Here is a 185690-nt window from a genome sequence, read left to right as displayed (position 1 = left end):
CGAACTACGTAGAGACGAGGACCGGGGCACAGCCCCCCAACCCCTTGACAAAAACCCCTTACGAAGGTGTCCCCGGCCGACACGCCTGGTGAAAACTCGGATCTGCGCACGCTCGCGGGCGGGGTCACCGCACCTCCATCAGGCGAGGTTCGATCGGCGCGGGTAGGCCACCGTCGGGTCGGTCAGCGTGTTGACGACGGCCGGCAGCCCGCTGGCGAAGGCGCGCTCCAGCGCGGGCCGCAGCTCGGCGGGGCGGGTCACCAGCTCGCCGTGCCCGCCCGGCGTGGCCACCACCGCGTCGTAGCGGGTTTCGGGGCGCAGCTCGGCCACCACCGAATAGCCGTACAGCGCCTCCATCGGGTGTTTCTCCAACGCCCAGATGCCGTTGTTGCCGATCACCGAGACGACGGGCACGTGGTGGCGGGCCAGGGTGTCCCATTCCATGCCGGAGAAGCCGAACGCGCCGTCGCCCTGCAGCACCACCTGGCGGTCGGGCCGGGCGAGTTTGGCGGCCAGCGCGTAGCCCGGCCCAAGCCCAGGCAGCCGAACGGCCCGCTGTCCAGCCAGGCGCCGGGCACATAGCTGTCGATCATCCGTCCCGCGTAGGAGCCGAAGTCGCCGGCGTCGATGACGACGATCGCGTCGCGGTCCAGCAGCGGCGCCAGCTCGGCGTATACCCGCATCGGGTGCAGCGGGCTGCGGTCGTCGGCCAGCTCGGCGTGCTCGGCGGCCCGGGCCGCGGTCTCGGCCGCCCGTAGCTCCTCGATCCACCCGCCGTGCTCGGGTCCGGCGGCGGCCAGCGCCGACAGAATCGCGGTGACGTCCCCGTAGATTTCGGCGGCGACCGGGCGCGGAGGGTCGCGGTCGGGTTTGGCGCGGTCGATGACGACCAGCTGGGTCTGCTGCCCGAACACCGCGCCGAAGCCGAGCCGGAAATCCATCGGGACACCGACCACCAGCGCCAGGTCGGCTTCCTTGAGGGCTTTGCCCCGCGCCCGGGAGAAGGCCAGCGCATCGTCGGCGGGCACCGCGCCGCGGGCCATTCCGTTCATCAGCACCGGGATCCGCCGCTGCTCGGCCAGCTCCCGCAGTGCCCCCTCGGCGTGTCCCCACCAGACGTTGGTCCCGGCCATGATCACCGGCCGTTGCGCGGCGGCCAGCAGGTCGGCGGCGCGCTGCACGGCGTTGCCGTCGGGCGCCGGCGGGGCCGGCAGGTCGCTCAGCGCTCCGGGCGCGCCGTCGTCGACGGCCTCACCGAACACGTGATCCATCGGGAAATCGACGAAGCTCACCCCCGACGGCGCGGTGACCGTCGCCCGCAGCGCGTCGTCGACCAGCCGGCCGGCCTGCCCGGAGGAGGCGGTGGCGGCGAACCGGGTCAGCGGCGCCACGAACGGCACGTGGTCGATCTCCTGCAGCGACCCCATCCCCCACCGGCCGGCCGGTGCCCGCCCGCCCAGCACCAGCAGCGGCGAACCGTTCTGCTGGGCGGCCGCCATCGCGCTCATCCCGTTGGTGACCCCGGGCCCGGCGGTCAGCGCGGCGACCCCCGGTTGCCGGGTCACCTTCGACCAGCCTTCGGCGGCGAACGTCGCGGTCTGCTCGTGGCGGGTATCGATCAGCCGGATCCCCTCGCTGCGGCAGCCGTCATAAATGGAGAACAAATGCCCGCCAGACAGGGTGAAGACGGTGTCGATACCGCTGGCCTTCAGCCGCCGGGCGACCAGCCGGCCCGCGTGCACGGGGCTGGTGGGTGCGCTGTTCATCTGGCGAGCGTAGCGAGCAACCCGCGGGAAATTCGGCGCATGCCCCAGGCCGCGCGGTGCGGTAGCTTCGCGGCAGAGCATCAGCCACCGCAGCAAGGAGACGTCGCAGGTGAAACCGTTCGAGCCGTCGATCGATTGGGGCCATGCGCTGCCCGATTCGCTGGTGTGGGTGGCGATCGCGTGGTCGATCACCGCGGCGTGCGTGGTCGTGGTGCTGGTGCTGTTGAAGTTGCTCACCCCGTGGGGGCACCAGTTCTGGCGGATCACCGGCGACTACTTCACCGGCCGCGGCAGCGTCCGAGTCTGGGTAATGCTCGCGGTGCTGTTGTTGTCGGTCATCCTCGCGGTGCGGCTCAACGTGCTGTTCAGCTACCAGGGCAACGACATGTACTCGTCGCTGCAGACCGCCTTCCAGGGTGGCGCCGCCCACAACGAAGCCGTCAAACAGTCTGGGGTGCACGGATTTTGGATGTCCATCAGTATCTTCAGCCTGATGGCGGTAATCCACATTGCGCGCTACATGCTCGACATCTATCTCGCGCAGCGCTTCATGGTGGCCTGGCGGGTGTGGCTGACCGACCGGCTGACCGGCGACTGGCTGGATGGCCGCGCCTACTACCGGTCCCGGTTCATCGATAGCACCATCGATAACCCGGACCAGCGCATTCAGCAGGACATCGACATATTCACCGCCGGGGCGGGCGGCACCCCCAACTCGCCTGCCAGTGGCACCGGCAGCACGCTGCTGTTCGGCGCGGTGCAGTCGGTGGTTTCGGTGATCTCATTTGCGGCCATTCTGTGGAACCTGTCCGGGACGCTGACCCTCTTCGGGTTCAGCATGCCGCGGGCCATGTTCTGGATCGTGATCGTCTATGTGCTGGTGGCAACGATCTTCGCGTTCTGGATCGGACGTCCGCTGATTCGATTGAGCTTCCGCAACGAGCTCACCAACGCCGCGTTCCGCTATGCGTTGGTGCGGGTGCGCGACGCCGCCGAGGCGGTGGGCTTCTACCGGGGTGAGCGGGCCGAGCGCGTGCAGTTGCGGGAACGTTTCACGCCGATCATCAACAACTACCTGCACTACGTGAACCGCACCGTCGGGTGGTTCGGATGGAACATATCGGTGACTCAGGCGATTGTGGTGGTGCCGTGGGTGGTTCAGGCGCCGCGGCTATTCGCCGGGCAGATCACCTTCGGCGACGTATCCCAGACCGCGAGCGCGTTCGGCAACATGCATGATTCCCTGTCGTTCTTCCGCAACGCCTACGACAATTTCGCCAGCTACCGGGCGGCCATTATCCGCCTCCACGGGCTGGTCGACGCCGACCAGAAAGCCCGCGCGCTGCCCGAACTTCTCACCTTGCCCAGCGAGGACGGCGAAGTGACCATCGAGGGCGTGGAGGTGCGCACCCCCGACGGCGACCAGCTCATCGATCCGCTGGATGTGCAGCTCGGGGTGGGTGACCGGCTGGTGATCACCGGGCCGTCGGGCAGTGGCAAGACGACGCTGCTGCGCAGCCTCGCACAGCTGTGGCCGTACGCGTCTGGGACGCTGCGGCGCCCCGAAGGGCTGGGCGCGACGATGTTCTTGTCCCAGTTGCCGTATGTGCCGCTGGGTGATCTGCGCGCGGTGGTGTCCTACCCGGCGTCCGCCGGTGAGATCCCCGACGACGAACTGCACGATGTGTTGGTCAAAGTGGCACTGCCGCACCTGGTTCCGCGCCTGGACGAGGTGCAGGACTGGGTGAAGGTGCTCTCCCCCGGTGAGCAGCAACGCGTCGCGTTCGCCCGGGTGCTGTTGACCAAACCCAAGGCGGTGTTCCTCGACGAGGCGACCTCGGCGCTCGACGAGGGCCTGGAGATGACGCTGTATCGCTTGCTGCGCACCGAATTACCCGACACCATCATGGTCAGCGTCAGCCACCGCGGCACCGTCGAGCAACACCACAACCAGCAGCTGGAGCTGCTCGGCGAAGGCCGCTGGCGGCTGGGCCGGATCGAGGCCGAGCCAGCCCGGGTGTAGACAACCCGGCCGGCGGTGACCACGTCGCGAACGTGCGCCCACGCAGCGAAAGGTCGCGTGCGAACCTGCGGGAACGCACTTTCGCGGACGAGCCGGTGACTCGGCGAGCACGCTGGCGCTAGCGGCGCCCCGCGGCGTGGGTGCCGGCGCGGCGGCCGAAGAACGAGCCCTCCCCCAGCTGGGTGCCGCTGGCGTAGCCCTTGCCGTCCTGGGCGAGGTTGGCCGCACAGGCGCCGGCGGCGTACAGCCCGGCCACCACGCTGCCGTCCTCGCGCAGCACCTCCCCGTCGACCGAGGTGCGCAGGCCGCCGATGGTGAACCCGGCATACATCGCCTTGCCCAGCGACAGGTCGAACGCGCCCCACGGCCCCTGGTCTTGCGGGGCAAGGAATTCCGGCTGCTTGTGGAAGTCGGGGTCCTCCCCGCGGGCGGCATTCTCGTTGTAGCGGTTCAACGTCGCGACCAGGTTGCCTTCCGGGATGCCCAGCGCCGCTTCCATCTCGGCCACGGATTCCCAGCCGTCGATCAGCGGCACCAGCGGCACCTGCGGATGCTTGAGGTGGGCTTCGTCGACGATCAGGAACGCCGCGCTGTCGGGCTGATCCATCACGAACCCGGAGGTGCGGGAGTGGTAGGAGTCCTCGGCGACGAACCGCTGCCCGAGCTTGTTGACGATGATCCCGGTCAACAGGATCGACGGCGGGTAGGCCGGCGCGGTGATGAACACCTGGTCCATGTGTTTGGTGGCGCCGCCCGCCGACACCCCCAGCCGGATGCCCAGGCCGTCGTCGTAGGTGTTGCCCAAAACGAACGGTTTCTCGGCCAGCTTCGGGGTGTACTGGGCGACCATGTCCGGGTTCATCACGAACCCGCCGGCGGCGATGATCACCGCCTTGGCCCGGATCGCCCCGGTTTCGGTGAACCGCTTCCAGCCCACCCCGGTCACCGCCCCGGCGCCGTCGACCACCAGCTCGGTGGCCCCGGTCTCATAACGGATCTGCACGCCGAGCTGCTCGGCGCGTTTGAGCAGCAGGTCGATCACCAGCTTGGCGCCCTCGGTGTCGCCGGGCACCGGCACCTTGTGCCCGCGCGGGGCCGGCACCGCCTGATCCTTGAACGGCCACACCTTCTCGTTGCCGGTGTACATCAGCCCCTCGGTGTTGGGCTGGATCACCGCCTTCTCCGGGTAGTAGCTGCGCTCGAACTGAAAACCCAAGTCCTCCAACCAGTTGAAGTGTTCGACGCTGCCGTCGCAGTACGCTCGGATCTTGTCGGGTTCGGGCTCGCGGGACACTGCGACCAGGTACTTGTACATCTCGTCGGGCGAGTCGGGGTGACCGGTGGCCTGCTGGACCGCGGTGCCGCCGCCGAGGTAGAAATGCCCACCGGCCATCGCGGTGGTGCCGCCGGCCGCGGCGGCACGCTCGAGCACCAGGACCCGCGCCCCGGCGGCCGCGGCGCTGACCGCCGCGCAGCCCCCGGCGATGCCGAAGCCGACCACCACCACGTCGACGTCGTCGGACCACGAGGCCACGTCGTCGGCGCGAACTGTTGCTGGGATCTGGGTGCTCACCGCTGCTCCTGTTTGATGTAGTCGAAAAACGCTCGGATCTCCGGACCGATATGCGCGATCTCCACGAACGGCACCGCGGCCTGCGGGGCGGACAGGTAGGCGAACCGCATCCCGCCCGGCATCACCCCCTGCTGCACCACCGTCGCGCCGTCGTCGCCGGCGGTCGCCACCGCGGCAGCAAAGCCCTCGGGGCTGTCGGCCTCGACGCAGATGTGGTGCAGACCCGGCCCGCTGGCGCGGAGAACGTCACTATAGATGTTCTCCCCCCGGACCGGTTGGATCAGCTCCAGCTGCATGTCACCGAGGTAGCTCAGCGAGATGCTGGCCACGAAGTCCGCCGGCTTGCCCCGGTAACTGCAGGTGTCCGGACCGAAGTGCACCTCCGGCATCCGCACCCACTTTTTCACCCCTAACAGCCCGGTGAGCGCCGTTTCGGTGGCGTCCAGGTCGCGGGTCACCCAAGCGATCTGGACAGGTGTCTGGGCAGAATTTCTCATTGCCTGGCAGGATAGCTCAGGACATCACCGGGCAGAAGATGGTTGCCCCGATCCCCCAGGCGGCCACCGGCACCAGCAAATGAACACGTTCTATTTTGATGACCGATCGGCGTCCACGTCACGGTTGAGTCAACACGCCAATCAGCAGCCAAACCTGGGTTTCGAATACCGCCGCCGGATCGGTCAGCGTGTCGGGCCCGTAGCCGCCGAACACCTCCAGGCTGATCGCGCCCACCACGGCGGACCAGATCAGGAAGCACTTGGCGACGGCGGCGTCGTCACCGACAAAATTGAACTCGTCGCGTAACCGTTCGAAATCATGTGACATCGCCTGCGGCACAGGTGTGTTGGCGAGCGCCACGTCCCCCGCGGCGATCCCTGCGCCGATCGATTCAAGAAAGGCGCCGACGACGCGGGTGCCGGGTCCAACCGTCCGCTCGGGCGGCGCCTGATACCCGGGCACCGGGCTGCCGTATAGCAGCGCCCAACTGGCTGGTCGTGCGACCGCCCATTCCCGCGCCGCCCGTGCGATGGCGAGGACATCGTCACGCCACGAGTCGGACGCGGCCGCACGGGCCCGGTCCACGCTGTCGGCAAGATCCGTGTACGCGTCGACCAGCAACAACGTCAACAATTCGTCGCGGCTGGCCACGTACCGGTACACCGCCGAGGACACCATGCCCAGATCGCGGGCGATCGCTCGCAGCGACAGTCCCGCCGCACCGTGACTGACCAAGTGACGCCGACCGAGATCAACGATCTGCGCCTCGATGCGATCCCGCGCGTCCTGGCGTTTGCCCACGCCGCCAGTCTGGCATAACCGAGAGCGCTGCTCTTGAATTTCGGCGCGCGTCGTGCCACAGTCGTGATTGGCGAGAGCACCGCTCTCGAATTCTCAGACGTTGGACCGGAGGCCCCGTTATGTCCGTGCGATACGACCAACCGAACTGGACCGCGCGTGTCGGCAATACCGTGATCCGTTGGCTCGCCGAAGCCGGCGTCAGTGTCTATGGAACACAAGCACTGCGGGTCCGCGGCCGCAAGACCGCAAAGCGTCGCGGCGTGGTGATCAACCTGCTGACCGTTGACGGAATGCGTTACCTGGTCGCACCACGTGGTAACACCCAGTGAGTGCGCAATGCGCGAGCCGCCGGCGTCATCGAACTCGGACCACGCTGGCGTCATCAGCCGATCCAGATCACCGAATTGGCCGACAATGCCAAGCCGGAGCTACTGCGCCGCTATCTCGCCAAGTGGTACTGGCAGATTAAAGGCCACGCTGCCGGATTGACGCCGGCATCCACCGATGACGAACTGCGTGCCGCCGCTCCCTTGATCCCAATCTTCGCGTTGCTGCCAAGCCCCGCTCGGCCACGCTGATCGTGGTCAGGCCGGCGGAGCCGGGGCGGCGGGAACCCCGACGTCCTCGCCGACCTGCTGGGAGATGGCCTGCCAGGACACCGCGGCCGGGAACTGGCCCCAGGTGCTGTTGAACAGCCCCACGATGCGGGCCGGGCCACCGCCGCCGACCACATACACCGGTCCGCCGGAGTCGCCCTTGTCGCTGATCACGCCGTCGGTCATGGTGAACCAGCCGTTGTTGACGCGTTCCACCGTGCCGCAGCTCTCCCCGGTGATGATGCCGAAGTGGCACACCGCTTCGCCGGGCTGGGCGGACACCCCGGGTGCGGACACCAGGGCAAGCCCGCCGGGCAGGATGTTGTTGGTCTGCACGTCATCGGCCAGCACGATCGCCTCGTAGTCGGCGATCTGCTGATCGGTGTTGACGGTGGCGCCGTTGGGCGTGTTGTCGCGGAACGTCGCCAGGTTGCCGATCAGGTGGCCATCCTGGTCGGTGACCGCCCCGCTGCCGCGGCAATGCCCCGCGGTGAAGGCCACCCGCAACCCGGGATCGACGTAGCCCAAGGTGCAGACGTTGTTGTCCTGGTCGATCTGCATACCGGGGTACACCAGCACGGGGTCGGCGCGCGCGGGCACCGGGGGCAGCGCGACCGCCAGCACCGCCGCGCCGACCATCGCCGTGAACAGGTGGGTGACCACGCGCCGCACCGTCGACTCCGATCCTCCGGGCCGGCCCAGCACCGACCCCAACCACTGGCTGCTCAGGTTACCGGCGCAGCGTCGCCAAACGTTACCGACCGGGGTGTGGCGAAAAACGCGCGGCGGCCCAGACATATCGCTGGGCCGCCGCGGCGATCAGGGTTCGAGCGCTCAGGGGATGGTGAGCACCTGCCCCGGCTGGATCAGGTCCGGGTTGGCGATGCCGCTGGCGTCGGCGATTTGCTGGTACTTGTTGCCGTCCCCGTAGAACCGCTCGGCGATGGCCCACAGCGTGTCACCGGAGACCACCGTGTAGGTCCGCGCCTGGGGCTCCGGTTCCGGCTCCGGCTCGGTCACGGTCTCGACGACCGGTTCCGCGGCGGCGGGGGCGGCCTCTTCGGCAGCGGCCTCGGGCGCCGGCGGCGGTGGGGCGTCGGTCTCGGTCTTGGTCGACCACGCCGCTCCGTCCTTGGCGTACAGCACCAGGTTGCGGTCGTCCTGCAGGACGAGCTTGACGTCCTTTTTGCCCTTGGTGTCGGTGTGCCACACCGGCTTGTCGGAGGTGTAGAGCACAAAGTTGCCGTCCGGCTGCACCTCGGCGCGCACCACGTCCTGGCCGTTGGTGCCGGTCGACCAGATCGCCTTGCCGCGCACCGCCAGCACGAGGTTGCCGTCGTCTTGCAGCGTCAGGGTGTAGGCCCCATTGTTCGAAGTCAGCGACTCCCCTTTAATGAGTTTCTTTCCTGCGGTGAGCGTGTCTCCCACGTCATTACCCTTCTCATTGGCGCGGCCCCGCCACTACCGGCCGGGCATCGTTGCGTGTGCACGACGACCGCGAGCCTACTGACTTTGCGGTGGTGTGGGGCGTGTTCGACTCGCCGAAATCCAAACCGATCGGCCAACAGCTGGTAAACAGCCATCCGGCCGACACGCGGGCCGTCAATCAAAGCCGTTGGTGATCGCGGTTTCCCGTCGGCGACGCGGCACCCGGACCGGACCCCGCGGTCTCAGCGCTCGGTCGCCATCCCGGCGGACCGAAGATAAAGCCCAGCCGGTCGCGCCACCGGGTGGCCGCGTGCACGTCGCGGCCGATGGCCCGGTATTCGTGGATCTGCAGGGTCCAGATGTTGAAGGTGTCGACCTGGGTGGTCAGCCCGTAGTGCGGGCGGAACAGCTCGGGCGCAAAGGTGCCGAACAGCCGATCCCACAGGATCAGGATGCCGCCGTAGTTCTTGTCCAGGTATTCCGGATCCATGCCGTGGTGCACCCGGTGGTGCGACGGGGTGTTGAAGACGAACTCCACCGGCCGCGGCAGCTTGTCGATCCGTTCGGTGTGCACCCAGAACTGGTAGATCAGGTTGACCGAGAAGCTGACGAACACCAGCCAGGGCGGAATCCCCAACAGCGGCAACGGAACCCAGGCCACGATCTCGCCGCTGTTGTTCCATTTCTGACGCAGCGCGGTGGCGAAGTTGAAGTACTGGCTGGAGTGGTGGGCCTGATGGGTCGCCCAGATCAGCCGCACCCGGTGGGCGACGCGGTGATAGCTGTAGTACAGCAGGTCCACGCCGAGGATGGCGATCACCCAGGTGTACCACCGGGTTGCCGCCAGGTGCCACGGCGCCAGGTAGGCGTAGATGGCGGCATAGCCGAGCAGGGCGAGCAACTTCCAGCCGGCGGTGGTGGCCACCGACACCAGGCCCATCGAGATGCTGGCCCAGGCGTCGCGGCCGAGGTAGGCACCGGCGGCCGGGCGTCCAGCGGCCGGCTCGAGCCGTTCCAGCTTGCGGGCCGCCAGCCACTCCAGGATCAGCAGCAGCAAGAAGAACGGGATGGCGAACAGCACCGGATCCCGCATTTGCTCGGGCAGCACGGATAGCACATCCGTGATCGCCTCCACGCCAGGCACACGACGAGCCTAATGCGTGGCCGCTGCGCCGCCGCTGTTACAGGTCGCTCCCGCGCTCGGACACCGAGTCGGGCGGCGGCATGGGGCTGGGCTGGTCGTCGGAGTACCAGTGCACCGCGTAGACGCCCGGCTGCAGCGACAGTTCGGCGACCAGGCGCTCCAACCGGTCGGGGGCGTGGCCGTCCATCAGCAGGTACGCGGTCAACGCGATGCTGTCGTTGTCGGCGCGGCTGGTGTGGAATCCGCGCAGCGTGATGTCATTGCTGGCGGCGTTTTGCACGATCTGGGCGCGGGCGTACTTCTCGGATTTGGGGCGACAGATCACCTGCAGGTGGTAGGGCTGTTGGCGTTCGTCTTCCTCCACGTGGTGGTCGCGGTCGATGAGCCGGCCCAGCGGGCGGCCCAGCAGGTGGGTGCCGACGATCGTCGCGGTGGCGATCAGCGCGAACAGCAGGTGCCCGGCGGCGGCCAGCACCCCGACGGCGGCCGAGCACCACAGCGTGGCGGCGGTGTTGAGGCCGCGCACGTTGAAGCCCTCCCGCAAAATGACGCCACCGCCGAGGAACCCGACCCCGGACACCACATACGACGCCACCCGGGTGGGGCTGCCCACATCGTTGGCGGCCACCGCGTACAGCACGAACAGGGTGGCCCCGGTCGCCACCAGCGCGTTGGTGCGCAGCCCGGCCATCCGCGCCCGCCACTGCCGCTCCAGGCCGATCAGCGCGCCGCAGCCCAACCCGACGGCCAGGCGCACCGTGAAATCCGCGATGCTCAAGGTCTGCATCCGGCGCCTCTCGTTTCGCGTCCAGCGGGGAACTGGTTACCAGTGTGGACGAGTTCGGCGTCGGGTGCGCCGCCCGTTGGGGCGCCGAGCGTGAATTCTTTGCGAGATTTTTCGCGGATCGTCGCTAGCGGTTCACGTTCGGCGCCCCGGGGGTTAGGCCCAGCTGGCGCTGACGGCGCCGTCGGTGGAGGCCATGTTGCCGCCGGCGGTCTGCACCTTGTTGCCGTGGGTGGCGGCTTGTTCGTAAATGACTTGGAAGTTGCGCCCGAGTTGGGTGATGAATTCTTGGCAGGCCACCGAGCCGGAGCCGCCCCAGAAGTCCCCGGCGGCCAGGACGTCGGCGATGATCGCCTGGTGTTCGGCCTCCAGGGAGGCGGCCTGGGCTTTGATCAGGGCGCCGTGCGCGTCGACGTCGCCGAACTGGTAGTTGATGCTCATGTCTTGGCTCCTTAGCTGCTCAACGCCGTCTGGGAGGCGGCTTCTTGCTGCTCGTAGTTGTTGGCGTCGCGGATCAGTCCGTCACGCACCCCGTGCAGCATGTTGACGATGTTGCGAAACGCGGTCTGCATTTGCCCCATGGTGTCGTAGGAGGTGTTGGCCGCGGTCCCGCCCCAGCCGGCCCCGGTGATGTTGGTCGAGGACGCCCACATCTTGCGGGCCTCATCCTCGACGGTTTGGGCGTGCACGTCGAAGCGGCCCGCCATGGCCCGCATCTGGTGCGGATCGGTCATAAAACGCGTAGGCATCTCAAAATCTCCTTAACTCGTTGACTGTCAACAGTTTTCGGTCACCCGGCGGCCGGCGGCCGGGCGATGACGGTGGGCCGGAAGCCGTATTTGGGCGTCGCGTTGCCAAAGCCGTTGCCGAGCATCCCCGACATCGGCATCCCGGGCATCCCCGGCACGCCGCCCTCGGGAGCCGCCGTCATCGTGGTGCCGGTCAGCGTGGTGCCGACGGTGGTGTTGGCGCCCGGCACCGCCGACGCCCAGGCCTGCGGCACCGACAAGGTGGCCTTGACCGTCGCCGCCTGGCCCATCCCGGCCGTCACCGACCCGGCACCGCCCAGGCTACCCAGACCACCCGGCCCGAGCATGCCCATGCTCACCCCCGGCACCGCGGGCATCGCCATCCCCGGCGCGTCCAAACCCAGGTTGGCGCCGCTGGTGGCGGCGTGGATCGCGGCCAGATCCGCCCCGACCTGGGTGATCCCGGCGGGAGCCATCGGGCTCAGCGAGCTGCTGAGCAGGTTAGTCCCGCCGTTGAGGAAATCGGAGGGCTGAAGACCGAAATAGCCGGCAATTTGCGACAAGATCGTGCCAGGTGTCACTGCGGTCGACGTGGACCCAGCGGCGGTGGACGCCGTGGTGGACGCCGTGGAGGCGGTGGACTGCAGCGGTGAGGCCAACTGCTGCAACGCCGTCGGCATCGTCGAGGTCAGCTGGGACAGCGCCGACTGGGTCTGCGAACCGGCGGCGGTGCCGCTCGCCTGGCTGACCGCCGCACCCTGCTGGGCGACTCCCGCGGTGTTGGTGGTCTGCGGTGCGGCCGTAAACGGTGTCACCTTGGTCGCCGTCGCCGACGAGCCCGCGTACCCGTACATCGCCGCCGCGTCCTGGGCCCACATCTCCCCGTAATGCGCCTCGGTCGCCGCGATCGCCGGGGTGTTGAGGCCCAAAAAGTTCGTCGCCACCAATGCCGCCAACTGCGCCCGATTCGCCGCCACCATCGCCGGCGGCACGGTGGCCGCATACGCCGACTCGAATGCCGCCGCGGCCGCATTAGCCTGCGTCGCAGCCTGCTTGGCCTGCCCGGCCGTGGTGTTCATCCACGTCACGTACGGCATCGCCGCAGCGGCCATCGACGCCGACGCCGGACCCGACCACCCGTCATCGGCCAGCCCGGAGATCACCGACCCATACGACGACGCCGCCGAACCCAATTCAGCGGCCAACGCATTCCAGGCCGAGGCGGCAACCCGCAACGGGCCCGACCCAGCACCGGCATACATCCGCCCGGAGTTCACCTCCGGCGGCAACGCACCGAAATCCATCACCACACCCCCTTGGTTACGGCCGAAGCCGGGCAGGCGTCCATGCGGGCCGGTAACGCGCACATCCGCGGAACTGCGTGTCCCAGAACGTAAGACATGGACTTTCTCCTCACAGCACAGCCCAACCCGACACGGCTTGGTCCGCTGTGGTGGGCGCGCGCACCAGGACACCCGCCGGCGAAGTGCAGGCGTGTGTCAGGAAATGAGGCGCAAGCCGATTCAGGAGGCGGACGTGCAGCCGGGGCCGGATCGGAACGAAACGGTCATCGATTGCGGATAGGGACTATCTCCACTGGGACTCAATCTCGCTCTCACCTCCTCACGGCCAGGGCACACGGGGGTGCCGTCACGGTGCACACAACGTGGGATGAGAGCTCCGGACCAAACCCGCCCGGGCACCGCACCCCTCTCGTCAGAGCTTCGGCACTACACGGCGTGATCCGGGGAATCCCGGAAGCCACTTGGGCTCAACCCTTAAGCCGGGAGGAGCTGTCCTGACCCGGGGCGTCTTTCGACGTTCGGGGTCAGTGGCCTGTGTCCATGTAGACGCCTCACCTAGCGAGGTGCATACATCGGCCATCGTGGCATCAACTCGCACGCGAGTCAACCCGAACACGGTGCCGACCGCCCAACACACCTGCGATTCGGCTCACCTATGCACCGGCGTGCATGAATTGTGGCTTCGCACAAGCACCTTCACGGCTTAGAACAGCTGGGAGCGCGGCGGCGTCATCCGGGGCTTGTCGCTGTTGGAGACATGTACCGCATGGATCCCCGGCTTCTGCTGGAGTTCGGCCAGCAGCGCGTCGAGGTGTTCGGAGTCGGTGCGCCAGTGCTGCACACTTTCTGGTTTCTCCGCCATTTCGGCCACAACGCGTTGCAGATTCGGCGACGACTCTTTGTCTTTGAGGTCTTTGACGTCTTTGGTCGCGGCGGCGCGCAGCTTGCTGCCGCCACCGGTCAGGGTGCGCGGGATCGCGGTACCGAGCGCGCCGGCGGCCATACCGGCCATGCCCGTTTCACTGAACAGACTCATCTGGCTCACCGCCGCCGCGGGCACCGCGCCCTCCCCCGCGGACGACAACACCGCGGCGACGGTCCGGATCGCCGGGGTGGCGGTCGCCCAGCTCGGCGGGGTCGACAATGCACCGACAAAACCGGACTCGCCCACGCTCGCCGATACCGCCGCCGAGGCGGCCGCCGGCAAGCCGGCCGCGGGGAGCGCGGGTCCCGCCGCGGAGCCGGCCCCGGCGCCGGCCACCCCGACGGCCACATCGGACAGGTGCCGTCCGCCGATCACCAAACCCATGATGATGCTGATGAGGATGTCATTGGCCGGCAGAATCGCTTTCGGCAGCAGCTCCACATCGGCGGCCAGCGACGCCAACGGGGAGGAGTTGATGCTGCTGAGCAGATTCGTCAACGACGAGACCGGGTCGGCGGCGGCGGCCGGGGCGGCGAGGCTTTGCAGCGCGCCCGGTGTCGTGGATGTCACCTGGGACAGCACCGACTGGGTGTTGGACGCGGCCGAGGACCCGACGGCCTGCGCGACCGCGGCGCCCTGACTGGCGCCGCCGGCCGGGTTGGTGTTGGGTGCGGGCGCGCTGAACGGCGTCACGGTGGCGGCGGCCGCGGATTGTCCGGCGTAGCTGTACATCGCGGCGGAGTCCTGGGCCCACATGCTGGCGTATTGGGCTTCGGTGGCCGCGATCGCCGCGGTGTTCTGACCCATGATGTTGCCGGCAACCAAAGACGCCAGCTGTGCCCGGTTTGCGGCGATGACCGGCGGGGGAACCGTTGCGGCGAAAGCGGTCTCGTAGGCCGCCGCGGCCGCCCTAGCCTGGTTGGCGGTCTGCTCGGCTTGGGTTGCGGTGGTGGTCAGCCACGCCACATACGGGGCGGCTGCGGCCGCCATGCTCGCCGAGGACGGCCCCGTCCATGCCGCCGTCAGGCCCGAGATCGCCGACGAATACGACACCGCGGAGGCGCGCAGTTCGGCCGCCAGGCCTTGCCAGGCCTCCGCGGCGGCCCGCAGCGACGCCGACCCCGGGCCGGCGTACATGCGCCCGGAGTTGATCTCCGGTGGGAGGGCTGCGAAATCCATTGCTAGGCTCCTTGATCGGCTACGAGCACACCGCGGTCACTCGGCCTCGTGTATCACGAAGATGTTGGCGGTGGTCGCAAACTCCTTGCCCGCCGACGCGCTCGCGGCGCCCACACTCCGAGCGGCGGCGCCGCCGGTGCCGACCATGCCCCGCCCGGCCAGACCGGACATGGCCATATTGCTCAACATGCTGGCCTGCCCCTCCTCCGCGAACGCCAGCGGAGCCGCATTCAGGTTGGTTTCGGGCAGCATCGCGGCGGCCGCTTTGATCGCCGGGGCCGACGACGCCCAGCTGGACGGCACGGACATGCCCGCGATCCGGCCCGCACCGCCCAGGCCCGCCGACAGCTCGCTGAAACCGGTTGAGCTCGCGGTGGCTGGTCCCATACCGAGGATGCCGGCCAGTGGTTCGCCGACCGCCGCCGCGGGCAGGGTGGACACCTTCTCGGCGGCGCTGGTCAGGTTGGCCGACGCCTGCGGCAGCAGATAGCTCTGGATCCCGAGCAGATACGGCACACCACCGATCGTGAACAGCGACGCCGGCGACAACGGCCCGGTGATGAAGCTGTTCAGCGCCGAGAGCAGCGACGGCGGATCGGCCGCCGCCGCGGGAGCCGCGGTGGTGGCGGAGGTGATGGGCGAGGCGAGGCTCTGCAACGACTGCGGCACCGTCGACAACAATTGCGGCAAGGCCTGCGCATGCCCACCGGCCGACGTTGCGGTGGCCTGGGCGACGGCGGCGGCTTGGCTTGTCCCGCCCGCCGGGCTGGTTGTCTGCGGCGGCTCGTTGAAGGGCGTGACTTGCGCGGCGGACGCCGACGAGCCGGCATAGGCGTACATGGCGGCCGCGTCCTGGGCCCACATCTCGAGATAGTGGGCCTCGGTGGCCGCGATTGCCGGGGTGTTCTGTCCCAGAATGTTGGTCGCGATCAGCGACGCCAGCAGGCTGCGGTTGGCGGCGATCACCGGCGGGGGCACCGTCGCCGCAAAGGCCGCCTCATAGGCCGCCGCCGCCGCGGTGGCGCCCGCCGCGGCCTGTTCGGCTTGGGCCGCGGTGGTCGACATCCACGTCACGTACGGCGCGGCCGCGGCCGCCATCGACGCCGAGGACGGGCCCGACCACGCCCCGCCGGTGAGCCCGGAAATCACCGAATCGTAGGCGGCCGCGGTGGAGGCCAGTTCGGCGGCCAGCGACTGCCAGGCCGCGGCCGCCGCCAGCAGCGGTCCGGGCCCGGCGCCGGCATACATCCGCCCGGAGTTGATCTCCGGCGGCAACGCTCCAAAGTCCATCTTCTCTACCTCCGGTTATCGACTGACGGTGTCCGCCTACGTCCACTCGGCGGCTAGGTCAGCCGGAACCGCCCGACCGGGACCACGATGCGAGTTGCGCGCCATTAGCCCCGCCGGTGCCGGCGGTGACGTCGCCGCACCAGTGATTGCTCGTCATCGTGGGTTCTCCTAACGTTCACCCAGCGTCGCAGCCAGGGCTGTCATCCCGCTGCCCCATAGCTGCGAGTTTCCTGGGAGGTCGCTGCACGTCTGCCGGGCACCGGTGTCAGCCGGCGGCCGGTGGGCGGGCGATGACGGTGGGCCGGAAGCCGTATTTGGGCACCGCGTTGCCAAAGCCGTGGCCCAGCATCCCCGACATCGGCATCCCGGGCATCCCCGGCATCCCGGCTTCGGGGGCCGCCGTCATCGTGGTGCCCGCCAGCGTGGTGCCGACGGTGCTGTTGGCACCCGGCACCGCCGCCGCCCAGGCCTGCGGCACCGACAGCGTGGCCCCGACCGTCGACGCCTGGCCCACACCGGCCGACACCATCGACCCCGACCCGGCCAGGCCGCCCAGGCTGCCCAGGCCGCCCGGTCCGAACATGCCTATTCCCACACCGGGCACCATCGCCGCCATGCCTGGAGCGTCGAAGCCCAGATTGGCACCGACGGTGGCCGCGCGCATCGCAGCGATGTCCGCTCCGATCTGGGTGATCCCGGCCGGCGCCATCGGACTGAACGAGCTGCTGAACATGTTGGTCGCGCCGTTCAACATGTCCGACGGTGTCAACCCGAACGGACCACCGATCGACGAGAGCACCGAACCGGGCGTGGTGCCGCCGGTGGTCGCGCCGGTCTGCAACGGTGAGGCCAGCCCCTGCAGCGCGGTCGGTGTGGCCATGGTCAGCTGGGACAGCACCGACTGGGTCTGCGAGCCCGCCGCCATACCGGCCGCCTGGGACACCGCCGCACCCTGGCCGGCCACCCCGGCCGGATTGGCGGTCTGCGGCGGCGGGGTGAACGGACTCACCTGCGACGCCGCCGCCGACGCGCCGGCATACCCGTACATCGCGGCCGCATCCTGGGCCCACATCTCCCCGTAATGGGCCTCGGTCGCCGCGATCGCGGGCGTGTTCAACCCCAAAAAGTTCGTCGCCACCAGCGTCGCCAACTGGGCGCGATTCGCGGCCACCAACGCCGGCGGCACCGTCGCCGCGTACGCCGCCTCAAACGCCGCCGCCGCCGCGGTCGCCTGGCTCGCCGCCTGCGTCGCCTGCCCCGCTGTGGTGGTCATCCAGCCCACGTACGGCATCGCCGCGGCAGCCATCGACGCCGACGCCGGACCCGACCATCCCTCGCTGGTCAGCCCGGAAATCACCGCGCCGTACGCCGACGCCGCCGAACTCAGTTCAGCGGCCAGTCCATTCCACGCCGACGCCGCGGCCATCAACGGCCCCGCCCCCGCACCGGCGTACATCCGCCCCGAATTCACCTCCGGCGGCAACGCACCAAAATCCATCACGCACCCCCATCCGGTTACCCGGCCGCGACGGCGTTGGCGGCTTCGGTGGCCGCGTACGAACCGGCGCTGACGCCCAGCGTGTTGACGAACATTTCGTGAATCGCCGCCGCCTGGGCGCTGACCGTCTGGTACAGGGTGGCGTGCGCGGCGAACTGGGTCGCCGTCAGCGCCGAAACCTCGTCCGCGGCAGCGGGAATCACCCCGGTGGTGGGGGCAGCGGCGGCCGCGTTCTGGGCGCTCAACGCGGAGCCGATGCTCTGCAGGTTGCCCGCCGCGGCGGTCAGCAGTTCTGGCTGGGTGGTCACAAACGACATGGAATTCTCCTCCGGGAAGGATCCAGTCCGGCTGCCGCCCAGGAGAATCGGGCACGCGACAAGACACGCATCCGCGATGCGGAGGCGACGTGATGAACGCGGCGCAGCTCGACTCAGCGAGCGAAGGTGCCGGGGCCGGATCGGAACGAAACGGTCATCGATTTCGGATATGGACTATCGCTGGGACTCAATCTCGCCCTCACCTCCTCACGGCCGGGGCACACGGGGGTGCCGTCACGGTGCACACCAAGGGATGAGAGCACCCGAGGGGACCCGCCCGGGCACCGCACCCCTCTCGTCAGAGCTTCGGCACTACACGGCGTGATCCGGGGAATCCCGGAAGCCACTTGGGCTCAACCCTTAAGCCGGGAAGAGCTGTCCTGACCCGGGGCGTCTTTCGACGTTCGGGGTCAGTGGCCTATATCCGTACAGACGCCTCACCTAGCGAGGTGCATGCAGCGCCATGGTGGCATCCGTCACAGACGCCGGTCAACCCGACTCCCCGGCCATCACCCGCCTAGCGGCCGCCGCACCGGCGACTCGGCTACCCGGGCGCATTCCCGCGGTCCGCCCCCGCAGCGCCCTGAGCAGGTCTTTTAGCGTTAGCGGCGGACTCGGGTGGCCCCACATGGGGGCCGGTTGTGGACCTCCTGGGGGCTTTGTCCGAGTTTGCTGACGGGTTGCTGTGAGCTGGCTCACAGCCGGACCGCCGATTCAGTCGGGGTTTTTCTCGGCCACCGCCGCGCTGAGGCCTTCGGCCAGGTCGTCGCGGGTCAGCTCTTTGAACCGGACCAGTTGGTCCTCGCTGAACTCGGTCTCCTCGCTGGCCAGCACCGCATCCAGATCCTCGTCGTCGAGCCGGAAACTGCGGTGATCGCGGGCTTTTTCCACCACGTTGCGGACGAATCCGGCGTTGCCCAGCACGTCAATGCCGCGGATCAGGTCACCCTCGGCGGAGATGTTCTCGTCGTTGTAGAACTTGGTGTACGACGGCAGCAGCACCTCGACCGCCTCGTCGGTGATGACATCCTCGTTTTCGGTGCCCATCAACTGGGTCAGCGCGACCAATTCCGGTGGGGTGTAGCTGAAGAACTCGATCACCGTCGAAAACCGCCGGCGCAGACCCTGGTTCACTTCCAGCATCTTCTCCATCGCCTTGGCGTACCCGGCGCCGAACACCACCAGTTCGTCGCGGTGGTTCTCCATGTACAGCAGCAAGGTGTTGATGATCGCGTTGCCGTAGGCGTCGCCTTGGGCATACCCCGCCTCGTGCAGGTTGTGCATCTCGTCGAAGAACACCGCTCCGCCCAGGGCCTGCTCGAGCATCTCCTCGGTGTTCTTCTCCGCGTCGGCCATATAGCGGCCCAACAGTTTGGACCGGCTGGTCTCCACCACCAACGGCTTGCGCAGCACGGTCAACCCGCACAGCTGTTTGGTGAACGCCCGCGCCACCGTCGTCTTGCCGGTACCCGGCGGACCCAACAGCAGGGTGTGCCGGGAGCTGACCGGCACCGGCAGGCCCATCTTTTCGCGGGCCAGATTCACCTTGGTGGTCGACTTGATCAGCTTGATTTCCCGCTTGGCGGCCGCCATCCCCAGCATCGCATTGAGTTCGGCGTCCCCCTCGGCCAGGTACTTCTTGGCTTCCTCGGCGTGCCGGGCGGCCTCGGTCTGTGCCCGGGTCGGGGCACTGTCCGGATCCCACGGATCCGTGCGCGCCTCAATGGTTTCCGGGTCGGTCAACACCAGCCGGTAGTCGGCGTTGTCCAACGCTTCGCGCGCCGGGGCAAACTTGGCGTCGCGCGAATACACCCGGCGCAGCAGCTCGGTGGCCTCGTCGTCGCGGCCCAGGTGCCGCAGACACATGCCCTGGGTGTACATGGCAACGTTGGCGGCGCCGGGCACCAGGTCACCGGCGATGGCCTCCTCGGCCCGGCGACAGGCCTCCTCGAAGACACCCAGGGAGGCCAGCGCGGTGGTCGCCATCGCCGCGGCGGCGGCCCGCAGTTCGGGGTAACGCCACTGTTTAGCCGGCGGGAACTGGGTCAGCACATCCGGCCAGCGCCCGGTCCGGAAGTACAGCACGCCGCGCACGTAGTTGACCACCTCGGTGTCAAACGGTGACCGCGGGTCAACGCCGTCCAGCAGCTGCGCGGCCTCGGCGTACCGCTTTTCCTCGGTCAACGCGGCGGCATAGCCGGCGGCCAGGGTGTCCACGCTGGTGATCGCCAACCGCAGGAACAGGCCGTCGGACAGCTCGGGACGAAATTCGGCATCGCTGAGCCCCAGCCGGCGGATTTCCCACCCGAAGGTCCGTACCGCCGCCCACGCCCCGGCGACCACGTCGACGCCCTGCTCGCCGGCCAGGATGCGGGCCAGCCACCCGTCACACATGCCCGGGTCGATCGTGGTGGCCGTGGTGAACATCTGTTTGGCCACTTGCGGATTGCGGCTGGGCTGCAAACCGTTCACCGAGATCCCCGACGCCAACAGGCCGGCCACCATGGCGTTGCGCGCGTCGACCGTGGTCATCTGCGGGCTGCTCATGCGCGGGCTCCCACCTCCACTCTCGGCGGCGGCGCCGGGCTCAGCGGGACCGCCAAGTCTTCATCGTCCGGCAAGTCCCGGCCCGGCACCACCAGCGGCGTCCGCGCCGCCGGGGCCGGCAAGCTGGCCGACACCGCCACCAGCTGGCGACCGGTGAGCCGGTTCAGCCCCGACCACACCTCTTTACGCAGCCGCCCGCTGCTGTGATAGCGCACCCAGGCCGACACCTCGGCGCCGCCGCGGCGCGGGATGAGCCGAACGGTCACCACCGTGGCGGTGGTGTCGGACTCCCACAGCTCCTCTAGCGTCTCCGAGGTGATGTCCTGCGGCGACACCCAGAAGCTGGTGACAAACTCCTTGTCCCCTTCGGGCTGTTTGTGTTTGAGCCGACGCCGACGCGGCCGAATGTGCTCGGGCTGCAGACCGGCCAACACCGCGACGTCGACGTCGGCGATCTCGGCCGCGGTCACCGGCCGCGCCGCGCACTGCGCGCCGTCGATCTCGGCGGCGAGCCGTTCGGTGGCCGCGGCGAGGGTGGACGCCACCGAATCCCGGGCCGCCACCGCGGCGACGTTGTGCAGCGGATCCATCCGCAATACCAGCCAGGTGTGGCGCTGATCAACGGATCTGGGCTCCTCGCCGAATCCCGTGTCGACAGCGACCGGCACCCCGACCGAAACGATGTCAATCCCCTCCAGCCGCACGTCGAACTGGCGCAGTGCGGTGGCCACCGTCCCGACCGGCAGGGTGACCGCCCCCGGCTGGCCGTGCCGCCCGACGCGCCGGTCGTGCCGGCCCGTCACGGCGATCACCGAGACGAGTTGGCCCTGGTATTCCCGGATGCCAACCGGGTCTTGGCCAAACCGGCGCCGGTGATCGAGCCCCGCTGAGCGCCCGGCGGCCAGGGTGGCCTCCGGGTCAACGAACCGGTCCAGCACCCGCGCCGCCGCCGCCGAAGCCAGCGGCGTGCGCCGATAGGTGACCACGGCGACGATCAACACCAGCGCCGCGATCCCGACACCCACCCACCAGGCGTAGGTGGCGGTCCGCGCCGAGCCGGGCCAATGCCGGGCCAGCACCAGCACCGCGACATCGATCAGGAAAACGATGGTCAGCCGCGGCCATGAGAGGTTGAGCCCCACCGTGCGTTGCGCTTTCATTTCTGTCCCGCCGAACGTCGCAGCATCTTGGCCGCGGCCAACGCGACCCCGGCCCCAATCAGCAGGACCGCAAGCCCCGCGCCGGCCACCCACACCGGTGTCATGTTGCGCTCCGGGGGCGGTGGCGGCAATTTCAGCGGGGCCGACAGCCGTTCCGGGGGTTTCGCCGGACCGTTGGGCACATCCCAGGTCAGCGCCGCCACCGGATCGACGATGCCGTAACCCACCTGGTTGTCCACCCCGCGGGCCGGGGGCCGGGCGGTGTGAATCAAGCGATTCCGGATCTGGTAGGACGACAGCTCCGGGAACTTCGCCCGGACCAGCGCCGCCACCCCGGACACCAGCGCCGCCGAGAAGCTGGTGCCGCTGGGGACCAACAACGAATTGTCCGGGCCATCAACGGCGTTCATCAGCCCGTCGTCGCGGGGGGACAGCCCCTCGATGTCGGTGCCCGGTGCGGCGAGCGACACCCACGGCCCGGCCACACTGGACTTATCCAACGGTGCCCCGTTGGAGTCCACGGCGCCGACGGTCAGCACGAATTCGTCGAACCAGGACGGCGTCACCACCGTCGACACCCCACCCCAGTCGCGGGGATCGTTGGGCCGCAACGGATCATAGACCGGGTTCTGTTTGCAGTCGCGCTTGCTGGTGTCGCCGGCCGCGGCCACGATGACCGCGTCCCGTTCGACCGCGGCGTAACGCACCGCCGCCCCCAGGTCGGGCTGGTCGATGATGCTGCGTGCACTCATGCACATCACGTCGGAAATATTGATCACCTGAGCGCCCATGTTGGCGGCGTGCACGATTGCGCGCGCCATAGTCCGAATGCTGTCGGCCTTTTGCCGCGATTGCGGATCCCCCTCGTCGACGAAGGGATCCTTGGGGCCGAACGCCTGGCTTGACTGACGGATCGAGATCACCTCCACGTCGGGGGCCACACCAGAAAACGCGTCGCCGGGCGGGCCCGGCGGCGGCGCGCTCGGGTAGCCGGCGGTCACCACATGTCCGCCACCGGCGCGGCTCGGCATGGTGATCGTGCCGCTCGCACCGTGCGCCCCCGGGCCGGGAGCCTGCCCTGGACCCTGGCCCGGGGCGGGTTCCTCGCCCTCACGCGGCGGCGGCGGCGCGACGGTCACCGTCTCGGGTGGCCGGGTGATGATCGTGGTCTGCGGCGGCGGCGGGGGCGGTGGTGGCGGCGGCGGTTCGGTGGTCGGCACCGGCGGGGGCTTGCGGGTTTGCCGCGGCGGAGGCAGCGGCGTGCCGTTGGCCGGCGCGGCGGCGATCAACGAGGCCACCAGGGTGCCGTGGGCGTCGCAGTCGGTTAACCCGTCACCGCCGCCCATCACGTAATCCCCACCACCGGTGAGGTTGGGCAGCCGCGGATGCGGGGTCACCCCGGTGTCGATGACGGCGACCTTGACCCCGCCGCCCCGGCCGAACTGCCACGCCTCCGGCAGGTTCAGCATGTCCAGGAACTTCGGCTGAACCCGAAAGTCGGTGCCCGGCAACACCCCAACCTCCGTGCAGTAGGAGGTCTGCCGCATCGGCTGTTCGGGCCCGGGTGGGCTGTCCGGCGGGAGCGCGGCGGGATCGATCGCCGGGCGGTCGATAGCCCCGGCCGGCAGCGCCCCGGCCAGCGCGCCGGCAGCCACCAGCAGTGTGGTCGCGGTCGCCGCGGCCGCACGGCTGCACCGCGGCCAGCCGTTACCGGTACCGGATGGCTTCATAGGTATTCATCAACCACAGCGCCAGCGGGAACAACGGCATCAGGCACAGGTACTCCACCCATTCCACGAGTTTGCGGAACAGCGGGCTGTAGATGGTGTTGGGCACCACCGCGGCGGCGATCAACCCGGCCGCCGGGAGCACGATCAGCACCGCCACCCCGATGGACAGCGCCGCCGGTGTCCACAGCACCACCACGTAGCGCACCGCGACGATGGCCGGGATGGCCACGCCGGTGACCGTCACCGTGATCGCCTGCCACCGGTCCAGGAATGAGCGGCCCCGCAGGATCAAGAACCCGGTGGTGAAGCCGGCCAAAAACAGCGGCAGCCAGCGTCGGTCGGAGCTCGGGTCGCACAGCCCGGCGGCCGACGCGGCGATCAGCACACCCAGCCCGGCCAGCAGCCCGGTCAGGAACGACCGGGCCCGCTCGGCGCGCAGCACCACTTCGCGCACCGATTCGGGGCCCTCCAGCACCGGCGCTGCGCCTTCGGCCTTCACCACGGTGGTGGGCAGGTCGGGGCGGGCTTCGAACACCCAGCGGCTGGTCGCCGACGGGAACACCGGCAACCGGATGCCGGTCAGCCAGCGGGACAGCGACGGGGCGGTTTGATAGCCCAGCACGCAGGCCAGCAGCAGGCAGCCCATCAGCGGGACCGCCCCGGCCAACGCCACCATCCGCAACACGCCCACCAGCATCACCGCGACGCTGATCGTGATGATCGCGGTGTAGATGCCCAGCCGGCGGCCGGTGAACCGCATCAGCAGCAGCGCGGTCACCCCGGCCACGCCGAACCCGAACGCGGCGTGCGGCGCCCCCACCGGCCCGGGAACCGCCGCGGCGGCCGCGACCGCCAGCGCCGGCAGCGCGGTGAGCAGCAGGATGTCGCCCACCCGGCGTTCGGGCACGGTGCGTGCCCGCAGCAGAATCAGCACCGCCGCGGCGAACACCAGCACCGCGATGATCCCGCCCCAGCCGGCCGCCAGCCAGCTGTCGTGCCGGTACCGCCAGCCGCCCAGCAGGCCCACCGCCAGCAGCACCCCGATCGCCAGCATCGCGACGCCCACCTGGACGGCGGCCACCGGATTGATCGCGGTGAACCGCTCGGACAGGTTCACCGCCACCGCGGTGGAGATGTGCTCGATGACTTGCGAGCGACGCTCGGTGTCCTCGAGGAACCGCAGCCACAGCCGGTCGCCGTCGTACACCTCTTGTTCGGTCAGCGACTGGGTGGACCGCAGTGCGGTCCCGTCGACCAGGCACAGCACCCACCGGCCGCGGCCCTTGGCCTCCAGGGGCTTCTCCCCCAGCTCCCGCAGCCGGCTGTTGATGACCTTCAGCAGCGGATCGATCATCACTGACACCGGGGCGTCGGCGTCGAGCAGCACGCCGATCTGCACACCGGCGCCGGCCATGATGCCGATCACCGCGGCGCGCGGCCCGGTGACCGAGGGCTCGGTGTCGGGTTGCGCAACCTCGACCATCGTCGTCACCGTCGCACCGCCCTCGATCGAGCTATTTCCAGATCGGCCGAGGCCATATCCGGTGGGCGGTTGCGCCCGACAAATACTGAATCCATGCCTGCTGCCTCATTTTGGTGGATTTATAGTGTCGCCCAATTCTAGGGCCATTGTGCTCTATCCGCACGACGACGAAGCATGCTGCGTAACCCTTTGCCGCAACTACTTTTTCGTTCCCCTGCGTTAAACTCTGCGATGCGTTTTCCAGGACCCGTACGGAAGTGTGTCCAAAACGGTCTTGACCCCGACTTGCACCAACTGCGGGGTGGCCGGACAGATCGCCAACCACGACTCACCGGAGCCCGCGGTGCGGGCCTGCTGATACAGCGCGATCCGGCCACCGGACCCGTCCTTGAGCGACAGCACCGAGGCGCTGGGCGCCCGGGCGTCGTCGCGGTATTGCCGCGCATAGACCGCCGCCTCGGCCTCCGGATCCGACAGCGCCTGCCCCAGGGCGGCGATGGTGGCCGCCGACAGGCCCATCCGCCGCAGGTCACCGCCGGAGAAGACATTGAACCCCGACTCCTGCCAGCTCTGGGTGACCTCGAGCATCTCCTCCAGCGGAACGTTGACCGCGGTGATCTGCGCCGGGTCGGTGTGGTGGATGGACTCCAGCGCGTCGAGCACCAGCGCCGCGATCGACGAGGCGTCGGTGATCGACACGTCGTCGACGGTGATGTCGGTGCCCACCCGCACCGCCGACACCCAGTGCTCGCCGCGGCGGGCCAATAGCACGCGGAATTCGTTGTCGGGAATATCGCGGGTCCCCGGCGGCGCGTCCTCGTCGTCGATAATGCCGTAGCGCAGTTTGCCGCGTGACAGCAGCGCGACGACCTCCAGGTCGGGTGCGGCCAGCACCTTCATGCGCCCCGCGACCTGCTCGTTGACCTCGTCGCCGACGACGATCCCCTGCTCGCGCATCACCGCCATGCCGGGATGCTCATTCAGCCAGTCGTTGGAATCGGTCGAGACGTACGGCCGGCACCGCAGCTCGGGCGCCACATGGCGGATGTCGAGCAGCGCCTGCAGCATCCAGAAGCCCTCGACGTTGACGGTGATGTCGGTTCTGGTGCTCGGATCCATCACTACCCTCCATTAGCCTCGCCGGTCTGGTTACTTGCCTATTGCAACACGCGACGGCACACCGTGACCGGTGTGCCGTCGCGTTTAGTCAGTTGTCACCGCGCCGGGTGTGCGGATGGTGCGTATCGCGACCCGTGCACACCCGGCGCCAGTGGCATCCGGATATCAGGCCCAGCTGGCGCTGACCGCGCCGTCGGTGGAGGCCATGTTGCCGCCGGCCGTCTGGACCTTGCTGCCGTGGGTGGCGGCCTGCTCGTAGATCACCTGGAAGTTACGACCCAACTGGGTGATGAACTCCTGGCAAGCCACCGAACCCGACCCACCCCAAAAGTCACCGGCGGCCAGCACGTCGGCGATGATCGCCTGGTGCTCGGCCTCCAACGACGCGGCCTGAGCCTTGATCAGCGCACCGTGCGCATCCACGTCGCCGAACTGGTAATTGATGCTCATCTGTGGGCTCCTTAGCTGCTCAACGCCGTCTGCGACGCGGCTTCTTGCTGCTCGTAGTTATTGGCATCCCGAATCAGACCATCACGCACCCCGTGCAGCATGTTCACAATGTTGCGAAACGCGGTCTGCATCTGCCCCATGGTGTCGTAGGAGGTGTTGGCCGCGGTCCCACCCCAACCAGCACCGGTGATGTTCGTCGACGACGCCCACATCTTGCGGGCCTCATCCTCAACCGTCTGGGCGTGCACATCAAACCGGCCCGCCATCGCCCGCATCTGATGCGGATCCGTCATAAAACGCGTAGGCATAAAATCGCCTCCTTACCTAGTAGAAGTCATCGACTGCGAATACTTGTTGCCGTGGCCGATGTATGACAGCAGGCTACGCCTTGACGCAGCATGCTGCCTGGCCGAAACACACTGTTGGCCCCCCTTCCATTACCCGGCCGCCGGTGAGTGTGGGATGACACTCGGACGGAGATCGAACCGGGGAATCGCCGGAGTCTGGCCGCTGCCGACCGCGCGGGCGGCGTTGGCCAGCATCGGCATGCCGTTCATCATGTTGCGGGCGTTGAGCCCCGCGGTCGGGGTGGCGCCCAGGCCGTTGCCCAGCGCGGAGCCGATCGAGCTGGTCGAGGGGGCGACCGCCGCCCAGGACTGCGGCACCGACAACGCGCCGAGCGAGCCGGCGTGACCGAACCCGGCGGTCACCGCGGAGCTGGCGCCGCCCAGGCCGGCAAAACCGCTGGAGCCGCCGGTCAACACCGACCCCAACGCCTGGACGGGGTTGGTCAAGGCGGCGGCCGCGCCGGCCGTCGTACCCATCCGCGACAGCGAACTCAACGAGTTCACCAGCGAGAACATGTAGCTCCCGTTCTGGGCGACCATGGTCGCCGGCGACACCGCCGTTTGCAGGCTGCTCAGCGCGCTGAGCGGCGAAGTCGACGAGGACGACCCCGACGACGACGAGGATGTCAGTGACGTCAGGTTCTGCAATGCCTGCGTGACCGGCGACGTCGAGGACGTCGTCAATGCCTGCGTCACCGGCGACGCCGAGGACGTCGTCGAGGAGACCGAGGACACGACGTTCTGCGCGTTGGTGGCCGCCGAGTTGCCAGCGGCCTGGCTGACCGCCGCACCCTGGGCCGCGGTCCCGGCCGCGTTGGTGGTCTGCGGCGGCTGGGCGAACGGGGTCAACGTGCTCGCCGCCTGGGACGCCCCGTGATAGCCGTACATGGCGGACGCATCCTGGGCCCACATCTCCATGTAGTGGGCCTCGGTCGCGGCGATCGCCGGGGTGTTCTGCCCCAAGATATTGGTCGCGACCAGCGTGGCCAGCTGGGTGCGGTTGGCCGCGATCAGCGGCGGGGGCACCGTCGCCGAAAACGCCGCCTCGTAGGCGCCGACCGCCGCCCGGGCCTGGTTCGCAGCCAGTTCGGCCTGGGTGGCGGTGGTGGTCATCCAGGTCACATAGGGGGCGGCGGCCGCGGCCATCGAGGCCGAGGACGGCCCCGTCCAGCCCGAGCTGGTCAACCCGGAGATCACCGAACCGTAGGAGGCCGCCGTCGAATGCAGTTCGGCGGCCAGGGTGTCCCAGGCGGATGCCGCGGCCAGCAGCGGGCCGGCACCGGCACCCGTGTACATGCGCGCCGAGTTAATCTCCGGCGGCAAGGCCCCGTAGTCCATAGTTGTTCGTTAGCTTCCGCTCGCTTAACCGGCCGCGGCCGCGTTGGCGGCCTCGGTGGCCGCGTACGATCCGCCGCTGGTGTTCAGCGTGTTCACAAACATCTCGTGAATCGCCGCGGCCTGGGCACTGATCTGCTGGTACAGCGTGCCGTGCGCCGCGAACTGGGCGGCGGTCAGCGCCGAAACCTCGTCGGCGGCGGCGGGAACCACACCGGTGGTGGGGGCGGCGGCCGCGGCGTTCTGCGCGCTCAGCGCCGAACCGAGACCGGTCAGGTTGGCAGCGGCGGCCGCCAACGCCTCCGGCTGGGTGGTCACGAACGACATCGAGATCTCCTCCTCGTCACTCTCAGCAATCGCTCTGCCGATGAGATTAGAGGCCAGCGACGCGTCGCGCCTCCCGCGACCGCCGATGTTCCCAACTGTTCACCAGGCAGTGCCAAATGTTCACTTTGAGAAATGCGACGGTAACGAGGGTGGGGCCGCGATGAGACGATCCGTGCAGGTCAACAGGCTCACCGGTGCCCACCCGGTGCCACCGGCGCCGACGAGGCACCACCGTCCGTTGCCGCCCACAGCGGGCCGTGGCGGGCGGTTCGGCGTCGCGTTGGCGCGGTTTCGGAATAAAAATCTTGCTGCATCCAACGCGGCGGGGCCCCGGGTGACCCGCGTCACAGCAACCATATTGGGTCGGGCGCGGCAGCGCTCAAGCCCACTGCAGCGGCAGCGTCTTCAGCGCGAACGTCATCGCCGGGAAGGCAATCTCCGGCGTGTAGCCCGACACCAACTCGAACTCCGGGATGCGCTGCAACCATTCACCGACAACCACGGTCAGTTCCAGCCGCGCCAAGTGCGAACCCAGGCAGCGGTGCGGCCCACCGCCGAATCCCCAGTGCCGGTGCAGTTTGCCGTCCATCACCAGGTCGTCGGTGGAGGTCGGGTCGCTGCCGTCGCGGTTGACCGCGGCCATGCACAACCGCACCGGAGTACCGGCGGGCAGCGTCATACCGCCGACGGTCACGCTCTGGGTGGTCACCCTGGGCGCCACCGGCGCCGAGGGCTCCAGCCGGACGATTTCTTCGATGAAGGCCCGGATCTGTTTGGGGTGGTCGCGCAGCGCGGCGCGCAAACGTGGTCGGCGCGCCAGTTCGAACAGGGAGAACCCGATCGCCGCGGTCACCGTGTCCAGGCCCGCCAGGATCAACAGGTGGCTCATGCCCAGCAATTCGAGGTCGCTGAAGTCCCCGTCGCCCGTCATCACCCGCGACAGCATGTCCGTGCCCGGGTTCTGCCGACGTTGGTTGATCGCGTCGGCGAGGTAGGTGAACAACTCGCGGGCCGGGGCAAGGTCGGCCTCGGTGCGGTAGGGCTTGTCGTCGACGACGGCGTCTTTCCAGGCGATGACGCGGTCACGGTCCTCCAGCGGAAGACCGTAGAGATCGAGGAACACCTGAAACGGGTACAGATTCGCGAGATCGGCCATCGCCTCGCATTCACCCCGGCGGGCGATGGCATCGATCATGTCGGCGGCGTGTCGGTGCAACACCGGCAGGGACTTACTCAGTGCGTGCGGGCTGAAATAGGGCGTGAGGATCTTGCGGTACCGGGTGTGTTCCGGGGGGTCGAACGCGAGCGGTACTACGGGCAGCGGGCTATCGGGGGGTTGCAGTGCCAAACGCGACGAAAAGACCGTCGGATTGCGCAGCGCCGCGAGCACGTCTTCGCGGCGGGTCAGGTAATAGGCGCCGTTCATGAACACCACCGGCCCGGCGTCCCGCAGGGTCTTCCACCCGACACCACGGTCGACGGCCATCGGCAAGTCCGCGTACTCAAGCCGCGGCAGGTGAAACGCACCCGGCTGATATTCGTCGAAGCTGCTCACAGGCGGCCGTCCGTTCGTCTGTTTCCCGGTCGCCTCACCGATGGTGCGACCGTCAACATGGTAAACATCGGCTGCTGGGCAAAACCGTGAGGCGATGCGAGCGGCGTCTTTTAAAATCGAGATGCGCAGTGCACCAAGTCGACCCGCGTAACACCTTCGAGGAAGGGAACAAGCCATGCGAGTTCGTCTCGAACGATCGAAATGCGTGGGGCATGCACAGTGCTACGCCGTCGACCCAGACCTGTTCCCGATCGACGAATCCGGCTACTCCGTCCTGCAAGAACACCAGGTACGGCCCGAGGACGCACAGGTCACCCGCGACGGCGTGGCCGCCTGCCCGGAGATGGCGCTGATCCTCGAAGAGGAATAGCGACCACCGCACGCTGGCCGCCACGAACCGCCAACAGCGCCTTGCCAATCGCGGCGCCCGGCGCTGCCGTTATCCGGCGAACGGCGGGCGGGCCATCACGGTGGGGCGGAACCCGTACTTGGGACCGGACCCGGCCGCATGGGCTCCAGCACCCGCCAACGGCATGCCGCCCAACAGGTTTCCGGCACCGGCGCCCACCTCCGGAGCCGGAGTGACACTGCTGACCGGCACCGGTGGGGCTGGGAACCCCGACGACGATAGCGGGGTCGAGCCGAGCCAGCTGGGCGGCACCGCCAAACGACCGACCCCGTTCGCAGCGCCCAGGCCGGCCGACACCGGAGCGCCGCCCATCGCGCCACCCAGCCCGCCCAATCCGCCCAAGCCACCCGCCGCGCCCGCGGCACCGGCGGCGCCCGCCGCACCCTGGGCGGCGGCCGGCGCCGACCCGCCGATCAATCCCAGCGTCTTGGCGATCTGAACGAAGTTGTTGCCCATACCGATACTGAAGTACGGCAAACCTTCGGTGTTGTAGAAGAAGCCCGCGAATGGGCTGTAGGCGTTGAGCAGCCCCCCCAGCGAGGTCGGCGGGGTGGACGATCCGGTCAAAAGTTCCCAGATGCTGCCGAGCGCCGACGTGGAGGAGCTTGTGGTTGTCGATGCGGTTGTCGATGCCGCCGGGGTTGCCAGGCTCTGCAGCGCATTGGGTGTCTGGGAAATCGCCTGCGACACATTCTGCGCGCTCGTTCCCGCCGCCGTGGAAGCGGCGTGGGTGACGGCGGCGGATTGCAGGGCCTGTCCGGCGGCATTGGTGGTCTGCGCCGGCGAGGTGAACGGTGTCACCTTGGAAGCAACCGCGGACTGACCGGCGTAGCCGTACATTGCGGCGGCGTCTTGAGCCCACATCTGCGCGTATTGCGCCTCGAGTTGCGCGATCGCCGGCGTGTTTTGACCGACAATGTTCGTCGCGGCCAGCTGCGCGACCTGCGCCCGGTTCGTCGCGACCGCCGGCGGCGGCACGGTCGCCGCGAACGCGGACTCGTAGGCGGCCGCCGCCGCCCTGGCCTGGTTGGCGGTGTGCTCGGCCTGGGCTGCCGCGTTGCTCATCCACGCCACGTAGGGCGCCGCGGCGTCGGCCATCGACGTCGACGCCGAACCCGACCACGCCTCGCCGGTCAGCTGAGTGATCACCTTCTCGTAGCCGACGGCCGCCGAATTCAGCTCAGCGGCAAGCGTGTTCCACGCCGACGCGGCAGCCACCATCGGCGCCGATCCGGAGCCGGCGTACATCCGTGCGGAGTTGATCTCCGGCGGTAGCGCCCCGAAGTCGAGCACCATCTCCCCTAACCGGCCGCGGCCGCGTTGGCGGCCTCGGTGGCCGCATACGAACCGGCGCTGGTACCCAGCGTGTTGACGAACATCTCGTGAATCGCCGCGGCCTGAGCGCTGACCTGCTGGTACAGCTGCGCATGCGCGGCGAACTGCGCCGCCGTCAGCGCCGAAACCTCATCGGCCGCTGCAGGCACCACCCCGGTGGTCGGGGCCGCCGCAGCCGCGTTCTGGGCCGAAACCGTGGATCCGATCCCCTGCAAGCTGCTGGCAGCCGCCGAGAGTGCTTCCGGCTGCGTGGTCACGAACGACACCTGATCTCCTCCTAATCAACTTCAGCCTCAACGGACTTCGAATAGTCGTCCATCACTGAGAATTGAGGCTAGCTGGCCCGAGCGGGCCCGCGCGCTGTCCACGCCAACTATTCATTCCCCGATCACCACTGTTCATCCACCGGAACGAGCTGTTCACCCGCCGTTGGCTTCTCGGACGGTTTCGGCGCCGGGCCACAGCCCCCCAAATAGCAGGCACCCCGCGGCGCCATGCGCTGCCGCGGGGTGCCTGCCTGCGCGCTAGCCCGCCGACGGCGGACGCGACATGACGCTGTAGCGGAACCCGTACCGGTACGTCGCTCCCCCACCGCCGCGCCGACCGGCGCCGGTCAACGGTATTCCGCGCAGCAGACCCTGCGAATCACCGGAGGCCGCGGCGCCGACCCTGCTGAACGCCGTCCCCGCGCCCGTCGGGTTGAGCTCCGCCCCGCCGGCGGCCCAGCTCGGCGGCACCGACAGCCGGCCGATCGAGCCCGCCTTCGCGAGGCTCGCCGACACCGGGGCGCCACCGGCACCGCCGCCAAAGCCCCCCACCGCGGGCAGGCCGGCCCCCGGCAGCGGCGCACTGCCCGCCGCCCCGGCACCGCCGGCCGTGCCCGGCACCAGCTGTTGGGCGATCGAGGCCAGGAACTGCGGAATGCCGGTAAAGAAGTAGCCCTGCAGCGTTTGTTTGAGCAGCGTCGTGTAATTACCGGTGGTCAGCGCGGGACCGGTGCCGATGGGCGCCGGCAGGAACGACGACAGGGACGACGTCGACGTGGAAGTCGTGGGTGACGCAGCCGACGACGACACCGATTGCAGCGCAGGGGAAACCGCTGAAGTCGAGCCAAGGTGCGAACTCGTAGATGCGGCGGTCTGCGCGGAGGTTCCCGCCTGGGTGCCGGCGGCTTTGGCGACCGTGGCGCCCTGCGCCGCCACCCCCGCCTGGTTGGTGGTGTCCGCCGGTCGCGTGAACGGCGTCACCGTCGATGCGCTCGCCGACGACCCGGCGTACCCGTACATCGCCGCCGCGTCCTGGGCCCACATTTCGGCGTAGTGGATCTCGGTGGCCGCGATCGCCGGCGTGTTTTGCCCGAAAAAGTTCGTTGCGACCAGCGTCATCAACTGGACCCGGTTCGCCGCAATCACCGGCGGGGGCACCGTCATCGCGAAGGCGGCTTCGTAGGCCGCCACCGCGGCCCTGGCCTGCATCGCGGTCTCCTCGGCCTGCAGCGCGGTGGCATGCATCCAGGCAACATAGGGCGCGGCGGCGGCGGTCATGGACGTCGCGGCGGGCCCCGACCAGGGCCCGCTGGTCAGTTCCGCGATCACCGAACCGTAGCCGGCCGCCGCGGCATGCAATTCGGCCGCCAACCCATCCCAGGCCTCCGCAGCGGCAAGCATGGGCCCAGGCCCCGGCCCCGTGTACATACGACCCGAGTTGATCTCCGGCGGTAACGCCCCGAAATCCAACTCCACCCCTCCTCAGGCGGCGGCCGACGCCCGGGCGGCCGGCTCGGCTCCCGTGCGGTCAAGGCCGCCGCGCATCATGGTCAATAGTTGTAGGTCGCCACTGCGGCTGCTGAGTGCCAGGTGGGCTCGCGACGCGTGGTGTATGGCCACAGACGCAACGCACCCTTCTTCTCTCACTCACCCGCAGTGTTAAGAACGTTGAGCCTGGATCACTCGCCGTTGAACGATTGCTCGCCTGCGAGATTAAACCGCCGGTCCGGGACACACCGCGCCCAACGCCGACAATTCACTACCGGACAACTACTGTTCATCCGAACGCGGCGACCGTTCATCCACCGTTCGGTTAAGCGCCGTGGAACCAGGGCCGTGATCGTGCTGCGCCCGGGCCCGTGGTGTTGTGGCCACCCGCGAGCCATTGGACCCTTCTCGGGACGCCTCGCAGGCGTGAAAACGGGCTTGGTTCACATTCCCAACACCGAAAGTGCGTGCACGCAGGAGTCCTCTCGAACTTCTCCTGCGGGAGCGCACTTTCGCTGCTTGGCCGGGGATTTTCCGGTCAGGAGTCGGCCAACCCGTACCGCACGTCAAACGCACTGCGCCGCACCCACCTGGCTTCGGCGCTGCTGATGGTTCCGCAATCGATGCCGGTCACCTTCATACTGGTCCGGTTGATCGTCGACCATCACTGGTCGACGCCCGCGGTCAGCGCCATGGTGGTGGCCTCAGTGATCGCGGTGCGCTACAACGGTTTAGCGGCGAGCGCGCTCACCGAATGCGCCGGACCGTTCCGGGGTGGGCGCGCCCTTGGCACCCGGAACGTCCCGGTACCGGGGCGGGTGTTACCCGCGCCCCGGCACCGGACGCAGCTCGGTGGCGGCGACCTGGACGAACACCCCGGTGTCCTCGGCCATCAGCAGGCCGCGGCCGCGGGGCAGCGGGCCGCCCTTCATCTTGCCGCGGATGAAGCCTTCGTCGGGGTCGGCGTCCATCACCAGCAGCGGCGCGTTGGCCTGGTGCAGCGCCCGCAGCAGCGGGTCGCTGCCGGCCGAGGACCACCCACCGAAGGTGCGGGTGGCGATCACGTGCAACCCGACGTCGGCGGCCCGCGTCACCCACGGGGCGGCCTTGTGCAGCGGCGAGTCGAACCCGGGTGGGAACTGCTGGATGTCGTCGATGATCAAGAAGATCTCCGGCCCGCTCCACCACGAATGCGACAGCAACTCCTCGGCCGACAGGCCCGGCGGCGGCTCGCGGCGGGCCAACGTGGCGGCCAGCTCGTCCATCATCGCCACCACGCCGTCCATGTTGTAGGCGAACTTCTCCACATAGTCGGAGCCCAGCGTGGTCAGCAGTTGTCGACGCGGATCGACCAGCCACACCTGCGCCGAGGGGCCGCTGGGCGGCGGCGCCGAGCTGGCGCCGGGGGCATACACCCGCCCGATCTCGGACATGATGGTGGCCAGCGTGGTGGTGCGCCCGCACTCGCGGCGCCCGGTGACCATCAGGTGCGCGTTCTCGGCGAAGTTGAGGTACACCGGCTGCAGATCCAATTCCGAGATCGCCCAGGCGATTCCGCCGGCGCCGACCCCTTCGCGGTGATCCACCGCGGCCACCGCGCGCACCTCGTCCAGCCCGAACCGGGCCGGCAGGCGCCGCACCGGGCGGGCCCGACCCACCGCCAGCTCGCTGACCGCCGCGGCCACGCTGTCGGATTCGAACATGCGCTCCGGGGTGGCGGCCAGCGCCGGCCGCGCGATCAGGGTGTGCAGACCCGCCTGCGGATCGCTGTCGAGCCGCACGTAGTTCACCGCGACCATGCCGCGGCCGGGTTTGACCGGCACATCCTTGGCGAACCGGGACCGCACCAGTTTGGCGTCCTCGACCGCGGCCAGCCGCAGCTCGACGCGGGACCCGAAACCGCTGCGGACCGCGGGCCGCAGCTCCGATTCCCGGTCCGCGGTGACCACCACGTGCACCCCGAACGAGGGGCCCTGGTTGATGATCTGGTTCACCTGCTCGATGAGCACCTCGTTGTCTTCGGCCAGCGCCCGGTAGTTGTCGATCACCAGGTAGACGTCACCGAAGCCGTCGTCGGGCACCTCGCCGGGCGCGTCCCCGAACTTGCGCCGCCGGAACACCTCCATGGACGGCACGTCGTACTCCAAGAAGCTGCGTTTGCGTCCCCGGACCAGCGCCAACAGCTCGGCAATGGTGCGGCGCACCCCGTCGGGGTCGGTCGGTCCGGCGACCGAGCCCACGTGCGGCAGCCGCGCCACCGTCGCCAGCGAGGTGCCGCTGAAGGCCAGGCAGTAGAACTGCACCTGGTCGGGGGTGTGGGTCATGGCGGCCGAGCAGATCAGCGTCTGCAACGCGGTCGTCTTCCCCGACCCGCCGGCACCCAGGATCAGCACGTTGGCCCCGGGGCCGGAGGTGTCCACCACCCACGGCGGCTGATCGTGTTTGAACGGCCGGTCGATGACGCCGATCGGGAACACCAGGTTGCGCCCGGTGCCGTAGTCCTGCTGCCACGGCCGGCCCAGGAACCGGTTGACCAGCTCGTCGACCGGCACCGGCTGATCCAGCGGGGGCTGCCACAGCCGATACGGTTCGAACTCGATGCGGCGCAGCTGATCGATGATCACCGTGCCGACCTTCGGCGTCCGGAAGCCCTCGTCTTCCTCGGCGCCCTCCTCGGCGGGCCGCTCGCCGACCGCCGGCAGCGCCTCCTCGGGCGCGGCCTCGATCTCGGTGCCGCTGACCGCCACCTCCAGCGGGGTGAACGCGGTGGTAAACAGCTGCGGCCGAATGTAATCGACGGCGTGCACCAGCGGCGCCTGTTCCTCGTCGAACGAGCCGGCGCGGTGGTAATCGCGCCACAGGAACTCCGCCTGGAACCGGATGATGTCCTCGCCGCTCTTGCGGAAATACCCCAACCCGGCCTTGGCCGGCAGGTTGACCGCGTTGGGCACCCCGGCGGCCTGGGCCGCCCCGGCGGTTTGCGCCTTCAGCACCAGCCGGTAACCCATGTTCTCCATGAGCTTTTCGGCGCGGCTCTCGATGGTCTGCGACGCCATCATCAGGTGCACCCAGTAGGCGCGGCCCTGGCGGCCGATCGAGTCGAGCACCTCCACGGCGGTCGGCATGATGCGGAACCATTCGTAGAACTCGTCGATGACCACCACCAGCATCGGCAGCGGGGTCATGTCCTGGCCGTGGGCCCGCATCCTGGCCCGGATCTCGTTGTACTCCTTAGCGCCGTCGACCCCGGCGCTGTCGCACAACGTCTTGCGGCGGGCGATCTCGCCCCACATCGCCTCCAGGAAGCGCTCCATCAACGCCTGGTCGTCTTCCAGGTCGGTGATGATCCGCGACACGTGCGGCACCCCGGCGAACGGCTTGACCGCGGACCCACCCTTGAGGTCGGCCAGCACGAACTGCAGCTCGTCGGGCGGGTGCCCGAGCATCAGCGATTCGATGACGGTGCGCACCAGGGTCGACTTCCCCGACCCGGTGGTCCCCGACATCACGCCGTGTGGACCGTCGCCGCCCTCGTCGAGCGACTTCATGTCCAAGAACAGCAGTTCGCCGTTGTCGGCGCGGTTACCGAACGGGACCCGCAACCGTGACCGGCTCAGCGCGTCGCGGCGACCGGCCCACAGCGCACTGAAGTCGATGGAGCCGGCGTCTTCGATCCCGTAGTAGGACAGGATGTCCCGGGAGCCGATGTGGGTGACCCGCTGCCCGATCTCCTCGTAGGCCTCGGCCAGCCGCCACTGCGCCAGCCGCTGGGCGAACCGTTCGGCGTCCGCGGCCGACAGCTGGTCGGCCAACGCGAAGAACCACGCGTTGTCGTCGATCACCATCCAGGTGTCGCGGTCGCGGGGCAGCGTCTCGATCACCCCGTTGTCGTCGGTGAACCGCAGCACCCGCTGCGGGGACGGACCGGCCGAGGCCGACGCACCGCACAGGTCGAAGAACGTCACGCCGTCGACACCCTCGGTGGTGAACACGTACTCCCACTGCGGGTCGTCGACGTCGGCGATGATCAGGTGGTGCGGGGTCGGCGTCTCCGCCGACGAGCTGGGATGCCGCGGCATGAACGACCCGCGGCCGGAGAACAAGTCGCCGTGCTCGGCGGCGAACTCGCGCACCGACCCGTACACCATCCGGGCGTTGCCGGCGGCGTCGTGGCGTCGCGAGTCACCGAAATGCGGCAGCCATTTCACCCAATCCCACTGCGCGGCATCGGAGCTGACCACGATCATGCGCAGGTGGTCGGGTCCGTGCGAGAAGGCCAGCTGGCAGATGATCGCCCGCATCAAACCCAGCACCTGTTCGCGCTCACCGACCAGCGAGTACCAGGGTTCGACCAGCAGCGACACCATCTTGGGCAGGTTGTAGATGACGCTCTGGTAGCGCCCGAACTCCTGCAGCGCCTTCCCGGTCACCGGTTCCAGCTCGATGTCGGTGGGCATGTTCTGCGGCTCACCCCAGGTGACCTCGGGGCGGGTCATGCCCACCCCGACGCGCACCGCGCCGAAGTTGAGGTCCTTGCCGTCGGGTTTGCGCTCCCACATCCGCGACGACCCGATGGCCGCCGTCAACGTCGCCGGCGCCGGGTGGTACCACCGGTAGTTGGCGTCCATGGAGTCCGCCGACTCCGACGCGGTCTCCCGCAGCCGGTCCAGCATCAGCATGAACTGCGCCCGCATGGCGTCCAGCTTGGGCCGGCTCAGCTGCTGGGCCCCGCCGCCGAAGCGGCCGCCGAACATCATCATCGCGACGCCACCGATCATGAAGATCGGGAAGATCGAGCCGGCGCCGAGGAACATCCGCGACCCGCTGGAGGCGGTCATCGCCACCATGCCGACGATCAGACCGACGACCAGCACCCCGACCACCACCAGCCACCAGGGCTTGCCCTCCGGCGGCGGGACACTCAACGGTGTCGGCAACACAATGTTTTCCGGCTTGACCGCCGGTGGCCGCTCCGGCGTCGGCCGCGCAAAGCCGCGTTTCACTTCGGCACCACCAATTCTCCTGGCTTCATATCTGTTGGCAGGGTGTCGTGCCGCACCAGCGCGTCCGCGCGCGACAGCGTCGGCCCGTTGGCCAGCAACCGCAGCGCCACCCACGGCGCGGGGCTGGGCTGCATGGTCAGCCCCAGTGCGGTGCGCGCCTCACGCGTGTCTTCGACGCCGAACCGCACCCCGGAATCCGAGAGCCACCACAACGATTCGGTGGTCGCCGCACCCGGGTCGTTGCCGGTAGAGGCGACGAAGTTCGCGAAGCCGGGCCCGAAGTAGACCCGGTCGGCTTCGCGGCCGGTGTCGTCGGCCTTGACCAGCGACACCACCCGGTCGGCCTCGTTTTGCGGCACCGGAATCGTCGGCCCGGACACCACCTGCACGCGGGCCCGGCCCTCCCCGGCGGCGCGCTCCCACCACCAGCAGGTGGCCGGGTTCTCCCGCTTGTCGATCACGCTCAGCGGCCCCTCCGGGTACGCCGACAGGTCCATCGCCTTATCGGCCGGGACCACCGGCAGTTTCGCCAGCACCGGCGGGGCCACCACCATCGGCTTGCCGCCGCCGGTGGCGCCGGCGTTCTGCAGGATCTGGGCCACCACCGCGGTCACGGTTTGCACCCCGTCCGCGAGCACCACCGAATACTGCTGTGGCCCACTGATTTGCGGGGTGACGAAGACGGTGCCCACCGGACCGGGGGCGTCGGCGAAGTGCGCCGGGCTGCCGGCCTCCGGCACCGTCGGCACCGACAGTTCCGCACCGACCGGCAAGGCGTCGAACAGCGCCCGGCTCATCGGCGGCGCTTGGCTGACTTGCTCGGGCGCCAACCCCAACGGCAGCAGCACCGACCGGTCGGCGGCGTCGATGCGGGACCGGCGGCCGTCGCGGATCACCCACGACTCGTTGGCGTAGCGCAGCACCACCGCGGCCGAGCCGCTGAGCACCTGCCGGCGATCGGACAGATCCGGGGCGCCGTCGATCACGGTCACCGTCACCGGCGACGGGGCCCCCACCCCCATCGTCGGGGTCACCGAGTCGCAGATCAGCCACGACGCCGACGTCGGGCTGCTCGGCGAGAACTCCGACGGGGCGCCGGGGATGCCGACCAGCGGGCCGTGCGGGGCCTCGGCGATCTGACTCGACCGCACCTTGTGCGGGTTCTCCGGCCGCCCCGCGATCAGCCGCGCCGAGGCCAGGTTCAACGCCGGATACAGCGTGTCCCCGACCCGCACGTACAGCGCCCCGGAGTCCCGGTCGGCGATGATCGGCGTTTCGCCGATCTGGCCGGACGGGCTCAAAAACGACATCAACAGGGCGCCCAGGCAGACGACCACCGCCGCCGACACCGAGGCGACCACGGCCAGCCCCTGCCGCCGGCTCGGCTCGACTTCCATGCGGACCCGCCACCGGGTCAACGCCAGCGCGGTGCGGCGCGCCAAAAACTGGTGACCCGTGACCTGTGTCCGGGTCGATAACCCCAGCCCGTAGCCGGGTCCGCGCTCGTGCTCAGCCATGCCGGATCACGTTCCGGCCCGGCGGCATGCCGCGATGCCCCGCACCGCCGCCATTCATACCGATAACGGTAGGCCTCCCGGAGTCGGACCACCACGCCCCAGCGGTGCGCCGAGCCGCGCGGAAAGCGGCGTCGACCACCGTGTTGTTGCTCGTCATCTGCCCCTACATGGATTCGTCTGGATTGCCCACAGGCATGCTAGCGACCCCGGGCACGGTCCGCTCGTCAAGCGAACACCGCCGGCGGTGCGGCACGATGGGGCGACACCGGAGGGAGGGCCCGCATGACCGAACCGGCGCCGTCGCTGGCCGAACTCGCCGGGCGGTTCGGGGTGGCCACCGCCTACGAGGACTGGACCGGACGCCAGGTGGCGGTTCCGGAGGCGACCCTGGTGGGGGTGCTGGGCGCGCTGGGGGTCGCCGCGACGACCGAACCGCAGCGCCAGGCGGCGCTGGCCGCCCATGACCGGGGGTATTGGAGCCGGCCGCTGCCGCCGACCATCGTCGGGCGGGTCGGCACCGAAATCCCGATGTGGGCGCACGTCACCGACGGTCAGCCCGCCCAGATCCGCGTGCAGCTCGAGGACGGCACGGTCCGCGACGACGCGCGGCAGGTGGACAACTTCACCCCGCCATTCGACCTCGATGGCCGCTGGGTCGGTGAGGCCAGCTTCGTGCTGCCGGCCGATCTGCCACCCGGCTATCACCGGGTGCAGCTGCGCTCGGGTGCCGCGGAAGCCAGCACGGCGCTGATCGTGTCCCCGGGTCGGCTGCCGCGACTCGGCGGGCGGGCCTGGGGCCTGGCCACCCAGTTGTATAGCGTGCGGTCGCGGCGATCCTGGGGGGTTGGTGACCTCACCGACCTCACCGACCTGGCGGTGTGGTCGGCCTCCCGGCACGGCGCCGACTACGTGTTGGTCAACCCGCTGCACGCGGCCGCCCCGACCGCCCCGATGGAGCCCTCGCCGTACCTGCCGACCTCACGGCGCTACGTCAACCCGCTGTACCTGCGGGTGGAAGCCATCGACGAATTCGCCTACCTGCGCAAACGGGGGCGGGTGCGGCGGCTGCAGGCCCGCGCGCAGCAGCGGGCCGCCGCGCGCGACAGCATTGACCGCGACGCCGCCTGGGCGGCCAAACGCGCCGCGCTGGAGCTGGTCTACGCGGTGCCACGGTCGGCGGGCCGCGAACTGGCCTACGCGGCGTTTCGGGCCCGGGAAGGCGCCGCCCTCGACGACTTCGCCACCTGGTGTGCGTTGGCCGAGCAGTTCGGCGCCGACTGGCACCGCTGGCCGCAGGAGCTGCGGCATCCGGCCGGCCCCGCGGTCGCCGAGTTCGCCGCCGAGCACCGCGCCGCCGTCGATTTCCACCGCTGGCTGCAGTGGCAGCTCGACGAGCAGCTCGGCGCCGCGCAGTCGGGCGCCGGTGCGGCCGGTATGGCGCTGGGCATCGTCGGCGACCTGGCGGTCGGGGTGCACCCGCATGGTGCCGACGCCTGGGCGCTGCAGGAGGTGCTGGCGTTGGGGGTGACGGCCGGCGCTCCCCCGGACGAGTTCAATCAACGCGGCCAGGACTGGTCGCAGCCGCCGTGGCGGCCCGACCGGCTCGCCGAACAGGAGTACCAGCCGTTCCGGGCGCTGATCCGGGCGATGTTGCGGCACGCCGGCGGGCTGCGCATCGACCACATCATCGGTCTGTTCCGGCTGTGGTGGATTCCCGACGGGGCGGCCCCGGCGCACGGCACCTACGTGCGCTACGACCACGAGGCGATGCTCGGCATCGTCGTGTTGGAGGCGCACCGGGCCGGGGCGCTGGTGGTGGGTGAGGATCTGGGCACCGTCGAGCCCTGGGTGCGCGACTACCTGGCCGAGCGCGGGGTGCTGGGCACCTCGATCCTGTGGTTCGAACGCGACCGCGACGGTCGGCCGCTGCCCGCCGAACGGTGGCGTCAGGACTGCCTGTCCTCGGTCACCACCCACGACCTGCCGCCCACCGCGGGATACCTGGCCGCCGACCATGTCCGGCTGCGGGCCCGGCTCGGTCTGCTGACCCGGCCCGTCGAGGAGGAACTCGACGCCGACCGGGCCGACCGGGCGGCCTGGATGACCGAGCTGCGTCGGGTCGGGCTGCTGGGCGCGCACACCGATCCCGAACGCGACCCCGAGGACACCGTGCTGGCGCTGCATCGGTACCTGGGCCGCACCCCCTCGCGGCTGCTGGGGGTGGCGCTGACCGACGCGGTCGGCGACCGGCGCACCCAAAACCAGCCCGGCACCACCGACGAATACCCGAACTGGCGGATCCCGCTGGCCGGTCCGGACGGCACGGCGCTGCTGCTGGAGGACGTGTTCACCGACCCGCGGGCCGCGGCCCTGGCCGAAGTGCTGCACGGTTTCGTTCACGCTGCGCGAAACGGGCCCCGATGAGCCTGGCGGTCGCCGATCGGCTGGCGCTGGCGGATCTGGTGCACCGGTACGCCGCCGGGGTCGATGACCGCGAGTTCGGTGCGGTGGCACAGCTGTTCACCGCGACCGCGGAGTTGATCGTCCCGGAGGCGCCGGCGACGCTGGAGCCGGTGCGGGCGCACCGCGGCCGGGATGCCATCGCGGCGGCGCTCGCCGCGGTGACGACGGTGACCCGCACCCAGCACGCGGTCGTCGGCGAGGTCTACGACCCCGGGCCCGCACCGGGTGCGGCGCGAGGCCGTATCGCCGGCATCGCCCATCACTGGACGCAGCGCGCCGACGGCGACAGCGACCTGATCTGGTATCTGCGCTACCGGGATGACTATCAGTTAACCGACGCGGGCTGGCTAATCCGGCGGCGGGCGTTGACCATCGACGCGATCGAGACCCGGCCGGCCCGGCGGGTGCGCGGCGGATAGCACCGAAATGTGACCAATGTCACTCCGGGCTGCGTGGTTTCGGCCGCTGGCGCGCGCCGCGGTGAACCGCCGCGCCGACACGCGCGACCACCACTCCAGCAAAGTCCAGCACATGCGGAAGAATTTGCCGGATCTGGGCGCAAATGCGGATTTTGCGCAGGTAATTTCGTGTCGCACTTCCCGCCGGCACCCGGTGTGCGCCTTGTTCACAGCTAATCTGCAGCCGGCCTCGTGTAGCTTTTTGAACGTCTGGTGAGCGACGAAGGGAGACGTGTGTTGAGTAGCGAAGATCACGATCCTGTCGGGCAGGCGGGGCCCTCGGTCGTCGAGCCGGAATCGGACGAACTCGGTGAGCTGGAAGCCGTCGAGCTGGAGCTGGAGGGCTACCGCACCGAGATCCACCACGCCCACGACCAAATCGACGTGGAGGCCTACGGCGGTGGCTTCGATCTGACCCGGCGCGCCACCGCACCCAAGCTGCGGGTCGGCAACGACAAATGGTTCAACCTGCTGTGGCTGCTACCGATCGGGTTCGTCGGGCTGATCGTGGCGGTGGCGATCGACAAGGGCCTCTACCACAATCCGACCGTCCACGCGTTCGTCGAGCGCTACCCCGGCTCGGATGCCACCAATGTGCCGCCGGGCCTGCCGGCGTGGGCCGGGTGGACCCACTTTTTCAACCTGTTCCTGATGATGTTCATCATCCGCTCGGGCATCCAGATCCTCTGCGACCATCCCCGGCTGTATTTCAGCCGCAACTCCACGCCCGGCAAGGACGAATGGCTGCGGGTGGGACCGCCGGTACCCGAAGGGTATTGGACCGCCAACGACGACACCGTCGCGCTGCCGCCGCAGCTGGGGCTGCCCGGTTTCCGGCACTCCATCGGGCTGGCCCGCTGGTGGCACCTGGGCGCCGACGTGTTGTGGCTGCTCAACGGCGCGGTGTTCTACGTGCTGCTGTTCGCCACCGGCCAGTGGCGGCACGTGGTGCCGACCAGCTGGGACGTGTTCCCCAACGCCGCGTCGACGGCCATCCAATACCTGTCGCTGCATTGGCCCGATGACAACGGCTGGTACGCCTACAACGGCCTGCAGATCATCGCCTACTTCACCACCGTGTTCATCGCCGCCCCGGCGGCGCTGATCACCGCGCTGGGCATGTCGCCGGCGCTGTCGATGCGCTTCACCGCGATCAGCAAGCGGTTGAACCTGCAGCACGCCCGCTCACTGCACTTTTTGGTGCTGGTGTACTTCCTGTTCTTCATCCTGGTGCACGTCACGCTGGTGTTCGCCACCGACGCGTTGCGCAACCTCAACCACATGTTCGCCTCCCGCGACGACGACAGCTGGCTCGGGTTGGGTGTCTTCGCCGCGGCCATGGTGGTGGTGGCGATCGCCTGGGTGTGGGCCACCCCGTTCACGATTAAGCACCCCCGGGTGGTGCAGCGGGTCGGCTACGCGTTGATCGGGCCGTTCCAGCGGATGCTGGAGGCCGCCAACCCCAAACCGGGGGCGTTCACCGAGAAGGACATCTCCCCGTATTTCTGGCACAACGGCCGGCTGCCGGAGACCGTGGAGTACAAGCAGTTGGAGAAGGACGACTTCAAAGACTGGCGGCTGAAGGTCTACGGCCTGGTGGAGAACCCCACCGACTTCTCCCTCGACGACCTCAAGGCGCTGCCCTACCACGAGCAGATCACCCAGCACATGTGCATCCAGGCCTGGTCGGGTGTCGCCAAGTGGGGCGGGGTGTCGATGCAGTCGATCATGGACGTCGTCAAGCCGCTGCCCGAGGCCAAATGGGTGGCGTTCTACTCGATGGGTTTCGGTGCCACCGGCGGGATTTACTACAACGTGCACCCGATCAAGCAGATGAGCCACCACCTGACCATGCTGGCCTACAGCATGAACGACGAACCGCTCAGTTACGGCCACGGCAAACCGCTGCGGCTGCGCAACGAGCTGCAGCACGGCTTCAAACAGGTGAAGTGGCTCAAGGGAATCGAATTTTTGGAAAGCTACGCCGAGCTCGGCAGCGGGTACGGCGGCTACAGCGAAGACCACAAGTACTTCGGGCGCCACCAAACCATCTGACGGCTCACTCGCGTTTCTCCGCTCGCCGGCGCGGGTAATCACCGGTGAGCATCTGCCCGGGCGGGCAGGTGGCGCAGCCGAGTGCAGAGGAGAGGCTCATGGGCGACACCGCGAACGACCCCGTCGATCACTACCGCACCACCCGTCCGCGCGCCGGCGAGGCGATGAAAGACACCGTGCGGATGCCGGGGTTGATCCTCATCGGGGTGGGTGTCGCGGCCGTCATGGTGTGCCTGGGCACGTTCGCCGCCGGGCAGGCCGGCTGGGGCGTGGCGGCGGCCATCGTCGCGCTGCTGGCGATCGGGGCCGGGCTGGCCTGGATCGGCGCCGAACGCCGTCGGGTGCGCGCCGCCGAAGCCCCGTCGCCCGGTGGCCGTGAGCCCGGCCGTTAAATGCCCGTCCAGGCGGCGTCGAGTTGCTCGGCCACATCGATGGTCTGCGCCGCCTGCGATGCGGGGCTGTCGATCTCGTCGGCCACGTAGGCGGCGATGAACCGCCGGATCTCACCGTCGACGCCGGCGATGATCCGCAAGATCTCGCCGCGGATGGACGTCGAGGACACCTGGACGGTGATATCGGCCGGGCGCGGCTTGGCCACGTCGACGATCAACAGCAACGGGTCGGCGGCTCGCGCGGTGGCCCGCAGCGCGATATCGCCGGCCACGGTGAACCGCTGCTTGTCCAGCCGCAGATCGACCAGCAGCTCGATGCTCAGCGGAATGTGAATCGCGAAGGTGATCGTGGCACCGAGGTTTCGGCTGACCCGCGGCTCCCGGATCTTGACGTCGGCGCTGACCTTGGCGAATTTGCCGGGGCCCTGCGCGATCGGGGGCATGCTGAATTCATCCCCGGCGATCGAGGCAAACGCGGCGGCGACCCGCTCTTCGGTCACCGCGATCTCGAAGAACCGGCGCCCGAACTCTTCGTAGGTCAGGTAGTCATGGGACTGCATAACCCCAACCGTCTCACGTCCGGCCCGCAAACCAGCACTGATCCCCCGACGCGTCGCCTACAGCCGGCCGTCGATCCGCAGCTCCGGGTGCACCCAGTCCGGTGAGCGGCGTTCCTTGAACGCCGCGAACCCTTCCACGGCCTCTGCAGCGCCCAGGCTGGAGGTCATCCCGATCCGGTCGAACAGCCCCAGATACGCGTCCAGGCTGGACTTGATGACCGCGCGCGCCCCGGGCGCCGTACGGCAACACTGCGCCAAGATATCCCGGGCGGTGCCGAGCAGCTCCTCGTGGGCGACCACCCGGGTGACCATCCCCCACTCCAACGCTTCGGCCGCGCTGAGCACCCGGCCGGTGAACATCAGATCACGGGTCCGGACCGGCCCGATCAGCCGCGCCAGCATCTGGCTGTAGTAGGTGTCGGCGATGCCGCGGAACAGTTCCGGCACCCGGAACGTAGCCCGGTCACTGACCACCGAAACGTCGCTGCACAACGCGATTTGCAGTCCGCCGCCCTGGCACAGCCCGTTGACCGCCGACACCACCGGTTTGGCCGAGCTGCGCAGCGCGTCGAACGGGGTGACGTCCATGCCCAGCGCGGCCCCGAAGGTGATCCAGTTGTCGGCGCCGCCGCCGCCCATATCGCCGCCCGGGGCGAACACGTCGCCGGTGCCGGTGATGAGCAGCCCGGCCAGGTCGGGGTCGGCGTTGACCCGGCCCACCGCGTAGCGGATCCCGAAGTACATCGCGGGGCTCATCGCGTTGCGGGCTTCGGGGCGGTCCAGGGTGCACACCGCAATCGGCCCCTCCCGCCGAAACGACAGGTACGGCGTGCCCAGCCAATCGCCGTCGGGGGGTCGGGGGCTGTCCTCGGATGCCGAACTCACCATGCAGGCGGACGCTACAGTAAGGGCTTCAGTATGGTCAACGAACGGCTGCACCACGACCAGTGAGGACCGACCATGACACCATCCCAAGACTGGGAGGACACGCTCACCGACCTCGACCGTCGCCGGGCGCACACCCGGGCGATGGGCGGTTCGGAGCGACTCGCCAAACACCGCGGCAAGGGCAAGCTGGACGCCCGGGCCCGCATCGAGCACCTGCTCGACGCCGGCAGCTTCCGCGAATTGGGCACCCTGGTCGGCGGGGAGATCGCCGCCGACGGGATCGTGGTCGGTTCCGGGCTGCTGGGCGGCGCACCGGTGATGGTGGGCGCCGAAGACTTCACCACGCTGGCGGGCAGCATCGGGCCGGGCGGCAACGCCAAGCGGTACCGCATCGCCGAACTGGCGGTGCGCGACAAGGTTCCGTTGGTGATGCTGCTCGAGGGCGCCGGGTTTCGGCCCACCGGCGGGCATTACGGGCGCACCCCGACCGACCTGCTGGCCCAGGCCCAGTGCTCGGGCCGGGTGCCCACCGTGGCCGCGGTGCTCGGCCCGTCGGCCGGCCACGGTGCCCTGGTGGCCCCGGTCTGCGACTTTCGGATCATGAGCCCCCAGGGCGCGATCTTCACCGCCGGCCCGCCGGTGGTCAAAGAGTCCACCGGCGAAGACATTTCGAAAGAAGACCTGGGTGGTCCCGACGTCGCCGTACCCAGCGGGGTGATCCACAACCTCGCCGCCGACGACGCCGCCGTGCTCGACGACATCCGCCGCTACCTGTCCTACTTTCCGCCCAGCGCCTGGTCGTATCCGGCGCCGCTGCCGCCCGATGCGGACAGCGCGCCGCGGCCCACCCCCGAGCTGCTCGACATCGTGTCCCGGGACAACCGCCGCATCTACGACATGCGCGCGGTGCTCGACGTGGTCTTCGACCGACCGGACTGGTTCGAGGTGCAACCCCGGTTCGGGCCGGCGATCATCTGCGCGCTGGCGCATTTGGGCGGGCACCCGGTGGCGGTGGTGGCTAACCAGCCGCAGGTGCTGGCCGGCTCCATCGACGCCGACGCCGCCGACAAGGCCGCCCATTTCATCACCGTCGCCGACTCGTTCCACCTGCCGATCGTGTTTTTGGCCGACAACCCCGGCATGCTGCCCGGGTCGGCCTCCGAGCGCAGCGGGGTGCTGCGCGCCGGCGGGCGGATGTTCGCCGCCCAAACCGCGGCCACCACGATCAAGCTGCATGTCACGCTGCGCAAGGCCTACGGGTTCGGCTCGATGGTGATGTCGCTGCTCGGGTTCGACGCCCAGGGCGCCACGTTCGCCTACCCGGGCGCGACCATGGGGGCGATGAGCGCGGCGGCGCTCAGCCGCGCCTCGCACGCCGCCGAGGACCTGTCGGCGCGGCTGCGTGACGCCGAGCTGCAGGCTTCCTACCGCTCGGCCGAACACCTGGGTTTCGATGAGCTCATCGACCCACGCGAGACCCGGGATGCGCTGCTGTTCGCCCTGCAGCGCGGCATCTCCGGCCGCCAGTCCCCCGCGGAACCCGTCAGCCGCATCGGCATCCTGCCGTGATGCTTTTCCGCGAGCTGGGGGCACCTCCCGCTTGCGGGGGAGCGTGTCCCCGGCCGACGCGCCGGGGTGAAACCCGTTTCTGCGCACGCTCGCCACGAACACTCGCCCGTCAGGAGTGCCGCGGTGCCCCAAGACATTCGTGAACTCCGCGGAGATCCGCAGGCCTACGCCGCCGAGCTGCGCCGACGCTGGGGCGGGCTGCTGAGCTACCGCTATATCGGGCGCAGCTATGCCTCGATGGACCTCGGCCCGGCCGACGACACCGTCACCCTGCGCCGCGATATGCGCAATGCCACCGGCGGGGTGCTGCTGGCCGTGCTGGGCATCGCCGCCCCGGAGGGCGGCGGGATGTCGGATTTGGAGGCGGTCCCCAACCCGGTGGTCCACTCGTGTCAGGTTCTCGACCCGGGCCGCGACGTGGCACGCATCGAAATCGTGTCGCAAACCCTGAAACGCGGTCGGCAATTGGGCTACAGCCGCTCGACGATCGTCGACGCCGACAACCCGAGCCGGGTGCTGGCGCTCACCGCGGGGCAGGGCATCAGCATCGGGGTCCCGCCCGACGGGCTGCAGAAGATGCCGGCCCGCCCGCTCGACATCGTCGACTCCCCCGACCTGCCGCCGCTGTGGCAGGTGTTCGGCGGGCACCGCCGCCCCGACGAGTGTTGGGCGCTGCCCGAACTCACCGTCGAGGTGGCCTCCCCCGACGCCGCGCTGCACATCGGGCCGCAGTTCGTCATTTTGGAGACGGCCGCGCTGGACGCCGCCGCGGCCGTCGCCGGAACCAGTCAGCTGCAGGGTGTCTCGTCGCATGTGATGTTTTTGGCCGGCGGCAAGACCGGGCCGTTCCGGGCCGAATGCGAACCGCTGCCAGGCGCCGGCGACACGGTGGCGGTGCGGGTGCTGCTCTACGACGAGGGCGCCGCCGACAAACCCATCACCGCCGGGTCGTACGTCTTCGCGCGGGAGCGTTCGTGACTGTGCGGTGCCATACGCTCCATCGCCGAAAAGCGTATGAAACCGCACATTCGGCGCACTTTTTCTGTCACCGTTAGCCGCGGTACGCCCGGACGATCGGTTCCAGCTCGTCCGGGGTGGCACCATGCAGGATCACCGCGTCGGCGCCGTAGCCGAACTCGGCCCGGATGCGGTCAACGCACTGTTGCGCGGAACCGGTGGCGGCCGGCTCCAGCCAGTCGTCGGGAATCAACGTGGCGATGTGTTCGATCTGCTCCGACGTGGCCTTGTGGTCGATGCCGCCCGGAATCGACGTCACCACCGAGTCGGCCCGGAATCGTTGCAGCACCGCGGGATCCCAGCCGTTGGTCTTCACCAACAGATCGCCGTAGCCCTGCAGGTAGGTCGCCAGCCGGGCCACGGTCTTCTTCAGCCGCAGCGCCTCGGGCAGGTGATCGCCGACGGTGGCAAAACACGACCACACCCGCACACTGGCGGGATCGCGACCCGCCCGCTCGGCGGCGTCCTTGACGGTTTTCACCGCGCGCTGCAGGGTTTCCGGGGTGAAGTAGGTGTGCAGGATGACGTCGTCGAACACCCGCCCACCCAGCTCCAGCGTCCGGGGGCCGAACGCCACCAGCGCCAGCCGGATGTCTTCGTGGAAGTCCGGATCCAAAAACAGCACCTGGTAGCGGCCGATCGGCCCGTCGTGGTTGAAGATCACCTCACCGTGCCACAGCCGCCGCATCACCTGCGCGAAGTCCTCCAGCTGCGCGGTGGTGACCGCCGGGATCCCAAACGCGGCGTACATGGCGGCCACCCCGCGGCCCAGCCCCAGCGTGAATCGGCCGCCGGACAGCCGGTGCATGGTGGTCGCCCACGACCCGGTGATCAACGGGTGGCGGGTGTTGTGATTGGTTGCCGCGGTGGCGATTTGCATCCGGTCGGTGACCGCGCAGGCCGCCCCGACCAGCGACGAGGCCTCTTTGACGTTCCAGCGTTCGGAGATGAACGCGGTCCCGAAGCCGAGTTCCTCACCGCGGCGGGCCTCGTCGACCAACGTCGCCGGCCCTTCCCCACCGGCCCCGGCCAGCAGGTAGTAGCCCAGCTCATCGAGCACCCGTTGCGTCACTTCCACACACCCCTTGCTTGTTGCAGGAACCGCTCCGACTCGGCTTGCACACGCCGGGAGAAGATCTGGCCGACGTGACTGCCGTCGTGCCAATACAACTGGCCGCCCCACCGCCGCTGCAGCGCCAGGGCGGGCTCCCGAAACGCCATCCGGTCGTGCCAGGCCGCCACGATGAGTCGGCGCGCCGGCGGCGGCACCGGGTCGGTGTCGAGCAGGTTGACCACCGACATCAGGTTGGTGGCGACCTCGGACCGCAGGGCGTCGCTCATCGGTCCCGCCGTCGGGCCCCACCGCCACAGATGGTGTCCGATCATCGCGTTGAGCCCGGCGATCGGGGTGTACACCGCCACCGCGTCCACCCGCTCTTCCAGATGCGCCACCAGCCCGGCCACCGGGCTGCCCAGCGAGATCCCCGACACCGCAATCGCGGTGGACTGGGGCTGCAGCCAGCGCACGACCGCGCGCACCTCCGAGATCGCCCGCATCATGCCCGCGACGTTGCTCAACGGATCGTGGCCGGGATAGGCCGGCCACGCGCGGCGACGGGCGCCGTGCCCGGGTTGGACCGGCAGCGCGATATTGAACCCCAGCTCACGGTGCAACCGGCCCACCCGGGCGACCAGCAGGTCCATCGCCGCTCCCTGACCGGCGCCGTGCACCCACACCAGCCAGGGTCGCGGCCCGTCGCGGTGCCGGCACAGGTGGACCTCCGCGGTCGCGGGTCCGCCCAGGTGTTGCGCCTCCAACGTGCCCGGCAGCCGCGGGTCGTGCTCGAAGCTGGCCCGCTCATAGGCCAATGACCCGATCCGGCGCCGACGAATAGTCTTCACCCGCAGCGGCTCCGGGTCAGCATGCGCGCGCTCGATGCCCAGCGCGGCCAGTTCCTCGGCCGCCGGGACACAGTCGCTCAACGGTCGCTGCAGCGTCGGCGTGGGCGCCAGCAGCGTCATGCCGGTCAGGGTGAGTTCGTCGAGCATGACCTCGCCCAGCTGACGCATGCCGCGCGGTGAGGCGGCGTGCCAATCGGCCGACTGCCGCAGCGCGTCGACGGAGCGGGGCAGCACCCCGCCCAGCCCGCGGACGATCTGCGGTACGCGTTGCGGCGCACCGGCCTCGGTCATGGTTGGCGGCCTCCCATCACCACGTCAAATTACTGTAATAATTACAGTAGTGTGCGCGGTCTGTGCGGCTAACCGGCCCGCCGGCCGCCCCGGAGTTCATCGCCGCGTTGGGGGAGACGGCGGTTCGATCAGCCGCAGGATCGTCCGGGTCAGGTGCAACGCGGTGATCCGCCAGGCGCCGTCGCGCTTTTCGTAGCGCTCGTGGTAGTGCCCGGCGCCGTGCAACTCGCGACCGTCGCCGAAGATCAGCCGATCCTCCATCGCCCAGATCCCGGTCGCGGTGCTGGCCGAGGTCAGCGCGATCTCCGGGGTGTGGCAGTGGTGCATGGTGGCCGCCTCGCCGATACCGCCCAGCACGACGGGCACAAAGGCCTCCAGGCCCTGCAAGGCGGGCGCGGTCTGACCATCGGCCCCGCCGGCCGAGACGGCCATGTCGAGTTTGACCACCACGTCCGGGCTGAACAACGCCCGCCACGCGTCGATGTCCTTGGTGTCGAGGAACCGGCAGTAGCGGGCCTTGAGTTGCCGGATCGCTTCCACCTCGTCGGGTTCCGCCACGTTCGTCCTCCTGCTCGTATACCACTCGAAATAGCTACTGTAAGTTATTCCGTATCCCGGCGGCAGGAGGACGACGCGATGAAGGTTCCGTTTACCTGGAAAGTCACCGGCTGGTTCATGATCGGCTGGTCACCGGAGTTTCCGGTCGGCGAGGTGCGGCCGTTGCGCTACTTCGGTGAAGACCTGGTGGCCTACCGCGACGAGTCCGGGCAACTGCACGTGCTGGAGGCGCACTGCAAACACCTGGGCGCCCACCTCGGCCACGGCGGCAAGGTGGTCGGCGACTGCGTCGAGTGCCCGTTCCACGGCTGGCGGTGGGGCCCCGACGGCTGCAACAAATACATCCCCTATCAGCCCGACCGGCCCAACCGGGCGCTGCGGCTGCGCGTCTACCCGGTGGTGGAGCAGTACGACTGCGTGTTCCTGTGGCACCAGCCCGACGGCATCAAACCGCAGTGGCAGATGCCGGACATCTTTCGCAAGTTCCCGCAGTTCGAGACCGATCCCGCGGCCTACTACCGGGCGTATCCGGAGTTTTCCCGGCGCGCCGAACGCGAACCGGTGCATCCGCAGATCGTGGCCGAAAACGCCCCCGACAGCGCCCATTTCGAGTACGTGCACCACGCCACGGTGACGCCACGGGTGCTGGACTGGCAGATCGTGGACCACGAATGGCAGTTCGTCGCCGGCTGGCCGGATGCCAGCAGTGACAACGCGCAAGATCTCGCGTTGAAATTCCACAGTCACTTGTTCGGCCTGGGCGGGGCGATCAGCGTCTTCGAGGGCGCCCAAAACCACCGGCTGATCTTCACCTGCACGCCGGTCGACGATGAGTGCTCGGATTTGTTCTACTCCATCTGGTGGCCCCGCACCCCCGGCGACACCGCCGCCGTGCCGTCCGGCAAGCTGCGCGATGTGATCGAAAAGCAGTTCCTGTCCACCGTCTTCGACGATCTGCAGATCTGGCGCTACCAGAAGTACGTGGAGCACCCGGCGCTGTCCAAAACCGACGCGAAAGGCTATATGGCGCTGCGGAAGTGGGCCACCCAATTCTATGACGTCCCGCCGGTGGACCAGACCGCCGCCGCGCGATGAGCGCGCTGCCGACCGAGCTGGTGGCGCCCGGGCACACCGCCGTCGTCACCCAGGAGCTGCAAGGCGCGGTCGTGGGCCCCGATGCGGGCCTACAGGTCCTGGCCGAAGCGGCCCGCCGCGAAGCCCTGCCCAACATCGCTCGGCTGCTGCCGGCGGCCCGCGCCGCCGGGGTGCAGATCGTGCACTGCCTGGTGCGGCGCCGGCCCGACGGCCGGGGCGCCAACCACAATGCGCGGCTGTTCGCCGCGGGCCGCCGCGGCGTGGCCATCGCCCCGGGCAGCCCCGGGGCGGCGCTGCTCCCCGAATTCGGCCCGCAGCCAGATGATCTGGTGCTGCACCGCTGGCATGGGGTGGGCCCGATGGGCGGCACCGACCTGGATGCGATCCTGCGGAATCTGGGGGTGAGGACCGTCGTCCCGGTCGGGGTGTCGCTCAACGTGGCCATCCCCAACCTGGTGATGGACGCGGTCAACGCGGCCTACCAGGTGGTGCTGCCCCGCGACGCGGTGGCCGGCGTGCCCGCCGAATACGGGCGGGCCGTCATCGAGCACACCCTGTCGCTGCTGGCCACCGTCACCACCACCGCCGATCTCCTGCAAGCGTGGCGGCGGTGATCGAACGCACCACCGTGGGCGGTACGGTTTGCACGACACCGGACCCGATCTGATCTGGAGGCATGATGTCGGACACCGTCGAGACCGCTGAAGCGCACACGGGCACCGCGCAATTCACCGTGCCGGCCGTCGTCGACGCCATCGCAGCCGCGATTCCCGACCGTGAGCTGGTCATCCAGGGCGACCGCCGCTACACCTACGCACAGATCGTCGACCGGGCCAACCGGCTCGCCGCCTACCTGCACGCCCAGGGTTTGGGGTGCCACACCGAGCGGTCGGCGCTGGCCGGCCACGAGACCGGCCAGGACCTGCTCGGCATCTACGCCTACAACGGCAACGAGTTCGTCGAGACGCTGCTGGCCACCTTCCGGGCGCGGGTGGCCCCGTTCAACGTCAACTACCGCTACGTCAAAAACGAGTTGGCCTACCTGCTCGCCGATTCCGGCGCGACGGCGCTGGTGTACCACGCGGTGTTCGCGCCGACGCTGGCCGAGGTGCTGCCCGAGCTTCCGCAACTCAAAGTGCTGATCCAGATCGCCGACGACTCCGGAAACGCCCTGCTCGACGGCGCGGTCGATTACGAGAGCATCATCGCAGCCACCGCCCCGCAACCGCCGCCGGTGACCCCGTGCCCCGACGACCTGTACGTGCTGTACACCGGCGGCACCACCGGGATGCCCAAGGGGGTGCTGTGGCGTCAGCACGACATCTTCATGACCTCGTTCGGCGGCCGCAACCTGATGACCGGGGAACCCGTCGGCTCGATCGCCGAGATCGTGGCCGCGGTGCAGGCAAACCCGGGCACCAAGCTGATGATCCTGCCGCCGCTGATTCACGGCGCCGCGCAGTGGGCGGTGATGACCGCGATCAACTCCGGCCAGACGCTGGTGTTCCCGTCGATCGTCGACCATTTCGACGCCGACGACGTGGTGCGCAGCATCGAACGCGAACAGGTGATGGTGGTGACGGTGGTCGGCGACGCGATGGCCCGGCCGCTGGTGGCCGCGATCAACAGCGGGACCGCCGATGTGTCGTCGCTGGCGGTGGTGGCCAACGGCGGCGCGTTGCTGACCCCGTCGGTCAAACAGCAGCTGATCGAGGCGCTACCCAACGCGATGATCGTCGACGGGGTCGGCTCCTCGGAGACCGGCGCGCAGATGCACCACCTGTCCACGTCCGGGGCGGTGTCGACCGGCAAGTTCGCCGCCGGACCGGATACCTGTGTGGTGGCCGAGGATCTCGGCTCGATCCTGCCGCCGGCGCACGAGGGGCTGGGCTGGCTGGCCCAGCGCGGCTATGTGCCGCTGGGTTACAAGGGTGACGCCGCCAAGACCGCGGCCACGTTCCCGGTCATCGAGGGGGTGCGGCACGCGGTGCCCGGCGACCGGGCCCGTCACCTGCGCGACGGCACCGTCGAGCTGTTGGGCCGCGACTCGGTGACGATCAACTCCGGCGGGGAAAAGATCTTCGCCGAGGAGGTCGAGATGGCGATCGCGTCGCATCCGGCCGTGGTCGACGTGGTGGTGGCCGGCCGGCCCAGTGAGCGCTGGGGTCAGGAGGTGGTCGCGGTGGTGGCGTTGGCCGACGGCGCCGCCGCCGACGCCGCTGCGCTCATCGAGCACGCCGCGGCGTCCATCGCCCGCTACAAGCTGCCCAAGGCGGTGGTGTTCCGCGAGGTCATCGTGCGCAGCCCGGCCGGCAAGGCCGACTACCGCTGGGCCCGCGAGCAGGCGATCGAGGGCTAGCGCCGGTTGAGGCGACGACGGGTGCGGTTGCGGGCCCGGCGCAGCGTGGCGTCGGCGTAGAGCCGCATCGGGCGGCCAAACGGCGGCGCGGCCGTGCCGGTCAGGCTGAACGGCAGATCCGAGCCCACCACGGTGCGGTAGTGGCTGAACGCGTCGAAACCGGCCTTGCCGTGGTAGGCGCCCATCCCGCTGCGGCCGACGCCCCCGAACGGGGCCGCCGAGGGAATCATCTGGGCGGCGAAGTCATTGCGCGCCACCCCGCCGCTGCGGGTGCGGCGGATGAAGCCGCGGAAATCCGCGTTGTCGGGTCCGTACCAGTACGCCACCAGCGGCGCCGGGCGGGCGTTGATGTAGTCGATGGCCTCGGACACGTCGGTGTAGCCGTGCACCACCAGCACCGGCCCGAAGATCTCTTCCTCGGCGATCCGCATCCGGTCGTCGACGCCGCGGACGATGGTGGGAGCGATCTTGCGGGTCCGGCGATCGGGCAGCAGTTCTCCTGCCGGAGCAACGGTGTCGACGGTGGCGCCGTGGGACCGGGCGTCGTCGATCAGACCCAGGACCCGGTCGAAATTCGCCTCGTTCACACTCGAGCAGTAGTCGCCGTTGGCCGCGATGGTGGGGAACATGCCGCGCAGCGTGTCCCGGGCCACCTCGACGAAGGTCTCGACGCGGTCGTTGGGGACCAGCACGTAGTCGGGGCACACGCAGACCTGTCCCCCGTTGACCATCCGGGCGGCCGCGATGCGGGCGGCCGCCCGGCGCAGGTCGGCGTCGGGGGCGACGACCACCGGATTCTTCCCCCCGAGCTCCAGCGTCACCGGAACCAGGTTGCGCGCGGCGGCGCCGCCCACCCGCGCGCCCACCGACGGTGAGCCGGTGAAGAACAGGTGGTCGAACGGCAGCGCGGCGAACGTCGCCGCCACCTCGGGCCCGCCGGTGACGACGGCCAGTTCGTCGGCGTCGAAGTAACGCGGCGCAATGTCGTTCATCAGCTGCGCGGTCCGCGCGGTGATCTCGGACATCTTGATCATCACCCGGTTGCCCGCCGCGAACGCCGCCGCCGCCGGCAGCACCACCAGGTTCAGCGGGAAGTTCCACGGGCCGATGATGCCAACCACCCCCACCGGGGTGGGCTGCACCTCGGCGCGCAGGCCGGCCAGCCGCGCCGCCCGCATCAGCGCGGTCGACCGCATCCAGTGCGCCACATGGGCTCTGGTGTGTTCGATCACCGGGATGATGCCGACCACCTCGGTGAACAGCGACGCCGCCCTGGACCGGGTGCCGAAGTCGTCGGCCATCGCGTCGGCGAACGCGTCGGTGTTGTCCAGCACCAGGGCCAACAGCCGGTCGATGCGGTGGCGCCGGGTGGCCGCGCTGGGCGGGCCGTCGTGCAGGAAGGCGTGCCGCTGTCGCTGCAATTGGGCGCGCAGCGCGGCCTGCTGATCGATCCGTTCCTCGGTTGCGCTCATGTCCGTATCACCTTCACGACGGGTTCCGCGGGCCGGATTCGGCGGCCGCTCGGCCGGACTGTCGAGCCCTCCAGTAAGGCTAACGGTAGCACCGCCAATTTCTCGCCGACGGTGATTGTCCGGCCACCCGGAATTGATTACAGTCCTGCTTACCGTCGTACATTCGGCATCGCCGGGCCAGGAGGGTTGTGCAGATGGCGCAGCAGCGCAGGATCGTGGTGGTCGGCGCTGGCTCGGGGATCGGCGCGGCCACCGCCGCGTACTTCCACGACCGCGGTGATTTCGTGCTGGCGGTCGACCTGCGGCCCGCCGACACCCCGGCGTCGCAGTGGCTGCAGTGTGATCTGCGGGATCCGGCCAGCATCGCCGCGTTGTTGGCCCAGGTCGGTTCCGGCTGGGACCTGCTGGCCCACGTGGCCGGGGTTCCCGGCACCGCGCCCGCCGCCGACGTGCTGACGGTCAACTACCTGGGGATGCGGTTGATGGCCGAGGGCATGTTGCCGTTGCTGCGGCAGGGCGGCTCGATCGTCGCCGTGGCCTCGGTGGCCGCGGTCGGCTGGGAGCAACGCGCCGATGTGCTGGCCGGCCTGCTCGACGCGACCGACACCGCGTCGGTCGCCCGCTGGCAGGCCCGCCAGGACCCGGACTATCCGGTGTACAGCACGTCCAAACAGGCGCTGATTCTGTACGCCAAGCGGCTGGCCGGCCCGGCGTGGACCAAATACGGGGTGCGGATCAACACCGTCAGCCCGGGGCCGATCGAGACCCCGATCCTGCCGGATTTCGAGCAGACCATGGGCAAACAGATCCTCGAGATGGTGCGGTCCACCGTGGGCCGGCACGGCACCGTCGACGACGTGGTGCCGCTGATCGCGTTCCTGGGCTCCCCGGCGGCGCGGTGGATCACCGGCCAGGACATCCACGTCGACGGTGGCTACATCACCGCGCTCACCGCCGGAGCACCGATTCAGCTCTGATTCCTCGACCGAGAAAGAAGCCATGACCGTAGACAGCCCACCCGTCTCACCGCACCCCTACCACCAGCGCGACATCTCGGCGCCGCAGTTCTGGGACAACGACTTTCGCACTCGGGATGACACCTTCGCGGCGTTACGCGCCGAGGCGGGGCTGACCTGGCACCGTCCGATACCCGCGGTGTTCCCGCACCAGGAACCCGGATACTGGGCCGCGACCCGGCACGCCGACATCAAGCACATCAGCCAGCACAACGATCTGTTCGGCTCCAGCCTCGGGGTCAGCGTCGACCCGATGCCGGCCGAAATCCAGCGCACCATGACCTTCTTTCTGGCCATGGATCCCCCCGAACACACCCGCTACCGGCGGCTGATCAGCGCGGCGTTCACCCCGCGGCAGGTCCGCCGCATCGAGGACCAGATCCGGGCCAACGCCCGCGAGGTGGTCGACGGCCTGTTGGCGGAGCTGCGCTCCGGCGACCAAATCGACTTCGTGGCAGCCTGTTCAGGCAAGCTGCCGATGCGCACCATCTCGGACATGATCGGCATCGACCCCGCCGACCGTGAGGCCGTCGCCTACGCCGCCGAGAGCCTGTTCAGCGGCAGCGACGACGAGTACGCCTCGCTGGAGGAACGCGCCGTGCACGTCATGACGCAACTGGGCGTGCTGTCCAACGCCGGAATCGAGCTGGCCCAGCGTCGCCGCGAGCGGCCGCACGAAGACCTGATGACCGAGATCCTCAACGCGGAGGTCGACGGCCACCGGCTCACCGACACCGAGATCGGCGCGTTCATGGTGCTGCTCGGCTCGGCCGGCAACGACACCACCAAACAGGCCACCAGCCACGCGTTCAAGGCGCTCAACGCCCATCCCGAGCAGCGGGCCTGGTTGGCCGCGGACTTCGACAACCGGATCGACGCCGCCGTCGACGAATTCGTCCGCTGGGCCACCCCGGTGATCGCGTTCGCCCGGCACGCGCTGGTCGACACCGAGGTGGCCGGGACACCGATCGCGGCCGGGGAAAAGGTGGCGCTGTTCTATTGCTCGGCGAACCGCGACGACGCCGTGTTCGACCGCCCGCACGAGTTCGACATCACCCGGTCCCCCAATCCGCACTTCGGGTTTGGCGGCGGCGGCGCGCATTTCTGCCTGGGCAGCCAGCTGGCCCGAATGGAATTGCGGCACCTGTTCTACGAACTAGTCACCCGGGTGCCCGCGGTGACCGTCGGCGAACCGGAATACCTGCACAGCACCTTCGTGCACGGCATCAAACGCATGCCGGTCAGCCTGGCGTAGCCACGCTAGGCGCCCGGGCTACCGCGCGGCCGTCGTCAACCCCACGCAGGTCGCCGTGAGCATTCGGGTCAGGGTGGGCGCGAAGTCGACGTCCCATTCCGGCGGGGCGATCGGTTCCGCGTCGAACGCGTGGGCCAGCGCCTCGGGTGGATGGGTGGCGTGCCACAGTGCACCGGCGAGTGCGGTGGCGATGCTGACCATGTCGACCGCGCCCTGGCGTCCGAGCGCGGGTAAGGCACGCTCGACGGCGTCGGTGAGGGACATCACCGCCGGGTAGCAAACCCGCTTGAATGCGACGACTTGCTCCACGTTCACCTCCCGCTCCAGGCGCACCGGAAGACAGGCCAGCAAATCACAGAAGAGCGGTTCAGCGGCCAAGGCGTCGGCCAATGTCGCGGCGAGCCGACCGGGCGACATGGGACCCGGCGTCCGCAGCTCCTCGCACACCGTATCCGACCATCGCGCCCAGCTTGCCGCCGCCAAATGCAACAAGATGTCCTGGTGCGAACTGAAGTACCGGCGCACCGCAGAATGGTGCACCCCGGCGCGCTCAGCCACCGCGGTTAGGGTCACCGACGCCACTCCGGTCTCCAGCGCGAGCGAACGCGCCGCCTCCGTCAATGTCGCGGCCCGCTGACGTTTGTGCTCCTCGGTGCGAGCGCGTTTGAACCGCACCTGTTCCACGACGATCAGGATAACGCACAACGTGTGCGTTGCGCCGGAAAGCACCGCACGGCAGCGTCCCGTTACGCACAAAATGTGCGTTAAATATCTCGGGTGAGGCCGACGTCCCGTGCGAAGGAGACCGACCATTTTCAGCGTTCCCAAGCGCGTCTCCGGCGTCTGCCGCGTGGCGAAGTCGGCATGAGCGGGCACCCGCGCAGTTCATTCCTGGGGCGCTGGATGCGGCGGCTGTCGGTCCCCATCATCCTGGGGTGGCTGGCGATCGCGTTCGTCGTGAACACCACCGCGCCCCAGTTGGAAGAGGTGGGTGCCCAGAACGCGGTCTCGTTGAGCCCCACCGGCGCTCCGTCGATGCAAGCGATGAAGACCATGGGCCGGGTATTCGGCGAGTCCGATTCCGACAACGTCGCCATGATCGTGTTGGAGGGCGACCAACCGCTCGGGCCCGAGGCGCACCACTATTACGACGGCCTGATGCAGGCGCTGCGCGCCGACACCCGTCACGTCCAGCACGTGCAGGACTTCTGGGGTGACCCGCTGACCGAGTCGGGAGCGCAAAGCACCGACGGCAAGGCCGCCTACGTCCAAGTGAATCTCGCCGGCAACATGGGCGAGACGCTGGCGAACCAGTCCGTCGAGGCGGTCCGCCACATCGTCGCCGAGGCGTCGCCGCCGCCCGGCATCCAGGTCTATGTCACCGGCGCGGGGGCGCTGCAGTCCGATATGCAGCATGCCGGTGACAGCAGCATGGTGAAGATCACCCTGGTGACCTTCGCGGTCATCACCATCATGCTGCTGGTGTTCTACCGCTCGCTCGCCACGGTGCTGCTGCTATTGGCGATGGTGGGTGTGCAGGTGGCCGCGGCGCGCGGCGTCGTCGCGATGCTCGGCTATCACCACATCGTCGGGCTCTCCACGTTTGCGGTCAACCTGCTCACCTCGCTGGCGATCGCAGCCGGGACCGACTACGCCATCTTCCTTTTCGGCCGCTATCAAGAGGCGCGCCAGGCCGGCGAAGACCGAGAATCCGCGTACTACACCATGTTTCACGGGACCGCCCATGTGATTTTGGGTTCGGGCCTGACCATCGCCGGTGCGACGTATTGCCTGAGCTTCACCCGGATGCCGTACTTCCAATCGCTGGGCGCGCCCTGTGCGGTGGGGATGCTGGTCGCGGTTGCCGTGGCACTCACCCTCGGGCCCGCCGTCGTCACCGTCGGCAGCCGGTTCGGTCTCCTCGAACCCAAGCGGGCGATGCGGATTCGGGCCTGGCGGCGGATCGGCACCACGATCGTCCGGTGGCCGGGGCCCGTCCTCGCCGCGTCGATGGCCATCGCGATCGTCGGGCTGGCGGCCCTGCCGGGCTATCAGACCAGCTACGACGATCAGCGCTACATTCCCAAAGAGATCCCGGCCAATCAGGGCTTCCAAGCCGCGGACCGGCATTTCTCCCCGGCCCGGATGAACCCGGAGATGCTGCTCATCCAGGCCGATCACGACCTGCGCAACCCGGCGGACTTTCTCGTCATCGACAAGGTGGCGAAGGCGGTCTTCCGGGTGAAGGGCATCGCGCGGGTGCAGGCGATCACCCGGCCGCAAGGTACGCCGATCGAACACACCTCGATCCCGTTTCAGATCAGCATGCAAGGCGTGGGCCAGCTGCAGAACATGAAGCTGATGAAGGACCGCATGGCCGACATGCTCACCCAGGCTCAGGAGATGGGCACGACGGTCCAGACCATGAAGCACATGTATGCGCTGATGACCGAGCTGTCCGGCATCACCCACGACATGGTCGCCGAGATGCACGGGTTACAGGGCACCATCCACGAGATGCGGGACCACATCGGCGACTTCGACGATTTCTGGCGGCCGATGCGCAACTACTTGTACTGGGAACCGCACTGCTACGACATCCCGATCTGCTGGTCGATCCGGTCCATCTTCGACGTCATCGACGGTATCGACGAAATGACCGACTCGATGGACACCATGATCGGCAGCATGGACCGGATGGACGCGCTGATGCCGCAGATGGTCGCGCAATTCGGGCCGATGATCGCAACCATGGAGAGCATGCACACCATGATGCTGACGATGCACAGCACCATGTCGGGCATGTACAACCAAATGGACGAGATGAGCAAGGACTCGACGGCCATGGGGCAGGCGTTCGACGCCGCCAAAAACGACGACTCCTTCTACCTGCCACCGGAGGTCTTCGACAACCCCGACTTCAAGCGCGGCCTGAAGATGTTCTTGTCGCCGGACGGCACGGCGGTCCGGATGATCATCTCCCACCGGGGCGATCCCGCCACCCCCGAAGGGCTTTCGCATGTGGTGCCGATCAAGAACGCGGCGATCGAGGCGGTCAAGGGCACCCCCCTCGAGGACGCCGAGATCTCCTTGGGCGGCACCGCAGCGACCTTCAAAGACATGGCCGACGGATCCAAGTACGACCTGCTGATCGCCGCGATCGCGTCGCTGTGCCTGATCTTCCTGATCATGCTGCTGGTCACCAGAAGCGTTGTCGCCGCACTGGTCATCGTGGGCACCGTGGTGCTGTCGCTGGGCTCGTCGTTCGGTCTGTCGGTGCTGATTTGGCAGTACATCCTGGGCGTCGAGCTGCATTGGCTGGTGCTAGCGATGTCGGTCATCATCCTGCTGGCGGTGGGGTCGGACTACAACCTGTTGTTGGTGTCCCGATTCAAAGAAGAGATGCCGGGCGGGTTGCAGACCGGCATCGTCCGCGCGATGGGCGGCACCGGCAGCGTGGTGACCGCCGCGGGCCTGGTGTTCGCCTTCACCATGGCCTCGATGGCGGTCAGCGACCTGCGCATTATCGGTCAGGTGGGCACGACGATCGGTCTGGGCCTACTGTTCGACACGCTCGTCGTGCGGTCGTTTCTGACGCCGGCAATCGCCACCCTGCTGGGCCGCTGGTTCTGGTGGCCGATCACCGTACGCTCCCGGCCCGCCCGCTCCGCGGCGGCCGAAGCCGTCGGGAACCCGGCCCATCCCGTACTGCATGCCTAACCGCGCCGTTGCCTCACTGCCCCCGCGGGATCCGATAGCCGATGGTCTTGGTCTCCAGGTATTGCTGAAAGCCTTCGATGCCGCACTGCCGGCCGATGCCGCTGTTTTTGTAGCCGCCGAACGGCGCGTCGGCGCCGTAATACATGCCGCCGTTGACGCCGACCGCTCCGGTGCGGATGCGCCGGGCCACGCCCATCCCCCGGTCCGTTGACGCCGACAACACGGCGCCGGCCAGGCCATAGGCGCTGTCGTTGGCGAGCCGCACCGCCTGATCGTCGTCGCTGAACGGCATGATGACCAGGACCGGCCCGAAGACCTCCTGCTGCGCGATCGCCGATTTGGGGTCGGCGCCGACGATCACGGTCGGCTGCACATAGTGCCCACCGGCCAGATAGTCCGGCAGATCGTCCACCGAGCCACCACCCGTGGTGATTTCGGCGCCGTCCGCGCGGGCCTGGTCGTAGGCGTCCAGCACCCGCTGCTTTTGGCGGGCGCTGATCAGCGGGCCGACCAGGGTCTGCGGCAGCGCCGGGTCGCCCACCGACACCCCCTGGAATGCCGCGGTGACCGCCGCGACGGTGTCGTCGAACAGCGATTCGTGCACCAGCAGCCGCGTGGTGGCCGCGCAGGCCTGCCCGGCGTGCACGCACACCCCGACCGCACTCGGGATGATCTTGGCCGGGTTGGCGTCGTCGAGCACGATCAGCGCCGACTTCCCGCCCAGCTCAAGGAAGGTCCGCTTGAGGGTGTCCGCGCCGTGGCGCAGCAGCGTCTTGCCGACCGCGGTCGATCCGGTGAACGAGATCATGTCGACGCGCGGGTCGGTGGCCAGCCGTCCGGCCACCTCATTGGACGGGGTGGGCACCACATTGACCACCCCGGGCGGGATGTCGGTGTGCTCGGCGATCAGCCGTCCCAGCCGGGTGGCGTTCCAGGGCGTGTTCGGGTCGGGTTTGAGCACGACGCTGTTGCCGGCCGCCAGCGCGGGCCCGAGCTTATTGAGGATGACCTCGACGGGGAAGTTCGACGGCGTGATGGCGGCGACCACCCCGACCGGTTCCTTGACGACGGTGCGCACATTGCGGTCACCGAACAACGCGTCGGCGTCCAGGGCGCGCTCCCACTCGAACGTCTCGATCAGCGCGGCGGGGTACTGCAGCGCCGCGGCCAGCGGCCAATCCAGCTGCGCGAGTTGGGTAGTCATCACCGGGCAACCCACCTCGGCGATCAGTTCGGTGCGCAGCGCGTCCCGCTCGGCCGCCAGCGCCGCCTGCAGCTGGGTCAGGCACCGGTGGCGCAGCCCGCGGTTGGTCGACCAGGCGGTGTCGTCGAAGGCGCGCCGCGCGGCGCCGATGGCCGCGTCCATATCTTCGGCGCCCGCGGCGGCGGTGGTACCCAGCACCAGGCCGGTGGCCGGGCTGACGTTGTCGAATTCGGCGCGCGAGGCCGCGGGCCGCAGTGCGCCGTCGATCAGCATCCGCGATTCGGCGGCCCGCGCCGCGCGTTGCCCCATCGCCACGCTCGGCGCGGATTGGTCTTCGACGACGTCGCTCACCGGCACCTCAATCCCCTCGGCCCCACTTGGCGAGTCAACTGTAATTATTACAGTATGATATTTCAACATTGGGTCCGCGGGCTCGACAGCGACGGCCCGGGCGGGCAATCTACAACCAGGCTGCCGAAAGGAGGGCTCCGGTGATCAAGGTGATGGACGGCATCCGGGTTCTAGAGGTTGCGCAGTTCACCTTCGTGCCGGCCGCCGGCGCCATCCTGGCCGACTGGGGCGCCGACGTCATCAAGGTGGAGCATCCGGTGCGCGGTGACACCCAGCGCGGCTTCATCAACATGGGCGGGTTTGTGCTCAACCCGGACCGGCATCCGCTCATCGAGCACCCCAACCGGGGCAAGCGCAGCGTCGGCGTCGACCTGTCCACCGCGGACGGTCAACGGGTGCTGTACGAAATCGCCAAGACCGCCGATGTGTTCCTGACCAACTACCTGCCCGCGGCGCGCCAGAAGAACCGGTTCGACGTCGAACACATCCGCGCGGTGAACCCGAACATCATCTATGCCCGGGGCAGCGCCTACGGCGACAAGGGGCCGCAGCGCGACGTCGGCGGCTTTGACGGCACGGCGTTTTGGACCCGCAGCGGCGTGGGCCACGCGCTGAGCCCGGCCGAGCTGGGCGGCCCGCTGTCACAGGGCATTCCGGCGTTCGGGGACTCCATCGGCGGCATGAACATCGCCGGCGGCATCGCGGCGGCGCTGCTACACCGGGAGCGGACCGGCGCCGCGACCGAAGTCGACGTCTCGCTGCTGTCCACCGCGTGGTGGGCGGCCGGCGCGAGCATGACCCAGGGCATGGACACCGGCGAGACCATGCGCGCCGAGATGCCGCAATCCGGTGGTTCGCCGGTGAATCCGTTCCTGGGCAACTACCGAACCTCCGATGGCGGCACCATCAACCTGTGCATCGTCAGCCCGACCGGCTATATCCGGGACACCTTCGAGCATCTCGGTATCCCGGAGGCCGCCGAGGATCCCCGGTTCGCCGAGGTGCGGCCGCTGATGGAGAACGCCGCGGCGGCCAGCGCGTTGATTGTGGCGGCGATCGGCGGCAAACCGTTCGCCTACTGGCGGGAACACCTGAAGACCATGAAAGGCCAGTGGGCGCCGTGTCAGAGCTTCCTCGACCTGGCCACCGATGAGCAGGCGCTGGCCAACGACATGGTGGTCGAGGTCGCGGCCGGCGACGGCGGGCCGCCGTTCAAGGTGGTGCGCGGTCCGGTCCAGTTCAACCACGAGCCGCTGCAGACCACCCGCGCCCCACAGGCCTCCGAGCACACCGAGCTCGTGTTGACGGAAATCGGCATGGACTGGGACCGCATCGCCGAACTCAAGGAGTCCGGCGCCATCGCGTGACGCTACGCCGTGCTAACCCGTGGCCGCACCGCCTCGGCCTGCGCTACAGTACGATACTGTAAGTATTACAGTTAGCAGGCCCGGATCGCGGAGGACCCCATGCAGAAGGCACTGGCACCCGACATCTCCACCTGGCCCGACCACAGTCCACAGCTGATCGGCAGCCGGTGCGGCGCGTGCGCGGCGGTGGTGTTCCCGGCCCAGGGTCGCTGCCCGAAGTGCAGCAGCGACCGGATGGACCAGCAGCTGCTGCCCCGCCGCGGCACCCTGGTGGCGTGGACCACCCAGGGCTTCCCGCCGGGCCCGCCGTATCGGGGGCCGACCGGCAAGGACTTCGTCCCGTTCGGGGTGGGCCTGGTGCAGCTTTCCGACGTGATCCGCGTCGAGGGCCGGCTCACCGAAAACGATCCCGCCAAACTGGAATTCGGCATGGACGTCGAGCTCACCATGGTGCCGCTGACCACCGAGGAGGACGGCACCGAGATCCTCACCTTCGCCTTCGCGCCGACGGGGCGGCGCCAATGAACGACGTCGCGATCATTGGGGTCGGACTGCACCCGTTCGGCCGGTTCGAGGGTAAATCCGCCATGCAGATGGGGGTGGACGCGATCTTCGCCGCGGTCGCCGACGCCGGGGTGGCGTGGTCGGATATCGGGGCCGCGACCGGCGGCAGCTGGACGGTGGCCAACCCGGACGCGATCGTCGGCATGGTGGGCCTGTCCGGGATTCCGTTCACCAACGTGTTCAACGCCTGCGCCACCGCGGCCAGCGCCGCGAAAGCCTGCGCGGACGGGATCCGGCTGGGCGACTACGACATCGGGATCGCCGTCGGCCTGGACAAGCATCCCCGGGGCGCGTTCACCGAGGACCCGGCCTTGGTCGGGATGCCGAGCTGGTACGCCGAGAACGGGCAGTACCTCACCACCCAGTTCTTCGGGATGAAGGCCAACCGGTACCTGCACGATCACGGCATCTCGCAGGCGACGCTGGCCAAGGTGGCCGCCAAGAACTTCCGCAACGGGGCGCTGAACCCGAATGCGTTTCGGCGCAAACCGATCCCCGAGGAACACATCCTGGCCGCACCGATGCTGAACTATCCGCTCACCCAGTACATGTTCTGCGCCCCCGACGAGGGCGCCGCGGCCGTGGTGATGTGCCGGGCCGACATTGCCCACCGCTACACCGACACGCCGGTGTACCTGCGGGCCATCGAGGTGCGCACCCGCCGCTACGGCGCCTACGAGGTCAACACCACCTTCGCCCCGGTCGACGAGGACGTCGCGCCGACGGTGTACGCCGCCCGGGCCGCGTTCGAGAGGGCCGGGATCGCGCCGGAGGACGTCGACGTCATCCAGTTGCAGGACACCGACGCCGGCGCGGAGATCATCCACATGGCCGAATGCGGGTTCTGCGCCGACGGCGACCAGGAGAAGCTGCTGGCCGACGGCGCCACCGAGATCACCGGGTCGCTACCGGTCAACACCGACGGCGGGCTGATCGCCAACGGGGAGCCGATCGGCGCGTCGGGGCTGCGCCAGATCCACGAGCTGGTCCGTCAACTGCGCGGCGAGGCCGGCGACCGCCAGGTGCCCGGGGCACCCAAGGTCGGCTTCGCCCAACTGTATGGGGCGCCGGGCACCGCCGCCGCAACCATCCTCACCACCTGAGTTCCGCCGAGCAGACGCAAAAGCCCCTTCCCGGGACGGTTTTCGGGGACTTTTGCGTCTGCTCGCGGTAGTGAAAGCGAGCACAAGCCATGACCCAGTTCACCGCGGCACCGATCTTCGACGCCGATCAGCACATGTACGAGACCCCCGACGCGTTGACGAAATACCTGCCGGAGAAGTACTCGCGGGCCGTGCAGTTCGCGCAGATCGGCCGGCAGACCCGGATCATCATCAACAACAAGGTCAGCGACTTCATCCCGAATCCCACCTTCGAGCGGGTGGCCGCCCCGGGCGCGCACGAGAAGTTCTTCGCCGGCGACAACCCCGACGGGCTGACGCTGCGCGAAATGCAGGGGCCCGCGATCGCCGCGCCGGCCGCCACCCGCAATCCGGCCGATCGGGTCGCCGAACTTGACCGGCAGGGCGTCGTCGAAGCGTTGAACTACCCGACCCTGGCCAGCCTGGTGGAGCACTCCGCGGCCGACGACCCCGAACTGACCCTGGCGATCATCCACGCGCTGAACCAGTGGATGACCGAACATTGGCGCTACAACTACGCCGACCGGGTGTTCTCCACCCCGATCATCAACCTGTCCGAAGTGGACGGCGCCCAGCGCGAACTGGACTACATCCTGTCCCAGGGCGCTGCGGTGGCGTTGATCAAACCCGGCCCGGTCAACGGCATCGGCGGCTGGCGCTCCCCCGCGCTGCCGGAATTCGACCCGTTCTGGCGCGACGTCGAGGCCGCCGGCCTGCCGATCGTGCTACACGCCAGCTATCCCCCGCTCGACGACTACGTCGGCAAGTGGGAGCCGCCGTACACCCAGAACTTCATGGCGCAAAGCGCGTTTCGCTGGATGGTGTTGGGGCACCGCGAGATCGCCGACATGATCACCAGCCTGATCTGCCACGGCACCTTGACCCGGTTCCCCAAGCTGCGCATCGCCAGCGTCGAGAACGGCAGTTCGTGGATTTTCCCGCTGTTCCACGATTTCGAGGATCTGTACCAGAAGATGCCGCAGAACTTCCCCGAGCACCCGCACGACGTGTTCCGCCGCAACATCTGGGTCAGCCCGTTCTGGGAGGGCTGTGTGGCCGACGTGGTGGACACCGTCGGCTGGGACCGGGTGCTGTTCGGCTCGGATTACCCGCACCCGGAGGGCCTGGCCGAGCCGAAGGGCTTCTGGAAGTACGCCGAGGGCATGGACGTGCGCCGCACCTATGACTTCATGGGCGATAACGCCCGGCGCTTCATGGGCCTGCCGATCGCCAACCCGGACCCCGAAGCGGTGCACCCGCCGGTGCTGGCCCGCTCCTGACTCACGCTTTTGACTTGCGCGAGCGTGCGCGGAAACGGTGAATTCCCCGGCGTGCCGGGCGGGGACACGCACGCTCGCGGCAGGGGGTGAGCTTACCGAGACGGTGCGTACTGAGGCTTGCCCAAGCCCAGCACATACTGGGCGATCATGTTGCGGAACACCTCCAGGGTGCCGCCGTAGATGCCGACCAGCGGCGCGAAACGGTACACGTATTCGCTGCGGTCGTCGGCGCCGCCGTCGGCACCGACGGGCAGGGCCGCCACCGCACCGGCGATGTCCATCAGATCCGGGGCGATGTCGCGCATGGCCTGCGCCATCGCGACCCGGCCGAAGATGCTCGACGTGGACAGCGCCGCCTCCATCCGGGCGATGCTGCGGCCCAGCCGGTAGGCCACCGAGCCGTCGTCGATCGCGCGCCGCCCACCCGGATCCGGCCGGGTGAGCAACGCCGCCACGTTGTCGGCGGCTTCGCACATGAACCCCGCCTGATGCGTCATGATCGCGACGTCGGCCAGCCCGTCGTCGGCGGCGGCCACCGCCCCGTGCTCGGCGTCCAGCGGTTCGCGGACCACCGCCCAGCCGCCGTTGACCTCGCCGAGCCGATAGCGGTCATCGACCCGCACGTCGCTGTAGTAGACGATGTTGGTGCGGTCGCCGTCGACGGTGCGGATGCCTTGGATCTCGATGCCCGGCGAATCCAGCGGGACCAGAAACATGGTGAGGCTCTTGTGTTTCGGCGCGCTCGGGTCGGTGTTGGTGATCAAGAAGACGTACTGGCAGTTATGTGCGCCGGTGGTGAACATCTTCGAGCCGTTGATAATCCAGCTCGAGCCATCCCCCTCCCGCACCGCGCGGGTCTTGCAGGTCGCCACGTCCGAGCCCCCTTCGGGTTCGGTGTAGCCCAGGCACAACCGGATGTGGCCGCTGAACACCCCTGGCATCACTTCATCTTGGAGGTCGGGCGAGCCGAACTTGACCACCGAGCGCGCCACCATCGCGGTGGTCCCCCAGGTCACCCACGGCACCTCGGCACGTCGCTTCTCCAGCTCCCAGATCCGGCGGCGCACCCGGCTGAATCCGCCGTCGGCTTCGGGCTTCCACTCCTTCTCCAGGTATCCGGCGGCGCCCAACGCCAAATGCACGCCCTCATCGAAGTTGTCGCCGGTTTCCCGGTCGCGGCGGATGACGTCCTCGGTCACCTGCTCGGCCAGGAAGGCGCGTACCTCGTCACGGAACGCCGCATCCTCATCGGACAGTTCTACCCGGGAAAAATCCATCGGTGTTGCTCCTAACTCCGGTCGGCCGCGCCCTCGCGGGCGGCCACGATCTCGGCGACGCGGACGGCGGTGGCCCCGGGGTCGCCGCCGGCCAACGGCCAGCCCCGGGCCCGCACCAGGTACGCGGTGGCCGCGGCTTCCGCCGACACCCCCAAACCGCCCTGGATGTGCACGGCCATGGTGGCGGCCTTGGCGGCCTCCTCGGTCATGAACACGAACGCCGACGGCGCCAGTTCGGGTCGCTCGGCGGGCTCGTTATCCAGGAACCACGCGGCCCGGTGGGCCAGCCCGCGTCCGCCCTGCACGGTGATGGCCATATTCGCCAACGGATGGGAGATGGCCTGCAGCGTGGAGATCGGCACCCCCAGCGTGTAGCGGGTCTTGGCGAATTCCGCGGCGATCGTCATCGTCTCTTCCACCAGGCCCACCAGCGCCGCCGCGGTCAGCAGCCGCCACTCATCCAGCGCCCGTTGGTAATCGGCCAGCGCATCGGGGCCGGCGCCCAGCACGGTGCGACCGTCGGCGTTCGCCGGGTCCACCCAGGCCATCGGCAGCCGACCGATGTTGTCGACCCGGGCCGGGCGGGTGCCGAACGTCAACCGCACCACCTCGTCGCCGTCCCGGACGATGATGTGGTCGGCGATCGACCCGCTCGGCATCAACCGAACCCCGCCGACCGGTTGTTGCTGCGGATCGAACGCGACCAGTTGCCGCCCGGTGCTGATGTCGTCCTCGACGGCCCCCAACCGGGCCAGCAACCGCGCCGCGCAGACGTGGTCGATCCACGGCACCGGGGCCAACGCGCGACCGATCTCCTCGGCCACCAAAGTCAAATCGACCAGCGTTGCGCCGTCGCCGCCGACCGACTCCGGCAGCGCCATCGTGGTCGCCCCCATCGCGCATAACCGCTCCCACAGGCTCTTGTCGAACCCGGTGGCCTCGGCGGCCCGCACGGTGTCGATCGGGCAGTGGGTCGCAAAGAACTGCCGATACGCCCGCTGCAGCGCGGTGTGGTCCTCGCTCAGGCTGTAATCCAGCCGGCGCAATTCGTAGCGATCCATGACTCACTGCTCCTTTTCGCGGTCTTCGCCGAAGAAGAATGCGGCGGCGTTGCGGTACAGGTAGTTGTCCAGCACCTCGGCGGGCAGGTCGAGCGCCAACGCCTCGGGCACCACCCGGCTCATCCGCAGCACCGGCCAATCCGAGCCGAAGATCACCTTGTCGGGTCCGCGGGTGCGCATGTAGTGCAGCAAGCTGTCCGGCAGCCGCTTGGGTGACCAGGCCGAGGTCATCAGGCGCAGGTTGGCGTATTTGATCAGCAGCCGGATCGCGATATCCCACCAGGGGTCGGCGCCGTGGATCATGCACAGCCGCAGTTCGGGGAAGCGCACGCAGACCCGGTCCAGATGGATGGGGTTTTGCACCTCGCCGGGGATCGGCGGCCCGGGGATGCCGGTGTTGATGCACAGCGGCAGGCCAAGTTCGGCGCACTTGGTGTACAGCGGATAGTAGACGGCGTCGCTGGGCGGGTACTGCCCGTCGCCCCAAAAGCTGGGCCCCACCACGGCGTAGACGACCGGCAGGTCGGTCACCACCGCGGACAGCTCGGCCAGCGACGGCATCGGCCGCAGCAGGTTGATGCCGCCGATCGCCAGCGCGAACCGATCCGGGCGGGCTTGCACGAATTTGCGCGCGGTCACCGACGGCTTGGCGAGATTGTCCATCAGGATGGCCTTGGCCACCCCGTGGCGGTCCATCTCGTCGAGCAGCTCGGCCAAATCGACCGGCGCGAACATTGACGCCGGCCCCTTGAAGTAGTCGTCACGCACCTTAAGCATGAACGACGGCTGCTGCTCGGTCTCTCCGAAGTGCACGTTGACCAGACAATCGATGGCCCGGTCGGCGTTGTCAGTCATGTCATCCCCTGCGCTGCCCGGCTTTTCGCCCAGCGGTAGTCGGCCTTGCCGTTGCCGAGACGGCGGATCGTCTCGACCACAATGAACTCCTTGGGCGCCTTGAAGCGCGCCAACCGGGTGGTGCAGAAGGCGTGCAGCCGCTCACCGACCGGGTCGACGCCGTCGCGCACCGCGATCAGCGCCACGACTTCTTCGCCCCACCGGTCGCTGGGCCGCCCCACCACCAGCGCGTCGGCGATGTCGGGGTGGGCGCGCAGGATCTCTTCGACCTCCTCGACGAACACCTTCTCGCCGCCGGTGTTGACCACCAGCGAATCCCGCCCGTACAACCGCAGCGTGCCGTCGGCCTCCAGCGACGCCCGGTCACCGGAGATCACCACCCGCCGCCCGTCGACCTGTGGGAAGGTGCGCCGGGTGCCGTCGGGATCGTTGAAGTAGCCCAGCGGGATGCGCCCGGTCCGGGCCACCCACCCCACCTGGGGCTCGCCGGGGGAAAGGAAATGGCTGTAATCCTCGGACAGCACCAGGCCGCCCTCCCGCAGCGTGAAGGTGTCGGAGCGGGTGTCGGTGCGGCTGTGCCCAAAGCCCATGTTTCCGGTTTCCGACGAGCCGTATCCGTTGATCAAGGTGATCTGGGGCAGCAGCTCCAGCAATGCCCGCTGGTGTTTGGGATTGGTCGCCGCCCCGCCGGTACCGATCGCCGACAGCGACGCCAAATCGTAGCGGCGGTCCCGTAATTCGGCGACCAGCGGTGCGGCGTAGGCGTCGCCGACCATGGTCATCAACCCGACCTTCTCACGTTCGGCGGTCGCCCACACCGCGCGCGGATCGAGCGGGGACGCGGTGTCGTAGAGCACCACCGTGGTGCCGGCCATGATCGCCGAGAACGCCGTCCACATCCCGGCGGCGTGCATCAGCGGGGACACCGCGAACCACGGTGGTCCCGCGGCGCCGCGCACCTTGGCGTGGATCTCCTCCACGCCGGCGTGATCGGCGCCCACCATCGACGACACGTAGATGTCGGACTGGCGCCACAGCACCCCCTTGGGGCGACCAGTGGTGCCGCCGGTGCAGATCATCAACAGGTCATCCGGTGAGCCGGCCAGGATCTGGTCGGGATCGCCGTGGGACAGCGCGTCCGCCAGCGATACCGCGCCGGGCAGCTCCGGCGCGTCGGTCCCGTCGTCGATGCAGATCAGCAGGTCGGCACCGTCCGGGGGAAGCACCGCAGCGTATTTCGCGCCGAGCGACTTGTGGTAGATGACCGCGCGCGGCCGCAGATAGGCCAGCAGGTCGCGGACTTCACCGGGGGTGTAGTGGTGGTTGACGTTGACCGGGACGGTGCGCGCCTTGAGGCAGCCGACGACCATGTCGGGGTACAGGTCGTTGTGCATGATCAGCGCGACCCGGTCCTGGCCGCACTCCCAGTTGCTCAGCTCCGCACGCTCGCGGTGCGCCCCGAATCCGCGGCCGGCGAGAAAGTTCGCCAACCGGCGGGTGCGTTCGGCCGACTCGCCGAAGGTGCTGCGACGATCCCCGCACACCGTCATCGTCCGGTCGCCGATGACGTCGGCGATGGCGTCGAGTACCGCGCCGATGGTCCATTCGCCCATGCCTAGACCGCGACGTTGACGCCGAGTAGATCCAAGGCGTTGTCCCGCATCACTTTCCGGGTGTCTTCGGCGCTGAATTCGGGGAACTGCGGAATGTCGGCGGTGAAGGTCATCGGATCGGCGAGCCCCTCGCCGTGCGGCCAGTCCGAGCCGAACAAGATCTTGTCCACCCCGATGGTCTCGGCGAGCAGCTTGACGTCATCCTCGTAGTACGGGGCAATCCAGACGTTGTTGCGCAGCTGCTCCACCGGATCCTCCTTGAAGTGCTGCGGCGCGGTGTTGGCGGCCTTCTTGAGCCGCTTGATCAACCGGTACACGAAGTAGGACCCGTTCTCGATGCTGGCGACCTTCAACGTGGGATGGCGGGTGAAGACCTGGTGCACGATCATCGAGGCCATGGTGTCGTGGATCGCCCGGTCGTCGAGCAGGATCTGGTCGAGCGGATCCTTCTTGCCGAACCCTTCGAAGGTCGCCTGACCGCCCCACAGCGCCGCGATCGCCAGATAGCCGCTGTCGGACAGGTGGAAGCCCACCGGCACCCCGGCCTCGGCCAACCGCGCCCACACCGGATCGTGGCTGGGATCGCCCAGCGACCGCGGCTTGACCCACCCCGGCACCGGGGCGGGGCGCACCAGCACCATCTTGGCGCCGCGGCCCAGCACGAATTCGACCTCCTCGACGGCCTTCTCGGGATCAGCCAGCGAGATGATCGGCGCCGAGATGAACCGGTGGTCGGGACGGTCGAAACCCCAGTCCTCGTCGAGCCACAGGTTGAACGCGTGCAGCGAGGCCATCGTCGCCTCGATGTCGTGCTTGAGCGCCTCCTCCACACCGCAGGCGAACGTCGGCAGCATGAACACCGTCTCGAGGTTCTGCCGGTCCAAGACCTTCACCCGCGCCTCGCGGTCGTGGTACTCGGGGTGATCGGCGAGCCGGTCGACCTTCATCAGCGACGCCGGGTCGACACCCTCGGGAATCTCGCCGCGAAACAGCAGGTCCAAACAGCCCGGTTCGATGATCGGGTCGAAGGTGGGGTTCGGGATGAAGTGGTTGACCACACCCCCTATGACGGCGAAGGTGCGCTTGCCCTCGGTGAGCATCTGCACGCCGCGGCGCTTGAACTCCTTGGGCAGATGGCGGGTGAACGAGTCGATCGGCTCGTAGTAGTGGTTGTCGGCGTCGATAGCTCGGTAGTCCAGCACCATGGCCGCAATCCTTTCTCTTCGCGTGTTATTGGCTCAGCGGCGGGAAGTTCGGCGGCCGCTTCGCCAAGAAACTGGTGATCCCCTCGATGACGTCGGGCCGCAGCAGCGACTCGTGCATCAGCTTTTCGGCGCGTGCGCTGACGTCCGTGATGTCGCGCAGCGCATCGGTGTACGCCTGCTGTTTGATCACCGCCAGTGATGCCGGGGAACAGTTGCCGGCGATATCCTCGGCGTATTCCATGGCGCGCGCCAGCAACCGTTCGGGCGCGACGACTTCCTTGACCAGGCCGAGTTCGTGGGCCTCCTCGGCGTAAAAGGTGCGCCCGCTGAGCAGCAGGTCCATCGCCGCGCCCCACCCGGCCAGCCGCGGCAGGATCCAGGTGATGCCATATTCGGCGATCAGGCCGCGGCGGGTGAACGCGGTGGCGAATTTGGCGCCGGCGGCGGCGAACCGGACATCGCACATCAGAGCGTGGGTCAGGCCGATACCGACGCAGGCCCCGTTGACCGCCGCGATGACCGGTTTGCGCAGCGCGGTCAAAAAGTGCGGGTGGCGCTCGCCGACCAGCTGGCTGACGTCGGTGTCGCCGTCGCCGAGCTTTTCGTCGATGGATCCCGAGCCACCGAGATCCGCGCCGGCACAAAATCCGCGACCGCTACCGGTCAGCACAATCACCCGCACGCCGGGATCGGCTTCGGCGCGGTCGATGGCCGCGTAGAAGCCCGCCGAGATCTCGGGGCCCCAGGCGTTAAGCCGCGCCGGACGGTTGAGGGTCACGACGGCGACGCCGCGGTCGGTGACGTCGTAGAGCACGGCGTCCTGCTGGTTGGCCTCCACGTCTTCGGCGGCGGTCATCGAAGCACGCCTAGCTCGATCACCACGCGGGCCCGAAGATCGGCACCACATCCGCACCCCACCGATGGCCCTCCTCGCTGTTGGCTGCCCTCTTCAGCGCTCAGTAATGACTCATACTGTATACCTTTCGATAGCGGCATGCGACAAGTGGCCGCGCGGGGGCCCACCGGGGTCGCGAGGCTGTTGATAGCGGTAGTGATTGGCCCCGTCCACTCGGTAAGCTCACGACGCTGAGCGCCCGGCTAAGCCTCGATCAGCCCGAGCCGCCGGTAGGCGGTGGTGATCTGCTGGCGCCCCGCGGCGGGCAGCTCGGCTTGCGGTGGCCGGGAATGCGGGTAGTCGCCCACCGGCAAGCCGAGCAGGGACGCGGCGTATTTGAAGGCGCCGCCCCAGTGGGTGAAGTAGTCGGGCCGACCGGGATAGCAGGTGAGCCACGACCCCATGTCGACGTCGAATTGGTCCAGGCCGCAGTCCCGACCAAAGTCCATCGCATCGACGAGTTTGTCGGCCACGATCAGCTCCCAGTACTCGGTGAGCAGCCGCCGCCGCGGCGTCTCGAACAGGTAGCCGGTGGTGCCCAGCTGCGCCGGGCACACGATCCCGGCCCGCAGCCACCCGGCGCGATACACCGTTTTATCGCACTCCCAGATCACCAGACCCGGTGCCAGCTCGTGCAATAGCCGGCTGCTGGCCGGGCGGAAGGCACCTTCCTTGGTCGCGCACACCGCCGGGATCTCGGCGTAGATCCGGGCGCTTTCGGCCGGGCTCAGCACATAGCCCGAGGACGGTGAGTTGAACATGCCCAGCGCGATATCGGTGCGGTCGGCGATGTACCGGAAAAACCGCAGCACCCCGTCGCCGCCGTGGGTTTCCATCATCGGGGTCTGGAGGTAGGCGATGTCGGCGCCAGCCTGCTGGGCGTGCTGGGTCAGCGCCAGGCAGTCCTTGGCCGACGTGGCCGCCGTGCACGCCTGCACGACGAGGTCCGGGTTGGCCGCGCGTCCCTCCTCGATCGCCACCTCCAGCAGCCGTTGACGTTCGGCCAGGGTCAGCGACCAGAATTCGCCGACCCCGCTGGTGCACCACAGCATCGGGTGGCCGAGATCGGCGACGCAGTAACGCACCAACGCGCGGTAGGCGTCCCAGTCGATGTCGTCGCCGTCGACGCCGCGAAACGGCGTGTACAGCGAGTCGCCGATGCCGCGCAGCGCGCTACGCGCCCAGTCCCGCGCTTCACCCGCCGTCGCCATGGTGCGCTCCTCAGGCTCGATTTGATGGCCCGACTCCTCAGCCCGCCGCTGCGCGGCGCGCATCGTCGTCGGGCTAGGTGAAATCCGAGCCGCCGTCGACGTTGACGTTGGCGCCGGTCATATAGGAGTTGCGGCGGGATGCCAAAAACGCGGCGACCGGCCCGATTTCGTTGGGCAGGCCGGCGCGCGGCAGATGCGCCGGATGCCCGAAATGCTCGGCGATGCCCGCCATCAACGCATACGGGTCCTCGCCGTCGATCCCGACCGAGGTGGCCCACCCCACCAGCGCCTCGGATGCGATGCTGCCCGGGGAGACCACGTTGACCAGGATCTCGTCGGGCGCCAGCAGCAACGACAGGTTCTTGGAGACGCTGTTGACCATGGCTTTGGCGGCGGTGTAGGCCGGCAGTATCACGCTTTGCCGTTGCGTCGAGTGCGCCGAGAAGTTGACGATCCGCGCCCAGTCCGCGTTGCGCAGCAACGGAAGCGCCGACCGCACGCAGTGCACCATGCCCATGACGCCCTGGTCGACGGCTTGGCGCCACTGCTCGTCGGCCAACTCCTCGAAGCGGCCCTGCACGGTGGGCCCGACGGTGTTGATCAAGATGTTGAGTTCACCGCCCCAGCGCTCACCCACCGCGGCGAAGACCTCCGACACCTGACGCTCATCGCTGGTATCGGCGACCAGCCCGAGCGCGTCGGGGCTGCCGCGCTGGGTCAGGTCCGCGGCGGCGCGATCGACGTCGGTCCCCGACCGCGCCACCACCGCGACCCGGGCCCCGTCGTCGGCCAGGCAGCGGGCGGTGGCCAATCCCATCCCACGACCGCCGCCCACCACCACCGCGGTCGCGTTCGCCAACCCCAGATCCATGGGTCAGGTGCCGGTCCAGTTGGGGGCGCGCTTCTCGGCGAACGCGATCGCGCCCTCCTTGGCGTCGTTGGAGGCGAACACCGGCATGATGAGTTCGAGTTGGTTCTGCCACATCTCGGCGGGGGCCCAGCTCGCGGACTTGACCATGATGTCCTTGGTCACCGCCACCGCCAACGGCCCGTTGGCGGTGATCCGCTCGGCCAGCTCGATCGCCCCGGCCAGCGCTTGGCCCGGTTCGGTTACCGCGTTGACGAAACCCCACGCCGCGCCCTGTTCGGCGGTGAAATGCTCACCGGTCAGCGCCAATTCGAGGGCCTTCTGATACGGGATCCGGTGCTGCAACCGCAGCAGTCCCCCGCCGGCGGCCACCAGGCCGCGTTTGACTTCGGGGATCCCGAACTTGGCCGTCGTGGACGCCACCACCAGGTCGGTGGCCAGCACCACCTCGGTGCCGCCGGCCAACGCGTATCCCTCGACGGCCGAGATGAGGGGTTTGCGCGGCGGTTGTTCGGTGAAGCCGATGCCGCGGCCGGGGATGGCGACCTGTTCGCCGGCGGCGAAGGCCTTCAAATCCATACCGGCACAGAAATTGCCGCCGGCGCCGGTCAGCACCGCCACCGACAGCTCGGGGTCGGCGTCGAGCTCATCGACCGCGTCGGCCAGGCCCTGACTGACGGCCAGGTTCACCGCGTTGCGGGCTTCCGGCCGGTTGATTGTGACGACAAGGATTCGCCCGTGGCGCTCCCGCAGGATTGCTTCTGACACCGATCACCCTTCACCCAGGAGAAAACGATACTTACCAGAATCCTTACCATAGGCGTTACAGTTGAGGAATGAGAACCCGTCCGCCAGTGCTCAGCGCGCACGTCGCGAACCGCACGGTAGGGCTGCCCGGGTGCCCGCCCGGAGGGCCACCGGTAAGGTTGGCGAGGCGAGACGGGCCGCGACACGCGTCCGTAGCCGCAGTTCAGGCAGTGCTGCCGGTAGATTCGGGGCGACCGGAGGTCACGAACTGCGTGCGCAGCAACGATCTGCAGGGAGGTGCCCGCAGTGGCAAAGCAAGCAACCGCTGAAAAGCGTCAGCGGCGGGAACGCGGCTCGATCAATCCCGACGACATCATCGACGGCGCATTCGAACTCGCCGAGCAGGTCGGGGTCGACAACCTCAGCATGCCGCTGCTGGGCAAGCATCTCGGGGTGGGGGTCACCAGCATCTACTGGTACTTCCGCAAAAAGGACGACCTGCTCAACGCGATGACCAACCGCGCGTTGCGCCAGTTCGTCTTCGCCACCCCCTATGTGGAAGCCAACGACTGGCGCGAGACCTTACGCAATCACGCCCGCACGATGCGAAAAGCGTTCCTGGCCAACCCGATTTTGTGCGACCTGATTCTGATCCGGGCCGCGTTGAGCCCGCGGGCCGCCCGGTTGGGGGTGCAGGAGGTGGAAAAGGCGATCGCCAGCCTGGTCGAGGCGGGGCTATCGGTCGAGGACGCCTTCGACACCTACTCGGCGATCTCGGTGCATGTCCGCGGCTCGGTGGTGCTGCGACGGCTCTACGAGAAGAACCGGGAGGCGGCCGACGACGGGCCCGGCGACTTCGAAGAGGCCATGGTGATCGACCCGGAGACGACGCCGCTGCTGGCCCAGGTCACCTCCGAGGGGCACCGGATCGGCGCGGCCGACGACACCAACTTCGAGTACGGACTGGACTGCATCCTCGACCAGGCCAGCCGGCTGATCGAGCAGGGCAAGAAAGCCCCGCGGCGCAAGCGTTAACCCCGCGAAGGCGCCGACGTTAACCCCGCCATGGCGCCGACTGTGCGGCTGGATACGCATCGCCCGAGAAGACGCGTATGAGACCGCACAGTCGCGGGTGCCACGTCGGAAAACTCAGACCTCGATGACGACGGCGCCGCCCTGGCCGCCGCCCGCGCACATCGCGGCCACGCCGATGCCGCCGCCGCGCCGCCGCAGCTCGTAGACCAGGGTGGTCACCATCCGCGCCCCGGAGGCGGCGATCGGGTGGCCCAGGCTGCAGCCGCTGCCGGAGAAGTTCACCTTCTCCTCGTCCAGGCCGTATTCGCGGCACGCCGCGATCGGCACCGACGCGAACGCCTCGTTGATCTCCCACAGCGCGACGTCGCCGGGCGACAGCCCGGCCCGCTGCAGCACCTTGCCGATCACCTTGACCGCGCCCAGCCCGGTGTCGCGGGGGGCCACCCCGGCGGCCGCCCACGCTTTGACGCTGCCCAGCACGCTCAGCCCCTGACCCTCGGCGTAGTCCTTCTCGACGAGGGCGACCGCGGCGGCCGCGTCGTTGGTGCCGCTGCTGTTGCCGGCGGTGATCGAGAACCCCTCGATCTCGGGGTGCAGCACCTTCAGGCCCGCCAGCTTCTCCACCGTGGTGTCCCGGCGCGGGTGCTCGTCGACGCTGAACTCGGTCACCGATCCGTCGGGCAGTTCGATCTTCAACGGCACGATCTCGTCGACGAACTTGCCCGCGTCGATGGCGGCGATCGCCCGCTGATGCGACCGCGCCGCCCAGGCGTCCATCTCCTCGCGGGTGATGCCGACGGCCTGCGCGGTGTTCCAGCCCACCGTGATCGACATGTCGCGGGTCGGCGCATCCGGGGCTTCCGGGTGGGTGGGCGGCATCCAGGGCTCTTCGAAGGTCAGCTCTGGCCCAGGAACCCGCCACTTGGTCACCGGCGTCATCGACAACGACTGCACCCCCCCGGCGATCAGCACCCGCTCCATGCCGGAGCCGATCTGGGCGGCCGCGTTGCCGATCGCGGTCAGGCTGCCCGCGCAGTGCCGGTTGACGGATTGGCCGGGCACGTCTTCCATCCCGCACTTGGCCGCCGCGTACCGCGCGAGATCACCGCCGCCGTAGTGGGACTCCGCGAAGATGATGTCATCGATGGCGCCCGGCTCAACCCCGGCGCGGCGCACCACCTCGGGCAGCACGGTGGTGATCAACGTCTCCGGCGGGGTGTTGACCAGGGTTCCCTTGAACGAACGTCCGATTGCCGTCCGCACGGCACCGACGATGACAGGTGTGGGCATATCTCAACCTTACATTATTCGACGTTTATGTAAACCTAGCAGTTCCCGCGATCAGGTCAATACCGGGCTCAGGGCTCTGGGACGTGGAAGTGTTCGTCGCGCAGCCGGAACGCCTCCTTGGTGCCGTGGTGCGCGCGGGTCTTGACGAAGTTGAACTCGCCGGGCGCGAACTGCAGGTTGGTACCAAACGCGTGGAACAGGTAGCTGGCCACTTCCTCGCCCTGATAGGCCTGGCTCTGCTCGACCAGCCGAAACGCCTCCTTGGCGATGACCACGCCGTCGGCCGGCATCTTGGCCACCTTCTCCGCCCAGTACCGCGCCCGCGCCGAAACCAGGTCGGGCTCACACGTTTCGGTGAACACCCCGAGGTGCTCGACCGCGGCCGCCTCGATGATGTCGCCGGTCAGCAGCAGCCGCCGCGCCAACACCGGCCCCAGCCGGTGGAAGAACATGTGCAAACTGCCCAGCGCCGGGCCCAGGAAGCGGGTGGCCGGCATGCCGAGTTTGGTGTTGCGGGCCACCACGGCGATGTCGGTCATCAGCGCCATCTCGAAGCCGCCGCCCAGCGCGTAGCCGCTGATCTCCCCCACCGTGACCTTGGGGAAGCCCATCAGGTTGTGGTAGAAGCCGAACGACTTGCGGTCGACGGCGAGCCGACGCCGTTGGCTGGGGCGGCTTTTGGCCGGCGGCTGGGCGGGGTCGGCCCGCTCGCCGTACCAGCCGTAGGCGTTGTTCATGTCCGCGCCGGTGGAAAACACCCCGTCGGCGCCGCGCAGCAGCACCACGACCAGATCGTCGTCCTCGGCGACGCGATCCAGGCAGCGGGCAAGGGCGTCGCGCATCGTCGCGTCATAGGAGTTGCGTTGCCGCGGATTGTTCAAGGTGATGGTGGCGATCCGCGTCTCGGGATCGATCGCGAACAGCACACGGTCGTCGGTGGTGTCCTCCAGGGTCATCTGCCGGGTTCCTTCCTGTCGCCGGTGGACTCGGGCCGGCGGCGGCCGAAGCGGTAGCCGGTCAGCTTTTCGGGCGGCGACGCGACGGTGGCGACTTCACCGGTGCACAGCACCTGGTCGCCGTGCAACAGCCGGGCCGTGGCGGTAATGCCCCGCTCGGATTCGGCGCGCACGATGTCGAAGCCCAACTCGGTCAGGATCGGCGTGGGCCGGCGGAAGCCCACCACCAGTGATCGGGTGCGGCCCGCCAGCTGGGCGGCGCAGCTTTGGTGCTGGATGACGCAGTCGAAGAACACCGCGAGGAACCCGCCGTGCACCAATCCGGGCGGCCCCTCGTACACCAGCGGGAAAGTGACCCGGCCCGAGGCGTTCTCGGCGTCGAGGTGATCGAACCGGTATTCCGGGAAGCACGGGTTGAAGGCGCCGATGTCGAAGGCGTGCCCCAGGTAGACACGTTGGTGCGCGCCGCCGTCGGGGCCGATCCGGGGCGCGGGATCCGGCGGCGCGGCGGCGGACAGCGCGGCCTCCCAGTCGGCGCACCGGGCCAGCATGTCGTCGACCGCGGGGTGGGGATGCTCGAGCGAGAGCAGCAGACCGGTCAGCCGCCGAAGAGAGGCCGCGGCGGCGACGGTCTGCGCCAATGGCCGCTCGCCGTAGCGGGCGATGTCGTCCACCCCGATCGGTGAAATTTCTGCGCCGTCCGTCATGCGCCTTTCCTCAATTCGGAACAATCGTATAGCCTACTGTATGGGTAACGATATGGCGACCGAAGGGCGGTTCCCACGGTGACCGACGACGCCGACTCGGCCGCGGCCGAGGGCTCGGTGACAGCGCTGCGCGAGGGCGCCATCCTGCGGGTGACGCTGGACCGCATGTCGCGCCGTAATGCATTGAGCCACATGATGATTGATGAGCTCGTCACCGCCCTCACCGAGGCGGCCACCGACGATACGCTGCGCGCCATTCACCTCCGCGGCGCCGGCGCGGACTTTTGCGCGGGCGCCGATTGGGTGGCCACCAACGCGTCGGGTCATCGGCACCGCACCGGGAACCTGGTGCGGCGCATCCCGCACACCGCCCACCGGGTAATCGAACTGGTGCACAGCATCCAGTTGCCGGTGGTGTGCAGCGTGCGTGGTTGGGCGGTCGGGCTCGGCTGCAATCTGGCGCTGGCCGCCGACTTCACCGTGGCGGCCTCCGACGCGGTGTTCTGGGAGCCGTTTTTGACCCGGGGGTTCAGCCCGGATTCGGGCTCCACCTGGCTGCTCCCCCGCCTGGTGGGGCTGGCCCGGGCCAAGCGGATGCTGCTGCTCGGGGAGAAGGTGTCCGGAACCGACGCCGCGGACTGGGGTTTGGTCCACCAGGCGACCGACCCGGCCGAACTGGACGCCGCCGCCGAGGCGCTGCTGACCCGGCTGGCTTCCGGTCCCACGGTCGCGCTCGGTCTGACCAAACAAGCCCTCAACTACGGCCAGCATGCGACCCTGCCCCAGTCCATGACACATGAACTGTCCAGCTTGGAATTGTCCTGCCGAACCGGCGATTTCAAAGAGGGACTGGCCGCATTCCGACAGCGCCGCACGCCCGATTTCCAGGGCCGCTAACTCCCCGCCCACGAAGGGATCCTCGATGCCCGCGTTCGACACCATCAAATACGAGGTCGACGGCCATACGGCCACGATCACCCTGAACCGTCCCGAAGCGCTCAATGCGCTGAGCCCGCACATGATCACCGAATTGCGGGCGGCCTACCAGGAGGCCGAAAACGACGACCGGGTGTGGCTGCTGATCGTCACCGGCACCGGCCGGGCATTTTGCACCGGCGCCGACGTCAAGGCGATCCCCGGCGACGGCAAGGTGATCAACGAACGCCCGTACTTGTCCAGCTATGAGCAGTGGGAGGCGCCGCAGGAGGGCACACCGCCGTTTCGGACCATGGCCAAACCGGTACTGGCGGCGATCAACGGCATCTGCTGCGGCGCCGGACTGGACTGGGTGACCACCGGCGACATCGTCATCGCCTCCGCGCAGGCCACCTTCTTCGACCCGCATGTGTCGATCGGGTTGGTGGCCGGCCGCGAGGTGGTGCGGCTGGCCCGGGTGCTGCCCCGGTCGGTCGCCCTGCGGATGGCGATGATGGGCAAACATGAGCGGATGAGCGCCCAACGCGCCTACGAGCTGGGCATGATCAGCGAGGTCGTCGAGCATGACCGATTGCTCGAACGCGCCCACGAGATCGCCGCCGTGGTCAACTCCAATGCGCCGCTGGCGGTACGCGGAACCCGGCTGGCCATCCTCAAGGGCCTGGACCTGCCGCTGCACGAAGCCGAAATGCTGGCCGAAGCGTTCCGGGAACGCAACCTGCACACCGCGGATTCGACCGAAGGCCCGCAAGCGTTCGTCGAGAAGCGGGCACCGGAATGGCAGTGCCGATGAGCCCGTTCGAAACCATCCTGCTGGAGTTCGACCGCGCCGCCCGGGTAGCCACCATCACGTTGAATCGCCCCGATCAGCTCAACGCGTTCAACCGCACCATGTGCGAGGAAATGACCGCGGCGTGGCGCATCGTCAAACTCGACACCGCCGTCAACGCCGTGGTACTGCGGGCCGCCGGCACCCGGGCCTTCAGCGCCGGGTTGGACATCAAAACCCCCTACGGACAACCGGATAACGTCTGGAACCACGAGGATCCCGGCGAAGCGCTCAGCCCCAAGTGGCAGAAGATGTTCAAACCGGTGGTGAGCGCGGTGCAGGGCATGTGCACCGCCGGCGGGTTCTACTTCGTCAACGAGGCCGATGTGGTGATCTGCAGCAGCGACGCGACATTCTTCGACTCGCATGTGTCCGCGGGTCTGGTCTGCGCGCTGGAACCGGTCGGGCTGATGCGCCGCGTCGGCCTGGGCGAAACGCTGCGGATCGCGTTGATGGGCAACGACGAACGGGTCGGCGCGGACACCGCGCTGCGGATCGGATTGGTCTCGGAAGTGGTGGCCCCCGAACAGCTGTGGGCGCGCGCGCACGAGATCGCGGCCAGCATCGCCGCCAAACCGCCGTCGGCGACCCAGGGCACGGTCAAGGCGATCTGGGAGTCGCTGGACAAGCCCTACCGCGCGGCGTTGGATCAGGGCCTGATCTACACCCGGCTGGGCAACCCGCTCGGGACGGCCGAGCTCGACGCGCAACCCCACGGCACCGCTACCCCACCGCGGATCCGCTGATGGCGCACCCGCTGAGCCGGCGCATCACCGAGGTGCTGGATCTGCACCCCGAGGCCCCCGCCGTCGAATACGACGGCGGGTGGTTCAGCTGGGGCCAGATCGGCCAGCTGGCCCGCCGGATCGCCGCGGTGTGCGGCCAGAACAAGGTCGGGATTCTGTTGCGCAACCGGCCCCCGCAGCTGGCCGCGCTGCTCGGGGTGCTGCTGGGCGGCGGCTGTGTCGTGGTGATCAACCCGTCCCGCGGCGACGACCGTACCCGCGCCGACATCGCCGCGCTGCGGTTGCCGGTGATCATCGGCGCCCCCGACGACCTGGCCCAGCTGATCACCCCGAGCAGCGCCACCCGGGTGGTGTCGCTGTCCGGCCTGACCGACGAACCCCAGGTCACCGCGGGCGGCACGGAGGCGCGGCGACCGGGTGTGGCGGTGTGGATGTTGACCAGCGGGACCACCGGCCCGCCCAAACGCGTCGACCTCAGCTACGACATGTTGGCGCACAGCGTGCTGGGCGCCGAGCCGGACCGGGCGCCGACGACGCCGCGGACCGGGGTCGCGATCGTCAACTCGCCGCTGGTGCATATCGGCGGGGTGTTCCGGGTGCTGCAATGCGTCGCCGACGCCCGACCTTTTGTGCTGCTGGACCGTTTCGAGTTGGGACGCTGGGCCGACGCGGTCCGCAAGTATCGGCCGGGCGCGGTGTCGCTGGTGCCGGCGGCGCTGCGGATGGTGTTGCATTCCGACCTGACCCGCGAGGACTTAGCCAGCATCCGCGCCGTGACGTCGGGCACCGCGCCGCTGTCCGCCGACGACGCCGACGCATTCACCGAAAAGTACGGCATTCCGGTGCTGACCTCCTATGCCGCAACCGAATTCGGCGGCGGCGTGGCCGGCTGGACGCTGCCCGACTACCAGCGGTACTGGCGGGCCAAACGCGGCAGCGTCGGGCGGGCCAGCTTGGGGGCCCAGCTACGGGTGGTCGGCGAGGACGGCGCCCCGCTGGGCCCCGACCAGGTCGGCCTGCTGGAGGTCAAACCCGGACAGTTGGGGCCGTCGACGGACTGGCTGCGCACCACCGACCTGGCCCGCATCGACGCCGACGGGTTCCTGTGGATCCTGGGCCGCGCCGATCAGGCCATCATCCGGGGCGGGTTCAAGGTGATGCCCGACGATGTGCGCCTCGCCCTGGAGGCCCATCCGACGGTGCAGGGCGCGGCCGTGGTCGGCCGGGCCGATCCGCGCCTCGGGGAAACCCCGGTCGCCATGGTGGAGCTGCGCGATGGCATGGCCACCGACGCCGCGCAACTAGTGGACTTTCTCGGGACCCGGTTGGCCCGCTACGAAATCCCCACCGACATCGCGGTCGTCGAGGCCATCCCGAGAACGCCGTCGGGCAAAGCCGATCTCGGCGCGGTCCGGCGTTATTTCACCGCGCAGGGCGAGTATGCCCGGTGACGCGCTCACGCTGCCGGACATCGTGCGCGCCCAAGCACGCGCCCGGGCGGCACACCCGCTGCTGGTCTGCGACGGCGAACGGCTCAGCTACGCCCAGGCCGAGGCCCGCTCGGCCGAGCTGGCCCGCGGTCTGATCGCGCTGGGCGCCGGCAGGGGCAGCCACATCGGGCTGCTCTACCCCAACGGCGCCGGGTTTGTCGTCGGGGCGCTGGCCGCCGCCCGCATCGGCGCGGTGGTGGTCCCGTTTCCGACCTTCGCCACCGCGCCCGAGATGCGGGAGCAGCTGGTGCACGGCGATGTGCAGATTCTGCTGGCCGCGTCCGGCTACCGCGCGCACGACTACCGCCAGCGGCTGGCCGAGGCGATCCCCGATGTCGACATCGATTCCGGTGCACGGCTGTTCAGCGTCGCGGCGCCGCAGCTGCGCCATGTGGTGTTCGACGGGCCGGCGCCGCCCGCCGGGCCCGTGGACTTGTTGTCGGCGATGGAGTCCGACGTCGACGGCGGTGACCCGTTGGCGATCATCTACACCTCGGGGTCGACCGGTGCGCCCAAGGGGGTGGTGCACACCCACGCCGGGCTGCTCGGCCACCAGCGCAACCTCAATGAGATCCGCGGTCTGACCGCCGCGGACCGGCTGTTTTGCAACTCGCCGTTCTTTTGGATCGGCGGGTTGGCGTTTGCACTGCTGGCCACGCTGCTGGCCGGCGCGACGCTGGTGTGTTCCAACGCGGCCGACCCCGGCGCCACCCTGGATCTGCTGGAGGCCGAAAAACCCACGATCGGCAACGGTTTCGTGGCCGGGGTGGCGGCGCTGGCCCGCCATCCCAGCTTCCCGGGCCGCGACCTGTCCTCGCTGCGCCGCGGCAACTTGTATCCGATCATGGCGCCCGACGCCCGGCCCGCCGACCCCGAACTGCGGCACAACATGCTCGGCATGACCGAAACCGGTAGTGTCGTGCTGCTCAGCGGGGATGACAGCGACCAGCCCGCGCACCGGCGCGGCTCCTTCGGCATGCCGGCACCGGGGTTCGAGTGCGCGGTGGTGGACCCGGAGGGCGGGGCGCCGGTCGGCCCCGGCCAGTCGGGTGAATTGTGGGTGCGCGGACGGTATCTGATGCAGGGCTACCACAAGCGCAGCCGGGAGGAGTGTTTCGACGCCGACGGCTGGTTTCACACCGGGGATCTGGTACGCACCGACGCCGACGGGTACTACTACTTCCTCGGCCGACGCGGCTCGCTGATCAAGACGGCCGGCGCCAATGTGTCACCGGCCGAGGTGGAACGGGCCATCGCCAAGGTGACCGGCGGGGTGACCGCCCACGTGCTGGGGCTCCCCGACCCGCAGCGCGGGCAGCTGGTGGCGGCGGTGCTGGAAGCCGACGACGTGGATGTCGCCGCGCTGCGGGACCGGCTGAAATCCGAGTTGTCCAGCTACAAGATCCCGCGCCGCGTCGTGGCGCTGCCCGCTGACCGAATCCCGCTACTGTCCAGCGGCAAGGTCGACCGGCACCGGCTCGCCGAGGTGCTCGGTGCCTGACGTACCGGCGCTGACCATCGATGGGTTGGTCCGGCACCGGGCCGGCACCGAGGGCGCCAAACCGATGGTGATCGATCCCGGCACCCGGCTCGGCTATGACCAGCTCGAGGCGACCACCCGCGACTTGGCCGCCGGGTTGATCGACGCCGGCGTCGGCAAAGGCACCCGGGTCGGGCTGATCATGCCCAACGGGGCCCGCTGGGTGCAGGTCGCGCTCGCGGCGACCCGCATCGGCGCGGTGCTGGTGCCGTTGAGCACGCTGTTGACCGCGCGTGAGCTGGTCGCGCAGCTCCGCGTCGCGTCGGTGCAGGTCCTGATCAGCGTCGAGGAGTTCCGCGGCCACCGCTATCTCGACGAGCTCGCCGGTCAGCTGACCGCACCCACCGAACTTCCTGCCCTGCGGCAGGTTTGGCACGCCGACCGGCTGGGGCAGGCCGCCGCGAGCGAGGCGGCCACCCAGATCGTCGATGCGTTGGCCGCCACGGTCACGCCCGCCGACCCGCTGGTGGTGATGTTCACCTCGGGCTCCAGCGGCCCCCCCAAGGGCGTGGTGCACTCGCACGGCAACGCGCTGCGCGCCGTGCAGTCGGGCTTGGCCGCCCGCTGCATCGACGCCGACACCCGGCTGTATCTGCCGATGCCGTTCTTCTGGGTGGGCGGCTTCGGCAGCGGTGTGCTGTCGGCGCTGCTGGCCGGCGCGACCCTGGTCACCGAGGAGATCCCGAAACCCGAGACCACCCTGGGGCTGCTGGAATCCGAACGGGTGACGCTGTTTCGGGGCTGGCCCGATCAGGCCGACACCCTGGCCCGGCACCGCGGCACCGCCGATCTGTCCGCGCTGCGAGCCGGCAGCCTGGAGGCCCTGCTGCCGCCGCAGCATCGCGCCCCGCACGGGGCCCGGGCCCGACTGTTCGGGATGACCGAAGCGTTCGGACCGTACAGCGGCTACGCCGGCGACATCGATATGCCGTCGTCGGCCTGGGGCAGCTGCGGAAAGCCCTTCCCGGGTATGCAGATCCGGATCGTCGACCCCGACACGGGCGTCGCGCTGCCGACCGGCGCGGTGGGCATGATCCAGATCCGCGGGCCGCACATCCTGCGCGGCATCTGCCGGCGCGGCCGCGAAGAGGTGTTCACCGTCGACGGCTTCTACCCCACCGGGGACCTGGGCCACCTCGACGACGACGGATTCCTGTTCTACCACGGCCGCTCCGACGACATGTTCAAGGTCAGCGGCGCCACCGTCTACCCCAGCGAGGTCGAACAGGCGCTACGCGCGATCGATGGCGTCGACGCCGCGTTCGTGACCCAGGTGTCCGACGCCGGCGTCGACCGGGTGGGAGCGCTGGTGGTGTGCGACGCGATGACGGTCGAGGAGCTGCGCCATCAGGCGCGCAAACTGCTCAGCGCCTTCAAGGTGCCGACGGTGTGGCGGCTGGTGGACTCCGACGAGGCGATACCGCGCGGATCCACCGGCAAGGTCGACCTGCGACGGGTGCGGCAGCTGCTGGCGGCGGGGCCGAATCATTGACCCGGTTCGCCGTGGCGGTTTCCAGAGGTCGCCGCCGCGGTGCACACTGGATCGCATGCAGGTATTGCACGCCGACGGCCCGGGGTCGCGCCGCGCGCTGAACGGCCTTCCGGACATCCGCGCGTTCTTTCACACCAACGCCGTGCCGCTGTACTTCATCTCACCGACCCCGTTCAACCTGCTCGGCATCGACCGCTGGGTACGAAACTTCTTCTACCTGACCTACTTTGAATCCTTCGAGGGCGCACACCCGCGCGTATTCGTCCCCCGGCGACGCGACCGCATCGATTTCGATTCCATGGGCGATGTGTGCAACCACCTGCTGCGCGATGCCGAAACGCTCGATTTCATCGACGGGCGAGGACCCGGCGGCAAAGCCTGCTTTGTGATGCTCGATGAGCAGACCCAGGCCCTGGCGCAGCAGGCGGGGCTCGGCATCATGCATCCGCCGGCTGAGCTGCGCCATCGCCTGGGCTCCAAGCTCGTCATGACGCGCCTCGCCGATCAGGCCGGGGTGCCCAGCGTGCCGCATGCGATCGGGCGTGCCGACTCCTACGACGATTTGCTGACGCTGGCCCACAGCGCCGGGCTGGGAGATGACCTGGTTGTCGAGGCCGCTTATGGCGACGCCGGCGATGCGACGTTCTTCGTACGCGGTCCGCGCGACTGGGACCACTGCGCCGCCGGCCTGGTAGACCAGCCGGAAGTCAAGGTCATGAAGCGCATCCGCAATGTCGAGGTGTGCATCGAGGGCGTGGTGACCCGGCACGGCACCGTGATCGGCCCGGCGATGACCAGCCTGGTCGGCTACCCGGAGCTGACGTCGCGCAAGGGTGGCTGGTGCGGCAACGACATCTGGCACGAGGTGCTCTCACCCGCACAAGCCCACGTCGCGCGAGACATGGTGAAAAAGCTGGGCGACGTGCTGAGCCGCGAAGGCTACCGCGGCTACTTCGAGGTGGACCTGTTGCGTGACCTGGACGCCGACAAGATCTACCTCGGCGAGGTGAACCCGCGCCTGTCCGGCGCCAGCCCGATGACGAATTTGACCACCGAGGCCTACGCCGACGTGCCGCTGTTCCTCTTCCACCTGCTGGAGTACCTGGATGTGGACTACGACATCGACATCGACGAGCTCAACGCCCGCTGGGAGCGCGGCTACGGCGGCGACGAGGTGTGGGGCCAGGTGATCATCAGCGAGACCTCCCCGGACGTCGAGCTGTTCACCGCGACCCCGCGCACCGGCGTGTGGCGCATCGACGACGACGGGCGCATCGCGTTTGCGCGGCCCGCCAACGACTGGGCCTCGGTGATCGACGGATCCGAGGCCTTCTACTTGCGCGTCGCGGCGCCCGGCGACTTACGCTGCGAGGGCGCCCAACTCGGCGTGCTCGTCACCCGCGGGCACCTGCAAACCGACGACTACCAGCTCACCGAGCGCTGTCGGCGCTGGGTGAAGGGTATTAAGACGAAGTTCGCCTCAACACCGCTGGCGCCGGCGACGCCGATCGTCTCGCGGCTTGTCGCACGCGCGTGAGCGGCGGATCCCAGTGCCGACCGGCCGGCATCGCATTGGGCAACTGGCTGTCGGCGCCCTACGCGCGGTGGTCCTTGCAGCATGTCGACGACATGGTGCCGACCGTGGTCATCTCGCGCGGGACCGGGCCGGCCGCGGTCTTGCCGGCGGCCCGCGCGCCGGTGGCCGAGATCCCGCTGACCGCCACCGGCGGGGTGTCCACCACCGTCGGCGCGGTGATGGACAGCACCGCCACCGACGGGTGGGCCGTCGCGCACCGCGGGTCGATGATCGCCGAAGAGTACGTCGACGGCCTGGGCGCCCAGACCCGCCACCTGTTGTTCTCGGTGAGCAAATCGCTGGTGGGCGCCGTCGTCGGCGCCCTGAACGGGGCCGGGGCGATCGAGCTGGACGCACCCGTCACCGCATTCGTGCCCGACCTGGCGACCTGCGGCTATCACGGTGCCACCGTGCGCCACCTGCTGGATATGCGCTCGGGTATCGCCTTTTCCGATGATTACGGCGACCCGGCCGCGGAAATCCACCTCCTCGACCAGGCCGTCGGGTGGGAACCCCGGAGCGGCCCAGCGGTGCCCGCCACGTTGTACGACTTCTTGCTGACCTTGCGGCAGAAGTCGGCCCACGGCGGCCCGTTCGAATATCGCTCGTGTGAAACCGATGTGCTCGGCTGGATCTGCGAGGTCGCCGGCGGCCAGCGGATGCCCGACCTGATGTCGGAGCTGCTGTGGAGCCGCCTCGGCGCGCAATGCGACGCCACCATCGGCGTCGACGCGGCCGGCGCCGGACTCTTCGACGGCGGCATCACCGCCTGCCTGACCGACATGATCCGGTTCGGGTCGCTGTTCGTGCGCGACGGCGTCTCATTGACCGGCCAGCAGGTGGTGCCGGCGGCATGGATCGCCGACACCCTCGACGGCGGTGCCGACTCACGTCAGGCGTTCGCCGCCAGCCCCGATGACACCGGCATGCCCGGCGGCATGTACCGCAACCAAGTGTGGCTGCCCTACCCGGGCGACAACGTGGTGTTGTGCCAGGGCATGTGCGGTCAGATGATCTACGTCAACCGCGCCGCGGGGATGGTCGGCGCCAAGTTATCCAGCCAGTCTCCAGCGCCGGAGGACCCGCACCTCCTGGCGGACACGCTGCGCGCATTCGATGCGGTGGCACATGAATTGACCGCCATCACCGGTTAGCCCACCGTGCCGACGGCTCAGCGGCGGCGCACGCTTGTCCGGCTGGCCGCATCGACCACCCCGTGCGCGATGAGGTGATCGATCAGCGGCGCCGCGCCGGCGGCCAGGTGCTCGGCCATGGCGGTGCGCGCCCCCTCCTCGTCCTGGTTGGCCAGCGCGGCCAACAGGCGGCGGTGGTGCTTGGTGGATTTCGCCGGCCAGCCGGCGACGGTGGGAAACACCGATTCCGGGGCGTACCGGGTGATCTGCGACATCAACTGGGCGAGCTTCGGCGAGTCGGCGGCAACATTGATGGCCCGGTGGAACTCGTGGTTGAGCCGCACCGCGCGTTCCTCATCGTCGCGGGCGTAGGCGTCCTCCAGCTGGTGCTGGATCGCCTCGAGGTCACGGACCTGCGCCGCGCTGATGTTGGCCGCGGCCCGGGCGGCCAGTTCCCCGCCGATGTGCGCCTGGACGTCGGACACGTCGACGATGTCGCGACCGGTCACCGGCAGCACCACAAAGCCGCGGTGCGGCTGCTGCTCGAGCAGGCCCTCGGCCCGCAGACCGAACAGGGCCTCGCGCACCGGGGTGACGCTGATGCCCAACTCGGCGGCCAGCTGGTCCAGCCGCACATACTCCCCGGCCGGGTAGCTGCCGTTGAAGATCCGCTTGCGCACGAACCGGGCCACATCTTCGGAAAGCTGTGACCGGGCCGGGAAGTCGGGGGCGCTCACCGCTCTAGATCCGGTAATCGGCCAGCAGCCGTTTGCTGATGATCTGTTTTTGGATCTCGCTGGTGCCCTCCCCGATCAGCAGGAACGGGGCGTCGCGCATCAGCCGTTCGATCTCGTACTCCTTGGAGTAGCCGTAGCCGCCGTGGATCCGGAAGCTCTGCTGGGTGACCTCCGAGCAGAATTCGCTGGCCAGGTATTTGGCCATCCCGGCGGCGACGTCGTTGCGTTCCCCGGAGTCCTTGAGCCGTGCGGCGTTGACCATCATCAGGTGTGCGGCCTCCACCTTGGTCGCCATTTCGGCCAGCTGGAAGGCGATGGCCTGATGCTCGGCGATCGGTTTCCCGAACGTCTGGCGTTGCTGGGCGTAGCGCGCCGCCAGTTCGAACGCCCGGATCCCCACGCCGCACGCCCGCGCCGACACGTTGACCCGACCCACCTCGATGCCGTCCATCATCTGGACGAAGCCCCGGCCGGGGGCTCCGCCGAGAACGTCGTCGGCCGCCGCCCGGTAGCCATCGAAGATCAGCTCGGTGGTGTCGATGCCCTTGTAGCCCAGCTTGTCGATCTTGCCGGGGATGGTCAGCCCCGGCGCGACTTCACCGAAACCGGTGGGCTTTTCGATCAAGAACGCGGTCAGGTTGCGGTGCGGTTTGTCCGCGCCCTCGTCGGTGCGCACCAGGGCCGCCACCAACGTCGAGCTGCCGCCGTTGGTCAACCACATCTTCTGGCCGTCGATGGTGTAGCCGCCGTCGGGATTCCGGACCGCCCGGGTCCGGATCGCCGCGACATCGGAGCCCAGTTCGGGCTCGGACATCGAAAACGCGCCACGGGTTTCGCCGGTCGCCATCCGGGGCAGATACCGCCGCTTCTGCGCGTCGGTGCCGTGCTGACGCAGCATGTAGGCGACGATGAAATGGGTGTTGATCACCCCGGAGACACTCATCCAGCCGCGGGCCAGTTCCTCCACGCACAGCGCGTAGGTGAGCAGGGATTCGCCGAGGCCACCGTATTCTTCGGGGATCATCAGGCCAAACAGGCCCATCTCCCGCATCGCGTCGACGATGGCCTGCGGGTAGGTGTCGGTGCGCTCGAGTTCCGCCGCGGTGGGGACGACCTCCTTGTCGACGAATTGGCGCACCGTGGAAATGATTTCGGTTTGAAACTCGGTCAGACCGAGGGTTTGCGCAAGCCGGGTCATGGGGCACCCACCCTTTCGAAGACCGCGGCCAGCCCCTGCCCGCCGCCAATGCACATGGTTTCTAGCCCGTACCGGCCCCGACGCCGGACCAGCTCCCGGGCCAGGCTGGCCAGCATCCGCCCGCCGGTGGCCCCCACCGGATGCCCCAGCGAGATCCCCGAGCCGTGCACATTGGTGCGTTCCCGGTCGGCGGCGGTAAAGCCCCATTCGGCCATCACCGCCAGCGCCTGCGCGGCGAAGGCTTCGTTGAGTTCAATCAGGTCGATGTCGGCGAGCCGCAGGCCGGCCTTGGCCAGCGCGACCTCGGTCGCGGGCACCGGTCCGATACCCATCAGGTGGGGCGCCACCCCCGCCGCACCCCAGGACACCAGCCGCACCAACGGCGTCAGCCCGAGTTCGTCGGCCTTCTCCGGCGTGGTCACCACGCACATCGAGGCCGCGTCGTTTTGGCCGCTGGCGTTGCCGGCGGTGACCGTCGCCTCCGGATCCTGCGCCAACAGCACGGGTTTGAGCTTGCTTAGCGACGCCACCGTGGTGTCCGCGCGCGGGTGCTCATCGGTGTCGATGACGTCCTCGCCACGGCGGCTGGGCACGGTGACCGGGATGATCTCGTCGGCGAACACGCCGTTTTTTTGGGCGGCCACCGCACGCTGATGCGAGGTCACCGCCAACTCGTCCTGCTCGCGGCGGGTGATGCCGTAGTCCCGGCGCAGGTTCTCGGCGGTCTCCAGCATCCCGCCGGGCACCGGGTAATGCCGTCCGCCGGCCGTGGTGCGACCGCGTGCCAGACCGTCGTGCACCCGCACCCCGCTCCGCGCCCCGCCCCAGCGCATATCGGTGGAATAGAACACCACATTGCTCATGCTTTCCGCGCCACCGGCGATCACCACCTGGTGGTCGCCGCTGGCGACCTGCAGGCAGGCCTGGATCACCGCCTGCAGACCCGACCCGCACCGGCGGTCGACCTGCATGCCCGGAACCGTCACCGGCAGGCCGGAATCCAGGGCCACCACCCGCCCGATCGCGGGCGCCTCACTGCTGGGATAGCAGTGCCCAACGATGACGTCGTTGACGGCGTCGACCGGGATGCCGGTGCGCGCCAGGAGGCCTTGGAGGGCGGCGACCCCGAGGTCGACGGCGGTCAGCGACTTGAACATCCCGCCGTAGCGGCCGATCGGGGTGCGCACCGGCTCGCAGATCACCGCCTCGCGGATGCTCATAGGTGCCGACCACCGGTCACCTCGAGGACGGTGCCGGTCATGTAGGACGACAGGTCCGACGCCAAAAACAGCGCGACCTTGGCCACCTCCTCGGGCTCGCCGGCCCGCCCCATCGGCACCTCGGCGACTTTCGAATCCCAGATGCGTTGCGGCATCGCCTCGGTCATCGCCGAGCGGATCAGCCCCGGCTGGATGGCATTGACCCGCACACCCAGATACGCCAACTCCTTGCTGGCGGCCTTGGTCATCCCGACGATGCCGGCCTTGGCCGCCGAATAATTCGTCTGCCCGACCATGCCGACCTTGCCGGAAATCGAGGACATGTTGACGATGGCGCCGCGCTTGTTCTCCCGCATGATCGCCGCGGCCGCGCGCAGCCCGTTCCAGGTGCCCTTCAAATGCACGGCGATGACCTGGTCGAACTGGTCCTCGGTCATCTTGCGCAGGGTGGCGTCGCGGGTGATGCCGGCGTTGTTCACCATGATGTCCAGGTCGCCGAACGTGTCTACCGCCGCGCCGACGAGCGCGTCGACGTCGGCGGCCTGGGTGACATCGCACCGCACCGCCACCGCCACGTCGGCACCGCCGAGCCGCTCGGCGGCGGATTCGGTGGCCGCCAGGTTCACATCACCGAGCACCACTCGGGCGCCCTCGGCGACGAACCGTTCCGCGATGGCGAACCCCAAACCCTGCGCACCACCGGTGATGACCGCCGTCTGGCCGGTCAGCAACGTCATGTGATCACCCGTCCTTCTCCGCGTTCCTGCGGTCATCCTATTTCATATATGATCGCGGCGGCCAACCGGTCGCCCCGGCAGCATCGATGAGGAGGTGTGGTGCCGATGAGTGAAGTCAGCGACGACGATTTCGCCGAGATCCTGGCCCAGACTCGCCAGTTCGTCCGTACCGCGGTGGTGCCGCGGGAGGCGCAGATCCTGGCCGAGGACCGGGTGCCCGACGACCTGCGCGACCAGGCCAAAAAGATGGGCCTGTTCGGCTACGCGATTCCGCAGCAGTGGGGCGGACTGGGGCTGAACCTGGCCCAGGACGTGGAACTGGCGATGGAGTTGGGCTACACGTCGCTGGCGGTGCGGTCGATGTTCGGTACCAACAACGGGATCGCCGGCCAGGTGTTGGTCGGGTTCGGCACCGAGGAGCAAAAGTCGCGCTGGCTGGCCCCGATCGCGGCCGGCGACGTCGTCGCCTCGTTTGCGCTGACCGAGCCCGGCGCGGGCTCCAATCCGGCCGGACTGCACACCAAAGCCGTTTGCGACGACACGGATTGGCTGATCTCCGGGCAGAAGCGATTCATCACCAATGCGCCGGTCGCCGACCTGTTCATCGTGTTCGCCCGCACCCGGCCCGCCGACGACCAGGGCGCGGGCATCGCCGTGTTCCTGGTGCCCGCGGATGCGACCGGGGTCCAGGTCGGGGTCAAGGACGCCAAGATGGGTCAGGAAGGGGCCTGGACCGCCGACGTCAGCTTCACCGACGTGCGGGTGCCCGCCGCCGCACTGGTCGGCGGCAGCGAGGATCTCGGCTACCGGGCGGCGCTGACCTCGTTGGCCCGCGGCCGGGTGCACATCGCCGCGTTGGCGGTCGGTGCCGCCCAACGCGCGCTCGACGAGTCCGTGGCCTACGCCGCCACCGCCACCCAGGGCGGCACACCGATCGGCAACTTTCAGCTGGTGCAGGCGATGCTCGCCGACCAGCAGACCGGGGTGCTGGCCGGCCGGGCGATGGTGCGCGACGCCGCCCGCGCGTGGGTGGCCGACGAGGACCGCCGGATCGCGCCCTCGGCGGCGAAACTGTTCTGCACCGAGATGGCCGGCACGGTCGCCGATCTCGCGGTCCAGATCCACGGCGGCAGCGGCTACATGCGTGGCGTCCCGGTCGAACGCATCTACCGCGACGTCCGGCTGCTGCGCTTGTATGAGGGCACCAGCGAAATTCAGCGCCTGATCATCGGCGGCGGTTTGGTCAAAGCCGCGCAACGTCAATCATGAATCGAGGAGTGCACATGACCGGTCGGCTTACGGACAAGGTGGCGTTCGTCACCGGCGCGGCACGCGGGCAGGGCCGCGCGCACGCCGTGAAGATGGCCACCGAGGGCGCCGACATCATCGCCGTCGACGTGGCCGGCAAGCTGCCCGACTGCGTGCCCTATGACCCGGCGACGCCGGAGGATCTCGCCGAAACCGTGCGTCTGGTCGAAGCCACCGGCCGTCGAATCCGGTCCAGCATCGTCGACACCCGGGACTATGACGGGCTGCGCGACGCCGTCGCCGACGGGGTGGCCGCCCTGGGGCGGCTGGACATCATCGTCGCCAATGCCGGTATCACCGCGCCGCAGGTCTGGGACGCCATCACCCCCGAGTCGTTTCGCGATGTGCTGGACGTCAACGTGACCGGCACCTGGAACACGGTGATGGCCGGCGCCCAACACATCATCGACGGCGGCCGCGGCGGCTCGATCATCCTGATCAGCTCGGCCGCCGGGCTCAAGCTGCAGCCGTTCATGGTGCACTACACGGCCAGCAAGCATGCGGTGACCGGGATGGCCCGCGCGTTCGCCGCCGAGTTGGGTAAGCATTCGATTCGGGTCAACAGCCTGCACCCGGGGGCGGTCAACACCCCGATGGGGACCGGTGACATGTTGGCGGCGCTGAACAAAGCCAACGAGTCCAATCCGCAGCTGACCCACATGGTCACGCCGTTTCTTCCCGATTGGGTGGCCGAGCCGGAAGACATCGCCGACGCGGTGTGCTGGCTGGCCAGTAGCGAGTCGCGACTTGTCACCGCGGCGCGGATCGCGGTCGATCTCGGCTCCACCCAGTACTGAGTCCTCCACCGCGAGCAGACGCGAAAGTCCCCCGAATCAGCCGATTTCGGGGGCTTTTGCGTCTGCTCGCGCCACCGAGCGCCCGAACAGCCGGGCCAGGAACGTCACCTGATGCTCGACCACCCGCTCGAACCAGGGATGGCCGGGCCAGACATCGAAGTGGTCACACGGGTAGTGGCGCACCTGCGCGCGGGCATGCACCGCGGTTTTGACCACCGAGCTCGCCGGAACGTACCGGTCGAAGTCGGCGACCTGCACCAGCACCGGGCAGCGCAGCCTCTTGGCGGACGGGTTCGCCCGGATCCGGCCGACTTCCAGGCCCACCGCGCAGTCGACCTCGTTGCGCCAGGTCGGCCCGGCGATCCCCAGATAGCTCTCATATGCGCCGTCGAGGGCCAGCGCGCCCGGTTCACCGGGACGGCCCACCAGCGGCATCAGCGTCGCACCCCTGCCCGCGGCCACCGCGACACGGCTTTTCACCCCGGTCAGCGTCCAGCGCAGGGCGGCGGGCAGGTCGCTGTGCACCACCGCGGCACGCCCGACCGCCAGGCCGTTGGTCAGCGGGGTCATCGCGATCACCGCCGCGACGTCGTCGCGGTCGGCGGCCACGTGCAGCACGTGACCGCCCGACAAGGACGGGCCCCACAACACGATGCGGTCCGGGTCCACGCCGGTCAGGCGTTGCGCCGCGGCCACCGCCGCCTGATAGTCGTGGATCTGCCGTTTGATCGAAATGCTTTGCCGCGGTTGCCCGTGCGACGCGCCGAAGCCGCGGAAGTCGAACGCCAGCACGTCGGCCCCGGCGGCGGCGAACCGCTCGGCGAACGGCGCTAACCCCGAATCCTTGGTGCCCCCGAAGCCGTGCGCCATCACCACCGCCGGCCGGCCGGCCGGGCCGGCCAGCCGGTCGCCCGCAGCGGGGAAATGCCAGCCGCTGCAGGCCACCCCGGCGCTGTCAAACGTGATCTCGGCGGGGCTCATGAGCGCCGCTCCTCCTCATCGCTCCGCTCGGCATCGTCGTCGGCGCGGCTCATGGCGTCAGCCCGTACACCGAGCTCAACCAGATCGCCGCGGCACCGTCCATCAGCTGCTGACGGGTCAGCGCTCCACCGGTGGTGAGCCGCTCCAGCATTCGGTCGTTGAAGTCCAACAACACCGATGCCAGCACCGTGGCGTCCAGCCCGTCGCACGCGGCGCCGGCGGCCCGTTCGGCGCGGATCATGCCGGCCACCGAGTCGACGAAGGACTCGCGGGCGTTATCCCACAGCTCGCGCACCGCGGGGCTGTGGCCGCGGGCCTGCAGCATTGCGGCGAACAGGTGCTGGTGCCGCTCCCAGGTGTCGAACAGCCCGTCGAGCATGGTGTAGACCCGGGCGCGCGGGGAGTCGGCGCCCAGGGTGAAAACGTCGTTGACGAAGAAGGTGTCGTCGTACATCCGCTCCATCAGCGCGGCGACGGCGGCCGCCTTGTTTTCGAAGTAGAAGTAGAACGCCGACCGGGACACCCCGGCCTGGCGGGCCACCGCGGCCAGGTTCACCGCATCAAAACTCGATTCCTGCAGGCAGCGGTCCAGCGCGTCCAGGATCGCGTCGCGGCGGGCGTCGCTGGGTTGCGGCGGGCGGCGGTCGGTGACCGATCTCATGCCGGGGTCACCTCCATCGGCGCCGAGCGCGCTGCGGCGCGCCGGATTCCGGCCGGCAACTCGCGGGTCCGAATGTCGTGTTCGTAGTAGAAGTAGTCCACCTGCTGGGTGTGCCGGGGCCGATCGGTGCAGTGCCCGGCGTGCAGCTGTTGGTCGGCGTCGATCACGCGTTCCATCTCCGCGGCACTGGGTAGCGCGTAGCGTCCCACGGCGTAGGCGGCCAGCAGCCGGGACTGACACTCCACGAACGGGAATAGGGTCGGCACCGACTGCGCGAACCCGATGAAGACCAAATCGTCGATGCCGGGTTTGAACATCCGCTTGTAGAGCCGAATGTGGTTGTCCGGGGCGCTGATGAAGTCCGGGTCGAAAAACGGGAAGGTGATGTTGTAGCCGGTGGCGTAGACGATCACGTCGAAGTCGTCGTGGGTGCCGTCGTCGAAGTGCACGGTGGCGCCGTCCAACCGGGCGACGTTGGGTTTGGGGATCACGTCCCCGGAGCCGAGCCGCAGCGGCAACTCCACCGACTGGGTGGGATGCGCTTCGAACAGCTTGTGATTGGCGGGCGGCAACCCGTACAGGGTCGGGTCGATGCCAAGCAGCGGCGCAGTCAGTTGGAGCGCCTTGCGCTGCCAGGACAACGGCAGATACGGCGTGGTGCGCCAGAACATGTCGCCGGGCCGGCCGGCGAGGTATTTCGGAACGATCCAGGCGCTGGACCGGGTGGACAGCGTGACCCGGTTCTGCAGCGCCTTGGAGGACAGTTCGACGGTGATGTCGGCGGCGCTGTTGCCGATCCCGACGACCAGGATGCGCTTGCCGGTCAACGCCAGCGGCGTCTGGGGGTCGATGTAGTGGTGGGAATGGATGGTCTGGCCGGTGAAGGTGCCGGGGAATTGCGGCAGCCGCGGGTCCCAGTGGTGCCCGTTGCCGACGACCAGCAGATCGAAAGGCCGGGTGTTGCCGGCCTGGTCCTCGATCTCCCACCCGCCGCCGTCGAGCCGACGGGCGTGCACCACACCGTTGCTGAACTCGATGTTGTCCAACAGCCCGAAGGCCTCGGCGTAGGCGTCCAGGTAGGCCTTGATTTCGGAATGATGCGGAAACGCGGGATAGTGCTCGGGTATCGGAAAATCCTGGAACGACAACCGATATTTCGACGTGTCGATGTGCAGGGACCGGTACGCACTGGAATGCCCGTTGGGGTTGCCGAACGCCCAGTTGCCGCCGACGCGGTCGGACAGCTCGAAGGTGGTGTAGGGCACGCCATAATCGTTGAGCATCTTGCCGGCCGTCAGGCCACTGATACCGGCGCCGATGACCGCCGTGCGCGGGAGTTGTTGATCCACGGCCCACTTCCTCACTATGCCGGCCCAGCCTACGCAGCGCGTCTGACAGCTGTCAATGATTGCTGACAGTCGTCACGAGGCGGCGTTCTCGACCAGATCCAGCGTCCCCAGCTCGCGGACGGCCCGGCAGCTGCGTCGCAGCATGGTGACGATCATGTCGTCACCGCGGTCGGTGCCGACCGCGAAGGCAAAGCCGAGCGCGGAGATCAACAACGCCTGGATGGCCCCGAACCGGTAATCCTGCCAGCATGTTTCGCGGTCGTAGTCGGAGACGCCGTAGTCCAGTAGGGCGGTGTGGTACTCCCCCACCAGGTCTCGTTCGAGGGCGGCCCGCAGCCCCGGCTCCAGGCTGGTGGCGGTGAAGAACGCGAGATCACGGGTGGGGAGGCCGACCCCCAACGTCTGCCAATCGACCACCCGGATGGCGCTGCCGTCCGGCACGAACAGCATGTTGTCCAGGCGGTAGTCGCCGTGGATCAGGCTGAACCGCTCGGGCCGCGCCAGCACCCACGGGGTCACCACGTCCATTGCCGCTTTGAGCGTGGCACAGTCGGCCGCGTCCAGTTTCGCGCCGAGCTTCTCGACGGTGATGTCGGCGCTCATCCGGGCGACGTCACCCATCCCCTTGGCCCCCGCCGCGTCCAGCTGCGTCATCGCCAGGCCGGGGAAGGTGGGCCACTCCGGGCCGCACCAGGTGGGCCCGTGCAGCCCGGCCAGGGCGCGCACCGCCAGCCGGGCCTGCTGTTCCCCGCAGCCGGCGATCTGGTCGCCCTGCGCCGCCGGCGCCTCATCGGCGAGCAGCAGCACGTAGTCGGCGGCGTCCGCGCTGATCTCACAGTGAAAGCACTGCGGCACCGGGATTTTCACCCGGTCGGCCACCGCGGCGTAGAACGCGCATTCGCTGCGGTAGCCCAGGGCGACCCGGTCCCGGACGGTGTCGTCGCCGGCGGGCAGCTTGATCACGAAGGTATCCGGCAGGCCGCCCGGATCGCTCGCGTAACGGACCGACACCCGGTAGGTGGCCCCGGTTTGCCCGGTCCCGACGGGCTGCACATCCACCTCGCGCACCTCGACGGGCTCGCCGCGCGCACCCAGCACCCCCGACAGCCACCCGCTGGTCACGTCGGTGGGGTAACGCGGGATCGACGCCACGGGATTCATCGGGGGTGTCCTTCCGGTTGCTCGGGTGCTGCGCGTTGTTGGGCCACGAATCGGATCGCCATGCGCTGCAGCAGCCCGGGCGCCAGCCGGGCGAACAGCCAGCCGGCGTGGGCCCGGCGCGGTGCCACCAGCAGCGCACGGTTGCGCTGGATGGCGCGCAGGGTATCGCGGGCCAATCGGTCGGGGTGGTAGAAGTTTTTGCCGCCCTGGCCTTTCCGGTAGTAGTCGCGGCCGTTAACGCTGCCGATCAGCCCCTTGTCCAGGATCGGGGTCTCCACCGCGGTGGGGCACACGGCCAGCACGCCGACGCCGTGGGCGGCGGCTTCGGTGCGCAGCGCCAGCGACAGGCCCACCACCGCGTGTTTGGTCATCACATAGCTGGTGATCAGCCCGGCCGCCGCCAGCCCGGCCATCGACGCCGTGTTGACGATGTGGCCGTGGCCCTGACGGATCATCACCGGGTAGGCGGCCGCCACCCCGTGCACCACCCCGCGGATGTTGACGTCGATGATCGCGTTCCACTGGTCCAGCGTCAGCAGCTCGGTGTCCCCCACCCAGGTGATGCCGGCGTTGTTGAACATCAGATCCAGCCGGCCGGTCCGGTCCACCACCTCGTCGACGACGGCCCGCACGGCGGCGGCGTCGGTCACGTCCAGCCGCGCCGCGCGTGCCCCCAACGGGTCGGCGGTGCCGGCGGCGGCGTCCCCGTCGATGTCGGTGCAGACCACGTCGACGCCGGCGCCGGCCAGCGCCCGGCACAGCGCGGCCCCGATGCCGGATCCGGCGCCGGTGACGATGGCGGTGCGGGTCACCGCACCGAGTACCGGATCGGCAGGTGTTTGAGCCCGCCGACGAACGTCGTCGCGATGTGCTGTGGCGCACCGGCGAGTTCGACGGAGTCCAGCCGCTGCAGCAGCTCGGTGAAAAAGCTGTTCACCTCCATGCGGGCCAGCGCGGCCCCCATACAGAAGTGCACGCCGTAGCCGAACGCGACGTGCTTATTGGGGTCGCGGGCAACATCGAAGGTGAACGGGTCGTCGAAGATCTCCTCGTCGCGGTTGGCCGACGGATACGACAGCAGCACCGACTCGCCCGCGGCGATGTCGACACCGCGGATCGAGGTGTCGACGGCGGCGGTGCGCATGAATGCTTTGACCGGGGTGACCCAGCGGATCATCTCCTCAACGGCCAGCGGCATCAAGCCGAGATCGGCGCGCAGCTTCTCCCGCTGCTCCGGGTGCTCGATCAACGCCAGCATGCCGCCGGAAATGGTGGCGCTGGTGGTGTCGTGGCCGGCGGCGGCGATCAGCACGTAGTAGGAGACGGTGTCGATATCGGACAGCGGCTCGCCGTTGATGCGGGCGTTGGCGATCACCGAAGCCATGTCCTCGGTGGGGTTTTCCCGCCGCGATGCGGTCACCTCGGTGAAGTATTGGAACATTTCCAACAGCGCCGTCACCTCCTCGCCGGGCGGGACGTCGCGCTTGAGTTCGTCGTCGTCGTTCCCGAACAGTTCCTGGGTAAGTTTGAGCATCATCGGGAAATCGGATTCCGGCAGGCCCAGCAGCGACAGGATCACATACAGCGGATAGTTCACCGCGACCTCTTGGACGAAGTCGCACTCCGGGCCCGCCGCCATCATCTTGTCGACGTAGATTTTGGCGAGTTCGTCGACGCGGGCCTTCAGCGCCCGCATGGCTTTGGGCCGAAACCAGTCGGCGCCAATCGCCCGCATCGCGCGGTGCTGCGGGTCGTCCATGTGGATCAGCGTGCGCACCCCGATATTGGCCTGCCGCTCATCGTTGTCCGCGGTCACCAGCACCGGACGCGGCCAGTTGGTGAACAGCGTGTTGTTGCGTTCGATTTCCATGATGTCCGCGTGTTTGGTGATCGCCCAAAACGGCCGGTAGGACGGGACGTCGACCCAGGACACCGGGGCGTGACCGCGTAGATGCCGCAGCGCCTCATGCAGTTTCGGCTCGTCGGTGTAGGCCTTCGGGGTGGCGAACAGCTGGGCGGCTGCATCGATAATCCGCGTGCTCATCAGTTCCTCCCTGAGACGGTCACGTGAGTCCGCAAGTCGTTCACGATGGCGGTCACCGTGGACTCGGAAACGCCGGACAGAAAACCCGGTAGGACGCGGTCGATCACCCCGTGACAGCGCTCGCGCAGCTTGGCGGCCACGTCCCCGGTCGGCGCGACGACGGCGAACGCCTCGAGGACCTCGTCGTCGATCAGCGTGCCCATCTCGTCCCAGGCACCGCGCAGCGACAACCGGTGCAACTCGGTGTGTAGCTCATCCCAGCCGTGCAGGTCGAGCACCGCCCGGTAGGCCGGCGTCGACGCGTAGAACGCCAGCTGTTTGCGGGTCGCGGCGGCCGCCGCCTGCAGTTCGGCGTCGGTGTCGCCGGTCACCACGAACACCGGCGCCGACAGCTGAAATGCGCTGCGCTCCCGCCCAGCCCGCCGCAGGCCGCGCTGCAGCGCCGGGACGGTCACCTCCGCGAGGTAGCGCCGGGTGGTGAAGGCGTGGGCGTGCATGCCGTCGGCGACCTCACCGCACAGCTCGGTCATCGCTTCGCCGACGGCGGCGAGGAAGATCTTCGGGACGCCGTGCGGCTGGGGTTCGGGGGTGAACATCGGCGTCATCAGCTTGTGGGTGTAGAACTCGCCGTCGAAACCCAGCTTGGTGCCGTCTTGCCAGGCCGTCCAGATCGCCCGCAGCGCCACCACGAATTCGCGCATCCGGCGCACCGGGTGGCTCCACGGCATGGAAAATCGTTTCTCGATGTGCGGCCGGATCTGGGTGCCCAGGCCCAAATTGAGCCGGCCCTGCGAGTACGCCTGCAGATCCCAGCCGACGTTGGCGACGGTCATCGGGTTACGCGCGAACGCCACCGCAATGCTGGTGCCCACCTCCAGCCGCGAGGTGTGTTCGGCGGCCAGCAACAGCGGCAGGAACGGGTCGTGGTTGATCTCCCCGACCCAGCAGCCGTCATAGCCGTCGCGTTCCAATTCGCCGGCCGCCCGCGCCACCCGGTCCAGCCGGTTGGGCAGCCCCCGGTCGACCTTGAGGCCCTGGCCGGGTCCCGGGCTCATGCCCGCCACCGGCACCCGCTTCGCATGTGAAAGAAGCTACAGTAAGCCATTCAGTATGGTCAACGGCCGGTGCTCACGGGAAGCGTTGGAAGCACCGGTCCTTGTCGCCGTCGAGCAGCCCGGAGCGGAACGCGAGGATCCGGGTAAAGCCGGCGGGCACGGTGTTGCCGTTGACGTCGCTGGCCACCAGGCCGTTGGCCAGGATTCCGGAGACGGCTTCGTCGAGGTCGCCGGCGGACAGAATCAGGCCCTTGCCCTCGGCGATACCGCTCGGATCGGCCATCCCGCGCTGCCCCACCCCGGTCAGACACGCGGTGCGCAGCCCCGCCATCGCCGACGTGAGCCCCGCCCCGCGTTCGCGCTGCACCGCCAGCGCATAGCGTGACATGACCACCGAGAAGGCGGTGTCGTCGCCTTGCAGCATGACCTTGTTGGCCTCGTTGGCGGACTGTCCCATCTCCTGCAGGGCGGGCAGGTCGATGTTGATGGTGTTGGTGGCCGGGCAGTACGAGGCGGGTGGGCTGGGTTCGGCGTCCGCGCACTTCCCGGCGTCATAAGACAGCGTGGGCGGCTCCTTGGGGGCGAAGATCCGGTTCATCACATCCATCAGTGTCGACAGGTTGTCCTTGTCGATGGGGACTTCCCCGCTCTCCACCCGGCCGGTGTTTTCCACCCGCAGCGACATGGGCAGGTCGCCGCGGCGTTGTTCGATTTCCTTGAGGTCGATGGCCGCGCAGGCCGGGGTGCCGGTGTCAAAGCCGATCTGAAATGCGCTGACCCGGTCCAGGGCGGTGCCGTGGCCCTCCTTGATCCCCTCTTCCTCCCCCGGCCGCAGCACGTCGTCGCGGATCTGGATGAGCCCGGCCAGCAGGTGGTTGAGGCCGTCGGTGGTGCTCAGGGTGAAGCGCGGCGACTGGCCTTCGGCCACCCAGCGCATGTACACCCCGGCGAAACAGTCCGCCTGCTGCTCGGCGACGATGGTCGGGGTCTTGCGGATGTCGACCAGCTTGGACATGTCCTGCAATGCGTGCCCGTACTCGTGCGCCAGCACCCCGGTGACCGAGATGTCGCCGTAGTATTTTTGCCCGGTCGGCAGCAGGACGCCGCGATCCCAGGCAATCAGTTTGCATTTGAAGCTGTAGAAGGCGTTGGGCTCCTTGTAGGTCCGGGTGCCGCAGACCTTGGGGCTGGACGGATCACTCGAATCGTAGGAGATGAGTTTCTCGACCGGGGTGAACGTGGTGCCGTTGAGTCCGTCGTAGTTCTGCTGCCAATAGTCCTGGATGTCGTTGACCGACAGCAGCGCCAACTTGTCGATTTTCCCGTTGTCGGTGTGCTCCACCGTGCCGGTGGGTGCCGGAGCGTTGTCGCGCGGCCCGCTGGGGCCCTCGGTCACCGGTAACCCCCCGACCCGCGCCGGGTTGTAGAGCATCGACACCGCCTGCCCGTCGACCACCGACGCGCATCCGGCCAGCACCAGCGCAGCGCAGGCACCGATAATCGCCGCCGTCTTTGGTGCTCGAGCCCGGCCCCGCCGGTCGCGACCTTGATCCATGTGCCAACCTCGTCTCGGGCGTCGTCAGGCGGCGCGGTTGCCGCAACCAGCGGAACCAGAATACTGTCCCAGCCCCGCTGTGTTGGGCGGGAATTTCACGACGTCGGCAGCGGCGCCCGGGCCAGCAGCCAGGCCTCGCCGCCTCCTTCGCCGGTGTCAATCAGCTCCAGGTCGGTGAACGCGGCGGGCAGTTCGCCGGCGCTGGCCCGGAACGGCCCGGCCACGGCGCCGACTTCGCTGAGCGCGCTGATCGCCAGCAGCCCGCCGGGCGCCAGCCGCGCGATAATCGCCTGGTCGAGGCGGCGGTCCCGGAACTTGTGGCACACGATGACGTCGGCGGGCGGCCCGGGCGGCAGACCACCGTCGAGATCCACCACCTCCAGCCGGCACCGGTCGCCGACTCCACTGCGCCGGGCCAGCTTTCGCGCTTGATCGATGGCCACCGGCGATACGTCGACGCCGACCACGTCCAGCCCGCGGCGGGCCAGCCAGACGGCGGCCAGCCCTTGTCCGCAGGCGAGCTCCAGGGCGTGTCCCGCGGTGGGAAACAGGTGTTGGTGGGGCAGGAAAACCGGGGGTGGGCCGATCAGGGTGACCGGTGCCGCACCGCGGCCGGCGTATCTGTCATCCCAGCGGAGGCGGTCCTGGCGGCTCACCCGCCCACCCTACGAGGCGGTCGGGCCGGGTGTAGACGTTCATCGATTCGCCGCGCAGGAACGCCACCAGGGTCAGCCCGGACTGGCTGGCCAGGTCGACGGCCAACGAGGACGGCGCGGACACCGCGGCCAGCAGCGGCACCCCGGCCATGACGGCCTTCTGGGTCAGCTCGAACGACGCCCGACCGCTGACCAGCAAGGCCGTGCCGGCCAGCGGGATCCGGTGATGTTCCAGCGCCCACCCGATAACCTTGTCGACGGCGTTGTGCCGGCCGATGTCCTCCCGCACCGCCAGCATGGCGCCGTCGGCGCCGAACAGCGCCGCGCCGTGCAGCCCGCCGGTGCTGGCAAAGACCTTCTGCGCGTCCAGCAGCTGCCCCGGCATGGCCGCCAGGGTCGCGGCGGCCAGCCGGACCGGATCGTCACCCGGGCAGTACCGACTGGTCAGCCGCACCGCATCCAGCGACGCCTTGCCGCACACACCGCACGATGAGGTGGTGTAGAAGTTGCGGGTGACGTCCACGTCGGGCGCCGGGACGTGCGGCGCCAACGTCACGTCCAGCACGTTGTAGGTGTTGATTCCCGCGTCGGTGGCCCCCCGGCAGTATTGGACGGCGACGATGTCGTCACGGCCAGCGATGACCCCCTCGGTCAGCAGGAAGCCTTGCGCCAGTTCGACATCCGAACCCGGGGTGCGCATGGTGACGGTGATCGGGGTGCCGTTGACCCGGATCTCCAGCGGCTCCTCGACGGCCAGGGTCTCCGGCCGGGTCACGCTGCGCTCGGCGGTCAAGTGCCGGGCCCGCCGCCGGGCGGTCACCCGGCCCATCAGCGCCGCTCCAGCCGGACGACGATCGCCTTGGACGCCGGGGTGTTCGATTTGGCGGCGACGTGGTCCAGCGCCACCAGGGCATTGGTCTCCGGGTAGTAGGCGGCGGCGTTACCGACCGGGGTCTGGTAGGCCACCACCATGAAGTCGGCAGCGCGGCGCTCCTGGGTGCGGCCGTCGCCGTCGGGGAACTCCGACACCAGGTCCACCCGGTCCCCGGCGGTCAACCCGAACCGCGCGATGTCGGCGGGGTTCACGAAGACCACCCGGCGCCCGCCTTTGACCCCGCGGTAGCGGTCGTCGAGCCCGTAGATGGTGGTGTTGTACTGGTCGTGGCTGCGCAGGGTCTGCAGCACCAACCGGCCGGTCGGCACCTTCACCCACTGCAGCGGGTTGGTCGCGAAGTTGGCTTTGCCGCTGACGGTGGGGAATTCGCGGGCGTCCCGCGGCGGGTGCGGCAGCTGAAAGCCGTCGGGGGCACGGACTTTGGTGTTGTAGTCGGCGCAGCCGGGCACTACCGCGGCGATCGCGTCGCGGATGGTGTCGTAGTCGCCGACGAACTGTTCCCAGGGCACCGGGTGATCGGGGCCGAGCAGCGCGCGGGCCAGCCCGCAGACGATCGCCACCTCGCTGCGCACCTGCTCGCCGGGCGGGCTGAGGCGGCCGCGGGACAGATGCACCATCGACATCGAATCCTCCACGGACACCTGCTGTTTGACGCCGTTTTGGATGTCGCGGTCGGTGCGTCCCAGCGACGGCAAGATCAGCGCGGTGCGGCCGTGCACCAGGTGGCTGCGGTTGAGTTTGGTGGACACCTGAACGGTCAGCGCGCAGGCGCGCAGCGCGGCCTCGGTGACCGCGGTATCCGGGGTGGCCGAGGCGAAGTTGCCGCCCATCCCCAGGAACACCGATGCGCGACCGTCGCGCATGGCGCGGATCGCATCCACGGTGTCCAACCCGTGCTGGCGGGGGCTGACGATGCCGAACCGGGCGTCCAGCGCGGCCAGGAACTCCTCGGGCATCTTCTCCCAGATACCCATGGTGCGGTCGCCCTGAACATTGGAATGCCCGCGCACCGGGCATAATCCGGCGCCCGGTTTGCCGATCATCCCGCGCATCAACAGCAGGTTGGTGACCTCGGCGATCGTCGGCACCGCGTGCCGGTGTTGGGTCAGTCCCATCGCCCAGCAGGCCACCGTGCGGTCGGATTCGGCGAGCATCTGGGCGACCCGCTGCAGTTGGGCCTGCTCGATCCCGGTGGCCTCGTAGACCGTGTCGAAATCGACGGCGCGGGTGCGGGCCTCGTATTCGGCGAAGTTGGCGCAATACCCGGCGATGAAGTCGCGGTCGACGATGGTGCCGGGTGCGCGGTCGTCGGCCTCCAGCAGCAGCCGGCCCAGGCCGGCGAACAACGCCATGTCGCCGCCGAGCCGGATTTGGACGAACTCGTCGGCGATCGGCACCCCGTGCCCGACCACCCCGTGCACCTTCTGCGGATCCTTGAACCGGATCAGCCCGGCCTCCGGCAGCGGGTTGACCGCGATGATCTTCGCGCCGTTGGCCTTGGCCTTCTCCAGCACCGACAGCATCCGGGGATGGTTGGTGCCCGGGTTCTGCCCGGCGATGATGATCAGGTCGGCGTGGGTGAGGTCCTCCACGGTCACCGAGCCCTTACCGATGCCGATCGCGTCGACCAGCGCGGTGCCCGAAGATTCGTGGCACATGTTGGAGCAGTCCGGCAGGTTGTTGGTGCCGAAGCTGCGCACCAGCAGCTGGTAGCAGAACGCGGCCTCGTTGCTGGTGCGCCCGGAGGTGTAGAACACCGCCTGGTGGGGGCTGTCCAGGGCGCGCAGGTGCTCGACGATCACCCGGTAGGCGTCGTCCCAGCCGATCGGCCGGTAGTGGTCGTCGCCGGGGCGCAGCACCATCGGATGGGTGAGCCGGCCCTGCTGGGACAGCCAGTATTCCGGGCGTTCGGTCAGCTCCGCGATCGAGTGCCGGGCGAAGAACTCCGGGGTGACGACCCGCCGGGTGGCTTCCTCGGCGACCGCCTTGGCGCCGTTCTCGCAGAACTCGGCGGCCTTGCGGCCACCGTGTTCCTCGGGCCAGGCGCAGCCGGGGCAGTCGAACCCGTGCCGCTGGTTCAGCCGGGTCAGCGACGCCGCGGTCCGCCACGCCCCCATCGATGACAGCCCGCGCTGCAGCGACACCAGCACCGCTTTGACGCCGGCGGCTTCCCGCTTGGGGCCGGTCGCCAGCACCGCGTGTTCGTCGTAATCGGCATCGATGTCGCTCACCGGCGCCTCCTCACGACGTGTTCCCCGTGGCCAGGCTGACCCCCAGCCCGGTCATTGTCCCAAAATGCCGGTGGACGCCACGAGCGGGTGAGCCGCAACGCTGCCCGCCTGCGCGTTGGCCGCGTTGGCCCGGTACCGCGCGGTTCTTGCGCACCGGTTGATCGATCGTCGAGCCTGCAGCAACGGCGCCCGCCGTGGCTACCGGCTCGACGGCCCGGCCACGGCCCCCGCGCCCGGTTACCTCCCGAAGCCGGCGTCGCGCAGCGCCTGCGCCATCGACCCGGCGGCGGGGGCGGAGTCGCGGCGACCGGAGTCGCGGCCGCGACCGGGGTTTCGCCGTTCCCCGTGCCGCTTCTTGCCGCCGTCACCACGCTTGCCACCCTTGTCCTGCTGCGGCGTGTCATTGAGCCGCAGGCTCAGCCCGATCCGCTGGCGTTCCACGTCGACGTCGACGACCTTGACCCGCACCACCTGCCCGGATCGCACCACCTCGTGCGGGTCGGAGACAAACCGGTCGGCCATCGCCGACACGTGCACCAGGCCGTCCTGGTGCACGCCGACGTCGACGAACGCGCCGAACGCGGCGACGTTGGTCACCACCCCTTCCAGCACCATGCCCACCTTGAGGTCGGCCACCTTCTCCACGCCGGCCGCGAAGGTGGCGGTGGTGAACGCCGGCCGCGGATCGCGTCCGGGCTTTTCCAATTCGGCGAGGATGTCGGTCACCGTGGGGATCCCGAACCGGTCATCGGCGAAGTCGGCGGGTTGCAGCGACCGCAGCAACCGCTCGTCGCCGATGAGTTCGGCCAGGGTGATGCCGGCCCGGTCCAGGATGCGCCGCACCACCGGGTAGGCCTCCGGATGCACCCCGGAGGTGTCCAGCGGGTCGTCGCCGTCCCGAATGCGCAGGAACCCGGCGCATTGCTCGAACGCTTTGGGTCCCAGCCGCGGCACATCCAGCAGGGCCCCGCGGTGGCGGAACGGCCCGGTCTTGTCGCGGTGCGCGACGATGGCCTCGGCCAGCGATTGGGTGACCCCGGACACGCGCGACAGCAGCGGCACCGACGCCGTGTTCAAGTCGACGCCCACCGCGTTCACGGCGTCCTCGACGACGGCGTCCAGGCTGTGCGCCAGCGTGCCGGGCGCCACGTCGTGCTGGTATTGCCCGACGCCGATCGACTTCGGTTCGATCTTCACCAGCTCGGCCAGCGGATCCTGCAGGCGGCGCGCAATCGACACCGCTCCCCGCAGGGTCACGTCGAGCTCCGGCAACTCGTGGGCGGCGTAGGCCGACGCCGAATACACCGACGCGCCGGCCTCGCTCACCACGGCCTTGGCGGGGGCGGCGGCACCGGCGGCCCGGATATCGGCGATCAGTTCGGTGGCCAGGGCGTCGGTTTCGCGGGACGCCGTCCCGTTACCGATGGCGATCAGCTCCACCCCGTGCCGGGCGACCAGCGCCGCCAGCGTTGCCTTGGCGGTGTCCCATTGCTTTTGCGGTTGATGCGGAAAGATCGCGCAGGTGTCGACGACCTTGCCGGTGCCGTCCACCACGGCCACCTTGACACCGGTGCGGTAGCCCGGGTCCAGGCCCAGCGTGGGGCGGGCACCGGCCGGCGCGGCCAACAGCAGGTCCTTGAGGTTTTTGGCGAACACCGCCACGGCGTCCTCTTCGGCGCGTTGCCGCAGCCGGATGCGGGCGTCGACCGACGCGGAGAACATCAACCGGGTGCGCCAGGCCCATTTCACGGTGTCGGCCAGCCACGCCGTCGCGGCGCCGGTCCCGGCCAGGTCGATGCCCAGCGACTGGGCGACCATCGCCTGGTAGGTCTCGTCGGCGCCGCCGTCGAAGGTCAGCGCCAGCGCTTCCTCCTTTTCCCCGCGCATGACGGCCAGCACCCGGTGCGACGGCATGGTCTCCAGCGGTTCGGCGAACTCGAAATAGTCCCGGAACTTTTGCGCCGCCGCACTTTTCGCCGACTCCTCGGACCAGGGCGCGGTGCGCAGCGCGCCGTCGGCCCAGAACTTTTCCCGGACGGCGCCGACGAGCTCGGCGTCCTCCGATGCCCGTTCGACCAGGATGTGGCGCGCCCCCTCCAGCGCGGCGGCGGCATCGGCGACCGCCTCACCCAGGAACTCGGCGGCCGCCTCCTCCGGAACCACGGTGGGGTCGGCCAGCAGCCGGTCGGCCAGCGGCTCCAGGCCGGCCTCGCGGGCGATCTGCGCTTTGGTGCGGCGCTTGGGTTTGTAGGGCAGGTAGATGTCCTCGACCCGGGCCTTGGTATCGGCGGCCAGCAGCGCGGTCCGCAACTCGTCGGTGAGCTTGCCCTGCTCCTCGATCGAGGCCAGCACGGTGGCCCGGCGGTCATCGAGTTCACGCAGGTAGCGCAGCCGCTCCTCCAGCGTCCGCAGCTGGCCGTCGTCGAGGCTGCCGGTGGCTTCCTTGCGGTACCGGGCGATGAACGGGACGGTGGCGCCCTCGTCGAGCAGCCGTACGGCCGCCGCGACCTGGGCCTCCGCCACAGCCAGTTCCTCGGCCAGGCGGGTATTTACCGACTTGACGGTTAGGCTCGCTGTCACGCGCAGGGACCCTACCGAATGGGTCTGACCGTACGGGGTTGGCTGAGCTGGGCTCGGCGAGTCTTGGTGGCTGACCCCGCCGCGGACCGACCCCACGCGTGGCGTCCGCCGACTCGACACCAGGAAGCAGGCCCATGCAGATCCCGTTCGCCGACGCGGTGTTGCGGGCGTTGGACCGCCGCCCCGCCGCACCGGATCCGGACGTGGACATCGACGACCTCGACGACCTCGACGAGACCGTCGACGAGTTCGTGGACGCCGACCTGCCGTCGACCGACACCGCGCTGCTGCTGCAGAAGATGGAGAACCGGCTGGTCCGGCATCACCTGCGCAACCCGGACGTGGTGAGCGGCGAACAGCTGCGCCGGCTGCGCTACGTGCTCAACTTCGCGCGGCTCGCCGACTTCGAGCCGGGTGCGGCCGGCCCGGGTGGCACCCGCGGGCGCGGCGACGTGTCCGTGGGCGCCGAAATCGCCGCCTGGCGCGCCCGGGTCGCCGACGCCTTCGACGGACCGCTGCGCGAGGAGCGCGACACGGTGACGGCCCTGAAAGCGGCCCGCGACGTGCTGGCGGGTCTGGCCGACGACCAGGCTGAGCAGCGGCAGCTGCTGGCCGACCACCATCGCAACGAGTTCTCCGTCGCCGAACTGGACGCCGAGGTCTGCTACAAGAAACTGGTCACCGTCCTGGGCGGTGGCGGCGGCGCGGGCTTCGTCTACATCGGTGGCATGCAACGGCTGCTGGAGGCCGGGCAGGTGCCCGACTACATGATCGGCTCATCGTTCGGGTCGATCCTCGGCAGCGTCGTCGGCCGCGCCGTGCCGGTGCCGATCGACGAGTACGTCGCGTGGGCGAAAACGGTGTCCTACCGCGCCATCCTGGGGCCGGAGCAGATGCAGCGCCGGCACGGGTTGACCGGGATGTTCTCGCTGCGCTTCGACGAGTTCGCCGAGGCGTTGTTCCGCCGCGAGGACGGTGCGCGGATGCGGATGTCGGATCTGGCCATCCCGTTCGACGCCGTGGTGGCCGGCGTGCGCCGGCAGTCCTATGCGGCCTTGCCGTCCCGGTTTCGCCAGCAACGGCTGGCGGCGCTGCGGTTGCGGTCCATCCCGTACCTGCCGATCGGCATCGGCCCACAAGTGTCGGCGCGGCTGTGGCAGGTCGCGGCGTTCATCGACTCCCGGGTCACCAAGCCGATCGTCGTCGGCGGCGACGAGCTGACCCGAGACTTCAACGTCGTTGACGCGGCATCGTTCTCGTCGTCGATCCCGGGTGTGCTGCACCACGAGACCAGCGACCCCGACATGTACCCGATCCTCGACGCGTTGCTGGCGGACAACGACGTCGGCGCGCTGGTCGACGGCGGCGCGGCCAGCAACGTGCCGGTCGAACTGGCCTGGAAGCGGGTGCGCGACGGTCGGCTCGGCACCCGCAACGCCTGTTATCTGGCGTTCGACTGCTTCCACCCGCAGTGGGATCCGCGGCACCTGTGGCTGGTCCCGATCACCCAGGCGGTGCAGCTGCAGATGGTGCGCAACGCGCCGTACGCCGACCATCTGGTCCGGTTCTCCCCGACGCTGTCGCCGGCCAACCTGGCGCCGTCGGCCGCCACCATCGACCGCGCCTGCCAGTGGGGGCACCGCAGCGTCGATCGGGCGATCCCGGTGACCTCGGCACTGCTGGAACCGACGTGGTGGGACGGCGACCGGCCGCCGGTGCCCGGCGCCGAGCCGACGCCGCTGGCGAAGTCGGTGGCCGCGTCGATGAGCACGGTGATGAGCGCGATCCCGCTGCCCACCCAGCGGTTCATCCGGTGGCGCCGGTCGAGCTGAACTACCGTCAGTCGGTCACCTGTTGGGTGGACGCCGTCGGCAGGTCGGGGTGTTTCACGTCACGGCCGGCACCGGCCGACATGCTGGCGGCCTCGCCGCGGGCCAGGGCCACCGTCGCGACGATCACGACCACCACCATCGCGATCAGCAACACCCACTCCGGACCGTCGGCTTCCAACGTCTCCTTGAGCACGGTCGCGCCCAGCGCCACGGCCACCACCGGCTTGGCGACGGTGATCGTCGGCAGCGACGCGGTCAGGGCGCCGGCGCGGAACGCCGACTGCTGAAAGATCATTCCGGCCGCCCCGGCCAGGATCCAGGCATACAGCTCGGGGGTATACAGCAGGTGGCCAACGGGTTGGTGCAACACGTCGACCACGCCCTTGGTCAGCACCGCGAACAACGCCAAGCACGAGCCGGACACCGCCGCCAACAGCACCGCCGCGAACGGACGATCCGCCCAGCGCCGGGCGGCCAGCACGCACAATGTCAATATCGGGCCCATAATGACGGCCACCACGAGCCAGGCTTGCAACGAGCCCCGCGATTGGCCGACCGCCGGGTCGGCAGTCTTGATGAGCGCGGCCAGCGCGGCGACCAGCACGACCGCCCACACCCACTCCCGGCCCGTCACCCGATGACCGGTGACCCGGGCATAGATCGGCAGCGCGAACAGCAGCACCGTCACCTGCAGCGCCGTCACCAGCATCACCGAGCCCCTATCGAGGGCCGCAGCCAGCAGGCAGTAGCTGGCGACGTCACCCACCCCGCCCAGCCACCACCGGAAGTCGCGCACCAACATGCCGAACAGCTGCAGGTGGCCCACTTGTTCGTCGGTGACCTCCTGCGCGGCCCGCTGACGGATCACGCTGCCGACTGCGGCGGCCAGCGCCGCGCACAGCGCGAGGAACCCCGCGATCGTCGGATCCGGGATCGCGATATCCATAATCGACATTGGGTGTCCTCTGCCTTAGAGCGAAAATTTCACGGCTGTGAGCTGCTCGGACAGTTCCCACAGCGCGGTGGCGGTGGTTGCCCGTTTGGCCAGCGGGGTGCGCCAGGTGGGCTGGGTGCGCCCGTACAGCCCGAATCGGGGGCCGATGAACGTATTGCCGGGCAGCTGCTGCGACGCCGCGTACAGCGTCTGGCGGGCGCCGAAGTCGGCGTCGGTGGACACCACCCGGTCGACGCCCAGCACCGCGGTGTCGACGAACTTGCTGCCGGAGTTGCCTTGCAGGTTGGTGTGCGACCAGCCGGGGTGGGCGGCCAGCGCGCGCAGCGGTGATCCGGCCGCGTCCAGGCGCCGCTGCAGTTCCTTGGTGAACAGCAGGTTGGCGAGCTTGGACTGGCTGTAGGACAGCCACGCCGAGTACGGCCGAGACTTCCAGTTCAAGTCGTTGAGGCTGACGTAGCCGAAGTGGTGCATCAGCGAGGACACCGTCACCACCCGGTCGGTGATCTTCGGCAGCAGCAGGTTGGTCAGCGCGAAATGGCCGAGGTGGTTGGTGCCGATCTGGCTCTCGAAACCATCGACGGTCAGCGCGTACGGCACGGCCATGACCCCGGCGTTGTTGACCAGGACATCAACGGTCGCGATGTCGTCGGCGAAGCGCTGCACCGACGACAGGTCCTGCAGGTCCAGCGGGCGCACCTCGACGTCGCCGGTCATCCGCTGCGCGGCGGCCTCCCCCTTCGCCACGGTGCGCACCGCGAGGATGACGTGGGCGCCGACTCGGGCCAGTTCGCGCGCGGTCACCTCGCCGAGGCCGCTGTTGGCGCCGGTGACGATCACGGTGCGTCCGGCAAACGACGGCAGATCCGCTGCGGTCCAATCAGACATGGCAGCCACCCTAATCCCCGGCCACGTCCACCCGGCCGCCGCAGGTATCGTGCACGGGTGTATCTAGCCGTCATCGTCAACCCGCAAGCCCGCAAGAACCTCGCCGCGCCGGGTGATCGCAGCGCCGCGTTGCGGCGCATCGTCGGCCAGTGGGGCGAGGTGCACGAAACCGCCTCGGTCGAGGACCTTCGCAACACCATCAAGCAGCTCAATCCGCGGGTCACTCACCTGGTGGGCGACGGCGGCGACGGGGCGCTGCACTGGCTGGTCAACGAAATCGAGCATTGCGTCCCTGACCAGGAGCGGTGGCCGACGTTTGTGCCGACCAACGGCGGCAGCGTCAACGCGGTCGCGCGCAAGGCGCGGATCCGCGGACGGGCCGATGCGATTGTGCGCGCGTTGACGGCCGCGGCCAAGGCGGATCAGCCGCCGCCCGAGGTGTGGCTCGACACGCTCGCGCTTGACGGGCAGACCGCCGACGGCGCGGCGTTTCATCGCCTGTGCTTCGGGCTGGCCGCCGGGGGTGTCGGCAACCGGTTTTACGACAAGTACTACTCCAACCCCGATCACGGCCGGTTGGCCGTCGCCCGGGTGATCGGGCGCTCGTTGGCCGACTACCTCGCCAACAAGGTGGCGCCCGGCCGGGTGCACCGACCCAACTGGGCGTCGCACCTGTTCGCGCCGACGCACGCCCGCGTGGTCATCGACGGCCAGGAGGTCCCAACGCGGACCCACCGGTTATTGCACGCCGGCGCGATCGACCTGCGGATCGGCGGACCGCTGCGGCTGTTCCCCCAGGCGTCCGAGCCCGGTCTGCTGCACTTTCAGGCCGGGGAGACATCGCCGTCGCGGATCATCGTGCAGCTGCCCGCGGCGCTCACCAACGGCAGGATGCGTGGCGAACGGGTTCGCGACGTCAACGGCCACGAGATGATCATCGAGGCCGAAGACGAGCCGCTGTCGCCGATCATCGACGGTGAGCGGTTCGAGGGCATCGTCAAGTTGGTGGCCCAGGCCGGGCCGCGGGTCCGCGTCGCGCAGGTCGTCGCCTCGTAACGACACGCCCGGGTCAGCGCCGGGTGCGGATGGCGTGAGTGACCTGGGCGGACAGCTTGGGGTCGCTCAACAGCTGATCGATGAGCGCGGCGAGAACCTCTTGACCGGTGACCCGGGCCAGCCCCAGCCGGTCGGCGGCTTCGCGCTGCCAGTTGTCCAGCGCGCGGTGTTGGGCCAGTGGCAGATCGACGGTGCGCCGGGTGCGTTGGATGCGCGGTCGTCCGATGACGACGGGTTGGGTCGGCGCGGCGGCGACCGAGGGCCTGGACGGTGTGCGGGACCTGTCGTTGCTCATTTGGTGCGGCCTCCCGTGTACGGCTTATGTCAGTATATGAGGACATCAGTGACGATCCACCGGGCGCTCGTCCCCCCAGCAGGTGGAGTTACGCGATGTCGCTGGACCCCCAGGAGCCTCGGCAACGATGCCGCGCTTGGCTGGCTGCGGGTTCTTAACCGAAGCGCCACGGTTCTCGTCGTGGGCACCGGAGAAGGTTGCTACGAGATCGTACACCCTCCCGGAACGGCGCCCTAATGCTGCGATATCGACGTTTGCGGATAGGCCGCCCGCAGACGATGGACGAGCTGGCCGCAGGCGGTACTATTGAGTGAACTCCAGCCCAACGATCATTGAATTGCCAAACACGTAGATCCGCACATCAGTATCGGCGTATCCGCAGCACTTACGGCATTTTAGCAGTTCAGACCAGCTCTACTGAGATACGGATTGTAGTATCCGCAGAGCTCCGCAGTTACGGCAATTCGTTAATCATGGCACCAGGAAACGTAGCGTGCTGCGGCGTGCAAATACGGAGATTCTGGAATAGATCCGAGTTAGCCTGGGAGATACTTGTGAATTTAATATACGCTGGCCAAAACGCGTCAAATGACTTTGCTTGATGGTGCCCGGTGGCGCTAGTATCGCCTTACCGATTGTGGTGAAGGACGTTGATTCCGGCTAAGGCCGATTGGACGAGAGGATGGCGACGACTATGAAGACGCTGATCGACTACCTGCAGATGTGGGAAGCGCAGAAGCCCGACCAGACCGTCTTCCGGTTTGTCGACGTCGAGGGCCGCGAGCTCGAGCACTACACCTACCAAAGCTTCGCGGAACGCACCCGTGAGCTGGCCGCCTACTTGTCCGCCGAGGCCGGGCTGCAGCGCGGGGACCGGGCGCTGCTGGTCTACCCGCCGGGGCTGGAGATGGTGGCGGCGTTCTACGCCTGCGCGCGCATCGGGGTGATCGCCGTCCCGGTCAGCCCGCCGTTGCCGATGTCGTTCGAGGCGGGGCTGGCCAAGCTCAGCTTTATCGCGCGGGATTCCCAGGCCAAGGCGGTGCTGTCGACCAAGCAGCTCGAGTACGACTTCCGGATGCTGCTCAGCAACCAGCAGGGCGGGCTGCCCTGGGCCGACATCGCGCAGCTGCCGGAACTGCCCTGGTTCGCCACCGACGCCACCCAGGACTTCGGCGGCGCCCCGGTGGCCGACACCCCCGGACCGGTGCTGTTCCTGCAGTACACCTCCGGCTCCACCAGCGATCCCAAGGGTGTGATCGTCAGCCACGCGAACATCATCGCCAACGCCTCGGCCTTCGACGGCGCGCTGGTGGCGGCCAGCTGGCTGCCGCAGCACCACGACATGGGCTTGATCTCCGCCTACCTGTTCATCATGGTGCTCGGCGGGACCACGCACGGCATGTCGCCGGTGGACTTCCTGCAGCGGCCGTCGGCCTGGCTGCGGCTCATCAGCGAGACGGGCGCCAGCCACGCACCGTCGCCGAACTTCGGCCTGGAGTACTGCCTGCGGGAGGACAAACTGCCCGACGCCGAGCTGGCCGGCATCGACCTGAGCAGCCTGGACAGCGTGGTCGTCGGCGCCGAGCCGCTGCGGGACAAGACCTTCGCCCGTTTCCGGGAGCGCTTCGCCCCCTACGGGCTGCGGCCCGACGCGGTGACCGGCGCGTTCGGTTTGGCCGAAAACACCCTGGGTGTGTCGCTGTGGGGCCGTCAGACCGTGACGGTGAACAAGCGGGCGCTGGAGCAGAACCTGGTGCGGATCGAAAAGGCCCTGCCCGAGAACAACAACCAGACCCCGCTGGTGAGCTCCGGCAAACCCATTGCCGGGAACGTGATCCGCATCGTCGACCCCGACACGCGGCGGGACCAGGGCGAGAACCGGATCGGCGAGATCTGGGTGGCCGGCGCCTCCAAGGGCGGCGGCTACTGGCACCGCCCCGAGGTCAGCGCGGAGACCTTCGAAGCCCGCATCGTCGGCGATGACGAGCACACCTACCTGCGCACCGGCGACATCGGCTTCCTGTACGAGGGTGAGCTGTTCGTCTGCGGCCGGCGCAAGGACCTGATCATCGTCCGCGGCGTCAACTGCTACCCCTCGGACATCGAGGCCATCGCGGAGCGGTCGGCCCCGCAGATCCGCAAGGGCTGCGTCGCCGCCTTCTCCGTCGAGCGCGACGAGCAGGAAGCGCTGGTCGTGGTCGCCGAGGTGCGTGACAAGGACACGTTGCCCGACGGCAAGATGCTGGCGCGCGCGATCCGTCGGCACTGCCACATCGACCCGCACACCATCTTGTTCGTGCCGCCGCGCAGCGTGCCCAAGACCACGTCGGGCAAGATCCGGCGCGCGCAGACCCGCACCCTGTGGCTGGACGGCAAGCTGACCGTGCTGGGCAGCTACACCCACCAGGTTCAGGAGGCGCCGGCCATCGCCGTGGGTCCGCTGGAGCGGTTCCGTGACCTCATCGAGAGCTACGACCTGACCGGGACCGAGGACTGCTCCTTCGCCGACCTCGGTATCGACTCGCTGGCGCTGGCCCAGCTGCGCACCGACCTGCAGGCCCTGCTGGAAGAGCACGGCGCGGGCGGGTTGGCCGAGGAGGTCAACACCCGGCTGTTGCAGCGGCTGACGGTCGCCGAGTTCTTCGGGTTGGTGCAGCAGTTCGGCGATGGGTCCGGGCAGGCGCTGGACACCCTGCGGCAGGCGCTGGATCAGATTCGCGCCGACTACGACGCGTACGAGACCAACCAGATGCGCGCCGACACCCGGCTGCCGCTGCCGGCGCTGCCGCCCGCGCGATCGGGTGCGCCCAGCGACATCCTGCTCACCGGGGCGACCGGATTCCTCGGGCCGTTCCTGCTGGCCAGCCTGCTGGACCAGACGTCCTACCGGATCCACGCGCTGGTTCGCGCCACGGATGCGGCGCACGGCCTGGACCGGATCATCGCCGGCCTGCGGCAGGCGCAGATCTGGTCGCCGGCACGGGAATCCGAGGTCCGGGCACGGGTCCAGGTGGTCTGCGGCGATCTGGCCGAACCGCACCTGGGTCTCGGTGAGGCGGGGTTCGCCCAGCTGGCCGAGAGCGTCGATGCGATCGTGCACAACGGCGCCCTGGTCAACTACATCCGCACCTACGACGCGCTGCGGGCCACCAACGTGATCGGCACCTGGGAGCTGTTGCGGCTGGCCATGACCACGCACCGCAAAGCCTTCCACCTGGTCTCCAGCACCTTCATCTACGGCTGGAGCACCATGCCGGTCGTCGGCGAAGACTACGCGAACGAGGAGATGGCCGGCCTGGACTTCGGCTACTCGCAGACCAAGTGGGTCGGTGAGCAGCTGGTGCTGTCCGCGCAGCAACAAGGGCTCGACGTGCGGATCTACCGGCCATCGCTGATCTCCCCGACCAGCGCGGGCTTCGGCAGCTCCGACGACATCCTGGTGCGGCTGACCGCGTTCATGATCGAGCACGGCGTGGCGGTCAACGCGCTGAACCAGATCAGCCTGCTGCCCGCGGATCTGATCGCCGAGCACATCGTCTCGCTGATGGGCCTGCCCGGTGAGGCCGGCACCGTGTTCAACCTGACCGCGGATGACTACTACAACCTCACCGATGTCACCCGGGTGTTGTCCGAGCGCTACGGCTACCGGTTCGCCTACCATGACATCCCGTCCTTCACCACGGAGGTCAACCACCGCGCCACGCCGGGCGACCCGCTGTACCCGCTGGTCGATTTCCTCACCCGGTCGGCCGGCAAGATCACCGCGATGCGGGACAAGCGCTACGACAACGCCCAGTACCGTCAGGCGCGCGAGCTGGCCAAGGTTCGTACCCACGAGCCGCCGCTGGCCGAGACGATCGACGATCTGGTGCGGTTCCTGCAGCGCGAGCGGCTGATCACCGAGGCCGAAGAGGCGCAGCGCAGCGCCTAGCCCGCGCAGCCAGACACACCGAGCACGAGCAGTCAGGGAGGTCACGATGTTCACCATCGATGATCAGGCAACGGGTCCGCGGGAGGAGTCGCTCGACCACGAGCGACTCGTCCTGCAGGCCCGGGACGTCGAGTTCGATTGGGCGAAGCTGCCGATGCACTACGTGCCCAACGAACCGTTCGCCACCCATTTCTGCAACGTGCTGCACCTGCTGCTGCCGGCCGGCGAGGAGTTCATCGTCGACGTGTTCAAGCAGGCGTTGCCGTTGATCAAGGACGAGCAACTGCGGTTGGATGTGCAGGGCTTCATCGCCCAGGAGGCCATGCACTCGCAGGCGCACGCCGGGGTGGCGGACCACTTGACCGCCAAAGGCATTGACCTGTCCCCGTTCACCGACCAACTCGCCTGGCTGTTCGGCCGGGTGGTCGGTGACCGGCCCCGGTGGAGCCGGCGGCGGCAGCGCAGCTGGTTGGCGGAGCGGGTGGCGATCGTTGCCGCCCTGGAGCATTACACCGCCATCTTGGGGGAATGGATCCTCGACACCCCGCAGCTGGATGCGCTCGGCACCGACCCGGTGATGCTGGATCTGATCCGCTGGCACGGGGCCGAGGAGGTCGAGCACAAGGCCGTGGCCTTCGACACTATGAAGCATCTGCGCGTCGGCTATTGGCGGCAGGTGCGCACCCAGCTGCTGGTGACGCCGGTGATGGCGTGGTTGTTTGCCCGCGGGGTGCGGTTCATGTACTCGATCGACCCGCTGCTGCCACCGGGAACCAAGGTGCGCTGGCGCGACTACTTCCGCGCCGCGCGCCGGGGTTTGGTGCCCGGGCCGTTCCAGTTCTTGGGGGTCATCGGCGCCTACTACAAACCGAACTTCCATCCGTCCAAGCTGGGCGGGGTGGGACGCGCGGTGGAGTACCTGGCCAAATCACCCGCCGCGCGCGCGGCGCACTGAGCACCGATGGTCACCACAGCGGCAACCGCCAACACCGTCACCGCGCCGGACGGCGTCACCCTGGCCGTGCACCGGTACGGCGAGTTCGACCCGGACCGCCCGACCCTGCTGGCGGTGCACGGCTACCCGGACAACCACCACGTGTGGGACGGGCTCGCCGAGCAGCTCGCCGGCCGCTACAACGTGGTGGCCTACGACGTGCGGGGGGCCGGTGAATCATCAGCGCCGGCCGACCGGTCGGGTTACCGGTTTCCGCACCTGGTTGCCGATATCGGTGCGGTGATCGACAGCCTGGGGGTGGGCCAGGTGCACCTGGTGGGCCACGACTGGGGCTCGATCCAGTGCTGGGCGGCGGTCACCGACGACGCGGTGATGGGCAAGATCGCCTCGTTGACCTCGATTTCCGGGCCGCACCTGAACTACGCGGGCAAGTTTCTGCGGTCGGCGCGCACCCCGCGCGCGGTGTTCGACGTCGCCAAACAGATTCTGGCTTCCAGCTACATCTGGTTCTTCTTATGCCCGCGGGTGCCGGAGCTGGCGATCCGGGCCGGTGCGACGGCGAAAGTCTTTGAAGCGGTGGGGTATCTCGGCCGCTCCAGTACCCGCAGGCATCGCCCGGCGGACTACCGATCCGTCCGCGACTACCTCAACGGGCTCAACCTGTACCGCGCCAACATGCCCGCACCGATCTTCGCGCCGCCGGCGCAGCTGCCGCAGACCAGCGTCCCGGTGCAGGTGCTCATCGCCCGCCAGGATTACTTCGTGTCCCCCGCCTTACAGCGGTTCACCGGCGCGATCCCGGCCGGCGGCCGGGTGGTTCCCATCGAGGGCGGCCACTGGGTGGTGAGCTCGCGTCCGGAGACCATCGCTCGGCTCACCGGCGAATGGGTCGAGACGATTCGACAGAGATAGCGAGAGTGTTGTGTCGCAGACGATGTGGAGCAGCAGACCGGCCGACCTGTACGGCCGCCGCAAACGGGACCGGATGTACACCGCGCTGTGGGGCGCGGGTGTGCTGTTCGGCGGGTTCGCGTCGGCGTCGCGGTGGACACCGACGCGGGTGGTGCCAGTGCAGCGCACCACCACCGCGGTGGTCACCAAACGCGAACTGCTCACCCCGGACGTGGTGGCGTTGACGTTGGCCGACCCGGACGGGGGATTGCTGCCGTCCTGGACCCCCGGCGCGCACATCGATGTGCGGCTGGCCTCGGGTCGGCGCCGGCAGTACTCGCTGTGCGGCCCGCCCGGGCGGCGCACCGACTACCGCATCGCGGTACGCCGGATCGCCGACGGCGGCGGCGGCTCGATCGAGATGCATGACACCTTCGAGGTGGGCGACACGCTGGTCTTCGAGGGCCCCCGCAACGCGTTCTATCTGGTCACCGACGAGCGGGAGGTGCTGTTTGTGCTCGGCGGCATCGGCGTGACGCCCATCCTGCCGATGATGCGGACCGCGCAGCAGCGCGGAATCAATTGGCGCGCCGTGTATGCCGGCCGCAGCCGCGACTTCATGCCGCTGCTGGACGAGGTGGTGGCGGTCGCGCCGGATCGGGTGACCGTGTGGGCCGACGACGAGCGCGGCCGCGTCCCCACCGCCGGGGACCTGCTGGCCGACGCCGGGCCGGCGACCGCGGTGTACGTGTGCGGGCCCAGCGCCATGCTGGAGGCGGTGCGCACCGCGCGCGACGAACACGCCGACGCGCCGCTGCACTACGAACGGTTCGGCCCGCCGCCGGTGGTTGACGGCGCGCCGTTCGAGCTGGAGCTGGCCCGCTCGCAGCGGGTGCTGTCGGTGCCGGCCAACCGGTCGGCGCTGGACGTGATGCGCGACCGCGACCAGACGACGCCGTACTCCTGCCAGCAGGGCTTCTGCGGCACCTGCAAGGTCAAGGTGCTGTGTGGGCAGGTCGATCGCCGGGGTCGCGCCGCGGAGGGCGACGACGAAATGCTGGTCTGTGTCTCCCGTGCCAACGGCGGGCGCGTGGTGATCGACGCCTGATCGGGCCTATTCGTCGGGCTCGTCGCCTTCGTAGTCCTCGTCGGGCTCGTCGTCTTCGTAGTCCTCGTACTCGTCCTCGTCGTCGTCTGCGGCGTCCAGGCCGAGGTCCAGCGGGTCGTCACCGTGCGGGTCGACGACATACTGCTGCCAGTAGCCCGGGGCGAAGTGGATCGTGTCGGCGTGTTCGGCGTCGTCGCCGGCCTCGACCCACAGGATCATTCCGTCCTTGATGCCGTAGGCGAACGCGTTGGGGTAGGCGACGCCGCCGTCAACGGTTTTGATGTGAATGTCGTAAGCCACGAGCGGCAGTCTTCCATGCGGGGCCGACCGAGGGTGGGGTGTGCCCGGCCGCGTGGTCGGCTGATGCCCGGCGGCGCGTCGATGAGAGAGTTAGTAGATGAGCAAAGTTGCGGTGCATGCGGGCCGCGCCGGTGTCGCCGGGGTGCTCATCGCCGCCGGCATCGGGCTCGGCGCGTACAACGCGTGGTGGGTGGCGCTGGTCGTCGCGGTTCCGCTGGTCATCGCCGGGCTGCTGGTCGGCCCGCGACCGTCGCGCCTGTCCGAACTCCCGGTGTTTGAATCCGCCAGCGGTGTCCAGTCGACGCCGACCCGCGTCGATGCGCTGACCCGCAGCAGCTTGGCCAACGCTGACCTGCAGCCCACGCTGGTGACCGCGACGATCAGCCCGCATAACGACACCGCCTATCGGGCACGCTGGATTGCGTCGATGTCGCGCAGTGATTTTCGGTCGCTCACCGACAGCCCGGTCACCGCGCTGCCGCCGCATCGGCTGCCCCCGCGCGAGGCGAACCGCACCCCCGACTTCGCCGCTCAGCCCGGCAAATGGGCGGTGATCTATCCGGGAATCACCGTCGTGGCGACGCTGGCGGTGCTGTTCGGTGTCGGTGACGCCTGGCACGTCTCGATCACCCTGCCGTCGGCACCGGCGGTGCACCGCTCCGCCGACAACGCCACCACAAAGAAGAGCGTCGACCTCGACGCCCGCCGGGACGCCATGATCCGCGCGGTCAGCGCCAAGCTCGGGCCGGCCGCCCCCGAGAACCTGCTCGATCTGCGTTTCACCGACTCCGGCTCCGATTACGCCACGGTCTTCAACCCGGCCAACGGTAACGCGACAAGCGTCTACATCAGCAGCAGCGGCGACGTGTACACCACTCCGGTGCCGAACACGCTGCGCAAGACCAGCACCTTCGCTGCCGCCGACCTCGCGTCGACCAGCCTGACCGCGATCGCCGACAAGATGGGTCAGCAATTCCGGTCCGCCGGCAAGGAAGACCACCTGGAAACGTTCGAGGTCAAACGCTCCGGGCCCGAGCAACCGCTCATCCTCACCGGCACCTTCAACGGCCCGAACATGTTCCCGTTCAGCAAGACCATCGACGCGCGCCCCGACGGGACCGTCGCCGAGCTGTTCGACCCGTCCGACTTCGCGGTGTCCTTTCGGCGGACGCGAGAAGCCTTGCAGTCGGCGGGGATCGCCCCGTCGGACCGGGTGTTGACCACCCTGCAGATCCGCGGAATCACCCAGAACACCCCGAATCTGCACGCCAGCGAGATCCAGAGCAGCGGCGGGGTGCTGATCGAGTTCGAGAGCGATGACCGGTCCGGCAGCATCGTCATCGCGCCGGGGCATCTTCCCGAGCTCACCGACCGCTCGGGCGCGGCATCCGAGGGTTTCGCCTTCGACGATGTGACCCCGGCGACGTTCGACTCGGTGCGCGCCCAGGCGATGCAACGCGGTTCCCTGGAGCCCTACGAAAGCCGCGCCGTCGACATCGAGATGTCGAATCAGCCGACGGATCGGTTCGGGTTGGCGATCCGCATTGCGCTCGCCGGGGTGGACGCCGCGGCCGGCACCTACTCCCCGACCGGCGAATTCCTCGCCCAGGGCACCTGATCGGGCTGGCTACCGCGCCGATTCGATGGCGCGGCGAGTGACCCCTTCTAGTTGTGCGAGTTGACCTTTGGGCGGGTGAATCGCGCCACGGTCGACCAGCCTGGCGACGATCTCGCGGACCCGGCCGTAATAGGTGGCCTGCTCGGCCGGTGTGGTGCTGGCCGCGGCATGGTTGTAGAGCTTGAGCGCGGTATCGAGTTCGTCCTGGTCGGCTTGGTCGAGGTAGGTCGTGCCGACCTTCTTCCCATGCGATTCGCACCCGATCCAGGCGCGCCGCAGCGTGACGACGGCCTGCTGGTAGGCGTCGGCTAGGCCCCGGTTGGCCGGGTAGGCCTCGGTGCGCAGGGCTTGCGCATCCTCGAGCGCCACCTGGAAGGTCTGGGTCTGTTCGACGGTCACATCGGTGATCGCCGGGTAGCGCAACAGCATCGCCGGGTCGAGTTCGTAGACACCGTAGGCGCCCAGGACGCTGTCGTGGCGGCGAACCGCCTCCTCCCACAACCGTTTTGCCGCTTCCTCGGTGCCGGCGTCGGCGATCCGCGGCCCCCCGGACCCGGTGGACGCGGCGGCGGGTTTGGGGCCGGCGGCGGCCTCCGGTTCGGGCAGCGTGGCCTGCAGCCGGTCCAGCACCTCCGCCGCGGCGGGATCCGATTCGACGATGGCCACCCACCATTCGTCGCTGCCGGTGTCGGTGGCGAAGGTCAGTTTCAGGTATTTCTGGCCCCGCACGGTCAGGTGCCGGCCCGTCATCGCGGTCGCCTCCGCCGGACCGCCCCGGCGTGCCGCGGTCAGCGACGACAGCGGGTAGCTGACGATCTCGTGGTCCTCGGTGCCGAAGTAGACGGTGTCGGCGTCGACGGTCACCAGCACCGCGCCCCGATCCCCCAGCCGCCCATAGGCCACCACACCCAGCGACACCGTCACCAACGCCGCCACGGTCGCGGCGACGACGAATCCGGACACCCCGGCGACGTTGAGCGCGACCAGCGCGATCAGGCCCGCGTTCAGCAGCGCAGCCGCGGTCTTCGACGCCACGTGGTGGCGCCCGGTCAGGTATTCGGTCCGCGCGGTCACCGCGACCATCGAGGTGTCCTCGGTGAAGTTCATCGGCAGGTGTGGTTCCTCGGCGTTGGGACGTCGCCCCAGCATACGGGCGGCGGCAGGCAGTTCGGTTGGCTCGGGGGTCGATTCGCTGTGGTCAGCCCGGCAGCCGCGCCCGGATCGCGTCGTGCACCGTGGCGTCAAACGCCACCAGCCTGATGTCGTCGACACCCGTGGTGGCGGCGGCGAGGGTGTCGATGGCCGCGTCGATGGCGTCACCGAGCGGCCACCCGTAGACGCCACTGCTGATCAGCGGGAAGGCGATGCTGGCAGCGCCGAGTTCGTCGGCAACCGCCAACGCACGGCGGTAGCAGGACTCCAACAGCGCGCGGTCCCGCTGTCCGGCCCGGTAGTTCGGCCCGACCGTGTGAATCACCCAGCGGGCCGGCAGGTCGCCGGCCGTCGTCCAGCCGGCGTCGCCGGTGGCCAGCCCGTCCGGGAACTTCTCGATGCAGTCCCGCAGGATCGCCGGGCCCCCACCGCGGTGGATGGCGCCGTCGACGCCGCCACCGCCGCGCATGGCGTTGTTGGCGGCGTTGACGATGGCATCCACGTGTTGCTGTGTGATGTCCCCGAGGACGACAGTGATCCCTGGCATACCACCCAGTATGGCGATATCCCGGGCCGCGTCTGGCTAACCCTCGTTGAGGAGGTCCGCGAGGAAACCGGGTAACCGGCCAGCGCCGAAGTCGTAAAACCGCGCCCACTGCGGCTCGATCGAAATGCGCACCATCAGCCGGTACGTCGATTGCACGTTGCGCTCGAATTCGGCAAATTCGGCGTCGTCCATCGAGTTCCTCGCTGCCGCGAGGTACTCGTCGGTGACGCCATCGACGGTGTCCAGCGTGGCAAGGCCACGCACCAACAGGCACTTCGCTTCCTCTGGAGTGGAACCCGTGTCGATGGTCACCGCGACTTGCGGGCGGGACGCAAGCGCGCGGGCTTTCGGGGAGGTCGGGGCGGTGGAGACGACGATGCGTTCGCCGGTCCAGTAGAACCCGACGGGGATAACCCGCGGAAAGCCATCGTGTCCGTTGTGGGCGAGCCGTGCCATCGAGCCGGAGAGCAGCGTCTGGGCGTCGGGGTGGCCAAGCTCCCGCGCCAACTCCTGCGCATTCATCACAGTTGTAGTCCTACCCGGTCCAGCCGGGTGGTCCCAAGGTGAGCCCCGAATCGCGGACCCCAATTTGCCACGCCGGTCGGCGCGGGCGGGTCAGCCTTCCAGCACCGAGACGACCTTCTTGGCCGTCGCCTTGGCCGAGCCCGGATTCTGGCCCGTCACCAGACGGCCGTCGACGACGACGTGGGAGGCAAACGGGATCAGGCCCTTTTCGTAGCGGGCGCCGCGCTTCTTCGCTTCCGCCTCGGCGTTGTAGGGCACCACCTTGTCGACCCGTGCCAAAACCTCTTCCGACCAGGCGAAACCGGTGAGCTTGCGCCCGGCGATCAACAGCGACCCGTCCGACAGCTGGGTGTTGAGCAGGCCGCAGTAGCCGTGGCAAACCGAGGACACGATGCCACCGCGTTCGAAGATATCCCGCGTGATGCGTTGCAGGCCCTCACTGTCGGGAAAATCGAACATCACCGCGTGGCCGCCGGTGAAGTAGATCGCGTCGAAGTCCGCCGCGTCGATCTCCTCGGGTGCGGCGGTGGCGGCCAGCAGCGCCATCTTCGCGTCGTCGGCCTTCCACGCCTTCGCGCTCTTGTCGTAGTTCGGAAACTTCAACGAACGCGGCTCCAGCGGTGACGGGCCGCCGTTCGGGCTGACGATCGTCTGTTCATAACCGGCGTCGGCGAAGACGTGATAGGCGTGCGTCAGCTCGGAGAGCCACAGCCCGGTCGGCTCGGACGGATCCTCGTAGTGCGAGACGTTGGTGACGACGTTCAGGATGCGCTTGGCCATGCTCCAAGAATTCCGTTGACGGTCGGGCGGCGCCACCACCTGGCCACTTCTCACAACTAGTTGGCCATCCGTCACCTATTCTGTGGGGTCCGCCGGTCTCTGATCTCAACGTTGGCTAAACCCCATTAGGCTCACCGGACGCGTCTCTGGCCCCTGGCAGCCCTGCTCGTCCTCATCGCGGGTTGCGCTCGGCCAGCCGGGCGGGCACCGTCCACGTCGCCGAGCGGTTCCGCGATACCCGCCTCGACCACGTCGGCGGCAGCGCCGCCGACCACGCCACCAACACCGCCTCCGGCCGGATAGTGGTGGCGACTTCGTCACATTCTCGGCGGCTGGCGACGGCAACCGTCAGGCGCCGCCCGATCGGTTGCTCCAGTACGGCGGTGACGTTCGTGGCGATGAATGGGTCGGTCAGGCTACTGGATGGGTGGGCCGATCGAATTCAAGATGCTTGCCTCCCGTCAGTGCTTGCGCGGTCTCTGGCTCACTGGTGACGGTGTAGGGGTAGATCGAGGCGACGGCGCTCACCTTGTCGAGGCGCTGGATCTGGTCGGCGGTGAGCCGGACGTTCGCTGCTGCAAGGTTAGCGTGCAGTTGCTCGACGGTACGCGGGCCAATGATCGGTGTTGCTCCTTTGGCTGCGACCCAGGCGATGGCGACCTCGCCGGCGGTGACACCAATCTCGTGGGCGACGGCGATCACTGCGTCGAGGATCGCGGTGCGCTGGGCGGAATTTTCCGCTTGGAATACTCTGCCGTCCAAGCCTTCGGCACGGCCTCTCTCGCCGGCCCGGTACTTGCCGGTGAGCATGCCCCCTCCCAGGGGGGACCAGGCAAGCACGCCGAGTCCTAGGGCGGTGGCAGCGGGAATCATTTCGATCTCGGTGGTGCGCTCGACGAGGCTGTATTCCACTTGGACACCTGCGACGGGTGCGATGTTATGCACGTCGGCTAGTGTTACCGCCCGGGACACCCGCCAGGCCGGGAAATTCGACAACCCGGCATAAAGGATTTTGCCGGTGCGGACGAGATCTTCGAAGCCACGCACGATTTCGTCGGTGGGAGTGACGTCGTCTCCCATGTGCAGCCAGTACACATCGATGCGATCGGTGTTGAGGCGTTTGAGGCTCGCCTCGACTGAGGAGACCATGGCTTTGCGGCTGTTGCCGGTGACGAGGATGCCCGACTGCGCATCGGTCATGTCCGAGAACTTCGTCGCCAGCACGAAATCGTCACGGCGGTTTTTGAGCAGCTCTCCGACGATCTCCTCGGATTCACCGAGTTGATAGCTGTTGGCGGTGTCGATGAAGTTCCCACCAGCATCGGCATACGCCTCGAAGATGCGGCGAGCGTCATCGGGTAAAGCGCCATAGCCCCAGCGCGTTCCGAAGTTCCCGGTACCCAACACCAACTCAGAGACACGCAGGCCGGTGTGCTCGCCGAATCGTTTATAACGCATGGTTGAAGTACTCCGTTCACGAAAGGGCGGTACTAACCCGAGTTGTCCTCATGGCGCACGGTGACCGGTTTACTGGGCGTCGTCGCTGCCGTTGATCAGCCGATGCTTTCGGGGGACGGTGCTGGCCGCCAGTCGACGGCGGGTGCAGGCCCCGCTCAGACCGGATCGGGTCTGACCTATAGCTTTCCTGTCCTCTTGTCCTCGCCGACCTTGAGAACCGGGGTCCAGTTTTCTGGCTGAACCTTGTCCCAAAGGCCGCTGTATCCCTGCTCTTTTGCAGACTGGTCTTGTCTCGTGAACCATTGCTCAGCGCTTTTGATCCGGTTCGGGTGGATCTCGTCGAGCAAGGCATAGTCTCGTTTGACGATTCTGTGCCTCCACAGATTCCAAAAACCGGTGAAGTTATCGCGGACGGTCATGGTGCTTTTGTCATTGGGATCCGCGTTGTACCCAGCAGGCGTATTTGCAATCTGGCTAAGCGGACCATTAGTCCAGTACGTGTCCAGATCGGTGTCGACGTACTGTGCCGGATGGCCGGTGACCTTCTCGAAGGCCGCAGCAAGTTCCGCGTAGTCGACATCTTCAACAGCGACTTCGAGATCCATGCCGTTGGCGCGCTCGGGGTGGTCGAAAAGCCAACGAACGTAATACCCGCAATCTTCAAGGGACACATGGGGCACAGCTCCGTTGCCCAGGGGAACGCGCCAGGTTAAGACGCCGTCCTCCAGAGTTGGCGCCATCGGCGTGCCAGGCGAAAGGGTCATCTCGATGTAGGGACCGGTGGTGAAGATCGCCGCTCCCATCCGATCGCGATTATCCTGATTCTGGAACAGGATCCACTCACCCATGCGACCCTTGCCGTCGTAGTGGCCGGTGCGGAACCTTGAGTCATAGCCCGCTTTCTTGAGGCCATAGTCGAGGTTTCCATACACGAAGAATTTGATTCCTTCTTCGATGGCTATCTCGTAGCTGCGGATCGCCCAGTAAGTCTCGGTTTTCTCACCGGTGTTGAACCCGTCGATGTTGATGAATGCTCCATCGCAGCCACGGAATCCCTCTCGTAGGATGTCTTCGTCGGCGAATGAGCCTTCCAGGACGGAGACGTTCTCGAGTGCGAGGAGTTCTTTGGCTCGTCGCGACCCCGGGTCGCGGCTGAGGAACCGAACGGAGTATCTCTTGTCGGCGACCAGCGCGCGGATGATGGGCATGCCCTGCGCGCCGGTGCCGCCGACGACGAAGATCTTGGAGGTGGTGCGGGAAAACATTGTTGGCTCCCTTTGCTCGGTGATGATCACAATCGCTCGATGATGGTGGCGTTGGCCATGCCGCCGCCCTCGCACATGGTCTGCAGTCCGTAGCGGCCGCCGCGTTGCTCCAATGCATTGACCAAAGTGGTCATGATGCGCGCACCGCTGGCACCCAGCGGGTGGCCGATCGCGATCGCGCCACCGTTGACGTTGGTCTTGGCCAAATCCGCTCCGGTTGCTTTGGCCCACGCCAAAACGACCGACGCGAACGCCTCGTTGACCTCGAACAGGTCGATGTCGGCGAGAGTGAGTCCCGCTCGCCGCAATACCTTTTCGGTGGCCGGGATGACCCCGGTCAGCATGTACAGCGGATCAGAGCCCACCACCGTGGTGGTGTGGATGCGGGCCAGTGGGCGCAGGCCCAGCTTGCTGGCGGCCTCGCCGCTGGTGATCAGCACCGCAGCGCTGCCGTCGGAGAGCGGCGAGGAGTTGCCGGCCGTGATCTTCCAATCGATCTGGGGAAAACGAGCATTCATCGCCTCGTCGTAGAACGCCGGCTTCAGCACGGCGAGTGTTTCCACGGTGGCACCGGGCCGGATCGCTTCATCGATAGTGAGTCCGCCAAGTGGGACCAACTCGTTGTCGAAGAGGCCGTCCTTGCTGGCCCGTGCAGCGTTCTCGTGGCTGGCCGCGGAGAACTCGTCGAGTTGCGTGCGTGAGAAGTCCCATCGGGCGGCGATAAGTTCGGCGCTGATGCCCTGGGGCACCAAGCCCTCGCTATAACGCTGGGTCATCTGTTCGCCCTGGGGGTTGCTGCCCGGCAGGATTGCGGACCCCATGGGAACGCGGCTCATCGATTCGACCCCGGCGGCGATCACGAGGTCGTAGGCGCCCGCTAGCACGCCCTGGGCGGCGAAGCTGATGGCCTGCTGGCTGCTGCCGCACTGTCGATCGATCGTGGTACCCGGAACCGATTCCGGAAACCCGGCTCCTAGCAGCGCGTTTCGCGCGATGTTGAACGCCTGATCGCCGACCTGGCCGACAGCGCCTGCGATCACGTCGTCGACCTGAGCTGGATCGACACCGGTGTGCTCGACCAGCTCCCGCAGCGAATGCGCTAGCAGGTCGGCCGGCAGCACTCCGTGCAACGCGCCGCCGGGTTTGCCCTTGCCGATCGGGGTACGCACCGCACCGACTATGACCGCGTCCCGGTCCTGATATGCCATGGCGACTCCTCCTCGAGTCCGATCTAGATATATCTCCCTATACTCAGGTATACCATCAGGATATAGTAAGCTCAACCCAGATATAGGAGTGCAATCCGCGACACAGCTGGGCGCGGGCCTGACCACTCGCAGTGGGACAGGATGCCGAAAAGGCCAGGATTCAAGCGCTCCTACTGACGGAACGCAGATCGGAGGTGGATTCAGTGACAGTTCTGCAGGGCGCCCTGACCGACCGGGACACCTGGTCGGCCGTCGGTGAGTGCCCGATCGAGAAGACCATGGCGGTTCTCGGCACCAAATCGGCGATCCTAATCATGCGTGAGGCCTACTACGGCACCAGCCGATTCGACGACTTCGCCCGCCGGGTGGGCATCACCAAGGCCGCGACCGCCACCGGATTGGCCAGACTAGTCGATCTCGGGCTACTGGCCCGTCGCCCGTATCGGGATCCCGGCCAGCGTCGGCGCGACGAGTACGTGCTCACCCCGGCCGGGATCGACTTCATGCCGGTGGTCTGGGCGATGTTCCAGTGGGGCCAACGGCACCTGGCGAACAGCACCCCGCTACGCCTGACCCACGTGGACTGCGGCGCCGAGGCGGCAGTCGAAATACGCTGCGCCAAAGGACATCGCGTGCCGGCTACCGAACTCGGCGCACGGCTGGTCAAGTCGAGACGGAGCGGAATTCCAGACACGACGCGCATCACTTCACGACCCGTATCGGCACAGAGGTAGGTCCCGACAGTGACAGGGTGGTGGTCCAGGTGACGGGTCCGGCCAGCTCGATCCGCTCGGCGGCGTCGAGGATATGATTGAGCGCGACCCGCACTTCCAGGCGCGCCAGATGGGCGCCCATGCAGAATTGCGCGCAGTGGCCGAAGCTGACGTCGCCGGCTGCGCCTCGTCGAGGATCAGGCTGCGCAGCGCCCGCATCCCGGGCAGCACCCGGCCGATCGATGTAGTCCACCTCGGCCACCGAACATACGGCCGTAACAATATTCGACGGCAACGTACTTGCCACCCTCATGCATCTTCAGAGCGTGCCCGAGCACGTCAGGTGCCGTTAATTAAGTCGATGCCTTTCACGGTCGAGCCTCAATGCTGCCGGCCCGATTGGAAGCCCGTTCTCACCGATAATGCTTAGGGTCGACGACAGTGGCCGCCTGCTCGCCCAGTAATGCACTACGCAATCGCGCCATGTGGCCACTCCAGTGCGCCTGTGCGCGGTCGCCCTCCCCCGCCGCAATGAGTGCCACCAGTTGCTCGTGCGCTCGGATAGTGCGCCGCCGCGCCACGACGGTCTCGTCGCGGGCCCGGGTCAGCACATCGGCAATCGCCCGCGCAATCACTTCGTTGAGCATCTCAGTCACCAGGATTAGTGTCTGGTTTCCGGCCAGACGCACGATGTCACCGTGGAACCGGATCATGGCGTTGGTGGAGGCCAATGGATCGTTGACCATACGCTTCTGTTCAACAACCACCTCCCGCAATTGGTCTGCCGCACGTTGGCGCCCGCGTGAGGTTGCGACCATCCGGGCAGCCGCCGGCTCGATCACCGCACTTGCGTCAAACACATCGGCAAGTGACACGCTGCGTGATTGCAGCACCATGGCGGCGGCACGAGCCGTCATACGTTGGTCGGGCCTATGCACGACCACCCCGCCAAGAGCGCCACGCACGATCGAGATCAAGCCTTCGGCCTCCAAGATGCGCAAGGCTTCCCGCAATGATGGGCGGGACACTTGGAATCGTTCGACCAGGTCGGCCTCGGTGCCCACCAAGTCACCCTCATCTAGTCCGGCGGTAATGATCAGCCCACGCACTGCCTCGGCAATCTGCTTCGGCTTACCGGAGGCGAAGTTCTCGTCGGTAGATGAGCCCTTCACCGTTGTGCGCTTAGCCACGTCTCTCCCTTGTCGCATGCACCGAGCTATCGGCCTACGGTCAGCATTCTGCCCTCACCTCGGCCCCCGCGAGCATATCTGTCTGCCCATTGTGTCCATCCCCGCTCTTTAGTGAACCCGGATTCGCCACAACATGCCCCCAGCGATCAATCAGCGACATGCGGCGTATTGCCGTAGCAGGTGGCGTTGCCCACGTCGAGAATCGACCGGCATACCAGCGTCCCGTTGTTATAGATGGCAACGACGACCCACTGCGCGGGGCCGGCGGTCGGCCGCCAGTCCGCTCGCAGCTGAGCGGCCTGTCCGGTCGCTCCGTCGGCATCATCCAGTGCCACATCGAGCCGCCACGGAAGTGCCACGTTCTCGATCAACCGACGGCCGCCCGCATCCATGTATTCGATGTTGTTGAGCATCGAAACGCGCTGGGAGGTGATCTCATATCTCACGGCGTCGGCAGCACGTGCCGCCGGAGACGTCGCCGTCGCCACCACCGCGAGGGTCACACCCGCCGCCGACACACACCTACGCCTCATCGTCAATTTCCCGCGCACCGCGCTACTTTGGTCCAGCGAGTGCGCCAATGCCGCCCACATCGCTGATTTGCCAATTGTCGTGACTGTCGATCGTGATGCTGTACGTCGCTGTGGAGGGAACGCTTTCCGGCATCTGAGTCGTCTTCGTCGACACGCTGACGAACGTGTCAACAACGTAGACCCCGTCGGTGTGTGAGCGAACTTTGGCGGCCAGCGGAGTCGCGTCCGAATCCCACTCCAAGGGAATGAACAGCTGTCGCATCTGGGTAGCGGCCTTGTTGAGCTTCTCGGACAAATGTGCCGATGTCCCATGGGTCAGGTTGTCCTTCCAAGCATTCAGGTCTTGGTAGTTGACCTTGGCCGCACCCACCGCATAGTCGAGTGCTATCTGCTCCGCGCGCTGATTGCCCGCCGCCTGGCGTTGTTCTGCTTGCAGCTGGCCGCGTTCCCGCAGATACAGCCAGGCCATAGTGGCGGTCGCCGCTACCAGCGCGCCCACCAGGCCGGCCGCTACCAGCGTCTTCAGGTTCACCGAGACCCGCCGAGGGCCGCTTGCCGACTTTAAGCCCGCATCGGTACCAGCGTCGTCAGCCACGGCGCCATCCGATGTCGGCGCCGCCACGTCATCACTTTCCCCCGCGACGCCGCCATCCTGGTGCCCGGCGGAACCCTCAACCGCCGACGCCGAGGAGGCGTCATCTGGCTTCATGGCCTCGGTCTGACTGACGTCCGTGTCGTCTTCGAGGGTGGCGTCATGCATCTTGGTCTTCACCATTGCTCCTAATCGTGGCGGTGGGCACGGAATCCGTGCCCGTATCAGGGGTTCGGGACGGTGAGGTGCAGTGTCACCACACCGTCGTCGGGAATCGCGTCGAGCATGTTGGACAAGATCTGTCCGGTATCAAAGTTCATCAGCGATGCAGCGATGCCCTCGACGTTGGGGGCCAGGGTCTGCGCCACGATTTTGAGGTCAGGCGCGCGGGTATCCAGGAAATGTTGGAAAAGGTCCAGATACTCACCGAGATACTTGAAGCCAAACGGCGGTCCGGTGGCGGTGAACGCGGAGATCGAGACATCGAGCAGGGCCCCCAGGTGATTACCCGAGTCCCGTAGCGGATCGCTGATCTCGGCGATCGCTGGACCGACCCAGCCCGCATTTTCGAGTAGCGCCTGGAAATTCGCCAACATCGTGGAGCCGTCACCGTTCATAGACGCGACAGCGTTTCGCAACAATGTGCTCGCCCGCGCCAAATTGGGTAACACCGCCTGCTGATCCGGCAGTGCCCGGTCAACTTCGTCCACCAATCTGCTCAACCGACCCGGATCCATCTGGGCCAGTACGCGTCCGACGCTGGCGGCAAGCTGAGAGACTGATGCGGGCGCTCTGATTTCTTCCGTTCCGACGCGTTGACCGTCCCGCAGCATCGGACCGGATGTGGTGCGCGGTATCAGCCCAATATAGGACTCGCCGAGCGCGGACAGGTTCTCCAGGCGGACCTCACTGTCGCGCGGGACCGGGAATCTTTTGTCGATGTAGAAGTCGATGGTGGCGCCGTCGGCCGCGGAGCGAATCCCCGAGACCTTGCCAACCGGCACCCCACGCAGCAGCACGTTGGAGTCGACCACCAAACCATTGACATCCGCCACCGTCATCGACACGTTAACGCGGTCATTCGGCGCGCCGATCCGCACGCCGACCGCGCCAATGTAGTAGACGGCCGACACCACCATGAGAAGAAACACGGCAAACGACAGCAGATTGCGGAATATCATGGTATTGCCCCGACCATGCGCAGCACATCTTCAACGTTCTCCGTTATTTCCTGCCCGTCGCCCGTCTGCACGGAAACGATATTCATGACAGGATTCTTATCCGCCGGAAGATACAAATCCGTGAAAAGTTTCCGCCACGGGCGCAACCACTCCCCTTCGATGGCCCATTTGGACTTCTGGATTGCGCCCATTGCCTTGCCCATCGACTCCAGGAAGGGGACGGCCCAGTAACCGCCGAGGAAGATGCTTCCGACAGACGGTATTATCGTTCCGAGGTATGTACCCATGCGGGTGCTGATATCGATCGACCGCATACCTTCTTCTGAGAACCAGTACTGGAACATCGGAATGTGATCATCCATCAGCTTCATTATTCCGTCGACGCCGTTCAGCCATTCATCGACCGTGTCGATGTTGTTCGACAAATCGACGAGATCGGCCGATAATAGCTGCGCTATCTCTCGTACCTCCTGGGCGTGTACCGGAGTCACCCGGTTAATACCGATAATTGTGTTCTGAATCCGCTGGATCGAACCACTAGCTATAAAGTTTGACAAATTAGCAATGGTATCTTCGAGCTGTGGCGGCGACGTGGTTTGAGCGATGGGGATCCGCGCATTCGGTTTGAGCGCATAACTCTGGCCAGCAGATTCTTGGTCGCGGTCGAGTGCGACGAAGATATCCCCTAAGATCGTTGCCTGTTGGAGCACCGCGTGAATATCAGATGGGATCTGCACACTCGGATCGATACGCGCGATGACTTCCACGGCCGATTCACCCATGACAATCTTCTCGACGACGCCGACCGTAGTGCCATCCATCACCACTTTCGCCCGGTCAGGCAGGTTCAGCACATTGGCGAACTCGATAACGACGGCATACCCGTCGCGGTAGCTGTTCCCCGGTTGCGGTAGAGCATCCACCCGGATCGACGCGCACGATGCCGTCACGGTGACGCTGAACAGACCGAGGGCGACAATGGACACCACTCGGGCAATCGGACGGATGGTGCGCATCATCGGCGCGCACTCATGAAGACGTACTGCAACAGGTCGATATCGGCGGCATATGGCTGCCCGGAGACGTTCGCACAGCTGCCGGGAGCAGCCACGTTCATGACGTTGCACATCACCGCGCCGTCGGGAGTTCTGATGCGATACAGCGGCGGCCGGTAACTCATGCTGAAGCCGCGACTGTTGATGTGATTGGCAGCGGTGTTGATCCACCACGGCAACGGCTGCAATACACCGCCCAGCGCGCTCACCCACCCCGCCATATGCGGAGTGTTTATCCGCAGCGGGTCGGACACCGCGTCCAGCGTCAACTGGGTTTCGTCATAGGTGTGGGTAGCGATGTCGACAACGGCGGGAAGTAGATACCTGAGGGGACCCAAAAACTTCTCCCCGCCCTCGGTGATGTCACGCACGTACGGGCTGGTGATAACCGCATCGTTGAGCGCCAGCTTCAATGGATCGCGTATCTGCACTAGCGTCGTGGAGAGTTGCGCTACGTTGCCCACGATCGATCTCAGGTCGCTGATCGACTGGTCTGGGTTGTCCAGTAACCGCGCAGCGGTTGTCAGGATCTGGTTGACCGCGGGCCCGGTGTTCTGCGTCGCCTGGTCGATCTCTCGCAGCGCGTCACCGATATTCGTCGACTCCTCCGGGTTGATCCCCTGGACGAAATTGTTGGCAGACTCGACCACCTGCGAAATACTCTTGGGCGTAACCGACCTGTCGAGTGGAATGCACTGCCCAGGTTCAAGCTTGGGCCCGAACTCGTAGTTACCGACAAGTTCCAGCGCCCGGTCTGCCAGCACCGACGTCGATCGGATGACCGCCTTGACATCATTCGGCAGGGGCCGCGTGTCCGACACCGAGAAATCGACCTGGACGTTGGTCGCACCGGGCGTGACCTTCTTTACCTTCCCGATCTGGTAGCCCATCTGGGTTACCGGATTGTCCACGTACAAGCCGACCGCGTCGGGAAGGAGGGCACAATAGCTGTCTGCGGCGCTCCCACCGGCGGTGCAGGACGTGGCGGCAATCAGCACCGTAACGCCCACGAATATTCTTGCGCCGCTTCGGAACATGCGTCGGGCCTTCCACATCAGCAGGGGCTTCCAGGAACCGGGATGCACAAATCCGTCGCCAACAACTCCGGGGGAGAATTCTGCGCATCCAACGTGGTCATCATCCGTGTCCGGGTCCGCCGCAGAATTCTCGTCACGAGTCCGGTGCGGTCTGCCCAACTCCTGGCGATCTGCTGCCAGTGAACTATCTTGGCAAGGAACCTCTCTCGGTGGTTCATATAGAACACTCCGACTGCGTTCAGGCGCTGGACGATCTCACCCAAGCCCTCGGCCGCAACGGCGAAGTTCTTTCCGTACAAGACCATGGTCTCCTCGAGGATGGCCAACTCCTCGACCGTTTTCTGCAGTTGGCCGCGGTATCCTGCCAGTTCGGCGATCCATTCGTTGGACAAGCTCAGGATGGCGCCCACCTGCCCCTGCTGACGGTCCAACACCTCGGCGAGCTTGTTCCCGGCATCCACAACCGAGGCGACGGCGTTCAGGTTGTCGCCTGCCAGTCCCTCTTGGACCTGGTTAAGCGCCTCGTTGATCGGAGCTGTTTGCACCCTGTCGACCACTGCCGTTGCATCGGCTAGCGTGCGAACCAGGCTGTAGGGCATCGTCACTCGCTCCTTCGGAATCGGCTTGCCCCCCAGCGGTAGCTCACCGAGTGAATCGATGTTGACGTAATAGCCGCCCACCACGGTCAGCATGCGGACCTCCACCGTCGACTGATTACCGACGAATGCAGTACCGTCCACGGTGGCACGCACCCGCACCTGCGTGGGCTCGATCGAGAGGTCCTTCACTTTGCCCACCGTGATGCCGGCAATCCGCACCGTGATGCCCGGACTTACGGACGCGGCATCGTCGGTATAGAACGTTATGGTGCTGCTACCCGACGGGTTGGCGTAGAGCATCGCTGCGATGAGCCCCGCCACCGTGATGAGGGCCAGCGCGCCAGCGCCCCACAAGCGCGGATCGCGAAGCACCGTTACTGGTTGCACAGCACCACCCTTTGACCGTTCAGCAGGACATCGACCGGCAACGGCAGTTCGGCGCGACCTTTGGAGCACTCGACAGGCACACCGGGTTCTCCGATGGGTGGGATGTTGTCCCACATTGCCGGGGCCAATTTGAACGCCGAAATGAAGTCATCGAGGTTGGTGAACGCCGTGTCGAGGGCATCATCAAGGTCGACGCTGCCGTCTTTGAACCCGACGCTGTCGAGCAGTTGCAGTGTTGCGGAGACGAACTCGGGGCCGTAAATCGCGTCTTTGCGGATCTCATCAAGGATGGTCAACGTGCCGTCGAGAACACGGTTGCTCCAGTCCAGGACCTGGATGAAGTCTTTCGAGTGTCCACTCATGGCGACGGCAAGCGCCTTGAAGTTCCCGAACAGCGTCGCCACAACCTGTTGGCGGTCACCGAGGAACTGCGACAGCTTCCGCATCGACTCGAGTACGGGCCGGAACCCGGTGCCGTCTCCGGCCAGGAAGCTGTCCACATTGGCGGTAAAGGTGTTCAGATCTTCCGGATTCAGGGTGCTCAGCACCGGTTGCAGGCCGTTGAACAACCGTGTCACGTCGAAGGAAGGCCGAGTCATCGAGGTGGGGATGTGTGTCATCGACACGACTCCCGGACCCCCATCGACAGCGTCGACTACGTCGACGTACCTCATACCGGTGAGGGCCTGGTATCGGACCGCGACCGCGCTGTCGCTACCAATGCCGTAGCGGGCGTCCATTGTGAACGCCACCTCGGCGACGCTCTGGCCGCTCCGGCGACGCAGCGTCAGTGAATCGACCTTGCCAACTCGGACGCCGCGCACCCGGACATCGGCGCCGGTGTGCAACCCCGACACATCGGTGAATTCGGCGATGTAGGTCCGCTGGTCGGACGCGACAGGTTGGGTGATCGCGTTGGCCACCAGGATGAGCAGGACGGCCGCGACCGCAGCGGACAACGAAAGTCGCCAGGCAGCAGCAAGGGGTTTCACGGTGTGCCGCCCATCGCGGCCAGGGGGGCGGCTACCCCCGGCAAGCTGTCCAACACCACTCGCGCGTTGACCCCAGGACGTTCGGGAGGCCCGGAATACAATCGCTCGACCCGCGTCCTCAGTTCCCTCGCGGTATCTGCGACAGAGTCCGCTGGTACTAATCCGGGTACGACGTCGGCCATGGTTTTAATCAGGTTGGTTACGTCGGTCAGCTCCGGGCCATGGCTGTAGAGCAGTTTGCCGATCGCTCCGAAAAAGCTGGACGAGACCGTCTGCAACGTGGGATCAAGCAAATTGTCGTACCACTCATACGGACGACCGTTGTATGGCTTGTGGACGTTCTCCAGAAGATTGGACGCCGCATTGATAAATCCTGGCAGCGCGACGCTGATGCCGGTGGTATTCCGCAGTAGCTGGGCGGTGCTGACGGTTTGAACGTTCGCCAGCGACCCCGACACGATCACCATGGTTTCCAGTAGCGGGTCCAGGCTGTCGGTGTAGTCCGTCGCCTTCTCGATCACGTCGATGAGGTGCGGTGTGAGGACACCGCCGGAGAGCTCACCGAGCCGAGACAGCATAGTCTGCAGCGTGAAGTTGCCCGCAGGTGTCGTCTCAATGCGGCTTCCGTTGGTGAGGGGTTGTCCACCATCGGTCGGCCGAAGGTTGATCCCCGTGACCCCGAAGTAATTTGCCGGTCGGTAGTCGATACCCACCGCCGATGTCAGGCCAGCAGCGGGCCCGCGATACAAGTCCGCCGCATAGCGGACCTTCCCGCCGGGCAGATTAGCTACTTGGGTGACTTCGCCGACCTGCACCCCATGCAGGACGAGCGCTGATCCTGATTTGACGCCAAGCCCGCCGAACGGCGCATCGATGACGATGGCAATGCGGTCGTCATGCCGACCCCGAAGCGGATTGGCGAATCCGACAACCGCCAGCACGACTATGCAGGCCGCCACGGCGATGCCTACCAGGGTGAGTAGTTTCGCCTCGGCTTCGGCTGATGACTTACGAAATAGCAACTGCCATCTATCCTTTAAAGACAAACACGGGCTGAAGCCCCCACAATGTGACCGTTGTTACGAAGTCCAGCACCATGATCGCAACCAGGCTCGCCCGCACCGCACGCCCCGATGCCAATCCGACACCTACCGGACCCCCGGTCGTGAAGTATCCGTAGTAGCAATGGATCAACGTCACCATGGCGCAAAAGACCGTGGCCTTGATCAGCGAGTACACGATGTCCGTCGCGGGCAAGAACTGAACGAAGTAGTGCTGGTAGGTGCCGCCGGGTTGATGATGGAAGGCCCGAATCACCGCGCTAGACACAAAAAAGCTGGTCACCAACGTCAACAGAAACCCCGGAACGACGCAGATCATCGCACCAACCAGCCGTGTGCCCACCACGAAGGGGATCGGACGCAGCCCGATCGCTTCGGTGGCATCGATCTCTTCCGCGATCCGCATGGAACCAATTTCTGCCGTCATGCGACAACCTGCCTGCGAGGCGAATGCGATCCCGGCAACAAGGGGCGCCATCTCCCGCACATTAACCAGACCACCGATGATGCCCGACAGGGCTCCGAATCCGATCAGATTCAACGTGGCGAAGGCTTCGACCGCCACCGATGCACCGACAGCCATGCCCAGGATCACCAAGACGCTGACGACGCCGCCATCCACAATGATCGATCCGCGTCCCCAGGCCAGGTTGTTCATCGCCTGCAGTGTCTGGCGCTGATAGCGCCTCACGGTGACCGGCAACAGCCAGATGACCTGCGCAACGAATACGACAAACTGGCCGACCGGCCTGAAAAGTACTTGTACAACGCGAAATATCTGGAGGCGCCGTGAAAACAACGTCGACGCCCGTACCATACCAGGCGGCGTCATTATGCTACCGCCATCGGGAAGAACATTGTCTGAATCTGCGTGACCGCTAAGTTCGCGACGGCAATACAGACCACATTGAGCACTACCGAAGAGTTGACGGCGTCAGCGACACCGCGAGGGCCCCCTTTGGCCTCCATCCCACGAAGGCACGAAATCACTGCCACGATGCTCGCGAACAGAATCGACTTGCCGATGGTGAACCACACGTCGGTCACGGTGGCAAACGACCCAAACGACATCCAGAAGCCGCCGCTGCTGACATCGCTCACTTCGACGGCAAGAATGAAGGACGCCATCACCGCTGTGGCAATGATGAGCGAACACAGGATCGGGGCGATCAGGATCAGGGCAAGCAGCCTCGGTACGACCAAGTGTCGCACCGTATTTACGCCCATCACACGAAGTGCATCGAGTTCCTCACGCACCGCACGGGCACCCAGGTCCGAGGCGATCGCGGAAGCAGCCGCCCCACCCATCAACAGGCCGGCGGTGATCGGTGCTCCCTGCCTGATCACACCCACCCCGCTGGCCGCGCCAATCAGCGAGCTCGCCCCGACTTGATTCACCAGGCCCGACGTCTGCACGGACACGATTGCTCCGAACGGAATGGCCATCAGCACGGCCGGTGTGGCCGTGACCTTCAGCAACGTCCAGGCCTGCGTGACGATCTCCCCCGCCGGCAAACGCGCGGTCACAGCATCCTGCGCGGAGTAGCGCACCGCCGACAGTGCCAGCAGGACACCACGACCGGTGGTCCCGATGCTGAGCACCGGGATCATCATCACGTGCCGGACCGCGCCGCGTAGTCTCGCCCAAATCACCGGACGCCCCCGCGAGCCATCCCGAACACCGGGGGACTTTGGAACGATCTGGTCCGACGGCGTGGTGGAAACTACCGTCAAGATGCCCCTGCCCCACCTGTGAAATCAACGCAACGAGGCACGGCCACAATGCATCCCGACTTCATGCTCTTCTCCACCATCGCTACCGGCACACATGTGAACGGTTGATTCGGCTCCCCCACCGCTGGGCGTGCTGAAGCGAGGGGCCGTAGAACCAGACCGGCTGCCGCCCACGTATACCGCCGCTGACGTTCGACAATTGCTGCCATAGCCGGTAGAAGCTTTCCCCCTGGTAGAGCGGAAAATACATGTCACCGGCAAAGTCGGGGATGATGGTCAGTGCCGCGACTCGCGGCGTCAGGAACTCCACCGATTGGTCGATATTCGCGGCCACCGCGTCGGCCAGCTCCGCGTTGCCGTCGACACCGTAGTCGCCGTTGCTCCGGACAATATTGACGTTGACGTTGTCAATCTGATCCATCAACGTGTTGTATTGCGCGCTGTACCACTGACACATTTCGCCCTCCGCGGTGATCTCCGCATCGGTGACACTGTTCCGCGTCTGGTCATACGGTGAGGGAAACTTCGGCTGCCAGTTCGTCTGCGTTGGGGCAATGACCGGCAGCGGCGGCGCGATCTCGTCGGCTGTCGGTCGAGCGCCGGCGGGCCCCACACACGCGAATAGCGCAGCGGCCACCACCGCCAGCACTGCCAGGAACGGCCGCGCATACCGCCGCATTGCCCACCTCCATTCCGAGACGACGACCAGGCTTCGTCACCGGGCTCGCCCTCCCGAGTGAGTGTGACCGACCTCCGGGCTGGACGCCAGAGTTTTAGGGAAAAATATCTGGAGGTTTCTCCGTTCCAACATCGTTAGACTGGCGGCGCAGGAGCCGTATCATGGCACCAAACCGCCGCCTGCAGAGGGAATCACAGCGATGCCGGCTCTCCGAAAGCTCCATACCTTTATTGACGTAGCTGCTGTTTTGCTTCTGCTGCCTTGCACCGGCGGTTATGCCGGCGCCGCGCCGGAAACCGCCTTGACCAGCGCTGTCGATGCTGCGCGCGGTCCCTGCCCGCCGTTGCAGTGGGATCCACTTGTCGCGCGCGCCGCGGAGATGATGAATCACGCAACCGACGATTACGTGAACCACCGCACCGGTGCGTCTCCCGATACCGACCCGATGCCCGCACTTCGTACCATCGGTTACACCGGAAGTAAGGCAACACTGCTGTCCGGCTACGGCGCGGGAGAGGCCGCTGCTATCCACGGATTGATTGTGCAGGGCTACAAGTTGATTCCGGACTGCAGCTACACGCATTACGGAACCGACATCCTGCACGGGGCCGGCTTCGTCTTGACGTCCGTCGTGTTAGGTGTCTCGTAGCCAAGACACGTAACCTGCGGTCCGCAGCAGCCGAGATACACCCGAATGCAGAACCGTTGACACCGGAAAAGGTCAGACATATGGTGTCCGACGTGCCAGAGATCGCGTCGAGCGCGACCAGTGATCTCCCGCATCCATCCCGGCGTTGCAGCGACAAAGGGGGGCAGGTGCACTCAACTTGTGCCGGTGACGGCCGAACACCGCCGCGGCGATCCTGGGCGCATACCCGGACCGTGGCCGTCCTCGCCGGCGGCGTCGTTACCGTCCTGCTGCAGGTTGGCGCTCCTGCCGCGGCAGACCCCGAACCTGCGACGGATCCGTACCCGAAGTTGCGGTACTTCACGAAGATTGATGCCGGACCGTACCGCGCCGATGATGGCCGCTACTGGTTTGACACTGCACAGGGCCTGACGTGCGGAATCTGGTTCCGCGGAAGCTTCGGATGCACGGGTGACATTCCCGGCGCACCGCCCAATGTGCGCCAGATCGGCTGGATCAATGGCGACACCAGGGTCCATTACGACTGGACGATGGCCGTCAGGTTCCCGCAACCACGAGCCAGCCTCGGTATACCGCCGCTGAACTATATCGAGAGCGACGGCACCGCGTGCGGTACCACAGTCGACGGGAGCACCTATTGCGAACGGGGGCCCTGGCGGATGCTGATTACGCCGGATCACACCTGGCTGAACGGCTAACCCGTGTGGTACCGGGCTATTCATCCTCTTGGTGTCCTGGCTGCGATGATCGCTTGGTCTTTGACCAGTGTGGTCATCCCCGCGCAGGCGACGGCCGATCCCATCGCATACCCGGACATCACCGGTTACGAAGGCGCTGGCGGTTTGCAAAAATTCTTGGTCGCCGACAGGGACGGGGTGTGGTTCGCCACGCCCACGGGCATGCTGTGCGGAATCGGCGACGATGGCAGCTACGGGTGTTCCGGTCAGATTCCGGGGGCGAACCACTACGAAAATGAAATCGGCTGGTTCCCAGGGCATTCCGCGCCGCGCGCGTACCATGCCGACGAGCCGCGGTTCGACTCAGGCGTTAGGCAACATATCTTAACCACCGAACACCGGCTGTTCTATCGTGGTAGCACGTGCGCCGTCACCCTTGAGGGCCGCCTCTACTGCATCCACGGCGACGATGCCGCCAGCCAGATGCTCCTCATCACCAACAAAGGTACCTACGTAGGCGGCCATGGCGATCCGATCAACAAAGCGTAGCCGTCATCGGCTAGGGCAACCCGCAACTTCGGCCGACGCTCGGCCGTCGCGGACACTCCATCTGCTGGCAGTCAACCCCGGCAAACGCCGCTGTGAGATCGTCTATCTGACTTGGTTTCTGCTTTCGGTTCCGCTGCAGTGGTTGATCGTGATTCACCTGCGGTACGACCGCCCCAACGACCCGGCATTGGTCGGGCAAGCCCTCGTGATGGGAGCCGGGACACTGGTCTGGCCTCTGGTCTTCCGGGCGCCCGAAGACCGCGCGCGCCCGGTGCGCGATCTGTATGGGTTCCGAATGGGTGTGTTCTTGACCATTTGGGCCGTGCTGGGCGGATTCATCGGGACGGACCCCTGGTATGAAGTGCTGCACGGCCACTTTGCATTCAATACGGCGTGGAACCCCAACGGGGCGGTGTCCGGGTTCGCGACCCTGGGCATCTTGATGGTCTTGATGGCGGTTACCAAGACCTTCATCGCTCCGCACTACGTCGACGTCCAGCACGGTATACGTCACCTCAATGACTGGAGTACTGACAATTGCCTGGGCCCGAAGCCATGACCACACACCGCGCACCTCTTCTACACCCAAGCGCAGGTTTATTGGTCAACTTTTCCGGCACGACGCAACGGATTGGGAACGGATGGCTGCGGGGCGCCGCTGAGTTTACGGAGCGTGGCGATGCAGGAGTAAAGCTCGTCGAGCGACACGTCGGTGACCTTCGCTCGGAAGAACCGTTGCAGCTGTGTCAGCAATTCATGTTGTGCAGCAAGTCCTTCGCGGGTGACCTCAAGTTTTTTGACCCGCCGGTCGGCGGCCGAAGGTGTCCGACGCAGCAAACCCGCGGTAACAAGTTTGTCGATATCCGAGGTTATCGTGCTCGGCAATACGTTGAGGTATTCGATCAGCAAGCCCGGACGGTCGAGTCCGGCATGCACAAGCAGAATGATGGCCAGCGTCCGCTCAGAGACCCCGTATTGCCGTGCGACCGGGACGGTCAGGTTCGAGATCATGCGTCGAACATCAGTCACCGCACCGAGAAACTCGACGATATCGCCATCGTCGGCAGCACCAATGGTCTCGGTCACGAAGTCACAGCCTACCGTGCAATCTACGCCAACTAGTTCATATTCTGAACTATCTGTGTTAGCGTCCTTCGCGGAGGCGAGAGTCGTCTCGCGTCGCCAAGAGTCGCGGATTCACCCTGGAGCGCCATGAAGTCGTTAAATCCCGTGCAGGGCTCAGCAGACGCCGACGGCCTGTCGCGCCGGCAAACCACTCCATCATGGAAGGGCTTCGCCGGCTGGGCCCTCGCCGCCGGCCTGGCCGCGGTCCTGCTGGCGACCGCCGAAAAGCATGGACCGGCGTCGCCGGACAATCGCAATCCGGACGGCGCGGGCAAACCCCCGCCGGTGGAGCCGCTGTGGTCCAACGTCGATTGGCTCACGCTCGGGCAGGTGTTGGGCGCCGTCCTGTTTGTCGTCACCATCGTTGCCTCGGTTATTGTCTGGCGGCGCCATCGGGGACATCCGGTCATACTCATGACCATCGCCTCCAGCACCCTTTTCTGGTGGGACGCGATCAATAATTGGGCGATCGGCCTGGTCTACAACCCAAACCTGTGGCACTTCCCCCGAGATTGGCCGCTGCTCAATGTCTCGCCGATCATCATGCCGCTGACCTCGTTCGTGTACGCGCCCTACGTCCTGCTCCCCTACTTCCTGGCTTTGCCGGCCCTGCGTAGCATCCAGAAGCGCCGTGAACCGGATGCTTTCGTCTGGCGCCACCCGCTGATCTCCATCGCGGCGCTGACCTTCGTGATCGGGGCGATCTGGGATGTCGCCCAAGAGGTTCTGCTGGTGCGCACCCAATTCCTCACCTACACGCATGTCATCGAATTCGGCACGATCGACCTGGGCAAGAACAGCCAGTTCCCGCTTCTGATGGCCGAGCTGATCACGATCGTGATGATTCCGGCGTCGGTCCTGCTTTATCGCGACGACACCGGGAAATCACAGGCCGAGAAACTCGCCCAACGCTTTCGCCTCTATGCCCGCCGCCCCACCCTGGCCACCTTCCTTGTCATGGCGGTTGCGCTGAACATCGCAATGATCTGCTTCAGCTCAACATTTTGGCTGGTACGCGCGACTGGCGCGGCGTCGACCGTCGCCTGCCCGTGGCCGTACCCGTCGGCGAAGACCTGGGATCCGCGCGGCTACTACGAAGCCCAGGGCGCCCCAGGCCCGTTCACCGCTGGGGCTGGGAGCACCTGGCAGATCGCGCAACCCGATGGCCGCCCATCCGACATCAGACCGGAGTCCGACCGCTGCAATCCCAACGGAGGTTTGGGATGAAGCGAGCACGGGTGGCCAACGGTCAATCCGGCTCGAGAACTGCGGATTACGTCGTCGTGGGATCGGGAAGCTCGGGGGCGATCGTCGCTCGGCGGCTGGCCGACACCGGCGCGGCGGTCATCCTGATCGAGTCGGGACGTCGGCAACGTGGACCACTGGTCACGGTTCCGGGCATGTGCGGAGCTATTCACGCGGCGACCGCCTTGCAGCGTTTCGTCACGTGGCCGGCACACACAATCCCTCAACGACACATGCACGGGCGCAAGATTCCTCAGTCCCAGGGCAGGGTACTCGGGGGCGGTAGCGTCATCAATGGGATGGCGTTCGTGCGCGGAAACCGGCAGAACTACGACGACTGGGCGTCCGACGGCGCGGAGGGCTGGGGGTTTTCCGATGTGCTGCCGTCATTCCGGCGACTGGAGAGTTTCGAGGACGGTTCGAGCGATCTGCGAGGCGGGGACGGCCCGATTGCGGTGGAACGGGCCACGGGCTTGGCGCCGGTCACGGAAAGCTACATGGCCGCGTTGTCGGCGACCACCGGCGTAGGGATGAACGACGACTACAACGGGGCGCAGCAGGCCGGGGTGGCAGCACTGCAGCAGAACGCCCGCGCCGGCCGGCGGGTGGGAACCGATCGCGGATATTTGTCGGACGCACCGCCCAATCTGCGAGTGATCACTGGCGCTACCGCGACACGGGTAATCGTGCAAGACAGCCGCGCGGTTGGGGTGGAACTGGTTGAGAGCAGGAACCGGCGTTCGCTCGCGCCTGCGCGAGCGAGTCGTGAAGTGGTCATCAGCGCGGGTTCGCTGGGTTCGCCGCGACTATTGATGTTGTCCGGCATCGGCCACGCGGCGCACCTACGCGCGCACGGGATCGATGTGATCGCCGACCTGCCGGTGGGCGACAACTTGCACGACCATCTGTTTGTCCCGATGTCATACCTTGCCCCCGGCGGACGTAGCGCGTCACCGGTGAGTTTTGCGGGAGCGATGGTTCGCGAGTGCGTGCGCCCGCGCTCCACGTATCTCGCGCACACGTTGTTCGAAGCGGTAGCTTTCGTTAATTGCGGATTGCGAACCGGTACCGGCGTGCCCGACCTGCAAATGTTCATCCTCCCGATGAGCTATCCAGAGAATCAGGACAAGCCCGGCCTGCACCTGGCCGCCGATTCATCGCCGTCCTTGACGCTCATGCCGACGATGATCTATCCCGAAAGCCGTGGGACCGTGCGGTTGGCGTCGAGCGATCCGTTCACCCTGCCGCTAATCGATCCCAACTATTTGGCTGAGCCCCGAGATCTGGCGACCCTCGTCGCCGGGATGGAGCTGGTTCGGGAAACGGTCGGGCACAGTGCGATCGCCCCGGAACTCGGCCGTGAGGTGCTGCCTGCTGCGGATCAGGAAGGTGCGGACCTGGCGGACTTCGTACGGCGGAACGCGTCGGGTGTGTATCACCCGGTCGGGACCTGCAGGATGGGCACCGACGAGCGCGCGGTGGTCGATCCCGCGCTCCGGGTGGGTGGTGTGAACGGGCTTCGCGTGGCCGACGCTTCGATCATGCCGAGTATCGTCGGCGGCAACACGAATGCCGCGGCGATGATGATCGGAGAGCGTGCCGCGGAGCTGATAATCAGCGGTCGCTAGCGCTCGGTATGTGCGCCGGTCGAGCCCGCCTATGGATGATCGAGCTTTCTCGCGGCCGCCGGAACATTACTTGAACTTCTCGCCATATTCCTTCAGGCGCTGCGGCAATTCCGCGCCGTAGACCTTCTCCACTTTCAAGGTCACCAGCACCAACTGATCCGACACGATGGTGGCGCGGATGTCGTCCCAGTCGGGAGCCTGGCGCGCGGTGCGGCGGTAGAAGTCGAGAAGCGTCTCGGCTTCGGGGCCGTGCGGGTCGGTGGTGGGGTCGGTCAGTGTGACCGGTCCCTCGGCGGTGGCCCAGGCCCACCCGTCGTCGCGGGTGACTTGGAGAGCGGCGCGTGGATCGCGACGCAGATTGGCGGTCTTCGCGCGCTTGTTGGATACCGAGATGAGGATGGTTTTGGTTTCGGGATCGTAGAACGGTGAGACTGGGGAGAGTTGGGGCATTCCGTTGGCTTTGATGGTGGCGAGCACGCCGATGCGGGCCTCCGCGAGCAGGGCATGGGGGTCGAACGCTGAGGAGGTGTTCGTCATGGTGTCTTCCTTTTCTTCTAGACGAAATTGGGTTGGCCGTCGGCGTCAGGCGGCGGCGCGGATCGCCTCGGCGAGCGGTGCCGGGACGCGGCCGATGAGTCCGGCCAAATCCGTTGAGTCGGTCTGCATCTCTCCTGCGGCGATCGAGGCGTCGGTCCCGACGATGAGGCTGATGGTGCCGGAATCCATTCCGGAGGCACGAAGTTCTGCAGCGTACGCGTCGTCCGTCAGGTTCCGGTGGGCCACCGTTGTTCCGGTCACGGCGGTAATGGTTTCCGCGAGGTCGGCCAGGGTAAACGCTGGTCCCCCGAGTTCATAGGTACGCGACTGCGGGTCCTCGGTGAGCAGGGCTGTGACCGCGGCGGTAGCGAAGTCGGCGCGCGCGGCGCCCGAGATGCGTCCGTCACCGGTCGAGCCGATCACTTCACCGGTGGCGAGGTACTGGGGAAGCATGCGGGTGTAGAGCTCGTGGTACCAGGCGTTGCGCAGGATGACCGCGGGGATACCGGTGGCGGCGATGAGGCGCTCGGTGGCGGCGTGCTCGCCCGCCAGCGGGTTGGAGCTGGTGTCGGCGTGCAGGATCGAGGTGTAGGCGATGCGCCCGACACCGGCGTCGCCTGCGGCGTCGATGACGTTGCGGTGTGCCTCGCTCGCACCTGCCCCGGAGACCGAGATCAGCAACAGCTTCTCCACGCCCTGCAAGGCCGGACGCCAAAGGCGTGCATCGCTGTAGTCCGCGCGGCGGACCTCGACCCCGCGGGCGGCGAGGTCCGCGACTTTCGCAGGGTTGCGGACGATCGCGACGACTTGTTCGGCGGGAGTGGTGGCGAGCAGTTCCTCGACGACGAGGCGGCCCAGATTTCCGGAAGCTCCGGTGACGGCGATGGTCATACGCACGTTTCCTTCCTCTGGTGGTGAATGCGATACCGATGCGGCCGGTGCGCAGCGCCGCATCGGTGGCGTCGGAATCGGCGGTGGCCTGGTCAGGTCATTGAAACGGAATAGAAGGTCCGTTTCACGGTAGCAGAAACGGACCTTCTATTCCACATTGGGTACGATGCAGGCATGCCGGAGGCAGTGCACACCTCGACGCGTAAGGACGCCGCGCGTAACCGCGCCCGGCTGCTCGAAGCTGCCGCGGTGCTCTTCGCCTCCGAATCGCTAATCGAGGTCACGCTGAAGGACGTTGCCCGTCAGGCCGGCGTCGGTGTGGGCACCGTCTACCGGCACTTCCCAACCAAGGAGGACCTCGTCGAAGCGCTGTTCGCCGAACACCTGGACCGCGAGGTGCAACGGGCCCGCACGATGGCGCAGGAGCCCGACGGCTGGGATGGACTCGTCCGCTACTTGGAAGACACCATGACCGTTCAGGCCGCCAATCGCGGCCTCCGCGCGCTGATGTGCCCGGCCGGCTCCGTGCATGACACCGTGCGCGAATGCAAGACGATGATCAACCCCTACGTCGAGCAGATGATCGACACCGCCCACCGGCAGGGCACGCTACGCAAAGACTGCACCGCGCGCGACATCGCCCACCTCCAGGTCGCGCTTGTGGGGATCATGGACGCCAGCCCAGGCTCGCCCGAGCAATACCGACGCCACCTCAAGTTCTTCCTCGACGGAGTTCGCGCCCATTGAGGGGAATGCTTGCCACACGTCTGCGGGTTGCGGACCGGGTGAGGCGCCCCGGAGACGGCGGGCGTCACCATGAGCCCCCGGCAGCCCGAGAAAGTGGAGGTGGCCATCATTGGCTGGATCGCACTCGTCGTTGTCGCAACCTGTCTGAGATGGACAGAATCTGGGATGCCGCCCAAAGAAATAGCGACGTCGAAAAGGATCTGGATCTCGTCGGTGGCCGGGTGCATCGAGGCGCACCCGACGCGGCAGCCCGGAGTCTAGCGAGGGCAGAGGAGCTGCCGGCCAGCCCCGGACTCACCGATGTGCGCTGACTTCTCTTCCCTCGATGAGCATTCGTGGACGAGGCGGGCTGCTTGCTCGGGCGTTCCAGCACGGCAAGGTGTCCAGCCCCCGGAATACCGACGTAGTCGACTCCCAGCTTCCTCGCCAACGCTCTACCAGCCTTCGCCGACAGAACCCGGTTGTTCTCTCCCCAGATCATGAGAACACGGGCAGTTCCGAACGCATCCTGGGCAGCTGATCAATTCGGGTGAACGGATCTTTCACGGTGGGCACGACCAGCGCCGGCGGCCGAAGACGCCCGGTGCCGCGCCAGAGTTCCTCCAGCTGCCCTCCAAGCCCCATTCCCGCGCACGGCCGGGTCCGCCATCCGTACGTCGTGAACATCTACGCGAAACGCGTAGGCTTCTGACTGGCCCTCCGTAAATGCCCCACAACGGATGGAGGGATCCGCGAGGATCAGCGGCTGAGGTCTGGTGTTTCTGGTCGGTGGAGATAGGTCCGCAGGACCATCGCGCGGTGGCCGAAGCTCAACGCGTCCATCGCGCTGATGAATGTTGCCAGGGGCCCGCGAGCGGCTTCACGTGCCAAGGAAACCATTGATTGTTCGGCGAGCAGGGTGACGCCGTCCTGACGATCGATGGCGGCATCCAGGTCGTTGGTCGTCGAGAGGAACTTTGCCGAGGCCTCGCGGAAGTTAGGCTGCCAGGCGCTGACGCGCCGCACCCACGGCGCGACGGTGTCAAACACAAGCGTCTGGACGGCAACACGGGAGCGAGTTAGCGCGGCGTCGAGCAGAGTGCGGATGTCGTTGGGAGCGAGGTACATCAGCAGTCCTTCGCCAAGTATTAACGTGGGTCGGTCGGCTGGGACCGCTGACCACCAGTAGGGTTGTGTCACCGAGGCGGCGACCGTTGTCACGCCGATGCGATCTTCGACGAGTTTGCGCCGCAGGTTGATGACCGGCTCCTGATCGATGTCGAACCATGCCGTACTCGGGTCCGGGTTGATGCGCTGGACACGGCTATCCAAGCCGCAACCAAGATGCAGGACGACCGCCTCAGCGTGGTCGGCCAGAAAGGAACGGGTGATGTCGTCGATGGCTTTAGCCCGGCTGATGATGACGGGCAAATTACCTGCCAACTTGTCGAATCGGCCAAAATCGTAGTCAATGCGCTCAAGCACCCGCGCGGCGTAGGGGTCGCCGAGGATGGGATGTGCCGAGCCAGCGTCGCGGGCGTGCAAGTACAGCGTCATGAGCATCGTTTCCTGTTCGCGATGCAGCTCAATGCGCTCACGGGTCATCTGGAAGTCCAATCTGTTCGGAGGGGTGCACAAGTACGGTTCGATGGGGTTTGTGTTTGACGTCAGATCAGTTAGCGGGGACAACAACACTGGGTCCATGCCATCGGCCGTCAGATGGTGAAGCGTTGGACCGTACCCTCCTCGGTGACTGTTTCCTCGTAGCCGGCCGGTATCACGGCGCGCCAAAACGCGGTAGCCGCGTCGTTGCGGTGAAGCTGGCGGATCCGCCACGGACCGGGAAACCTCGCGAACACTCGCCGCGCAGCCTCTCGGCCGACACCAGCACCACGGTACTTGCGCATCACGAAGAACTCGGACATGCCGCTGACGCCCTCAGTTCGCACCAGAACGGAACCGGCCCACCGGCCGGTTCGCTGGATCAAGAAGGGATGGCTGTTCGGGTCGGTCCAGTAGTGGTCGAAATATTGGTGATCGAATTCCCCGTGGTCGTCGACGTCATCGCCGTTCCACTCGGAGAAGTCGTAGTGGTAGAACTGCAGCAACCGCCGGAGCACAGCCTTGTCGCCAACCAACGCCGGTAATAGTTCGACGGTCATTCCACAACGTACCTTTCTGCCCCGTTCTTGTCGTCGTCCGGAATGAGCGAACCCGCACCTGACCGGACCCGTGAACTGGCCTGCACTACGGCGATGGTGGCGCTCTAGGGTCTTTGGCGTAGCCCGTCGGTGAGGACGGCAACAAAGTGACTGGCGTCGTGGCCGCTGGCGCCAGCTGCGCTGGACAGAGCCGCGGTCATTGTGAGGACGTCGGCGGCGGTGATGTCGGTGCGGACCTGGTCTGCTGCTTGGGCGCCCGCCAACAGTGCGCCGCAGGTTGCGCGCATGAGCTCGCAGGAGTTGAACAACGGCGATCCCGGATCGTCAAGAGTGCGGATGACTGACTCGGGTAGACCCTGGTAGGTCGCGGCATCGGCGCCGAAGACTGCGAGCCACTCGGACAGCGCCGCAACCGGATCCCTGTGCTCCAGTAGGCGTTGCCCGAGGTCGGCGAGGCGGGTCACACGGTCGGCGATCAGGTGGGCGACAAGATCCTCGCGGGTGCGGAAATGCGAGTAGACGGTTCCGACGGCCACCCCGGCGGCTTTGGCGATTTTTTCCAGCGATGCGCGCCCTGTCGCAATGCCCTGTGCAGTTGCTCACGACGATGCCGGCCGTCAAGGTGGTGTGGTGACGCAGATGACGATGGTACGGGCGGGTGTATTGGATGTTGCCGTGGAGCAGCACGGGGACCGCGGCGGCTGGCCGGTGGTGTTGTTGCACGGGTTTCCTTATGACGTGCGCTGTTACGGTCAGGTCGCCGAAGCGCTGACCGCGGCTGGCGCGCGCGTAGTGGTGCCCTACTTGCGCGGCTTCGGTCCAACTCGTTTCATCGATCCGGCCACGCCCCGCTCGGGCCAGCAGACCTCGCTGGCGGCCGATCTGCGGGAGCTAATCGGTGCGCTCGGCCTGGCGACACCGATCGTGGCGGGATTCGACTGGGGCGGTCGGGCCGCGTGTGTGGCTGCGGCGCTGTGGCCGTCACTGGTGCGGGCACTGGTCACCGTGTCGGGCTACAACGTGCAAAACATTGCGGGCAGCGCTGCGCCGGCGCCACCGGAACTCGAGCGGACGCTGTGGTACCAGTACTATCTACACGGCCAGCGCGGCCAGGCCGGCCTGGCTGCATACCGCCGCGATTTCACCCGGCTGCTGTGGCAGGAATGGTCACCCGCTTGGTCATTCACTGACGACGAATTCGCGGCCACCGCCGCCTCGTTCGACAACCCGGACTTCGTCGCGGTCGTCGTGCACTCTTACCGGCACCGGTACGGACTGGTCGCCGGGGATCCCGCCCTTGAGGAGCTGGAACACGCCATCAGCGCCCAACCGCCGATTCCGGTACCCACCGTGGTGATCGATCCTCAAGGCGACCCGCTTGCCCCGGTCGTGCCACCCCGCGCCGCCCACGAGGGTCACTTTCCGGCCCTGCTCGACGTGCAACAGGTCGCCGCTGGGCACAACGTGCCGCAGGAAGCGCCCGAGGCCTTCGCGTCGGCCGTCCTGCACGCCCACCGCAACAGCTGACGTGGACCCAGGCAGGTCGGCGCTTATTTGTTCTCCTGGTGTTGGTCAAGCATGACGGCCATGAGTTGGACTTCCTGCGTTTGTTCGTCGACCATGATGCTGGCGGTGCGGCGGACCGCGTCGTTGGTGCTGTGCCGGAAGGCGTGGGCGGCCATGTCGATTCCGCCTTGGTGATGACGAATCATCAGGTGTAGGAACTGGGTTTGGTTGGCCGCGCCGACACTGTTCTGCAGCCGTTCAAGCTCTTGTGCGCTGGCCATTCCCGGCATGCTCACGGGTTGGTGGCCGGTGTCGTGGTGATCAGCATCGCTCATCCAGGCCATCGGGTGGGCGGAGGTCGGTGGCGCCCCGGCAAGTTGCAACCAGCCGGTCATCTGGCCGATTTCGTTGAGTTGGGTGACGCGGATCTGTTCGGCGAGGGCTTTCACGTCGGGGGTGCTATCGGTGGCGAGCATGTCGGTCATGGTGACGGCCTGCTGGTGGTGCGTGGACATGTCCTGGGCGAAGCCAATATCGCTGCTGGACAACACCGGTGGCGGCGTTGGCTGGTGCCGGGCTAGTGCTGCCGCGCAGCTGGCGGCGCCGAGGGCAGCGGCCAGCACGAGCCACACCGCGCGTCGCAGGACCGAGAAGGACATCATCGTGGCGGGTAGACGCTGGGGTCCAGGCGAAGCGCCATGAATCCGTTGTCCGAGCAGGTGACATAGAGCAGGTTGCCGCGAAATTCCGGTGGGGACATGCACCAGTCCGCCGAGAGGTCCAAACCGATGATGCGGCCTTCGCGCACGATGTCGTCGCCGTTGATCTGGCCGTTGAGGATGGCGTGGGCGATCGCGATGGCGCTGCTGGCCGGGGGCACGACGACGCCGCCGAACCGCACGTGCTGGGAGTTGGGGAGTTCGTCGTTTTTGCCGGTCTGCGCCGGCGGGTTGTAGTAGGCGATCTCGCGGATGTTGTCGGGATCGCGGACGTCGAACACCCGAATCCCGGACTGCGCCCATCCGCACGCCAGGGCCTGGGGATCGGTGCGGCGGTCCACGCTGCAGTAGTGCGATTCGTAGCCGAATGCGCCGCTGCTAGAAGCGCTGGCCGCCCAGCGATCCAGGTGCTGGGGCAGGTTGATCTCCAGTTTGATGGTGGTATGCAGCCGTAAATCGCTGAAGTCGGAGGCGTCGAAGACTTTGACTCCCCCGGAGCCGAATTCGTCGACGTTGAACAGGTACGGGACCCCGTGGTAGGTGACGTAGATGCTGTGCTGGCTGATCAACCCGTCATGCCAGTGTTTGTAGCCGCGGCTGGGCAGCAGCTGGTGCATCGTCATCCCGGGTGCGGCGCGGTCCTGGACTGCCGAGGTGTCCAGGATGTTCATCCCGGCGGCGGTGGACATGAACATCGTGTCACCGTCGGGGGTGAATTCCATGCCGTGGCTGGCGAATCCCGCGGGGGCGCTCCAGACCACGTTCGGGTCGGTGGGATCGGAGACGTCGACGGCGCTGGCCCAGATTTGTCCGGAGGCCCAGTAGGTGTTGCCGTCGGGAGAGAACGCGCCTTCGTGGGTGAGCATCGGGATCCGCACCCCCGGCAGCGAGCCGCGTCCCTCGTTGAGCAGGCGCGGATGGGCGCAGTCTGCGGCGATATCGTAGATCGAGATGAAACCCAGCCCGAACAAGAACGGCACCCCGGTGCCGGCGAGCAATCCACGGGTTTCGTTGACCTTCAATGATTCCCAGGTGCCGTTGACCATGGCCGGTTCGCTGAGCATCGCGGTCGGCTGCGGGTGGGCCGGGTCGGAGACATCAAGGACCTGCACACCGTCGGTGTGCGGGAACGTCGACCCGATGTACACGCAGTTCTTGTACGTCGCACTGGTCCACCCCGCCCCAGGCCCCTGATACTGGCCGGCGAGGTCGATGTTGCAGTTGTAACCCGCGGCGCTGCGGTGCGAGTCGCGGTCCGCCACGCTCACCTCACCTTGCAGGCCGGTCTCCACCCGATCGCCGGCACGGCAGGATGCCGCCGGCGCGGCCGTCGGCCAGATGTCGTTGTTCTCGTCGAACTCGGGCGGTAACCCGGCTCGACACACCGGTCCCGTGCTCAACGCGAAAACCAGCACGGCCGCGAGCACCACAGCCGAACCCCTGACCGCAGGCCAAGGCAGCCAGCAAACCGTGGCTGAACCCTGCGGCCGTGCAGGCGATGAGGTGATGCACATCCGCGAGAACCTAGCATCCTCTAACGCCGTAGAGAAATGTTTCACGGAAATCGCGGTGGAATCTCGGGCGGAAACCCGCGCCCGCCGCCCGCGTCGGATCCGATGACGCGGGCCTCGTGACGTAAACTTCCACCATCGCCGCACGTCGCAAGTACAACGCCGCTCAGCGCCGCACGGATATCGCCGATGCCGCCATCACCCTGCTCGGCACCCACGGCTCACGGGGACTTACCCACCCACGGGTCGACAAGCATGCCGGGCTACCGCCGGGTACCACGTCGTACTATTTCCGTACCCGCAAAGCCCTGCTCCAGGGCGTCGCCGCGCGCTTGACATACCTGGATCGCGCGGACCTGTCCATGATGGACGAACTCAACCAGGAACACAGCCGTGGCTATAGCGGCACCCGGGGCCTGGCAGAACTGGTGATGCTCTCAGGGACCGAGCCCTATCTGACCCGCACCCGAGCACGCTTCGAGATGCTCCTTCAAAGTCGCGACGATCCCGACCTCGACGCCACCATGCGCGAATACGGCATCGAGTTTTACGATCTTGCCTGTCGCGTCATCGCCCACTGGTACAACGACTCCGCCGTTCCCGAAGCGCACGTCCACGAACGCGCAGTCGTCGTCCTGACCTTCATCAGCGGCGTGATGACCAGCTTCGTTCAGGGCTATCCCGTCGTCACCGACGCCGCCCAGCTCGACGAGCTCATCCGCCAAATCTTGCACAGCCGCCCGCCCGAGCCACATTGAGCAACGCGGCCACCGCGCCCGGGGCTCGTCGAGTTGATCCGGTCACGTCCCTTTCAGCGAAGTCGCCGCGGCAGGTGGGTCCGAGTTCAGCCGGCGTGCGATCGCGGTGCGGGCTCGTTGCAGCGCGTCGGTTCGGCGCAGCAGTTGACGATCGTGGTTGGCCTGCAAGATCATCGCGTGCAGCTCGAACGCGAGCTGTTCGGCATCGGTGTCGGGCGGCAATTCGCCGAGCCGAATCGCTAGCTTCACATCGCGCATGATCAGCACTTCGCCGGCGTTGACCGCGTCGGCGAGCGCGTCACGGACCGGTCCGGGGTGCCCGTCGAGTTCACTGGCCCCGGACGCGAAGATGCAGCCGCCCTCGAACACCTGCAGGTAGTCAACCCACGCCGACATCAGGGCGCGCAGCCGCGGCAGACCCTCCGGATGGGATTCCACCGGGACCAAGACGGTCCGAACGAAAACCTCAACCGCCGCCTTGACGATCTCCAGCTGGAGATCTTGCTTGGTGCCAAAGAGGGTCTGCAGGGCGCTTTTGGGGACCTGCGTGCGGTCCGCGAGGCGTCCGAAGCTCAGCCCGGTAAGTCCTTCCACGGACGCGACATGCGTTGCCCGGTCGAGCACCGAGGTGCGCCGGGCGTCTCCCGACTTCGTCATACGGCTGATCGTATCAGAACATACGCTCGAATGTTGACATACATACGATCGTATGTGACGCTGCCCAGTATCGACAAGCGGATGGAGGCGCGCTGGTGCTGGGGAAAATTGCTTGGGCCGCAGGGCGATTCCCGCGCGGGATCCTGGCCGCCGCATTCCTGTTTCTCGTTGCCGCAACAACCTACGGGGCGCCAGCTGCGAGCAAACTGCCCTCGGGCGGGTATGACGTTCCGCAGTCGGAGTCCGCGCGCGCCGAAGCCGTCTTGGACAAGACGTTCCGCGCGGGTGGGCTGCCGATCGTATTCACGATCTCCACCCCGGACGGAGCGCACAGCGCTGCGGCGCAAGCGCGCGGCCTCGACGTGGTCCAGGCGCTACAAGCCTGCGATTACGTGCATCAGGTCGCCTCGTACTGGACATCGCCACCACCACTTCGCGGCGCCTTGCTCAGCGCCGATCAGCGCACTGCTTTGGTGGTCGCCCGGGTCGAAGGCGGGGACCGTGACGCGCCGGTGCGCGCCCACGACATCTCCCAACCGCTCGTCGGCAGCCGCGACAACGTGACGGTGAAGGTCGGCGGGCAGGCAATGGCCTACTACGAGGGGTCACAGCAGTCGCGGGCCGATCTCCTCAAACTGGAGGCGGTTGCCGTGCCGCTGACCGCACTCGCATTGGTCTGGATCTTCGGCAGCCTGGTGGCAGCGATACTCCCGTTGGTCGTCGCGCTGATCGCGGTGGCGGCAACCACCGCATGCCTGTGGGCGATCCACCACTGCACCGACGTATCGATTTTCGCGGTCAACCTGGCAACGGCCTCGGGTCTGGCATTCGCGATCGACTACACCCTGTTCATCGTCAATCGGTATCGCGAAGAACGGGCGCACGGCGTTCCCGACACCGAGGCGCTGGCACGCACCCTGAACACGGCCGGACGCACCGTGGTGTTTTCCGGACTGACGATGGCCGTCACCTTGGCGACGCTGTTGCTGTTCAAGCCCTATCTACTCAAATCCATGGCCTACGCCGGCCTAGCAAGTGTGGGTTTCGCTACCCTCGCGGCGCTGTGCGTTACACCCGCACTGATCGTCGTGTGCGGTGACCGCATCGACGCTCTCGATATCCGCGTTCCCGTCCGACGTTGGTTGGGCCGCAAGCCCGCCGCCGGCAAGCTCGACAGCGAGTCGGTGTGGTATCGCATCGCGACATCGGTGATGCGCCGGCCGGTGCTCGTTCTCATCGCCGTTGCGGTAGTTCTGTTTTCGGTTGGCTCGCCGATACTGGGCATGAAACTCGCCTATCCCGACGATCGGGCGCTTCCCACCTCGGCGCAGACCCGCCAGACCGGCGACCTGGTGCGCGACGGCTTCACGACAAACTTCGCCGGAACCGTCTCCGTGGTGCTGCCCGACATCGGCTCGGCGCCAACAGGAATCGGGGGCTACGCCGCGAAATTATCGCGCGTCGCCGACGTCGTCTCGGTTGCCGCGCCGGACGGAATCTATGCGGGCGGGGTGAAAGTCAGCGCTGCCGTTGGCGACACCGGTATCACAAGCGATGCCGCCTATCTCAGCGTCACCACCACCCGTGATCCCTATTCCGAGGCCGGCCAGCGGCAACTCGCCGAGCTCAAGAGCGTCCCGGCGCCAGCTCCCGCCCTGTTCGGCGGCATCGCGCAGCGCGACAACGACAATGTGGGCGCAATCGCCGACCGGGCACCGTCGGTGATTGCGCTGGTCGCGTTGGCGACCCTGGCTCTGATGTTCCTGATGACCGGAAGCGTGATACTGCCGGTTAAGGCGCTGATCACGAACGCGTTGTCGCTGACCGCCGCGTTCGGCGCCGTGGTGTGGATCTTCCAAGACGGCCACCTCCACGGCTTGGGGACCGTGGCCACCGGCCACCTCACCGCGTTCGTCCTGCCCACCCTGGCCGCCATCGCCTACGCGCTGTCCATGGACTACGAGGTGTTCGTCCTTTCTCGTGTCCGAGAGGAATGGCTGAACTCGGAGCAGACCAGTGCAGCCAACCAGCGCAGTGTTGGGCTCGGACTGGCCCGCACCGGACGCATCGTCACCGCCGCCGCCCTGGTCATGACGGTGGTCTTCATCGCGATCGCCGCCGGCGAGGTCGCCTTCATGCGGGGCCTCGGTGTCGGGTTGACCGTCGCGGTGCTCGTCGACGCCTTCGTCGTCCGGACCATCCTGGTGCCCGCCGCCATGGCCGTCATGGGCAGGTTCAACTGGTGGGCGCCAACACCGCTGCGCCGGTGGCACAACCGATGGGGAGCCACAGAACAACCCCACAGCACAGCCCACGAACCCGTGGTTTCAGCGACTCCGTACAAGGGCCAAGACCATGACGCTAGATGAACAGACCGCCACCTGGACCGTCCAGACTCCCCCGGCCACGGCTCCGGCCGCCGCGCCTACCCCAACGCGGCAGCCGCCCCCTGACTCGCCTGGGACGGCCCGCACAACTCGACGAGACCGTGAAAAGACCGGTGCACGCGCTCGTCTCGCAGCAACTGCGCGCCGGATGTTCACCCGGACCACCGACCGTCCTCGTCGCCCAATACGGCCGCTCAACGACATTCTGGAGGACTACCGCATGGAACGCGAGATGCACCGACTGTGAGAAGTTCTCGGGCTTAGATGCACCTGCCCGCTTCCCGCCACCGCGAAACCGCCAACTCCGCTTACGTACGCGCCCAACACAGAGCCGATGAGAGGCGGCCTCGGATCGCTCCGAATACCGCCTCTGATCTGGTGTTTCTTCGTGGTCGGGCTGACAGGATTTGAACCTGCGACCACTTGACCCCCAGTCAAGTGCGCTACCAAACTGCGCCACAGCCCGGAGCCGCCGGGATGAACCGGCAGCAGCTCGAAAGCCTACCGTAGGCACCCGCGATCGCCCCAACCGCCGTCCCGCGAGCCGGCGTGGTGAAGCCGCGACCCGCCGGCCTGTGGATGAACTCGCAACTGTGGATAACTGCAGCTCCGGGGGCCCGCGCATCGGAAAACTTGTCGTACCCCACCGATAGATTTCGGGTATGAGTTCGCCAGCAGTCTCGGCGCCTCGGGTGACCGCCCCGCCCGAGGTGGTGGCCGCCTTCGACGCGTTCGACGCCGCGGTGGCGGCCATCGGGCAGCTGGACTTCGACGCGATGACACCGGCCGTGCGACTGCGGGCGCTGGAGAAGATGGAGACGGCCCTGCGCCAACAAGTCGCCCAAAGCCACGACATCATCACCGGCCTGGCCAAGGAAGACGTGGCGAACCTGGGCGGGCTGTTGCACAAGGTGCTCGCCGACTGGCTGCGCATCACACCGGCCGAAGCGCGCCGACGGATGCGCGACGCCGCCCAGCTCACCCCTCGCACCGCGCTGACCGGCGAGCAGCTGCCACCGGAGCTGCCCGCCACCGCACGGGCCTGGCACGACGGCGTCCTCGACACCGAGCATCTGCGGGTCATTCAGCAGTTCATCCGCGACCTGCCCGCGCTCACACCACCCGACGTGGCGGCGGAGGCCGAGCGGTTTCTGGCCCAGCAAGCCGAGGGGCTGCGCCCGGACCAGTTGAAGAAAGCGGCCGACCGCTACGCGATCAACATCAACCCGGACGGGAAATTCACCGACGCCGACCGCGCCCGCCACCGCGGCTTCACCTGGTCCGCCCAGCGCCGCGACGGGATGAGCATCGGCCGGCTGGTCGCCTCCCCCGAGCTGCGCGCCAACCTCGATGCCTGGTTCGCCCGGTTCGCCGCCCCCGGCATGTGCAACCCGGACGACGAAACACCCTGCGTCAGCGGGGAGCCCGCCGACGACGCCCGCAGCACCGATCTGCGCACCCCGTCCCAGCGCCAGCACGATGCGCTCAACGCACTGGTCCGCGGCCAGCTCGGTGACCCCAAGCTGGGGACACACCACGGGCTGCCGGTGACCATGATCGCGACGACGACGCTCAAGGAACTCACCGAGGGCGCGGGGTACGCCGTGACCGGCGGCGGCAGCCTGCTGCCGATGCGCGACCTGATCCGGATGGCCAGCCACGCCTACCACTATTTGGTCGTTTTTGACGAGCACCAAAGCCGCCCACTGTATCTCGGACGCACCCGCCGGGTGGCCTCAGCGGATCAATGGGTGGTGCTGTACGCGAAGGACCGCGGCTGCACCTATCCCAATTGCGACGTGCCCGGCTACCACTGCGAGGCACACCACATGCAGGAATGGAGCCAGGGCGGCACCACCGATATCACCAACTTCGCCCTAGCCTGCCACCCCGAACACAAACTCATGGAAAAGGGCTGGCGGACAGTACGTCTCCCCAACGGCGACACCCAGTGGATTCCCCCACCCGAGCTCGGCCTGCCCGGCCGCACCAACGATTTCCACCACCCGGAACGCTACCTGCCGGATGCCGATAGCCGCGGGTCGCCCAACCTAGACGGTGAGCAGCCGGTACAACCCGATCAGCCCGACGACGACGATCACGACCCGTAGCGCGTTCGGTGACAGCCGCCGCCCGTAGTGCGCACCCAGCCAGCCCCCCACCAGCGAGCCGGCCGCGATCAGCCCGGCCGCGACCCAGCTGATCCGCTCGAACGCCACCAGCGTGTAGGCCAGTGCCGCGACCAGATTGACCACCAGCGCCAGCAGATTCTTCGCAGCGTTCATCCGCTGCATCGACTCGGGCAGCAGCACCCCCATCACGCCGATCAGCAAGATGCCCTGCGCCGCCGCGAAATAGCCGCCGTACACACCCACTAAGAACGTCCCGAGCACCAGCGCCGCCAGCCGCCGGCGGCTCAGGTGGTCCACCGCGCGGCCCGCGGCCTCGGCGCGGCGCTGCGCGACGGCCTGGATCTTCGGGCCGATCACCACCAGCACCAGCGCGCCGACCAGCAACACCGGCACCACCCGGTTGAACACCTTTTCCGGCAGATGCAGCAGCAGGTATGCACCGCAGACCGCCCCGAGCAGCGACCCGGGGATCTGCCAGCGCAGCCGGTGCCACTGGCCGCGCAACTCGCGGCGGTAGGCCCAGGTGCCGGACACGCCGCCGGCGACCAGGCCGACCGAGTTGGAGATGGTCGCGGTCACCGGCGGAAAGCCCAGCGTCACCAGCGTCGGGAAGGTGATCAGGGTGCCCGACCCGACCAGGGAATTGATCGCACCGGCGCCCACCCCGGCCAACACAATCAAGATCAACTCAGAGATCGGCACCCGCAGCACCCTATCCGGGTGGCGTCAGCGCGGCGCCACCGGATCAGCGTGACCGCTTAGCGCCCCGCTTTTCGCGCACCCGCACGTTGATGCGGATCGGGCTGCCGTCGAACCCGAACGTCTCCCGCAGCCGCCGCTCCAAGAACCGCCGGTAGCCGGCCTCCAAAAAGCCGGTGGTGAACAGCACGAACGTCGGCGGCCGGGCGGTGGCCTGGGTGGCGAACAGGATCCGCGGCTGCTTGCCGCCGCGCACCGGCGGCGGCGTGGCGGCGACGACCTCTTTGAAGAAGGTGTTGAGCCGCCCGGTCGCAATGCGGGTGTCCCACGACGCCAGCGCGTTCTCCAGCGCCGGCACCAGCTTCTGCACGGCGCGACCGGTTTTGGCGGAGATATTGACCCGCTGCGCCCAGCCCACCCGGGCCAAATCCCGGTCGATCTCGCGCTCCAGGTCGTAGCGGCGGTCCTCGTCGACCAGGTCCCACTTGTTGAACGCCAGCACCAGCGCCCGGCCCGCCTCGATCACCATGGACAGCACCCGCTGATCCTGTTCGGTCAACGGCACCGAGCCGTCGATCAGCACCAGCACCACCTCGGCGGCGTCGATGGCGCCGTGGGTGCGCACCGAGGCGTAGAACTCGTGCCCGCTGGCCTGCCCCACCTTGCGGCGCAGCCCGGCGGTGTCGACGAACCGCCACACCTTGCCGCCCAACTCGATCAGCGAGTCGACCGGATCCACGGTGGTGCCGGCCACGTCGTGCACCACCGACCGCTGATCGCCGGCCAGCTTGTTCAGCAGCGAACTCTTGCCGACGTTGGGCTTGCCCACCAGCGCGACCCGCCGGGGCCCACCGCCGCCGCCGGCCGATTCGGCGACCTCGGGCAGCTCGGCGACCACCTCGTCGAGCAGGTCGGCCACGCCGCGGCCGTGCAACGCGCTGACCGCATGCGGCTGGCCCAGCCCCAGCGACCACAGCGCGGCGGCGTCGGCTTCGCCCTTCTCCCCGTCAACCTTGTTGGCGGCCAAGAACACCGGCTTGCCGGAGCGGCGCAGGATGCGGGCGGCCGCCTCGTCCCCGGCGGTGGCCCCGACCACCGAGTCCACTACCAGGATCACCGCGTCGGCGGTGCGCATGGCCACCGAGGCCTGTTCGGCCACCAGCTGCTGCAGGCCCTTGGCGTCGGGTTCCCAACCGCCGGTGTCTTGCACCACGAACCGGCGCCCGGTCCACAGCGCGTCGTAGGACACCCGGTCCCGGGTCACCCCGGGCAGGTCCTGCACGACGGCCTCGCGGCGGCCCAGGATGCGGTTGACGAGCGTGGATTTGCCGACGTTGGGCCGCCCGACCACTGCCACCACCGGCGGCGGCCCGGATTCCTCGGTCAGGTCGTCGACGTCGGCGTCGGGCCCCAGGTCCCAGTCGCTTTCGTCGGACCAGGTGCCGTCGGCGCCGGAGAAATCCGAGTCGCTCATCGCATCGCCCCGCTGCGTTGTTCGACGAGGTCCTGCAGATGCGTGACCACCTCGGCCTGGGACATCGCGCTGGTGTCCACCACGATCGCGTCATCGGCGGCCCGCAGCGGGGACATCGCCCGGGTGGAGTCCAGATGGTCGCGGCGACGCACGTCGGCCAGCACCGCGTCGTAGTCGTCGGGCAACCCGGCGGCGACGTTCTGGTCGTTGCGGCGGCGGGCCCGGATCTCCGCGGAGGCCGTCAAAAAGATCTTCACCGGCGCGTCGGGCAGCACCACGGTGCCGACATCGCGGCCCTCCACCACGACGCTGCCCCGCCCGGCCGCCAGCTCGCGCTGCAGGGCCACCAGCCGGGTCCGCACCGCCGGCACCGCCGACACCGCGGACACCGCCCCGGTGACCGCCTCGCCGCGGATCTCCGCCGAAACGTCTTCTCCGGCAAGGTAAGCACGGTCTTCGTCGGGGTCGTAGCCGACCGACAGCTGCACCGTCTGGGCGAGTTCAGCGACGGCGGCGGCGTCGGCCGGGTCGATCCCGGCCCGCAGCACCGCCAGCGTCACGATCCGGTACATGGCACCGGTGTCCAGGTAGCGCGCACCCAGCGCGCGCGCCAATCCCCGTGACACCGACGATTTTCCGGTCCCCGCGGGACCGTCGACGGCGACGGCCATCCCAGTCACAGACCCACCGCCTTGTAGAGTTCCCCGATTTCTTTGCGGTTCAGCACCCGGATGCTGCCCGGCCGCTGCTCCCCCAGCGACACCGCACCGATGTCGGTGCGCACCAGCTCCTGCACCGGATATCCGACCGCGGCCAGCAGCCGCCGCACGATGCGTTTGCGACCCTCGTGCAACGTCACCCGCACCATCGTCTTGCCGGGCACGGCGTCGACCACCGCAAAGTCATCGATCCGCACCGGGCCGTCGTCGAGGTCGACACCGGCCCGCAGCTTCTTGCCCAACCCGCGCGGCACCGTCCCCGGCACGGTGGCCACATACGTCTTGGGGACCTGATACGACGGGTGCATCAGCCGGTGCGCCAGCTCGCCGTCGTTGGTCAGCAGCATCAGACCTTCGGTGTCGGCGTCCAACCGCCCGACGTGAAACAGCTTGGCGTTGCCGCGAACCCGATGCTCGACCAGGTCCCCGATGCACGGGCGGCCCCGATCGTCCGACATGGTCGAATGCATCCCGCGCGGCTTGTTCAGCGCCAGATACACCTGCGAGTCGTCCACGCTGACCCGGGCGCCGTCCACCCGGATCACCGACACATTCGGGTCGACCCGGGTGCCCAACTCGGTCACCAGCTGCCCATCCACCTCGACGCGCCCGTCGAGGATCATCTTCTCGGCCACCCGGCGCGAGGCAACCCCGGCCTGGGACAACACTTTTTGCAGCCGCACACCCTCGGAATCGGCCATCAGTCGTGATCCACGTCGAAGGTCAACGGTTGATCCGGCGCCGGCCCACCGCCGAGCTTCATGAACCGGGGCTCGGAATCCAGTGATTCGCTGAGGTCGTCGATCACGTCGACGTCGGGCAGCAGCGGCGCAATGTCGGGCAGCTCCTCCAGCGACGACAACCCCAGCCGCTCCAAAAACAGCTCGGTGGTGGCGAACGTCACCGCCCCGGTGTCGGGGTCGTTGCCGGCCTCGGTGATCAGTCCGCGCGCCAGCAGGGTCCGCATCACCGCGTCGACGTTCACCCCGCGCACCGCGCTGACCCGGGCCCGGGTCACCGGCTGGCGGTAGGCGACCACGGCCAGCGTCTCCAGGGCGGCGCGGGTCAGCTTCGACCGCGAGCCGTCCAGCAGCAGCCGCTCCACATAGGGCGCATACCGGGCGCGGGTATACAGCCGCCAGCCGCCCCCGGCCTCCCGCAGGTCGATGCCGCTGCCGCGTGCGGTGAGTTCCTCGGCCATCAGCCGCAGCTTGGCCACGATCCGGTACACCGGCTGCTCGGTGGCCGTGGCCAGCGCGTCGACGGTCACCGGGGTGTCCACCACCAGCAGCAATGCCTCCAGCACCGCCCCCAGCTCGGCGTCTTCCAGCTCGGGTGCGGTGGCGACGTCGATGCCCAGATCGGCATCGAGATTCTCGTCGGGGCTGGTCATGACTGGTCTTTCACTAGGTCTTCGTTGGTCGGACGTTCTCCGGTCCACGAAACCTGGAGCACACCAAGTGGTTCTGGTTGATCGAATGCTACCGCCCGCGCCCGATACAGTTCGAGCAGCGCCAGGAAGCGGCCGACGATCTCGATCGGCGCCCCGCAGTCGGCCACCAAATCGGCGAACGACGCCCACTGCCCCTGGCCGCGGGCCTCCAGCAGCGTCAGCAGGTGTCCGGCCTGCTCAGGCACCGATACCATCAGCTCGTGCAGGTGCTCGGTGGCCACCGTCGGCACCGGCCGCGGCGTGAACGCGGTCGCCGCGATCTGGGCGAACCGCTCGGCGTCGACGCCCAGCATCACCTCGGGCAGCAGGTCGGCGAACCGCTCCTCCAGCGCCACCGCCCGCGGATAGCTGCGCAGCGCCGCCGCCTCCAGCTCGGCGAACATCTGCGCGACGTGTTTGAAGGCCCGGTACTGCAGCAGCCGGGCGAACAGCAGGTCACGGACCTCCAGCAGCGCTAGGTCCTCTTCGTCGTCAACCTGCCCGGCCGGCAGCAGCCGGGCCGCCTTGAGGTCGAGCAGGGTGGCGGCGATCACCAGGAACGCCGTCGTCTCCTCCAACCCCAGCTGCGCGCCGATCTCCCGGGTGTAGGCGATGAAGTCGTCGGTGACCTGATGCAACGCCACCTCGGTGACGTCGAGCCGGTGCGCGAAGATCAGCTGCAGCAACAGGTCGAACGGCCCCTCGAAATTGGTCAGTCTGACCTGGAAGCCGCCCTGCGTGGATGTCTCGGGACCGGTCACGCGCCGAATCGGTCGATGACCTCGCGCGCCAACGCACGGTAGGCCTCGGCACCGCCTGACTTGGGTGCCCACGTGGTGATGGGCTCCCCGGCGACGCTGGTTTCCGGGAACCGCACGGTGCGGGTGATCACCGTGTCGAACACCAGGTCACCGAAGCGTTCCACCACCCGGGCCATGACCTCACGGGAGTTCACCGTGCGCGGGTCATAGCGGGTGACCAGGATGCCGCTGATGGTCAGCTTCGGGTTGAGCCGGTCGCGCACCTTCTCGACGGTGTCGGTCAGCAGCGCCAGCCCGCGCAGCGAGAAGTACTCGCATTCGGTGGGGATGATGACGCCGTCGGCGCAGGCCAGCCCGTTGACGGTGAGCAGCCCCAGCGACGGCTGGCAGTCGATCAGCACGTAGTCGTAGCGGTCCAGCACCGGATGCAGCGCGCGGTGCAGGGATTGTTCCCGACCGACCTCGTTGACCAGCTGAATCTCGGCGGCGGACAGGTCGATGTTGGACGGCACCAGGTCCATGTGCCGGACCCGGGTGTGCATCAGCACGTCGTCGATGGAGACCCGCGGCTCGACCAGCAGGTTGTGGATGGTGTGGTCCAGCTCGTAGTGCGGCACGCCCAGGCCCGCCGACAACGCGCCCTGCGGATCCAGGTCCACCAGCAGCACCCGGCGGCCGTACTCGGCCAACGCGGCACCCAGGTTGATCGTCGAGGTGGTCTTGCCCACCCCGCCCTTCTGGTTGCACATGGCGATGACCTGGGCCGGGCCGTGCGAGGTGCGCGGAGCCGGCTCGGGGGTATGCCGCGGCGGCCGACCGGTCAGACCGATCTCGGGGCCGGTGTCGGCGCTGCTTGTCGGCGCCGCTCCTCGATCCCGGCTGACGCCGGCATCATCGTCGTCGGCGCTGCTTGTCGGCGCGGCCCCTTGATCCCGGCTGACGCCGGCATCGTCGTCGTCGGGCCGGTCGGTCATACCCGACCGTCCCAGGCCAGACCACGTGCGGACAAGACGAACATCCGGGCAAGTCTAACCGCGCAAACAGGTCCGCAGTGGCAGACCCGCGGGCAAGGTAGCCGACCGATCCGCGTCGGCGGTGCCTACGCTGTCCACCATGGGTCTCAAACAGCGTTTGCCGTTTCTGCGGTGGTCGGTGCTGCGGATGGCCGGGGCCGGCACCCGCGGCATCGTCACGACGGGCCAGATCGGTGACGGGCGGGAAGCCGCGGCCGTCGACTACGTCCTGAAAAACGCCCGCGCCGGGGACATCGACGACGTGCTGGCCACCATCGACAAGTTCGCCTACGAGAAGTCGATGCTGATCAACGTCGGCGACGAGAAGGGCGCGCTGCTGGATGCCGCGGTACGGCGGGCCGACCCGAAGCTGGCGCTGGAACTGGGCACCTACTGCGGCTACGGCGCGCTGCGCATCGCCCGCGCCGCCCCGACCGCCAAGGTGTACTCGGTGGAACTCGCCGAGGCCAACGCCGTCAACGCCCGGCAGATCTGGGCGCACGCGGGCGTGGCCGACCGGGTGACGTGTGTGGTCGGCACCATCGGCGACGGCGGGCGCACCCTCGATGCGCTGGCCAGCGAGCACGGATTTGCCGCCGGGGCGTTGGACTTCCTGTTCCTCGACCACGACAAGGACGCGTACCTGGCCGACCTGCACAGCATCGTCGACCGCGGCTGGCTGCATCCGGGTGCGATCGTCGTCGCCGATAACGTCAAGGTGCCCGGCGCCCCGAAGTACCGCGCCTACATGCGTGAGCAGCAGGGCACGCGGTGGAACACCGTCGAGCACAAGGCGCATGTCGAGTATCAGACGCTGCTGCACGATCTGGTGCTGGAGTCGGAGTATTTGGGCTGAACCATCGCTGCATCGCTGCGCGAGCGTGCGCAAAATGACGGCTCCGCCGCGCTGAAACTGGCATTCTGCGCACCCTCGCGACCGGGGGCACCGCGGCTATCGGGCGGTGAGCGCGTCGAGGTGCAGGCGCAGCGGAACGGGCGCGCTGGTGGTGAAGGTGCCGGTGACCGCCGGTGATTCCTGGTAACCGACCTTGCCGGCAAGGCGCTGTGCAGTCAGTGTTACCGGCGGGCCAAGCGATAGCAGCCGGGGCGACTGGGCGCGAGTCATGCCGTCCGCCTCCTCCCGACGTGCTCTGGGTCGAGCGTAGCCGCGGGTGGGCACCGACGCGATCCACCGACGGGATGGCGAAAGCGGTTTAGGCCGTTGTGTGCCGGATGCTCGGCGGCGTGGCTTGCGGATGGCGGTGCGGCCACGGCAACAGCATGGGCACCCGGGTCCGGTAGTCGCGGTACTGATCGCCCAGCATCACGATCAGGTCGTGCTCCTCGAACTGCAGCGCGACCAGGATGTAGCCGGTGGCCGCCGCCGCGAACAGCAGATGCCCGGCCGTCATCGTCGGCGCCGCCCAGAACGCGAGGATGAAGCCCAGCATGATCGGGTGGCGCACCAGCCGGTACAGCAGCGGGGTGCGAAACCCGATGTCGGTGTGGGGCTGACCGCGCCAAGCCAGATACACCTGGCGCAGCCCGAACAGATCGAAGTGGTTGATCATGAACGTGCCGGCCAACACCATCGCCCAGCCCAGCCAGAACAGGGCGTGTAAGCCGACCCGGGCCGGCGGCGATGTCAGGTTCCACACCACCATCGGCAGGGTGCGCCACTGCCAATACAGCAACAGCAGCGCCAGGCTGGCCAGCAGGACATAGGTGCTGCGCTCGATGGTGGGCGGGACGAAGCGGGCCCACCACCGTTTGAACGCCGGGCGGGCCATCACGCTGTGCTGGACGGCGAACAGCCCCAGCAATGCCACGTCGACGGCCACCGCCTGGCCGGTCGGCGCGGCCATCCCGTCATCGACGCTCAGCGGAACCGCGAGGTTGCCGACGAAGCCGATCGCGTACAGGAACGCGACGAGGAAAAGCGCGTAGCTCACGGCGCCGTAACCGAGGGTCAGCAAGCGCGTCATCGTGCACCTCCGGTACGTCAGGCAACCGGCCGTCGATGCCGGTTGTGCCTTGAGAATCCCGTCGGCGGAGTCGGGTTGCCTAGGGTAGGCGGCTACTCGACTTTTACACGGGTCGCCGCGGCGCGAGCGTGCGCAAATCCGGGAATTTCCCCGGTGTGTCGACCGGGGACACGCACGCTCGCGGCAAGGGGGTTAGCGCGCCCTGGGATGGGCTTCGGCCCACACCTCGCGCAGCGCGTGCACGGTGACCAGCGTGTAGATCTGGGTGGTGGTCACCGAGGCGTGGCCGAGCAGCTCCTGCACGACGCGCACGTCGGCGCCGCCGTCGAGCAGGTGGGTGGCAAACGAGTGCCGCAGCGTGTGCGGGGACACCGCGGCGGTGATGCCGGCCCGCGCGGCGGCGTCCTGCAGTACCTGCCAAGCGCTTTGCCGTGACAGCCGGCCGCCGCGGGCGTTGAGGAAGATCGCCGGGGTGCCGCGGCCGCGGCGGGCCAGCTCCGGGCGGCCCCGCACCAGATAGGCGTCCAGCGCGGCCACCGCGGGCCGGCCCACCGGCACCAGCCGCTGCTTGCCGCCCTTGCCGCGCAGCAGCACCGACCGGGCGGTGGTGTCGACGTCGTCGACGTCGAGGCCGACGGCCTCCGAGATCCGGGATCCGGTGGAATACAGCAGTTCCAGCAGCGCCCGGTTGCGCAGCGCCAGCGGGCCGTCGGAGGGGCTGTCGCCGCCGGCGCCGTCCAGCAGCGCCAGCACCTCGTCGACGGTCAGGCTTTTGGGCAGCCGACGGCTGGGGGTCGGCGGTTTGACCGCCCGCGCGACGTCCAGCGCGGTCATGCCCTCCGCGGCGGCGAACCGGTGCAGGCCGCGCACCGCGATCAGCGCGCGCGCCGCCGACACCGCCGACAGCGCCGACAGCCCGGCGTCCGGGTCGCCCTGCCGCAGCGCCACCAAAAAGTCGCTGACGTCGGTTTCGCTGACCTGGGCCAGATCGTCGATGCCGCGCACGGCCAGGTGTTCGGCGTAGCGGCGCAGGTCGCGGCGATACGAGCTCAAGGTGTTGGCGGCCACGCCGCGCTCGATGGTCAGGTGGTCCAGGTAGCCCTGCAGCTGCGACTGCAGCGGCGGCGAGGCCACCGTGGTCACGGCCCGGCCTGCCGCGCGGCGAACGAGGTCGGCTTGTCCACCCAGGGCGCGTCCGCCGGCCGCGGCTGCGCCACCCCCTGGGCGACCGCGTGCGCGGCCAAAATCCCGGCCACCGCAAGCGAGTTGACGATTTCGCCGCGGAACACCTCGCGGACGGCGTCCTGCAGCGGATACCACTTCACGATGAGGTCGGCCTCTTCGTCGTGGGCCTCGGGGCGGTCCACCTCGCGCAGCCCGGTGGCCAGATAGACCCGCACCGACTCGTCGCTGAACCCGGGCGTCGAGTCCAGGTCGACCAGCGTCTGCCAGTTGTCCGCGGCCAGCCCGGCCTCTTCCTGCAGTTCCCGCGCGGCGGTCAGATGCGGTACCTCACCGTGCATGTCGAGCAGCCCGGCAGGCAGTTCCCACAGTCGCCGGCCCAGCGGGTGCCGGTACTGGTAGATCAGCGGGATGTTGCCCTCATCGTCGAGCGCGACCACCGCCACCGCGCCGAAGTGTTCGACGACCTCCCGGGTGACGGTCTTGCCGCCGGGCATCCGGACCCGGTCGGCGCGCAGCGCGAAAATCTTTCCCTGGTGCAGGATCTGCGACGAGACGGTCTCGAAGACGTGCTCAGCCACGGGCCGCTGGCTCTTGCAGAGGCTGCGCGACGCCGCCGTGGTGCTCGTTGCCGTTGGGGTGCTGGTCGGGGATCTCCACCGGCAGCCGTTCGGCGGCCTTGTAGTCGATGGCGGCCCCGACGAACGCGGCGAACAGCGGATGCGGCCGGGTCGGGCGGCTCTTGAGCTCCGGGTGCGCCTGGGTCCCGACGAGGAACGGGTGAACCGACGGGGGGTATTCCACGAACTCCACCAGATGCCCGTCCGGCGAGGTTCCGGAAAACCGCAGACCGCTGGCCGCGATCCGGTCCCGGTAGGCGTTGTTGACCTCGTAGCGGTGCCGGTGCCGTTCGGAGACCTCGGTCGCCTCGTAGGCCTGGGCGACAAGCGAATCCTCCTCGAGCACCGCCGGGTAGGCGCCCAACCGCATGGTGCCGCCGAGGTCGGCTTCGCCGGCCACCACGTCTTCCTGGTCGGCCATGGTGGCGATCACCGGGTCGGGCGTGCTCGGTTCGAACTCGGCGGAGTTGGCTTCGGTGATCCCCACCGAGCGGGCGGCCTCGATCACGATGCACTGCAGGCCCAGGCACAGCCCCAGCACCGGCACGCCGTTGGCCCGTGCGTAGGAAATGGCGCCGATCTTGCCTTCGATGCCGCGGATCCCGAACCCGCCCGGGATCAGCACGCCGTGCACATCGCCCAGCACCGCGGCGGCGCCGCTGGGCGTCTCGCAGTCATCGGAGGCCACCCAGCGGATCTCCACCTTGGCGTGGTGCTTGAACCCGCCGGCGCGCAGCGCCTCGGCCACCGACAGGTAGGCGTCGGACAGGTCAATGTATTTGCCCACCAGCGCGATCCGCACCGTCTCATGGGGTTCGTGGACCCGGCGCAGCAGGTCGTCCCACTCGGTCCAGTCGACGTCGCGGAACGGCAGGTTCAGCCGGCGCACCACGAACGCGTCGAGCTCCTCGCGGTGCAGCACCTTGGGGATGTCGTAGATCGACGGCGCGTCGGGGGTGGAGATCACCCCGTCGACGTCCACGTCACACATCAGCGCGATCTTGTTCTTCAGCGGTTCGGGGACGTCGCGGTCGCAGCGCAGGATCAGCGCGTCGGGGGTGATACCGATGCTGCGCAGCGCGGCCACCGAGTGCTGGGTCGGTTTGGTTTTCAGCTCGCCGGAGGGCGCCAGGTAGGGCACCAGCGACACGTGCAGGAAGAACACGTTGTCCCGGCCCACGTCGTGGCGGACCTGCCGGGCAGCCTCCAGAAACGGCTGCGACTCGATATCGCCGACGGTGCCGCCGATTTCGGTGATGACCACGTCGGGACGGCGGCCGTGGGCGTCCGGCTCGGCCATCGCCAAGATCCGGCTTTTGATCTCGTCGGTGATGTGCGGGATCACCTGCACCGTGTCACCGAGGTACTCGCCGCGGCGTTCCTTGGCGATCACCGACGAATACACCTGGCCGGTAGTCACATTCGCCGAGCCGGACAGGTCTCGGTCCAGGAACCGCTCATAGTGGCCGACGTCGAGGTCGGTCTCGGCGCCGTCTTCGGTGACGAAGACCTCACCGTGCTGGAACGGGTTCATGGTGCCCGGGTCGACGTTGAGGTACGGGTCTAGCTTTTGCATGGTGACCTGCAACCCGCGGGCGGTCAGCAGCTGACCCAGGCTGCTGGCTGTGAGTCCCTTGCCGAGTGAGGAGGCGACGCCCCCGCTGACGAAGAGGTGCTTGGTAGCGGTGTGTGGGTGCTTGCGCAATGCTGGCAACAGCGACCTCCGTGACGACGGCGCAGGTGTGGGGCCTGCCGACCCACGGAATCCCACCTTAACACCGACCCCGTCGGGCCGTTGTTGACACGCCCGCTACTGCGCGACGGTCAGCGCGGTGGCGCCGGCGCCGGTGCCGTACTGGCCGGTCCGGCCGCCGCCGATCAGGTCGCCCAGCCCCAGCACCGCGGTGATCCGGCCGGACTCCACGTCGACGTCGTCGACCGTGCTGACCGCCGCGGACATGCCGGAATCGGCCCGGCTCACCGCCACCGCGGCGGTGCCCGACGAGGATCCGTCGCGGCCGGCCAGCACGGTGCCGGAGCCGTGCGGGGCCAGCGCGGCGGCGAACCGGGCCACGCTGACCCCCTTGTTGCCGGCGTCGTCGCCCAGCGCCCCGCCGGTGATGACCACCGCGGCGTTGGCGGCGCCGACGTGTTGGTCCCCGTAGCTGACGAACCCGGTGTCGCGCAGCGCGGCCAGCACCGTCTCGCGTTGCAGGTCGTCGACGGCCGGGACGGCGGGATCGCGGTCGATCAGCAGCGCGATGCCCAGCAGGTCACCGGCCTGCGAGCCTTGGTCGACGAGTTTGGTGCTCAACTGGGCGCCGGCCGGCAGGATCGACGAGTTGACCACGGTGCGCAGCTTCTCCGCGGAGTTGGCGTCGACGAACTCCTGGGTCAACCCCACCGTCCCGCTGACCGTGCCGCCGGCGATGGCGATGATCCGCGACACCGCCTCGACGTCGTCGTCGCGGGCCTCCGGGGCGCGGAACACCACCACCGACTTGCCGCTCAACACGTCGTGCACGATCCGGCCCGCCACCTGCGCATCGAAATCGCTTGCCGTGCTGATTTTTTCGTTGAGGGCGTTCTTCTGATCGTTGAGTGCGTTGATCTGGGAATGCAGATCGCGCTTCTCCTCGCGCAGCCCGGACAGCAGCGTGTCGGAGAGCAGACCCGAACCCAACACAACCCCGATCGCCAGCGCCAGGAACACCGCGGCCAGCGAAATCGCGTGGTGACGTAGCGAGATCACGGCGCTAGGTGATCCAGCCCTGCACCCACAGGGAGAACCGGTTCCAGTAGTCGACGATCCAGTGCAGCACCACGGTGTCGGTGCGCGACACCCACAACGCGACGATGACCGCGATCAGCATGGTCAGCACCAGCAGCGCGATGGCACCGGCCGAAATGCGGTTGCGGTACAGGGTGGCCACCGCTTTGGCGTCGACCAGCTTCTCCCCGACCTTGAGCCGGGTCAAAAACGTCGACGGGTTGCTGTGCACCCGGCTGCGGTCGAAGAATGTCTCGATGCTGGCGGTGTGCCCCGCGGTGACCAGCAGGGCCGCGCCGTGGTGGTCGGCCAGCAGCAGCGCCAGGTCCATCGCCGACCCGGCGGCCGGGAACGTCATTGCGCCCACCCCGAGGTCCTGGATGCGTTCCAGGCCCGGGGCGTGGCCATCGGCGTCGGCCGGTAACACCACCTGCGCACCGCATTTGAGGACGTCGACGGAGAGCTGTTCGGGGTCCCCGACGATCAGCTGCGGCCGGTACCCGGCCTTGCGCAGCACGTCGGCCCCGGTGCCGACACCGATGAGCACCGGTTGGTACTCCTTGATGAACGGTTTGAGGTATTTCAGGTCCTCGGCGGCGTGCGACTCGTCGGCCACCAGCACGACGTGCCGGCGGCGCAGGTCGACGTCGATGTCGGGGATGCCGATTCCGTCGATCAGCAACGGGCTTTCGCTGCGGATGTACTCGATGGTGTTGCCGGCGAAGGCTTCCAGGTGCGAGACCAACCCGCTTTTGGCCTCGTGCATCATCTCGGTGATCTCGAGGTCGGTGCGCTCGGTGCCCAGCACCAGGCGGCGGTCACCGGAGTACACCCCGCCGTTGTGCAACCGGATCTTGGCGCCGTCTTTGACCTTCTTGAACACCGTCGGGCCGGCCTCGTCGATGAGGGCGATCCCGTTGGCGACCAGGACTTCCGGGCCCTGGTTGGGGTAGCGGCCGGAGATCGACGGGGACGCGTTGACCACGCCGGCGATGGCGGCGTCGACCAGCGCGTCGGCGGTGATCCGGTCCAGATCGAGTACGTCGAGGACCACGATGTCGCCGGGGCACACGCGGCGCAGCAGGCGATCGATATCGCGGTCGACCCGGGCGGTGCCGACGACGCCGGGTCGCGACGTATTACGGGACAGAAGCGCAGACATCTTCATGGGGTGCGATTCTGTCGGGGATGGGCCGCGGAGGCCGGGAGGCGCGCCGTAACACCAGCCTCAGAAGTTGTCTGAAGTAACACTGGTAACAGGCTGGTCTCGGAGAGCACGGCTATTCGGTATCGACTGTGCAGATTCATCCGCAAAACGCGGGTGGAGGCGTATCGGATCGCACAGTCGGCGAGCTACCGAGCTACCGGTCTACCGAGCTACCGGTCGGCTTGGGCGGCCTCCAACAGTTCGCGGGCGTGAGCGCGCGCGGTGTCGGTCTCCCCCAGCCCGGCCAGCATCCGGGCCAGCTCGGCGACCCGGTCGTCGCCGTCCAGGCGCCGCACCCCGCTGGCGCCGCCGCGCCCGGTGGGCTCCACCATCAGGTGCACGTCGGCGTACGCCGCGACCTGCGGCAGGTGCGTCACCACGATGACCTGGTGGGTGCGGGCCAGCCGGGCCAGCCGCCGGCCGATCTGCACCGCCGCCCGGCCGCCCACCCCGGCGTCGACCTCGTCGAACACCATCGTGGTGCCGCCCGACTGTTTCGACGACGTCGCCAGCGCGACCTCGATCGCCAGCATCACCCGGGACAGCTCACCGCCGGAGGCGCTTTTGGCCAGCGGCAGCACCGTGGTGCCGCGGTGCGCGGTGAACCCGAACTCGACCTGGTCCACGCCGTCGGCGCCGGCGTGCACCACCTCGCCCGACGGCAGCGGCAGCGCGGCCAGGTTGTCGTCGCCGTTCGGGTCGCTCAGGACCTGGGTGGTGACGGCGACGGTCAGTTCGGCGTCGCTCATCGCCAGCCCGGACAGCTCGGCGGTGACCGCCTTGGCCAGCCCGGCGGCGGCCTTGTGCCGAGCCTTGCTGAGGTCGACGGCGGCCTGGGCGAGCTGGCCGGTCAGCTCCTCGACGCGGCGCTGCAACCCGACCAGGGCCTCCTCGGACACGTCGAGTTGGGCGAGCCGGTCACGGGATTCGCGGGCCCAGGACAACACCCCGTCGATGTCGGCGGCGTACTTGCGGGTCAGGGTGCGCAATTCGGCCTGCCGGGCCAGCTTGGTTTCCAATGTGCTGGCGTCGCTGGGCAACTCCCCCAGGTAGTCGCCGAGTTCGCGGGCCGCGTCGGTGATCACGGTCAGCGCCTCGTCCAACTGCCCGGCCAGCCCCCGCAGCACCGTGTCGTCGGTGCCGTCCAGCAGCGACTTCGCCTGGCCCAGCGCGTCCACGGCCGACGACGACTCCACCGCGGTGTCGTCCAGGGTTCCGGCCAGCGCCGCCCGGGCCGTCGACGCCGCTTCGCGCAGCGCGTCGAGTTCGGACAGCCGCCGGATGTCGGCCAGCAGCGTGTCGTCTTCCCCCGGCTGGGGGTCGACGGTGTCGATCTCCTGCAGGGCGAAGTTCAGCCGGTCGGCTTCCTGGGCGAGTTCGCGGGCCCGGTTGCGTCGGTCGATGAGGTCGCGCCGCGCCGCCTGCCAGGCGTCGCGCAGTTTGCGGTAGCGCTCCAGGCGCGGGCCGACGGCCGCGTATCGGTCCAGGGCGCCGCGTTGTTCGTCGGGGCGCATCAACCGCAGCTGGTCGTTTTGGCCGTGCAGGGTGAGCAGTTGGGTGGTGAATTCGCTCAGCGACTTGGCCGGCACGCTGCGCCCGCCGAGGTAGGCGCGCGACGGGCCGTCGCTGCTGACCGAGCGCAGCGCGATCACGCTGCCGTCCTCGTCGCGGTCGGCGCCCGACGCGTCCAGGATCTGCTCGACCCGGGCGGCCGCGCTCTCCCCGAGTTCGGTGGTGGAAAACCGGCCCTCCACCACCGCGCGTCCGGCCCCGGACCGGACCCGGGTGGCGTCGGCGCGGGCGCCGCCCAGCAGGTGCAACCCGGTCACCACCATCGTCTTGCCGGTGCCGGTTTCCCCGGTCAAAACGGTTAGGCCGCGGTCGAATTCGGCGGTCGCGACGTTGATGGCGCCCAGCGACTCGATCCGGATTTCGGTCAGCACCGTTACTGCCCGCGCCAACCCGTGACCGGCAGCCGGAACTTACGCACCAAGCGGTCGGTGAACGGCGCGCTGTCCAGCCGGGCCCACTTGACCGGGGTGTCGCAGCGGGTCACCTCCAGCCGGCCCCCGGCCGGCACCAGCATGTCGCGGCGCCCGTCGCAGAACACCAGCGCGTCGTGACCGCCGGCCTCCACCTCGATCGCGATCGTCGAATCCGGGCTGGTCACCATCGGCCGGGCGAACAGGGCGTGCGCGTTGTTGGGCACGACCAGGATGGCGTCCAGGTCCGGCCACAGCACCGGACCGCCCGCGGAGAACGCGTAGGCGGTGGATCCGGTAGGGGTCGACACCAGCACCCCGTCGCAGCCGAACGTCGACACCGGCCGGCCATCGACTTCGACGACCACCCCGAGCACCCCGAGCCGCGGCCCCTTTTCCATGCTGGCTTCGTTGAGCGCCCAGCCGTGGTCGATGATCCGCCCGTCGGCGCGCACCGCCACGTCCAGGGTCATGCGCTGTTCGACCCGGTAGTCGCGGGCGATGACGTGGTCGAGCACGGTGTCGATGGTCTCGGCTTCGGCCTCGGCCAAAAAACCGATCCGGCCCAGGTTGACCCCCAACACCGGGATGTCGGCGTTGCGGGCCAGTTCGGCGGCCCGCAGGAAGGTGCCGTCGCCGCCGAGCACCACCACCAGTTCGCAGCCCTGGGCGGCGTGCGCGTCGGCGTCGACGACCTCGATGTCGACGCCCAGCGCGCGCATATCGTCGGGCGCCAGGTGCAGCGGTCCGCGGTCGACGGCCTCGGCGGACAGCACCCGCAACGCGATGCCGTTGTCGCCCAACACTTTCTCCACCCGGCGCGCGGTGTCGGTGGCTTCTTCGCGGCCGGTGTGCACGACCAGCAGCACGGTGCGTTCGGCGCTCATTGCGGCCCCTCCGCCACCGCGGTCGCGACGGCCTGCGCCACGGCGTCCCCGGCCAGCGGGCGTTCGGCCCGGGCGCGCAGCCACAAGAAGTATTCGACGTTGCCGGACGGCCCGGGTAATGGGCTGGCGGTCACCGCCACGGTGTGCCAGCCCAGCTGCTCGGCGCGCTGCGCGACGCCCACCACCGCGGCCGTCCGCAATTCCGGGTCATCGACCACGCCGCCGGCGCCCACCTGTCCCCTTCCGACCTCAAACTGCGGCTTCACCATGGGAACGATATCGGCGTCGGGTGTCGCGCATCCGGTCAGCGCGGGCAACACGGTGGTCAGCGAGATGAACGACAGGTCGGCCACCACCACGTCGACGGGCCCGCCGATGGCCTCGGGCTGCAGCGCCCGCACATTGGTGCGTTCCAGCACGCTGACCCGCGGATCCGAGCGCAGCGACCAGGCCAGCTGCCCGTAGCCGACGTCGGCGGCGACGACTTCGGCGGCCCCGCGGTCCAACAGCACCTCGGTGAACCCGCCGGTCGACGCGCCGGCGTCCAGGCAACGCCGGTCCTGCACGCTGATCGCGAAGGCGTCCAGCGCGCCGAGCAGTTTGTGCGCGCCGCGCGACACCCAGGCGCGTTCGCCGTCGGCGGCCACGGTGAGCTGGGCGGTGAGTGCGACCGCGGTCGCCGGTTTGGCCGCCGGCATGCCGTCGATGCACACCTTGCCGGCCCCGATCAGCTCGGCGGCCTGTTGGCGGGATCGGGCCAGTCCACGCCGGACCAGCTCGGCATCGACGCGGGCACGCCGGGTCACGGTGCTCAGCCTTTCTCCACCGATTCCAGCGCGTGTACCAGCACGTCGTGCGCTTCGTTGAGGCGGCGGGCGATCTCATCGAGATCGGACTCGGTGTCCGCCGCTAGCTCGGCGAGCAGCGCATCGATCTGAGCGCGGATCTGGTCGGGTTCGGTCGTCATGGCGTTTCTAACGCTAGTCGATCTCGGCCAGCGACCAGCGGCGCAGGGCGTCGCGCGCCGTGTCGTCGCTGGCCCGCACGGTGGCCGGGGGCCCGTCGGGGTGCGCCGCCCAGACCGCGGCGGCCACGGCGCGCACCACCGCCAACCCGTCGTCGGCCGGGTGACTGCCGTCGGCTGCGACGGTGATGACGGCGCCGTCGGCGCGCACCCGCCAGCCGGGTTGGGGCGTCACCGCCAGCGTGTCGGCGGGCTGGTGCAGCGCGCGCAGATCGTGGGCGAGGTAGGTGGGGCGTTCGGCGGGCACCGCCCACACCGCGTCGCGGGCCGAGTTCACCCCGGTCAGCACCATCAGGCTGGGCAGCCCGGCGGCGTTGGCGCCGGCGATGTCGGTGTCGAGCCGGTCGCCGACGACCAGCGGGGTGTGAAAGTCGCCGCGGGCCAACGCATCGGTCATCAAGGTCGGCGACGGCTTGCCGGCGACCCGGGGTTCCGCGTCGGTGGCGGCGCGCAGCGCTGCCACCATCGACCCGTTGCCGGGCAGCAGGCCGCGCTCGGAGGGCAGCGTGCGGTCGACGTTGGCCGCCATCCACACCGCGCCGGCCCGGATGGCCAACGCCGCCTCGGCGAGCTCGGCCCAGCCAGTGTCGGTGGAGTGTCCCTGCACCACCGCGACGGGCTCGTCGTCCCAGCGGCGCACCGGACGCAGCCCGACCGCCGCGATTTCGTCGGCCAACGACTCGGTGCCCACGATCAGCACCCGGGCGTCGGCCGCCAGCTGCGCGGCCAGCAGGTGGGCCGCGGTCTGGGCGCTGGTGACCACATCCTCGGCGGCCGCGGTGAACCCCAGGTCGCACAGGTGGCCGGCGACCTGCGCGGCGCTGCGGGACGCGTTGTTGGTGATGAACAGGGTGCGGCTGTGCGGGCGGGCCTGCTCCAGCGCCCGCACCGCGCCGGCGGTCGGTTCGCTGCCCCGAAACACCGTGCCGTCCAGGTCGATCAGCAGGCAATCGTGGCCGTGCGCAAGGGTGGTCACGTCAGCTCAGCTCGCTGATCCGGTCCTCGGCGTCGGTGACCCCGTCGGTGTCGGCGGCCGCCGACCGCACAAACCATTGGATCGCCTCCTCGGCCCGGCCCACCGCCAACAGGGTGTCGGCGTAGGCGTAGAACAGCCGGGCCGCGGTGGTGCCGGTGCGGGTGGGGTCGAGCTGTGGGGTGGACAGCAGGGTCAGCGCCTGCTCCAGCTGACCGAGGTCAGCGCGGGCGCCGGCGGTGACGATCCGCAGTTCGTCGGCCTCGTCGCCGCTGAGTTGGGTCGCCTCCTCGCCGCGGGCCAGCTCGATGGCCCGTTGCGGGCGGCCCAGACCGCGTTCGCAGTCGGCGATCATCGGCAGCAGCGACGATTTGCTGCCCATCCGGCGGGCCGCGCGCAGTTCGGCCAGCGCCTGCGCCCAGTCACCGCAGTGGTAGGCCGCGATGCCGACGGCTTCCCGCACCGCCGCGATCCGCGCCGACCGGGCCCGCGCCGCCCGGGCGTGCTGCAGCGCGGCTTCGGGATCGTCGTCGAGCAGCTCGCCGGCCGCCACCAGGTGGCGCGCCACGATATCGGCGGTGGCGCGGTCCAGGGTGCTGAGCTCCCGCCGAATCTCGGGGGCAAGCTGCTTGGCTTCCACCTCCGCGGGGATCGCCGGGGCGTCCCGCCGCGGCCGCTCCTCGGTGGCCTGCGGCGGCGGTGCTCGACGGGGCCGGTCCGGCCGTTGGTCGCGGGGTGCGCGCCGGCCCCCGCCGGCGCCGGTGCCGCCCGCGGGCCGGCCGCGCCGCTGTGTGCTGCCGCCTTGGGTGTCTTTGACCACCTGATGCCTTCCGCTTCCCGTCGGCTGTCCTGCTCTCGCCAAAGGATACGGCCGCCTTCCAGAAAGCCACAATTAATCGCGGGACCGCAATTTTGAGTGGGATGCAGAAATACCCCCCGACGGGCGGGGGGTATTTCTGTTTAATGTGTGTTCGGCGGTGTCCTACTTTTCCACCCGGGTGGGTAGTATCATCGGCGCTGGCAGGCTTAGCTTCCGGG

Annotated in this window: 167 protein-coding genes, 1 tRNA gene, 2 pseudogenes and 2 riboswitches; of the genes and pseudogenes, 50 read left to right on the top strand and 120 right to left on the bottom strand. The window is 68.0% G+C overall.

The features are described from left to right. Positions 1 to 138: 138 nt before the first annotated feature. A pseudogene (locus ACAG26_RS15760) lies at positions 139 to 1766 on the bottom strand (acetolactate synthase). A 109-nt stretch (positions 1767 to 1875) separates the two neighbouring features. Here ACAG26_RS15760 and ACAG26_RS15755 point away from each other — a divergent pair. Next, the gene (locus tag ACAG26_RS15755; RefSeq protein WP_370483718.1) at positions 1876 to 3789 is read left to right on the top strand and encodes an ABC transporter ATP-binding protein/permease; all 1914 of its coding nucleotides are present in this window, start codon (positions 1876 to 1878) and stop codon (positions 3787 to 3789) included. 118 nt (positions 3790 to 3907) lie between these two features. Here ACAG26_RS15755 and ACAG26_RS15750 read toward each other — a convergent pair whose 3' ends face one another. The 3 genes from ACAG26_RS15750 to ACAG26_RS15740 form a co-directional block, all read right to left on the bottom strand. After that, positions 3908 to 5362, bottom strand: coding sequence for an FAD-binding protein (locus tag ACAG26_RS15750; protein ID WP_370483716.1), 1455 nt, complete (start codon positions 5360 to 5362; stop codon positions 3908 to 3910). Further along, positions 5359 to 5859, bottom strand: coding sequence for a VOC family protein (locus ACAG26_RS15745; RefSeq protein ID WP_370483714.1), 501 nt, complete (start codon positions 5857 to 5859; stop codon positions 5359 to 5361). The genes ACAG26_RS15750 and ACAG26_RS15745 overlap by 4 nt, the downstream gene beginning before the upstream one ends. A 118-nt stretch (positions 5860 to 5977) precedes the next feature. After that, positions 5978 to 6661: a TetR/AcrR family transcriptional regulator gene (locus ACAG26_RS15740; protein ID WP_370483713.1), complete on the bottom strand. Its 684-nt coding sequence runs from the start codon at positions 6659 to 6661 to the stop codon at positions 5978 to 5980. A gap of 119 nt (positions 6662 to 6780) precedes the next feature. Here ACAG26_RS15740 and ACAG26_RS15735 point away from each other — a divergent pair. Then, positions 6781 to 7239 (top strand): annotated as a pseudogene (locus tag ACAG26_RS15735) (nitroreductase family deazaflavin-dependent oxidoreductase). 6 nt (positions 7240 to 7245) lie between these two features. On the opposite strand, the gene ACAG26_RS15730 reads toward ACAG26_RS15735, so the two are convergent. The 21 genes from ACAG26_RS15730 to ACAG26_RS15630 form a co-directional block, all read right to left on the bottom strand. Beyond that, positions 7246 to 7896 carry a hypothetical protein gene (locus ACAG26_RS15730; protein WP_370483741.1) on the bottom strand — a complete coding sequence of 217 codons (651 nt, stop codon included), beginning with the start codon at positions 7894 to 7896 and terminating at the stop codon, positions 7246 to 7248. A gap of 195 nt (positions 7897 to 8091) precedes the next feature. After that, positions 8092 to 8685, bottom strand: coding sequence for a LysM peptidoglycan-binding domain-containing protein (locus ACAG26_RS15725; protein ID WP_370483711.1), 594 nt, complete (start codon positions 8683 to 8685; stop codon positions 8092 to 8094). A 178-nt stretch (positions 8686 to 8863) separates the two neighbouring features. Continuing rightward, positions 8864 to 9778 carry a sterol desaturase family protein gene (locus ACAG26_RS15720; RefSeq protein WP_370483740.1) on the bottom strand — a complete coding sequence of 305 codons (915 nt, stop codon included), beginning with the start codon at positions 9776 to 9778 and terminating at the stop codon, positions 8864 to 8866. An 88-nt stretch (positions 9779 to 9866) separates the two neighbouring features. After that, complete coding sequence (locus tag ACAG26_RS15715; RefSeq protein ID WP_370483709.1) at positions 9867 to 10616, bottom strand: MgtC/SapB family protein; 750 nt, start codon at positions 10614 to 10616, stop codon at positions 9867 to 9869. 153 nt (positions 10617 to 10769) lie between these two features. Next, positions 10770 to 11054: a WXG100 family type VII secretion target gene (locus ACAG26_RS15710; protein WP_071025891.1), complete on the bottom strand. Its 285-nt coding sequence runs from the start codon at positions 11052 to 11054 to the stop codon at positions 10770 to 10772. An 11-nt stretch (positions 11055 to 11065) separates the two neighbouring features. Continuing rightward, on the bottom strand, positions 11066 to 11362 hold the full coding sequence (locus tag ACAG26_RS15705; RefSeq protein ID WP_071023654.1) for a WXG100 family type VII secretion target: 297 nt from the start codon (positions 11360 to 11362) through the stop codon (positions 11066 to 11068). A gap of 41 nt (positions 11363 to 11403) precedes the next feature. Next, on the bottom strand, positions 11404 to 12666 hold the full coding sequence (locus tag ACAG26_RS15700; RefSeq protein ID WP_370483706.1) for a PPE family protein: 1263 nt from the start codon (positions 12664 to 12666) through the stop codon (positions 11404 to 11406). A gap of 397 nt (positions 12667 to 13063) precedes the next feature. Further along, a riboswitch (M-box (ykoK) riboswitch) is annotated at positions 13064 to 13236 on the bottom strand. A gap of 133 nt (positions 13237 to 13369) precedes the next feature. After that, positions 13370 to 14770 (bottom strand): PPE family protein, encoded by a 1401-nt coding sequence (locus tag ACAG26_RS15695; RefSeq protein ID WP_370483704.1) that lies wholly within the window; start codon positions 14768 to 14770, stop codon positions 13370 to 13372. A 36-nt stretch (positions 14771 to 14806) separates the two neighbouring features. Further along, positions 14807 to 16060, bottom strand: coding sequence for a PPE family protein (locus tag ACAG26_RS15690; protein WP_370483702.1), 1254 nt, complete (start codon positions 16058 to 16060; stop codon positions 14807 to 14809). A gap of 265 nt (positions 16061 to 16325) precedes the next feature. Then, a complete protein-coding gene (locus ACAG26_RS15685) occupies positions 16326 to 17558 on the bottom strand; it encodes a PPE family protein (protein WP_370483701.1) in 1233 nt (410 codons plus the stop codon). 17 nt (positions 17559 to 17575) lie between these two features. Next, on the bottom strand, positions 17576 to 17875 hold the full coding sequence (locus tag ACAG26_RS15680; protein ID WP_370483699.1) for a PE family protein: 300 nt from the start codon (positions 17873 to 17875) through the stop codon (positions 17576 to 17578). A gap of 283 nt (positions 17876 to 18158) precedes the next feature. Beyond that, a riboswitch (M-box (ykoK) riboswitch) is annotated at positions 18159 to 18331 on the bottom strand. 258 nt (positions 18332 to 18589) lie between these two features. Continuing rightward, positions 18590 to 20422: a type VII secretion AAA-ATPase EccA gene (gene eccA / locus ACAG26_RS15675; protein WP_370483698.1), complete on the bottom strand. Its 1833-nt coding sequence runs from the start codon at positions 20420 to 20422 to the stop codon at positions 18590 to 18592. After that, positions 20419 to 21582, bottom strand: coding sequence for a type VII secretion protein EccE (gene eccE, locus ACAG26_RS15670; RefSeq protein WP_370483697.1), 1164 nt, complete (start codon positions 21580 to 21582; stop codon positions 20419 to 20421). The genes eccA and eccE overlap by 4 nt, the downstream gene beginning before the upstream one ends. After that, positions 21579 to 23312 carry a type VII secretion-associated serine protease mycosin gene (mycP, locus tag ACAG26_RS15665; protein WP_370483695.1) on the bottom strand — a complete coding sequence of 578 codons (1734 nt, stop codon included), beginning with the start codon at positions 23310 to 23312 and terminating at the stop codon, positions 21579 to 21581. Before mycP ends, eccE begins: the two co-directional genes overlap by 4 nt. Then, a complete protein-coding gene (eccD, locus tag ACAG26_RS15660; protein ID WP_370483693.1) occupies positions 23290 to 24804 on the bottom strand; it encodes a type VII secretion integral membrane protein EccD in 1515 nt (504 codons plus the stop codon). The genes mycP and eccD overlap by 23 nt, the downstream gene beginning before the upstream one ends. A gap of 210 nt (positions 24805 to 25014) precedes the next feature. After that, positions 25015 to 25914, bottom strand: a complete 900-nt coding sequence (locus ACAG26_RS15655; RefSeq protein ID WP_370483691.1) for an ESX secretion-associated protein EspG — start codon at positions 25912 to 25914, stop codon at positions 25015 to 25017. A gap of 165 nt (positions 25915 to 26079) precedes the next feature. Next, positions 26080 to 26364: a WXG100 family type VII secretion target gene (locus ACAG26_RS15650; RefSeq protein WP_370483690.1), complete on the bottom strand. Its 285-nt coding sequence runs from the start codon at positions 26362 to 26364 to the stop codon at positions 26080 to 26082. 11 nt (positions 26365 to 26375) lie between these two features. After that, positions 26376 to 26672, bottom strand: coding sequence for a WXG100 family type VII secretion target (locus tag ACAG26_RS15645; RefSeq protein WP_071023654.1), 297 nt, complete (start codon positions 26670 to 26672; stop codon positions 26376 to 26378). A gap of 129 nt (positions 26673 to 26801) precedes the next feature. Continuing rightward, positions 26802 to 28049 carry a PPE family protein gene (locus tag ACAG26_RS15640; RefSeq protein WP_370483689.1) on the bottom strand — a complete coding sequence of 416 codons (1248 nt, stop codon included), beginning with the start codon at positions 28047 to 28049 and terminating at the stop codon, positions 26802 to 26804. Between the two features lie 24 nt (positions 28050 to 28073). Beyond that, positions 28074 to 28373, bottom strand: coding sequence for a PE family protein (locus ACAG26_RS15635; RefSeq protein ID WP_370483687.1), 300 nt, complete (start codon positions 28371 to 28373; stop codon positions 28074 to 28076). A 379-nt stretch (positions 28374 to 28752) separates the two neighbouring features. Further along, positions 28753 to 29859: a cytochrome P450 gene (locus tag ACAG26_RS15630; RefSeq protein WP_370483739.1), complete on the bottom strand. Its 1107-nt coding sequence runs from the start codon at positions 29857 to 29859 to the stop codon at positions 28753 to 28755. A gap of 244 nt (positions 29860 to 30103) precedes the next feature. Between ACAG26_RS15630 and ACAG26_RS15625 the strand changes: the two genes are divergently transcribed. Beyond that, positions 30104 to 30298, top strand: a complete 195-nt coding sequence (locus ACAG26_RS15625; protein WP_370483685.1) for a ferredoxin — start codon at positions 30104 to 30106, stop codon at positions 30296 to 30298. 69 nt (positions 30299 to 30367) lie between these two features. Here ACAG26_RS15625 and ACAG26_RS15620 read toward each other — a convergent pair whose 3' ends face one another. From ACAG26_RS15620 to eccB, 5 genes are all read right to left on the bottom strand, one after another. Continuing rightward, positions 30368 to 31633, bottom strand: a complete 1266-nt coding sequence (locus ACAG26_RS15620; RefSeq protein ID WP_370483684.1) for a PPE family protein — start codon at positions 31631 to 31633, stop codon at positions 30368 to 30370. 5 nt (positions 31634 to 31638) lie between these two features. After that, positions 31639 to 31938 carry a PE family protein gene (locus ACAG26_RS15615; protein WP_370483682.1) on the bottom strand — a complete coding sequence of 100 codons (300 nt, stop codon included), beginning with the start codon at positions 31936 to 31938 and terminating at the stop codon, positions 31639 to 31641. A 258-nt stretch (positions 31939 to 32196) separates the two neighbouring features. After that, positions 32197 to 33408, bottom strand: a complete 1212-nt coding sequence (locus ACAG26_RS15610; protein ID WP_370483737.1) for a PPE family protein — start codon at positions 33406 to 33408, stop codon at positions 32197 to 32199. Positions 33409 to 34247: 839 nt separating this feature from the next. After that, a complete protein-coding gene (gene eccCa / locus ACAG26_RS15605; RefSeq protein WP_370483680.1) occupies positions 34248 to 38429 on the bottom strand; it encodes a type VII secretion protein EccCa in 4182 nt (1393 codons plus the stop codon). Next, positions 38426 to 39946, bottom strand: a complete 1521-nt coding sequence (gene eccB, locus ACAG26_RS15600) for a type VII secretion protein EccB (RefSeq protein WP_370483678.1) — start codon at positions 39944 to 39946, stop codon at positions 38426 to 38428. Before eccB ends, eccCa begins: the two co-directional genes overlap by 4 nt. A 282-nt stretch (positions 39947 to 40228) precedes the next feature. Here eccB and malQ point away from each other — a divergent pair, with 282 nt between their 5' ends. The 4 genes from malQ to ACAG26_RS15580 all read left to right on the top strand — a co-directional run bounded on the left by malQ (position 40229) and on the right by ACAG26_RS15580 (position 45314). Further along, positions 40229 to 42370, top strand: a complete 2142-nt coding sequence (malQ, locus tag ACAG26_RS15595; protein ID WP_370483676.1) for a 4-alpha-glucanotransferase — start codon at positions 40229 to 40231, stop codon at positions 42368 to 42370. Beyond that, a complete protein-coding gene (locus ACAG26_RS15590; RefSeq protein WP_370483674.1) occupies positions 42367 to 42828 on the top strand; it encodes a nuclear transport factor 2 family protein in 462 nt (153 codons plus the stop codon). Before malQ ends, ACAG26_RS15590 begins: the two co-directional genes overlap by 4 nt. 354 nt (positions 42829 to 43182) lie before the next feature. Then, positions 43183 to 44922, top strand: coding sequence for a molybdopterin-dependent oxidoreductase (locus ACAG26_RS15585; protein WP_370483735.1), 1740 nt, complete (start codon positions 43183 to 43185; stop codon positions 44920 to 44922). A gap of 98 nt (positions 44923 to 45020) precedes the next feature. After that, complete coding sequence (locus ACAG26_RS15580; protein ID WP_370483672.1) at positions 45021 to 45314, top strand: LapA family protein; 294 nt, start codon at positions 45021 to 45023, stop codon at positions 45312 to 45314. Here ACAG26_RS15580 and ACAG26_RS15575 read toward each other — a convergent pair. Further along, the gene (locus tag ACAG26_RS15575; protein ID WP_370483670.1) at positions 45311 to 45874 is read right to left on the bottom strand and encodes a hypothetical protein; all 564 of its coding nucleotides are present in this window, start codon (positions 45872 to 45874) and stop codon (positions 45311 to 45313) included. The genes ACAG26_RS15580 and ACAG26_RS15575 overlap by 4 nt on opposite strands. Before the next feature lie 57 nt (positions 45875 to 45931). Next, positions 45932 to 46762, bottom strand: a complete 831-nt coding sequence (locus ACAG26_RS15570; RefSeq protein WP_370483669.1) for an enoyl-CoA hydratase/isomerase family protein — start codon at positions 46760 to 46762, stop codon at positions 45932 to 45934. Between the two features lie 72 nt (positions 46763 to 46834). Here ACAG26_RS15570 and ACAG26_RS15565 point away from each other — a divergent pair, with 72 nt between their 5' ends. Both ACAG26_RS15565 and ACAG26_RS15560 read left to right on the top strand, forming a co-directional pair. After that, a complete protein-coding gene (locus tag ACAG26_RS15565; protein ID WP_370483668.1) occupies positions 46835 to 48331 on the top strand; it encodes an acyl-CoA carboxylase subunit beta in 1497 nt (498 codons plus the stop codon). A 123-nt stretch (positions 48332 to 48454) separates the two neighbouring features. Continuing rightward, positions 48455 to 49309 (top strand): hypothetical protein, encoded by an 855-nt coding sequence (locus tag ACAG26_RS15560; RefSeq protein ID WP_370483666.1) that lies wholly within the window; start codon positions 48455 to 48457, stop codon positions 49307 to 49309. A 73-nt stretch (positions 49310 to 49382) separates the two neighbouring features. On the opposite strand, the gene ACAG26_RS15555 is transcribed toward ACAG26_RS15560, so the two are convergent. The 3 genes from ACAG26_RS15555 to ACAG26_RS15545 all read right to left on the bottom strand — a co-directional run bounded on the left by ACAG26_RS15555 (position 49383) and on the right by ACAG26_RS15545 (position 52099). Then, positions 49383 to 50420 carry a TIGR03857 family LLM class F420-dependent oxidoreductase gene (locus ACAG26_RS15555; protein ID WP_370483665.1) on the bottom strand — a complete coding sequence of 346 codons (1038 nt, stop codon included), beginning with the start codon at positions 50418 to 50420 and terminating at the stop codon, positions 49383 to 49385. Further along, complete coding sequence (locus ACAG26_RS15550) at positions 50417 to 51541, bottom strand: PHB depolymerase family esterase (protein WP_370483663.1); 1125 nt, start codon at positions 51539 to 51541, stop codon at positions 50417 to 50419. The genes ACAG26_RS15555 and ACAG26_RS15550 overlap by 4 nt, the downstream gene beginning before the upstream one ends. A gap of 96 nt (positions 51542 to 51637) precedes the next feature. Continuing rightward, entirely contained in the window at positions 51638 to 52099 is a 462-nt protein-coding gene (locus ACAG26_RS15545; RefSeq protein ID WP_370483661.1) for a nuclear transport factor 2 family protein, read from the bottom strand. A 78-nt stretch (positions 52100 to 52177) separates the two neighbouring features. Here ACAG26_RS15545 and ACAG26_RS15540 point away from each other — a divergent pair, with 78 nt between their 5' ends. The 3 genes from ACAG26_RS15540 to ACAG26_RS15530 all read left to right on the top strand — a co-directional run bounded on the left by ACAG26_RS15540 (position 52178) and on the right by ACAG26_RS15530 (position 55553). Beyond that, entirely contained in the window at positions 52178 to 53194 is a 1017-nt protein-coding gene (locus ACAG26_RS15540; protein WP_370483660.1) for a Rieske 2Fe-2S domain-containing protein, read from the top strand. Further along, positions 53191 to 53808, top strand: a complete 618-nt coding sequence (locus tag ACAG26_RS15535; RefSeq protein ID WP_370483659.1) for a cysteine hydrolase — start codon at positions 53191 to 53193, stop codon at positions 53806 to 53808. The genes ACAG26_RS15540 and ACAG26_RS15535 overlap by 4 nt, the downstream gene beginning before the upstream one ends. A 62-nt stretch (positions 53809 to 53870) precedes the next feature. Then, positions 53871 to 55553: an acyl-CoA synthetase gene (locus tag ACAG26_RS15530; protein ID WP_370483657.1), complete on the top strand. Its 1683-nt coding sequence runs from the start codon at positions 53871 to 53873 to the stop codon at positions 55551 to 55553. On the opposite strand, the gene ACAG26_RS15525 is transcribed toward ACAG26_RS15530, so the two are convergent. Continuing rightward, the gene (locus tag ACAG26_RS15525; protein ID WP_370483656.1) at positions 55550 to 57025 is read right to left on the bottom strand and encodes an aldehyde dehydrogenase family protein; all 1476 of its coding nucleotides are present in this window, start codon (positions 57023 to 57025) and stop codon (positions 55550 to 55552) included. The genes ACAG26_RS15530 and ACAG26_RS15525 overlap by 4 nt on opposite strands. A 194-nt stretch (positions 57026 to 57219) precedes the next feature. On the opposite strand from ACAG26_RS15525, the gene ACAG26_RS15520 reads away from it, so the two are divergent. Both ACAG26_RS15520 and ACAG26_RS15515 read left to right on the top strand, forming a co-directional pair. After that, a complete protein-coding gene (locus tag ACAG26_RS15520) occupies positions 57220 to 58002 on the top strand; it encodes a coniferyl-alcohol dehydrogenase (RefSeq protein ID WP_370483655.1) in 783 nt (260 codons plus the stop codon). Between the two features lie 22 nt (positions 58003 to 58024). Continuing rightward, a complete protein-coding gene (locus tag ACAG26_RS15515; protein ID WP_370483653.1) occupies positions 58025 to 59296 on the top strand; it encodes a cytochrome P450 in 1272 nt (423 codons plus the stop codon). Positions 59297 to 59314: 18 nt separating this feature from the next. On the opposite strand, the gene ACAG26_RS15510 is transcribed toward ACAG26_RS15515, so the two are convergent. Then, a complete protein-coding gene (locus ACAG26_RS15510) occupies positions 59315 to 59980 on the bottom strand; it encodes a TetR family transcriptional regulator (RefSeq protein ID WP_370483651.1) in 666 nt (221 codons plus the stop codon). A gap of 180 nt (positions 59981 to 60160) precedes the next feature. Here ACAG26_RS15510 and ACAG26_RS15505 point away from each other — a divergent pair, with 180 nt between their 5' ends. Further along, positions 60161 to 63016 carry an RND family transporter gene (locus ACAG26_RS15505; protein WP_370483650.1) on the top strand — a complete coding sequence of 952 codons (2856 nt, stop codon included), beginning with the start codon at positions 60161 to 60163 and terminating at the stop codon, positions 63014 to 63016. Positions 63017 to 63029: 13 nt separating this feature from the next. Here ACAG26_RS15505 and ACAG26_RS15500 read toward each other — a convergent pair whose 3' ends face one another. Further along, positions 63030 to 64571, bottom strand: coding sequence for an aldehyde dehydrogenase family protein (locus ACAG26_RS15500; RefSeq protein ID WP_370483648.1), 1542 nt, complete (start codon positions 64569 to 64571; stop codon positions 63030 to 63032). A gap of 152 nt (positions 64572 to 64723) precedes the next feature. On the opposite strand from ACAG26_RS15500, the gene ACAG26_RS15495 reads away from it, so the two are divergent. From ACAG26_RS15495 to ACAG26_RS15480, 4 genes are all read left to right on the top strand, one after another. Further along, positions 64724 to 65938, top strand: coding sequence for a CaiB/BaiF CoA transferase family protein (locus ACAG26_RS15495; protein WP_370483734.1), 1215 nt, complete (start codon positions 64724 to 64726; stop codon positions 65936 to 65938). Between the two features lie 99 nt (positions 65939 to 66037). Then, positions 66038 to 66463 carry a Zn-ribbon domain-containing OB-fold protein gene (locus ACAG26_RS15490; protein WP_370483646.1) on the top strand — a complete coding sequence of 142 codons (426 nt, stop codon included), beginning with the start codon at positions 66038 to 66040 and terminating at the stop codon, positions 66461 to 66463. Further along, on the top strand, positions 66460 to 67605 hold the full coding sequence (locus ACAG26_RS15485) for a thiolase family protein (protein WP_370483644.1): 1146 nt from the start codon (positions 66460 to 66462) through the stop codon (positions 67603 to 67605). The genes ACAG26_RS15490 and ACAG26_RS15485 overlap by 4 nt, the downstream gene beginning before the upstream one ends. An 89-nt stretch (positions 67606 to 67694) precedes the next feature. Continuing rightward, on the top strand, positions 67695 to 68924 hold the full coding sequence (locus ACAG26_RS15480) for an amidohydrolase family protein (RefSeq protein WP_370483643.1): 1230 nt from the start codon (positions 67695 to 67697) through the stop codon (positions 68922 to 68924). 92 nt (positions 68925 to 69016) lie between these two features. Here ACAG26_RS15480 and ACAG26_RS15475 read toward each other — a convergent pair whose 3' ends face one another. The 9 genes from ACAG26_RS15475 to ACAG26_RS15435 all read right to left on the bottom strand — a co-directional run bounded on the left by ACAG26_RS15475 (position 69017) and on the right by ACAG26_RS15435 (position 78677). Further along, the gene (locus tag ACAG26_RS15475) at positions 69017 to 70201 is read right to left on the bottom strand and encodes an acyl-CoA dehydrogenase family protein (protein ID WP_370483641.1); all 1185 of its coding nucleotides are present in this window, start codon (positions 70199 to 70201) and stop codon (positions 69017 to 69019) included. An 11-nt stretch (positions 70202 to 70212) separates the two neighbouring features. Further along, positions 70213 to 71262, bottom strand: coding sequence for an acyl-CoA dehydrogenase family protein (locus ACAG26_RS15470; protein ID WP_370483639.1), 1050 nt, complete (start codon positions 71260 to 71262; stop codon positions 70213 to 70215). Between the two features lie 3 nt (positions 71263 to 71265). Further along, the gene (locus tag ACAG26_RS15465) at positions 71266 to 72117 is read right to left on the bottom strand and encodes an amidohydrolase family protein (protein ID WP_370483638.1); all 852 of its coding nucleotides are present in this window, start codon (positions 72115 to 72117) and stop codon (positions 71266 to 71268) included. Further along, on the bottom strand, positions 72114 to 73730 hold the full coding sequence (locus ACAG26_RS15460) for an acyl-CoA synthetase (RefSeq protein ID WP_370483636.1): 1617 nt from the start codon (positions 73728 to 73730) through the stop codon (positions 72114 to 72116). Before ACAG26_RS15460 ends, ACAG26_RS15465 begins: the two co-directional genes overlap by 4 nt. A gap of 2 nt (positions 73731 to 73732) precedes the next feature. Further along, positions 73733 to 74935, bottom strand: coding sequence for an amidohydrolase family protein (locus ACAG26_RS15455; protein ID WP_370483634.1), 1203 nt, complete (start codon positions 74933 to 74935; stop codon positions 73733 to 73735). Positions 74936 to 74960: 25 nt separating this feature from the next. Next, on the bottom strand, positions 74961 to 75791 hold the full coding sequence (locus ACAG26_RS15450) for an enoyl-CoA hydratase (protein ID WP_370483632.1): 831 nt from the start codon (positions 75789 to 75791) through the stop codon (positions 74961 to 74963). Positions 75792 to 76033: 242 nt separating this feature from the next. Continuing rightward, complete coding sequence (locus ACAG26_RS15445; RefSeq protein WP_370483631.1) at positions 76034 to 77041, bottom strand: dihydrodipicolinate synthase family protein; 1008 nt, start codon at positions 77039 to 77041, stop codon at positions 76034 to 76036. A gap of 73 nt (positions 77042 to 77114) precedes the next feature. Next, complete coding sequence (locus tag ACAG26_RS15440; RefSeq protein ID WP_370483630.1) at positions 77115 to 77912, bottom strand: SDR family NAD(P)-dependent oxidoreductase; 798 nt, start codon at positions 77910 to 77912, stop codon at positions 77115 to 77117. 3 nt (positions 77913 to 77915) lie between these two features. After that, the gene (locus ACAG26_RS15435; RefSeq protein WP_370483629.1) at positions 77916 to 78677 is read right to left on the bottom strand and encodes a crotonase/enoyl-CoA hydratase family protein; all 762 of its coding nucleotides are present in this window, start codon (positions 78675 to 78677) and stop codon (positions 77916 to 77918) included. Between the two features lie 285 nt (positions 78678 to 78962). On the opposite strand from ACAG26_RS15435, the gene ACAG26_RS15430 reads away from it, so the two are divergent. After that, positions 78963 to 79691: a TetR/AcrR family transcriptional regulator gene (locus ACAG26_RS15430; protein ID WP_370483628.1), complete on the top strand. Its 729-nt coding sequence runs from the start codon at positions 78963 to 78965 to the stop codon at positions 79689 to 79691. A 114-nt stretch (positions 79692 to 79805) separates the two neighbouring features. Here ACAG26_RS15430 and ACAG26_RS15425 read toward each other — a convergent pair whose 3' ends face one another. The 3 genes from ACAG26_RS15425 to ACAG26_RS15415 all read right to left on the bottom strand — a co-directional run bounded on the left by ACAG26_RS15425 (position 79806) and on the right by ACAG26_RS15415 (position 82644). Further along, positions 79806 to 80981 (bottom strand): thiolase family protein, encoded by a 1176-nt coding sequence (locus ACAG26_RS15425; protein WP_370483626.1) that lies wholly within the window; start codon positions 80979 to 80981, stop codon positions 79806 to 79808. Positions 80982 to 81049: 68 nt separating this feature from the next. Then, positions 81050 to 81937: an enoyl-CoA hydratase/isomerase family protein gene (locus ACAG26_RS15420; protein WP_370483625.1), complete on the bottom strand. Its 888-nt coding sequence runs from the start codon at positions 81935 to 81937 to the stop codon at positions 81050 to 81052. After that, positions 81934 to 82644, bottom strand: coding sequence for a hypothetical protein (locus ACAG26_RS15415; RefSeq protein WP_370483624.1), 711 nt, complete (start codon positions 82642 to 82644; stop codon positions 81934 to 81936). Before ACAG26_RS15415 ends, ACAG26_RS15420 begins: the two co-directional genes overlap by 4 nt. A 78-nt stretch (positions 82645 to 82722) precedes the next feature. On the opposite strand from ACAG26_RS15415, the gene ACAG26_RS15410 reads away from it, so the two are divergent. The 8 genes from ACAG26_RS15410 (at position 82723) to ACAG26_RS15375 (ending at position 92407) form a co-directional block, all read left to right on the top strand. Beyond that, on the top strand, positions 82723 to 83541 hold the full coding sequence (locus ACAG26_RS15410; protein ID WP_370483623.1) for an enoyl-CoA hydratase/isomerase family protein: 819 nt from the start codon (positions 82723 to 82725) through the stop codon (positions 83539 to 83541). Positions 83542 to 83566: 25 nt separating this feature from the next. Then, the gene (locus tag ACAG26_RS15405; protein ID WP_370483622.1) at positions 83567 to 84373 is read left to right on the top strand and encodes an enoyl-CoA hydratase/isomerase family protein; all 807 of its coding nucleotides are present in this window, start codon (positions 83567 to 83569) and stop codon (positions 84371 to 84373) included. Next, a complete protein-coding gene (locus ACAG26_RS15400) occupies positions 84358 to 85155 on the top strand; it encodes an enoyl-CoA hydratase/isomerase family protein (RefSeq protein WP_370483621.1) in 798 nt (265 codons plus the stop codon). Before ACAG26_RS15405 ends, ACAG26_RS15400 begins: the two co-directional genes overlap by 16 nt. After that, positions 85155 to 86606, top strand: coding sequence for a class I adenylate-forming enzyme family protein (locus ACAG26_RS15395; protein WP_370483620.1), 1452 nt, complete (start codon positions 85155 to 85157; stop codon positions 86604 to 86606). Before ACAG26_RS15400 ends, ACAG26_RS15395 begins: the two co-directional genes overlap by 1 nt. Next, complete coding sequence (locus ACAG26_RS15390) at positions 86596 to 88146, top strand: class I adenylate-forming enzyme family protein (RefSeq protein WP_370483619.1); 1551 nt, start codon at positions 86596 to 86598, stop codon at positions 88144 to 88146. Before ACAG26_RS15395 ends, ACAG26_RS15390 begins: the two co-directional genes overlap by 11 nt. A gap of 64 nt (positions 88147 to 88210) precedes the next feature. Then, on the top strand, positions 88211 to 89677 hold the full coding sequence (locus tag ACAG26_RS15385) for a class I adenylate-forming enzyme family protein (protein WP_370483732.1): 1467 nt from the start codon (positions 88211 to 88213) through the stop codon (positions 89675 to 89677). A gap of 55 nt (positions 89678 to 89732) precedes the next feature. Continuing rightward, on the top strand, positions 89733 to 91214 hold the full coding sequence (locus ACAG26_RS15380; RefSeq protein WP_370483618.1) for a biotin carboxylase: 1482 nt from the start codon (positions 89733 to 89735) through the stop codon (positions 91212 to 91214). Further along, positions 91211 to 92407, top strand: coding sequence for a serine hydrolase domain-containing protein (locus ACAG26_RS15375; protein WP_370483616.1), 1197 nt, complete (start codon positions 91211 to 91213; stop codon positions 92405 to 92407). The genes ACAG26_RS15380 and ACAG26_RS15375 overlap by 4 nt, the downstream gene beginning before the upstream one ends. Before the next feature lie 17 nt (positions 92408 to 92424). Here the strand turns inward: ACAG26_RS15375 and ACAG26_RS15370 are convergent, their stop codons facing one another. The 4 genes from ACAG26_RS15370 to fabG are packed head-to-tail and all read right to left on the bottom strand — an operon-like array spanning position 92425 to position 96278. Continuing rightward, positions 92425 to 93123 carry a GntR family transcriptional regulator gene (locus ACAG26_RS15370; protein WP_370483615.1) on the bottom strand — a complete coding sequence of 233 codons (699 nt, stop codon included), beginning with the start codon at positions 93121 to 93123 and terminating at the stop codon, positions 92425 to 92427. Between the two features lie 4 nt (positions 93124 to 93127). Beyond that, entirely contained in the window at positions 93128 to 94321 is a 1194-nt protein-coding gene (locus ACAG26_RS15365) for an acyl-CoA dehydrogenase family protein (protein ID WP_370483614.1), read from the bottom strand. Beyond that, on the bottom strand, positions 94318 to 95541 hold the full coding sequence (locus ACAG26_RS15360; protein ID WP_370483612.1) for an acetyl-CoA C-acetyltransferase: 1224 nt from the start codon (positions 95539 to 95541) through the stop codon (positions 94318 to 94320). The genes ACAG26_RS15365 and ACAG26_RS15360 overlap by 4 nt, the downstream gene beginning before the upstream one ends. Then, positions 95538 to 96278: a 3-oxoacyl-ACP reductase FabG gene (fabG, locus tag ACAG26_RS15355; protein WP_370483610.1), complete on the bottom strand. Its 741-nt coding sequence runs from the start codon at positions 96276 to 96278 to the stop codon at positions 95538 to 95540. The genes ACAG26_RS15360 and fabG overlap by 4 nt, the downstream gene beginning before the upstream one ends. 105 nt (positions 96279 to 96383) lie before the next feature. Here fabG and ACAG26_RS15350 point away from each other — a divergent pair, with 105 nt between their 5' ends. Both ACAG26_RS15350 and ACAG26_RS15345 read left to right on the top strand, forming a co-directional pair. Next, entirely contained in the window at positions 96384 to 97547 is a 1164-nt protein-coding gene (locus ACAG26_RS15350) for an acyl-CoA dehydrogenase family protein (protein ID WP_370483608.1), read from the top strand. A 14-nt stretch (positions 97548 to 97561) separates the two neighbouring features. Next, a complete protein-coding gene (locus ACAG26_RS15345) occupies positions 97562 to 98383 on the top strand; it encodes a mycofactocin-coupled SDR family oxidoreductase (protein WP_370483606.1) in 822 nt (273 codons plus the stop codon). Between the two features lie 36 nt (positions 98384 to 98419). On the opposite strand, the gene ACAG26_RS15340 is transcribed toward ACAG26_RS15345, so the two are convergent. The 12 genes from ACAG26_RS15340 to ACAG26_RS15285 form a co-directional block, all read right to left on the bottom strand. Continuing rightward, positions 98420 to 99364, bottom strand: a complete 945-nt coding sequence (locus ACAG26_RS15340; protein ID WP_370483604.1) for an alpha/beta hydrolase — start codon at positions 99362 to 99364, stop codon at positions 98420 to 98422. A 49-nt stretch (positions 99365 to 99413) separates the two neighbouring features. Continuing rightward, the gene (locus ACAG26_RS15335; RefSeq protein ID WP_370483602.1) at positions 99414 to 100025 is read right to left on the bottom strand and encodes a TetR/AcrR family transcriptional regulator; all 612 of its coding nucleotides are present in this window, start codon (positions 100023 to 100025) and stop codon (positions 99414 to 99416) included. Then, positions 100022 to 101374: a flavin-containing monooxygenase gene (locus tag ACAG26_RS15330; RefSeq protein ID WP_370483600.1), complete on the bottom strand. Its 1353-nt coding sequence runs from the start codon at positions 101372 to 101374 to the stop codon at positions 100022 to 100024. Before ACAG26_RS15330 ends, ACAG26_RS15335 begins: the two co-directional genes overlap by 4 nt. A 72-nt stretch (positions 101375 to 101446) precedes the next feature. Further along, the gene (locus ACAG26_RS15325) at positions 101447 to 102535 is read right to left on the bottom strand and encodes a phosphotransferase family protein (RefSeq protein ID WP_370483599.1); all 1089 of its coding nucleotides are present in this window, start codon (positions 102533 to 102535) and stop codon (positions 101447 to 101449) included. Continuing rightward, the gene (locus ACAG26_RS15320) at positions 102532 to 103347 is read right to left on the bottom strand and encodes an SDR family NAD(P)-dependent oxidoreductase (protein WP_370483598.1); all 816 of its coding nucleotides are present in this window, start codon (positions 103345 to 103347) and stop codon (positions 102532 to 102534) included. The genes ACAG26_RS15325 and ACAG26_RS15320 overlap by 4 nt, the downstream gene beginning before the upstream one ends. Continuing rightward, positions 103344 to 104579: a cytochrome P450 gene (locus tag ACAG26_RS15315; RefSeq protein ID WP_370483596.1), complete on the bottom strand. Its 1236-nt coding sequence runs from the start codon at positions 104577 to 104579 to the stop codon at positions 103344 to 103346. The genes ACAG26_RS15320 and ACAG26_RS15315 overlap by 4 nt, the downstream gene beginning before the upstream one ends. Further along, entirely contained in the window at positions 104579 to 105634 is a 1056-nt protein-coding gene (locus tag ACAG26_RS15310; RefSeq protein ID WP_370483595.1) for an LLM class F420-dependent oxidoreductase, read from the bottom strand. The genes ACAG26_RS15315 and ACAG26_RS15310 overlap by 1 nt, the downstream gene beginning before the upstream one ends. 73 nt (positions 105635 to 105707) lie before the next feature. Further along, positions 105708 to 107189, bottom strand: a complete 1482-nt coding sequence (locus ACAG26_RS15305) for a neutral zinc metallopeptidase (RefSeq protein WP_370483593.1) — start codon at positions 107187 to 107189, stop codon at positions 105708 to 105710. A gap of 95 nt (positions 107190 to 107284) precedes the next feature. Further along, positions 107285 to 107845: a cyclopropane-fatty-acyl-phospholipid synthase family protein gene (locus tag ACAG26_RS15300; protein ID WP_370483592.1), complete on the bottom strand. Its 561-nt coding sequence runs from the start codon at positions 107843 to 107845 to the stop codon at positions 107285 to 107287. Then, positions 107814 to 108674: a formate dehydrogenase accessory sulfurtransferase FdhD gene (fdhD, locus tag ACAG26_RS15295; RefSeq protein ID WP_370483591.1), complete on the bottom strand. Its 861-nt coding sequence runs from the start codon at positions 108672 to 108674 to the stop codon at positions 107814 to 107816. The genes ACAG26_RS15300 and fdhD overlap by 32 nt, the downstream gene beginning before the upstream one ends. Next, the gene (locus ACAG26_RS15290; protein WP_370483590.1) at positions 108674 to 110971 is read right to left on the bottom strand and encodes an FdhF/YdeP family oxidoreductase; all 2298 of its coding nucleotides are present in this window, start codon (positions 110969 to 110971) and stop codon (positions 108674 to 108676) included. The genes fdhD and ACAG26_RS15290 overlap by 1 nt, the downstream gene beginning before the upstream one ends. 237 nt (positions 110972 to 111208) lie before the next feature. Beyond that, on the bottom strand, positions 111209 to 113551 hold the full coding sequence (locus tag ACAG26_RS15285) for a Tex family protein (RefSeq protein ID WP_370483588.1): 2343 nt from the start codon (positions 113549 to 113551) through the stop codon (positions 111209 to 111211). 134 nt (positions 113552 to 113685) lie between these two features. Between ACAG26_RS15285 and ACAG26_RS15280 the strand changes: the two genes are divergently transcribed. Further along, a complete protein-coding gene (locus ACAG26_RS15280; protein ID WP_370483585.1) occupies positions 113686 to 115383 on the top strand; it encodes a patatin-like phospholipase family protein in 1698 nt (565 codons plus the stop codon). 7 nt (positions 115384 to 115390) lie between these two features. On the opposite strand, the gene ACAG26_RS15275 is transcribed toward ACAG26_RS15280, so the two are convergent. Together ACAG26_RS15275 and ACAG26_RS15270 are read right to left on the bottom strand one after the other, a co-directional pair. Continuing rightward, the gene (locus tag ACAG26_RS15275; RefSeq protein ID WP_370483731.1) at positions 115391 to 116329 is read right to left on the bottom strand and encodes a DMT family transporter; all 939 of its coding nucleotides are present in this window, start codon (positions 116327 to 116329) and stop codon (positions 115391 to 115393) included. A gap of 24 nt (positions 116330 to 116353) precedes the next feature. Further along, the gene (locus ACAG26_RS15270; RefSeq protein ID WP_370483583.1) at positions 116354 to 117223 is read right to left on the bottom strand and encodes an oxidoreductase; all 870 of its coding nucleotides are present in this window, start codon (positions 117221 to 117223) and stop codon (positions 116354 to 116356) included. A 57-nt stretch (positions 117224 to 117280) separates the two neighbouring features. On the opposite strand from ACAG26_RS15270, the gene ACAG26_RS15265 reads away from it, so the two are divergent. Beyond that, on the top strand, positions 117281 to 118279 hold the full coding sequence (locus ACAG26_RS15265) for a diacylglycerol kinase family protein (protein WP_370483582.1): 999 nt from the start codon (positions 117281 to 117283) through the stop codon (positions 118277 to 118279). 13 nt (positions 118280 to 118292) lie between these two features. On the opposite strand, the gene ACAG26_RS15260 is transcribed toward ACAG26_RS15265, so the two are convergent. Further along, positions 118293 to 118574 (bottom strand): hypothetical protein, encoded by a 282-nt coding sequence (locus ACAG26_RS15260; protein WP_370483580.1) that lies wholly within the window; start codon positions 118572 to 118574, stop codon positions 118293 to 118295. A 694-nt stretch (positions 118575 to 119268) separates the two neighbouring features. On the opposite strand from ACAG26_RS15260, the gene ACAG26_RS15255 reads away from it, so the two are divergent. From ACAG26_RS15255 to ACAG26_RS15240, 4 genes are read left to right on the top strand one after another with little or no spacing between them, the layout of a single operon-like run. Continuing rightward, positions 119269 to 122505 carry a thioester reductase domain-containing protein gene (locus tag ACAG26_RS15255; protein ID WP_370483578.1) on the top strand — a complete coding sequence of 1079 codons (3237 nt, stop codon included), beginning with the start codon at positions 119269 to 119271 and terminating at the stop codon, positions 122503 to 122505. Between the two features lie 46 nt (positions 122506 to 122551). Further along, positions 122552 to 123460, top strand: a complete 909-nt coding sequence (locus ACAG26_RS15250) for a metal-dependent hydrolase (RefSeq protein ID WP_370483577.1) — start codon at positions 122552 to 122554, stop codon at positions 123458 to 123460. Positions 123461 to 123466: 6 nt separating this feature from the next. Further along, the gene (locus ACAG26_RS15245; RefSeq protein ID WP_370483575.1) at positions 123467 to 124372 is read left to right on the top strand and encodes an alpha/beta fold hydrolase; all 906 of its coding nucleotides are present in this window, start codon (positions 123467 to 123469) and stop codon (positions 124370 to 124372) included. 22 nt (positions 124373 to 124394) lie between these two features. After that, positions 124395 to 125459 (top strand): 2Fe-2S iron-sulfur cluster-binding protein, encoded by a 1065-nt coding sequence (locus tag ACAG26_RS15240; protein ID WP_370483730.1) that lies wholly within the window; start codon positions 124395 to 124397, stop codon positions 125457 to 125459. Positions 125460 to 125465: 6 nt separating this feature from the next. Here the strand turns inward: ACAG26_RS15240 and ACAG26_RS15235 are convergent, their stop codons facing one another. Then, entirely contained in the window at positions 125466 to 125759 is a 294-nt protein-coding gene (locus ACAG26_RS15235; RefSeq protein ID WP_370483573.1) for a hypothetical protein, read from the bottom strand. Between the two features lie 97 nt (positions 125760 to 125856). Here ACAG26_RS15235 and ACAG26_RS15230 point away from each other — a divergent pair, with 97 nt between their 5' ends. After that, entirely contained in the window at positions 125857 to 127377 is a 1521-nt protein-coding gene (locus tag ACAG26_RS15230) for a hypothetical protein (RefSeq protein ID WP_370483571.1), read from the top strand. 9 nt (positions 127378 to 127386) lie between these two features. Here ACAG26_RS15230 and ACAG26_RS15225 read toward each other — a convergent pair whose 3' ends face one another. The 7 genes from ACAG26_RS15225 to ACAG26_RS15195 form a co-directional block, all read right to left on the bottom strand. Further along, on the bottom strand, positions 127387 to 128460 hold the full coding sequence (locus ACAG26_RS15225) for a hypothetical protein (protein ID WP_370483729.1): 1074 nt from the start codon (positions 128458 to 128460) through the stop codon (positions 127387 to 127389). Between the two features lie 115 nt (positions 128461 to 128575). After that, a complete protein-coding gene (locus ACAG26_RS15220) occupies positions 128576 to 129076 on the bottom strand; it encodes an O-acetyl-ADP-ribose deacetylase (RefSeq protein WP_370483569.1) in 501 nt (166 codons plus the stop codon). Positions 129077 to 129112: 36 nt separating this feature from the next. Next, on the bottom strand, positions 129113 to 129598 hold the full coding sequence (locus ACAG26_RS15215) for a pyridoxamine 5'-phosphate oxidase family protein (protein WP_370483567.1): 486 nt from the start codon (positions 129596 to 129598) through the stop codon (positions 129113 to 129115). A gap of 93 nt (positions 129599 to 129691) precedes the next feature. Beyond that, a complete protein-coding gene (locus ACAG26_RS15210) occupies positions 129692 to 130381 on the bottom strand; it encodes a type 1 glutamine amidotransferase domain-containing protein (RefSeq protein WP_370483566.1) in 690 nt (229 codons plus the stop codon). 411 nt (positions 130382 to 130792) lie between these two features. Further along, positions 130793 to 131839, bottom strand: coding sequence for an aldo/keto reductase (locus ACAG26_RS15205; RefSeq protein WP_370483564.1), 1047 nt, complete (start codon positions 131837 to 131839; stop codon positions 130793 to 130795). 176 nt (positions 131840 to 132015) lie between these two features. Beyond that, the gene (locus tag ACAG26_RS15200; RefSeq protein WP_370483727.1) at positions 132016 to 133104 is read right to left on the bottom strand and encodes an NmrA family NAD(P)-binding protein; all 1089 of its coding nucleotides are present in this window, start codon (positions 133102 to 133104) and stop codon (positions 132016 to 132018) included. A 26-nt stretch (positions 133105 to 133130) separates the two neighbouring features. Beyond that, positions 133131 to 134312 carry an acetyl-CoA C-acyltransferase gene (locus ACAG26_RS15195; protein WP_370483562.1) on the bottom strand — a complete coding sequence of 394 codons (1182 nt, stop codon included), beginning with the start codon at positions 134310 to 134312 and terminating at the stop codon, positions 133131 to 133133. A gap of 203 nt (positions 134313 to 134515) precedes the next feature. On the opposite strand from ACAG26_RS15195, the gene ACAG26_RS15190 reads away from it, so the two are divergent. Further along, on the top strand, positions 134516 to 135046 hold the full coding sequence (locus ACAG26_RS15190) for a winged helix-turn-helix transcriptional regulator (protein WP_370483560.1): 531 nt from the start codon (positions 134516 to 134518) through the stop codon (positions 135044 to 135046). Here ACAG26_RS15190 and ACAG26_RS15185 read toward each other — a convergent pair. The 13 genes from ACAG26_RS15185 to ACAG26_RS15125 form a co-directional block, all read right to left on the bottom strand. Beyond that, positions 135015 to 135278, bottom strand: a complete 264-nt coding sequence (locus ACAG26_RS15185; protein ID WP_370483558.1) for a hypothetical protein — start codon at positions 135276 to 135278, stop codon at positions 135015 to 135017. The two genes, ACAG26_RS15190 and ACAG26_RS15185, sit on opposite strands and share 32 nt — an antisense overlap. Before the next feature lie 160 nt (positions 135279 to 135438). Continuing rightward, positions 135439 to 136215, bottom strand: coding sequence for a FadR/GntR family transcriptional regulator (locus ACAG26_RS15180; RefSeq protein WP_370483557.1), 777 nt, complete (start codon positions 136213 to 136215; stop codon positions 135439 to 135441). 146 nt (positions 136216 to 136361) lie between these two features. Beyond that, a complete protein-coding gene (locus tag ACAG26_RS15175) occupies positions 136362 to 136718 on the bottom strand; it encodes a hypothetical protein (protein WP_370483555.1) in 357 nt (118 codons plus the stop codon). Positions 136719 to 136770: 52 nt separating this feature from the next. Continuing rightward, positions 136771 to 137520, bottom strand: a complete 750-nt coding sequence (locus ACAG26_RS15170) for a hypothetical protein (RefSeq protein WP_370483553.1) — start codon at positions 137518 to 137520, stop codon at positions 136771 to 136773. 44 nt (positions 137521 to 137564) lie between these two features. Next, on the bottom strand, positions 137565 to 138521 hold the full coding sequence (locus ACAG26_RS15165) for an MlaD family protein (RefSeq protein ID WP_370483551.1): 957 nt from the start codon (positions 138519 to 138521) through the stop codon (positions 137565 to 137567). Further along, complete coding sequence (locus tag ACAG26_RS15160; protein ID WP_370483548.1) at positions 138518 to 139540, bottom strand: MlaD family protein; 1023 nt, start codon at positions 139538 to 139540, stop codon at positions 138518 to 138520. Before ACAG26_RS15160 ends, ACAG26_RS15165 begins: the two co-directional genes overlap by 4 nt. Next, positions 139537 to 140586: an MlaD family protein gene (locus ACAG26_RS15155; protein ID WP_370483546.1), complete on the bottom strand. Its 1050-nt coding sequence runs from the start codon at positions 140584 to 140586 to the stop codon at positions 139537 to 139539. The genes ACAG26_RS15160 and ACAG26_RS15155 overlap by 4 nt, the downstream gene beginning before the upstream one ends. A 44-nt stretch (positions 140587 to 140630) precedes the next feature. Continuing rightward, on the bottom strand, positions 140631 to 141599 hold the full coding sequence (locus ACAG26_RS15150) for an MlaD family protein (protein ID WP_370483544.1): 969 nt from the start codon (positions 141597 to 141599) through the stop codon (positions 140631 to 140633). Beyond that, positions 141587 to 142591 carry an MlaD family protein gene (locus ACAG26_RS15145; protein WP_370483542.1) on the bottom strand — a complete coding sequence of 335 codons (1005 nt, stop codon included), beginning with the start codon at positions 142589 to 142591 and terminating at the stop codon, positions 141587 to 141589. The genes ACAG26_RS15150 and ACAG26_RS15145 overlap by 13 nt, the downstream gene beginning before the upstream one ends. Next, entirely contained in the window at positions 142588 to 143613 is a 1026-nt protein-coding gene (locus ACAG26_RS15140; RefSeq protein ID WP_370483540.1) for an MlaD family protein, read from the bottom strand. Before ACAG26_RS15140 ends, ACAG26_RS15145 begins: the two co-directional genes overlap by 4 nt. Positions 143614 to 143620: 7 nt before the next feature. Continuing rightward, positions 143621 to 144484 carry an ABC transporter permease gene (locus ACAG26_RS15135; RefSeq protein WP_370483538.1) on the bottom strand — a complete coding sequence of 288 codons (864 nt, stop codon included), beginning with the start codon at positions 144482 to 144484 and terminating at the stop codon, positions 143621 to 143623. Beyond that, positions 144484 to 145353, bottom strand: a complete 870-nt coding sequence (locus ACAG26_RS15130; RefSeq protein ID WP_370483726.1) for an ABC transporter permease — start codon at positions 145351 to 145353, stop codon at positions 144484 to 144486. The genes ACAG26_RS15135 and ACAG26_RS15130 overlap by 1 nt, the downstream gene beginning before the upstream one ends. A gap of 115 nt (positions 145354 to 145468) precedes the next feature. Next, complete coding sequence (locus tag ACAG26_RS15125) at positions 145469 to 146065, bottom strand: hypothetical protein (RefSeq protein WP_370483536.1); 597 nt, start codon at positions 146063 to 146065, stop codon at positions 145469 to 145471. 199 nt (positions 146066 to 146264) lie between these two features. On the opposite strand from ACAG26_RS15125, the gene ACAG26_RS15120 reads away from it, so the two are divergent. The 4 genes from ACAG26_RS15120 to ACAG26_RS15105 all read left to right on the top strand — a co-directional run bounded on the left by ACAG26_RS15120 (position 146265) and on the right by ACAG26_RS15105 (position 148499). Next, positions 146265 to 146714, top strand: a complete 450-nt coding sequence (locus ACAG26_RS15120; protein ID WP_370483533.1) for a hypothetical protein — start codon at positions 146265 to 146267, stop codon at positions 146712 to 146714. Positions 146715 to 146947: 233 nt separating this feature from the next. Then, the gene (locus ACAG26_RS15115; protein WP_370483531.1) at positions 146948 to 147412 is read left to right on the top strand and encodes a hypothetical protein; all 465 of its coding nucleotides are present in this window, start codon (positions 146948 to 146950) and stop codon (positions 147410 to 147412) included. A 45-nt stretch (positions 147413 to 147457) separates the two neighbouring features. Continuing rightward, complete coding sequence (locus ACAG26_RS15110; protein ID WP_370483529.1) at positions 147458 to 147940, top strand: hypothetical protein; 483 nt, start codon at positions 147458 to 147460, stop codon at positions 147938 to 147940. Further along, complete coding sequence (locus ACAG26_RS15105) at positions 147915 to 148499, top strand: hypothetical protein (protein WP_370483527.1); 585 nt, start codon at positions 147915 to 147917, stop codon at positions 148497 to 148499. Before ACAG26_RS15110 ends, ACAG26_RS15105 begins: the two co-directional genes overlap by 26 nt. Before the next feature lie 38 nt (positions 148500 to 148537). Here ACAG26_RS15105 and ACAG26_RS15100 read toward each other — a convergent pair whose 3' ends face one another. Further along, entirely contained in the window at positions 148538 to 149026 is a 489-nt protein-coding gene (locus ACAG26_RS15100; protein WP_370483525.1) for a MarR family winged helix-turn-helix transcriptional regulator, read from the bottom strand. 126 nt (positions 149027 to 149152) lie between these two features. On the opposite strand from ACAG26_RS15100, the gene ACAG26_RS15095 reads away from it, so the two are divergent. Then, a complete protein-coding gene (locus ACAG26_RS15095) occupies positions 149153 to 150292 on the top strand; it encodes a spirocyclase AveC family protein (RefSeq protein WP_370483523.1) in 1140 nt (379 codons plus the stop codon). Beyond that, positions 150289 to 151938, top strand: coding sequence for a GMC family oxidoreductase (locus tag ACAG26_RS15090; RefSeq protein WP_370483521.1), 1650 nt, complete (start codon positions 150289 to 150291; stop codon positions 151936 to 151938). Before ACAG26_RS15095 ends, ACAG26_RS15090 begins: the two co-directional genes overlap by 4 nt. A 66-nt stretch (positions 151939 to 152004) precedes the next feature. Here ACAG26_RS15090 and ACAG26_RS15085 read toward each other — a convergent pair whose 3' ends face one another. Together ACAG26_RS15085 and ACAG26_RS15080 are read right to left on the bottom strand one after the other, a co-directional pair. Continuing rightward, positions 152005 to 152475 carry a PPOX class F420-dependent oxidoreductase gene (locus tag ACAG26_RS15085; protein ID WP_370483518.1) on the bottom strand — a complete coding sequence of 157 codons (471 nt, stop codon included), beginning with the start codon at positions 152473 to 152475 and terminating at the stop codon, positions 152005 to 152007. Positions 152476 to 152520: 45 nt separating this feature from the next. Beyond that, positions 152521 to 153366: an NAD(P)H-binding protein gene (locus ACAG26_RS15080; protein ID WP_370483516.1), complete on the bottom strand. Its 846-nt coding sequence runs from the start codon at positions 153364 to 153366 to the stop codon at positions 152521 to 152523. A gap of 174 nt (positions 153367 to 153540) precedes the next feature. Here ACAG26_RS15080 and ACAG26_RS15075 point away from each other — a divergent pair, with 174 nt between their 5' ends. After that, positions 153541 to 154113 (top strand): TetR/AcrR family transcriptional regulator, encoded by a 573-nt coding sequence (locus ACAG26_RS15075; RefSeq protein WP_370483514.1) that lies wholly within the window; start codon positions 153541 to 153543, stop codon positions 154111 to 154113. A gap of 738 nt (positions 154114 to 154851) precedes the next feature. Here ACAG26_RS15075 and ACAG26_RS15070 read toward each other — a convergent pair. From ACAG26_RS15070 to ACAG26_RS15060, 3 genes are all read right to left on the bottom strand, one after another. Further along, complete coding sequence (locus ACAG26_RS15070; protein ID WP_370483512.1) at positions 154852 to 155697, bottom strand: class I SAM-dependent methyltransferase; 846 nt, start codon at positions 155695 to 155697, stop codon at positions 154852 to 154854. A 110-nt stretch (positions 155698 to 155807) separates the two neighbouring features. Continuing rightward, positions 155808 to 156254: a GNAT family N-acetyltransferase gene (locus ACAG26_RS15065; RefSeq protein ID WP_370483510.1), complete on the bottom strand. Its 447-nt coding sequence runs from the start codon at positions 156252 to 156254 to the stop codon at positions 155808 to 155810. Positions 156255 to 156358: 104 nt separating this feature from the next. Further along, positions 156359 to 156817, bottom strand: coding sequence for a TetR/AcrR family transcriptional regulator (locus tag ACAG26_RS15060; RefSeq protein WP_370483725.1), 459 nt, complete (start codon positions 156815 to 156817; stop codon positions 156359 to 156361). 76 nt (positions 156818 to 156893) lie between these two features. On the opposite strand from ACAG26_RS15060, the gene ACAG26_RS15055 reads away from it, so the two are divergent. Next, on the top strand, positions 156894 to 157781 hold the full coding sequence (locus tag ACAG26_RS15055) for an alpha/beta fold hydrolase (RefSeq protein WP_370483724.1): 888 nt from the start codon (positions 156894 to 156896) through the stop codon (positions 157779 to 157781). Between the two features lie 23 nt (positions 157782 to 157804). On the opposite strand, the gene ACAG26_RS15050 is transcribed toward ACAG26_RS15055, so the two are convergent. Both ACAG26_RS15050 and ACAG26_RS15045 read right to left on the bottom strand, forming a co-directional pair. Continuing rightward, complete coding sequence (locus ACAG26_RS15050; protein WP_370483508.1) at positions 157805 to 158419, bottom strand: DUF305 domain-containing protein; 615 nt, start codon at positions 158417 to 158419, stop codon at positions 157805 to 157807. After that, positions 158419 to 159909: an LVIVD repeat-containing protein gene (locus ACAG26_RS15045; RefSeq protein WP_370483505.1), complete on the bottom strand. Its 1491-nt coding sequence runs from the start codon at positions 159907 to 159909 to the stop codon at positions 158419 to 158421. The genes ACAG26_RS15050 and ACAG26_RS15045 overlap by 1 nt, the downstream gene beginning before the upstream one ends. Before the next feature lie 443 nt (positions 159910 to 160352). Between ACAG26_RS15045 and ACAG26_RS15040 the strand changes: the two genes are divergently transcribed. Continuing rightward, complete coding sequence (locus ACAG26_RS15040) at positions 160353 to 160748, top strand: hypothetical protein (protein ID WP_370483503.1); 396 nt, start codon at positions 160353 to 160355, stop codon at positions 160746 to 160748. A 42-nt stretch (positions 160749 to 160790) separates the two neighbouring features. Here ACAG26_RS15040 and ACAG26_RS15035 read toward each other — a convergent pair whose 3' ends face one another. Beyond that, complete coding sequence (locus ACAG26_RS15035) at positions 160791 to 161405, bottom strand: TetR/AcrR family transcriptional regulator (protein ID WP_370483501.1); 615 nt, start codon at positions 161403 to 161405, stop codon at positions 160791 to 160793. 95 nt (positions 161406 to 161500) lie between these two features. On the opposite strand from ACAG26_RS15035, the gene ACAG26_RS15030 reads away from it, so the two are divergent. Next, complete coding sequence (locus tag ACAG26_RS15030) at positions 161501 to 163774, top strand: MMPL family transporter (RefSeq protein ID WP_370483499.1); 2274 nt, start codon at positions 161501 to 161503, stop codon at positions 163772 to 163774. A gap of 407 nt (positions 163775 to 164181) precedes the next feature. Here the strand turns inward: ACAG26_RS15030 and ACAG26_RS15025 are convergent. After that, positions 164182 to 164258 (bottom strand) — tRNA-Pro (locus ACAG26_RS15025). 196 nt (positions 164259 to 164454) lie between these two features. On the opposite strand from ACAG26_RS15025, the gene ACAG26_RS15020 reads away from it, so the two are divergent. Next, a complete protein-coding gene (locus tag ACAG26_RS15020) occupies positions 164455 to 165903 on the top strand; it encodes an HNH endonuclease signature motif containing protein (RefSeq protein ID WP_370483497.1) in 1449 nt (482 codons plus the stop codon). Here the strand turns inward: ACAG26_RS15020 and ACAG26_RS15015 are convergent. The 7 genes from ACAG26_RS15015 to ACAG26_RS14985 are packed head-to-tail and all read right to left on the bottom strand — an operon-like array spanning position 165844 to position 171983. After that, complete coding sequence (locus ACAG26_RS15015; RefSeq protein ID WP_370483723.1) at positions 165844 to 166611, bottom strand: sulfite exporter TauE/SafE family protein; 768 nt, start codon at positions 166609 to 166611, stop codon at positions 165844 to 165846. The two genes, ACAG26_RS15020 and ACAG26_RS15015, sit on opposite strands and share 60 nt — an antisense overlap. A gap of 58 nt (positions 166612 to 166669) precedes the next feature. After that, a complete protein-coding gene (der, locus tag ACAG26_RS15010) occupies positions 166670 to 168097 on the bottom strand; it encodes a ribosome biogenesis GTPase Der (RefSeq protein WP_370483495.1) in 1428 nt (475 codons plus the stop codon). Beyond that, positions 168094 to 168768, bottom strand: coding sequence for a (d)CMP kinase (cmk, locus tag ACAG26_RS15005; RefSeq protein ID WP_370483721.1), 675 nt, complete (start codon positions 168766 to 168768; stop codon positions 168094 to 168096). Before cmk ends, der begins: the two co-directional genes overlap by 4 nt. A gap of 5 nt (positions 168769 to 168773) precedes the next feature. Next, complete coding sequence (locus ACAG26_RS15000) at positions 168774 to 169517, bottom strand: pseudouridine synthase (protein ID WP_370483493.1); 744 nt, start codon at positions 169515 to 169517, stop codon at positions 168774 to 168776. Then, positions 169517 to 170209 carry an SMC-Scp complex subunit ScpB gene (gene scpB / locus ACAG26_RS14995; protein WP_370483490.1) on the bottom strand — a complete coding sequence of 231 codons (693 nt, stop codon included), beginning with the start codon at positions 170207 to 170209 and terminating at the stop codon, positions 169517 to 169519. The genes ACAG26_RS15000 and scpB overlap by 1 nt, the downstream gene beginning before the upstream one ends. Next, positions 170206 to 171009, bottom strand: coding sequence for a segregation/condensation protein A (locus ACAG26_RS14990; protein ID WP_370483485.1), 804 nt, complete (start codon positions 171007 to 171009; stop codon positions 170206 to 170208). Before ACAG26_RS14990 ends, scpB begins: the two co-directional genes overlap by 4 nt. Continuing rightward, complete coding sequence (locus ACAG26_RS14985) at positions 171006 to 171983, bottom strand: ParA family protein (RefSeq protein WP_370483483.1); 978 nt, start codon at positions 171981 to 171983, stop codon at positions 171006 to 171008. The genes ACAG26_RS14990 and ACAG26_RS14985 overlap by 4 nt, the downstream gene beginning before the upstream one ends. A 139-nt stretch (positions 171984 to 172122) precedes the next feature. Between ACAG26_RS14985 and ACAG26_RS14980 the strand changes: the two genes are divergently transcribed. Beyond that, positions 172123 to 172878 carry an O-methyltransferase gene (locus ACAG26_RS14980; RefSeq protein ID WP_370483481.1) on the top strand — a complete coding sequence of 252 codons (756 nt, stop codon included), beginning with the start codon at positions 172123 to 172125 and terminating at the stop codon, positions 172876 to 172878. Positions 172879 to 172974: 96 nt separating this feature from the next. Here ACAG26_RS14980 and ACAG26_RS14975 read toward each other — a convergent pair whose 3' ends face one another. The 13 genes from ACAG26_RS14975 to ACAG26_RS14915 all read right to left on the bottom strand — a co-directional run bounded on the left by ACAG26_RS14975 (position 172975) and on the right by ACAG26_RS14915 (position 185472). Continuing rightward, positions 172975 to 173148 (bottom strand): hypothetical protein, encoded by a 174-nt coding sequence (locus ACAG26_RS14975; protein WP_370483480.1) that lies wholly within the window; start codon positions 173146 to 173148, stop codon positions 172975 to 172977. Between the two features lie 88 nt (positions 173149 to 173236). Further along, complete coding sequence (gene mddA / locus ACAG26_RS14970; RefSeq protein ID WP_370483478.1) at positions 173237 to 174007, bottom strand: methanethiol S-methyltransferase; 771 nt, start codon at positions 174005 to 174007, stop codon at positions 173237 to 173239. 192 nt (positions 174008 to 174199) lie between these two features. Further along, positions 174200 to 175150 carry a site-specific tyrosine recombinase XerD gene (gene xerD / locus ACAG26_RS14965; protein ID WP_370483477.1) on the bottom strand — a complete coding sequence of 317 codons (951 nt, stop codon included), beginning with the start codon at positions 175148 to 175150 and terminating at the stop codon, positions 174200 to 174202. Further along, positions 175147 to 175770, bottom strand: a complete 624-nt coding sequence (locus ACAG26_RS14960; protein ID WP_370483476.1) for an NUDIX domain-containing protein — start codon at positions 175768 to 175770, stop codon at positions 175147 to 175149. Before ACAG26_RS14960 ends, xerD begins: the two co-directional genes overlap by 4 nt. Beyond that, on the bottom strand, positions 175763 to 177514 hold the full coding sequence (locus ACAG26_RS14955; RefSeq protein WP_370483719.1) for a CTP synthase: 1752 nt from the start codon (positions 177512 to 177514) through the stop codon (positions 175763 to 175765). The genes ACAG26_RS14960 and ACAG26_RS14955 overlap by 8 nt, the downstream gene beginning before the upstream one ends. Before the next feature lie 105 nt (positions 177515 to 177619). Further along, complete coding sequence (locus tag ACAG26_RS14950) at positions 177620 to 178561, bottom strand: copper transporter (protein ID WP_370483475.1); 942 nt, start codon at positions 178559 to 178561, stop codon at positions 177620 to 177622. 4 nt (positions 178562 to 178565) lie between these two features. Beyond that, positions 178566 to 179747, bottom strand: coding sequence for a putative cytokinetic ring protein SteA (gene steA / locus ACAG26_RS14945; protein WP_370483473.1), 1182 nt, complete (start codon positions 179745 to 179747; stop codon positions 178566 to 178568). 209 nt (positions 179748 to 179956) lie between these two features. Further along, positions 179957 to 181729: a DNA repair protein RecN gene (gene recN / locus ACAG26_RS14940; protein WP_370483471.1), complete on the bottom strand. Its 1773-nt coding sequence runs from the start codon at positions 181727 to 181729 to the stop codon at positions 179957 to 179959. A gap of 2 nt (positions 181730 to 181731) precedes the next feature. Further along, positions 181732 to 182655 carry an NAD kinase gene (locus ACAG26_RS14935; RefSeq protein WP_370483469.1) on the bottom strand — a complete coding sequence of 308 codons (924 nt, stop codon included), beginning with the start codon at positions 182653 to 182655 and terminating at the stop codon, positions 181732 to 181734. Further along, the gene (locus ACAG26_RS14930) at positions 182652 to 183461 is read right to left on the bottom strand and encodes a TlyA family RNA methyltransferase (RefSeq protein ID WP_370483466.1); all 810 of its coding nucleotides are present in this window, start codon (positions 183459 to 183461) and stop codon (positions 182652 to 182654) included. Before ACAG26_RS14930 ends, ACAG26_RS14935 begins: the two co-directional genes overlap by 4 nt. A gap of 5 nt (positions 183462 to 183466) precedes the next feature. Next, the gene (locus ACAG26_RS14925; RefSeq protein ID WP_370483464.1) at positions 183467 to 183622 is read right to left on the bottom strand and encodes a hypothetical protein; all 156 of its coding nucleotides are present in this window, start codon (positions 183620 to 183622) and stop codon (positions 183467 to 183469) included. A 13-nt stretch (positions 183623 to 183635) separates the two neighbouring features. Beyond that, on the bottom strand, positions 183636 to 184655 hold the full coding sequence (locus ACAG26_RS14920; protein WP_370483462.1) for an HAD-IIA family hydrolase: 1020 nt from the start codon (positions 184653 to 184655) through the stop codon (positions 183636 to 183638). A gap of 1 nt (position 184656) precedes the next feature. Then, positions 184657 to 185472: a tetratricopeptide repeat protein gene (locus tag ACAG26_RS14915; protein WP_370483460.1), complete on the bottom strand. Its 816-nt coding sequence runs from the start codon at positions 185470 to 185472 to the stop codon at positions 184657 to 184659. Positions 185473 to 185690: the final 218 nt, after the last annotated feature.

It is taken from the genome of Mycobacterium sp. pUA109 (assembly GCF_041287095.1).
In the GTDB taxonomy this organism is placed as follows: domain Bacteria; phylum Actinomycetota; class Actinomycetes; order Mycobacteriales; family Mycobacteriaceae; genus Mycobacterium.
This window is presented reverse-complemented; position numbering and strand designations above follow the sequence as displayed.

Bases quoted from the DNA above. Each gene is read 5' to 3' on its own strand.
- ACAG26_RS14975 (WP_370483480.1), bottom strand. From the start codon at position 173,148: ATGACTCGCGCCCAGTCGCCCCGGCTGCTATCGCTTGGCCCGCCGGTA.
- ACAG26_RS15530 (WP_370483657.1), top strand. From the start codon at position 53,871: ATGATGTCGGACACCGTCGAGACCGCTGAAGCGCACACGGGCACCGCG.
- ACAG26_RS15255 (WP_370483578.1), top strand. From the start codon at position 119,269: ATGAAGACGCTGATCGACTACCTGCAGATGTGGGAAGCGCAGAAGCCC.
- ACAG26_RS15565 (WP_370483668.1), top strand. From the start codon at position 46,835: ATGACACCATCCCAAGACTGGGAGGACACGCTCACCGACCTCGACCGT.
- ACAG26_RS15280 (WP_370483585.1), top strand. From the start codon at position 113,686: ATGCAGATCCCGTTCGCCGACGCGGTGTTGCGGGCGTTGGACCGCCGC.
- ACAG26_RS14980 (WP_370483481.1), top strand. From the start codon at position 172,123: ATGGGTCTCAAACAGCGTTTGCCGTTTCTGCGGTGGTCGGTGCTGCGG.
- ACAG26_RS15745 (WP_370483714.1), bottom strand. From the start codon at position 5,859: ATGAGAAATTCTGCCCAGACACCTGTCCAGATCGCTTGGGTGACCCGC.
- ACAG26_RS15380 (WP_370483618.1), top strand. From the start codon at position 89,733: ATGCAGGTATTGCACGCCGACGGCCCGGGGTCGCGCCGCGCGCTGAAC.
- ACAG26_RS15645 (WP_071023654.1), bottom strand. From the start codon at position 26,672: ATGCCTACGCGTTTTATGACGGATCCGCATCAGATGCGGGCGATGGCG.
- ACAG26_RS15570 (WP_370483669.1), bottom strand. From the start codon at position 46,762: ATGGTGAGTTCGGCATCCGAGGACAGCCCCCGACCCCCCGACGGCGAT.
- ACAG26_RS15695 (WP_370483704.1), bottom strand. From the start codon at position 14,770: ATGGATTTCGCAGCCCTCCCACCGGAGATCAACTCCGGGCGCATGTAC.
- ACAG26_RS15685 (WP_370483701.1), bottom strand. From the start codon at position 17,558: ATGGATTTTGGTGCGTTGCCGCCGGAGGTGAATTCGGGGCGGATGTAC.
- ACAG26_RS15550 (WP_370483663.1), bottom strand. From the start codon at position 51,541: ATGACCGAGGCCGGTGCGCCGCAACGCGTACCGCAGATCGTCCGCGGG.
- fabG (WP_370483610.1), bottom strand. From the start codon at position 96,278: ATGACGTTGCTGACCGGCCAGACGGCGGTCATCACCGGTGGTGCGCAG.
- ACAG26_RS15445 (WP_370483631.1), bottom strand. From the start codon at position 77,041: ATGGCGACGGCGGGTGAAGCGCGGGACTGGGCGCGTAGCGCGCTGCGC.
- ACAG26_RS15700 (WP_370483706.1), bottom strand. From the start codon at position 12,666: ATGGATTTCGGTGCGTTGCCGCCGGAGGTGAACTCCGGGCGGATGTAT.
- ACAG26_RS15405 (WP_370483622.1), top strand. From the start codon at position 83,567: ATGCCCGCGTTCGACACCATCAAATACGAGGTCGACGGCCATACGGCC.
- ACAG26_RS15710 (WP_071025891.1), bottom strand. From the start codon at position 11,054: ATGAGCATCAACTACCAGTTCGGCGACGTCGACGCGCACGGCGCCCTG.
- eccB (WP_370483678.1), bottom strand. From the start codon at position 39,946: ATGGCTGAGCACGAGCGCGGACCCGGCTACGGGCTGGGGTTATCGACC.
- ACAG26_RS15460 (WP_370483636.1), bottom strand. From the start codon at position 73,730: ATGGGCGAATGGACCATCGGCGCGGTACTCGACGCCATCGCCGACGTC.
- ACAG26_RS15055 (WP_370483724.1), top strand. From the start codon at position 156,894: ATGACGATGGTACGGGCGGGTGTATTGGATGTTGCCGTGGAGCAGCAC.
- ACAG26_RS15240 (WP_370483730.1), top strand. From the start codon at position 124,395: ATGTGGAGCAGCAGACCGGCCGACCTGTACGGCCGCCGCAAACGGGAC.
- ACAG26_RS15195 (WP_370483562.1), bottom strand. From the start codon at position 134,312: ATGGCATATCAGGACCGGGACGCGGTCATAGTCGGTGCGGTGCGTACC.
- ACAG26_RS15640 (WP_370483689.1), bottom strand. From the start codon at position 28,049: ATGGACTACGGGGCCTTGCCGCCGGAGATTAACTCGGCGCGCATGTAC.
- eccA (WP_370483698.1), bottom strand. From the start codon at position 20,422: ATGAGCAGCCCGCAGATGACCACGGTCGACGCGCGCAACGCCATGGTG.
- ACAG26_RS15470 (WP_370483639.1), bottom strand. From the start codon at position 71,262: ATGGATCGCTACGAATTGCGCCGGCTGGATTACAGCCTGAGCGAGGAC.
- malQ (WP_370483676.1), top strand. From the start codon at position 40,229: ATGACCGAACCGGCGCCGTCGCTGGCCGAACTCGCCGGGCGGTTCGGG.
- ACAG26_RS15220 (WP_370483569.1), bottom strand. From the start codon at position 129,076: ATGCCAGGGATCACTGTCGTCCTCGGGGACATCACACAGCAACACGTG.
- ACAG26_RS15655 (WP_370483691.1), bottom strand. From the start codon at position 25,914: ATGGATCCGAGCACCAGAACCGACATCACCGTCAACGTCGAGGGCTTC.
- ACAG26_RS15365 (WP_370483614.1), bottom strand. From the start codon at position 94,321: ATGACCCGGCTTGCGCAAACCCTCGGTCTGACCGAGTTTCAAACCGAA.
- ACAG26_RS15350 (WP_370483608.1), top strand. From the start codon at position 96,384: ATGAGTGAAGTCAGCGACGACGATTTCGCCGAGATCCTGGCCCAGACT.
- ACAG26_RS15135 (WP_370483538.1), bottom strand. From the start codon at position 144,484: ATGACGCCGCCTGGTATGGTACGGGCGTCGACGTTGTTTTCACGGCGC.
- ACAG26_RS15120 (WP_370483533.1), top strand. From the start codon at position 146,265: ATGCCGGCTCTCCGAAAGCTCCATACCTTTATTGACGTAGCTGCTGTT.
- ACAG26_RS15110 (WP_370483529.1), top strand. From the start codon at position 147,458: ATGATCGCTTGGTCTTTGACCAGTGTGGTCATCCCCGCGCAGGCGACG.
- ACAG26_RS15535 (WP_370483659.1), top strand. From the start codon at position 53,191: ATGAGCGCGCTGCCGACCGAGCTGGTGGCGCCCGGGCACACCGCCGTC.
- ACAG26_RS15525 (WP_370483656.1), bottom strand. From the start codon at position 57,025: ATGAGCGCAACCGAGGAACGGATCGATCAGCAGGCCGCGCTGCGCGCC.
- ACAG26_RS15070 (WP_370483512.1), bottom strand. From the start codon at position 155,697: ATGACCCGTGAGCGCATTGAGCTGCATCGCGAACAGGAAACGATGCTC.
- der (WP_370483495.1), bottom strand. From the start codon at position 168,097: ATGAGCGACTCGGATTTCTCCGGCGCCGACGGCACCTGGTCCGACGAA.
- ACAG26_RS15325 (WP_370483599.1), bottom strand. From the start codon at position 102,535: ATGAATCCCGTGGCGTCGATCCCGCGTTACCCCACCGACGTGACCAGC.
- ACAG26_RS15440 (WP_370483630.1), bottom strand. From the start codon at position 77,912: ATGGATCTGGGGTTGGCGAACGCGACCGCGGTGGTGGTGGGCGGCGGT.
- ACAG26_RS15210 (WP_370483566.1), bottom strand. From the start codon at position 130,381: ATGGCCAAGCGCATCCTGAACGTCGTCACCAACGTCTCGCACTACGAG.
- ACAG26_RS15095 (WP_370483523.1), top strand. From the start codon at position 149,153: ATGAAGTCGTTAAATCCCGTGCAGGGCTCAGCAGACGCCGACGGCCTG.
- ACAG26_RS15315 (WP_370483596.1), bottom strand. From the start codon at position 104,579: ATGAGCACGCGGATTATCGATGCAGCCGCCCAGCTGTTCGCCACCCCG.
- ACAG26_RS15385 (WP_370483732.1), top strand. From the start codon at position 88,211: ATGGTGATCGATCCCGGCACCCGGCTCGGCTATGACCAGCTCGAGGCG.
- ACAG26_RS15650 (WP_370483690.1), bottom strand. From the start codon at position 26,364: ATGAGCATCAATTACCAGTTCGGCGACGTGGATGCGCACGGTGCGCTG.
- ACAG26_RS15085 (WP_370483518.1), bottom strand. From the start codon at position 152,475: ATGACGAACACCTCCTCAGCGTTCGACCCCCATGCCCTGCTCGCGGAG.
- ACAG26_RS15730 (WP_370483741.1), bottom strand. From the start codon at position 7,896: ATGGTCGGCGCGGCGGTGCTGGCGGTCGCGCTGCCCCCGGTGCCCGCG.
- ACAG26_RS15125 (WP_370483536.1), bottom strand. From the start codon at position 146,065: ATGCGGCGGTATGCGCGGCCGTTCCTGGCAGTGCTGGCGGTGGTGGCC.
- mycP (WP_370483695.1), bottom strand. From the start codon at position 23,312: ATGAAGCCATCCGGTACCGGTAACGGCTGGCCGCGGTGCAGCCGTGCG.
- ACAG26_RS15035 (WP_370483501.1), bottom strand. From the start codon at position 161,405: ATGACGAAGTCGGGAGACGCCCGGCGCACCTCGGTGCTCGACCGGGCA.
- ACAG26_RS14935 (WP_370483469.1), bottom strand. From the start codon at position 182,655: ATGAGCGCCGAACGCACCGTGCTGCTGGTCGTGCACACCGGCCGCGAA.
- ACAG26_RS15475 (WP_370483641.1), bottom strand. From the start codon at position 70,201: ATGGATTTTTCCCGGGTAGAACTGTCCGATGAGGATGCGGCGTTCCGT.
- ACAG26_RS15520 (WP_370483655.1), top strand. From the start codon at position 57,220: ATGGCGCAGCAGCGCAGGATCGTGGTGGTCGGCGCTGGCTCGGGGATC.
- ACAG26_RS14925 (WP_370483464.1), bottom strand. From the start codon at position 183,622: ATGACGACCGAACCCGACCAGATCCGCGCTCAGATCGATGCGCTGCTC.
- ACAG26_RS15540 (WP_370483660.1), top strand. From the start codon at position 52,178: ATGAAGGTTCCGTTTACCTGGAAAGTCACCGGCTGGTTCATGATCGGC.
- ACAG26_RS15165 (WP_370483551.1), bottom strand. From the start codon at position 138,521: ATGATATTCCGCAATCTGCTGTCGTTTGCCGTGTTTCTTCTCATGGTG.
- ACAG26_RS15335 (WP_370483602.1), bottom strand. From the start codon at position 100,025: ATGAGATCGGTCACCGACCGCCGCCCGCCGCAACCCAGCGACGCCCGC.
- ACAG26_RS15205 (WP_370483564.1), bottom strand. From the start codon at position 131,839: ATGCGTTATAAACGATTCGGCGAGCACACCGGCCTGCGTGTCTCTGAG.
- ACAG26_RS15390 (WP_370483619.1), top strand. From the start codon at position 86,596: ATGCCCGGTGACGCGCTCACGCTGCCGGACATCGTGCGCGCCCAAGCA.
- ACAG26_RS15090 (WP_370483521.1), top strand. From the start codon at position 150,289: ATGAAGCGAGCACGGGTGGCCAACGGTCAATCCGGCTCGAGAACTGCG.
- mddA (WP_370483478.1), bottom strand. From the start codon at position 174,007: ATGACGCGCTTGCTGACCCTCGGTTACGGCGCCGTGAGCTACGCGCTT.
- ACAG26_RS15310 (WP_370483595.1), bottom strand. From the start codon at position 105,634: ATGAGCCCGGGACCCGGCCAGGGCCTCAAGGTCGACCGGGGGCTGCCC.
- ACAG26_RS15360 (WP_370483612.1), bottom strand. From the start codon at position 95,541: ATGAGCATCCGCGAGGCGGTGATCTGCGAGCCGGTGCGCACCCCGATC.
- ACAG26_RS15495 (WP_370483734.1), top strand. From the start codon at position 64,724: ATGGACGGCATCCGGGTTCTAGAGGTTGCGCAGTTCACCTTCGTGCCG.
- ACAG26_RS15465 (WP_370483638.1), bottom strand. From the start codon at position 72,117: ATGACTGACAACGCCGACCGGGCCATCGATTGTCTGGTCAACGTGCAC.
- ACAG26_RS15680 (WP_370483699.1), bottom strand. From the start codon at position 17,875: ATGTCGTTTGTGACCACCCAGCCAGAACTGCTGACCGCCGCGGCGGGC.
- ACAG26_RS15630 (WP_370483739.1), bottom strand. From the start codon at position 29,859: ATGGCCGTCGACCGTGGTGTCGGGTGGAAGACCCTGCGGGACGCCGGG.
- ACAG26_RS15020 (WP_370483497.1), top strand. From the start codon at position 164,455: ATGAGTTCGCCAGCAGTCTCGGCGCCTCGGGTGACCGCCCCGCCCGAG.
- ACAG26_RS15705 (WP_071023654.1), bottom strand. From the start codon at position 11,362: ATGCCTACGCGTTTTATGACCGATCCGCACCAGATGCGGGCCATGGCG.
- ACAG26_RS15715 (WP_370483709.1), bottom strand. From the start codon at position 10,616: ATGCAGACCTTGAGCATCGCGGATTTCACGGTGCGCCTGGCCGTCGGG.
- ACAG26_RS15420 (WP_370483625.1), bottom strand. From the start codon at position 81,937: ATGACCCTGGAGGACACCACCGACGACCGTGTGCTGTTCGCGATCGAT.
- ACAG26_RS15395 (WP_370483620.1), top strand. From the start codon at position 85,155: ATGGCGCACCCGCTGAGCCGGCGCATCACCGAGGTGCTGGATCTGCAC.
- ACAG26_RS15105 (WP_370483527.1), top strand. From the start codon at position 147,915: ATGGCGATCCGATCAACAAAGCGTAGCCGTCATCGGCTAGGGCAACCC.
- ACAG26_RS15580 (WP_370483672.1), top strand. From the start codon at position 45,021: ATGGGCGACACCGCGAACGACCCCGTCGATCACTACCGCACCACCCGT.
- ACAG26_RS15065 (WP_370483510.1), bottom strand. From the start codon at position 156,254: ATGACCGTCGAACTATTACCGGCGTTGGTTGGCGACAAGGCTGTGCTC.
- ACAG26_RS15400 (WP_370483621.1), top strand. From the start codon at position 84,358: ATGGCAGTGCCGATGAGCCCGTTCGAAACCATCCTGCTGGAGTTCGAC.
- ACAG26_RS15225 (WP_370483729.1), bottom strand. From the start codon at position 128,460: ATGGTCGCGGTGACCGCGCGGACCGAATACCTGACCGGGCGCCACCAC.
- ACAG26_RS15340 (WP_370483604.1), bottom strand. From the start codon at position 99,364: ATGAGCCCCGCCGAGATCACGTTTGACAGCGCCGGGGTGGCCTGCAGC.
- ACAG26_RS15160 (WP_370483548.1), bottom strand. From the start codon at position 139,540: ATGATGCGCACCATCCGTCCGATTGCCCGAGTGGTGTCCATTGTCGCC.
- cmk (WP_370483721.1), bottom strand. From the start codon at position 168,768: ATGGCCGTCGCCGTCGACGGTCCCGCGGGGACCGGAAAATCGTCGGTG.
- ACAG26_RS15245 (WP_370483575.1), top strand. From the start codon at position 123,467: ATGGTCACCACAGCGGCAACCGCCAACACCGTCACCGCGCCGGACGGC.
- ACAG26_RS15250 (WP_370483577.1), top strand. From the start codon at position 122,552: ATGTTCACCATCGATGATCAGGCAACGGGTCCGCGGGAGGAGTCGCTC.
- ACAG26_RS15720 (WP_370483740.1), bottom strand. From the start codon at position 9,778: ATGCGGGATCCGGTGCTGTTCGCCATCCCGTTCTTCTTGCTGCTGCTG.
- ACAG26_RS15480 (WP_370483643.1), top strand. From the start codon at position 67,695: ATGACCCAGTTCACCGCGGCACCGATCTTCGACGCCGATCAGCACATG.
- ACAG26_RS15620 (WP_370483684.1), bottom strand. From the start codon at position 31,633: ATGGTGCTCGACTTCGGGGCGCTACCGCCGGAGATCAACTCCGCACGG.
- ACAG26_RS15260 (WP_370483580.1), bottom strand. From the start codon at position 118,574: ATGAGCAACGACAGGTCCCGCACACCGTCCAGGCCCTCGGTCGCCGCC.
- ACAG26_RS15635 (WP_370483687.1), bottom strand. From the start codon at position 28,373: ATGTCGTTCGTGACCACCCAGCCGGAGGCGTTGGCGGCCGCCGCTGCC.
- fdhD (WP_370483591.1), bottom strand. From the start codon at position 108,674: ATGGGCCGGGTGACCGCCCGGCGGCGGGCCCGGCACTTGACCGCCGAG.
- ACAG26_RS15455 (WP_370483634.1), bottom strand. From the start codon at position 74,935: ATGGTGCTGGACTACCGAGCTATCGACGCCGACAACCACTACTACGAG.
- ACAG26_RS15415 (WP_370483624.1), bottom strand. From the start codon at position 82,644: ATGACGGACGGCGCAGAAATTTCACCGATCGGGGTGGACGACATCGCC.
- ACAG26_RS15590 (WP_370483674.1), top strand. From the start codon at position 42,367: ATGAGCCTGGCGGTCGCCGATCGGCTGGCGCTGGCGGATCTGGTGCAC.
- ACAG26_RS14985 (WP_370483483.1), bottom strand. From the start codon at position 171,983: ATGACCGACCGGCCCGACGACGACGATGCCGGCGTCAGCCGGGATCAA.
- eccE (WP_370483697.1), bottom strand. From the start codon at position 21,582: ATGAAAGCGCAACGCACGGTGGGGCTCAACCTCTCATGGCCGCGGCTG.
- steA (WP_370483473.1), bottom strand. From the start codon at position 179,747: ATGAAGATGTCTGCGCTTCTGTCCCGTAATACGTCGCGACCCGGCGTC.
- ACAG26_RS15515 (WP_370483653.1), top strand. From the start codon at position 58,025: ATGACCGTAGACAGCCCACCCGTCTCACCGCACCCCTACCACCAGCGC.
- ACAG26_RS15690 (WP_370483702.1), bottom strand. From the start codon at position 16,060: ATGGACTTTGGAGCGTTGCCGCCGGAGATCAACTCCGGGCGGATGTAT.
- ACAG26_RS15230 (WP_370483571.1), top strand. From the start codon at position 125,857: ATGAGCAAAGTTGCGGTGCATGCGGGCCGCGCCGGTGTCGCCGGGGTG.
- ACAG26_RS15050 (WP_370483508.1), bottom strand. From the start codon at position 158,419: ATGTCCTTCTCGGTCCTGCGACGCGCGGTGTGGCTCGTGCTGGCCGCT.
- ACAG26_RS15275 (WP_370483731.1), bottom strand. From the start codon at position 116,329: ATGGATATCGCGATCCCGGATCCGACGATCGCGGGGTTCCTCGCGCTG.
- ACAG26_RS15625 (WP_370483685.1), top strand. From the start codon at position 30,104: ATGCGAGTTCGTCTCGAACGATCGAAATGCGTGGGGCATGCACAGTGC.
- ACAG26_RS15305 (WP_370483593.1), bottom strand. From the start codon at position 107,189: ATGGATCAAGGTCGCGACCGGCGGGGCCGGGCTCGAGCACCAAAGACG.
- ACAG26_RS15505 (WP_370483650.1), top strand. From the start codon at position 60,161: ATGAGCGGGCACCCGCGCAGTTCATTCCTGGGGCGCTGGATGCGGCGG.
- ACAG26_RS15270 (WP_370483583.1), bottom strand. From the start codon at position 117,223: ATGTCTGATTGGACCGCAGCGGATCTGCCGTCGTTTGCCGGACGCACC.
- ACAG26_RS15075 (WP_370483514.1), top strand. From the start codon at position 153,541: ATGCCGGAGGCAGTGCACACCTCGACGCGTAAGGACGCCGCGCGTAAC.
- ACAG26_RS15425 (WP_370483626.1), bottom strand. From the start codon at position 80,981: ATGCCCACACCTGTCATCGTCGGTGCCGTGCGGACGGCAATCGGACGT.
- ACAG26_RS15485 (WP_370483644.1), top strand. From the start codon at position 66,460: ATGAACGACGTCGCGATCATTGGGGTCGGACTGCACCCGTTCGGCCGG.
- ACAG26_RS15000 (WP_370483493.1), bottom strand. From the start codon at position 169,517: ATGGCCGATTCCGAGGGTGTGCGGCTGCAAAAAGTGTTGTCCCAGGCC.
- ACAG26_RS15575 (WP_370483670.1), bottom strand. From the start codon at position 45,874: ATGCAGTCCCATGACTACCTGACCTACGAAGAGTTCGGGCGCCGGTTC.
- ACAG26_RS15200 (WP_370483727.1), bottom strand. From the start codon at position 133,104: ATGTTTTCCCGCACCACCTCCAAGATCTTCGTCGTCGGCGGCACCGGC.
- ACAG26_RS15450 (WP_370483632.1), bottom strand. From the start codon at position 75,791: ATGACCGCCGCCGAAGACGTGGAGGCCAACCAGCAGGACGCCGTGCTC.
- ACAG26_RS15040 (WP_370483503.1), top strand. From the start codon at position 160,353: ATGATGGACGAACTCAACCAGGAACACAGCCGTGGCTATAGCGGCACC.
- scpB (WP_370483490.1), bottom strand. From the start codon at position 170,209: ATGACCAGCCCCGACGAGAATCTCGATGCCGATCTGGGCATCGACGTC.
- ACAG26_RS15345 (WP_370483606.1), top strand. From the start codon at position 97,562: ATGACCGGTCGGCTTACGGACAAGGTGGCGTTCGTCACCGGCGCGGCA.
- ACAG26_RS15490 (WP_370483646.1), top strand. From the start codon at position 66,038: ATGCAGAAGGCACTGGCACCCGACATCTCCACCTGGCCCGACCACAGT.
- ACAG26_RS15215 (WP_370483567.1), bottom strand. From the start codon at position 129,598: ATGAATGCGCAGGAGTTGGCGCGGGAGCTTGGCCACCCCGACGCCCAG.
- ACAG26_RS15080 (WP_370483516.1), bottom strand. From the start codon at position 153,366: ATGACCATCGCCGTCACCGGAGCTTCCGGAAATCTGGGCCGCCTCGTC.